This window comes from Sphingomonas sp. YR710 (assembly GCF_900101455.1).
In the GTDB taxonomy this organism is placed as follows: domain Bacteria; phylum Pseudomonadota; class Alphaproteobacteria; order Sphingomonadales; family Sphingomonadaceae; genus Rhizorhabdus.
In genome coordinates, this window is the sequence record NZ_FMZJ01000001.1 from 1 (window position 1) to 226245 (window position 226245).

Consider the following 226245-nt stretch of genomic DNA (forward strand, 5'->3'; position numbering starts at 1 on the left):
TCATCTATGCTGGCCTCCTCACCAGTGGCCAGCTTGAATCACAAATCTATCCGCCAGAGAACCCCTTCGATTCAATCACAAGCGGAAAAACTCTAAGCGACGAGATTGACGAGGCCCCCGATCGGCGCGCTGCCCGCCACCTTCGCGCCGGCCGCCGAATAGGCTTCGGCCTTTGGGCCCGACGCCGCGCGCTGGGCCGCGATTTTCGATTTGTCGGCCTGGGAACGCGTCGGATCGGACAGGGCATCGGCGTTGTCGGGTCCGGAGCGCGGATGCTGCGGATCGATATGGCGCTTGGCGATATCGACCTCGCTGCAATTCCTGCAGCTGAAGCCATTCACCGTTACCGGCGACGGATAGTTTACACCGATCTGCATCCCTGCGCGTCGCGCCTCCTCGGCATGGTCATAGCAGCGAGGGATTGAGAAGTGGTTGCTGCCGTGCGCGGCCTGCTCCTCAGCGGGGATCAGCTTACCAGCGCAGCAGCTTCGCCCCGATGATGCTGCCCATCACCCCTGCCAGCACGATGCCGAGCGTGTACCAGGTCAGCACGAACAGCGCCGAAGCCTCCGGACAATGCAGGCAATAGAGCGTTGCCGCCAGCCCGCCCGCGGCCAGCCCTGCGACGGCGCCGGCCAACCCCGGCCGCGCCGGCGCGAACTGGCGGAACGCCCAGAGAAGGCCGATATATAAAGGGATCGACAGATCGAACACCCGCCACGGACAGCTCCGCCAGCTCTTGCCGAGAAAGAGCGCCAGCCAGCCGCTGGCCGGCGTGTTCGACAATTCCAGGCCGGCGATCAGCATCAGCCCGGCGATCGGGATCGCCAGCACGCCCAGCCAGCGCGGCCGCAGGGCATCGGGCCGCGATAGATGGACTGTCGCCGCCACCGCGCACAGCCCGATCGACAATGTGTAGATGGCCTTCATCCAGAAGACGAAACCGCGCACGGCGATACCCAGATCGGGACGAAAGCCGATCGTGAGGGCGATGAACGCCAGCGACACCACCGCGCCGCTGCCAAGGCCGATCGCCATGCGGCGCTCCACCGCATGGGCCGGCACCGGCTTCAGGTCCATGGCAAGCGACCGGATCAGATCGTCGGTTCGCATCACATCGCATCCTTCAGGCGCGCCGCGAGCGCTTTCAGCCCGCGGTGTACCGATACTTTCACGTCGGCCTCGCTCCAGCCCGCCGCTTCGGCGGATTCGGCGACGCTCATGCCGCCGATCTTCGTGTCGCGGATCGCACGCGCCTGTTTGGCCGGAAGTTCGGCGAGCAGTTTCGTCACGTCCATGCGGGCGGAACAGGCATCCTCGAAGCCTTCCGCCATCAATATGTCGTCGAGATCCTCGATCGCGACATGCTGGCGCCCCTGCCGGAAATGATCGATCATCTTGTAGCGCGCCACGCCATAGGTCCACGCCATGAACGGGCGCGTCCGATCATAAGTGGCACGGCGCCTGTGGATCGCCATCAGACAGTCTTGCACAAGATCCTCGACATCATCGGACGCGCCGCCAAGCCGGCGCGCGAAAAAGGATCGCAGTGCGGGTACGAGCGCGCTTAGCAGGCAGGAATAGGCCTTCGCGTCGCCATCGAGGCCCGCGACCATCCATTCCCTGAGCTGATCCTCGCTCGCCCGCACATGCACTCCCGCAAGACTGTTCGGAGCTTTGCGGCAAAAGGTTACACCGGGACGGTCGTTACGCCGACAAATTTTTTTGCCGGCATTTCTGTAACGCCTCGCATCCGCCCGCCGAATAGCCGCCGTGACCCAGCCCGCAAGGCCTCCCGGGGTCACCGTGCGGCGCCTGCCTGTGGCCGGCGCCGCACGAGAGGGGGCCTTTCGAAAAGGAACGCCTATATGTCTTACACCCCTGCCTTCGCCGCCGCCGCGCTCGCTTTGTCGATCGTCGCGGGCACCGCCAACGCTGCCGACGCATCGGCCAAGCCGATGGAAAAATGCTACGGCGTCTCGCTCGCGGGCAAGAACGACTGCAAGGCCGGCGCCGGCACGAGCTGTGCGGGCACCTCGCATGCCGACTATCAGGGTAATTCGTGGAAGCTGGTCAAGGCCGGCACCTGCACGACGATCAAGACGCCCAAGGGCAACGGTTCGCTCACGCCGAAGGCCTGATCTTACGGACATTCATGGAAAACCGGGGGCTCCTGGTCACGGCAGCGCATATTTCTGCTCACTCTTCGTCGTTTTTAACGAGGAACCGTGAGGCACATAAGCCCCTCCCCTTCAGGGGAGGGGTTGGGGGTGGGGCCTCTCCTCCCAACGAACGTTCATCTCGGTGAGACGCGGTTGCCCCACCCCAACCCAGTCCAGCGGCTCTTTGCCTTGTCCGGGGGACAAGGCTGCCGCTGAACTCCTGAAGGGGAGGGGCTAGGATGTCGCCACACGTTTTTGCTGGGATGACGATGAGGAGAAATGCGCCCCGCACCAGATCCACCCGGGGACGGAGAACATCATGACATCGCTGGCAAATCTTTACGCCCGGGCTGCGGCCCGGATCGACGGGTGCGTATCGGAAAGCCCCTTGCTGCTGGTGGTGCGCCTCGGCGTTGCCGCGATCTTCTTCCTGTCCGGCCGGACCAAGGTCGAAGGGCTGCTGACGATCACGCCGTCGACCTACGAACTGTTCCGCACGGATTATGCGCTGCCGCTGGTGCCGCCCGAGATCGCGGCGCATGCGGCGACCTATTCGGAGCATTTCTTCCCGATCCTGCTGGTGCTCGGCCTGTTCACGCGGCCCGCTGCGCTGGCGTTGCTCGGCATGACGACGGTGATCGAGATCTTCGTCTATCCCGATGCCTGGCCGACCCATCTGAGCTGGGCCGGGCTGCTGCTGCCGTTGATCGTGCGCGGCGGCGGACGCTGGTCGCTCGACCGGTTGTTCGGGCTGGAAGCAGGCAAGTGACCGTGCCGGGCCTGTCCACAATCACGATCGCGCGGGCCCGGATCACGATGCGGCTGTGGCTCGCCGGATGGCGGACGCTGCGGGCGGCGATCGCGCCGCCCGCCGATCTCGCGATCCGCATCACTATCGGCCAGGCATTCCTGCTGTCGGGGCTCGTCAAGGCGATGCACTGGCAGGATGCGCTCTATCTCGCCCGTTACGAATATCCGCTGTCGTGGATCAGCCCGGCACATGCGGCGGTGCTGGGCCTCGCGATCGAACTGGTCTGCCCGGTGCTGCTGATGCTCGGCCTGTTCACGCGGGCGGCGGCGCTGCCGATGGCGGCGCTCGCGATCGTGATCCAGGTCGATTATCAGGTTCTTGACACCAATTTGTTCCAGGCGGCGATCCTTGCGGGCTATGTGATGTTCGGCGCCGGCCCGATTGCGATCGACGCGCTGCTGGCGCCGGGGCTGCGCGACAGCGCCTTGCCGCTGATCCCGCGGATCGCGCGGGCGGCGCAGGCGCTGACCCTGCACGTCGGCCCGGCCTTTCAGCTCGCGATCCGGATCTGGTTCGGCTGGGCGCTGCTCGGCCTGCCCGGATCGCCGGCGATCCTGCCGACCGGCGGCGCCGATGCCCTGCCGGCGATGGTGGCGCAGGTCGGGGCGATCGCGCTGATCGCCGGTGCCGCCCTGCCGGCCACGGCGATCCTGCTCGCCACCGCGACATCGGGCATGGCGATGATGATGGGCCCGTCGGCGGCCAATCTGTGGATGATCGTGCTGCTGGTGCAACTGGCGATGCTGGGGGCAGGGCGCCTCTCGATCGATCGGCTGCTGGCGGTACGGATGGCGGCATGCGCGCGGCCGGCGCTGGCCGGCGGCGGCGACTGGCCGCACATCGTCATCATCGGTGCGGGCTTCGGCGGCATGGCCTGTGCCGCCCGGCTGCGCCATCTGCCGGTGCGGCTGACGATCGTCGACCGGCACAATTATCATCTGTTCCAGCCCTTGCTCTATCAGGTGGCGACCGCCGGCCTGTCGCCGGCCGACATCGCCTCGCCGATCCGCAGCCAGTTTCGCGATGATGCCAATGTCCGCGTGGTGATGGGCGAGGTCAGCGGGATCGATGCCGATCGCAAGCATGTGCTGATCGGCGATTGGGCGCTGTCTTATGACCGACTGGTGATCGCCACCGGCGCCTCGCACAGCTATTTCGGCCGCGACGACTGGGCCGCCTTCGCGCCTGGGCTCAAGCGGATCGAGGATGCGACCGCGATGCGCGCGCGCCTGCTCGCCGCTTTCGAACGTGCCGAAACCGCGACCGACGTGATGGAGCGCAACGCGCTGCTGACTTTCGTGATCGTCGGGGCGGGGCCGACCGGGGTCGAACTGGCCGGCGCGCTTGCTGAACTGGCGCGGTTCGGGCTGCAGGAGGAGTTTCGCGATATCGATCCGGCATCGGCGCGGATCATCCTCGTCCAGTCGGGCGCGCGCATCCTGCCGGCGTTTCCGGAAGGCTTGTCGGCGCGGGCGCAGGCATCGCTTGAGAAGCTCGGCGTCACCATCTGGACCAATAGCCGGGTGCAGGCGATCGACGCGCAGGGCGTGACGATCGACGGCGAACTCGTGCGCGCCGGCACCGTGTTGTGGGCGGCCGGTGTCGTCGCCTCGCCCGCCGCGCGCTGGCTCGACGTTGCTGCCGATCCGGCCGGCCGCGTGCCGGTGGACATGCATCTGCGGGTCGAGGGACATCCGGACATCTTCGCGATCGGCGATACCGCGGCCTCGTCCGGCTGGGCCGGCCGGCCGGTGCCCGGGCTGGCGCCGGCCGCCAAGCAGGGCGGCGAGCATGTCGCCCGCTTCATCCGTGCGGATCTGGAGGCGCGGCCGCTGCCGGCGCCCTTCGCCTATCGCCATCAGGGCAGCCTCGCCACGATCGGTCGCAAGGCGGCGATCGCCGATTTCGGGCGGCTACGCCTGTGGGGCGCGCCCGCCTGGTGGCTGTGGGGCGCGATCCACGTGCTGTTCCTGTCGGGCCTGCGCAATCGCGCGTCGGTGATGCTGTCATGGATGTGGGCGTATCTGACGTTCCGGAGCGGGACGCGGTTGATTACGGGAGCTCCGCAGCGAACCTAGCAGGCTGCAGAAAAGGTCCGTGTCGGACTCGATTTAAACTCTATTTGAATCCGTTACGATTCTGATTTGATCGCGAAACGACTCGTGAACATGGTCTTTTTCCGCACCCTGCTAAAAGAGGTGAGTTGGTTCAGCGATGCGATTGATCGACATCGTAATTACGACCGAGTTTTTGCCAAAAGGAGATGGCAACAAGAAGCTTATAAAGTTATTTAAAGATATTCAAAGATTTGAATTGAGTTTTCGCACAAGGACGTGTACATTTGTCGATGGATTGGAAAGAGATTGTTCTGAAAGCCAGTGCGCATTAGAAATTGCTTGGGATGTTAAGGGGAATAACGTTCCAAAATCTATACTCTTATTACGTGATGAGTAGCTGGAAATATTCTCTCTAACGATGTCTATTGCATCATTTTCACAATTTATTTCTTTGGTTATCCTGTCCCAATGAAGTGCTATCCAGACCTCAAAGCATCTGCGTGATAGGGCAAGTCTAATGTTGCTGCTTTCAGCGAGATCGTGCGCTGCGGCGATATCGGCTTCCGAAGTGTCGTCGACATCGCATACGCACCAAAATTCTGCGCAGTTGGCGTATCTCCGACGATACTTATTTGCTTCTCTAACAGCGCTTAGGGGGTTCCCGCCGCTTTTGACGTACAACGGGTAAAGTGTGAGTGTTCCCGTTCCCAGTATGTTTGCCCAGTTGCGGAAGTAACCATCCTCAGTCACACGCCCATCATAGGCCACGACGATATGGTAATCGTTAGCTGACCGGCCTCCTCGAATACGTTTAGGCAGGCTGCTCATCTATCTCGCTTTCGTTGATGACTTGCTTAATGGTCTCATACCATTGAGGATCAAGACCCTTTGTTGGAATGCTGCCGTACCGACCGGTTAAGTATCCAAGTTCGAAATTTTCATCTTTTCGTGGTGAAAATTCTAACAAAGAATAAACTGTCGAGAGTCCATCTTGTTTGTCAACGAACCATATTTGATCTCGTCGAAGATGTTTCAAACTGAGTAGTCTGGTTTCATGGGTTGCAAATATCAGCTGTGCATTTTTGGGATTCGTGGATGAATCTTGAAATAGACTTATCAATCGAGCTGATATGTGTGGATGCATGCTCGTCTCAATTTCATCAACTACAACGAGTTGCCCCATTTGCAATCCCCAAACTACATCCGCACATAATGTATACAGTTTCTTAATTCCTCTCGATTGATTTTCGAACGGCATTCCATAGCGATTCCCGGCTACGCCGGTAATGAAGGATGCTTTGTAATGCTTATTATCAATAGCTCGCCCATATGCAGATTTCGCGTTATCTTCTATTTCAGATATTTCAATATCTTGAATACTAGGATCGGCGAGTTTCAATAGAGAAAGAGTTAGTTCCTTGAACGTATTTATTCTAAATGACAAAAAGCTCGTCATTTCCGAGAAATTTTTCTGCGGTCTGTCAATGGCCGTGTTCCAGCCGCGAACGTATTTGTATACCTTTGATGCTTCATCTTGATTGTCTTGAGCTAACGAGGATAAAAACAAGCTGTTCTCTCTTGTCCGTCTCAAGCTGGACAGATGATCCCGTCGTTCCCCTGTTAAGTTGGAGCCGATTTCCGCTGAAGTGTCAAATGTATCATCGAGCCTATGTGTGATTCTTTGAAATAGCTCCCGTTCGCGGCCTTTAGGATAGCTAAATAGCCATTCGCGTGAGAAATGACTTGGGTGTACCTCAAAGCCATATCTAAACCGCACTCCATCCAACAGGACGTTAATTTCAAATGTGCTGGGTGTCTCTGGACAGACGACGTTTGGATCTAAGTACGTTCCAGAAGCAGGTTTCCATACAGGTTGAGAGAATGCAATTGCAGCTTTGAGATAGTCGATACCCATCAGCAGGTTGGTTTTGCCGCTGGCGTTTGGCCCATAGAAGGCGACCGCCGGCAGAAGGCCAATCTCTCCACCCGTCGATGTTTTGGCCGGTATAACTGCGCTGGGAAACGTCCGGTCGGCGCCGTTCGCGATGAGGCTTATCTCGACCCTATCTCTGAACGACTTGAAGTTCTCCATCCAGAACGAAACTAGCATGACTCGACCCTCCGGAGCCCTTTGATGTCAAATTTTGTGGCTTGTCCACAATATTTCGGCTTTGAAAATCCATTCGGCAATCGGAGGCTCATTTGCGAGGCTGCAAAACCCTTGAACTTCTCTCCGGATCATCTGAAAACCCGTTCGGGCGCGAGCGGATAGCTGCAGCGCCAGGGGAGAACGGACATGGCTGACCATAAAGCGGCGAAGCCGCCTGTCTGGTATTGGATCGTTGCGGTGCTGTCGACGCTCTGGTCGTGCGCCGGATGCGCGGCTTATTATATGCAGGTGAGCATGACGGCGGCCGATCTGGGGAAGCTGCCGCCCGCGCAGCAGGAGATCTGGGGCATGATGCCGGCCTGGGTGACGGCGGCCTATGCGATCGCGGTGTGGGTCGGGCTGGCTGGCAGCCTGTCGCTGCTGGCGCGCAAGGTGTGGGCGCGGCCGTTGTTCATCATTTCGCTGATCGCGGTGCTCGTCCAGTTCGGCTGGACCTTCTTCGGCAGCCCGATCCTGAAGACGGTCGGCCCGGCAGGATCGATCCCGTTCCCCGCCGTCATCATCCTGATCGCGATCGCGCTTGTGTGGTTCTCGGGCTTCGCGACGCGCCGCGGCTGGCTGCGCTGAGGGAGCCCTTGGCGTCATTCTGAGGAAAGATGCTGGCGCTGGAATAATTAGTAAGCTGTTGATTATATGGAATGATATGTTCATTTTCGATCCTCCCCCGCTAGGGGGAGGTGGCAGCGCAAAGCGCTGACGGAGGGGGAGGACGGGTTCACCGGGTAGGAATGCGTTGCTGAGGCCGCTAGCAGCGGGTGGCCTCTGCCCGCCCCCTCCGTCGCCTTCGGCGACACCTCCCCCTGGCGGGGGAGGATAGCCAGATGCCGTCGTCCACAGCTTTTTTCCCGGCGCGCTTGCGTCGGGATGCCGGAATGTGGATCAGCGTGCGTCACTCGAAAACATCCCGAGGAATCGCCATGACGACGATGTACGGCATCAAGAATTGCGACACGATCAAGAAGGCGCGGACCTGGCTCGAGGATCGCGGCATCGCCTACACGTTCCACGACTACAAGGCCGAGGGGATTGACGAGGCGCATCTGCGGCGCTGGTGCGCGGAACTGGGGTGGGAGGTCGTGCTCAACCGCGCTGGCACCACCTTCCGCAAACTGCCCGACGCCGATCGCGCCGAGCTGGATCTCGACAAGGCGGTGGCGCTGATGCAGAGGCAGCCGTCGATGATCAAGCGGCCGATCGTGGAAAGCGATGGTCGCCTGCTCGTCGGTTTCAAACCCGATGCCTTTGCCGCGGCATTCGCATCCTGATCTTCGCGCAGAAAGTTGCCATGACCCGCACCCTGATCTCCTCCGGCTCGCCCCTCGAAAAGCAGGTCGGCTACAGCCGCGCCGTCGTCCAGGGCGAGTGGGCGTTCGTTGCCGGCACTACCGGCTATGATCCCGAAACCCGGATCATGCCGGACAGTGCCGCCGAACAGGCGAAGAACGCGCTGACCGTGATCGAGCGCGCGCTGGCCGAGGCGGGCTTCGCGTTGAGCGACGTCGTGCGCGCGACCTATTATTTCACCGACATGGCCTATTGGGACGAATGCGGCCCCACGCTCGGGGCGATATTCGGAGAGATCCGCCCGGCCGCCACAGCGCTGATCGTCGGGCTCGTCAAGCCCGAGATGAAGGTCGAGATCGAGGTGACCGCGCTCAAGCGGGCGTAAAGCCCGGTCGTGCCGCCTGTTGGTGCGTCCGTGCCTGGTTCACGACCGCACCGGGCGGCACATCGGCGGTGATCCAGACATTGCCGCCGATCGTCGCGCCCCGGCCGATTGTCACCGGGCCGAGGATGGTCGCACCGGCATAGATCACCACGTCGTCTTCGACGCGGGGATGGCGCGCCAGACCCTTTCTGAGCACGCCCTGATCGTCGATCGGGAAGCTGCGCGCGCCCAGGGTGACGGCCTGGTAAAGGCGGACATTCCGGCCGATGACTGCCGTCTCGCCGATCACCACGCCGGTGCCATGATCGACGAAGAAGCTCTCGCCGATCGCGGCGCCCGGATGGATGTCGATCCCGGTTTTCGAATTGGCGATTTCCGAGACGATCCGTGCCACCAGCGGGGCACCTAAGCCGTGCAGCATATGCGCGAGGCGGTGGTGGATGATCGCGATCACGCACGGGTAGCAGATCAACACTTCGTCCACGCTGCGCGCCGCCGGATCGCCGGCAAACGCGGCCTCGACATCGCCGTCGAGCAACCGCCGCAGGCCGGGCAGCGCGGTTGCGAAGTGGCGGATGATGCGCGCGGCGTCTTCCTCGATCAGCCAGGCGTCGTTCTCGCGCAGCGAATAGGCCAATTCGAGCCGGATCTGCCCGTAGAGCCGCTGAAGCGCGGTGTTCAGCGTCTGCGCGACGAACGCATCCTCATTGTGCATGCGAACGAAGCTCGGCCCCAGCCGCAGCGGGAAGAGCGCGCCGCACAAGGCCGTCATGATCTTCTCGATCACATGGCGCGACGGGAAGCCGACGGCACCATGTTCGGCGTTGCGCCGATGCGCGGCGCGCCAGTCGACGCGCGCCGCCTTCAACTCGGCGGAGATCGCATCGATGTCCCAGTAAAGGCCGGCGGGTAGCAATGCGTCTTCGGTGTCAGCGTCCATATCGGCACCCCGGTTTTGGTCTGTCGGTGCACCCTAAGCCGCTGGCATATTTCGGACACACACATTTACTATCGATAAAGTAGAAATAATTTGGGCTGGTGATCCGTTTGGGCGTGCGCGCGGCACGATCTGGCTTCTTTACGGGCGGGCCGGCTGTTTTCGTGGTGCCGGCATGATAGCAAGGCCGGTGATGGCGGCGCGGGGACACGCCGCTGTGCCAACTCGGGGAATGTTGAGGCTTTCCGTTTGGGATGGTGCCATGATCAAAGATGATGACCGGGTGATGCGATCGCGCGCGATCGAGGCCTATGAAGCGGTTCCGTCGCTCGACGCGCACGGCGACATGATACGGCTCATTCTTGCCGAAGTATCGATGCTCGCCGAGAAATATCATTATGTGCAGCGGCACGATGTGCCGCACGTCAGGGAGCTTTCGGGGCTGCTCGACGTCTTGTGGCAGGAGGTCGAAATGACCAATGCCCACAAGCAACGCCTTCCGGCTTAACGCTCCGCTGTCACCCGGTGCGCGAAGGCCAGTACATCGGCCAGCACCGGCGCTCGCCCGCGAAACGGCTTCGCCATGGCGGTGACGATGCCGACATGGCCGAGCTCGGGATAGATCTTCAGTTCGGATGCGACGCCGGCGGCGGCCAGCTTCTTGTGCAGATGTTCTGAATTGCGCGGCCACACGGTATCGTCCTTCGCGCCGTGGAGCAGCAGCGCTGGCGGCGCGCTGGCGTCGGCATAATGGATCGGCTGGGTTTCTTCGGGCTTCGGCCATTGGCTGAAGGTGGCTTTGGTGATCGGCCCGTCGAACGGCAGGAAGTCATAAGGCCCGGCGAGCCCCGCAAATCCCTTCACCGCGGAGCGGTCGAGCCCGAGCCATTCCGGATCGAGCGCGAGCATCGCGGCGTTATAGGCGCCCGCCGAATGGCCGATCAGCACCAGCCGGTCGGCGTCGCCGCCATAAGGCGCGATATGGCCGCGGGTCCAGCGGACGGCGTCAGCGCAGTCCTGCAGGAAGCCGGGGAAGTGCACCTCGGGCACCAGCCGATAATCGGGCACGACCACGACGAAGCCTGCCGCGGCGAGCGCGCGGCCCGCAAAGCCATAGCCCTCGCGCGTGCCGTTGGCCCAGGAGCCGCCATAGATGAAGACGATCACCGGAAGATGCGCGCCGGCGGCGGTACCCTTGGGCGCGTAGATATCGAGCATGCGGCGCGGGCCGGCGCCATAGGGGATGTTGCGGGCCACTTCGGTGCTTTCGCTATCCTTGGGCATCAAGGTGTCGAAGGTCTTGAGCGGAGCGCAGGCCGCCGCCAGCACGATCGCACCCACCACCAGTATCGTCCCGATCAGCGTCAGTCGCATCATCATCCCGTTCGCTCCGCCTCGCCGGTCGATAGCCGAAATATGTGGCGATGCCAGCCCCGGCGATCGAACCGTCCGGTGTCTCGCGCGTTCGCGCTGCTGCACCAAAGGAGACATGGAATGATCGTTCGTAGCGGTTCGGCGCGTTATTCGGGATTGGGCAAGACCGGCAAGGGCTATGTCTCCACCCAATCGGGCGTCCTGCTGAACCAGCCTTATGGTTTCAACACCCGCTTTGAGGATGCGCCGGGCACCAATCCCGAGGAACTGATTGCCGCGGCCCACGCGTCCTGCTTCACCATGGCGCTGAGCTTCGCGTTGGCCGGTGCGGGCTTTGCCGACGGCGAACTCGAGACGGTGGCGAAGGTGTCGCTCGACAAGGATGGCGCAGGGTTCAAGGTGACGAAGTCGGCGTTGACCCTGAATGCTCAGGTGCCGGGTATCGATGCGGCGCAGTTTGCAGCGATCGCAGATGACGCGAAGACGAATTGCCCGATTTCGAAACTGCTCAACGCGGAAGTTACGCTGGAAACGAGATTGTCCTGACCAAAAAAAAGGGGCCGCAAAGCGGCCCCTTTTCCGGGGGTTGGGTTAGGTGGTAACGCGATCAGTGGGCGGCTGATTGCGCTTCTTGTCGCCCTGCGTGTCTCATTGTTTCCGCTGGCGATCGGGGGCTCTGATTCATGCTGTCGCGGTCGTTCCCGCTTTGGCGATTCTCGCTTTTGGCATTCGCTCCTGAAGAAGTCCCTGTCGATCAGGGACAACGACATGACCGGTAACAATTCGCGACGTTCCGGGCTTTGCGATCAAGCGATGGGAAATACGATATTACGTCGGCGAAACAACATTGGGCCGATCGCAACAGTAGCGTTCGCGCAGATCACGCACTAGGACGGCGCCCGAGAATCGGGAGATAGGGAATGTCGCAACCGTTGCGGGTCGCGCTGGCAGGTTTGGGAACGGTGGGCGGCGGCGTGGTCAAGCTGCTCGACGCCAATCGCGCGCTGATCGAGCGCCGGGCGGGCCGGCCGATCGCGATTGTCGCGGTATCGGCGCGCGATCGGACGCGCGATCGCGGCGTCGATCTTGGCCGGTTCGATTGGGTTGACGATGCCACCACCCTGGCCATGCGCGACGATGTCGATGTCGTCGTTGAACTGGTCGGTGGCTCGGACGGTCCCGCGTTGACGCTCGCCCGCGATACGTTGGGTGCCGGCAAGGCGTTCGTCACCGCCAACAAGGCGATGATCGCGCATCACGGGCTGGAACTCGCCGAGACCGCCGAAAAGCGGGGTGTTGCGCTGAAATATGAAGCTGCAGTCGCTGGCGGTATCCCGGTGATTAAGGGGCTGCGCGAGGGTATGGCCGCCAATGAGATCAGCCATGTCTTCGGCATCCTCAACGGCACCTGCAACTATATCCTCAGCGAGATGGAGGAGAAAGGCAGCGACTTCGCCGATGTTCTCGCCGAGGCCCAGCGTCTGGGTTATGCCGAATCCGATCCAAGCTTCGACATCGACGGTGTCGATGCCGCGCACAAGCTGACGATCCTCTCCAGCCTGGCTTTCGGCACCGCGGTCGATTTCGCATCGGTGGCGATCACCGGCATCCGCCACGTCATCGCGGCCGACATTGCCGAAGCGGCGGCGCTGGGCTTCCGCGTGCGCCTGCTCGGCCATGGCGAAGCGAGCGAGAAGGGGCTGTTCCAGCGCGTTCACCCCTGCCTCGTGCCGCTCAGCCATCCGCTCGCCCACGTTTCGGGCTCGCTCAACGCAGTGGTCGCGCATGGCAATTTTGTCGGACGCCTGTTCTTCCAGGGCCGTGGTGCCGGTGAGGGGCCGACGGCCTCGGCGGTCGTCGCCGATCTCATCGATATCGCGCGCGGCGAAACCGGGCCGGCCTTCGCGATGCCGGTGGCGGCGCTTGCGCATCCCGCGATTGCGTCGGCCGACGATCGGCGCGGCCGTGCCTATCTGCGCTTCACCGTCGCCGATCGGCCCGGTGTGCTCGCCGAGATCACCGCCGCGATGCGCGATGCGGGCGTCTCGATCGAAAGCCTGATCCAGCGCGGTGTGGCGAGCGACGGCAATGTGCTGATCGCGATTGTCACCCATATCAGCCCGGAACGGGCTGTGCAGGCAGCGCTGGATCGGCTCGAGGGCTCGCAAAGCCTGACCGGCAAGCCCATGCTGATGCATATATTGGACGAATGAAGGCGGAAGCGTTTCGTCTTCTCGACAACGTCATGTTCCCCGCTTAATCGCAGTTGCGTTCCCGAATTTAGAAAGGCTGACCGAATGACGAAGGCAAGTAGTGCGCTGGATCGGGTACTGGTGCTGGAAATGGTGCGGGTGACCGAAGCCGCCGCCATCGCCGCCTCCCGGCTGGTCGGTCGCGGCGATGAAAAAGCCGCCGATCATGCCGCCGTCGAAGCGATGCGCGCCGCCTTCAACGAACTCGAATTCGACGGTACGGTCGTGATCGGTGAGGGCGAGCGCGACGAGGCGCCGATGCTCTATATCGGCGAGAAGGTCGGATGCGCTCCGGGCACCGGGCCGAAGATCGATATCGCGCTCGATCCGCTCGAAGGCACGACGATCACCGCCAAGGCCGGCCCGAACGCGCTGGCGGTGCTCGCCATCGCCGAGGAAGGCGGCCTGCTCAACGCGCCCGACGTCTATATGGACAAGCTCGCGATCGGGCCGGGTTATGAGAAGGGCCTGGTCGGCCTTGATCGCACCCCAACCGAGAATATCAAAGCGCTCGCCGCCGCCAAGGGTGTCCAGCCGAACGAGATCATCGCGTGCGTGCTCGATCGCCCGCGGCACGAGAAACTGATCGCCGAACTGCGCTCGCTCGGCTGCGGCATCATGCTGATCCCCGATGGCGATGTCGCCGGCGTGATCGCGGTGACCAACCCCGATACGACGATCGACATCTATATGGGATCGGGCGGCGCGCCCGAGGGCGTGCTCGCGGCGGCCGCGCTCAAATGCGTGGGGGGTCAGTTCCAGGGCCGGCTATTGTTCCGCAACGACGATGAGAAGGCCCGCGCCCGCAAATGGGGCGTGACCGATCTCGATCGGATCTATCATCTCGACGATCTGGTGAAGGGCGATGCGATCTTCGCGGCGACCGGCGTTACCGATGGATCGTTGCTCGAAGGCGTCAAGCGTCGCAAGGGCGGGTGCATGACCACCGAGAGCGTGGTGATGCGCGCGAGCAGCGGCACCGTTCGCTGGGTGAAGGGTGAGCATTACAAGGAAAGGTAAGGGGCGGGGAGGCGCTTCACGGCGCCTTCCGCTTTTGCGCATTCCCCTCTAGACGCACGCCATGCGCGCGCCTGTCCTCAACATCTCCCGTTCGATCCTCGGCCAGCCCTGGCGCTGGCGCGGGGCGGCTGCGGATGCGCGCGACGAGGGTTTCTCGCCCGACGATCTGGTCACGCAATTGCTGCTCGCCCGCGGCTGTCCGCGTGATGCGATCGAGAGCCACCGTTCTCCCACCATTCGCGGCTTCATGCCCGATCCGTCGATCTTCCGCGATATGGACCGCGCTGCTGATCGCGTCGCTGATGCGGTGATGGCGGGCGAGGCGATCACTGTCTTCGGCGATTATGACGTCGATGGAGCCACCTCTGCCGCCTTGCTGATCCGCCTGCTGCGCGATCTGGGGAGCGATCCGGCGGCGTATATTCCCGATCGACTGATGGAAGGCTATGGCCCCTCGGGCGAAGCGCTTGTGCGGATCGCGGCGGGCGGCGCGAAGCTGATCGTCACCGTCGATTGCGGCGCGCAGGCGTTCGATGCTTTGCTGCAAGCGAAGCAGGTGGGGGTCGACGTGATCGTCGTCGATCATCATCAATGCGGGACGGCCCTGCCGGAGGCCTATGCGCTGGTGAATCCCAATCGCCTCGATGAGGATGAGGGCGCCGCGCATGGCCATCTTGCGGCGGTGGGCGTCGCCTTCCTCCTCGGTGCGGCCGTGATCCGCGTGCTGCGCGGCCGCGGCTGGTTTGCGTCGCGGGCGGAGCCGAAGCTGCTCGATCTGCTCGATATTGTCGCGCTGGGTACGGTGGCGGATGTGGCGTCGCTGCGCGGGCTCAACCGTGCGTTCGTCGCGCAAGGTATCAAGGTGATGGCCGGGCGCCGGAACATCGGCATGTCGGCCCTGATCGATGCGTCACGGCTTGATCGTGCGCCGACCTGCACCGATCTGGGCTTTGCGCTGGGGCCGCGGATCAATGCCGGCGGGCGGGTCGGCAAATCCGATCTCGGCGTGCGGCTGCTCACCACCGCCGATCCCCAGGAAGCGCAGGCGATCGCCGCCGAACTCGATCGGCTCAACGAGGAACGACGCGCGATTGAACGCGCGGTGCAGGATGCGGCCGAGCAGGCGGTCATCGGGCAGGATAATCGTGCGGTTGCAGTTGTCGCCGGCGGTGGCTGGCACCCGGGAGTTATCGGCATTGTCGCCGGGCGCCTCAAGGAAAAGCTCGGCCGCCCCGCGATTGTGATCGCGCTCGATGCCGACGGCGTAGGTAAGGGGTCGGGCCGATCGATCGCGGGGGTCGATCTGGGCGCTGCGGTGCTGGCCGCCAAAGATATGGGGCTGCTGGTCGCGGGTGGAGGCCATGCGATGGCGGCGGGCCTGACGGTAGCGTCCGGCGGGGTCGACGCGCTCGCCGACTTTCTCGACGCGCGGTTGGCGTCCGATGTCGCCGCCGCGCGCGACGACCGGGCTTTGCTGCTCGATACGTTGGTGGCGCCCGGCGGGCTCACGCCGATGCTGGTCGAATCGCTGGAGGAGGGTGGCCCTTATGGTGCCGGTTGGCCGGGGCCGCGCATCGTTGCCGGGCCGGTGCGGATCATCAAGGCGGATATCGTTGGCGAACGCCATGTCCGGCTGATCGTCGCCGGGCGCGACGGGCGATCGTTCAAGGGCATAGCCTTCGGGGCGGTAGAAAGTGCGCTGGGTCAGGCCCTGCTCGGCGCCGGGCCGGATCGGGCGCTGTGGCTGGCCGGCCGGCCGAAGATCAATCAGTGGGGATCGCGCACGTCGGCCGAGCTGCACGTCGAAGACGCCGCCTGGGTCGATTGATCGCGCAAAAAAGCGCCGACAGCGGGTTGACCCCGCGCCGATGCTGCCCTAATCGCCGCCCCTCAGCCGCCGATGGCCCCATCGTCTAGCGGTCTAGGACGTCGCCCTTTCACGGCGAAAACACGGGTTCGAGTCCCGTTGGGGTCACCACCTTTTCAATGGGTTCACCTCGTTGAAGGCGGTACAGAGCCCGGATTCTCGAATATATTCCCAATATCCCGAATATCTGAGGATATCGCGGAGCGAGGGTCCCTCCGCGTGGAGCATGCATTTTGGATGCGTGCTAACTATCTGCGATAATGTCACGAATCCTATTGGCAAGAACATCCATTGCGAACGGTTTGGTCAGGACATGCATGCCGGGATCGAGCTGGCCGTTTCCAATCACTGCATTTTCCGCATAGCCGGTAATGAACAAAACCTTGAGATCCGGGCGTTGGACCCTCGCGGCGTCGGCCAATTGCCGTCCGTTCATCCCGTTCGGCAATCCGACATCGGTGACCAGAAGCTGGATTGCAGGTTCGGCTCGCAGCATCGCCAGGCCGGATGCGCCGTCACCGGCTTCGTGTGTGTTATAGCCGAGGTCGGCAAGCGAGTCGGTGACCAATGTCCGAATGGCGGGCTCGTCATCGACCACCAGTACGATCTGGCCAGCGGTTGCCGAGGGGGTTGTGGCGGTATCCTGCGGCGCCTGTTCGGCAACGTCCTTGGCAAAGACGCGCGGAAAATAGAGGCACATCGTCGTGCCTTCGCCAAGTTCGGAATAAATGCGCACCTGGCCTCCCGATTGACGGACGAAGCCATAGATCATCGAAAGGCCGAGACCTGTGCCCTCGCCCAGCGGCTTGGTGGTGTAGAACGGATCGAACGCGCGTTTGATCGTTTCGGGCGACATGCCCGTACCCGTGTCGGTAACGCTTAAGGAAACATATTGCCCGGACGGCAAATCGCGCGTTTTGGCTTCCGCAGGGGCGAACCATATATTCGCGGTTTCGATCGTGATCCGCCCGCCGTCAGGCATCGCGTCGCGCGCATTGATGCACAGGTTGAGCAGGGCATTTTCGAGTTGGTTCGGATCGATCAGCGTCGTCCACAATCCGCCGGCTCCCACCACCTCCACTTCGATGTGGGGCCCGACCGATCGCCGGAGAAACTCCTCCATGCTCGCGATCAGGCGGTTGATGCTTGTCGGTTTCGGATCGAGGGTCTGGCGCCGCGAGAAGGCGAGGAGCCGATGGGTCAAAGCGGCGGCACGCTTGGTCGCAGTGCGCGCAAGTTCGACATATTTGTCGATTTCGCTCGACCGCCCCTGTTTCATGCGGATCTGGATCAGTTCAAGGCCGCCGGAGATCCCGGCTAACAAGTTGTTGAAATCATGAGCTAAGCCGCCCGTTAATTGGCCGACAGCCTCCATTTTCTGGGCCTGACGGAGCTGCTCCTGCGCCGCCTCGAGCTGAATTTGCGCCTCCTTCTCGGCACTGATGTGGCGCCCGCTGGCATAGACCCGGTCGCCATCGGCCGAGGCGACCCACGAGACCCAGCGATACGAACCATCCTTGTGCCGGACGCGATTCTCGTACTGCCGGAGCACGGCAATCTTTGCCTGTTCATGCGCCGCAGCGCTCGCTACCTGATCGTCGGGATGACTGAAGGCGACGTGATGGCGACCGATCAACTCCTCGGTTCGCCAGCCAAGGATCGTTGTCCAGGCCGGATTTACCGCCACAAACATTCCCTTGGGGTCTATCACCGCCAGCAGATCCTGCGAATTGACCCAGGTGCTATCGCGCTCACGCGTGCGCTCTTCGACCTGGCGCTCCAGAGACTCGGCAAGAGCGGCCAGCGAGGTTTCGGCATGGCGCCGTTCGATCGCGGCCTGGGTGCGATCGGCCACGTCGCGCGCGAACGCGATGTCCTCCGGAGGCCATTCTCGAACCCCCTTGTCGTTGAGATAGAGCAAGGCAACGAAGTCGTCCTGATCCACCAGCGGCAGGTTGAACACGGCACGCGCGTGGATCGCCTCGAGCGCTGCTGCCGTCGCCGCGGTGCGCGGATCGGTGCGGGCGTCGGCGATCGCGACCAATTCGCTGCGCTTCAGATTCTCTATGTACGATCCATAGTCGCGAAAATGGAGCACGCCTGCGAGGCTGTTCGTACCGGGGCTGTTCCAGTCGCGCTCGATCGTAATGGTTTCGGCGACCCGATTGATGATGCCGTAGCCCGCCCGACTCACACCCAGCGTTGAGCCGAGGATTTGCGCGGCGAGAAACGACATATCGCCAGGGTCGGTCGTTTGCCGCAACCTGTCCCCCAGTTCGATCAATGCCGCCTGGCGGCTTTGGGTTTGACGACGGGCGGTGACGTCCTGCGAAACCCCGACGAACCGGTCGGCCTCGCCGCCGACATTGCGTTCCAGCCGTCCGCTGATCTGCACCCAGTGCAGCGAGCCGTCGGGCCAAAGGATGCGATATTCGGCCCCATAGGAATCACCGGTCGCCAATGCGCCCTCGATGGCGGTGTGCTCCTGATCCCGGTCGTCGGGATGGATAGCATCGAGCAGATCTTCGTAACCGAATGGATCATTCTCGCCACGCCCATATTGCGCCTTGCATTCGGTGGACGCGTAGAGTGTGCGGTTTCCCAGTTCGATCGACCACGCGCCGAGGCCGCCGGCGGTCAGCGCCACGTGCAGGCGGTCTTGTCCCGCGCGAATGGCCTCGAGCCGGGCTCGGGCTTCATATTGCCGCAATCTGGCGCGCCGTGCCGCCCGAGCAAGGCTGATCAACGTGGTCGGATGGAACGGTCGCTCCAGAAAGGTGACGTTGCCCAGCGTTTCGAGCAAACGCACCGCCCCCGGATTGCGTTCAAGGCCTCCGCCGCGCGCGGTCAGCACGATGAAGGGAAAGTCGGACCATTCGGCCTGATCGGCTATGAATGCGGCCAGATCGCGCAAGTCGGCGCCGCGCAGGGTCTCCTCGGTCACAATGCCGAACCCGCCGCCGCTGCGAAGCGCCCGCACGAATGCGGGGAGGTCCGCAACCGATGACGCCCCCAATCCCGCCTCGCGCAGCATGGCTTCGGCGACAGCCGCATCGCGGCCGTGGGGCGCGAGGATCAGTGCGCCTTCGGCGATGGTGCGATTCAAGGCCGCTTCAATCGCGGTCGGCATAAAGGAGGCCGGCTTCGTCCTGCCCGACCAGACTGGGTACGCCGCGTAATATGCCCTGGAAGCCCGTCAGCGGTTCGCCCAGCGTGATACCCCTTCTGCCGATCTTGAACTCTCTGATGGAATCCTCGTGCGAGCCCGTGCGCTTCTTGACGATGGAAATTGCGCGACGCACCCGCCCCAGCGCCTCGAAATAGCGCAGCAGGATGACGGTATCGGCGAGGTAGGTGACATCGACCGGCGATTTCATGTCGCCCACCAGCCCATGTTGCGCAACCGTGAGGAAAGTCGTGGCGCCCTGCCGGTTCAGATATTGCAGCAATTCGTGCATGTGCAATATCAACGCCTGTTCTTCGGGCATCGCGGCCTGAAAGCCGTTAAGGCTGTCGATCACGACCGTGCGCGCGCCGTGTGTTTCCACGCAGTTCCGAACCCGCTCCGAGAACTCGCCCGGGGTCAGTTCGGCAGCGTCGATCTGCTCAACGACCAGCTTGTCGCTGTCGACCATGGCCTGCAGATCGACCCCGAGACCTTTCGCGCGCTCGAACAGCAGGCCGAGCTCTTCATCAAAGACGAACAGCGCGGCATTTTCGCCCCTTGCGACCGCGGACTGCACGAAACTGAGCGCGAGCAGCGATTTTCCCGTGCCGGCAGGGCCAAGGATGAGGTTGCTCGCACCCCGGTCGAAGCCGCCGCCCAAGAGATCGTTGAGCCGCGCATCCTCGACCGCGACCGTTTCGCGTTTGAAATCGGAGCGGTGTTCGGCGGACACCAGGCGCGGGAACACGCGTACGCCGCCCGTGTCGATCACAAAATCGTGATATCCGCCGCGATAGCGACGGCCCCGGTACTTGATCACGCGCATTCGCCGCCGCTCGGCCCCGTAATTGGGTGACAATTCCTCCAGCCGGATGACGGCGTGGGCGACGCTGTGCACGGTCTTGTCCATTGCGTCGGCGGTCAGGTCGTCGAGCATCAGCACCGTGGCGTCATTGCGGGAGAAATAGTGCTTCAAAGCCAGCACCTGCCGGCGGTAGCGCAAGGAACTCTGGGCCAGCAGCCGAATCTCGGAAAGACTGTCGAGCACGACGCGCGAGGGCCGGATGCGTTCGAAAGCCTCGAAGATCCGCTTCGTGGTTTCACCAAGTTCGAGATCGGACGAGTATAGCAGGCTCTGCTGCTGTTCGTCGTTGAGCAGGCTTTCCGGTGGCACAAGTTCGAACACTTCGAACGCGGCAGGAAAAGTCCAGCCATGAGAGGTTGCACCGTCGCGCAATTCCTCCTCGGTTTCCGACAAGGTGATGTAAAGGGTGGTCTCTCCGGCCTCGACTCCTGATAGTAGAAATTGGGTGGCAATCGTCGTCTTGCCCGTGCCCGGACTTCCTTCGATCAGAAACAGCCTGCCTTTCGCGAGGCCCCCAGAAAGAACCTCATCCAGCCCGGCCACGCCCGTCGCATAATTTCCCATCGTTACTCCGCACATTTTCTGCTGACAGTCATCAACAGACGCATGCCGGCCAAAATTGGTTTCGTTTAACGCGGGAGCGCGAATATCGATCCGCGGCGGCCAGAATTGATGACATCCGGCCGAAGCCGCGGCTCATGGCAGACCGCCGTGCCGTGAGGCGGCCAAGTCGAGTGTGGCCACAGCCCTCCCATCAGGACATTCACGTACAGACCGTGACCGGATCGCCGTTACTCTCCCTCGGCGCTTGATGCGGGGATTTACCGTGGCCGTAGTGGAAGAAGGCGAATCCAACTATTATCTTCGCAGGGCGGCGGAGGAGCGCAGATGCGCCCTGGCGGCCAAGGCTCACGCCGTGAAGCAAATTCATATGCACTTGGCGCAATTGCTCGAGGAGCGTGGGGTGGCACTCCGTCAGGGTCACGATAAGGATAAGATTTTGGCGTTTATGCCATTACGGCAGCTTCCCGAATAATCTATCGCATTGGCAAAGGCGCTGGCCGATCTCATGTCGGCCTATCGCTCCGGCGGTTCCGAAGCTCTGCCAATTCAGCACATGCGGCACTCGATTTACACGGCCATTATACCGGGATCGGGATGATTTAAGCTGCTGGCAGTAATTGCGCCAGCAAGGCGCGTTCGCCCTGATCGAGCGCCTGTAGCTGGCCGATTGCGGATTCCACCTGTGCTTGACGGTTGCGGTCGCCCGACGCCACCGATTCCTGATGCAGCCGATCGAGATCGGCCAGCGCCGTTGCGATTCCGCCCCGCGCCGAATCGACCGCGCTATAGGCTTCCTGCGCGAGCACCCACTTCTCGCTGCCGGCGGGCGCCGATCGGCCCGCGTCGATCACGGGCCTCTGCTCGGCGAGCTTGTTCTGGAATGTCGCGTCGGCTTCTCGCGCCGCGGTGAGGATCGCGGCGATTTGTTCCGGAACAACGGTAGGCGGGCCAAAGAGGGCAGGATTGGGTGCACGCGTGGCTGCGGACGGAACGGCGGCCGGATTCGTTCGCTCCACGGGGCGCTGTGCCAATGACGGATATACCCCCGTATTCGCCGCACAACCTGCAAGCAGACACAGCGACGAAACGAAACAGGATGCGGTGATGCTAAGCTTGGCCATGCCCTGCTCTATGCGCCGCAGAATTTCTCTGCAACGGGCTTGCGTCCGGCGCGGACCCCGACTAGTTAGCCCCCACAGCGCGCCCGTAGCTCAGCTGGATAGAGCATCAGACTACGAATCTGAGGGTCGGACGTTCGAATCGTTCCGGGCGCACCATTTTCCCCATCATCGTTGAAAACGCAAAGAAATCCCCCGCCGGGGAACCCCTCGGCGATGATTGCGACGCATCGGTGCTGCACGATATCGGGCGTGGTGTTCAGTTCGGTGAAAACGCCTTGGAAAAGCAGCGGCGCTACCTGCCAGGCCGTTCCCGCTTACAATCAGCCCCGGCGCATATGGCCGCGGTTGATTGCCCATATCATCGGCGGAGGGCGCCAGCGGAAGGCTCGTGCGGGCGCAGGCTGCTGCGCGGGCCGAGATTCTCGGCTTTTTGCCTTCAGTGTCAGATCATTTCGCCTGCAACGGGCCGGGAAACGGGTCGGCGGACGAGAGTGGGACATAGCTACCATGAATCCGGCGCATGACGGCCGGCCGATCAGTGATCAAAATGGCGCCTCGACGCGTTTTTACCATTCCGGCGGCTTCGAGCGAGTTCACCGCATGCGTGACACCCGCGCGACGGACATTGAGCATGACGGACAGCAGTTCGTGCGTAAGGCATATCTCGGCGCCATCGACGCGATCACTGCACATCAGCAACCATCTGCACAGGCGCTCCTCGACCGTGAACGACGCATTGGCCAGCGCGGTATTCGCAGTTTGCTCGAGCAGACCATATACATACCGATTGAGCATCGAGCGCAGATCTGCGCTGGCTTCCAGTCGGCTGGAAAGAACGGGGGCTGGCAGGCGGTATCCATAGCCAGGAATCTGGATGACACTGCGTATAGGAGAAGCGTCGACGCCGAGAATCGTCGCGGCATCGACCATCCCCTCTCGTCCGATAATCGCGGCTTCGGTCTCGTGCCCCTCGCTTGAGGTGATGACCATTGAGGCGATGCCTTCCTCGAGGAACCAGCAATGGCCGATGGGTTGCCCCGGAAAAATCAGCGCCTGCGAGCGGGCCAGCTCGACGCGAACCAAGCGCGGTTCCAACGCGGCAAAGTCAGCGACGCTCATCGTGCGCAGCAATAGATTCTTGAAGGAAGATTGATCTCGCAAGTCCGGGCCCCATCACAACAGGGCGGGAGAACAATTCTCTCTGCCGGCTGCGCCCATGCATCGGCAGTCGATACGACCGATATGGGTATGATGCCTCTAATTTACGAACATTGTTATGTTAGTGCGTTTCCGTACAAAATTATCAATGTGTCATATTTGCGAGATAACAAATATTCCTAAGGGATATTTTGTATAAATATTTTGCTCTTATATTGTATAATAAAATATGAAATCTAAAAAATTTATTGTGCATTAATTGATATTTTATTGAAAGGTGTGTGAAAAATTATAGTAATCGCAAATTTTAGCGCCAAGAGCTTTATCATCGTTTTGTATGAGCGCGTTTGACCAGCCCACTGTTGTAAACTGCCGCGATCCGTAAGGCTCCAGCTCCTGCGAACCGAGTAGGTCCGATTGCCAAAGCGAATTCGGCAAGAAAGCCGTTGGGCGTCAGGCGCAATCTCCGATGAGTGGCATCGTCATTCGACGCCAGCTTCTTGATGCCGGATATGCCAACACCCTTCTCGAAGAACGCCGGTCCCCGGCAGCTCAACTATCGCAATGGTCTCGAAAGCCTGCCTATGCTCTGGTGCGAGCGGTGGGCTGCTCTTAAAAATGCCGAAGGCGGCGGAGCCTGGCCGCATCTCCCGGCCACGAGCAGCCCTACAAAGGGGCGCAAAATATGGCTTCTCGCGCCCTACGAGGCGCGGAGCGCGATTAGATCAGCCACAATGGACTGGGTGGTGCGGTCGAGAAGACTCGAACTTCCACGGCCTTTCGGCCACAACGACCTCAACGTTGCGCGTCTACCAGTTCCGCCACGACCGCACACCGAGTAAGTATCCCGGCGGGCCGGGATGCTGGTAGGCGCGTGCCACTAGCAAAGCCGAACCGGGGGCGCAATGCCCGATCGTGAAAATCAGTAGAGAAACATCGGCATGCCTTTCACATGCATCAGCTTTGCCCGGTATCGAGCGCGATCATATAGCGCGTCGACGTCGACCGCCTTTGTCGCCTCGAGCAGGGTATCGATCGGGACGTCGGTATAATTGCCGTCACGCAGCGCCAGCATGCGGCCGGTCTCTCCCGCCGCGATCCGCTGCACGGCCATGCCGCCGAAGGCGAATCCCACCATTCGATCAAGTGCATCGGGATCGCCCGCGCGCATCAGATACGCGAGTTGCTGGACGATCGTGCCGAGCCCCGTCTCCGCCTCGATCGCGCGCGCCAGTCGTGCTCCGACGGCTTCAGCGTGGCGCTGGGTCGATGACATCGCCCGCTCGTCTGTATTGGCGGCGTCGCCGGCAATGGTAGCCCCTTCGGAGATCACGCACATCGCGTAGCTGGCCGGGCGGCTTTTGCGATCAGCGACCAGCAACGGCAGCAGCTCGTCGAGATTCGCCGGCACTTCGGCGATCACGGTGCGGTCCACCTGCGCCAGAAACCCCGCCAGCAGCGCTGTTTCGCCCGAACGGCGTCCGAACAGTTCGATCACGGCGATTCGTTCATGGCTTTCCGCGGTCGTCCGTAACGCGTTGATCGCATCGACCGAGCGGGTGATCGCAGTCGAAAAGCCGATGCAGTAATCGGTGCCGTGGACATCATTGTCCATAGTCTTGGGGATCGAGATCACCGGAAAGCCCAGCGAGGACAGATGCGCCGAAAAGCGCAAGGTGCCGTCCCCGCCGAGGGTGATCAACGCGTCGATGTTCAGCGCGGAAAGCACGTGCAGCACCTGGCTCGTCCGGTCGCCGCCAGGCACCGTCCGGGGATCGGTGCGCGAGGTGTGGAGCATCGTACCACCGACCCGGTCGATCCCGCGCACGGCCTCCCGATCGAGCGAAATCGTGTGGGCTCCCACGCTGTCGGGATCGGCGGGATCGATTTCGAGGAATCCCTGCCATCCGCGCCTGAAACCGACGACCTGCCATCCGCGGTCCATCGCCGACAGCGCCACCGAGCGGATGCAGGGATTGAGCCCCGGTACATCGCCGCCGCCCGTCAATATGCCAATTCGCATCGTTCGTCCTTGGCTTCAGTCCGTTGGGCTAACTCAAGCTACGTGATCGTCGATCGATTCCCGGCGCCGAAGGCTGATCGTCGCGATCAGTTTCCGGCCGGGCCGATGAAGCTCAGGTGCAGGTTGCGCGCGCCACGCGGCACATCGACCGCCGCGCTGTCGAAATCGGCCGTGGCGCCCGCAGCGAGCTGGTTGACTGGACGGGTGATCGTCCAGCTATAGACGGTGCGCCCCTGCGCATCGCGCAGCTCGGCGCGAATGTCGTGGACTGTTTGCGGCACGTTGGTCGGGTTGACGACGCGCCCCGTCACCGCGAGCAGCTCGTTGCCGCTGGCCGTTTCGCGCCGGTCCGGCTTGCGTGTCATTTCGATCACCAAGGGCACAGTGGTGGGCGTAACTCCAATCCGTTGGCCAAGCCTGTCGGGGCCAATCGCGATGATCGCGCCGATCGCGCTGATCAGGATGACCGCGATGATCGCCGCCGCAATGGTCAGTAATTTGCTGACATTGCGGCGCGGGCGGAACGCCAGCTGCTGATGGTTGGGATCGGGAAGTGCGGCCTCGGATGGGCCGTCATAGCGCGCGACCACCTCATTCTCGGCTACGCTCGGCTGCTGCTGATAGGCTGGCGCTTCCGTCGGAAAAGCTGCCGCTGTCGCGGGTGGGGGGCTGGTTGCAGCGGGCTCTCCCGCCGAAAACAGGTCGGCGGGCGCTTCTGCCAGCTCAAGCACCACTGGCTCCTGAAACCAGCTATGGCGGCAATTGGCGCAGCGCACCTGACGGCCGGTGGGGCCGACGGCTGCATCGGGGACAAGGTAGCGTGTATTGCAGGACGGGCAGGAAAGTATCATCGGTCCCAGACATTCGACGCGCTCGTTGCGCAATTTCTTCACTAACCATGGTCAACCGGCACCTGCAAGCATTGTCGCCAGATACGGGGGGCGGAATATTTTGCGCGCGCGGTGGGGCTGTGCCATGGCGGTGCCGACAGGTGAGCAGGGTGGTTGCGGATCATGGGCTTAGGCGCGGTGTCGAACATCGTGCAGTTCGAAAATGTCGGTCTGCGCTATGGGGCCAGCGCGGAGACACTTTCGGATGTCACGTTCTCGCTCGCTGCGGGCGCATTCTATTTTCTCACCGGGCCGTCCGGGGCCGGCAAGAGTTCGCTGTTGCGGCTGATCTACCTCGCGCAGCGGCCCAGTCGCGGTGTCATCCGCATGTTTGGCGAGGATATCGTGACGCTGCCGCGGGATCGCATGCCCGGCTTCCGACGACGGATCGGCGTGGTGTTCCAGGATTTCCGGCTGGTGCCGCATCTGTCCGCTTATGACAATATCGCCTTGCCGCTACGCGTGAACGGCGTGCCCGAGGCCGACATCGACACGCCGGTTTGCGAAATGCTCGAATGGGTTGGTCTGTCCGGTCGGGCGAGTGCGCGGCCGGCAACCCTGTCGGGCGGCGAGCAGCAGCGGGTGGCGATCGCGCGCGCGGTAATCGGGCGCCCGGAAATATTGGTCGCCGATGAGCCGACCGGCAACGTCGATCCGGAGATGGCCGAACGGCTGCTCTATTTGTTCGATGCGCTCAACAAGCTCGGCACCACGATCGTCGTGGCGACGCATGACGTGCAGTTGCTGCAGCGGGTGGCGGGCGCTGAGATCATTCGGCTCGATCGTGGCCGGGTTTCCGATCCCACCGGTACGTTGCGCCATCCGCCGAGGCGCCGTTGATGGTGGGCCGAGCGCAGACATGGCTGACAAGTGCCGCCGCCCGCAAGCTGCTGCCCGAAGGCCGGCTGACCGGTCCGATGCCGTGGGTAATCGCGATCATGATGTTTCTGATGGCGCTGTCGGCGGCGGCCGGGCTGGCTTTGGGATTCGCCGCGCGCGAACTCGACAATAATCTGGCCGGGCAGATCACGATCCAGATCGTCGATGCGAATGCCGCGCGGCGTGCCGCGGCGGCGCAACTCGTGGTGGCGAGGGTGCGGTCGATGCCGGGGGTCGTCGCCGTCGATCGGATCAGCGATCGGCAGATCACCGATCTGCTGCGGCCCTGGCTCGGCGCCGGGTTGGCCGACAATGATCTGCCGGTGCCGGCGATGATCGACGTCCGCTTCGGCGAGGATGCCCGCAATCGGATCGAGGCCGTCACCCGTCTCGTCCGGGAGATCGCACCTGCCGCGCGTGTGGACGAACATGGCCAATGGCTCGCGCCGCTGGCCGGGCTGATGGGGGCGCTGCGCTGGCTGGCGGCGATGCTTGTGCTCTTGATGGCGACGGCGACTGCGTTCACGGTGGTGCTGGCCGCACGGGCGGCGCTCAACACCCATCAGGCAACGATCGACGTGATGCATCATCTGGGGGCCACCGATGGACAGATCGCCCGCCTGTTCCAGCGCCGCATCGCGCTCGATGCGCTGTTCGGCGGTGTGCTGGGGCTTGCGCTGGCGGCGGTTGTGGTGGTCGCGGTCGGACGCCGGATCGTCGAGCTTGGGTCGGATCTGCTTGGCGCAATCGGACTGCCGACGTTCGCCTGGGCGATATTGGCGCTGTTGCCGGTCATCGGGACGCTGCTCGCGATGCTCGCGGCGCGACTTACCATCCTGATCGCGTTGAAGCATCGCCTGTGATCGCGCGCATCGTCAGCGCTGTCGTGATCCTGTGGGCGGCGGGCTTCATGGTGTTCGCTTTGTTTCTGCCGCAGCCGGCCGAGGAGGTGATCCTGACCGACGGGATCGTCGTGATGACCGGCAGCAGCGGCCGGATCGAGCGGGGGCTTGCGTTGCTACGCGCGAAGAAAGCGAAAAGATTGCTGATATCCGGGGTCGATCGTCGGGTACGACCGCACGAACTGGCAAGCGAATTTCACGCGGCCGACGCGCTGATCGATTGCTGTGTCGATCTCGGACATGAATCGGTTGATACACGGTCCAATGCCGAGGAAGCGGCAGGATGGGTCGCGCGCAACCATTATGGCTCGATCCGGCTGGTCACGTCGGACTGGCATATGGCCCGGGCTCGCTTCGACCTGGCAAGGATGTTGTCGGCCAACGTGAAGCTGACCGCCGATGCCGTTCCGTCCGAACCGGATCTGGCGGGACTGTTGCGGGAGTATAACAAATATTTGCTAAGGCGCTTAGCTGCCTTGATCGGAATATGATGAACTTTATCAGGTCCACTTTGTTCGCGATCATATTCTACCTGATCACGATTATTGCGGTCCTGACCGCCTTTATCACCGTGCGTTTCGGCGACAAGGCCCTGTGCTGGCATGCCCAGCATTGGGCGCTGCTTCATCGCTGGTGCGCGCGTTGGCTCCTCGGCATTCGTACCGTGGTGGAAGGAACGATTCCCGACGGGCCCTTCCTGTTCGCCGCCAAGCATCAATCGATGTTCGAAACGCTGGATCTTCTCGTTATTCTGGGCGATCCTGCGGTCGTCGTGAAGCGTGAACTGGCCGATCTCCCGTTTTTCGGAAAGGTGGCTCGCGATTATGGCGTCATCCCCGTCGATCGCGAAGGTTCGGCGAAGGAGTTGCGGCGCATGATGCGGGCCGCCGCTGCGGCCCGGGAAGCGCACCGTCGCGTGCTGATCTTCCCGGAAGGTACGCGTGTTCCGCTGGGTGACCAGCCACCGCTGCGTCCTGGCTTCGCCGGCCTGTACAAGCAACTTCGCCTGCCTGTGGTGCCGATCGCGCTCGACAGCGGCCGAGTTTCTCCGCGCAATAGTTTCGTGAAGAAACCGGGAATCGTCAGGATGCGGTTCGGCGAACCTATTCCGCCGGGCTTGCCCCGCGAAGAGATTGAGGCGCGGGTTCATACGGCGATCAACGCGCTGGAGAACGAAAAAGCGAATTAATCGGAAGCGCGGCTGATCGTTCGGTCCGCTGGTGGCGACGTGGCAATCCCGTGCGGTAATGGCAATGCGGGATCGGTTGGGCCGAAATTTCCGGCTAGATAGCTGAAGCCGACTTCGCCGCCGCCGCCGTCATGTTTCTCTTTTGAGATATATTACGAGAATATTGCAGATTCCGGCTTGCCAGCGTTGTGCAATGCGATGATCATATCTGCATAACCCCAAAAAAGTGAGGAATCGTGCGGATGAAAACGCTTTTGCGATGCGGTATCCTTTTGCCTGCTTTCGTGCTGCTGGACACGGCCATGGCGACCGCACAGGTGGTTGCGCCGCCGGCGGACGAGGGATCGGCGAGCGACATCATTGTCACCGGATCGCGCATCCGCCGTGATCCCCTCACGCAGGACACGCCGGTTGTCACCGTCGATCAGGCGTCGCTTGCGCGGACCGGCCTGTCGTCCGTCGCCGATGTGTTGCAGCGCCTGCCCAGCGCCAGCGGCGGCCTCAATTCGAAGGTGAACAACAGCGGCAATATTGGCAATCCGCCCGATGGCGGCGGCGTCGGCGCCGGTTCGGCGGAGATCGACCTGCGCTACCTCGGGGCGAAGCGGACGCTCGTGCTGGTCGATGGCGTACGCTTCGTCAACGGCGCCAGCGCCAGCGGTATTCCATCGACAGTCGATCTCAATACGATTCCGGTGAGTTCGATCGAGCGGATCGAAGTGCTCCAGTCGGGGCAGTCGCCGCTTTATGGTTCGGATGCGCTTGCGGGCGTCGTCAACGTCATCACCAAATCCTCGCAGAAGGGGCTGCAGGCATCCGCCCAGTTCGGCACCTTCCGCCAGGGCGACGGCCACACCCAGGATTATAATCTCAGCTATGGCGTGAAGGGGCCGACGACCAGCGTCGTGTTCGGCGGCAGCTATGTGAAGCAGGATGCGGTTCGCACGCGCGACCGATCGATTTCGCAATTCCCTAACCCGGGGCAGACGAGTTGCACCGATCCGGTCGGCGGCTGTTCGAGCGCGACGCTCAACGGCTTTTTCGCCGTCGGCGGCCCGACGCTGACCCTGAAGGCGCCGGTCGCCGGCAAGCCACGCTACGACCCGCTGGATCCGACCGGCCCGAACAGCGACTTCAAGCTGCTCACGACGGCAGATCGCTTTAACTTCTCACCGTTCAACTACCTCCTGACCCCGTCGGAACGGTATAGTGGCTTCGCGAACGTCAAACAGGAGCTGACCCCGGATATAACCCTCCACGTCAAGGCGCTGTACACGCATCGCAATTCGCAGAATCAGGCGGCGTTCCTGCCGTTGTTCATCGGCCCGGATGCCGGCAACGGCAATCTGCTGGACACGATCTCGATCGATGTCACCAACCCGTATAACCCGTTCGGGCGAACGCTATCGGCCGGTGGCGCCGGCAATCCGCCGGCCAATTATTCCACTGTCCGTCGCCGGCTGATCGAGGCCGGCCAGCGCACCTATACGCAGCGTGTCGATACCATGTCGCTGAACAGCGGTCTCGATGGCTCGTTCATGGTGGCCGGAAAGAAATGGTATTGGGACGTTAACGCCGAACTGGGCTGGAACGACGCGCATCAATTGTTCACGGGCAATGTCAACGCCGCCAATCTGGCGCGCGCGCTGGGGCCGATCGCGAACTGCACCGCGCCGTGCGTGCCCTTCAACATCTTCGGCGGCGCCGGATCGGTGACGCCCGCGATGCTCGCTTATGTGGGTTTCGATGAGAAGGACAAGAGTTCGCAGCGATTGGAAGACTATACGGCCAATCTGAGCGGGGACCTGTTCGATTTGCTGCCGGCTGGCGCGGTTGGCTTTGCGCTTGGCTACGAGCATCGGATCCAGCAGGGGAGCTTCACGCCCGATGCGATCATCAGCGCGGGGCTCGGGGCCGATATCCCGGCACAGCCCGCGGCGGGCGGATATCATTCGGACGAGTTCTACGGCGAAGTCCGCGTACCGCTGCTGAAGAATACGGCGTTCTTCGAAACGCTTGAGCTCGACGGGGCCGTGCGCCACACGAAGCTTTCGATCGGGGGCAAGAATACGAGCTTCACCGGCAGCGGAACGTGGAAGCCCGTCTCCGACGTGTTGTTCTTCGGTTCCTATGCGCAGGGCTTCCGGGCGCCCAGCATCGGGGAACTGTTCGGCGCGGCATCGCGCTCGGATGCGCCGATCGATGATCCCTGCACCAATGTCGCGGGATCGCCCTGGCAGACGTCGGCAACGGTACGGGCCAATTGCATCGCCAACGGCGTGCCGGCAAGCGGTAGCTATCAGGAGCCCAATGGCGGCCAGCTTCCCGTTCTGACCGGCGGCAGCACCACCTTGAAGCCCGAAAAATCTCGGACTTTGCTGTTCCGCGGCGTGTACAGCCCATCCTGGGTGCGCGAGAAAGGCTTTGGCAGCCTGTTCAATGTCGAGGTCAATTATTACGACATCAAGGTTACCAACGCGATCGCGCCTATCCTTCCCGGAATCACGCTCGCCCGTTGCGCCCAAGCCGGCGACGCGCTGAGTTGCGCTTCGGTGATCCGTACGGCCAGCGGCACGATCGCCCGGATCAACGGCCTGCTGCAGAATATCGGCGGGATCCGGACCAAGGGCGTCGATCTGACGCTGAACTATCGCACCGAGCCGACCCGCTTCGGCGCCTTCGGCTATCAGTTCTCCGGCAACTATCTGATCAAATATGACGAGATCGTGCCTGCGGCGGTCGGCATCACCACCACCAGCTATCGCGGCACGACGCGTGGATTCCCCGATCAATCCTACCCCAAGTTCAAGGGGACGGGCGTGTTCGACTGGCAGCTCGGCGATTTCGGGGCGTCCTATGTCGGGCGCTACATCCACAGCGTGGTGGAGTCGGATGGCCACAAGATGCACAGCCGCCTCTACAGCGACCTTCAGTTCACCTTCTCGCCGGCCAAGTTCGATCACAAGATCGTGATGACCGCGGGCGTCAACAACGTGTTCAACCTGAATCCGCCAGCCTGCAATACCTGCACCGGGCCGAATTTCGACGCGACGACCTACGATATTCCGGGTCAGTTCGGTTATCTGAAGATCGCGTACAAGATGTAGGTCGCGTCCTCACCGGGCTCTTTCGCTGGTGGAAGGGCCCGGTGCTGAATACCGTGTCAGTGTTCGCGGCCGAAGTCCGGCCGGCTGTCATCCTGGCCCTGTTCGATGATGCTCCGCCGGATCGCGCGGGTGCGGCTGAAAAGCTCGAACAAGGCATCGCCATCGCCCCAGCGGATCGCACGCTGGAGCGCGGTCAGATCCTCGGAGAAGCGCTGGAGCATCTCCAGCACCGCATCCTTGTTCGACAGGAAGACGTCACGCCACATCGTCGGATCGGAGGCGGCGATGCGGGTGAAGTCGCGGAAGCCGCCGGCCGAGAATTTGATCACTTCGCTCTGCGTGACCTCTTCCATATCGGATGCGGTGCCGACGATCGTATAGGCAATCAGGTGGGGCAGGTGGCTGGTGACGGCGAGCACCAGATCGTGGTGCTTCGCATCCATCGTCTCGACATCAGCGCCGAGCCGTTTCCAGAATTCGCAGATGCGGGCGATGGCGGTCTCGTCGGCGCCCTCGGGCGGGGTGACGATGCACCAGCGGCCGTTGAACAAAGTCGCAAAGCCGGCGTCGGGGCCGCTATTCTCGGTACCAGCGACCGGGTGGGCGGGAATGATGGCATTGTCCGGCAGAGCGGCGGTCAGCGCCGCCAGCACCGAGCTTTTCGACGAGCCGACGTCGCTGACGATCGCCTCGGGCGGGAGATCGGCGGCGATGCTTTGCGCAACCGCGCCCATCGCGCCGACAGGCACGCACAGGATCACCAGATCGGCGTCGATAACAGCCGCGCCGGGCGTATCGGTGACATCGTCGGCGAAGCCGAGGTCGCGGGCGCGATCGCGCACGCCGGCATCGCCGTCATGGCCGGTGACGCGCACAGTCGGCATCGTCGCTTTGACCGCACGGGCGATCGACGATCCGATCAGGCCAAGCCCGATGATCGCAACGCGCGAGAAAGGCAGCATCAGCCGGCGGCTTCCACAAGCTTGCGCAGCGCCGTCATCAGTCCGCGAATCTCCGCTTCGGTGCCGATCGTGATGCGCAGCGCATGGGGAAGCTGCTGGCCAGGAAGCCAGCGCACGATGTAGCCGGCATCCATCAGTCCGTTATAGGCTGCCTCGGCAGTCAGTGCGCCTTCGAACAGCACCAGCGAGAAATTGGCCTTGCTTGGCACCGCGCGCAAGCCCTTGTTGCCAAGGCTGGCAATCTCCTCCTCGAACCACGCCCGCCATTGCAGATTATGGTTGCGGCTGGTCGCGACGAAATCGGTATCGCCCAGCGCCGCGATCGCCGCCTGCTGGCCAGCGGTCGTCACGTTGAACGGCGCGCGGATCTTGTGGAGCGCGTCGATCACCTCCGCGGGGCCGTAGCCCCAGCCGATCCGTTCGGCGGCGAGGCCGTAGATTTTCGAGAAGGTGCGCGTGACCAGCACGTTCGGCGCGGATTTGGCGAGTTCGAGCCCGCCATCGTCATCGGCTTCCTCGAGATATTCGGCATAGGCCTGATCGATCACCAGCAGGCAATCGGCCGGTGTTGCCGCGTAGAGCCGCGCGATCTCCGCACGGCTCGAATAGGTGCCGGTCGGATTGTTCGGATTGGCGACGAAGATCACGCGCGTCTTCGGGCCGATCTTCGCGATCAGCGCGTCGATATCGGTCGCATAGTCGCGATCATCGGCTTCGATCGGCTCGGCACCCACTCTGCGCGCGGCGATCGGATAGACCGAAAATCCGTAGCGGACGAACAACACCTCATCGCCCACGCCGGCAAAGGCGCCGGTGGCGAGGTGCAGCACTTCGTCCGATCCGGTACCATATATGATGCGCGCCGGATCGAGGCCGTAAGCTGCGCCGATCGCTTCGCGAAGATCGGCAGCTGCGGCGTCCGGATAGCGGTCGAGCGACAGCGCGCCGGCAGCAAAGGCGGTGCGGGCCGCATCGCTGGTTCCGAGCGGATTTTCGTTGGATGATAGCTTGACGACCTTGCGGCCGTCATCGGTCGTCGAACGCCCTGGAACATAAGGCGCGATCGCATCGATCCAGGGCTTGGGAATGGGTCTGATCATAAGCGGGCCGTCTATGCGCCGGGGCCGGCCTTGACAAGCGGTGTGGGGAAAGTCCGCGCGACAAGCGAGCGGCATTCATCCATTGTAAACGGCTCTTATTTTATCTAGGAAGACCATACATCAAGAGTTGGGCAGTGCCCGACGCCAACCTGCTTTCCGGGCAAGGTGGCGCTTCCGTAAGGAAGGATGTGGCCGAACCGGCAACGAAACGGGTCATGCCACTCTCGGTCCTGTCGCAAATTTCAGGACGTGAGTGAATTCGATGCCGATCAAGATTCCGGACAATCTGCCCGCCCGTGCCACCCTGGAAGCCGAAGGCGTGATGGTGCTGCGCGAGGCCGATGCCGTTCGGCAGGATATCCGGCCGATGCGGATCGGCCTGCTCAATCTGATGCCGAACAAGGTCAAGACCGAGACCCAGCTTGCACGCCTGCTCGGCTCTTCGCCGTTGCAGGTCGAGCTTACCCTCGTCAAGATGACCAACCACGTCGCGCGCAACACGCCGAGCGACCACATAATCTCCTTCTATCACGATTGGGAAGATGTCCGATCGGAGAAGTTCGACGGTTTCATCGTCACGGGTGCGCCGGTCGAAACCTTGCCGTTCGAACAGGTGACCTATTGGGACGAATTGCGCCGCATCTTCGATTGGACGCAGACCAATGTCCATTGCTGCTTCAACATCTGCTGGGGCGCGCAGGCTGCGGTTCACCATTTCCACGGCATGACCAAATATCTGCTGCCGCAGAAGATGTTCGGCGTTTATCGCCACCGCAACCTGGCGCCGGCCTCACCTTATCTGCGCGGCTTTTCGGATGACTTCTCGGTTCCGGTCTCGCGCTGGTCGGAGATGCGGCGGGAGGATGTGCCGGCCGATAGCGGCATGGATGTCCTGATGGAGTCGGAAGAGGCGGGCCTGTGTCTGCTCAACGATCCGGCGCATCGATCGCTGCACATGTTCAACCATATCGAATATGATTCGCATTCGCTCAGCGACGAATATTTCCGCGATCTTGCGTCGGACAAACCTGTCCCCACGCCGCACGACTATTTTCCGGACGACAATCCGAGCCAGCCGCCGCTGAACCGCTGGCGCAGCCATGCGCATCTGTTGTTCGGCAACTGGATCAACGAGATCTACCAGACCACGCCGTTCGTGATTGACGAGATTGGCAATGAGGTGTCTGCGCGAGCCGAGCGGCCCGCTATCGCCTTGCCGCGCAAACGAAGCGCCTGACCTCGGGGGCGGCGACAAAAGAGACGGCTTATTTGGCCATCTAGGACGCGATATCTCGCCGGGCGTGAAGCACGCGCTTGGCAGTCACCGTGCGACGCGGTTCCGTGCCCGATCGCGCAAGTCGTCAAAATATGCTGCGCCAATGACGTCGGTCGGCGCGGTCTCAGCGCCATCGAGCAAGAGCAGGCGAACCTTTTGGCGGTCCCGATCCTTGCGGATCAACTCCCTCACATATTCGCAGCTGGTCCCGAAACCCCGCCCAGCGACTTGTTGATCGACGAAGTTTTTAAGGGTTTCCGGTAGAGATATGTTCATCGTACTCATATGAACTTCCTTAGCGGCTTTGGCAAAATTTGGCCAGATTGTGCCCCCCCCCCCCGATAACGCGTGGCAAATCTCGCGCCATCGGGGCGTTCCCAGGGGATTCTCGTCAAGGAGGCCTGCACAATCACGCTTGTGAAGGCCCCGATTGCGAGCCTGGCGCGGGTCCATGAAAGATCGACTGCTTCAGATGGCGGGACCGTCGGCATTTGCAAGCGACGCCCGCGCTCTGATCACACCCGTTCGGCCGCCGAAATTGCGTCGGCCGCCCGCAGCGCCGCCAATATCTTCATCAGATGCTGGACGTCGTGGACCTCGATCGTCACGTCGTTCGTGTGGAAGCTGCGGTCGCGGTGCGACAGCGACAGGTTGACGATGTTGGCCTTGTGCGCGCCCAATATGCCGGCCATCACGCCAAGCGAGCCGGGCTCGTTCTTCACGATCACGCGCAGTTTGGCGGTGCCGCCATCGGCCTTGTCGCCCCACGCCAGATCGACCCAGTCGGCATCCTGGCTGTCGGCCAGCTTCGGGCATTCGATCATATGGACTTCGACCGGTTGGTCTTCGCGGCGCAGTCCGACGATGCGGTCTCCCGGCACGGGATTGCAGCACGGCGCGAGCTGAAAGGCCACGCCCGGCGTCAATCCCTTGATCGAAATCGCCTCGCGTTGATGGGGGACCTCGCGCTTCACCCCTGCCTTCTCGGCGCTGCCGGGCATCAGCGCATCCATCACCGTCGCATCGTCGACAAGCTTGCGGGCGATCGCCTCCATCAAGGTTTCTTCATCCGGAACCTTGAGGCGTTTGAGTGCATTGCGAATGGCGTCCGGGCCGAGCTGGGCCGGGATGCGGCCGACGATCTCCTTGTAGAATTTCCGGCCAAGCGCGACCATCTCCTCGCGCTCCTTATGGCGAACGAAGCGCCGGATCGATGAGCGGGCCTTGCCGGTGATCGCATAACTCAACCATTCCGGCTGCGGTTCCTGCGCCTTCGATCGCAATATCTGGACCTGATCGCCATTTTCAAGCGGCGTGCGCAGCGGGACGACGCGACCGTTTACCTTCGCCCCGACGGCCTGATCTCCCAGATCGGTGTGGACAGCATAAGCGAAGTCGATCGGCGTCGATCCCTTGGGCAACTGGATCAGTTCGCCGGTCGGGCTGAACGCGAAGATGCGATCCTGATACATCGCCATCCGCGTATGTTCGAGAAGTTCCTCCGGATTATCGGCATGTTCCAGGATGTCGACCAGATCGCGGATCCAGCCCGAATTGCCCTCGCTCCGCGCTGGCTGGCCCAGCTTGTAGGCCCAATGTGCGGCCAAGCCATATTCGGCCTCGGCATGCATGTCCTCGGTGCGGATCTGGATTTCGATGCGCATCTTTTCCGAATGGATCACCGACGTGTGCAGCGAGCGATAACCATTGCGCTTGGGTGTGGAGATATAATCCTTGAACCGGCCCGGCACCATCGGCCACCGCTGATGGACAATGCCGAGCGCGCGATAGCATTCGTCGACGGTCTTCACGATCACGCGAAACGCCATCACGTCGGACAATTGCTCGAAGCTGATGTGCCGTTCGGCCATCTTCTTCCAGATCGAATAAGGGTGCTTTTCGCGCCCCATAATCTCAGCCTGAATTCCGTTGCGGCCCAGCTGCAGCCGGATCCCCGATCCGATCCGCGAGATCAGATCGCCGCCGCCTTCGCGAAGCTGATCGAGGCGTTTGGTGATCGAATCATAGGCGTCCGGTTCCAGCTGCTGGAACGCCAAAGTCTGCATCTCGCGCATGAATTCATACATGCCGATCCGCTCGGCGAGCGGGGCGTAGATATCCATCGTCTCCTTGGCAATCCGCCGGCGCTTGGCCTCGGACGGGATGTGATGGAGCGTCCGCATATTGTGCAGCCGATCGGCCAGCTTGACGAGCAGAACCCGGATATCGCTCGACATGGCGAGCAGAAATTTGCGCAGATTTTCCGCGGCGCGCTCGTTTTCGGTCTGCGCTTCGATTTTCGAGAGTTTGGTGACTCCGTCGACCAGCCGCGCGACCGACGCGCCAAATATCTTCTCGATCTGTTCAGCGGTCGCGACCGTGTCTTCGATGGTATCGTGGAGGATCGCCGTCGCGATCGTCTCGTCATCGAGCTGAAGGTCGGTCAATATGCCCGCGACTTCGATCGGATGGCTGAAATAGGGATCGCCGCTGGCGCGTTTCTGGCTACCATGTGCCTGCAGCGAAAACACATAGGCGCGATTGAGCAACGCCTCATCGGCGTCCGGGTCGTAAGCGAGGACCCTGTCTACAAGTTCATATTGTCGCAACACCCCTCAATGATGGGGGTAGGAGATGCGCTTTTGCAACAGGTAAAGGCCGGAATTCGTGACTGAAATGCCACAAATTCCGGTCAACATGCCTATTCGTAGTCGGAACCGATGTTCTGGTTGCGCGGCGGAGCGGCAGCGGTGAGGCGCAGCGCTTCGGCCGAAGCCGACAACGAGCCGATTTCATCGGGCGCATCCTCATCGTCGATGCGGACACGCTGAAGTGAGCTGACCACGGCTTCATGCAGGTCGTCGGGCAAAACGGTCTGCTCGGCGATTTCGCGCAATGCTACGACCGGATTTTTATCGCGATCGCGATCCAGCGTGAGTTCGGCCCCGCCCGATATCTGACGGGCCCGCTGGGCTGCCATGAGAACGAGATCAAACCGGTTGGGAATCTTGTCGACGCAATCTTCGACAGTGACGCGCGCCATACTGAACGCTCCGATAGAAACAGGAGGTAAGGAAAGGGGGCGCGGCTAGCAGCCAGAGCCCGAAATGTAAAGGAAAATGCCGTCGGGATCGATCGGGATCGCCGCAGGTGTTGATTTTGCCGCGATTATTCCTCGTCCTTCCATGCCCAATGCAGGCCACAGGGCGGAATGTTCCAAAATTCATAACCGTGGTCGATTCGCGCGAATAAAGGTTCCAGCAAGCGCACGACGTAAGGCGAATATTGATAGACCAGGAAAGCACCACCCGGCTTTAAGGCGCGGTGCGTGGCCTCAGCAATGGCTGGGCCAACACCCGATGGGAGCGTCGAGAAGGGCAGCCCCGAAAGGACATAGTCGGCCTTCTCGAAGCCGTGGCTGATGATGATCTCGTTCACGTCCGCTGCCGACCCGAGCACCGCCACGAAACGCGAATCGGTGAACTTGCGGCGAAGGAAATCGATGAAGACAGGATTGGTGTCGATTACGAGCAAAGTCGCGTCGGGCGCCAGATTGTCGAGGATCGTGCCGCAAAACGTGCCTACGCCGGGGCCGTATTCGACGAACAACTTCGTATTGGGCCAGTCCACGCGCGAAAGCATGCGGTCGATTGTGCGCTGGGACGACGGAATGATCGATCCGATCATCACCGGATGGCGAAGGAACTCCCGAAAAAACAGGGCGAAGGGATGTGGTGCGGAGCCGGATTTACGGGCACTCGCGCTCCCTTCGAGCGCTCGCTCCGCCGAGAATTCACCCATGATGCTCCTGTCGGGCTGTTGGTCGTATGGTCTCCGTTCGCAAATGATGCTGCTAAAGGCAAGGGCAACGCTTACGGACGGTTGGATAGATCAAACCTATTTGATTGCCGTAAGTTGCATGATGGTCGGTAAGGCCACCGGAACGCGGGCCGAAAGCGCCCGTCATCGCGTTGTCACGCTTCTCGCTTGTTTCGGTCGCGTAAACGAAATATTGCGGCGCACCATTTAACGTGTTCCTATCGTCTGATTGCGATACAACGGTGTTTCAGGAGGGTTCCGATGCGCAGGCTGCCGCCGCTCACGGCCATTGAGGCATTCGTTCAGGTCGCACGATTGGGTTCGGTCAAGGCTGCCGCCGAGGAATTGGCGCTGTCTTCGCCTGCGCTTAGTCGCCGTGTGCAGGCGCTCGAACGTTTCATGGGTCGTAATTTGTTCGAACGTCGGCATCAGTCGATGATGTTGTCGTCGGACGGCGAATTGCTGCTTGCGCGGATCGCGCCGGCGCTCGATGCGCTGACGCTGGCAATCGACTCGACATCGGGCGAGAGTGAGTTGCTGCGATTGCGACTGGGTGTGCTTCCGCTGTTTGCGTCGCAGCGGTTGATTGGCCGCTTACCGTCGCTCCGTCAGCGTCATCCTGAACTTCATATCGATATCGATACGGCTGCTCATGCGCTGGCGCGTCTGGGAGAAGGGGTTGATGCCGCGATCGTGCTGGCGCGCGATGTCGATTCGAGCCTTTACGGCCGCCGCATCGATCGCGATTGCGCGGTGGGGATCGTGAGTAAATCGTTGCTCGAGGGCCGTTATCCGCTCCGGAAAGTCGAGGACCTCAGCCGGATGACGATTTTTCTTCACCGCGACATGCCCGAACTGTTCACGGCGTGGCGTGAGGCGATGGGCGTGCCCGATCTGGAGCCGGCTGCGGTCGATCATTTCGATTCGGGGCAGTTGATGCTCGACGCTGCCGCACAGGGCCTGGGTATTGCCTTCATGCTCGAAGGTCATTTGAACGAGGCGCATGATGATCGCCTGACCAATCTGTTCGATCAGCGGATCACCAGTCCGTACAGCTATTGGTTTGCCTGCCGTCGCCCGGCGCTGTCGAATCGGGCGGTCAGGCTGTTTCACGACTGGCTTTTCAGCACGATATCGAACGGCTGACGGTGAGATCAATTCCTCCCCGAGACGCGCTCGGGGAGGAATTTGGTTGCGTCAGGCGTCGGCGGCTACCTTCATCGACACAATCTTGCCAGGTGCGCGGGGCGGTTCGCCCTTCGGCAGCGCGTCGATATGCTCCATGCCCGATTCGACCGAACCCCACACCGTATATTGGCTATCAAGGAATCGGGCGTCATCGAAGCAGATGAAGAACTGGCTGTTCGCACTGTTCGGGTTCGAGCTGCGCGCCATCGAGCAGACGCCACGAACATGGGGTTCCTTGCTGAATTCGGCCTTGAGGTTGGGCTTGTCGGAACCACCCATGCCGGTGCCAGTGGGGTCGCCGCCCTGCGCCATGAACCCGGGGATCACGCGGTGGAAGACCACGCCGTCATAGAAACCCTCGCGCGCGAGGGCTTTGATATGATCGACGTGGCCTGGGGCCAGATCGGGGCGCAGATTGATGATCACATCGCCGCTCTCCAGCGTCATGATCAGGGTGTTTTCGGGATCGGACATCGGAAAATCTCCTCGACGGGTTTGAAAATCTGGCGTCGTCCCTATCGATTGATCGGCGCAGATGCGAGCGATGATTGCCGATCGGGCGGGTGGTAGCGCCCTTAGGCCGAATGCATATTCGAACAATCCTTCGGCGAATCGCGGCAGTGCGTGGATTTCATCGCCGCGCGAAATCCTCTAGGGCGGCGCGAGTTGTGAGTCCGGCGGAGGACGGTATGAGCGAATCCGAATCTGAAACCGTCGATCTTGTCCGTTCGTCGAGCTTGCATGACGATGATGATCGGCTGAATTCGTCGTTCGTCGACGCGGTCATCGCCTGTGTCGAAGAGGGTGATACCGAGGGCGCGCGCGCCCTCGTGCGGCCGCTTCATCCCGCCGATATCGCCGATCTGTTCGAACTCGCGCCCAAGGATATGCGGCGCCCGATCGCGGCGGCGATCGCCGAACTGCTCGACGGCGATGTGCTGTCCGAGATGAACGAATGGGTGCGCGACGAGCTGATCGACGCGCTGCAGCCGCACGAAGTCGCCGAAATCGCCACGCAGATGGATACCGACGACGCGGTTTCCATCATTGAGGAGATGGAGGAGGAAGATCAGCGCGCGGTGCTGCGCGCGATGGAGCCCGATGATCGCGCGGCGATCGAGGAGGCCTTGTCCTACCCCGAGGAATCAGCCGGCCGCTTGATGCAGCGCGATCTGATCGCGGTGCCCGAACATTGGACGGTCGGCGATGTACTCGATTATCTGCGGCGCAACGAGGATCTGACGACCGATTTCTGGGAAGTGTTTGTCGTCGACGCCGCGCATCATCCGATCGGCACGTGCAAGCTGAGCTGGATCATGCGCACGCCGCGATCGATCGCGGTCAGCGACGTCATGCAGCGCGAGCAGACGTTGATCCCGGTCGATATGGACCAGGAGGAAGTGGCGCTGCGCTTCCAGAAATATGCGCTGATTTCGGCCGCGGTGGTCGATCTTTCGGGGCGGCTGGTCGGCATGATCACGGTCGACGATGTCGTTCACATCATCCAGGAAGAGGCCGGCGAGGACGCGCTGCTGCTGTCCGGTGCGGGCGAAGGCGACATCAACCAGCCGATCCTGCTGACAATCCGCACCCGTGTGATCTGGCTGGTCGTCAATCTGGGTACCGCCATGGTCGCTGCTTCCGTGGTCGGACTATTCGAAGGGGAAATCGCCCGTTTCGCGCTGCTGGCGGCGCTGATGGGGATCGTGTCGGGCATGGGCGGCAATGCCGGCACGCAGACATTGGCGGTGGTCGTTCGTGCGCTCGCCACCAATCAGCTGACGGAATCGAACACGGTCCGCATGATCCTGCGCGAGTTCAGGATCGCTGGTGCCAATGGCGCGCTGCTCGGTATGCTGATCGGTGTGGGCAGCTACGTGATGTATGGTTATCCTTCGCTGTCGATCGTGTTCGGGCTAGCCATCCTGATCAACAACCTCGTTGCCGGACTGGCGGGCGTACTGATTCCGCTGACTCTGGAGAAGATGGAGATCGATCCGGCGGTATCGTCGGCGGTGTTCGTGACGATGGCGACCGATTGCATGGGCTTTTTCACTTTCCTGGGTCTCGCCGCGCTCTGGGGGCTGCACGGCTGATCGGCATATGGCGGCTGCACATCCCCTCAATATCACGCGCATAGCCTTCGGATGCGCCGACTTCGATGATTTGCGGACGCGTCTCGACGCGCGCGCGCAAGACGGCGAAGTCACCATCACGACGCGCTACCGGCCGAAACGGGCCGAGGAGTTGATCGGGGGCTCGCTCTACTGGATCTCGAAGCATCGCCTCGGCATGCGCCAGCGCATCCTCGGCTTTGCCGAGGCCGAAGACGGCCATTGCGTGATCCGCCTCGATGCCCGCCTCATCCCTGTACATCCGGTCACCCGGCGCGCGCATCAGGGTTGGCGCTATCTTGCCGGGGCGGATGCGCCACCCGATCTGGCTGATAGCGTGGATCCCGAAGGCCAAATTCCGCCGGCGCTCGAGGCGGAACTGGCCAATCTGGGCCTGATATAGAACCTCATCCGCCGCAGCGGATATCGCCCGAGCCATGTTTGCTGGTCGTGCAGGCGGGGTGTCCTGCAACTGCGATATCGCCCGATCCCGTGACGGAGAGGTTGGCCTGCCGCGCCGGGCCTACCGTTAGGTCGCCCGATCCGGTGACGCTTCCTGCCAGTGTTTCCACCGCGAGCCCGGCCGCTTTAAGATCGCCCGAGCCGCGCACCGCGGTATCGGCGCGGCCGGCCTTGCCGTTCAAGGTCAGATCGCCCGATCCCGTCAGGGTTGCGGTCAACCGTCCGGTTTCGAGATGGGCGATTGCGAGATCGCCCGATCCGGTCAGAGCGGTTTCGAAGGCCGGCGTGCGGATATTGTCGATGTTGACGTCACCCGATCCGGTGAGCTTTGCCGCGTTGAGCATCGGCACGGTCACGTCGATGACGACATTGTCATGATCGCCCATCGACCATCCCCAGTTCCATGTGCTTTTCACCGTGGAGATCGACAGTGTATCGCCATGCATTTCGATCAGCAGCTTGTCGAGCCGGCTCTGCGGCCCATGCGCGTTGACCGAGGGACGCAGGCCCGTGCGAACATGCACGGTATATGGCCCCTCAACGTTGAGCTTTTCGAAGCCGATGACAGGGAACGCCCGATTGGCGGCGAGGGCCGGCGCGGTCGATAGTGTTGCGGCGCAGGTGGCGATGGCAAAAGCGAGACGCATCGAGCGGTCCTTTCGGATAGTCTGTATTGCATCAATAATACAGCAACTGATGCGGCGAGCAAGCGTGCCGAGCGATTTGAATTGCGGACAAAAGAAAAAGGCGGCCCCGAAGGACCGCCTCTTGCTTTCCGTCACCCTGTCGGGCGATCGCCTCACTTGTTGTGAATGGCGGCCGCCTTGCGGAGGATGTCGAGGATCTTTTCCTGGGCGGTCGGCTCGTCCACCGCTTCCATTGCCGCGAGTTCGCGGGCCAGGCGGCTGGTGGCCGCTTCGAAGATCTGCCGCTCGGAATAGCTCTGCTCGGGCTGATCGTCGGCGCGGAAGAGATCGCGGACGACTTCGGAGATGGAGACGAGATCGCCGGAATTGATCTTCGCTTCATATTCTTGAGCGCGGCGCGACCACATGGTGCGCTTGATCCGGGGCTTGCCCTTGAGCGTCGCCAGCGCTTCGCTCATCGTCACATTCGACGAAAGCTTGCGCATGCCAACAGCTTCGGCCTTGTTGGTAGGAACGCGGAGCGTCATCCGCTCCTTTTCGAAACGCAGGACGTACAGTTCGAGTTTGGCGCCTGCAATTTCCTGGCTTTGCAATTCGACCACGCGGCCGACACCATGTTTGGGGTACACGACATAATCGCCGACGACGAAGCTCAGCGCCTTGGCAGCCATTTAGTAAGACCTTTCTCTGGAATGCCCAGCCTGGTTCCGTCTGGTCCGCACCTTCTCCCTATTGCGGCCGACAGCAGTCCTGGCGTAGCGTAACACAGGTTCCTTGTTGCAGGCGCGTAGAGGATCGCGCCCGATGACGAATCCTGTAACACATTCTTCAGGCAAAAGCCAGCATATAGGGCATTTCGCTTACGCGGCGTGCCGTCTATCGGTTAGCGAAGCGAACAATTCGCCCGCTATCAGTCGCCCTGGCCGGGCTCCGGTGAGAAATATTTGTCATATTTGCCGGCGACGCCCTTGAACTCGTCGGCATCAGCTGGCGCTTCGCGCTTGCGGGTGATGTTCGGCCACTGCGCGGAAAAGCTGTTGTTCACCTCGAGCCACTTTTCGAGGCCCGATTCGGTATCCGGTAGAATCGCTTCAGCCGGGCACTCGGGTTCGCATACGCCGCAATCGATACACTCGCTGGGGTTGATAACCAGCATGTTATCGCCTTCATAGAAGCAATCGACAGGACAGACTTCGACACAGTCCATATATTTGCAACGGATGCAGGCATCGGTAACGACGTACGTCATTGTGGCTCCCTCAGGCGACAGCGCCCTGCTATGGCGGTGGCGGCATTCCGTCAACCGGGGAAAGATCATCATAGCATGAGCGCGCCTCCGGTGCGGGGCCCCGTCGGGTCGGGATCGCCTCGATCCGGATGATCCGCACCCGCCCATGCAGTGGCATGCTCAGCACATTGCCGATCCGCACTATGGCATGCGCGCGATCTACGGCGCGCCCGTCGATCCGGACATGGCCGGATTGGGCAATCGCCTGAGCGACCGAGCGAGTGGCGGCCAGCCGGACGAACCACAAAAACTTATCGAGCCGCATCGCCTTGCCACAGCTCGGCCAGCGCTCCGAAGGCATTGCCCGGCCGCGGCCCGGCAACTTTGCGTGGAGGTTTCTTGCCCCTCCACACCCAGCCTTCGATTGCCGCACCCGGAGCCGATCGGAAGCCGAGTGCCAGCATCAGTTGCGCAAAACTGCCCCCGTGCAGGCCCAGCGAGGTCGCCAGCCCCGGATCTGGAGCGTAAGCCGTCCGGCCGTCGCGGCTGTCATGCGCGATTCGCGCCAGCCGTTCGACCAGATCGACGCGCAACATCTGCGCCCCCAGCGGGCGGTAGCCGGCGCGTGTCATCGCTTCGCAGGCGACAATGTCCATCGGCGTGGACATCGAAACCGCGCCCGGCACCGGCAGGTCGGGCATCGGCTGGTCCTCGGCGGCGGCGAATAGAGCGAGCCGCCAACGGGTGGGCTCTGGCTTGAGCAGAGTCGGCGCATAAACATCGAGCGTTCCGATCTTGACGTCGAGCCGGCCCGCCCGCGAACGTGCTTCGCGGTCGAGGCTGTCGATCGCCGAGGCAATCGTCCGACGCGGGATGATACCACCAGCCTCTGCCAGCGGTGACAGCACCGCGCGCAACCGTGCCGGACAGGCTGGGTCGCGGGCGGCGTCGAAATAGCGGGCAAGCGGTTGCAGCTCGCGCATGATTCGTCCTTCGAGCCACAGGGCCAGCCGCGCCTCGATAGCCGCGCGATCGGCGACCGCGAGCGTATCGAGCGCGCGATGCAGCCGGATCCGCGGTGTCAGCAGGGTCCGGCCTTTCTCGAGTCGGGCTACCACATCGCCCCGCCAGAAGATCGCCACCGGCCGCCCCGCATCGGTTGCCAGCGAAAAGGTCTTGTCTTCGTCTCCGGCCAAGGCACGCGCACGATTGCCGAGTTCGGTTCCGAGCCGGCGTTCGGCAGCCGCCATCAGCCGCTTCATGTCGCCGTGCCGGGCGAGATGATCCGCCTTGAAGCGGAAGCCGATCAGCCGGCCGATCGCCTCGCCGTCGACCGTGACCACGCCGTCCTCGGCGACCTTGACGGGCAGTATGTCGGCGCCGCGCGCGCCCAGATCGCGCATCAGCACGGAGGTCCGGCGATCGACGAACCGCTGTGTGAGGCGCTGGTGGAGCGCGTCGGAGAGCTTTTCCTCGAGTTCGCGAGTGCGCCCGGCCCATTTGTCTGCGTCGGGCAACCAGTCGGCACGATGCGCGATATAGGCCCAGGTACGGACCCCGGCGATGCGATCCGCGAGCGTTTCGACGTCGCCCTGCACACTGTCGAGCCGGGCCAGTTCGTCGGCGAACCAGCTCACGGGTAGATGGCCATTGCCCTCGCTCAGATGGCGGAATACCCGTGAGACGAGGCGACCATGGGGTTCTGGTCCGGTCTTGCGAAAGTCCGGCAGGCCGCAGGCGGCCCATAGCCGGCCGACCATCGCGGGCCCTTTCGTTCGTTCGCGCACCCATTCCTCGTCGGCCAGCCGCTTGAGCACCGCCAGGTCGATTGCCTGCGGCGCCGCACGCAGCACCTGCTTGTCGGGGCGCCTTTCGAGATCGGCGATCAGCTGGTCGACGCTGTTCAGCGACGGCGCACCCATCCGCCAGTAAAGATGGTCGATTGCCGTGAATTGATGCTGTTCGATCGCATCGATTTCCTCGTCCTCGAGCCGGGCACCATGGGTGCCCTCGAGCGAGAGCGTACCAAATGTGCCATCGCGCTGGTGTCGCCCCGCGCGCCCCGCGATCTGGGCCATCTCCGATATCGTCAGTCTGCGTGCCCGGCGCCCGTCGAACTTGCGCAGGGAGGCAAAAGCAACGTGCGATACATCCATGTTCAGCCCCATGCCGATCGCATCGGTGGCGACCAGATAGTCGACCTCGCCGGCCTGGAACATCGCCACCTGCGCATTGCGGGTGCGGGGGGAAAGCGCGCCCATTACCACCGCCGCGCCGCCGCGCATCCGGCGCAGCATCTCGGCCACCGCGTACACCTCCTCGGCCGAGAAGGCGACGATCGCCGATCGCGGCGGCAACCGGGATAACTTGGTGGCGCCGGCATAGCTCAGGGTGGAAAAGCGCGGGCGGCTGATGATCTCCGCCTCAGGCACCAATGCGCGCACCATCGGCCGCATCATGTCCGAACCCAGGATCATCGTTTCGTCGCGGCCGCGTGCACGCAGTAGCCGATCGGTGAAGACATGGCCGCGCTCGGGATCGCTGCCGATCTGGGCCTCGTCGAGCGCCACGAAACCGAATTCGCGATCGAGCGGCATCGATTCGGCCGTGCACAGGAACCAGCGCGCCTTGGGTGGCAGGATCTTTTCCTCGCCGGTGATCAGGGCCACCGAATCCTTCCCCTTGATCGCAACCACCCGGTCATAGACTTCGCGGGCCAGCAGCCGCAGCGGGAAGCCGATCATGCCGCTCGAATGGCCGCACATCCGCTCGATCGCGAGATGCGTCTTGCCGGTGTTGGTCGGGCCCAGCACGGCGACGACCGGCTGTGCTTCAAAGCGTGACATGACCGCAAGATTGGCAGGGCTGCCGCCGAACGCAAGCGCCATCATTCGCGATTCGGTTCATGGGCCAAAAAGACTCGGTTCGTCGCATATCGCGGGCGCCAAAGTGGGCATTAGTTTGACATTAACTATCATGAAGCACAGTCTTTTAGCCGGCAGCGCCGAAAGTTGCGTGAAGGCAATCACATAGGCTGTGCATAGAGGGGCGTGGGGGCTTGTTCGACAAGAACCAGCAGGATTTCGGTGGTGAAACCTATGGTCAGGGCGGTGGCGCGGCTGCGTTGGCGCTGACGGGTGCCAACCGGTTCCGCCCGCTCGGGCGATTAACACAAAGTGAGTGGGTTGGCCGCGCGGGCGATCGCCTGGCTGCGACCGATCTTGTTGTCGATCTCGGCGCGCGGATCGGGTCGCGCGAATGGTTCCGCGGGCTGGCGACGTGCACGACCTTGTGCGTTGGCGCCGCGATGTTAGCGCCAGGCTTCAGGCCGATGCGCATCGCGTTCGAGCCGCCGCTCGGTCAGGCGCAGTGGGAGGAATCCCGCGCGCTCGCTATCTCACCCTTGGGTTACGGTGCGGACACCGGTCGTCGCCTGGCCGCCAGCGATCTCGTCGAGCCGCTGGCAGAAACGCCGGAGCGGCCGCGCATCGAATTGGCGGCGACGATCGGGCAAGGCGATGGCTTTGCCCGCGTGCTCGAGCGCGCAGGGGTGTCGCGCGACGAATCGAGCGAGATTTCATCGATGGTCGGCAAGGTCGTGCCGCTCGGCGATTTGAAGGCGGGTACCCGCATGGATCTGGTGCTTGGCCGACGCGATCACAAGACCGATCCGCGGCCGGTCGAGACTGTGGGCTTCCGGGCGGCGTTCGACCTCAAGCTCGCAGTCGAACGGGTCGGCGATGCGCTGCGGCTGAAACGGATTCCGATTGCCGTCGATAATACGCCGCTGCGGATTCAGGGCCGGGTTGGCGGCAACCTCCTCCAGTCGGTGCGCGCTGCTGGCCTGCCGGGCGATGCGCTGCAGGCGTTCCTGAAGGCGATCTCGCAGAAATTGTCGCTGCGCCAGATCGGTGCCAACGCGCGGTTCGATGCCATCATCGCCCGCCGCCGCGCCGAAACCGGCGAGGTCGAGATGGGCAGCCTGATGTTCGCCGGGATCACCCAGGGCGGTCAGAAGACCCAGATGCTCAAGTGGACCACCGACGGTCGTGATCAATGGTATGAGGCGTCGGGCGTCGGCGAAACCCGCGGCGTGATGCGCCAGCCGGTACTCGGCCATTTGACGAGTACGTTTGGCATGCGCTTCCATCCGATCCTCGGCTTTTCGCGCATGCATCAGGGCATGGATTTCGGCGCCCCTGTTGGATCGCCCATTGTCGCCGCGACGGATGGTGTCGTGATGTTCGCGGGTTGGCATGGTGGCCATGGCAATTATGTGCGGCTGAACCATGTCGGGGGTATCGCCACCGGTTACGCCCATATGAGTCGGATCGTCGCCAGGCCCGGCGAGCATGTCCGGCAGGGGCAACTGATCGGCTATGTCGGTTCGACCGGCCTGTCGACCGGCCCGCACCTCCATTATGAGGTGTTCCGCAACGGTCAGGCGATCAACCCGACGTCGATGAAATTCACCACGGTGCAGCAACTTGCGGGCGGTGAATTGTCCCGATTCCGTGCGAAGCTGAACGGGCTGCTTGCGGTGCGCGTGGCCTCAGGCGGATCGGAAAAGACCGATGCAAAAAGCGCCGAGGCGAAGGCCAGGGACAAAAGGGGCTGATTGGCACCGATCCGAAATTGGCATTCCTGCGCGCGCCGGCGTTGATGAGGCCGGGAAGAAGCTAAACACCTACCGTCATCGGTACCCGGCAATGAACCGGGCTCTGGCCACGGGAAAAGCGGCCATGCACCAGTTCATATGCCTGTTCGATGTTGCGGGTGCATAGTTCGCTGTCGAACAGGGAGGTTGTAGCCTTGTTTTCCAAGAGCTTGCGATTGATTGCAGCAAGCTTGGCCGGGTTCGTTGCCAGTTCGAGCGCCAGATTCTCATAATCCTCAGCACTATTCGTAATGAGCTCTGGCAACCCGATCGCTGACAGCAGGCTGGCGGCAACCCGGGCTGCAAAGCCGTCACCGACCTTGGTGATCAACGGAAGGCCCGCCCAAAGCGCATCGCTGGCCGTTGTATGCGCGTTGCAGTTGAACGTATCCAGGAACAGGTCGGCGCAGGCATGTCGCGCCAGATGGTCCGGTGCCGGCGCCCGATCGGCGAAAACCACGCGGTTGGGGTCGACGCCTCTGGCAGAAGCTTGGTTGCGCAAATTCGCCTCTGCCCACGGGTTGTCCCTGAGCAGCCATAGCACGCTTCCGTCGACATTCCGGAGCAACCGCATCCACAGCTCGAATTGATCGGGCCGGATTTTGAAATTATTGTTAAGGCAGCAGAATACAAAACCGTCTTCTGGTAAGCCTAACGCGCTGCGTTCGGGGATGTTGGTTGAGATAAGACGTGAATCGTCGTTGATCTGATATGATCCCGGCAGCGATATCACCTTTTCCGAATAGAAATGCCGCTTTTCATCGGGAATGATGATATCATCTGCCATGATATAATCGATGAAATCGACGCCCATCGATCCTGGATAGCCAAGGTAATTGATCTGAACAGGGGCCGCCCGATGGGCGAAGATCCCCGATCGGGCGTCCTGCGTATACCCTTTGAGATCGACGGCGATATCTATCCCTGCGCTGCTGGACAGATCGGCAATGTCCTTGTCGCTGAGGTCGCGAACGTCGTGAAACGCGCTCACCGCGTTTCGAAGGCGTTGGCGCATGCCATCCTGCCGGTCCGGCCCATAAGAGAAAGCGTGCACCTCGAACCTGTTCTTGTCATGCGTTTCGAACAGTTTCGCCATCAGGTACATCGTGGCGTGATCGTGAAAGTCCGCCGAAAAATAGCCGATGCGGATGGGCTCAGTAGCGGGAGCCGCCTTGAAGCCCCTGTGTTGAGTGCGCGGGTATTTCGCCCGCGCCCAGATTTTCGATCGCATAAGATGATTAGCCGCATCGTCTTCGAGCGCCAGTGCGCCGAAGGGAGATGTCGCGCCGTCACCGATGCCGGGGGGTGGCGGGTCGAAAGCGGTGGTTCCCTCATTCCACTGACACATCAACGCGCGCTGAAAGAGCAGCCGCCCTTGTGCTTCGACAAAGCCCGCATTCAGGCGGACGGCTTCGGCATAGCTCTGCGCGGCCTCGTCGAGCCGCTTCAGTTCCGCCAGGACATTACCGCGATTGAAAAAGGCCTCTGCATGCGCGGGCCGTAACCGGATCGCCGCTTCATAGCTGTCGAGAGCCTCCATCGGCCGCCGCAGCTCCTGGAGGGCATTGCCGCGGTTGGAATATGCGTCGGCATGGTCGGGCTTGAGTTGGATCGCCAGGTCATAGCTTTCCACCGCCCGTTCCAGCTGTTTCATATCGCGGAGCACATTCGCGCGATTATAATAGCCTGCGGCAAAACCAGGCCTTAGCCGGATTGCTATGTCATAGCTGGCGACGGCCTCATCAAGACGGCCCAGTTCCTTCAGCACGACCCCGCGATTGGCGTGCGCGTCGGCCAGATCGGGCTGGCGTTGGATGGCCTTTTCACAGCTTTCCAGCGCATCGTTGAACCGGCCCAATTCCCGCAGGGCGGCCGCGCGATTGGAATAGGCCTCCGCATAATCGGGGTTGAGTGCAATGGCCTTGTCATATTCGGCGATCGCTTCGGCGAATTCGCCCGCGCCGGCATTCGCCGCTCCCGCGAAATTATAGAGCACTTCCGAAAAAGGCTGGAGCCTCACGAGGTTGGTGATGCGAGCGACGGCCTCTCTAAACCTGCCTTCTCCATAATAGGCTTGGGCCAGCTGAATATCGCGGCCGAATTCGTCGGACAGGGCAGCCTCCATGATCAGGATGGCCTGAATTTGATGATGAATATGTGTCCGACCAACCGCTGCTTGTGAGGCATCTTCTCACCCCGATGAATGAAAGCCCGAATGCTTCATGGGGTTTCTCAAACTTTGCCTAAGAACGCGTTAACCATATTCGCCAAAAGGTTTTGGTGGGGATGAAGTATTGGGATCCCGCGGGCATTCGCCTATCTATCGCCGAAAGCCCGCCAGATATTCCTCGATCCGATCGGGATCGAATACCCGCCCGTCGAAAAATCGATCGGCGCCCAGCGTCAGCGTACCGCGATCGGAGCCAACGCCGATCGGGGCGCCGAGCGAGCCTTCCAGCTTCATGCTCGCCCCGGGCATCGGCGTTTCGCTGCCCGCGAGTGCGCGACGATAAATGTCGGATCGGAAGACATGCGCCGCACGGGCTTCGGCATCCGCCGACGCCGCGACGAAGCCCCAGCGGACGAATTGCGAATAGATCCACAGGCCCTGGCTCCGCCACGGGAAGTTAGCCGCATCGCCGTGGAAGAGGAAGAAGTCGGGAATCTCGACCGGCTGTTCTTCGCGGCGCAGCCAGATGCGGCCGCTAAGGCCGCGTTCGATCAGGTCGGCGCGCGCAGCGACATAGCCGGGCTGCGCGAGCAAGGCCGCCAGATCGTGGCGGTTCTCGGGCCGGTCGCACCATTTTGCCGCGCGATCGAGCGCGCGCAGCAGCGGGTCAACGGCTTGCGGGTTCGCTTCCATCCACGGCTCGCGCATCGCCAGGACCTTTTCGACCCCGCGCTGCCAGATGCTCGCGCCGACGGCCGCGATCTCGCCAAGACCGTCGTCGACGGCGATGCTGTTCCACGGCTCACCGACGGTGAATCCGTCGACCTCGCCGGCCCGAAGTGCCTCGACCATCAGCGACGGTGGCAGCACGCGCAATGTCAGGTCGCGATCGGGATCGACCCCGGCCGAGGCCAGCCAGTATCGCAGCATCAGCGCATGGCTGGAAAATCGATGAACGATGCCCAGGATCGGCTTGCGCCGGTGCAGCCCGATCGCGCCTGCGAAATCATGCGCGGTCGCTTCCGGATCGTTGACCCGGTTGATCGATACCGGATCGAGCGCGGCGGCGAATTCGGCCGACAATGTCATCGCATTGCCGTTGAGGCCGAGCTTGAACGGCGCGGCGATCGGCGCCGGCTGTTGGCTGAGGCCCAGTGTAACGGCGATCGCCAGCGGCGCGAGCAGGTGCGCTGCCTGCACCTGACCATAAACCAGCCGGTCGCGCGCGGTGGCCCAGGAGGTGCAGCGGACCAGCGACAGATCGATGCCCTCGGCCTCGGCAAAGCCGCGCTCCTTGGCCGCGACCAGCACCGCCGCGTCGGTTAGTGGCACGAAGGCTATGGAGATCGGGATCATGTCGCATCTCCCAGCAAATCTGCGGCGGTGATCAGGGCCTGGGCAATGTCGGCAATCTTGCGCCCTTGATTCATCGCGCTCTTGCGCATCAGGGTATAAGCGTCGGTTTCGGAAAGGTTGCGGCTCTTCATCAGATAGGCCTTCGCGCGATCGATCAGCTTGCGTTCGACGAGCGCACTCTTCGCTTCGTCGAGTTCGTGGCGGAGTGCGGCAAAGGCGTTGAAGCGGCGGATCGCGAGATCGAGGATCGGCTTGACCCGTTCCTTGGAGAAGCCATCGACGACATAGGCGCCGACCCCGGCATCGATCGCACCGCCGATCATATCCTCGTCCGAAGCGTCGACGAACATCGCGATCGGCCGCGCCAATGCGCGGCTGACCGCGAGCATCTCCTCGAATGTGTCGCGGCTGGGCGTGCCCAGATCCATGATCACGATGTCGGGGCCGAGCGCCTCCAGCCGCGCGACGAAACCGCCGCGCGGCGGCACGACCGTGATGTCGTCGAAGCCTGCCTCGCGCAGGCCTTCTTCCAGCACCACCGCCCGCAATCCGCTCTCATCGACAATCGCAATCCGCACAGGGGTCCTTCATATTGCAGGGGACCCTCGTTGCCTGTTCGGCAGGATGGAGACAAGTGGGTTGATGGTCGGCGCTGCTATGCAGCAAACATCGCCTTATGCTCCTCGCGCAGGCGCTGCTTCTGCACTTTGGCCATCGTATTGCGGGGCAGTTCATCGACGAAGATCACGCGTCGTGGCTGCTTGAAGCGCGCCAGCCGGCCGTCCAGTGCCGCGATGATCGCTTCGCCATCGATGTTGGTCCCCGGCGCACGCACGACGACGGCGACGACCGCCTCGCCGAGATCGGGATGCGGCACCCCGATCACCGCGGATTCGGCGACGCCGTCGATCGCATCGATCTCGCTTTCGATTTCGATCGGATAGATGTTGTAACCGCCCGAGATCACCAGGTCCTTTCCCCGGCCGACGATCGAGACATAGCCATCGGCATCGATGATGCCGAGATCGCCGGTGATGAAGAAGCCGTCGCTGCGGAATTCCGCAGCGGTCTTTTCGGGCATGCGCCAATAGCCGGTAAAGACGTTCGGCCCCTTCACCTCGATCATGCCAATCGTTCCGTCGGGGCACGGTGCTCCGCCGTCCGGATCGCAGATCCGCGCCTGTATCCCGGGCAATGGAAAGCCGACCGTCCCTGGTCGGCGTTCGCCGTCATAGGGATTGGACGTGTTCATGTTGGTCTCGGTCATGCCATAACGTTCGAGGATCGCATGGCCGGTCATCGCCAAGAACTGGCGGTGGGTTTCGGCAAGTAACGGCGCGGAGCCAGAGACGAACAGGCGGATATGCGCCGCTGCCTCGCGCGTCAGGCGCGGATCTCCGACCATGCGGGTGTAGAATGTGGGTACGCCCATCATTGTTGTCGCTTGAGGCAACAGCCGGAAGACGTCATCGGCGTCGAAGCGCGGCAGGAAGATCATTGATGATCCGGCGACCAATGTGGTGTTGATCGCGACGAACAGGCCGTGGCTGTGGAAAACCGGCAGCGCATGCAGAAGCACGTCCTGCGCGGTAAAGCGCCAGTAATCGCGCAGCGTTCGTGCATTCGATGCCAGATTTTCGTGGGTCAGCATCGCGCCTTTCGATCGGCCGGTCGTCCCCGATGTGTAGAGAATGGCGGCGAGATCATCGGGCCCACGCGCGACATCGGTGAAATCCGGCGCCAGGCCGCCCGCGCGGGCGGAAAGTGTGCCCAGGCCGTCGCTGTCGAGCGTCATCGGCGCGGGCAGGCCGAGCTTGTCCGCCAGTGCCTTCACGCCGGCTTCCCTTTCGGGGCCGCAGACGATCATCGCCGGTTCGGCATCGCCGAGGAAATATTCAAGCTCGGTCAGCGTATAGGCCGTGTTGAGCGGCAGGAGTGCGGCGCCGGCGCGAACGCAGGCGAGGTATAGCAGGATCATCTCCACGCTTTTTTCGACCTGCACGGCCACGCGATCGCCCGGCGCGACGCCCTGCGCGATCAGGAGATTCGCGATTCGCCCGCTCTGATCGGCGGCGTCGGCATAGGAAATGATCCGCTCGCCTGCCGTGATGAAGGGCGTCGCCGCGCGTTCGCGTAAAGCGGGAAAATGGCGCATCAGATGATTGGTCATATCAATGCTCGGTGATGGTGACAGGGTGATCGGGTCGGCAGCGGTTCCGGATCGCTTATACCAGAAGGAGCTTGGCGCCGGCGATCGCCAGAATGATGGCCAGTGCAGTGCGCACCGTTCTTTCCGAAAGGATGCCCGTCAGCCGCGATCCGATGATGATACCGGGGATCGATCCGACGAGCAAAGATCCCAACAGCTTCACGTCGACGCTGCCGACGATAAGATAGCCGATCCCGCCGACCAGGGTCAGCGGTACGGCGTGCATGATATCGGTGCCGACAAGGCGCTTGGCAGTCAGCCGGAGCGGGTACAGCATCACGAGCAGGGTGGCGCCGAGCGCGCCCGCGCCGACCGAGGTGAGCGTTACCAATGTTCCCAGCGTCGCACCGGCCAGCACGGTCAGGGCGGGTTGCCACCGGATGAAGCGGCGCGCGCGCGCATCATCGTCGGTGCGGACCATCAGTTTGACGAGCTGGTTGCGAAATAGCGTCGCCGCGGACGTGATGATCAGCATCGTGCCGAGTGCGTCGACGATGATACCGCCTTTCACCTGATGGGCGCCGCGTTCGAACAGGAAATAAAGCGTGGCGATCGCAGCTGGAATGCTGCCGACCATCAGCCAGCGCACGATGGCCAGATCGGCGCCCTTCTGCTTGTGGTGGACGATGCTGCCCGCCGTTTTCGTGATTGCGGCAAAAAACAGATCTGTGCCGACGGCCGTTGCCGGTGCCACACCGAAGAGCAGGATGAGGATCGGGGACATCAGCGATCCGCCGCCGACACCCGTGACTCCCACTACGGTGCCTACGAGCAGTCCCGCCAGGGCATTGAGCCAGTCCATCCCATCCCCTTGTCGATCAGTCGTCCCCGGGCCCTTTAGCGGGCAGACGCCGCAAGTGTTGAAAAAAATGCAGCCCTTGTCGATTTCGGTGGGACGATGGCAGGCTAGATCTCCAATATTATCAGCAAATCCTTCGCGTCGATGGTCTGGCCGATGCTCACGGCAAGCTCGGCGATGCGGCCGGCGCGTGGCGCGAGGATTGATGTTTCCATCTTCATCGCCTCCAGAGTCAGCAGCAGATCGCCCTCCTTGACCTGCTGGCCTGCCGTGACCGGCAAAGTGGCAACGATACCGGGCATCGGGGCGGCGATATGGCTGTCATTGCCGGGATCGGCGATCCGCCGCACCGCCCGGCCGACAGCGGCGCGGCGATCGGCGATCGTCACGATACGCGGCTGCCCGTTCAGTTCGAAAAATAGCCGGACACTGCCATCCTCCTCGACATCGCCTATCGCCTGCAGGCTGACGACCAGCGCCTTGCCCCGATCGATTTCGACACTGATCTCATCGCCGGGTGCCATGCCGTAAAAATATGTGGGCGTAGGCAGTGCACCGACCGGCCCATATTGCCGGCGCGCCTCGGCAAAGGCGGTGAACACCTTCGGATACATCAGATAGCTTGCGAATTCGCTCTCGCTGAGCGGCCGCCCGCATTGCGCCTCGGCTGCCGCGCGGGTGGCGGCCAGGTCGGTCGGCGGGAGCAGGCTGGCGGGGCGCGCCGTGATCGGTTGTTCATCGCCGAGCACCCGTTTCTGGATCGCCTTGGGCCATCCGCCCGGCGGCTGCCCCAGATCGCCGCGCAGCATTTCGACGACCGACGCGGGGAAGGCGACATCGCGTTCCGGGTTCGTCAGATCTTCGGGCTTCAGATCCTGCGCGACCATCATCAGTGCCATATCGCCGACGACTTTCGACGATGGCGTGACCTTGACGATATCGCCGAACAGCAGATTGGCCTGGGCATAAGCCGCAGCGACCTCGTGCCAGCGATTTTCGAGGCCGAGCCCGCGTGCCTGCTCGCGCAGATTGGTGAACTGGCCGCCCGGCATTTCGTGGAGATAGACTTCGGACGCGCCCGATTTCAGATCGCTTTCGAACGCGACATATTGGCCGCGCACGCCTTCCCAATAGAAGCTGAGTGCGCGGATCGTCTTACCGTCGAGGCCGCTGTCACGATCTGTGTGGCGCAGGGCCTCGACGATCGAGCCGAGGCAAGGCTGCGACGTCGTGCCCGACATCGAATCGATCGCTGCATCGACCGCGTCGACCCCGGCGTCGATCGCCGCCAGCACCGTCGCGGCCGCCGCGCCCGATGTGTCGTGCGTGTGCAGATGGATCGGCAGGTCGGTCGCATCGCGCAGCGCCGCGATCAGCGCGCGCGCCGCCGGCGGCTTGAGCAGGCCTGCCATGTCCTTGATCGCCAATATGTGGCAGCCGGCCGCTTCGAGCTGCTTCGCGAGATCGACATAATAAGCCAGGCTATACTTGGCCCGCGCCGGATCGAGGATGTCGCCGGTGTAGCAAAGCGCGCCCTCGGCGATCTTCCCGCTTTCCACCACCGCGTCGATCGCCACCCGCATATTCTCGACCCAGTTGAGGCAATCGAAGATGCGGAAGATGTCGATGCCTTTTGCGGCCTCGCCGATGAACTGCTGGACGACATTGTCGGGATAGTTGGTGTAGCCGACGCCGTTCGCCCCGCGCAGCAGCATCTGCGTCATAAGGTTGGGTGCGCGCGTACGGATCGCCTCGAGCCGCTCCCACGGATCCTCCTGCAGGAAGCGCATCGATACGTCGAAGGTCGCCCCGCCCCAGCATTCGAGGCTGAACAGCTGCGGCAGCCCGCGCGCATAAGCTTCGGCGACGGCGATCATATCGGCCGATCGCATCCGGGTTGCGAGCAGCGACTGGTGTGCATCGCGCATTGTCGTGTCGGTGATCAGTGCCTGGGTCTGCGCCCGCATCCAGCGTGCGACGCCTGCGGGCCCTTCTTTATCGAGCAACTGGCGCGATCCCGGCTGGATGTCGGCCGTGATCACAGGCGCCTTCGGCACGCGCGCCGATGCCGCCGGGCGCGGCCTGCCCGAAACGTCGGGATGGCCGTTGACAGTCACGTCGGCGATATAGCGCAGCAGCCGGGTCGCGCGATCCTGGCGCTTCGCAGGCGCCAGCAGCGAGGGCGTGTCGTCGATGAACTTGGTCGTATAGCGATTGGCGACGAAATCGGGATGCGTCAGCACATTCTCGACGAAGTTGAGGTTGGTCGCCACGCCCCGGATCCGGTACTCGCGCAGCGCGCGCACCATCCGCGCCACTACTTCGGGCGCGTTCGGCGCCCAGGCGGTGACCTTTTCCAGCAGCGGATCATAATGCCGGGTAACGATCGCCCCCGCATAGGCTGTGCCGCCATCGACGCGGATGCCGTAGCCGAACGCACCGCGATAGGCGGTGATGCGGCCATAATCGGGGATGAAGCTGTTTTCGGGATCTTCGGTGGTGATCCGGCATTGCAGCGCGTGGCCGTTGAGCGCGATCTGCGCCTGCGGCGGCACACCGGTCTCCTCGATAACGCCGAGATGGCCGCCCTCGGCGATCCTGATCTGCGCTTTCACGATGTCGATCCCGGTCACCATTTCGGTGACGGTATGTTCGACCTGGACGCGCGGATTGACCTCGATGAAATAATAAGAGCCGCTGCTCTCATCCATCAGGAACTCGACCGTGCCCGCGCCATAATAGCCGGTGACATGGCCGATCCGGATCGCCGACTCGCACAAGGCTGTCCGCGTCGCTTCATCGAGATAGGGCGCCGGCGCGCGTTCGATCACCTTTTGGTTGCGCCGCTGGATCGAACAGTCGCGCTCGAACAGATGGAACAGATTGCCGTAGATGTCGCCCAGCAGCTGTACCTCGACATGGCGCGCGCGGCGGATCAGTTTTTCGAGATAGACCTCGTCGCGCCCGAACGCCGCCTTCGCCTCGCGCTTGCCCGATCGCACCGCTTCCAGCAGCCCGGCTTCGCCCTCGATCGGCCGCATGCCGCGCCCGCCGCCGCCCCAGCTCGCCTTGAGCATCAGCGGATAGCCGATGTCCGCCGCAATCTTCACGATCTCGCCCTCGTCGTCGGGCAGGGGCTCGCTCGCCGGGATCACCGGCACCTTGGCCGCGACAGCAATGTGCCGCGCCGAAACCTTGTCGCCCAGCCGCCGCATCGTATCGGGGGACGGGCCGATGAAGATGATCCCGGCATCGGCGCAGGCCTGCGCGAAATCGGGGTTTTCGGAGAGGAATCCGTAGCCCGGATGGATCGCGTCGACTTTGGCCTTCACCGCGATATCGATGATCCGCTGCCCATCGAGATAAGCGGCGATCGGGCCGATGCCGTCACCCAGATGATATGCCTCATCCGCCTTGAACCGATGCAGCGAAAGCTTGTCTTCTTCCGCATAGATGGCGACGGTGGTGATGCCGAGTTCGGTCGCCGCACGGAACACGCGGATCGCGATCTCCGATCGGTTGGCGACGAGCAGGCGCTTTATCTGTCGAGCGGCCAAGATTCGATCTCCCCCCACGGGATGTATGTATCGAGTATGCCTGCTTTGTGGTGACAGTCTAACGAAATCGCGGGATGTAGAGTGATCGGAGATCGGGCTCAGCGCAAGATTCGAGGTGTTCGGCGCACATCCGATGCTACGGTCGGGCGCAAAGGGGATAGCCTATGATCCAAGATGATCCGGCCAACACAAGCAACGCGCGGGGCGCCTTCGCTGCCGCCGCGCGTCATGCCGCCGCCTATCGTCGCGATGTCGCCGCGGCCGATCGCACCCCCACCGCATCCTACGCCGAGATGCTCGCCGCCTTCGCCGGGCCGGTACCGGAGACCGGTAGCGACGGCGCGCAGATCATCGAGGACTTGGTGGCACGTGCTACCCCCGGGATCCGTGCGAGCACGGGGCCGCGTTTCTTCGGCTGGGTGATCGGGAATTCGCATCCGACCGGGGTTGCCGCTGACTGGCTGACCGCGGCGTGGGGGCAGAATGCCGGGAATCTGATCGCCGCACCCGCCGCATCGGCGGTCGAGGCGGTGGCGGCGGAGTGGCTGCTCGATCTGCTCGGCTTGCCGGCGGCCGCGTCGGTGGGGTTCGTGACCGGCGCGACGGTGGCCAATACCGTCTGTCTGGCGGCGGCGCGTAGCGAGGTGCTGCGGCGGGTGGGCTGGGATGTCGAGGCGGACGGGCTGTTCGGGGCGCCGCCGATCACCGTGCTGATCGGCGAGGATGCGCATGCCACGGTCTTTTCCGGCCTCAAATATCTGGGTCTCGGTGCGCGCCGGGTCGTCACCGTCGCCAGCGATGCCAGCGGGCGGATGCGCGCCGATGCCTTCGAGGCGGCGATCCAGGCCACATCCGGGCCGGTCATCGCAATCGCGCAGGCGGGGCAGATCAACACCGGCGCCTGCGATCCCTTTGCCGAGATCGCACCGATCGCGCGCGCGGCCGGGGCGTGGCTGCATGTCGATGGCGCGTTCGGGCTGTGGGCGCAGGCGAGCCGCCGCTACACGGATCGGACGATCGGCATCGAGCTTGCCGATAGCTGGGGCACCGATGGCCATAAATGGCTACAGACGCCTTATGATTGCGGCTATGCGATCGTCCGCGACGCCGAGGCGCATCGCCGCGCGATGACGATCGCCGCAAGCTATTTGCCGCCGCCCGAAGGCGCCGAACGCGATCCGTCGGCTTATGTGCTCGAGCTTTCACGGCGGGCGCGGGGATTTGCGACCTGGGCGATGATCCGGCAATTCGGCCGCGAAGGGATCGCCGCGATGATCGACCGGCATTGCGATATCGCCCGCCATATGGGGGAGACGCTGGCGCAGCATCCGGGAATTAGCCTGGTGGCGCCTGTCGACCTCAACCAGTTCATGCTGCGTTTCGGCGAGGGGGAGGCAGGCGATGCGCAGACCCTTGCCACCGTGCGCCGGATCCAGGAGGAGGCGATCGCCTTCATCGGATCCGCTTCATGGCGGGGGCGCTGGGTGATGCGCGTATCGGTGACGTCGGCGGCAACCACGATGGAGCATGCCGAAACCACGATCGCCGCGATATTGCAGGCGTGGAAAGCGGTCGTCGCCGGAACCTGAAGGCAAGCCGGCGGGGCTTCTGGCCAATCAGGCCGCCGCCAGAACGCCGTCGTAAATCGGATCCTCGAGTGTCCGGCCGGCGCCTTTCGCCACGCAGATCAGGGCATCTTCGGCGACGACGACGGGCAGGCCGGTCGCCTTCGCAAGGACATCGTCGATGCGGCCGAGCAGCGCGCCGCCACCGGTCAGCACGATCCCGCGATCGACGATGTCGGCCGCCAGTTCGGGTGCGGTATTTTCCAAGGCCATCATCACGGCGCTGACGATCTGGCCCACTGGCTCGGCGATCGCCTGCACGACTTCGGCTTGCGTGATCCGCAATTCCACAGGCCGGCCGGTGACGAGGTCGCGGCCCTTCACGCTGATGTCGGGGCCTTCGCCTTCGGGCGCGGTTGCGGCGCCGATCCCGAGCTTGATCCGTTCGGCAGTCGCTTCGCCGATCATCAGATTATGCTTGCGCCGGATAAAGGATGCGATGGCGTCGTCCATCTTGTCGCCGCCGAACCGCACCGACGTGCTATAGGCCAGGCCCCGCAGCGAGAGGATCGCGACTTCGGTGGTGCCACCGCCTATGTCGACGACCATCGCGCCGGTGGGTTCGGTGACCGGCAGGCCGGCGCCGATCGCGGCCGCCATCGGTTCCTCGAGCAGCAGCACCTGCGAAGCGCCGGCATTCGATACGGCGTCGCGGATCGCGCGTCGTTCGACCGATGTCGCGCCGGATGGCACGCAGATCACGATCTTCGATCGGCGCGGAAAACGGGTGGGCCCGCCGAGCGCCTTGTCGATGAAATGCTTGATCATCTGTTCGGCAACATCGATATCGGCGATCACGCCGTCGCGCAACGGCCGGATGGTCTGAATCCCGGCCGGGGTCTTGCCCATCATCAGCTTGGCATCGTTGCCGACCTCCTTGACCCGGCGGATGCCATTATGCGTCTCCATCGCGACGACCGAGGCTTCGTTGAGCACGATGCCCTTGTCGCGGACATAGACGACGGTGTTCACGGTGCCGAGGTCGATCGCCATGTCCTGCGTCGAAAAGGCGAACAGGCGGGATATCAGCATCGTTTCAACATCGTTGCGATCAAACCCTTGCTCCGGTCGATAAGGCACTGAATTTGGCCTGCGATGTGCTTGCCGGTGCCGTCAATCGGGTGAGCGTCGAAGCGCCAGATTTCCGCGATGAGTGCAGTATTTATAATATTAACCCTGATAGAGCTGCCTATATATTTTTAAGGACCGGAATATAATCTTCATCATTCGTTCATAACTATCAGAAATTCTGGAAAATTGGGAAATTAAGAATGGGTTTTGAGAGTATGTAGCGTGTTTACGTTGGCAGATCTGCACTGAACCCGAAACGACAGGCGCTTTTCTGGCTTTGCTTGCGAAATTCAGATCGTCAGGGGTGGATCATCGCCCCTGGTTTCGCCACCGCCCGATCACCTTGTCGACGGCCTCATCCTCGCCGCCCGTTCGCTGCCACAGATCGGAAAAGACCGGGTCGTTCGATGCGGGACGCAATTCCTCGTCAAGGTCGTCGAACGAGAGCCGGATCGGGATCGATACGCCTTCGCCGCAGATGATCGCCTCGCGGTTGCGCAGGGCAGCGATCGAATCGAGGAAGCCGTGCGATCCTTCCGGCATTGCCGCCTTCACATAGGCCTGGTCGCGATCATTGTTGAGGCGCATCGCGATGATCGTGCCGCATTGGGAGAGCACGCCTTCGGCCAGATCGGACGGGCGCTGCGTGATCAGGCCCAGCGAAACGCCATATTTGCGGCCTTCCTTGGCGATCCGTTCGAGGACCTTGCGCACCGCGCCGCCACCGGTGGCGCGATCGGACGGGATGTAGCGGTGCGCTTCCTCGCAGACGAGCACCACCGGATGATCGGCGATGCCGCGTGCCCAGATCGCATAGTCGAACACCATCCGCGCCAGCATCGCCACCACCACCGAGGTGATTTCCGATGGCACGCCCGATACGTCGATTACCGAGATCGGGCGTCCGTCGCCGGGCAGGCGGAAGATCCGCTTGATGAATGCCTTCATGCTGTCACCGACCAGCATGCCCGAGAACATGAAGGCGTAACGCGGATCGGCGCGGATTTCCTCGATCTTGCTCTTGAGCCGCAGATAGGGGGCGCTGGTGCTGGCCTTGTCGAGCTTGCCCATTTCGGCCTGGATGATCGTGGTGAGATCGGACAGGACATAGGGAACCGGGCTGTCAACGGTCATCCGGCTCATGCCTTCCGCCGCGCGGTTGCGCTGGCGTGCGGCGAGCAGGCATTTCGCCAGTATGTCGGCGTCGGTCTGGCGCTCGGCGCCGGTCGTCGTCAGCAGCACTTCGCAATGCTCTTCGAAATTCATCAGCCAATAGGGCATGGCGAGGTTCGATACGTCGAACACCGCGCCGCCTCTTGCGAAGGCCGCGCCATATTCGCCATGCGGATCGATCATCACGATATGGCCGGCGGGCGCCATCTTGCAGATGCGGTGGAGGATTAGGGCGGCGGCGGTCGATTTGCCGGTGCCGGTCGATCCGAGCAACGCGAAATGCTTGCCGAGCAGCGCATCGACCCGCAGCGTTGCTCGCACCGAAGTGGTGGGGTGGACGGTGCCGATTTCGATATGCGGCACATCGGCGGCGCTGAACATCGCCACCATATTGCCGGTCGACAGCGGCTGCACGGGGCAGCCGGGCAAGGGGAAGCGGGTTACGCCGCGTTGAAAGCCGGCCATGCCGCCATCCGGTGTACGCCGTGCCTCGCCGATCATGTCGATCTGGGTGGCGATCGTCGCGCCGCTGACCCGTGCGCTGCGCACCGAGGCGACGATCCAGCGATCGCCGACCTGCATCTTCACATGCGATCCGACTTGCCCGGTCATGGCGGTAACGGGGTCGGGATCGCGGGCGAGCATGGCAACGTCGGCATGATCGAGCAACGCTTCGGCGCTGACCCCGGTGATCGCTTCCACCTGGCCGATCGGGATGGTCTGCACTTCCTTCTGACCGTTGAACACGGATCTGGACGTTATCGAGTTCATGAATGCGCAGTCCCGGATAATGAAGAATGCGATCTAAAGGACGAGCGTTAAGAAAATGGGCTGTCTGCGATTGGCCTCTGTGGGCCGGAACTAAAGCGGCCTCTGTTCGTCGGACTGCCGGAACGGCTCATAGCCGACCTCAGGAGAAACACGATGCGTAACTATATTCTTGCAGCGGGCCTTGTCGCCGCTGCCGTCGCGACGGTTCCGGCCGATGCGGCTGTCGTTTGCCGCCAGGACGGCAATGGCCGGCTGGCCGCGACCGTCGTCGGCGCCGGCATCGGCGCGATTTTTGGCCGCGTCATCGCCGGTCGCGAAGATGGCACGGCCGGCGCGCTGATTGGCGCTGCGGGCGGCGGGCTTGCCGCGAACCAGCTCGCCAAGTCGGACGACAATTGCAGCTATGCCTATGGCTATTATGACGAGCAGAATCGCTGGCATGCCAATGCGATCTCGGCCGATCGTGCGCGTGGCTATTATGATCGCGACGGTCACTGGGTCGCAGGTGTGCCGAACGGCTACTATGACAGCGCCAACCGCTGGGTAGCCCTGCCGGGCGATCCGGCAGGCGCCGGCTATTCCGATCGCGATGGGCGCTGGGTTCCGGTCGCGGTGAGCGGCTATTATGATCGCGAAGGCCATTGGGTCGAAGCGAACGCGCCGGGTTATTATGATCATGGCCGCTGGGTCGCAGGACCCGTGCAGAGCGGCCATTATAATGCCAGCGGCGTCTGGGTGTCGGGTTCGTCGGGCAATCGCAGCGCCGGCGGCGGCTGGGCCGCCGAAACGCAGCCCGGTTATTATGACGATCAGGGTCGCTGGCGCACTGGCCAGGTGACCGGCTATTATGACGCGCGTGGCCGTTGGGTCTCGATCGGCGGCGCCGCCGTTGGCAATGCGAGCTATGGCGGCCGTGATGCAGGCCCGGTTCGCGATGTCCGCACCCGCGAAACCCGGATCGAACAGCGCATCCAGCGCAACCGTGACAATGGCACGCTCAGCCGCCGCGAAGCCCGCAACGCGATGGATCAGCTCGCTTCGATCCGCCGCGAGGATCGGTCGCGCCGCCGGTATAACGGCACATTGTCGGCGCGCGACGAGGCCTATCTGCAGAGCCGGCTCGACGATCTGAGCGCCTCCGTGCGGATGGACCGGGAGGATGGGGACAACCGGCCGTCGTAAGCGATTGCTTTACTTGAATGACGAAGGGGCGGGATCATCGATCCCGCCCCTTTTTATATGCGCGATATAGAGGTGTAGCTTACTCCGCTGCCACCCCGGCATGCCCGAACAGCCCGCCCTCGACGATATCCTCGTTCGCCGCCGGCACCGCTTTCGCAGCCTTGCGCTTGTCGAACGCGTCCCACACGTCGTTCCACTGGCCGCGGGTGGCGGCCTTCGAATATTCGGTCGCGCGGGTTTCGAAGAAATTGGCGTGCTCGACGCCGTTCAGCATCGGCGCGAGCCAGGGCAGAGGGTGCTCGTCGATCATGTAGATCGGTTTCAGGCCCAGCTGACCCAAACGCCAGTCGGCGATGTAGCGGACATATTTCTTGATGTCCTTCGGCGTCATGCCCGTGACCGGACCCATTTCGAACACCAGATCGATGAACGCATCCTCGATCCGCACCGTCTTCTGGCACATGTCGAGAATGTCTTCCTTGACCGCCGGGGTCAGGCAATTCCGTTCCTTCACGAAGGTGTGGAACAGCTTGATGATGCCCTCGCAGTGGAGCGTCTCGTCGCGGATCGACCAGGTGACGATCTGCCCCATGCCCTTCATCTTGTTGAAGCGCGGGAAGTTCATCAGCATCGCGAACGAGGCGAAGAGCTGCAGCCCCTCGGTGAAGCCACCGAACATCGCCAAAGTGCGGGCTATATCCTCGTCGGTGTCGACGCCGAAGGTGCTCAGATAGTCATGCTTGTCCTTCATCTCCTTATATTGGAGGAAGGCCGAATATTCGGTTTCGGGCATGCCGATCGTATCGAGCAGATGGCTGTAGGCGGCGATGTGGACCGTCTCCATGTTGCTGAACGCGGTCAGCATCATCTTGATCTCGGTCGGCTTGAACACGCGGCCATATTTGTCGTGGTAGCAATCCTGCACCTCGACGTCGGCCTGGGTGAAGAAGCGGAAGATCTGGGTCAGCAGGTTGCGCTCATGATCGGAGAGCTTTTGCGCCCAATCGCGGCAATCCTCGCCCAGGGGCACTTCCTCGGGCAGCCAGTGGAGCTGCTGCTGGCGCTTCCAATATTCGAACGCCCACGGATATTCGAACGGCTTGTACGAGCGCGATGCGGAGAGGAGCGACATGGCCTAGCCTTTCAGCTGTAGATATAGATGATGAAAGCGAGCGCGAACATCACGACCGCGCTCAGAAATTGTTTGCCTGCGAAGCCGTAAAGCTCGGTCGGCGTTTCGATCGGGCCAGCGCTGATCTTCGCGCCGGGTGCCCGTTTCGCGATTTTGCGCGCGCGCAGCATCGCGACGATCGCCAGCCACAGGCAGAGCAGGCCGACGAGGGCGGAAGCGATGGCAATGAGAAGCGTCAGATCGGGCACTGGAGCGTCCTAATTCCCTCGCCCCGGGGGGGCGAGGGCTTCACCGTTTCACTGACAGGCCAGACATTCGTCATAATCCTTGGCCTCCAGCTCGATCTGCTTGAGATCGGGCGTGTTGTCGGCTTCGACGCCGCCCGCGAAGCCCGCGCGCTGGATCGACTTGGACCGCAGATAATATAGCGATTTGATGCCGAGTTCCCAGGCGCGGAAATGGAGCATCAGCAGATCCCATTTCTCGACATCGGCCGGAATGAACAGGTTCAGCGACTGCGCCTGATCGATGTAGGGCGTGCGATCGGCGGCAAGCTCGATCAGCCAGCGCTGGTCGATCTCGAAGCTGGTCTTGTACGTGTCCTTTTCCTCGGTGGTGAGGAAATCGAGATGCTGGACCGACCCGCCTTTTTCGAGGATCGAGTTCCACACGCCGTCCGAATCCTTCGACTTGGTGGCGAGCAATTTTTCCAGATAGGGATTCTTGATCGAGAAGCTGCCGGACAGCGTCTTGTGCGTATAGACGTTGGCTGGGATCGGCTCGATGCACGCGCTGGTGCCGCCGCAGATGATGCTGATCGACGCGGTCGGCGCGATCGCCATCTTGCACGAAAAGCGCTCCATCACGCCCTGATCGGCGGCATCGGGGCAGGGGCCGCGCTCACCGGCCAGCATCATCGAGGCTTCGTTGGCGGCGCTGCTGATATGCTTGAACATCTTGATGTTCCACGATTTCGCCATCGCGCCTTCGAACGGCAGTCCGCGCGCCTGCAGGAAGCTGTGGAAGCCCATCACGCCGAGCCCGACCGAACGCTCGCGGCTCGCGCTATATTTGGCGCGCGCCATTTCCGGCGGCGCGCGATCGATATAGTCCTGCAGCACATTGTCGAGGAAGCGCATCACATCCTCGATGAAGCGCTTGTCGCCGTTCCACTCGTCCCAGGTTTCGAGGTTGAGCGACGACAGGCAGCAGACCGCCGTGCGATCGTTGCCGAGATGGTCGCGCCCGGTGGGCAAAGTGATTTCGGAGCACAGGTTGGAGGTCGAGACCTTCAGCCCCTGCTCGCGATGATGCTTCGGCATCGCGCGGTTCACGGTGTCTGCGAACACGATATAGGGCTCGCCGGTGTTGAGCCGGGTTTCGACGAGCTTCTGGAACAACGCCCGCGCATCAACGGTCGCGCGCTTCGAGCCGTCCTTCGGGCTCAGTAGATGCCATTCCTTGCCGTCGCGTACCGCCGCCATGAACGCGTCGGTCAGCAGCACGCCATGATGCAGGTTCAGTGCCTTGCGGTTGAAATCGCCCGAGGCTTTGCGGATTTCGAGGAACTCCTCGATCTCGGGATGGCTAACATCGAGATAGACCGCCGCCGAACCGCGCCGCAGCGAGCCCTGGCTGATCGCGAGCGTCAGCGAATCCATCACGCGGACGAACGGGATGATGCCGCTGGTCTTGCCGTTCAGGCCCACCGGCTCGCCTATGCCGCGCACCGATCCCCAATAGGTGCCGATACCGCCGCCGCGCGCCGCCAGCCAGACATTCTCGTTCCAGGTGTTGACGATGCCCTCGAGGCTGTCGTCGACCGAATTGAGATAGCAGCTGATCGGCAGGCCGCGCCCCGTGCCGCCGTTCGACAGCACCGGCGTGGCCGGCATGAACCACAATTTCGAGATATAGTCGTAGAGCCGCTGGGCATGCGGCTGATCGTCGGCATAAGCCGATGCCACGCGCACGAACAGATCCTGATAGCTTTCGCCGGGCAGCAGATAACGATCCCTCAGCGTATCCTTGCCGAAGTCGGTCAGCAGCGCATCGCGGCTGTGATCGACCTCAACCGGATAAGGCTGCGGCATGATCGTCGACGAATCCGTCATGCCCTTCGCCGAAGGCTTTGTGTCGGAGGAATCGATAATCGTTGCCACGTCGTTTGCGCTCACTTCACTGCTGCCGGATAGGTCCATTGCCTGCACCCCATATCTGGAAGGGATCATTGTCCCGTTCCCGTTCCGTTCGACTCAGGGTGCGCTTCTGGAAGATAGTGGATCCATGGCCGCATTCCAGCACCCATTTCCCTTTATCCCCAGATTTCGGCGCAGCCAGGCAGCATTCGCGCATAACCCCTGTTAAGCGCGCCATAATACCACAAATTGCGTCGACCCTGATGCCTTGTACAACCTATAGTGCCTGATCTGAATCCGGGCGCAAGGGTGTAAATGACAAATTAAGGACTCTGTTCGTCGCATCGGGGACTCGGTTCGTCGACGCTTCAAGTCGTTGCGGCGACGCCCGAACGTTGTGCGGTGCGGCGTCGAACGGGCGCCTGCGGTCGATCTCAAAATTGTTTCGATTGCGTCGCGATCAGGCCAGAGGATCGGGGCCAAAACGATTGGATCCGCGGGTTCCCGCCCATATCAGGAGGATGAACAGCCATAACGATCCGATCAGCGGTACGATGCCGATCAACAGCCACCAGCCCGATCGATTCGAGTCATGCAGACGCCGCACCGCAACGGCCAGGCCGGGAATGAAGCTGCCGAGGCACAGGATCAGCGTGAACGGCCCGCCACGATCTACGAACGCCACCGAATAGCCGAGCGGCCAATGTTCGACATAATGGCCGCTGCCGCCGAGGCCGAATACGCCGTCGAGGAAGATCGCGGCGAGGAACGCGATCATCAGGAACAGAGCGAACAGCCAATATTCCTTCGGCCGCGACCGGCCCGAAAATTGCGCGTAGCGGCGATAGGGGAGCACCATCCAGTTCATTGCGGTTTCACCACCAATATATGAAATGTCCCTGGAATCGCGGTTGGCCGGGCCCCGGCCGCCGCCGGTGGATTGAACGCTGCCGTCGGCAGATAGACCGTGCCGTCGCGCGGATCGATTGCGCCGGTGCGTGCACCCTTCTCGGTGATGACTGTGGCGATTACCGTCGCGCCACCCGGCGAATCGAGAGCGATCAGCGTCAACGTGCCGTCGCGCCCGCACGGGATGAACGCCAGCCGGCGCGTTGCATCGATCGTCACGGCATCGGGGCCGTGGCCGATATCGAGCAGTCCGATTTCGCGACCGGCAACCGGATCGACGATTGCGGCCTTGCCGTTGGCGCAGGCGCTGATCAGCCGGTTGGTCGTCTTGTCAAAGCCAAGACCGCTGGGGCCTTCGCACCCCGGCAACGCGATGGTCCCGCCAGCCTTGCCGCTGGGCAAGTCGATCGTTTCAATCTCGTTGCGGTCCTCATTGTTGACATACACGATCTGCCCGGCCCCGATCGCTGCGAATTCCAGTCCGGGTTTCAGGGCGATCGTGGCCTTCACACGGGCGCCTTTGGGGTCGATCAGCGATACCGTCCCGGCTTTGGCGTTCATGACGAGGGCAACGCCATCGGCCGGATCGTAAAAGGCCGCATCCGGATCGGCGCCGACCGCGATCCGCGCTGTTTCCCGCCCGCTCGACAAATCGATGATCCGCACGCTGTCATCATGCCCGCTCGTTACCAGCAGGATATTCGATCCCGCGATCGGCACGACGGCATGGCCGCGTTCGATCGCGCCGACCTGACCGATCGAGTCGGGCCGGGTCAGGTCGATAACGGTGATGTTGGCGCTCCGTGCGACGAACAATCGACCGGCCTGCGGATCGACGCTTGCATAGTCCCAGCCGCCATCGGGGCCAGCGATGCGGCCGGCGACCGCATAATGCGGTGCCGCGGCCGCGACGTTACCTGTCGCCAGCGCCAGCGCCGCGCTCAATATCGTGAATTTGATCATCAGGATGCGCTCCGCTTCGAACCACGGTCGATACCGTCATGCTCCACTCTGGCCGCACTTTGAACCGAAGATATGACGGGAGCAGAAGTTCGATCGGGACGATTCGACGAATTGCGCGTTCCCGCGATCGCCTTCATCGACAGGACGCCGATCATGACTGACGACACGCGCGATCTCGTGACCAAGGTGCCAGCCGTCACGCTGATCTTCTGGATCATCAAGATCGCCGCGACGACCTTGGGGGAAACCGGCGGCGACACCGTGACGATGACGATGAACCTCGGCTATCTTGTCGGTACCGCGATCTTTCTCGGCGCGCTCGTCATTCTGGTGTGGCTGCAGATTGCGGCGAAGCGGTTTCACCCATTTCTATATTGGGCCACCATCATCGCCTCGACGACGGCGGGCACGACAATGGCCGATTTCGCCGATCGTTCGCTGGGGATCGGCTATACGGGCGGATCGCTGCTGCTGCTGGCCTGTTTGATGACTTCGCTTACGGCATGGCGCTGGACGCTGGGTTCGGTGTCGGTCGATACCGTGCGAACGCCCAAGGCGGAAATCTTCTATTGGATCACGATCACCTTTTCGCAAACCCTGGGCACCGCGCTGGGCGATTGGGCTGCGGACACCGGTGGTCTCGGCTATGAAGGCGGTGCGTTGGTGTTCTCGGCGGGGCTGCTCATTCTGATCGCGCTGCACTTCTGGACGAAGGTATCCCGCGTCTTTCTGTTCTGGGCGGCGTTCATCCTCACCCGCCCGCTGGGGGCAACCGTAGGCGATTATCTCGATAAACCGGTCGAACATGGCGGGCTCGCGGTCAGCCGTCCGCTGGCATCGGCGGTTCTTGCGGCATCCATTCTGGTCTGCATTCTGATCCTCCCGCAACGGGCGGGCCGTCATCCGGGTGCGGCTCGGCCGGCATGAGTCACGCCTGGCCGATGTCACCGCTTTCGAACATGACCCGATTGCGGCCTTCGCGCTTGGCCCGGTAGAGCGCTGCATCGGCCCGGTCGAGCAGCATATCGAGCATGTCGATGGAGCCTGCCAGCAGCGATCCGCCGATGCTGGCACGGACATCGATCGCCGCGGCTCCCGCGGAAATGGCGCCATTGGCGATCGCCGCGCGGAGACGCTCCGCTATCATGGTGGCCTCTCCGGCATCGGTTGCCGGCAGCAGGACAACGAATTCTTCGCCCCCAAGACGTGCGATCAGATCGTCTTCACGCAGCGCCGCGCTACACCGCGACGCCACGACCTTCAGGACCTCGTCGCCCGCCGGGTGGCCGTAGCTATCGTTGATCGATTTGAAATGGTCGATGTCGATCATCAGCAGCGCCAAAGGCTTGCCCGTTGCACGCGCCGTTTCGATGGCGATGCGGGCGCTTTCCTCGAAATGGCGACGGTTGGCGATGCCGGTCAGCGCGTCCGAAAGCGCCAGGCTGCGCAGATCGGCCGCAACTTTCTGTTGGGCGGTGACGTCGCTGAATAGCCAGATTCGTCCTTTTTGGCCGTCACCGTGGACGGGGTGGGTATCGACCGCGAATTGCCGGTCGCCGAGATCCCACAGCGTCTTGGATTCATAATCGACTTTGCCGATCACCGCCTGAAATGTCGTGTCGAGTTCCTCATGATTGCGGCAACGTCTGCGCAGTTCGCGCATCGGCATTGCCAGGGCGCTGCTTTCATGGCGTCCGGCGGCGACGTCCAGCAAGGCTGCGGCCCGTTCGTTGATGAGGCCGGTGCGGCCATCGCCGTCCAGCACGACGATGGCCGCTGGCACCGTTTCGAAAAGGTCGGAAAAGCGATCCTGTATCAGTCGCTGCTGGCGGGCACTCCGTCGGCCTTCCAGCATCTGGCCGAACGTGTCTGTGAGCAGCGGTATGCTGCTGATAATGCCGCGTCGGAATGGGCAGTCGCATTCGGGCGGGCTATTGGCCCCCCAGAGCAATATGATGCCGCTGCGTGGTGCACCAGCAACGGGCGTTGGGATGAACAGCAGGCGCCGGGCCGGTCGTCCGAGTGCGGAAAGGATGGCGCTCGGCAACCGTATATCGTCGATATCGCGCGGCATACCGTCGGTCCAGTCGAGCGCGTCGAGATAAGCCGACGGAAGCTGGAATGTCTGCGAGATTGTGATCGGTGCTGACGACAGCGGAATCGCGGAGCCCTTTATGTCCGCCTCGAACGCCACCATAAGATCGGCGCCCGACGCCGCCAGCGCGAAGCGGCACAGCGCTTGCAGTCCGTTATAGCCACGATGCATGGCCCCTTCTGGCTGATTCAGAAGCATCAGCTGTTGTTTCCCGGCAGCAGCCTCCCCTCGAGGACGCCCAATATTTCCGCCGGCGCGGTCATGTGCGGCAAATGGCCTGCCGCATCGATCAGATCTAGCGTCGATCCGTCAATCGCGCCGTTGAGCCATTTTGCCACGTCGGTGGGCACGGCCATATCGTGCGAGGTCTGAATGATATGGGTTGGCCGTTCAATCTGGCGGGCAACGCCGCGCATGTCCGACTGGAAGATCGTCCGCGACATATTGAGCGCAATGTCTGGCCGCATCTGAAAGAGAGTTCGCGAAAATTCGTCGATCGCGGCATTGTCCGGGACGCCGACGACGACCGGTGCGAAGCCTGCCGCCCACGCCTGGAAGTTGGCGGCCATGCTCTCAAATAGACCGTCGAGGTCGGGCTGATCGAAGCCGCCCGTATAATGATCGTCATTGAGGTAGCGCGGTGAAGCTCCGATCATGACAAGCTTGTGGAACGGCTCCGGCCTGATGCTGGCTGCGGCGGCACCGATCATGCCGCTTACCGAATGGCCGATATAGATGCACGTCTCGATGGCGAGCTCGTTCATGATGTCGAGCAGATCGTCGGCATAGCCGAACAATGTTCCGTGGCGTTCGAAATCGTAGGAAACGGCACCATCAGGACCGGCGCCAGCAAGATCGTAAGAAATCACGCGGAAATGTACGTTCAACCAGGGGCGGAGCGCCGCCCAGGCATTCTGATCGGTACCGAACCCATGAGACAGTATGACGATGCGTTCACCTTGCCCGCTGATCCTACCGTGAAGCTGTTCGAATCGCATCGAAGGTACTCTCCCGGTGCGTGACTGAGATTGTCGGTGTTTCAAACAGTGGCTGTCTCAGTCGTGAACCATATTCCGAGCCGCTCGCGGCACGCTGCATTTCAGCCCCGCTTGCCCACCAATATGATACGCCAGGCCGGTTGCCTGGCCTGGCGTATGCAAAATCACCCTCTCCGATCTGGTAGTTACCGGGCGACGGCCTTGTTTCGACAGGCAGCCGTCCCTGTTCGTTCGTCTTATTCCACCGGTGCGGCCTTGGCCTTGCGGCCACGCTTGGCAGGTACCGGAGCGGGCGAGGCTTTCGGCTTTCGGCCCAGTCCGATCTTGAGCGCAAGCGCCTTGCGGGTTGCGGCATAATTGGGCGCGACCATGGGATAATCGGCCGGCAGGTTCCACTTTGTCCGATACTGATCGGGCGTGAGTTGATAATGAGTCATCAAATGGCGCTTGAGCATCTTCAGCTTTTTGCCGTCTTCAAGGCAGACGATGTAATCCGGCTTGATCGACGCTCTTACCGAGACGGCGGGCTCCTGCCGGGTCGGCTCCGGCTCTGCAACCGTACCCAGTCCTGCAAGAGCTTTATGAACACTCCCGATCAGCGCCGGCAGGTCAGTAATCGAGACATTGTTGCTTCCCACGTGCGCGGCAACAATGTCAGCAGTGAGAGCGATCAGGGTTTCGTCGGACATATATACTCCATTTCGGATGTATCTTTGTATCCTTTGCGCCGCAGAAGTCTATGGGAACATTCAACCCGTAGCGTTCGATTTAGTGCCATTGGCAATTTCCCGTCGGGTCGCGGCGAATTATCGGCGGGCGGCGCTCTGAGGTGAACTTCCGTTCCACAGGGACAAGCGTTGACTTGGTGCCCCCCCTTTGGATCGGTAGCTTTTCGTGGATGTGTAAATGGTTCTACCATGTTCCGAGAAGAACGCATTGATGATCTTGTTGCGCCCGATATGCGGCATTACTGCATCGGCAGGTTTCGACCGCGGCGCTGTGCCTATTGGCCATCCCTGGCGTTGGCGTAAACCTGGATCAGATCGAACAGATAATCGCGTTCGGCATAAAGTCCCTCGACCGACTTACGCTCGTTGAGGCCATGGACGCCGTTGCCGTCGGGATCGGAAAAGCGCCCTGGCACGCCGTAGGTCGGAATGCCGGCGGCGTTCAGATAGCGGCCATCGGTGGCGCCCGTCGTCATCGCCGGCAGCATCGGTACGCCGGGGAAATGCTTCTGTGCGATGGTCTTCGCATTGCCATAAACCAGCTGTGACAAAGGCGGGGGCGGGGGTGTCGGGCTAATCTCGCCGGTCGGCGTCACGCTGATCGACGGATCGGCGATCGCGGCCACGATCTGGCGGCGGACATTCTCGATCGAGTCGCCGGGGAACATCCGGCAATTGATATTGGCGCCGGCGCGCTGGGCGAGCGCATTATTGGCATGACCGCCATCGAGCCGGGTCGCGACGCAGGTGGTACGCAGCATCGAATGATAGGTCGGATCTTCGGAAACGATCGCATTGGCCGCCGCATCCTTGGGATCGGCGATCAGCCGCAGCATCGCCGCACCGGCGTTGCCCCCGGTCAGCTTCGCGGTTTCGGTGAAGTAAGCCCGCGTGGTATCGCTGAACTGCACCGGAAACTCATATTGGCCGACCCGCACCAGAGCGGCGGCCAGGCTGTAGATCGCATTGTCGGGGCGCGGCTTGCTGCTGTGCCCGCCGGGATTGGTCGCCTCGATCCGGAAATCCTGATAGACCTTTTCGCCGGCCTGCATTCCCAGGGAAACCTGCTTGCCGTTGGCATCGCGAATGCCGACGCTGCCCTCGTTCAGTGCGAAGGCGGCGTCGATCCAGTCCTTATGCTCGCTGGCGAGCCAGTGCGCGCCGTTGAACGCGCCGTCGCTCTCTTCCCCGCAGGTCAATGCCAGTTTCAGCGGACGCCGCAGCTTCGTGCCGGCCGCTTTGAGCCGGATCATCGTGTCGGTGAAGATTGCGGCATGCGCCTTGTCGTCGGATGCGCCACGGCCATAAAAATAGCCATTTTCCTCGACGAGAACGAACGGATCGCGTGTCCAGTCCTCGCGTTTCGCCTCGACGACATCGAGATGCGCCAGCAGCAGAATCGCCTTCGCCTTCGGGGCTGTACCGGGCAGCACCGCAACCAGCCCGCCCTCCTTGGGGTGATCCGGAACGCCGAACAGCCGGATGTCGCTGTCCATATAGCCAGCCGCCTTCAGCCGCGCAGCCATCCGCTCGGCGGCCAACGTGCAACTGCCGACCGACAGGCTGGTGTTGGTTTCGACCAACTCCTTGTAGAGGCCGCGAAACGCCGCCTGATCGGGGCGAAGGCCGGCCGCAGAAACCGGCAGGCTGGCGGACAGGGCCGCGGCCAGCGCGATCGTCGTCGAAAACAGGCGCATGAGGAAGTCCCTTGTTGGTCGGGGCAAATCTATGCGCCGCTCGTGGCGGCAGGCAACCCCCGTCAGGGAGGGCGCCGGTGAGGATGCTACCCTGCCGGATCGTTCCGCTCGACGGTCGCAGTCCCGATGCGCTCGTTTTCTATGATATTTTATCGCATTCGATGACCATCTCACGGATTTCGTAGCCTTGGGTGTTGCGGTTCCACAGCATCTGCGGTTGTTTCGCCAGCCGGATGCCGGGAACCCGCATCAGGCTGTCGAGGAACATGCGTCCTTCGTGCAATGCCACCTGCGAGCCCGGGCAGCGGTGCGGCCCGTCGCCGAAGGTCATGTAATTGCCGACGATCTTCATCCTGGCCGATCGCTCCGGATCGAGCGCGAACGGGCATTCGCCGACCGTTTCGGGATCGATATTGGCGCTGCGGAGGTCGATCGCCATAAGGTCGCCCGCCTTGATCGGGCCGCCCTTTGCATCGGGCATATCGGTCTGGGCGCGGCGGTAAAGCATGCCCGAAACCGGCTCGAGCCGAAGGATCTCCTGAAGAATGGCGAACTGCCCTTCCTCATCGGCGTCCAGGAAGCGCTGTTTCAGCTCGGGCCGGTCCAGCATATGCCAGGCCGCCATGCCGATGAACTCGCGCGTCGTTGATACCCCGGCGGAGCCGTAGGTCATGCATTCCATGATCATCGCGGCCTTCGAATAGCCCTCCTTGATCATGTAGCTGACAACGTCGTCCTTGGGCGCGCTTCGGCGAACCACGATCGCCGGTGCGATATGATTATCGTAAAGTTGGGCGGTCAGGCGGATCTTCGGGGCGTGGAAATGCCAGCCGAACAGACGATCCTGAAAGAAGCGCTGGAAGGCGCTCCGGTTCGGGCGCGGCGAGGAGCGGCGAATGGCGTGGAACAGCTTGGCCAGGGCCAGCGGGTTGCCCCGATCATCGATCCCCAGAATCTCCACAGTCACGTTCGACGCAAGCTCGAGCGCCATTTCATCGAGCACGCCCGAGCCCGTTGCCTGAAATTCGGCAGTCAGCTTCGCCATCGTACGGTCGATGATCGGATGATAACGGGTGACAATCGCTTTCGGCGTAAAATAGGCGGCCACCGAGGCGCGGCGCTTGCGATGGGCGTCGCCGTCGAGGAAGAAGAACGAGATGTGCGCGGGGTTATCGAAAGTGATCTCGGAAGAATTGCTGCCTGCCTGGCGCACATTCGTCGAGCGAAGCACCTCGCGCGCACCTGCGAAACCGGGAACGATCTTAGCGCCCTCGAATGTCGAGACATGTTCCCTGGCGAGTTCGGCGCTCTTGCGGTCGTCGCGCCCCGCAACCGGGCACGTTGGGGTGGCTGTCGTCTGATTCATCGCTCTCTCGCTTCTTCGTATCGGTGCGAGACCGGAGCGAACACACAGGTGCGTCCGCTCCGATCGCAGGGTCATTTCACGAAACCGATTCCAGGCTCGTCTTATTGCCGCCTGCCAGCTTTGGCTTTCGCGCTTCGCCCGCGCGCGCGCCGACGCCGACGTTTGCCGCCGCGCTCATGTCGATGATCTCGTCGAGATGCTCGGCGATCGTTTCCATCGTGAGATTCTCGCTGGTGAAGCCGACGTTCTGCATGATCGCCATCCGGAGGATTTGGCCGCCGCCACAACACAGCATGACGCCGTTCAACGGACAGCTTTCATGGGACAGATAGGCTGCAGCGTGCGATGCCAGCTCCGGCGGGAAGACCGTGCCCAGCTTGGCGAAGGCCTCCGGCGGCTTGCCATAGACATGCGACATGACTTCGGGTGATGACATGCGGGTGGCGATGCGCGGGGAGAAGCCGTTGACCGCGATGCCGTATTTCGGGCCTTCGGAAGCCAAAGCGAGGGTCAGGCCGATCACGCCGCCCTTCGCGCCGCCATAGGCCGTCATCATCTCATGAATGCCGAGCGGCCCCTCGGAAGCCGTGTTGACGATGCGGCCACCGCCGCTTTTCATAAAATGTTTCCAGGCGGCGTGGGAGACGAGGGCCGTGCCGATATAATTGACCTCACACATGCGCCGGAACTGTTCAGCCGTATGGTTTTCGAACAGCTCGGGGCCGTTGATGCCGGCATTGTTGATCACCGCGTCGAGCCGCCCGAAGCTGTCGAGCGCGGCCTGGACCATTGCTGTTGCGCCGCGTTCCTCCGCTACCGACTCGTAACAGCTGACAGCTTCGCCACCCGCCGCCTTGATCTCTTGTACGACTTCGTCCGCCGGACCGCTGGAGCCTCCCGAACCATCCACCGCAACCCCGGGATCGACCACGACGATTTTCGCGCCGCGCGATGCGAGCAGCAGCGCATGGGCCCGGCCCACGCCGCGGCCACCCCCCGTGATCAGCACGACTTTCCCGTCAAAGCGCAATTCCGTCATTGTCTGTTCATCCTCTACAAGAAACCGAAATCCGGCGGCGGACCGTCGGAAAAGCACCGATGTCGCATATGGATTTGCTCTTCCGATCCCGGATCCCGCCGGAAACCCAATCATCACGGAAAAATCATAGTTGACGTCATTTGAGAGTCAATCTCATATGAGGCTGACTATGAGTTTGCCGGACACATCCCTGCTTACGAAGCAAACCGGCCTGCGTGCACGAAAGCGCTTGCGGACGCAGCGCGCTATTCGGGAAGCGGCGCTCACGCTGTTCACCGAACAGGGCTATGAAGATACGACAGTCGAGCAGATCGCCGAACTGGCCGAAGTCGCTACCGCTACCTTCTTCCGCTATTTTCCCGGCAAGGCCGATGTCGTGTTGAATTTTCAGGATGCGCTGCTCCCGGCGCTTTGGGAGGCGGTCGTGCGGCGGCCTCCGGAGGAGGGCGACTTCCTGGCTGTCAAGAATGCCATCAAACAGGTGTGGCTGGTCGAATTTGACAAGGCTCTGACAGCGCGCCTTGCAAAGATCATCGCGCATTCGCCACCGCTGCGCAGGCTCAGTTATGATGTTGGGCGGGGCTGGGTGATCGGCGTGGGCAAGGCGTTGGCGGTGCGCCGCGGCAACGATCGGGCACCAGAGGATTTTGCGCTTCGCGCTCGCGTTGCGCTCGCGGTGTTTTCGCATTCTGTCGGGCTGTGGATCGCGGGCGATTGCGTCGCCGAGTTGGGCGACGTGATCGAAGAGCAATATGATCAGTTCACCAAGATTTTTGAAGAGCTGTAGAAAGCCGGCTGCCCTACGCCAGTTTCGCCCTTCGGGCTCTGGCCAGCCCGTCACGTTGGGCGTGCAACTCTAAGGTGACGAGGCGTGTAAGGATGCGAGGCAGCCCGACATGCGCCTGCGATATGTTGGGGCAGAAATGACCCAGTTTCGCATAATCAGAAAAAGGGAGAGCGGATGGCTGGTTATATAGAGGAACTGCAAACGCAGTGGCGGCCGATAATCGGCAGTCTGGTGGGCATGTCGGCGGGGCTTGCGATCATCCCCTACATCACGGCTACGATGGCGCCCTTCCTGATCGCCGATCTGGGCTGGAGCAAGGCGGAATTCGCCTGGGTGGGCGTCCTGGGGCTGGCGAGCGCGCTCTCCTTTCCCTTTGCCGGGCGGCTTTGCGACATCATCGGAACGCGCCGGACGGCGATGATCGGGGTTGTCGCCTTGCCGTTCATCTTCTTCGCGTTCAGCCAGACGACCGATTTCAGGGCGTTCATTGTCCTCTATCTTTTGCAATGCCTGCTTTCGGTCACAACCACGGCGATCATCTATTGCAGGATCATCGTGCAATATGTCCATCGGGCGAGGGGGCTTGCATTAGGGTTGGCAGCCTCGGGTCCGGCCATCGTGGGTATGATCGGGACGCCCCTACTCAACGCATTCGTGCAAGATCATGGCTGGCGTGCGGGCTATCTGATACTGACGGTGGGGTTCATTGTCGCCGGGCTTGTCGCGATGCTGCTGCTGCCTCCTGATCTCCGGGTCGAGGCCGCGGAGCCGGCAAAGCCGAAGCGTAATGTCAGGCGGGACTTCGCCATTCTCCGTCGGATGCGCGCCTTCTGGATCATCCTCGGCGGCATTTTCCTGTGTAGCATCACCAACGGCGTCATGCTGCCCCAGATGAGCATCATCCTGCGGGAAAAGGGCATTTTTGGCGAGCTGGGCGCCATATTGATTTCCACCTATGCGCTGGGCATGTTGGCGGGCCGTTTGCTGAGCGGCGTGGCGATCGACCACTTCGCGCCGCGTCTCGTCGCCACCACAGGTTTCGTGCTGTCGGCGCTGGGGCTATTCCTCATAGCCTCCCCCTGGAATACCACGCCATTATTATTCTGTGCGGTCCTGATTCTCGGCCTTTCCGTCGGCTCTGAGGGAGACGTGGTGGCTTATCTGATCGTGCAGCATTTCGGCGTGTCGGTGTACAGTACGGTTTTCGGAATGTCGTCGGCCATCATGTCGGTCAGTGCGGGGGCGGGTGCCATCCTGGCGGCCTTATTGCTCAAGCCTACCGGTCTGTACTGGCCTTTCCTGACCGTTGCGGGCTGCCTGATCGCGTTCGGAAGCATGTTGTTTCTCTTTTTGCCACCTCGTCCGGTGGTTCCTGATTTCGAACGCCAGAGCCTGCGCCGTATCCCTAGCCGGTAGGTGTCGATCACCGGGGCAATTGCTTGAACGTCCGCCAAACTGCTAGCGAGATCACAGAAAATCCGGACATTCGTGGATCACGGGGGCCGGAACCGCACTCTCGGTCATACGTTCGATTGCTGCCGTTCATTGTATCGAATTCCCCAAAAATCGGCGCATATAGGAGGTTTATGGATCAGGTGCGTCGATGGACGGAATCCCGGCCCGAAGCGGACCGCTACCGTCTTCTGATCGATGCGATCACGGACTATGCCATCTACATGATCGATCTGGATGGGCGGGTGGTCAACTGGAACGCCGGTGCCCAGCGCTTCAAAGGATATGCGGCCGAAGAAATTATCGGCGAACATTTTTCCCGATTCTACCGCCAGCAGGAACGCGATGAGGGACTGCCCGAGCGGGCGCTCCGGACCGCCGCGCTGGAAGGCAAGTTCGAAGCCGAGGGATGGCGGGTCCGCAAGGATGGTACGACCTTCTGGGCGCATGTCGTGATCGATCCTATCCGCGATGAGCAAGGCGAACTGATCGGCTATGCCAAGATCACCCGCGATCTCAGTGAACGTGCCGAGGCCGCTTCTATGCTGAAGAGCAGCGAAGAACAGTTTCGGCTGCTCGTGCAAAGCGTTACCGATTATGCCATCTACATGCTCGATCCCAAAGGGATGGTGTCGAGCTGGAATACCGGCGCGCAACGTATCAAGGGGTATCTGCCGCCCGAAATTATCGGCGAGCATTTCTCGCGCTTCTATACCCCGGAGGACCGCGCCAGAGGCGAGCCACTCCGGGCATTGCAGACCGCCGAACGCGACGGCCGGTTCGTCAAGGAAGGCTGGCGCATCCGCAAGGATGGCACGCGCTTCTGGGCCAGCGTCGTCATCGATCCGGTACGGAACGACATGGGAGTTCTCGTCGGCTTCGCCAAGATCACCCGCGATCTGACGGAGCGCGAGCAATCGCAACGTGAGCTGGAGCATGCGCGCGAGGCCCTCTTCCAGTCGCAGAAGATGGAGGCGATCGGCCAGCTCACCGGTGGCGTCGCCCATGACTTCAACAACCTGCTGATGGCAACGTTGAGCAGTCTCGAATTGCTTCGGAAGCGTTTGCTCGATGATCCGCAGGCGCTGCGCCTGCTCGACAATGCCGTCGCCGGCGCTCAGCGCGGTGCGACGCTTACCCAGCGCATGTTGGCCTTTGCCCGCCGCCAGGATCTGAAACCTGAGCGGATCGAAGTCCCGATGCTCGTCCAGAACATGGCCGATCTCATCAGGCGATCGCTCGGTCCATCTATCGCCATCGATATCCGATTTCCGCTCGATCTCGACGCCGTCACCGCGGACGTCAATCAGATCGAAATGGCGCTCCTCAATCTTGTGGTGAACGCGCGCGATGCGATGCCCGATGGCGGATCGATCACGATCGCGGCCGAGGCGAAGGTGGTGGCGCCCGGCACGGAGGATCGCCTGAAGCCGGGTCGCTATGTCAGGCTCAGCGTGATCGACGATGGCGCGGGGATGGACGCCGAAACGCTGGAACACGCGATGGAACCATTTTTCACGACAAAGGGCGTCGGAAAAGGAACCGGCCTTGGCCTATCGATGGTTCACGGCCTCGCCGAACAATCTGGCGGACGCTTTTCCCTCACGAGCGCGCCGGGCGAAGGCACCACGGCCGCTGTCTGGTTGCCAGCGGCAGAGGGAGGCCGCATCAGCGAAAAAGAACCGCCGGCGATGACCCCCGTACCTCATACACGGGCTCTCACTGTGCTGGTTGTCGACGATGATAGCCTCGTACTGATGAACACGGCCGCCCTGCTCGAGGACCTTGGCCATCGGGTCCTGGACGCCATTTCGGCCGACGACGCGCTCGAAATATTCCGGCGGGAGCCCGATATCGACCTGGTGGTCACCGATCAGGCCATGCCCAATATGACCGGGGTTCGCTTCGCCGAGATCGCCATGGAGGAGCGGCCCGGTGTCCCTTTCATCCTTGCGACCGGCTATGGCGAGTTGCCACCGGGATCAAGCACCGCTTTGTTGAAGCTGCGTAAGCCCTTCACGCAGGCCGACCTCGCCCACGCTGTTGCGGAGGCCTGCGCAACAGGTTCTTGATGCTTCAAGGCAGCGCGATCAGCCCCGGGTAATTCCTGCCGGCGCTGGGATCATGTTGCTCGATGCCTGCGTTTTGGGCTCGGATCCTTATTGTACAAAATCGTACAGAGCATATGGCTATCCGTGTGCCGCGCCCCCATATGCCGGTTATCGGTTGCCGACGATCAGGGCGCAGCCGGCAGAAAGCGCAAGCTCTCGCCCCAAATTCCGGGGCGAAACATGTCCAGGCTCGATCAGAACCCGATTGGCAATGCGCTGCTTCGAAATTTGGGCGGTGAAGATTTCGCGAAACTCGCGCCGCATCTGACCCGCGTCACACTCGACAAAGGACAGTGCCTCATTTCGGCGGAGCAGCCGATCAGACATAGCTGGTTCCTGACCGAAGGTATTGCGTCCGTCGTGATCACAACCGCGCAAGGGCATCAAACCGAAGTGGGCGTCGTAGGCCGGGAGGGCATGGTCGATATGGCGACCATATTTGGTGTCGATCGATCGGCGTTTCAGTGCTTCATCCAGATCGCGGGCGCTGGCTATCGCATGCCGGCTGAAGTCCTCAGTCCGCTGATCAATACTGTCGCCGGTCTGCGCCGGGTATTGCTGCCATATGCCTATAATTTTCTGACCCAGGTTTCGAATACGGCTCTGGCGAATGCGGCCTTCACGATTGAACAGCGCCTCGCGCGATGGCTGCTGATCTGTCACGATCGCATCGATGGGGACGCGGTGCCGCTTACCCATGAGTTTCTGTCGCTCATGCTGAATGTCCGCCGCGCCGGGGTCACCGTCGCGCTGCAGAAGCTTGAGCGTGCGGCGCTCGTGGAGACGAGCAGGGGCGTAATCCGCATCACGGATCGTCTCGGACTGGAACGCCTGACCCAGGATTGTTCTCCCTCGCGGGAGCCGCTCGCCCCGGCGGCGTGAACAAGCCAGGCCATGCGAGATCGTGCCTAACTGGCCGCCATTCGCGGTGGGTAGGATATGGAGGCTATTGCGGCCGACTCGGTTCAAGACCCGAGCCGGGCGAAAATAATGGGAGCGACCTCTTCATGTTGTCGTTTAGAAAACAGGTGATATGTTCGATATCGTACAGTTAATATTGAGATGAATGGTGCATATTATATGATATAAATCGCATGTAAAAAATAACTACGTAATATGTCTTAACGATATGATGTGGGAACAAGAATATAAGCTCTGCGTGATTACAGATGTTGATCTTGTCCCTCAATTAGATGTTCACGCAGCCACCGTGAACGATGGTATCATCGAGCGACGAGCGGAACGGCACAAGACACGCTTCTCTGCTCGATATGGTGCCCGTCTCCGGATTGCGCTTGATAGCCTGGACGCTGTGACCGATGTGGTCATCATGGACATTTCGAGCGGCGGCGTGTCGGCGGCAGTCGCCTCCGACCTGTGCGTGGGATCGAAGGTGCGGCTTGAAATCCCTTTGATAGGGTGGCGCGATGCGGAAGTGCGGTGGTTGTCGAACGGAAGGGCCGGCTGCGGCTTCCTGGTCCCACTCTCGGAGGCCGAGCTCCTGGCGGCGGTTGTCGAAAGCCCGCTGATCCACGACAATTTTCCGGGCCTGGTCGATCAGCTATGTGGCCGTGAGATCTCCGAGGTTCCGTACCGGGGTGGTGCTGACACTCGAAAGGCCTCCCAGACTCAGTTCACCGCCGCCCGCCGCCGATAGCTGAGCGCCTCCGCCACATGCACCCGCTTCACCGTCTCCGCTTCCGCCAGATCCGCGATCGTCCGCGAGACCCTGAGCACCCGATGATAGCCGCGCGCTGACAGCCGCATCGCCTCGGCCGCCTGCGCCAACAGCTTGCGGCCCGGTTCGTCCGGTGTGGCGATGTGGTCGAGCAACTCGCCATCGGCCTCTGCATTGGTGCGGGCAGTGTGGCCTTCGAACCGTGCGGTCTGGATGGCCCGGGCGGCGGCAACACGCGCGGCGACTTCCTTCGATCCTTCGGCCGGCGGCGGCAGCACGAGATCGGCGGCTGCGACGGCTGCGACGTCGACGTGCAGATCGATCCGATCCAAAAGCGGTCCCGATACCTTCGCCTGATAGTCGGCCGCGCATTTTGGTGCGCGCGAACAGCCCAGCGCGGCATCCCCCAGATGCCCGCACCGGCAGGGGTTCATCGCCGCGATCAACTGCACCCGCGCCGGAAAGGTCACATGGGCATTTGCCCGCGCGACCGAGATCTTGCCGGTTTCGAGCGGCTGGCGCAGCGAATCGAGCACGGTTCGCTGGAATTCGGGCAGTTCGTCGAGGAACAGCACGCCGAGATGCGCGAGGCTGACCTCGCCGGGCCGCACCTTGAGCCCGCCGCCGACCAACGCGGCCATCGATGCCGAATGGTGCGGGCTGCGGAATGGGCGCGCGCGGATCAGCCGGCCTTCAGGCAATTCGCCCGCGACCGATGCCACCATCGAGACTTCGAGCGCCTCGGCCGGCGTCAGTTCGGGCAATATGCCGGGGAGACATGCGGCCATCAACGACTTGCCGGCGCCGGGCGGGCCGCTCATCAGGAGGTTGTGGGCGCCGGCAGCGGCGATCTCGAGCGCGCGCTTGGCGGTTTCCTGGCCCTTCACCTGTCTGAGGTCGGCGAGCCGCGGCGGCACGACCGCTTCGCCCGGTTGCGGGTCGGGCAGTGGGTGCCCGCCTTTGAAATGGCCGATCAGCCGCAACAGGTCGGGCGCGGCGATCACCTCGATATTGCCCGCCCATGCCGCTTCCGGCCCCTGCGCGACCGGGCATACCAGCCCCAGCCCGCGCTCGGATGCATGCAGCGCTGCCAGCAGCACGCCGGGTGAAGGGGCCACCCGCCCGTCGAGCCCGAGTTCGCCGACCACGACATAGGATGCCAAAGTCTCGGCATCGATCACGCCCATCGCGCCGAGCAGACCGAGCGCGATCGGCAGATCATAATGCGATCCTTCCTTGGGCAGGTCGGCCGGCGACAGGTTCACGGTGATGCGCTTGGGCGGCAAAGCGAGCCCGATCGCCGAGAGCGCGGCATGCACCCGCTCGCGGCTTTCGCCGACGGCCTTGTCGGGCAGGCCGACGACCAGGAACTTCGGCATGCCGGGCGCGATCTGCACCTGCACTTCGACCGCGCGCGCTTCGAGCCCCAGAAACGCGACCGTCGCGACATGCGCCACCATGATGAATGTCCCCGCTGTTCCCGGACTGTTCTAATCGGCGGGTGTGAGTATTGTCGAGGGGCGGTGATGTGAGCGTTTTACATTCCGTCAGGGGCGCTGTTGTTGGTCGTTTGGCATTGGCCCCTCAATTCGTCATTCCCGCGGGAATGACGAAGCGAGCGATGCTCGGACACGGCCGCCATTTCCTTCCACAAACCCCATGATAAGCTCTCGCTCGTCATGACCGACACGACGGAAACACCTATGCGCATCATCTCCGGCGGTCTCGATGATCGCCGCGTGATCGCGCTGCTGGAAACACATCTGGCGACAGCTCGGGCGGAGACGGCGCCGGGCAGCGCGCATGCGCTCGATCTGTCGGGGCTGAAATCGCCGAATATCGCCTTCTGGTCGATATGGGAGGGAGAGGTCTTGCTCGGTGTCGGCGCGTTTAAGGCGCTCTCGCCGGAGCATGGCGAGGTCAAGTCGATGCATGTCGCGCGGGACGCGCGGGGGCGGGGCATCGGTAGCGCGATGGTGCGGCACATCATCGCTCATGCGCGGTCGGCAGGGATGGCGCGGGTCAGCCTCGAGACCGGATCGTGGGATTTCTTCCGGCCGGCGCATGCGCTCTATCGGCGCCATGGCTTCGTCGATTGCCCGCCGTTCGGCGACTATCGGCCCGATCCGAACAGCCGCTTCATGATGCTCGATCTGCGCGGTGTGCCGCCCAAAGCCTCGGTCGGTGGGGCGGAGAAAGATTGACTCCCACACCCACTTTGCCTAAGCGCGCATCCGTCAGCGGCTGCCGCATTGTTCGGCGGCCCTTTTCCGTTTTGTGATTTCGAGGCAAAGACAATGAAGCGCACTTTTCAGCCGAGCAACCTGGTCCGCAAGCGCCGCCACGGTTTCCGGGCGCGCACCGCGACTGTCGGTGGCCGCAAGGTGCTGGCCGCCCGTCGTGCGCGCGGCCGCAACAAGCTGTCCGCCTGACATCCTCGCCTTATGCGGTGCTTCGGCGCCGTGCGGATTTTCTCGCCGCCAATAGCGGTAGAAGAGCCCCGATGCCGGGGTTCGTTTTGCTTGTGCGTCCGCGCGACGACGGCGATCCGATGATCCGGCTGGGCATTACCGTGACCAAGAAGATCGGCAATGCGGTTGTCCGCAACCGGATGAAGCGCCGGTTCCGGGCTTTGGCCCGCGAGGTGCTGGCGGTCGACGGCGTGGCGGGCGCCGATCATGTGCTGATCGGCCGCGCCGGCGGGGTCGAGCGCGATTTCGGCGATCTCAGGTCTGAATTCGCCAAGGCGCTGGGGCGAATTCGGCGATGATCGCCCGGGTGCTGATCCTGATCGCGAAAGCGTGGCAATATGGCCCGTCGCAGATCCTGCCACCCACCTGCCGCTATATTCCATCCTGTTCGGCCTATGCGATCGGGGCCATATCGCGCTATGGCGCGCTCAAAGGCGGATGGCTGGCCACCCGTCGGATCTGCCGATGCCACCCCTGGGGTGGCTTTGGCCATGATCCCGTGCCGTGAATTCTGGGAGTTTTTGTGGATAATCAGCGCAACCTGATCCTTGCGATCGTGCTGTCGGCGATCGTGCTTTTCGGATGGACGGCGCTGTCCCAGCGATTCTTTCCGCCGGCCAAGCCGCCGGTCACGCAGATCGTTGGCGGCAAGGAAGTCGTGGTCCCCAACCCGAATGCGGGCGCGGTGGCGAACGGTCCGGCTGCGATTCGCGATCGGGCCGTGGTGCTGAAAGAAACGCCGCGCATCGCGATCGACACGCCGAAGCTCGCCGGTTCGATCAACCTGAAGGGCGCGCGGATCGATGATCTGGTGCTGAAATCCTATAAGGAAACGATCGCCAAGGATTCGCCGCCGATCCGGCTGCTTTCGCCCGATGGCAGCAAGGACAGCTATTTCGCGGGCTTCGGCTGGACCGGAGACGGCGTCGAGGCGCCCGGCCCGAACAGCGTGTGGACCGCCGATGCGACCATGCTGACCCCGGCCAAACCGATCACCCTGCGCTGGAGCAACACCCACGGTCAGGCGTTCGAGACGGTGATCGCGGTCGATGCGGATTATATGTTCAGCGTCACGCAGAAGCTGTCGAACGGCGGCGCCGCGCCGGTTGCCGCGCGCTCTTATGCCTTGGTATCGCGCAATGGCGTGTCGAAGGACATCGGCACCTGGACCAACCATACCGGCCCGATCGGCGTGTTTGACGGTTCGGCCAATTACAAGATCAACTTCAAGGATCTCGACAAGAGCGGGGCGGCCGGATCGCGCTTCGGCAGCACCGGCGGCTGGCTCGGCTTCGGCGACAAATATTGGCTGACCGCGCTGATCCCCGATCCGAACGCCCCGGTCGAGGCCGGTTTCCTGTCGCCGTCCGATCAGGTCTATCAGGCGGTCTATACCGGCAAGCCAGTGATCGTGGCCCCGGGCAAGGCCATCGCGGCGACCCAGCATTTCTTCGCGGGTGCCAAGGAAGTGCGCACGCTCGATCGCTACGAAAAGACATTGGGCATCGCCCAGTTCGACAAGGCGATCGACTGGGGCTGGTTCTACTGGTTCGAACGGCCGATCTTCTGGGTGCTCGACAATATCTTCCGGCTCGTCGGCAATTTCGGCGTCGCTATCATCCTGCTCACCTTCGTGGTGCGCGGGCTGATGTTCCCGATCGCGCAGAAGCAGTTCAAGTCGATGGCGGGCATGCGCGTCGTGCAGCCGAAGATGAAGGAATTGCAGGAGCGCCATAAGGACGACAAGCCGCGGCTCCAGCAGGAGATGTTGAAGCTGTATCAGGAGGAAAAGGTCAATCCGCTCGCCGGCTGCCTGCCGATCGTGATCCAGATCCCGGTCTTCTACGCGCTCTACAAGGTGCTGATGCTGACGATCGAGATGCGGCACCAGCCGTTCATCCTGTGGATCCGCGATCTTTCCGCGCCCGATCCGCTGCACATCCTCAACCTGTTCGGCCTGCTGCCCTTCACGCCGCCGGCCTTCCTGGGCATCGGCGTGCTCGCTTTGCTGCTCGGTTTCTCGATGTGGTTGCAGTTCAAGCTCAACCCGCAGCCGATGGACGATTCGCAAAAGCAGATCTTCAGCCTGATGCCGTGGCTGATGATGTTCATCATGGCGCCGTTCGCGGCCGGTCTGCTGGTCTATTGGATCACCTCCAACTTCCTGACGATCGCGCAGCAGGCATGGCTCTATAGCCGCCATCCCGGCATGAAGACGCCCGCCGTCGCCGTGGCCAAGAAGTGAGCGACATCGACGAGCCGGAGATCGATTATATCGAACCCGCGCGCAAGCTGTTCGCGGGGCCGATCAGCTTCCTGAAATCGGCACCGAGCCTCGAATATCTGCCCGATCCGGTCTGTCCGGAAGTGGCCTTTGCCGGTCGGTCGAACGTCGGGAAGTCCTCGCTGCTCAATGCGCTCACCAATCGCAACGGGTTGGCGCGGACATCGAACACGCCGGGGCGGACGCAGGAGCTCAACTTCTTCGACGTGGGGGGCGAGGGCGACGTTCCGACGCTGCGGCTGGTCGACATGCCGGGCTATGGCTTCGCCAAGGCGCCGAAGGATGTCGTCAAGAAGTGGCGCTTCCTGATCAACGATTATCTGCGCGGGCGGGTGGTGTTGAAACGCGCTTTGGTGCTGATCGACGCGCGGCACGGCGTGAAGGATGTCGATCTGGACGTGATGAAGATGCTCGATGGCGCCGCCGTCACCTATCATCTCGTCCTCACCAAGGCCGACAAGATCAAGGCGAGCGACCTGGCGGCCGTCACCGAGGCGACCGCCGTCGAGGCGCGCAAGCATGTCGCCGCGCATCCGAAGCTGCTGGTGACATCGAGCGAAAAGGACTTCGGCATCGCCGAACTGCGCGCGGCGATCCTTGAGGCGATCAGCGCCTGAGACCCTCAACATCCTCCCCCGCCAGGGGGAGGTGGCAGCGCAGAGCGATGCCGGAGGGGGAGGGCGGCGGAAGTCTGGATGTGCTTCACGCAGAAGTTGATTGCCGCCCGCCCCCTCCGTCGCCTTTGGCGACACCTCCCCCTGGCGGGGGAGGATTACGGAACGGCAGTCATAAGGGTGCCGTCCCGATCCGTCGCTTATGCGTCATGGACATTGCCCGCGTCCGCTCTAGAAAGCGCGCATCCAAAATGACGGGAGGCGACGTTGGCGCTCAGGCTATTCATCGGCAACAAGGTCTATAGCAGCTGGTCGCTGCGCGGCTGGCTTGCGGTCCGGCAATCGGGGCTGCCGTTCGAGGAGACCGTCGCACCGCTCTATGACGATAGCTGGGACGCGCGGCGCGAGGCGGCCGAGTTCGCGCCGTCCAACGGCAAGGTGCCGATCCTGTGGGACGGCGACGTACCGGTCTGGGAAAGCCTCGCGATCATCGACTATCTCGCCGACAAGGTGGGGGCCGATCGCTTCTGGCCGGCCGATCCGGCGGCGCGGGCGCTGGCCCGGTCAATGGCGTCCGAGATGCATGCCGGCTATCAGGCGCTCCGCCAGCAACACACGATGAACATGCGTCACGTCTATCCGCCCGAACCTTTGACGCCCGAGGTCGCCGAGAATGTCGACCGGATCGTTGCGCTCTGGGATCAGGCGCGGACGCGCTTCGGGCAGGGCGGCGACTATCTGTTCGGCGCGTTTGGCGCGGCCGACATCATGTTCGCCCCGGTCGTCACGCGCTTTCGTACCTATTCGATCCCGCTACCGCCCGCCGCGGCTGCGTATTGCGACGCCGTCCGCGCGCATCCGTTCATGGTCGAGTGGACAGCCGGGGCCGATGCGGAAAGCTGGGTGATCGAGCGGTTCGAACGGAATGCGTCGGTCTGAAGGGCTGGTCAGGGATTCCTGAACCTGATCCGATCGCCCTCGCGGACGAAACGTGATTTGTCACCGTTGCGACGGATATCGGACAGCGCTTGTTTGCGGCATTCTTGACTGCGATTGATGCGCAATGCCACCAGCCGGCGGATCTCTTTGTCGGCGAAGATCATGTCATGCGCCTGCGCGATGCTGACACCGAATTTCTCGCGCGTCGCTTTCACGAGGCGGGTGAAGTCGGAATCATCGAAGTCCATCGGGAGCCTCTTTTCTGCCGTCCGTTTCAGAAATGCGTCCCATCCTTGCGGCAGAAGGTTTGCGAGGGCCCGTCGAGGAGCAGGTTGATATCGGGATAATGACAGGCACTTTTGGAAGCGGCGCCGACCACGACGAACACGACGTCTTCAGCCGTTTCGTTGACGATATGGTGGCCGTTCGCATCGCCCTTGGGATAGGCGATGCAATCGCCGGCCTTCAGCGGCGTACGGCCATGATCGTCTACCAGCACCGCCTCGCCCACCACCATCACGACGAACTCGTCTTCGCCCTCATGCCAGTGCCGCTGCCCGGACCAGGCGCCCGGCTGCAGGGTGACATGGCTAACACCGAAATCGACGAGACCCGCGGATGGGGCTAGTCGGCGGTAGAGGCGGCCCTGCACTTCGCCGGCATAGATCGGCGGATAGCCTGTGGCGTTGGTCTGCGGAATAGCGTCGAGGTCGATCTTGGGCATCGGAACGGGCTGCCTCTTTGCAATTGGCGACGGCGGAGGCTAGGCGAAAGCCGTGAGCACGACAATCGATCCGCTCGATCTCGCCCAGCGCCTGATCGCCTGCCCTAGTGTAACGCCCGCCGATGCCGGCGCGATGGCGGTGATTGCTGACGCGCTCGAATCGATCGGCTTTGATGTACATCGTTTTGCGGCCGGCGCGGCGCCCGACGGACCGATCGAAAACCTGTTCGCCACGCGCGGGGCAGGGGCGCCGCACTTTGCCTTCGCCGGCCATAGCGACGTCGTGCCGCCGGGCGCCGGGTGGGGCGGCGATCCGTTCGTGCCGGAGATTCGCGGCGATTTGCTTTACGGGCGCGGCGCCGTCGACATGAAGGGGGCGATCGCGGCCTTCATCGCGGCTTCCGCGCGCGTCGGCGATCATCCGGGGACGCTCAGCCTGATCATCACGGGGGACGAGGAAGGGCCGGCCACGTTCGGCACGGTCGCTCTGATCGACTGGATGAAGGCGCGCGATATCTGCCCGGACATGTGCCTGGTCGGCGAGCCGACATCGGCGCAGCAACTGGGCGACATGATCAAGATCGGGCGGCGCGGCTCGGTCAATATCTGGATCGATAATCCGGGTATGCAAGGCCATGTCGCTTACCCGCATCTGGCCGACAATCCCGTCCCCGCGCTGATGACGGCGCTCAATGCGCTGGCCGGCTTGCACCTCGACGATGGGAATGACTGGTTCCAGCCATCCAATCTGGAGATCACCACGGTCGATGTCGGCAACAGCGCCACAAACCTGATTCCCGGCCATGCGAGCGCCCGGCTGAACATCCGGTTCAACGACGAACATACGGGCGCCGAACTGGTCGATCGTGTTCGCGCGGTCGTGGCGGAGCATGCGCCGCGGGCGACGGTGAAGGCGATCATTTCCGGCGAAAGCTTCATCACGCCGCCGGGTGCGCTGTCCGCGCTCGTCGCCGGTGCGATCGGTCGGGTGACCGGCATCTCGCCCGAATTTTCGACGACGGGCGGCACGTCGGACGCGCGCTTCCTGTCGCGCATCTGCCCGGTCGTCGAATTCGGCTTGTGCAATGCGACGATGCACAAGCTCGACGAGGCGGTGGCGATCCCCGATCTCTACGCACTTACCGACATTTATGCGGACATCATCCATGAGGCGCTGGCCGGCCGATAAAAGGGTTGGCGCGCGCGCAGGCAGCGGTTATGGGACGGCTCTTCGCGCGATGCGAAGGCAAGGCGATGTGCGGGCGTGGTGGAACTGGTAGACGCGCCGGACTCAAAATCCGGTTCCGCAAGGAGTGTCGGTTCGATTCCGACCGCCCGCACCATCGACTGACGGCACGAAGCGCCGTCTTGCGGCCTGCGGGCCAGCCGCTATAGCAAGGGCATGGTTCCCTTTTCGTTCTGCTCGACCGATCTGCTGCTGCTGCCCGAAGGCGCAGTGTATTGCCCGGGGCTTGGCGCTCTGATGCTCGCCGATCTGCATCTCGAAAAAGCCAGCAGCTTTGCCGCGCGCGGTCAGATGCTGCCGCCTTATGATTCGATCGAGACCCTGCGGCGCGCGGCTCTGCTGGTCGATCGTATTCGTCCACGGACGGTCTATTGCCTGGGGGACAGCTTTCACGATTGCGGCGGTGCCGATCGACTGGAGTCGATTGCGCGCAGTCTCCTGCTGCAATTGACCGCGGCTACCGAATGGGTGTGGATCATCGGCAATCATGATCAAGAGATTTCCGTACCGTTCGGCGGGACGATCGCCGCGGAACGCATGCTCGACGATATCGTGCTGCGTCACGCCGCCGATCCGGCCGACGGGCGACCCGAAATCTCGGGCCATTATCATCCCAAATTCCAGGTGCGCGTGCGCGGGCGACGTGTATCCCGGCCCTGTTTCGTGGCGGGGCGCAGCAAGCTCATCCTGCCGTCGTTCGGCGCGCTGACCGGGGGGATGGATGCCGCCGATCCGGTGATCCTGCGCACGGTCGGCATCGGCGCGCGGGCATTGGTGGCGATGCCGGAACGGTTGCTCGATTTTCCGCTGGCAGCGTGACGAGAACTTTCGGGCGCAGGCTTAGCTAACCGGGAACACCGTCACCGCATTCTTGCGGAAATGGCTCGGGAAAGCGACGCGCAGCGCTTCGACCTTGGGCAGGTCGTTATAGACGATATAGGGATAATCGGGCTTCCGTGTCAGGAAATCCTGATGATAATCCTCGGCCTTGTAGAAGCCTTTGAAGGGTTCGACGCGGGTCACGATCGGTGATCGCCATATCTTCGCGCCCTGCAATTGCGCGATATAGGCTGTCGCCACCTGCTTCTGCTCGGGTGTCGTGGGGAACAAGGCAGTGCGATATTGGGTGCCGCTGTCCGGTCCTTGCCGGTTCAATGTCGTCGGATCGGCGACCACACCGAAATAGATGCGCAGCAGCGTGCCATAGCTGATGACGCGCGGATCATAGGTGATCTGTACCGATTCGGCGTGTCCGGTCGTACCCGAGCCCACGGTCTCATATTCCGCTGTGCTTTTCGCCCCGCCCGAATAACCCGACACGGCGGCCTTCACGCCTTCGACATGCTGAAACACGCCTTGCACGCCCCAGAAGCAGCCGCCTGCAAATATAGCGACGCGCTGGGGGGCGGTATCGGCGGGGTCCACGGCCGGAGCCGGCACTTTGGCAATCGGCCCCGCGGCGACGCTGGGCGCCGGGGCGACCGCGGGGCTGCGCGTTGCCATCGTGCCGAGCGCTACGACGAGTAACAGGCCGGCGGTCAACCCGGCCGCGATCGGCCGGTGCGGAGCGTCTACCAAGGAAGCATCCTTTTTTCCATCTAGTGACTATTATGCCACAGCCATTCGGCGAGGTCGATGGTCTTCTTGAGGCGGGTTTCGGCAGGGCTGAAACGCAGCACCGGCCCGTTCCTGTCGGAGCGGACCGGCGGCATGCGATCGGAAAAGGTTCAGCGCAGCGCGGCGCAGGCGGTCTGGATGCGCTCGCACGCCTTGGTCAGGATTTCCTCGGAGGTCGCGTAGCTGACGCGGAACGCCGGCTCCAGCCCGAACGCCGCACCATGGACCGCGGCGACTCGTGCCTCATCGAGGAAATAGTCGATCAGATCGGCGTCATTGGCGATCAATTTGCCCTTGGGCGTCGACTTGCCGATCAAACCCGAAACGTCGGGATAGACGTAAAAGGCGCCTTCGGGGCGCGGGCAATGGATGCCGCTCGCCTGGTTGAGCATCGATACGACCAGATCGCGGCGCTTCTCGAACGCGGCGTTGCGCTCCTGCAGAAAGTCCTGCGGCCCGTTGAGCGCGGCCGTGGCGGCGGCCTGCGCGATCGAGCAGGGGTTCGATGTCGATTGCGACTGGAGCTTGGCCATCGCCTTGATCAGCGGCGCGGGGCCGCCGGCGAAGCCGATCCGCCAGCCGGTCATCGAATAGGCCTTCGAACAGCCGTTGACCGTCAGGGTGCGCTCGTAAAGATCGGGGGCCACCTGCGCGATCGTCGCGAACTCGAAGCCGTCATAGACGATATGCTCATACATATCGTCGGCCATGATCCACACATGCGGATGGCGGCGCAGCACCTCGGCGATGCCCTTCAGCTCGTCGGCGGTGTAGGCCGCGCCCGACGGGTTCGACGGCGAGTTGAGCAGCAGCCACTTGGTCTGCGGCGTGATCGCGGCATCGATCTGCTCGGGCGTCACCTTATAGTTTTGCGCGGCACCCGCCCGCACGAACACCGGCGTGCCGCCCGCGAACTGGACGATATCGGGATAGCTCACCCAATAAGGTGCCGGGATGATCACCTCGTCGCCGGCCTCCACCGTCGCGACCAAAGCGTTGAACAAGGTATGCTTGCCGCCGACATTGACGCTGATCTGCGATGCTTCGTAGCTCAGCGCATTGTCGCGCTTGAACTTCGCGGCGATCGCCGCCTTCAGCTCGGCGGTGCCATCGACATTGGTATATTTGGTCTTGCCCGCGCGGATCGCCGCGATCGCGGCCTCCTTCACGAAGTCCGGCGTATCGAAATCGGGCTCGCCGGCGCTGAGCCCGATCACGTCGACGCCCTTGGCCTGCAATTCGAGCACGCGGCTCGTCATCGCCAGGGTCGGCGAAGGCGAGATGCGGTTGAGTGCTGCGGAGATGAGGGACATTGGGGGCGCTTTCCTGATTGCGGCGGTTATATGAAGCGCGCGCGCTATAGACCGGGGGCGCCGGAGGGGGCAACCGTTGTTGCGTCGCTCGCGTTCGATGTGCCCTGGCACCTGTCGCCTGCCGGTTCCTGCCGATATTGGCCTTGCCGATACCAGCGTGAGCGGCGCTGAAGAAGTTTCGGGCATTATGGTGCAAATGCACCGAGGTCGTTTAACGCCCATTTGCGGACGTTCCGCCCACGTGCGATAATTGAGATATGCCTGACTTGCTCCACGAATTTTGGCGATCAGAATTCGAGGGTGACTTTGGTCGGGTGAGCAAGATCGGTGACGAGTTCCGCGCTAAAATTTCGCCTGACATGAAATTCGTTTTTGAGGCGTTCGCCGCCTCGTGGAGTCAGGCGATGCGGCTCTACGAAGAGCGCGCCTACGACGAATACGGTAAGTCCTACGACCACTTCCCGGACACTATCTACACGGACGCGGATTTAGAGGATCAGCAGGCTTATTTAATTATGCGCGGGAACGTCCGCTAACCACCCAACTGTCGTCATTCGCGCTTGGTGCATTTGATGCATAATGCCGGAAATTTCCGCCGAAAATTTCATCGATGAAACATGAATGGCGGATAAACGTTGCATAGTCCGATCATGTCAGTCGAACTGGTGCCTCTTCATCCCTCGTCGGTGTCCCGCCGGGACGCTTTCGCCGAAGAATTGAAGCGTCACATTGCGCGCTGCTTCGGCGTCGAGATGATCAGCGACGTCCATGAACGCATGTGCGATCTGGGGCTGCTCGTGCCCCCGGGCAGGAAGAAGCGAAAGCGGCTGACACGGATCTGGCAGGCCGGGCTGCTGTTCATCCATATACCGAAGAATGCGGGTATGTCGGTCAGCGACGCTCTCTATGGCGAACCGATCAACCATGCCTCGATCCGTTATTATCAGAAGGCCCGGCCCGATCTGGTCGAGACATTGCCGAGTTTCGCGGTGCTGCGCGATCCGGTCGAACGGTTCATTTCGGCCTATAATTACGGCCGGGTCGGCGGGACGCACGAAAACCGGATATCGAAGCCGTTCAACGCGCGATATGCGGCGTTCCGATCGATCGACGAAGCGCTCGATCATGTCGAGGCGGCGCGGCGCCCTTATGATGTCGATCATATCTTCCGGCCGCAAAGCTGGTATGTCACCGATCGTCAGGGCCGGATCGCGGTGACCAAGCTGCTGCTGTTCTCCGAGATCAGCCGGATCGGCGAGTTCTTCCCCGATGCGTCGGTGCGGCCGCTCGATCACCTCAATCGCGTGACCGCGACCGAACGGCAGATGACCGATCGGCAGACCGAGCGCGTGCGCGCGCTCTATGCGCAGGATATCGAATTGATCGAAGCGGCGCTGGCGACGCGCCGGATAGCGGCGACTCTGCTAAATGAGCCGGGCCTGGATCAGGCCGCGCAGGGCATTGCCGATCAGGAAACCATTGCCAAGATCGTCGGCGCGTAGATCCCCCTCGATTGCCTGACCCTCTTCCAGCAATCGTTGTCGCAATATGCCGGGCATCAGCCGGCCGGAACGCGGTGTGATCAGCATGCCATCGCGCTCGACGAAGACGTTGGTGAAGCTACCTTCGGTGATGAGTCCGTCATTATCCGCAAAAATGATTTCGAACGTGCCCGCGGCGGTGCGAGCCTCGTCATAAAAGGCGCGGTCGCTGGTCTTGTGCAGCAGGCGAAAGTCTTGCGGTGGCACGGGCAGCGCGAGCAGTTTTACGTCGACCGGTGACTGGACCGGTTCGGGCATCGGCTGCACTTCGATCGAGATGGCGCCACTGCGGGCCAGCAACAGCCGGACCTTGGCATCTTCTCGCAACCGAAAGGAGGCCGCCTGAAGGTCATTGCGGCAATCGTGACGGTTGAAGGTGAAACCAAGCGCCATCGCGCTGGCCTTCATCCGCGCCAGATGGCGATCGAGATCGATGAATCCTTCCATCGGATCGAACCGCATGGTCTCTATCAGGTCGAAAGGCCTGCTCGACATCGCGATGAAACTCCCCTTGGCTAAACACTCCAGCCATTCGTCATTCGGTTTCGAATCGGCAACAATTCCCGATCCTAGCCCAAGTCGCCCATTTTGCTGATCTTTTAGAACCGAAATGGTGCGAATAGCGACGTTGAACGCGGCGTCGCCATTCGGGTCGATGCAGCCGATCGATCCGGTATAGGCGCCGCGCGGCTCGGCTTCGACTTCGTCGATAATCTCCATCGCCCGGATCTTGGGCGCGCCGGTGATCGAGCCGCAGGGGAAAGTGGCGCCGAGCGCATCGATGGCATCCAGACCGTCGATCAGCCGCGCGGTCACCGTCGACGTCATCTGATGGATGGTGGGGTAGGTTTCGACGGTAAACAGGTCGGGCACGTCCACGCTGCCGGCGATGGCGACGCGGGCCAGATCGTTGCGCAGCAGATCGACGATCATCAGATTTTCGGCGCGCTGCTTGGGATCGCCCCGCAGTCGTTCGATGGCAGCGCTATCGGCCGCCGGATCGGCGTGACGGGTTGCTGTGCCCTTCATCGGACGCGCGGTGAAGCGGCCGCCTTCCAATGTGAAGAACAGTTCGGGCGAAAAGGACAGCAGCCAGCGCGCGCCGTCATGGACGATCCCGCCCCAACCGGCGCCGGCCTGCGCACGCAGCATGGCGTAGAGCGCGAGTGGCGATCCTGAAAAGGCGATCTCGGCGGGAAAGGTCAGGTTGGCCTGATAGATGTCACCGGCCGCAATATAGGCCTGCACCTTGTCGAATGCGGCCTGATATTGGGCCTTGCCGATCAGCGGTAGGGGCTCGCTCACCCATGCAGCGGAGGGCGCTGGCAACAGCGCAGCCAGTTCCTCCCCACTGATCCGTACGGCTGTCTCAAACAGCCCGAACCACAATAAGGGGGCAGAATCGAGCGCGCGGGCGCTGAGTTTGGGCTCGATCGCATAGCCGGCCTCGAATGCGATCGCGCCAGCGGCGTGCAGGCCTGATCGGGTGGCGTCGCGCAAGCGTTGGAGCGCGGCATCAACGGCCTCTGGCGTATCGGCGCGAATCTCGTCGACGGGCCGGGTGAACAGCCGGGCGCCGATCGAGCCGGGCCGGGCATCGTCCAGCAACACGAACGGATGGGCGATGTCGAGCATGGCGTTCCATGCTATGGCGCCCGTCGGGGATCAAGCTTGATCGCCGCGGGGAAAGGCGGAGGATGCGTCCGTCTTGCATAAGCGGGCGGCTTTGCGCATGTCGTCGGTATGAACGACAAAGCGAATCCGCCGTTGCGGGCCGCGATCATCCCGGTCACGGCGTTTCAGCAGAATTGCACCTTATTATGGTGCTCGCAGACGATGAAGGGGGCCTTCGTCGATGCCGGCGGTGATCTCGATCGGTTGCTGGCGACGGCGAAGCAGCACGGCGTTACGATCGAAAAGCTGCTGGTGACGCATGGCCATGTCGATCATTGCGGCGCAGCCGGCATCCTCGCCGAACGCCTCGGCGTGCCGATCGAGGGGCCGCACCCCGCAGATCAGTTCTGGATCGATCAGCTCGATGCCGACAGCCGGAAATACAGCATGGAGGCGCGATCGTTCACGCCCGATCGCTGGTTGGCCGATGGCGATCAGGTGACGGTTGGCGATCTGATATTCGACGTCATCCATTGCCCGGGCCACACGCCAGGGCATGTGGTGTTCCACCATCCCGAATCGCGATTGGCGCTGGTGGGCGATGTGCTGTTCCAGGGATCGATCGGACGGACCGATTTTCCGCGCGGCAATCATGGCGATCTGATCGCGTCGATCACCAGCAAATTATGGCCGCTGGGCGGTGAAACCGCCTTTGTCCCCGGCCATGGCCCGATGTCGACCTTCGCGCATGAGCGCGCCGGCAATCCGTTCGTTGGCGATCGGGCACTGGCGGCGGAATAGACAATTTCTCCCCGAGCAAGTTCGGGGAGAAATTACTGCCGCTCAATGCGTGATGGCGATCGCGCCATCGCGAAAAACATAAGGCAGCCATAAGGCGTAGCCGGCCAGCCCGAGCATGACGATGAAGGTCACCAGCACGCCGATCCCGCGCAAGATGTTGGCCGTTCCGCGATCGAGGCCGAAGGCGTGGCAGATGCGCGCCAGTATATAAAGTATGCCTGCTACCCAAAGCCAGGTGTGCGTGCCGGTCGCCAGTTCGATCAGCCCCATCAATATGAGCACGAACGGCGTATATTCGACATAGTTGGAATGCGCGCGCATGCGGGCCGTAAGGCGGATGTCGCCGCCGTCGCCGATCAGAATCTTCCCCTTCACGCGCAGCGCGGCGCAGCGGACGGCCAGCCAGAAATTGACTATGGCTGCGGCGCCGGTGATCGTGAGTGTAACAGGTAATATCGTCATCGCTGTTCCCCTCCGCGGATAATGTCGGTATCAGCCACGCCGAAAGCCCGCCTCAGTCCGCTATCCGGTCGCTAAGGTGGCAGCTTGCAGCGATACTTGCAACGCGGGACGAAATCGCTATAGGTCGCGCGCTCGCGACGAGCCCGGCCGCTCAGGTCCGCGGCCAATTCTGGCTGTCGGTATCTGGCGACTGGGGCCTCGTCGCTTATTTTATTCAGTTAGGAACAGGTGCCGACATGGCCGTCCCCAAGAGAAAAACTTCGCCTTCCAAGCGCAACATGCGTCGTAGCCACGATTCGCTGTCGGTTGAATCGTTTCAGGAATGCCCGAATTGCGGCGAGCTGAAGCGTCCGCACAATCTGTGCAGCGCCTGCGGCCACTATAACGGTCGCGAAATCATCTCCGTCGAGGCCTGATCAAGACCAGCGGGGACATGATGGTGGGACAGGCGCCGCGAATCGCTCTGGATGCGATGGGCGGTGATGGCGGACCGGCGACAACGATCGCCGGCGCTGCGCTTGCGCTTACGCGCGGCGAGTCCGTCCAGTTCACGCTGTTCGGCGATGAGGTCGCGATACGGGCGGAAATGGCGAAGCATCCGATCCTCGCAGGATCGGATGTGGTGCATTGCGACGACGTGATCACTGGCGAGGACAAACCAAGCCAGGCCATCCGCCGAACCAAGACCTCATCGATGGGGCGCGCCATCCTTGCCGTTAAGGAAGGCGAGGCGTCAGCGGCGATGTCCGCCGGTAATACCGGCGCGATGATGGCGATGGCCAAGCTCAGCTTGCGGACGATGCATGGCATCGATCGGCCGGCGCTCGCGGCCCTGATGCCGACGCTGGGCGATAATGATCTGGTGATGCTCGATCTGGGCGCCAATACCGAGTGCGATGCCCGCAACCTTGTGGAATTCGCCGTGATGGGCGCCGCTTATTCGCGGGCGGCCGCGGGTGTTGCCTGCCCGCGCGTGCGATTGCTGAATATCGGTACCGAAGAATTGAAAGGCACGGGCGAACTGAAGGAGGCTGCTGCGGCGCTGCGCGCACAGGATAGCGGCGACTGGACGTTCGAAGGCTTCATCGAGGCCGATCGGCTCGGCCGCGGTGAGGTCGATGTCGTGGTGACCGACGGATTTTCCGGCAATATCGCGCTGAAATCGATCGAAGGCACCGCACGCTTCATCACCGACCTGCTCCGGCGCGCATTTTCGAGTTCGCTGCGTTCGAAGGCAGGCTTCCTGCTGTCTCGTCCGGCTTTCACCTTGCTGCGCGAACATCTTGACCCAAACAATCATAATGGCGCGGTGTTTCTCGGCCTGAACGGGCTTGTCGTCAAAAGCCATGGCGGAGCCGATGCTATCGGGACCGCCAATGCCATTGGCGTCGCGACCCGGATCGCAAGCAACGATATCACCCGCCGAATCACCGAAGATCTCGACAATTTCCGTTCGCGTGCAGCGCTACCGCAAGCCGTTGCATGACCGAATCCAATAAAGGGGGGCCGATGCGGCGCGCTGTCATCATTGGCACTGGATCGGCTCTGCCGGCTCGGCGGGTGACCAATACCGAACTGGCCGAAACCGTCGATACGTCCGACGAATGGATTATCGCGCGAACCGGTATCGAGGCGCGCTATATTGCCGGCGAGGGGGAGACTACGGCGTCACTCGCTACCGAAGCCGCGCGCAAGGCGCTGGACGCCGCCGGCATTGCGCCGTCTGCGGTGGGGCTGATCATTTTGGCCACCGCGACGCCGGACCAGACATTTCCGGCCTCTGCGACCAAGGTTCAGGCCGCGCTCGGCATAAACGATTGCGTTGCGTTTGACGTCCAGGCGGTTTGCTCGGGCTTTCTCTACGCGCTGTCCGTGGCCGAAAGCATGATTCGCGCCGGTACCGCCGATGTGGCGGTCGTGATCGGAGCCGAAACATTCAGCCGCATCCTCGACTGGGATGATCGCACGACCTGCGTTCTGTTTGGCGATGGTGCGGGCGCAGTCGTGCTGCAGGCGCAGGATGGCGAACGTGGTGTGCTGGCAACACGCCTCCACGCCGATGGTCGCCACAATGAGCTGCTTTATGTCGACGGCGGCCCGTCCACGACCGGAACCGTCGGAAAATTGCGAATGAAGGGGCAGGAAGTTTTCCGCCACGCGGTTACCAACCTTGCTAAGGTGACGAATGAAGTCATTGAAGCGGCAGGGCTTTCGGTTGCGGATGTCGATTGGATCGTCCCCCATCAGGCCAATCGCCGGATTCTGGATGCAACGGCCCGCAAGCTGGGGCTCGCCCCGGAAAAGATCATCATCACCGTCGATCAGCACGCCAACACGTCGGCTGCTTCGGTGCCGCTTGCGCTCGACGTGGCCGTGCGCGATGGCCGGATCAAGCCGGGCGACCTTCTTGTGCTCGAAGCGATGGGTGGCGGCTTTACATGGGCCGCAGCCGCAGTACGTTACTGAAACCCTTATTAGATCGTGCTTTGCGTAATCGCGAGTCGCCGATAAGGTACCATCTACTCGCTAGGGTTGGGGGACAGTAATGGCGTTGGAGAACGGGACGTTGACCCGCGCGGATCTATCCGAGCAGGTCCATCGCGAAATAGGGCTTTCGCGGGCAGAATCAGCTTCCATCGTCGAACAGGTGCTCGAACATCTCTGCGCGGCGTTGGCTACCGGTGAAAATGTCAAGATCTCCGGCTTTGGCAGCTTCGTTCTGCGCGAGAAGGGAGAGCGCGTAGGCCGCAATCCCAAGACGGGTGTCGAAGTGCCGATTGCGCCACGGCGCGTATTGACCTTCCGGGCCAGCCAGATGTTGCGCGACCGGATCGTCGCCGGCGAATAAGGTGGAGAACTGATGGTTTCAGGCGGCGAAAAGGCGGAGGATGCGTTTCGAACGATCGGCGAACTCTCGGCCGAGCTTGGAATCCAGCAACATATCCTGCGATATTGGGAAACCCGTTTCCCGCAGCTTCGTCCGTTGCAGCGGGCGGGAAACCGCCGCTATTATCGCCCTTCAGATGCCGCCCTCGTGCGGCGGATCCATAGTCTGCTGAACGAACAGGGTTATACGATCCGGGGCGTTCAGAAGCTGTTGTCGCAAAAGGGCGGGGCGGGGGGCGTCGAGGCTGCTACGGCATCCACACCCCAGCCGATCGCGCCGGCGCCGGTGCTCGTCGTGAACCAGCCCAACATACCGCCAGTCGTGCGGGCCGAACTCAAGGCGATTCGCGACTCGCTGATCGGTGCGCTCGCAACGGACATGGAATAGGCTTAACGCCTTCGTTGAAGCGAATCGGCTTCTTCGGGATTGTCGTCAGCTTATTCCTGATCGGGCCCCAGAGCGGGGTCGAGATCGCGGGGGCGCATGAACAGGGCAAGTTCGCCGCTGCCGGGGCGGATATCTTCCCAATGGTCGACGGGGAACTGGATCTGCGCGATGCTGGCGGTCGGGAATTTCTCTTCGACCTGATCGCGCGCCTCGTCGCCTTCGCTATCCGGCACCAGCATCAGCACCAGATCCTCGAGCCCGGGATTATGCCCGGCGATCAGGACGCTTTCATAGCTGTCGTCGCTCTCGTTCACGACGTCGAGCAGCGCGCCGGCCGAGGCGAGATACAGCCTTTTGTCCCATGCGGGGTTGAGCGTCGTACCGATGCCTTCCGCCATATTTTCAAGGGTCTCGACGACCCTGACGGCCGGCGAGGCGATAATATGATCGAAGGGCAGATGCTCGCTGCGCAGATATTCGCCGATTCGCTGCGCGGCGCGGCGCCCCTTGGCATTCAGCGGGCGATCGAAATCGCGCGCGACCGGATCGTTCCATCCTGATTTGGCATGGCGAAGCAGCACCAGTGTTTTCATCTGCGCCCGACGCCCCCAACTACCATCTGCCCACCGCCGTCTTCCGCTTCATCATTCAGGTGATGCCCGAAACATCGGTCGGAAGAAAGCCGTGGTCTTGCGCAATTTCGGTGCCACCGATCCGGGCCACCGCCTCGTCGAGCGTTACGCGCCGCACCAGCACGCCCTCCGGAAAGGCATTCAGGAGGCGGCTTGGCGTTGCCGCGCCCAGCAGCACGAAATGGCCCTTGTCGCCCGCACTCCGGATCAGGCGGCCGAATGCCTGCCGCAATCGCGCGCGGACGATCGCATCATCATACAGGCTGCCGCCACCCGCCGCCCGCCGCGCAGCGTGCAATACGGTCGGTCGGGGCCAGGGAACGCCTTCCATCACCACGAGCCGCAGCGAATCGCCCGGCACGTCGACGCCGTCACGCAGCGCATCGGTGCCAAGCAGCGAAGCTTTCGGTTCGTCGCGGAAAATATCGACCAAAGTACCTGTGTCGATCGGATCGACATGCTGGGTATAAAGCGGCAGCCCATCGCGGGCGAGCCGGTCCGCAATCCGCGCATGAACGGCCTTCAACCGCGAGATCGCGGTGAACAGGCCCAATGTGCCGCCTCCGGCCGCTGCGATCAGCCGGCTATAGGCCTGGCCGAGCTGTGCGATATCGCCGCGCTTGAAGTCGGTCACGATCAGCACCTCGGCGCTGCTTGCATAGTCGAACGGGCTTGGCACCGCGATATGGCGCGGCCGGTAGCCGAGCGCGGTCGCACCGCTTCGGGCTTCGGCGATCGACCAGTCCTCGCCGTCGCGCAGGGTGGCGGAGGTCACAAGTACGCCGTGTGCGGGTTTGAGCACCGTATCGGCGAGCGGTACCGCAGGGTCGAGCCAATGGCGATGCAGACCGATATCATATTCGCGGCCCTCGCGCCGATCGACTGCGAGCCAGTCGACGAAGTCGGGATCGCCGGGCCCGCCCAGCCGCGCCAGCATCGAAACCCAAACGCCGATCAGTTGGGCGCGATGGGTAAGGCCGGAAATTGCGCCCTCGATTCGCGCGCGTGCCTGCCCATCCAGCCAATCGGGGCCATCCTCCATCACCGCGACCAATCGTTGCCGCAACCGCGCCATCGGTCGCATCAGCGCCTCCAGCGCTTCGATCGCCGGATGCGCCGCATCGATCAGCGCGGGATCGGGCTCGCCGACATCGGTCTCGAGGCCATAGCCGGCGTCCTGGGCGCTGGCCCGCGCGTAAACGGTGGCGCGGGCGGCGGCGAGCATCTTCTCGATCGGGCCCAGCGGCAGGCCCTCGGCCAGGCGTCCAAGCCAGCCATCGCCGGGCAACAATGTGGCCGCCATCGATGCGGCCTCGATCGCCAGCGCGCCTTCTTCATCATAGGATGCAACATCGGACAGGCGCGCAGATAGTCCGCGTCGACGCCCGCGCGACTTGGCTTCGGGCCCGATGATCCACCGTCGCAGCTCGATTGTTTCCTGGCCTGTCAGCGCCGCCGCAAAGGTCGAATCGGCGGCGTCGAACAGGTGATGGCCCTCGTCGAAGATGATTCGGCTGAGCGGATGTCCCTCATCGGCGCGGCGTTGGGCCAGAATCATCACCAATGCATGATTGGCGATGACGATATCGGCGCCTTCGGACGCGCGTGCGGCGCGTTCGATGAAGCATTTCCGGTAATGGGGGCAGCCCGCATAGACACATTCGCCGCGGCGATCGGTGAGCGCCGTCGATCCGGCCCTGCGGAACAGGGTAGGCAGCCAGCCGGGCAGATCGCCGCCCACCATATCGCCGTCGCGGCTATAGGCGGCCCAACGGCCGATCAATTGCGCCAGGATGGCCGCACGATTCTGGAACCCGCCCTGCAAGGCGTCTTCAAGATTGAGCAGGCAGAGATAGTTTTCGCGCCCCTTGCGAACCACGACCTTTTCTCGCCGGATTGCCGGATCGGGGTAGATGCGCCGGGTCTCCTGATCGAGCTGGCGTTGCAGCGCCTTGGTATATGTCGATATCCAGACATTGCCCTGCGCCTGTTCTGCCCAGAGCGAGGCGGGCGCGAGATAACCCAATGTCTTGCCGATCCCGGTGCCCGCCTCGGCCAGCACCAGATTGGGGCGCCCCTCGGCCAACCGCGGATCGAAGGCGCGGGCGCTGGCGACGGCATAATGCTTCTGACCCTCGCGGGGTTCGGCATTCGACCCCACGATCGTCGTCAGCCGATCGGTTGTCTCGATCTCGCCTAGCATCACGTTGCGCGGCTGTGGCCGGGCAGGGGCCTCATCCCATTCGGGCAGTCGCGCGAACAGGGTGCGCTCGCTTCGCGCGGGCTCGCGCAGGAGATGCCCCACCGCATGCGCCCAGGGCCAGCGCAGCCGGCCCAGCGACTGTGCAACATTCCATGCGCCATCGCGCTCCGCCCACTCCTGCGATGCGGCCATGCGATTGAGCAGCGCGCGCGCTGCAACGATCAGGAAGGCGGCAGCCTGCGCGTCGTTGCGTGGCGCTTCCAGCCCCAGCACCCGCGCGATCCCGGCCGGCGTCGGGACCGCAAAGCGGGCAGGGTGGACGAAGGCAAACAGCTCGAGCAGGTCGAGCCCCGAAAATTCGCCATGGCCGAGCCGGTTGGCGGTCACTTCGGCATTCAGCACGATCATCGGCGTCTCGGCTGCGCGCACAACCGCCTCGCGCCGTCCTATTCCGCGGACCTCACCATCGGCTGACGCGATCCAGACGCCGCCGTGCGTCGCGTACAGCGCTGGATAGGGAAGGATGGGGGCCATCATCTAGACTAAGTGTAAGCCAGGAGGGCAGGGAGAGGAACGGCGAAGTTGACCGAGCCGCCGCCCGCCTTATCGCGGATCAACGGGATATCGCGGGCATCATTCGGACGTGCCGAAATTGGGAAAGCCGTAGCTTTGCGCCACCAGCATCGTGTGCGTGCCGGCGACATGGTTGATAACCTGGACGACCTCGCGCGTGTAACGCAGCAGATTGTAGGGATTGCGGTAGGATGCGCTGATCAGGATATCGAAGGCATTCGATCCGTGAATGATGCTGGCGTTGGTGAGCAGCAGCGGTAGCTTACCCATGTCGAGATTCTCGTCGATCCACTTGCGCGAGCGGCTGACGATCTCCGTGACGATGCGTTCCTGCGTGGGTTCAGGCCCGTCGCGACTTTGCTCCCAGCCCAGCCGCTCCTCGCGCAGCGACCCCAGATCGACCGATACGGCGATCATGCCTTGTTCGGGCAGATCGACCTTTTCCGCATGGCCGGCCGGCCAGAGGATTTCCGAGATGCTGTCATCGTTGATCAGCCGGGTCAGCGCCTTCGCCACAGCCTGGCGTTCATGATCGGTCAGTCCTTGCTGATCGCCCTTTTGAAACCATTCCAGCAGCGACTTGCTTTCCAGAAACGACTGACGATTGTGGAGTCGTGGAAATTCGGCGGCCAGCGCCCGCAATATCCGCTCCGAAGCGCCAGGTGGGCGGGCGGAGGCCGAATCCTTCGTGACCTTCATGATGTCCTCAATGTCGATAGTTCGAACTTCTGAGATTGGACACAGACGCAGCGGCTGTCACGTCTTATGTAGAGATGCCCGAGCTTCGCACCGATCTAGCGCGGAATGTTTCCGGCTTCAGAAGGGGGCCGACTTCAGACCGGGAGGAACCCCGTTCGCTGCAGCCGATCAACCGAATCACGGGCCACCGGTGCGCAGGTGCCGTTCACCAGCCGGATCTCGCGATTGCGGCCCGCGCCGTTCACGCCGGCTACGGCATTGCTTGCGATCCACCAGCTCCGGTGTGTCTGCTCGCCGGGGCTGTCGTCCATTTCGGCAATTGCGTCCCGTAGTCGCAGCAGCAGCAACTCGCTTTGCTTGTGGCCATGGACGCGCACATAATGATCCTCGCTCTCCAACGCCAGGATGTCGCCTTCGAAACGGGGGCTGAGGCGGGCATAGAGGCGTGGCCGCTGCGATGTTTGCGATGCCGCTTCGTTGCCGCCATTCTGGCGCGATCCGCGATCGGGATTGTACTTTGGCGGAAGAGCTGGCGCCCCGTCTCCGCGCGACGGACGGGCGGCGTCATAATAGTTCAGCAGCTGATCGTCGGCACGTTTTGCCCACCACACTATGCCCAGGTTCATCAGCGCAAACAGCAGAGCGAGCGGGAATAGCCCCGAGCCGACCTGAAGCCGAATTTCGTCCTGCCCGGCCACCCGCCAGATGTAAGTCATGGGGAAGCTGGAGGCGATCAGCCCCCAGAAGACCAGCGGTCCCCGCGGCAGCCCCGTCGCCTTTGCCAGCCACCGCCAGAAGATGATCGCGGGTCGCATGAACATATAGGCCGCACCCAGCACGCCGAGCCAGTGCCCGGCGCGCATCAGAAAATCGCCCATCAGATACGTTCCGAACGGCCCCAGAAACCCGAAGACCGCCGACATCATCAGGACGGCCCAGATTTCCAGCAGCGCGCGTCTTATCCGTTTCACGCAAACTCTCTTCCGGTTCGCGAAGCGCGAACCGCCACTATGTCGATTTTTCAAGGCCATTCAAGCAGCCCGGCCCCGTTACGCAATCGCCCTTGTCCGCGATTCGCCGATGTCCATGTGGGGCCCATGGCAACGGCAGCTCGCCGCAGGCCGCAGGCCGGGTACGGATGAGCACAACATTGGAGGTCCACATGAGCAACATTCTTGACGTCAAGCACATCATTCTGGGGCTTGGTTTCGCCATTCTGGCGCAGATCGGCGCTTTCGCTCTGGTTCTGGGCTGAGTTCGTCAGTGTAAGCCGGTCGGCCCTCGACCGGCCGGAGGACAAGGATCCGACGGTAAAAATGTGCATATGCACATTGATCCCATTCCGATACTGTCAAGCAGTGTCGGGGGGCATCATTGGTCAAGATACGATCTGCTGAACTCAGTCTCTGCGGTTGCGATGTCGGTTCGATACGGCGTCGCCGGGGATGATATTCAACTCGCTCATCTTCGTCGCATTTTTCGCGATCGTGCTCGGGCTCCACAGCCTGCCGCTCCCGTGGAACGCGAAGAAGATCAATCTGCTGATCGCCAGCTATATCTTCTATGCGGCATGGAATCCGCCGTTCGTCATCCTGCTGTGGGTGTCCACGGTGGTCGACTGGTTCGCCGCCCGCGCGCTCGTCACCGCGAAGGACCAATGGCACCGGCGGCTTTGGATGCTGATTTCGGTCATCGCGAACGTCGGCATGCTCGGCTATTTCAAATATGGCCAGTTCCTGGTCGACAGCTTCTCGTCGATCGCGCTGGCGGTGGGGCTGCACTACAGCCCCCCCAAATATGATATCGTCCTGCCGATCGGCATTTCCTTCTACACGTTCGCGACGATGTCCTACACGCTGGACGTCTATCTGCGCCGTGCCGCGCCCGCCCGGAATTTCCTCGATTATGCGCTGTTCGTAACCTTCTTCCCGCACCTTGTGGCGGGGCCGATCATGCGGCCGACCGAACTGGTTCCGCAGTTCGCCACGCCGCGTAAGGCCAGCGGCGATCAACTGCGGTTCGGGCTGGCGCTGATGACGCTCGGCCTGTTCCAGAAGGTGGTGCTCGCGGATGGCTTTCTCGGCCCCGTCGTCGAGGCGGTCTATGATGCGGACAAGACGCCGGGCATGCTCGATTCGTGGATGGCGACGATCGCCTTCAGCGGCCAGATCTTCTGCGATTTCGCAGGTTATTCGACGACTGCGATCGGTGTCGCCTTGTGCCTGGGCTTCGCGATGCCCGACAATTTTCGCTTCCCATATGCGTCGATTGGCTTCTCGGATTTTTGGCGTCGCTGGCACATCTCCTTGTCGTCGTGGCTGCGCGACTATGTTTACATTCCGCTGGGCGGCAATCGGCATGGTGAACTTCGTACCTATGTTTCGCTGATGTCGACGATGCTGATCGGCGGGCTGTGGCATGGCGCCAGCTGGACCTTCGTGTTCTGGGGCGGACTGCATGGCGTTTATCTTGCGATCGAGCGCCTGCTGCGGAAGCTGTTCCGCGATTATCGGCCGGGCCCCGCTGCGATCGCGGGGCTGGGCCTGATTACCTTCCTTCTGGTCGATATCGCCTGGGTATTCTTCCGGGCGAAGACCTTTGCTAAGGCCAGTATCGTCATTACCGGCATGGCGGGCCTGAACGCCCATCCGGTGCCGTTGCTGGCGGCGATCTATCTGGCGACGACCGGCGTGATCGTGGGCGGCATCCTGTGCGCGCACTGGCTCATGCGCAACCGCACGCTCGAAGCCGTGGTCGCGCGCACCCACCCGGTAGTGGTTACCGGCATCCTGGCGGTCATGGGATTCTCTGTGGTCGCAGAACATGGGGCAGGCGATGCCTTCATCTATTTCCAGTTCTGACGTCGGATCGGCGGCGGGCCCGCGCCACGCTTTGTCGCCGGGCCTTCGGTTGACCGCGTCGGATCGCCCTGGCGTCGCGCAACCGGTGCCGGAGCGCGACATACCGGATCGCCCGTGGCGGGCGATTTCGCTGGCAGCCTTCCTGATCGTCGCGATTCTTACCAGCCTATGGGAAGTGCGGATGCGCCAGTTGGGCCTTACCCCTGGCGATCTTGGCGACAATGCCTCGGCCTGGGCGGAGCAGCGCCGCCGGATCGACAGTGAGCCGATCAAGGTGGCGATCGTGGGCGATTCGCGGATCCTGTTCGATACCGATCTCTCCCGCTTTCAGCAGCTCACCGGCGTTCGGCCGCTGCAACTCGCGTTGCCGGGAACGAACGGCCGGCCGGTGCTCGAGGATCTCGCCGCCGATCCCAAATTCAAGGGGCTGGTGATCGTCGGCATGGCCGACACATCCTATTTTCGCGACAAGATCGGGTTCATGAAGCAGGCGCTCGATCTCGGTCATTGGGAGTCGCCGGCCAAGCGTGGCTCGTTCGTGATCCATCGTTTTCTGGCGCAGCATCTCGCTTTCCTCGAAACCGAATATCGGCTGAGCACCCTCGTCGCCCGGACAGATCCGAACTGGCGAGCGGGAGTTGAGGGGCCCTACAACGATGTTTGGAAGATCGGTCAGTCTTTCGGCGATCGCCAGACGTTCATGTGGCCGCGGATCGAGCAGGATGAACGTCTCCGCCAGCATGCGCTCGCGGCCTGGGGCGGCTTTCGCGGGCCCCCGGTGAAGCCCGCGATCATAGCGATGACACAGGCGAAGACGCGTGCCGCCGTCGACACGATCAGGGCGCGGGGCGGCGATGTGATTTTCGTGCGCCCGCCCTCGATCCCCGAAATCCGCGCGAATGAGGAGAAACGCATTCCGAAAGCGAGGGGCTGGGATGCCCTGCTGACGACGAGCCATAGTGCAGGCATTCATATCGACGATCTGCCTGCTGCGCAGGGGCTGGTGATCCCGGAGGGCTCGCATGTCAGCCGGGCCTGCGCGACGGTATTTACCGACGCCTATGTCCGGCGACTGGTGACATTGATGCCACGGCTGCACCTGATGGCAAATGCGCCAGCGCCGCTGTCGGCGCGAGACTGCCGCCCCCGGACAGCGGGCTGAGCCAGCGCTGGGGAGTTGGCGCGCGGGCGAATCGCCCCTAAAGGGGCGCCACCATGGAACAGTCATATTCTCCCGCCGATCTGCGCGCCGCAGCTCTCACCTCCAAGGCCTGGCCCTATGAAGAGGCGCGCAAGCTGCTCAAGCGCTATGAGAAAGGCGCGCCGGAGAAAGGCTATGTGCTGTTCGAGACCGGCTATGGCCCGTCGGGCCTGCCGCATATCGGCACGTTCAACGAAGTGCTGCGCACGACGATGGTGCGCCATGCCTATGAAGCACTGTCCGATCTGCCGACCCGGTTGATCGCGTTCAGCGACGATATGGATGGGCTGCGCAAGGTGCCGGACAATGTGCCGAACCAGGCGATGCTGACCGAATATCTCGGCAAGCCTTTGACGCAGGTGCCCGATCCGTTCGGGAAATTCGAAAGTTTCGCGCATCATAATAATGCGATGCTGCGGCAATTTCTCGATCGCTTCGGCTTCGAATATGATTTCCGATCGGCGACCGAGGGGTATCAGTCGGGCCAGTTCGATGAAGCGCTCAAGGCGATCCTGCGCCATTATGATGCGATCATGGCCGTAATGCTGCCGACGCTGCGCAAGGAACGGCAGGCGACCTATTCGCCGGTGCTGCCGATCAGCCCGAAGAGTGGGATCGTGCTGCAGGTGCCGGTCGAGGTTGTCGATGTCGAGGCCGGGCTGGTGCGCTTTACCGACGATGGCGACGTGATCGAGCAGTCGATTCTCGGCGGCGGTGCGAAGCTGCAGTGGAAGGTCGACTGGGCGATGCGCTGGGTCGCGCTCGGCGTCGACTACGAGATGTCGGGCAAGGATCTGATCGATTCGGTCCAGCAGTCGTCGAAGATCACCCGCGTGCTTGGTGCACGGCCGCCTGAAGGCTTCAATTACGAGATGTTCCTCGACGAAAAGGGCGAGAAGATCTCGAAGTCGAAGGGCAATGGCCTCAGCCTCGACCAGTGGTTGACCTATGGCCCCGAGGAAAGCCTGGCCTTTTACGCCTATCGCGAGCCGAAGAAGGCCAAGCAGCTCCATATGGGCGTGATCCCGCGCGCGGTTGACGAATATTGGCAGTTCCGCGGCAACTATGCCGCGCAGCCGATCGAGCAGAAGCTCGGCAATCCGGTCCACCACATCCATAACGGCCAATTGCCGCAGGGCGAACTGCCGGTGACGTTCGGGCTGCTGCTAAACCTTGTCGGCGTGATGGGCGATGCCTCGAAGGGGCAGGTTTGGGGCTATCTGGCCAATTACCTTCCCGATGCCACTGCCGACGAATATCCCGAGCTCGACCGGCTGATCGGCTATGCGCTCGCCTATCACCGCGATTTCGTCGCGCCGACGCTCAGGCGCCGGGCACCGACCGTCAATGAGGCGGCGGCGCTTAAGGATCTCGACGCGCGGCTGGCGGCGATGCCCGCCGACGCATCGGCCGAGGATATCCAGAACGAGGTCTACGCGATCGGCAAGGAAGAGGCCTATGGCTTCGAAACCCTGCGTGACTGGTTCAAGGCCTTGTACGAGACTCTGCTGGGTGCCGAGCAGGGGCCGCGTATGGGCAGCTTCATCGCGCTCTACGGGGTCGAAAACAGCCGCAAACTGATCGCCGAGGCGCTGGCCTGATCTTTTTTGTTTCGGCGGAAACATAACCGCCAACCAGCGTTGATTGGACGGTCCTTCCCCCTTGGACTGGCATGTCGCGCTATACCGCGACATACCGGCCGCGCCGTTGCGTGTAACGGCGCGGCCCCAGGGCGGATGTTTACTTGCCCTTCTGCGTCTTGATCCATGAATCGATCTTTTCCTCGAGCACGATCATCGGCAATGCGCCGGTGTCCAGCACCTGTGCATGGAAGGCGCGGGGATCGAAGCTGGCGCCAAGTTCGGCTTTCGCCTTGGCCTTTTCCTTCAGGATGGTGAGCGCGCCGATCTTGTAGGCCAGCGCCTGACCGGGGATGGCGATATAGCGCTCCACCTCGGCAGTGGCATCCGTCTTGCCCATGCCGCTATGGCCCAGCATGTAGGCGATCGCCTGGTCGCGGCTCCAGCCTTTGGCGTGGATGCCGGTATCGACGACGAGCCGCATCGCGCGCAGCATTTCATCATCCAGTCCGCCGAAGCGCTGATAGGGATCGGTTTCCATGCCCAGATCCTTCCACAGCGTCTCGGCATAGAGCGCCCAGCCCTCGACATAGGCGGTGTTGCCGCCGAATCGCATGAAAGCCGGCAAAGCGGCATTTTCCTGCGCGAGGCTGATCTGGAAATGATGTCCGGGGACCGCCTCGTGGAGGAACAATGTTTCCATGCCCGGGGTGGTGCGCGATGGCAGATCATAGCTGTTATAATAAAAGACGCCCGGCCGTGAGCCGTCAGGCGTTCCCTGCTGATAGCTGCCGCCGGCTTCCGTCTTCTCGCGATAGGGTTCGACGGGGCGAATTTCGAGCGGGCTTTTGGGCACCAGTGCGAATTGTTCGGGAATGCGGGCGTCGATCCGCTTGCCGATCGCGACATAGGCATCGCGCAACCATTCCTTGCTGGGTGGTTTGAACCGGGGGGCGGCGCGAATATATTCGAAGAACTCGCCCAGCGTGCCTTTGAATCCCACCTGCACCCGGATCTTTTCCATCTCGTCGGTGATTCGTGCGACCTCGCGCAGCCCGAGTTGATGGACGTCCTCGGCCTTGAGCGGCAGGGTCGTGTTCTGCTCGATCAGATATTCGTAGAGCCTGTCGCCGCCCTTCATCCCGCCCAGGCCGACGCTGTCGCGGGCAACCGGCAGATAGTCGTTCTTCAGGAAGTCACGCAGCCGGATATAGGCGGGGACGATGCCGTCGCGGATCATCGCCGTATATTCAACCTTCAGCCGAGCCTGATCGGCGGGTGCGATGTCCTTCGGAAATTGGAGGACAGGGCCGTAAAAGGTCGAACCTTCGATGCCCTGCTGGAGCTGCAGGTTGAGCTGGTCGATGACATTGTTGACCACCAGCTTCGGCTGGACCACGCCCATCTTCATGCCCTGGCGAAAGCGTCCGATCGCGGCATCGAGCATCGCGATATATTCGCGATGGCGTTTCAGGTTATTCTCATAGTCGGCGAGCGTCTTGAACGGCGCGGCGCCCTGACCCGATGCGAAGCCGGGATAGAAGGTGTGGAAGCCGCTGAAATGGTCGATCGGCCGCACCGCGCTCAGCACCAGCAGATCGGGCTGGAGACCCTTCAGGCCTAGCTCAGTCTGCCATTTGAAGACGTCATACGCGATTTGATCGGTGGGATTGAGCCTGGACCGCTCGATCTTAGACAGTCCGGCGAGATCGGCTTCGCCCGCCTTGCGCTCGCCATCGAAATAGGCGTCGGATATATAATCGCCGAGACGGTCCGCATAGCGCAGGTCGCCGCGAAACATCGCGCTGATCGGATTGCGCTTCAGCGAAGCCTCGTCGCTGTCGTGAAACAGTTGCAGCAACGCTTTGTCCTCCGCGCTTTCGATCGGGGCTGAAACCGGGGTGGCCGCGGGAAGGGCGGGGGACATTACAGCGCAAAAAGCGGCGCTGAGCAGCAGGGAAGGTCGGGACATGGAAGGCATCCTGTTGTCGAGATGCCTTCTGACCTATTCTGCTAACACACCTTAAGCAAGCGGCCCCGGCACATTGGATGCCGGGGCCGGGATCGCTGCTTACCAGAAGAAGCCGGAATGAACCTCGATCACGCGGCCGGTGCGGACGTTGACCAGAACGACATCGTTCCCGTAGCGCACCCAGCGGTTCCAGCCGGCGGCTGGCGGCAGGCGATAGCGCCATGGATTGGCGATCACATAACGGCCGCTGTAATATTCGGGCGCGAAGCGGTAGCCGACGACCACCGGGCGGTAGGCATGGCCACGCGGACCCACCCAGGCCGGCCGGCGATAAATGTCGCGGTGAGCCTCACGATAGTCGCGCCAGTCCTCACGCTTTTCCTGCCGGGCTTCCCGAAGGTCGTGGCGTTCTTCGCGCACGTCCTGTGGCGTGCCGTAGCGCCTGGCATCCTGCAGTTCGTGCCGTTCCCGCTGGATTTGCCTATCGTCGTGGCGCAACTCGCCGGCCGACTGGGCTGACGCGATCGACGGTATGGCGACGGCGGCCATCAGCCCCATAATGATCATCTTGCGCATGATTTTACTCCTCTCATACGAAACCCGTGCCGGCCGTAAAGATTGGGCAGCCAGCAGGTTCCTGATTCGCACGGATCGCCTGAACCCGCGGGGAATGAGGTGGTCAGCGAAATGAAAGCTTTGGACGCGGGCAAAAAGAAAGCCCGGCGACTTGGGAGTCGCCGGGCCTGTGCCGGAATGTTCGGGAAGGTCAGTTCCAGAAGAAATCGTAGATGATATCCTCGATCAGGCCGGTTCGGATGTCGATGAGCAGCACGTCATCATAATAGCGCACCCAGCGATAATCGCCCCAGGCCGGCGGCAGGCGATAATCCCAGGGATCGCTGATCCAATAACTCTGGCTATAGTACCAGGGGTCGATCCGGTAGCCGGGCGACCAGCGGCGATAGTTATAGCCGTAGCCGCGCGGTGCGACATAGCGGGGCACGCGAAACGTATAGCGGTTGCTGCTGCGATAGTCCTGCCAGCCATAGCGTCGGTCGCTGCGCCAATCGCGGTTCCAGTCGCGGCGGGCGTCGTTTCCGGCCCTGCCGTTCCAATCGCGGCGATCATCGCGTCGGTCGTCGCGCCGTTCGACACGTTCGTCGCGACGGTCATCACGACGCTCTACCTGTGCATTGCCGCGGGCATCGTGGCGATTGTCCTGCCAATCGTGCCGGTCGTCACGTCGGTCGTCTTGCCGGTCCTGCCGACCATTCCGGTGCTCGACCTGCGCTTCACGGCCGCCATTTTGCCATGCCCGGCGGTCTGGCTGGGCCGCGGGTGATACCGTCGGTGCCACGGCGCGAGGGGCAACGGGCTGGGGCGCAGCTTGGGGCGAAGGTTGTGGCGCAGCCTGCTGCTGCCCGCGGCCTTCGTCGCCTCCCCTGCGATCGCGCCATCCCTCCCCGCCATTGTGGCGGCGCTCGGCATTGTTCTGGTCGTTTGACTGGGCCTGGGCCGCGATCGGAGTCACGGCCGTGGCGGCGAGCAGCAAACCAACCATCCTTGTGGACATGGTACGCATCGGGAAACTCTCCATTATCAGCCGGCGCGATGCCAGCTTCCATGCCGTTATCGGCTTCGTCGACTGAGTATGGGCTGAACTGGATTGTCAGCAAATTGAAAGTATCAGAGCGAAGGCGGGGCCGCCTTGGGAACGGTCAGCGCCGGCACGGCCGCCGCCGCGTCGGCAGGTTCGATACCGGGCGGCGGCGCGGCTGCAATCGTCTCCACCCCCGATAGCACACGTCCGGCGCGCTGGACGGCGCGGCGGATACGCGGATAGGTGCCGCAACGGCAGATGTTCGTCATCGCTGCGTCGATTTCGGAGTCGGTAGGCGCATGGTTATGCTCGATCAGCGCCGCGGCCGCCATGATCATGCCCGATTGGCAATAGCCGCACTGCGGAAGATTCTCGGCGACCCAGGCTTGTTGGACGGCATGGCTGCGATCGCGCGACAAGGCCTCGATCGTGGTGACGAAGCTGCCCTCGATCGATCCGATCGGCACCTGGCAAGATCGTACTGCCTGGCCATCGATATGGACGGTGCAGGCGCCGCACAGGCCCGCGCCGCAGCCATATTTGGTCCCGGTAAGGTTCGATGCATCACGCAAGGCCCATAGCAAGGGCGTGGCCGGATCCATCCGGTAGTGCACGGGCTGGCCGTTGACGGTGAACCGAGTCATGCAGACAGCATAAGCAAGGATGGCCTTTTGCGATAGCTGCCGCATGAAAGCGCATGAAAAGGGCGGCTCAGGCTTGAAGAATCGTTGGTGCGCTGTTAGGGGCGGCGCTTCTCGACGTGGACTCACCTCCGCGGCGTTATGCTTTTGTTGTTCGTGAAGGCTGGAAGACGTTCGTCGGATCGGCGGCGTAAGTGGCTCGCTTACGGGCAATTTTGGAGATTGTTTTTTATATGCAGATCATCGTTCGCGACAATAATGTCGATCAGGCCCTCCGCGCGCTCAAGAAGAAGCTGCAGCGCGAAGGCGTGTATCGCGAGATGAAGCTGCGCCGTCATTACGAGAAGCCGTCGGAAAAGCGCGCGCGCGAGCGTGCTGCTGCGATCCGCCGCGCCCGCAAGCTTGAGCGCAAGCGGATGGAACGCGACGGCGTTCGGTAAGACCGCCTTTCTTCCGCCGCGCAAAGGCGGCGGACAAGCCTTTCTCTTCAGCGTCAGATTGCGAGCCCGCTTATGTCGGAAGTGACCGCCGTTCCCCTCCGCCCGATCGCGAAGGGATCGCTCGTGAAGCTTTGGGCTGGAGTCGCAATCATTCTCGCGGCCGGCGTCGGCACCGCTTATCTCGGTACGCGCGGCCAGGTGGCGATGGCACAATCGCCCGAAGATTTCCTGAAGGCGAATGGCCAGCGCAGCGGTGTGATCACGACCGCGTCCGGCCTGCAATATAAGGTGCTGGAAGAGGGCAGCGGCCCCAAGCCTGGCCCCAACGACATCGTGCTCGTCGATTATGACGGCAAGCTGGTGAATGGTGACTCGTTCGATTCGAGTGCGAAACAAGGCGGCCCGGCGCCGCTTCCCGTTTCGGGCGGCATGATCCCCGGCTGGAGCGAAGGCCTGCAGCTGATGAGCAAGGGGGCGAAATATCGCTTCTGGATGCCGCCCCAGCTTGCCTTCGGTGAACATGGTGCAGGCGGCAAGATTCCGCCTAATGCCGTGACGATCTTCGACGTTACCCTTCATGAGATCGCTCCGCCGCAGGCGATGGGCGGTATGGGCGGAGGGCATGGCGGCGGGATGTAAATCCCAGCTTCCGATTAAAGGAAAAAGGCCGCAGCGATGCGGCCTTTTTTTTGTTCACGACAGCGACGTTTCGCCGACAATGGCTGAGGTCCGTTATGTGGCTACCGCTTTCGACCTTTCCTCGAGAAAGACTTTGATCATTGCGACGATCGGGTCGGCCAAAGCGAGCCCCATGATGCCCAGCAGCGACCCCAGCAAGAGCTGTGTACCGAGAATCAGCGCAGGCGGCAGATCCACCGATCGCCGCGCCACGGCGGGAACGATGAGGTAGCCATCGATCATCTGGACGGCGACATAGATCGCCACGGCCCAGATTCCCGTCTCAAAGCCGGCGCTGAAACCGACCAGGATGATCAGCACGCCTGATATGATCGATCCGATATTCGGAAGGAACGCCAATATGCCGGTCAGGACGCCGAGCAGGGCGGCCATCGGCACGCCGACGATCGACAGGGCCACACCGACGCCGACGCCTTCGACCGCCATGCCGAGCAGGCGGCCGGCCATCAGCCGGCGCAGGGTGAAGCCCATGCGATCGGTCGTGCGATAGAAGCCGGCGCGCTTTTCAAGCGGCAGCAGCCACGCGATGCCGCGCTCGTACAGCCGCGGCTCAGCCGAAATGAACACGCCGAGCACGATGATCATGGCAAGGCTGGAAACCGCGCCCAGCGCGCTGCCCACCCACGACGTCAGCCGATCGAATGAGCCCATGATCTCGTTGGCGATCGCTTGCCCGCCGCCGCTCTTCGGGATGAGGCCCATCGCATGTGCCCAGTCGAACAGCTTGCTGAGCTGCGCCGCGACCACGGTTCGCAGCGCTTCGGCCTGCCCAGCGATCTGCGATCCGGCGAAATAGAATGTCCAGGCAAAGAAGGCGACGACGGCCAGGCAGACCATCATCAGCCGCCAGCCGCGCGCGATCGGTAATATCCTGCCCAGCAGCCGGGTCCCACCATCGAGCATCGACGCAAACACCAGCCCGCCGACGATCAGCAACAGCGGCTGGACGAGCATCCACAGCAGGGCGATCGCGACCGCCAATCCGAGCCAGACGGCGGCGCGGTGCAGTTCGTATGAAGTGGTTTCGGATCGACTGTCGGACGGGCCCGGTTGTTCCATACGTCCGGGCTCCGTCATGTCAGTCTCCGTTTCGAGCCGGATGCAGGCTGGTGCCAGCCCGGCCACCGCGTAAGGCGGTAAACCAGCTCAACGGGTTCCAGATCTGGGATGTTCCATCGAGCGAGAAGGTAATGAACTCGGCCCGTCCGCCAAGATTTTCGAACGGGATCGGTCCGCCCAGTCCGTTGGCGGCGATATCCACGCGGCTGTCGGCCGATTCATCGCGATTATCGCCCATTACGAAAATGTGGTCGGGCGGAATGGTGATGGCCGGATAATCGTCGACGGGTGAATTCTGGACGAGGTCGAGCGTGTCGTAGCTGCGCCCGTTCGGCAATGTTTCGCGCTCGCGCGGCAGCGCGCAATAGAGGACTCCGTCGGGTCCGGTCGTGCGATATTGCGCCTCGTCGGGGCTGAGGCAGGGTACGTTCTGATCGACCTTGATCATCGCCGGAGACATTGGCACGCGCTTCACGGGCACCCCGTTCAGGATCACCGTGCCGCCACGCACTTCGAGCCGGTCGCCGGGCAGGCCGATCACGCGCTTGATATAATCGGTGTCGGCGGCGGGCGGCTTCAGGATGACGATATCGCCGCGCTCGGGCAGCCGGCCGAACAGCCGCCCCCTGATGAAGGGCAGGATATGGAAGCTCGGCGACACATAGGACCAGCCATAGCTATATTTGGTGACGACCAGCCGATCGCCGGTGATCAGCGTCGGCATCATCGATTCGGACGGAATATAGAAGGGCTTGGCGATCAGGCTGTGGAAGCCGAGGACGGCAAGCACCAGCCATATGATACCGCGCAACTCTGCCCACCAATCGGTGGCTGGCTTCGCCGTAGCAGGCTTCGGATCTTCGATGTCGATGGGGCTGGTCATGGGGGCAGGCTGATCGCTCACGCGATCCTCTCCTCAAATCGGGCGCGCGAACAGGATGACGAAAGCCTGCGCCCAGGGGTGATCGTCTGTCATCGTCAAATGTACGTCCACCGCGTGGCCCGGCGGCGTGATCGCGTCAAGCCTCCGCTTGGCGCCGCCGGTCAAAAGCAGCGTTGGTGCCCCCGATGGGGCGTTGACGACGCCGATATCGCGCATGAACACACCGGCCTTGAAGCCGGTCCCGACCGCTTTCGAATAGGCTTCCTTGGCGGCGAACCGCTTCGCATAGGTGCCGGCGCGGGTGAAAGGGCGCTTTTCGGCCTTGGCCCGTTCGACGTCGGTGAATACGCGATTGGTGAAGCGATCGCCGAATCGATCGAGCGAGCCCTGAATCCGTTCGATGTTGCAGAGATCGGAACCAATACCGATGATCATGGGGCTGGCCTTAATGTATTGCGCTGGTTTCAAGAGACGGTTGGTGTGAACCTCAATCTATTCCATTTGCGGAGAAGTTCCGCGCCGTTGGTCGAAGATGGACAGAAGTTGGTCGAGCAGAATGCTGTTGGTCGCGGAAAATAACGTCCGTTCCCCAGCGTCTGATCACCGTGCCGCATCCATCAGATCGCGCATCCGCCGTACGCTCGCGTCCAACCCCACATAAATGGCCTCACCGATCAGGAAATGCCCGATATTGAGCTCGGCCATCTGAGGGATCGCGGCGATCGGCACGACATTGTCATATGTCAGGCCGTGGCCGGCATGCGGCTCGATTCCGTTGCGCGCGGCCAGCGCGGCGCCTTCGGCGATCCGGCGCAGTTCGGCGGCACGTGCCGCACCCGCGGCATGCGCATAGGCCCCGGTATGGAACTCGATCACCGGCGCGCGCAGGCGCAGCGCGGCCTCGATCTGTCGCGGATTGGCCTCGATGAACAGGCTGACACGAATGCCGGCATCGCTGAGGCGGGCGACGATCGGCGCCAGATGATCGAACTGCCCGGCGGCGTCGAGGCCGCCCTCGGTGGTGCGCTCCTCGCGCCGTTCGGGAACGATGCACGCGGCATGGGGGCGGTGCGCCAGCGCGATGGCGAGCATCTCGTCGGTTGCCGCCATTTCCAGATTCAACGGCAGATCGATCTCTGCCATCAACCGGTCGATATCGGAGTCCGTAATATGACGCCTGTCTTCGCGCAGATGTGCAGTGATGCCGTCGGCGCCGGCCTGTGCAGCCATGATTGCCGCGCGCACCGGGTCCGGGTGCGCTCCGCCGCGAGCGTTCCGGATGGTGGCGACATGATCGATATTGACCCCGAGGCGCAGGTCGCTCACGCGGTCATCGCTCTGCTGCCCGGCTTAATCGCCGGGATCGCCGCCAGATCGGCGGGCAGGGCATCCGCGGCATATGCAGGCACGTCGATTCGGATCAGCGGGAAGAAGGGCACGCCGAGATCGGCGGTTCCGTTCGACCGGTCGACCAGCGATGCAGCGGCGATCACTTTGCCGCCCGCTTCCTCGACGGCCTTGATCGCTTCACGGGATGAGAGGCCCGTCGTCACGACATCTTCCATCAACAGGATTTTCTGACCTGGGATCAGGCGGAAGCCGCGGCGGAGGCCGAAAACACCCTCGGGGCGCTCGACGAACATCGCGTCGACGCCCAGCGCACGGCCGATTTCATGCCCCGCGATCACGCCGCCCATCGCCGGGGAGACGACCGCTTCGATCTGCGAGCGAATATCTTCGGGAATGCGGGCCGCCAGCGCATCGGCCAGCCGCGCGGCGCGCGCCGGGTTCATCAGCACCCGCGCGCATTGCAGATAACGTGGGCTGCGCAGGCCCGAAGAGAGGATGAAATGTCCCTCCAGCAAAGCTTCTGCCGCCCGAAATTCGGCCAGCACCTCGTCGTCGGTCATGATATCCCCTTCGGTCCACGCTGCCGCTTTGCAGCACCCGTTCAGATAGGCCGTCGAGATTATCGCTTCAACTGCTTGCATTCCGCGCGATCCAGTGCTTGAGACGCCGGAAGCGCGCGCCTATAAGGCGCTCGATTTGACGGGCCCGATAACAGGAAGTCGTGGGTTTCGCCGCGCTTTACGGGGGTAAGATGAATACGCTGAAGACGATGATTATGGCTGTTACGCTGGCGCTGGCGCCCGCGTCGGCAGCTTTTGCACAAGACGCCGCCCCCGCTCCGGCGCCGGCTGCTGCTGCTGCCGCGACGGCGCAAACGCCTGCTGCGCCTGCGTTCGAGCACCTCAAGCCGGAAGCTGGCATCGGTCAGCCGATCCCGGGATCGCTGGGTCTGCAGCCGCAGGTCACAGATCTCGGTCGCGGTGCGAAGTGGTTTCACAACGATCTGCTGCTGCCGCTGATAACCGTGGTTTCGCTGTTCGTGCTGCTGCTGCTGATCTGGGTGGTGATTCGCTACCGGGCCGCTGCGAATCCAAATCCGTCGCGTACGTCGCACAATACGCTCATCGAGATCATCTGGACGCTGGCGCCGGTGCTGATCCTGCTGTTCATCGCTGTGCCGTCCATTCGTCTGCTCGCGCATCAATATGCGCAGCCGAAGCCTGACGTGACCATCAAGGTGATAGGCAACCAGTGGTACTGGACCTATCAATATCCGGACAATGGCGATTTCGAACTGGTTTCGAACATGCTTCCTGATGCCGAAGCCAAGAAGCGCGGCGAGCCTCGCATGTTGGCTGTCGACGAGCGGCTGGTCGTTCCGGCCGGCAAGGTCGTCAAGGTGATTACCACGTCGAACGACGTGATCCACAGCTTCGCGGTGCCCGCTTTCTGGATCAAGATGGACGCGGTACCCGGTCGCCTGAACGAAACCTGGTTCAAGGTCGATCGTCCCGGCGTCTATTATGGCCAGTGTTCCGAACTGTGCGGCGCGCGCCATGGCTTCATGCCGATCGCCGTCGAAGTCGTGCCGCCGGCCAGATTCGCCGAATGGGTGAAGTCGAAGGGCGGCAAAATGCCGGGTGAGGTGGCTCCGGCCGCAGCGGCTCCTGCAGCCGAAGCGCCCGCCGCCACCCCGGCTGCAGCGCCTGCCGCGCCGGCCGCAACTCCGCCTGTTACGTCCCAGCCTGCGACGCAGAACTGAAGGCCCATCAGATGACCGATATCACAGCATCTCCATCGCAATTTCAGGGGCATGACGATCATGCCCACCACCACGATGCCGATCACAAGCCGGCCTTCTTCGCGCGCTGGTTCATGTCCACCAACCACAAGGACATTGGCACGCTCTATCTGATCTTCGCGATTTTCGCGGGTATCGTCGGCGGCGGCATTTCCGGCCTTATGCGGGCCGAACTCGCAGCGCCGGGCATCCAGTATCTGGGCGCCTGGACGAAGCTTATGGGCGGCGCGCCTGATTTCGATACGTCGCTGCACATGTGGAACGTACTGATCACCGCGCACGGCCTGATCATGGTGTTCTTCATGGTCATGCCGGCGATCATCGGTGGCTTCGGTAACTGGTTTGTGCCGATCATGATTGGCGCGCCCGATATGGCGTTCCCGCGGATGAACAATATCAGCTTCTGGCTGCTCATCCCGGCGTTCAGCCTGCTGCTTGGCTCGACCTTCGTCGGCGGCGGTACCGGAAATGGTGCGGGTACCGGCTGGACGGTCTATGCCCCGCTCTCGACGAGCGGTTCGGCGGGGCCGGCGGTCGATATGGCGATCCTGTCGCTGCACCTCGCGGGTGCGTCGTCGATCCTGGGCGCGGTCAATTTCATTACCACGATCTTCAACATGCGCGCGCCGGGCATGACCCTGCACAAGATGCCGCTGTTCGTGTGGTCGGTGCTCGTCACCGCCTTCCTGCTGCTGCTGTCGCTGCCGGTTCTCGCCGCCGCGATCACGATGCTGCTCACCGATCGTAACTTCGGCACGACTTTCTACGATGCGGCCGGCGGTGGCGATCCGATCCTGTATCAGCATCTGTTCTGGTTCTTCGGACACCCCGAAGTGTACATCATGATCCTGCCGGGCTTCGGTATCATCAGCCAGGTGATCTCGACCTTCTCGAAGAAGCCCGTGTTCGGCTATCTCGGCATGGCCTACGCCATGGTCGCGATCGGCGTCGTCGGCTTCGTCGTGTGGGCGCACCACATGTACACCACCGGGCTGTCGGTCGACACGAAGATGTATTTCACCGCGGCGACGATGGTGATCGCGGTGCCTACCGGCATCAAGATCTTCTCGTGGATCGCCACGATGTGGGGTGGTTCGATCAGCTTCAAGACCCCGATGCTCTGGGCGATCGGCTTCATCTTCATGTTCACGGTTGGCGGCGTCACCGGCGTCGTGCTCGCGAACGGCGGCGTTGATAACTATTTCCAGGACACCTATTACGTCGTCGCGCACTTCCATTATGTGCTGTCGCTCGGCGCGGTCTTCTCGCTGTTCTGCGGTTTCTATTACTGGATCGGCAAGATGTGCGGCCGCCAGTATAATGAGGTGCTGGGTCAGCTCCACTTCTGGTTCTTCTTCATCGGTGTGAACGTGATGTTCTTCCCGATGCACTTCCTGGGTCTGGATGGCATGCCGCGTCGTATCCCGGATTATCCGGATGCGTTCGCCAAGTGGAATGGCGTCGCCACCCACGGCTATGAAATCATGGCCTTCAGCATGATCTTTTTCTTCGTCAACGTCTTCTGGACGCTGTTCGCCGGCAAGAAGGTCGAAGGCAATTATTGGGGCGAGGGCGCCACGACCCTGGAATGGACGCTGTCCAGCCCGCCGCCATATCACCAGTTCGAACAGCTGCCGAAGATCGATTGATCGGCAGCCAGTCCGGACGAATCCCTGTGCCGCCGCTTCGACGCTTTCGTCGAGGCGGCGGCATCGGTTAGGAAGCAAGAGTAACAATGGCGAGTAAGGCCCTTTCCCCCGCAGCCCCGATCCCCGCCGAGTGGCGTGATTTCGTGGCGTTGACAAAGCCCCGGGTCTTGTCGCTGGTGGTGTTCACAGGTCTGTGCGGCCTGCTCGCGGCACCGACGACGATCAATCCGGTATTGGGTTTTACCGCCGTGCTGTGCATTGCGCTGGGCGCCGGTGCGGCCGGCGCGCTCAACCAATGGTATGAAGCGGATCTCGACGCGAACATGCGCAGGACGGCGAATCGCCCGTTGCCGGCGGGCCGGATGGATCGCCAGTCGGCACTGCATTTCGGCGTCGGGCTCGGGAGCTTTTCGGTGATCCTGATGGGCCTCGCGATCAATGTTCTGGCTGCGGCATTGTTGCTCGGGTCGATCCTGTTCTATGTGCTGATCTATACCGTATGGCTGAAGCGCCGGACGCCGCAGAATATCGTGATCGGCGGTGCGGCGGGAGCCTTCCCGGTGCTGATCGGCTGGGCCGCGGCGACGGGCCGGCTCGATACGTTGCCGCTGCTGATGTTCGCTTTCGTCTTCCTGTGGACGCCTCCGCATTTCTGGTCGCTGTCGCTGTTCATCAAGTCGGACTATGCGAATGCCGGTGTGCCGATGATGCCCGTCGTGGCCGGTATTCCGGCGACCCGTATTCAGGTCATGCTGTACACCGTACCCATGGCGATCGCGGCCGTGATGCCGTGGCCGCTCGGCCTGACGGGCGCGATCTATGGCGTAGGCGCTTCGGTCCTGTCGGCGATATTCCTTGGGCTCGCGGTGCGGGTCGGGTTGCGTCGTGAGAGCGATCCGTCCCGGATGAAGCCGGAGCGGCAGCTGTTCACATATTCGATGCTCTATCTGTTCGCGATGTTCGGGCTGATGGTGGCCGACAAGATGGTGATTGCATGACGATGCTGACTCCGCAGGAACAAGCCGAAGTTCGCCGCCGGCAGCGCTCGCGCTCGATCGTGACGGCACTCATCATCGGAGCCTTCGTGATCCTGGTCTATGCGATCTCGATCGCGAAGATGTCATGACAACGCTTGCCGCACCTTCGGGCCGCAACCGCCGCGTAGGCGTGATCACCTGCTCCGTGGCCGCAGCCATGCTCGGACTCGGCTATGCATCATCGCCGCTTTACCGGATGTTCTGTCAGGCGACGGGTTTCGGCGGAACGACGCAGCGGAACGAAGGCGGGCAGGCTCCCGGCGCGGTTGTTGGCAAGATCATCAATGTGCGTTTCGACGCCAATGTGTCGCCATCCTTGCCGTGGAAATTCGAACCCGAGGTCAAGGTCTCGCGGGTAGCGATCGGCGCTCGTGAAATGGCCTTTTTTACGGCCACGAACATGTCGGATCATGCGATCACAGGAACCGCGGCGTTCAATGTGTCGCCCGAAAATGTCGGGCAATATTTTACCAAGATTCAGTGCTTCTGCTTCACCAGCCAGACGCTGAAGCCGGGCGAGACGGTGCGTATGCCCGTCGTCTATTATGTCGATCCGGCGCTCCTGAAAGACAAGGACGCCAGGGATCTGAACGAAATCACATTATCCTACACCTTCTTTCGGGCCAAATCCGGTGTGGATTCCGGCGCGACAGGCGGCTAAGGCACGTTTCAACGAACATTTTCAGGCAACAAACGACCACCAGGGGCGCGAAAAATGGCCGGAGCGAAGAGCCACGATTATCATATTTTGCCGCCGAGTCCTTGGCCTCTCATGGGGGCCTTCTCGGCGCTGACGATGGCCGCAGGCGGCATCATGTGGATGCACAAGGCGGCCTATGGCGGCGAGGTGTTCTTCCTCGGCCTGCTCGGCGTACTCGCCACGATGTTTTTCTGGTGGTCCGATGTGATCAAGGAAGCGCATGCCGGCGATCATACGCCGGTCGTGTCGCTGCACCTGCGCTACGGCATGATCCTGTTCATCGCATCGGAAGTGATGTTCTTCGTCGGCTGGTTCTGGTCGTGGTTCGATTTCTCGCTATTCCCGGCGCCGGTCGAAGTGATCAACGGCACAACATCGATCGTCGCGGGTGCCAGTTCGATCGTTCATGGTGAGGGAATCTGGCCGCCCAAGGGGCTGGAAGTCATCGACGCGTTCCATTTTCCGCTGCTCAACACGCTGATCCTGCTCTGTTCGGGTACGACCATCACTTGGGCGCATCATGCGCTGATCCATGGCGATCGGGAGGGGCTGAAGAAAGGGCTTTGGCTCACGATCCTGCTCGGCATGACGTTCACGAGCATTCAGGCGTATGAATATGCGCACGCTCCGTTCGCCTTCAAGGGGCTGAACTATACGTCGGCCTTCTTCATGGCGACAGGGTTCCACGGCTTCCACGTGCTGGTCGGTACGATCTTCCTGATCGTGAACCTGATCCGGGCCTATAAGGGCGAATTCACGCCGAAGCAGCATTTCGGCTTCGAAGCAGCCGCCTGGTACTGGCACTTCGTCGACGTCGTATGGCTGTTCCTCTTCGTCGTCGTCTATGTCTGGGGTGGTTGGGGCGCGCCGGTTCACGCCGGCTGATCCTACAACGGGCAGGCATTTCGGAGGGCGCGGTGGCGGCGGGATGAAGACCATCCCCCGCGGCCGCGCCCTCCCGCATTTCTGGAAAGGGCCGCAATGACCGATCCATATATGGCGCCTGCGCCGATCGAAGCAGCGGTCAAGGGGTTGTGTCCGCGCTGTGGCGCACCCGGCCTGTTCGATGGCTTTTTACACTTTGCGCCATCGTGCCGAGAATGTGCGCTGGACTATTCTTCGTTCAACGTCGGGGATGGTGCCGCGGCCTTCCTGATTTTGATCATCGGCGCGATCGTCAGCGTGCTGGCGATCGTCACCGATCTCAAGCTGTCGCCGCCCTGGTGGGTGCATATGATGCTGTGGATCCCGCTGACGATCGCGCTGACGGTCGGATCGCTGCGGATAGCAAAGGGCGTCCTGATCGCACTCGAGTTTCGTAACGCCGCCCGCGAGGGCCGGATAGCGGATCGGGACTGATGCGTCGGGTTCCCATCTTTGCGTCGCTCGTCGTTCTGCTGGCCGTGCTGACCATGGTCGGGCTCGGATTCTGGCAGATCCGCCGCGCGCACTGGAAGGAAGGGCTGCTGGTCCGTTATGAGGCGGGGGCCCAGGCATCGGCGCTCAACGGGCTTCCGGTCGATATGACGATCGATGATCTGTCGTTCCGGAAAACCCGGCTCGGATGCCGGATCGTCACGCCAATATTACAACTGGGCGGAGCGAACGCCGCAGGGCAAACGGGCTTTCGCAATATCGCGGGGTGCCAGTTGGATGATGGGCGCTCGATCATGGCCGATATCGGGTGGAGCGCGATCAACAGTGGGAAGCCCGACCCCCGCAGCGGATTGAAGATAGAAGCCGCCGGCCGACTGATTCCCGACACGGTTCTGGCCGGTCGGATCTTCGGTGATCGTGCGGGATCAGCTGTTCCCCTGTTGATTGTCCTCGATCGGCCGGTGAGCGGGCTGGAGCCCAGCGTCGCGCCATCGATAGCAGAGATTCCCAACAATCATCGGGCCTATGCGGCGCAGTGGTTCCTGTTCGCCGCGACCGCGCTGATCATCTACGTTCTGGCGCTGCGGCGGCGGTACAAGACGCGAGGTTGAGCCTAGCCGATGGGCTTTTGAGCGATGAGACAGGCGTGGCGAGTTTTCCACAACTTTCTTGCGGGTGGGAGGCGGGCAAGTGCTGTAAATGCAATCGCTTGTTGCAACGCAGCAAAAAAAATGCTCCGTTCCTTAACAGAGGCCTTCTGAGGGCTTAAGCGTCTGGAAAGACAATCAGGCGCAAGATCCTTCCCAAGGCTTCCTGAAAGGGGTGTTGGTATGGGTACGCACATGAGACCTGCAGACGGCGCGATGACCCTGGCGGAAATGAAAGAGTTCGCCAGCTTTCCCGCCTCGACGCAACGCTATATCCGAAGATCGCTCGACATCGGGCTCGTCCGGGAAGATGCCCTGGCGCGGTGGTCCCGCGACGTCGTTGAATCCGCCAGCATCATGGCGCAGTCGCGCGTCTATGCGCGGCTCGATCACATCCGCGACATCGTGCCTGACGATAGCGGGCTCGACTCGGTGGAGCCTTTCATGGCGCCGCTGATTACGGTTTCTGCCTTCGATCTTGGCCAGGATCGGCTCAACAGCTTCGGTTCGTACCGCTTTCTTTACGAGCGGCTGATAGGTGCCAATGTCCGCCCGTGGTTGCCCGGCGCATTTTGCGCGGCGGCGGCCTTGCCGCACCTTCATCCCGAGAAAAGGCGCATCCTGTTGCAATCGATCAGCGAAGCGGCGGCCACGGCGCCGGGCTGGTCGAACCGCGAGCCGGCATTCTTCCCCGAATGGGTCGAAAAGGTTGAGATGCGCCTGCCGAACTGACCCAATATTTCATCATTTGGGTCATTTCAGCGATTGCATCATGGCTCCCAAATTTCGCATGAGGCGGAACTCGCACCGGTCATTGTCGTTCGGTGCGGGCAATATTGGGAGATGGAATCTTGGCGGTCATCGCGCTGACGACCCACCGCGTGAACAAGCCGTGGGGACGGCATGACCTTGCTCCCTTATTCGCCGATCAACCGGCGGATCAGGAGCCCACGGGCGAAATCTGGTTCGAAGATGCGGCCGACCCCCAGCGCGACCTGCTGATCAAATATCTTTTCACCAGCCAGAAACTGTCGGTGCAGGTGCACCCGAACGACGCCCAGGCGCAGGCCCGGGGCTTTGCCCGCGGCAAGGATGAAGCCTGGGTGGTGCTTGCCGCCGATGCAGGCGCTACGATCGGGCTGGGACTGACGAAGGCCATTGATGCCGAAACCTTCCGCCGGTCGGTGCATGATGGAGCGATCGAGCATCTGGTCGATTGGCGGCCGGTGAAGGCCGGTGACGTCATTTATTCCCCGGCCGGAACCGTCCACGCGATCGGAGCCGGGCTCGTCGTACTCGAGGTTCAGCAGAATCTCGATCTCACCTATCGCTTGTACGATTATGGCAGCGCCCGCGAGCTCCACGTCGATGACGGTATCGCCGTGTCGACGCCAGGCCCCTATGTCGGCATAAGCCCGCCCCGCCCGGCCGGGAAAGATCGGCTGATCATGTCGGAAAATGCGGCTTTCGTTCTCGAAAGGTGGACGATGGCGGGCCGTTTCGCGATAGCGCCCGGAGTCGCGCCCATATGGCTGTTGCCGGTGGCGGGTCGGGTGATTGCCGATGGCCGCGCCGTCGAACTCGGCGATGCCGTGATCATCGAAGGCGAGTCGGCCATCGAGATCGATGCCGGCAGCACGCTCTATGTCGCTTATCCCGGCGCGCGGGTGATCGAAGGCCTTATTCGCGCCTGACCCTTGCGAAGGTCTGGCTGGTTACCGGGTAGCCAAGATGATCGGGAATGCAGAGCTTTTGCTCGTCCTCCTGATATTCGCGCCACGGCGTGATCGTTTCGATGGCGTAGCGCCGCGAAAAGGCGACCGCGTCGTCGAAGCTCGTCGAAAGCCCGATGCGTTCGAGATTGCGGCGGGTGGGGAAGATCAGGCTGCGGGTTCCGGCGTCGGCGAGCGCAAGGTGGCCGGCGGCGGTATCCCAGTGGCAACTGCTGCTTTCGGTACCGTCGGCGACGGCATCGGCATCATCCGGCGCCTGCGCGATATAGAATCGGGTGTCGAACGTGCGTTGGATCCGGTGCTTGGGCAGCCAGCGGGCGAACGGATGCAGCCGGTGCGGATCCAGCCGTAGCTTCATGGCCCGGATCAGCTCGTGGAACGAGCGGCCGGCGGCGAGCGCGGATCGCAACTCGCGCGTCATCGCCGGTTCGGTGAGTCCGTCGACGGCGGGCGCGATGCCGACTTCCTCGATGGTTTCGCGAATGGCGGCGATTCGGGCGACCATGTCGTCGGGTTCGACTGCGGGGCCATCGTGCAATATGGTCCGGTCCGATGCGATCGCGGCATCGTCCTCCTCGATCCGGCCGCCCGGAAAGACCATCGCCCCGCCCGCAAAAGCCAGATGCTGGCCACGCTCGACCATCAGCAATTCGGGCGCCGGTCCACCGGTGTCGCGCAGCAGGATCAACGTGGCGGCAGGGATGATCTTATTATCCATCGTGGCTTCTCCGAACCATTTTTCCGGTTACATGCTGCCCAGATCGCTTGGGGGACTATGGCGATGGCGGTCAAGCCCGTCATTACCGCCGGGCGCTGCGCTCCGCCGCGAGCCGCGACATCAATATCGCCGATCGTTTCGCCTGCAGCGGGATCGAATCGAGATCGATCGTCTCGCCTGGCGCATGATCGCCCTCGCTATAGGGCCCCATGCCGGCGAAGCTGTCGACATCCTTCGCGACGAAGCTGATGTCGCCCGCGCCGCGCTTGAGCGGATCGAGCGGCGGCATGACCGCCAGGCCGAGGTCGCGGTTGACGCCGTTCAGCGCGTCGAGGATCGCCTGGTTGCCCGGGGTAGGCGCCATCGCCGGATAGCCGTCCTTCGGGAAGGAGAGCTCGGCCGAGGTTCCCGGCAGATGCGCAGCAATGATCGCTGCCATCTTCGTGCGCACCCGCTGGGTCTGCTGGTCGGACAGGGTACGCATATCGCCGCGCGCCTCGGCGACCGGCGGTATGATATTGGACTTGCCGGTCGCGCTGGCGCGGATGCCTTCGGCATCGGTCTGTTCGGTCGCGCCGCCGGCGATCAGACCGACATTGTAGGTGAGGTTGGTCTCGGGCAGTTCGCGCCGGAAGCTGTCGATGATCCGGGCTAGTTCGTAGATCGCGCCATAGCCGGCGTTTGCGCCGAAAATTCCGCTCGAATGGCCGGTCTTGCCGGTCGCCCTGACGATCCAGGAGGACGCGCTGCGTCGCGCGACCGATCCCATATCGCGGCCATTGTCGCGAACGAGTCCTTCATAATCGAGCGCCACATCGGCGCGCTTGCCGGCGGCGATCAGATCGGCGCGGGCGATCGCGATCGGATCGCCGACATTCTCCTCGTCGCCGGTCAGCACCACTTCGATATTGGCTTTGGCGAGCGTTCCCGCCGCCTTCATCGCACGCAAGGCGGAGAGCATGACGATCATCCCGCCTTTGTCGTCGCCTGCGCCCGGCCCCTCGGCCTTCGATCCCTTGACGGTAAAATGCTGGAACGGGCTATCCGGCTCGAACACCGTATCGAGATGGCCGATCAGCAGCAGCCGCTTCATGCCCTTCGCACCTTCATGCACCGCGATGATATGGCCCGCCCGCCCGGCGGCGGCCATCGGCACCCAGCGCACCGTGAAGCCCAGGGGTTCCAGTTCGGCGCGCATCAGCTCGCCGATCCGGGTGACGCCGGCCAGATTCGCCGTACCCGAATTAATGTTCACCAGCTTCTCGAGCAGCGCGATCGATCGCGAGGTTTCAGCCTCGACGGTGGTCGCCATAGCCTTCTCCGGCGCACTCAAACCGGCGAAAGCCGGCGTGCAAAGCGATGCGATCGCACAGAAAAGGCCGATTTTGCGTATCATCCGACAGCTCCGCTTGTAATTGGTGCGATCATGGGGCATATGCTGCAGCGCGTCGATGCTGTTTTGCAGCATTGTCTTCGAGCAGCGTGATCTCCTGGCCCACTCCACAGGGCAGGCCGGCTCGGACCTCATGGACGCACCCCAAGCTGAGGCTTCCCAATTCACGCGGGTCGTCATGTGAACCCGCTGTCGCATGAACGCCTGTTCGTGCGCCCGCAATATTTTGCGAAAGATCATCTGTGACCAAATTTTCCGACCTTGGACTCATCGAGCCCATTCAGAGGGCGCTTGCCGCCAAGGGCTATGACATTCCTACGCCAATCCAGGCGCAGGCCATCCCGCCGCTGATGCAGGGCCGCGATCTGTGCGGCATCGCGCAGACCGGCACCGGCAAGACCGCGGCGTTCGCGCTGCCGTCGCTCCATTATCTCACCGAAAACATCAAACATCGTCCGCCGCAGGGCTGCCGCATGCTCGTCCTCTCGCCGACCCGCGAGCTGGCCAGCCAGATCGCCGAGAGCTTCGTTCAATATGGCAAGTTCCTGCGCCTGAAGGTCGCCACCGTGTTCGGCGGCGTGCCGATCAACCGGCAGATCCGCGAGCTGCAGCAGGGCGTCGACATCCTCGTCGCCACCCCGGGCCGCCTGCTCGATCTGATCGATCAGCGCGCGCTGAGCCTGAAATATGTCGAGATCTTCGTGCTCGATGAGGCCGATCAGATGCTCGATCTGGGCTTCATCCACGCGCTCAAGCGCATCGATGCGATGCTGCCGAAGAAGCGCCAGTCCTTGTTCTTCTCGGCCACCATGCCGAAGGCGATCGCCGAACTGGGGGATCGCTTCCTGACCGATCCGATCAAGGTATCGGTCGCGCCGCAATCGACCACCGCCGAGCGGGTCGAGCAGTTCGCGACCTTCTGCAACCAGGCCGAAAAGCAGGCGCTGCTCACCTTGCGCATCCGTTCGGAGCCGATCGATCGCGCATTGGTCTTCACCCGCACCAAGCATGGCGCCGATCGCGTCGTGAAGAATCTGCGCGCCGCCGGCATCGAAGCCGAGGCGATCCATGGCAATAAGAGCCAGCCGCAGCGCGAGCGGGCATTGGCGCTGTTCCGCAAGGGCGACATCAAGATCCTGGTCGCCACCGACATCGCCGCGCGCGGCATCGACGTCGGCGGGATCAGCCATGTCTTCAACTTCGAACTGCCCAACGTCGCCGAGCAATATGTCCACCGCATCGGCCGCACCGCGCGCGCCGGCGCCACCGGCATCGCGATGGCGTTCGTTGCCGATGACGAGCGGCCCTATCTCAAGGCGATCGAAAAGCTCACCAAGGTGAAGCTCGAGGTAATCGGCCTGCCCGAGAACTTCCTCGCTGAGAAGGCCAAGCTGCCAAAGCTGGTCGTCTCGACCCACGAAGGCGCCCGTCCCGGCGGCGATCGCGGTCGGCGCCATGATGGCGGCGGCGAGCGTTCGGGTGAGCCGAAGCGCCACTTCAGCCGCCCCAAGGGCGCGCCGGGTGCGCATAAGGGCGCCGTACGGAAGTTCGGCGCGCGGTAACGAAACTCCCTCGCCCCCTTTAGGGGGAGAGGGCCGGGGAGAGGGGGCAGTGGGGAAGAGGTTCGCGAGCGAGCCTCCCGCGCTGCCCCCTCTCCCTCCGCCGCTACGCGGCTCCTCCCTCTCCCCCTAAAGGGGGCGAGGGGAATAAGGCCCGCATCCGCGCCAACCGCGCGATCGCCTCATCCAAGGTCGCATCGTCCTTCGCATAGCATAGCCGCACGATCGTCCTGACGGGCGCCTCGGCATAGAAAGCCGACACCGGGATCGTCACGACTCCGCCTTCGCGTGCCATGCGATCCGCGAACGTCACGTCATCCAGCGCGATCCCGGATGCCGGCAGATCGATCGACACGAACCACGTCGCCTCCGATGGCAGCACGGTATAGCCCGCGCCCTCCAGCCCCGCGATCAGCCGCGCCCGCGATGCCGCAAAGCCGGCGCGCATGTCGTCGAACCAGCTCGCATCCTTGCCCAGCCCTTCGGCCACCGCCCACTGCAAATTGGGGGGTGTGGTGAAGGTCAGGAACTGGTGTGCCTTGGCAACCTGCTTCGCGATCGGGGCGTTGGCGAGCACCCAGCCGACTTTCCACCCGGTCAGCGCGAAAATCTTGCCTGCCGATCCGATCTTCACCGTCCGCTCGCGCATGCCGGGCACCGCGAACAAGGATCGATGGTCGCAGCCGAAGCGGATATGCTCCCACACCTCGTCACACATCGCGATCACGTCATGCGCGATGCAGCGCTCGGCGATCGCCGCCAGCGTTTCGGCGGGCAGCATCGTGCCGGTGGGGTTGACCGGATTGTTGAGGATGATCAGCTTCGTCTTCGGCCCGAACGCGGCATCCAATGCGGCTATGTCGAGCGTCCATGCCGGCGGCTCGAGCCGGATCAGCCGCGGCACGCCGCCTGCGCGCAGCACCATCGGCAGATAGGCATCGTAGAGCGGCTCGATCAGCACCACCTCGTCGCCCGGGCTCACCACAGCGAGAATCGTCGCCGCGATCGCCTCGGTCGCACCCGAGGTGACGACCACCTCGCTCGCCCAGTCGAGCGCGATCTGCTGATGCAGGCGGTAATGATCGGCGATCGCCCGGCGCAGTTCGGGCAGGCCGGTCATCGGCGGATATTGGTTCGATCGGTTCAGTAACGCATCGGCGGCGGCGCGGCGGACATCCTCGGGCCCTGGCGCGTCGGGAAAGCCCTGGCCGAGATTGATTGCCCCGGTTTCGCGCGCGAGCGCCGACATCGTCTCGAAGATCGTCGTCGGCATGTTGGCGTAGATCGGGTTCATGCGCGCGGGGCTTTGCGGGACCCCGCAAGCTTGTGCCACACGAAGCATATCGCTCCCGCCACCACCGCACCGACGATCACGAAATCGGCCTTGTGCAGGATCCCGGCCAGCCGCGGATCGGTGGCCCAGCGGTCGCCGAGCTTCATGCCCACCCAGGCGAGGGCGAAGCACCACGGCCAGGAGCCGACGAACGTATAGATATGGAAGCGCAGCAGCGGCATCCGCGCCATGCCGGCCGGAAAGGCGATGAACGATCGAATCGCCGGCAGCAGCCGGCAGACGAGCACGGTGATGCTGCCCCAGCGCGCGAAGAACCGCTCCGCAAGCTCCAGTTCGCGGTGGCTCATCAGCACATATTTCCCCCACCGTTCGATCAGCGGCCGCCCGCCATGCCGGCCCATCTCATAGCCGGCGATCGATCCGACATTGCACCCGATCGCGCCGGCCGTGGCGACCAGATAGAGATCGAACCGGCCGGTCGAGACGAGATAGCCGGAGAACGGCATGATGATTTCGGACGGCAGCGGAATGCACGCACTCTCGATCGCCATCAGGACGACGATGCCGAGATACCCACCCCCCGAAATGACCGCGATGATCCAGACGGCGAGGGCGGCGATGATCTTGTGAAGCATGGCGCGATGTGTGGCGGAAGGGGCGGGGGTTGTCGAGATGGTTGCGCGGATGGAGGCTGTCGGGTGGAGGGATGGAGATATGGCGCTTATCTGAGAGCGACATTTCCTTATCCGATATGCGCGTTTCGTTTGTCGGATTTTATGTCGCTTCGGGATAAGTGGGATGATTGGAGCGGTGTGAGACGCGCCGATCGATGGTGAATATGCAGGCTTATGCTCTCCCGGCTGAAGTATGATCGATGCCACCGCGGCGAACCGTCGGGCGAAGGAGGCAGTGTTCGCCGCGAGGCGATGAACGCCGAACCGGAGTCTCGTCTGGGTTGTCGGGCTGGCTTTGGTTCTGTCGATTGTGATGATTTCCGTTAAAGATTGCATGCTCGTTCGCCGCCGACCCCAGCCCCCAAGAAAGCAGACCGTTCCGCCCGACGCCCGGGCACGTGCCAGAGCAAGGATGAAGATCGATCATGCCGGGAAGACTTGTCCTGTTCGCCGCGCTCCTCGCTGCCGTCGCCGCTGCGGGAGCCCTGCTCGTCCTTCGGGCGAGACGGTCCGGCATCAGCATCAGGGCGCTGGTCCTGCTGAAGATCATTTCCAGCATGGCGTCCGGTTTCGGCACGCTGGAAGCGATCGCGCGGGCGATCGTGAAGGATCGCGCGCGCGGGGCGGGCAGGCCAACGCGGCGTCTGCTGCGGCGGATCGCCTTTCATGACGAGGGGCGCGGCGGATATCGTCGGTATCGGCTGGTCTCGAAGGGCACGGCGCGACCGCTCCGCCTCCTTTATCTGCATGGCGGCGGCTATATCCTCGATCTCCACCCGGCGCAGTTGAGCTTCGCTGCGGGACTGCTGCAGCGGGTAAGCGGGGAGATGGTCGTGCCGCTCTATCCGCTTTCGCCGGAGCATGGCCCTGATGCGGCGCGCGATGCCGTGAGACACGCTTATGACGCGCTGGTGGCGGAGAGTGGGGCGGGCAATGTCGTGGTGTTCGGGGATTCGGCCGGCGGTGGGCTCGCGCTGATTCTCGCGCAGGAATTGCGCGATGCCGGAGCGCCGTTGCCCGCCGCGCTGATATTGTTCTCGCCCTGGCTCGATGTCGGCCTGACCGGTGCCGATCAACCCGAAATCGAGCAGCACGATCCGATACTGACGATCGCGGGCGGGCGCGAGATGGGGCGGTTGTGGGCGCAGGGCCGCGCCGTCGACGATCCGCGGATCAGCCCGCTATTCGGCGATCATCGGGGCCTGCCGCCGACTTTGGTTTTCAGCGGGACGCGCGATATCCTGGATTCGGATGTGCTGCGTCTGGAGGAGCGCAATCCCGATGTGGTGGTCCATCGCTATGTGGGCATGCCGCACGTCTGGCCGGTGATGCCGATCCCGGAGAGCCGCCGCGCGCTTGATGAGGCGGCGCGCTTTATCGGGCGGTACGTGCCGGCGGCTCGGCCGACAGAAGGGTGAGCGGCGGGGGTGAACTCAGCCCCAACCCGTCATCCCGCTTCCTATTGAGATAGCATATCTGTTGAGCTTCTGGCTCCCCTTTATCGTCATCCCCGCGAAAGCGGGGACCCATGGACGGCGGCACCTCCTGATTCCAGCGTGCCTTTACCGTGGGTTCCCGCTTTCGCGGGAATGACGGTTTGGGGGTGGGGCACCTGATACTATGCAATGACTGCACAATTTCTTATCTTGGCGCCTATGGGAACAAGCGAGGGGTGCCGGGACCGGCTGATTTCAGCCACATCACCCTACAGCACATATTTGCTCAGATCCCGGTTCCGCGCGACCTCGGCCAGTTGCGCGTTGACATAAGCGGCATCGACCACCAGCGACGTGCCCTGCCGATCCTCGGCCTCGAAGCTCACCTCCTCGAGCAATTTCTCCATCACCGTCGAGAGGCGGCGCGCGCCGATATTTTCGAGGCTCTCGTTCACCTCGGCGGCGATGCGGGCGATCGCAGCGATGCCGTCGTCGGTGAAGCTGATTTCGACGCCCTCGGTGCCGATCAGCGCGCGATATTGTTCGGTCAGGCTCGCGCGCGTGTCGGAGAGGATGCGGACGAAATCGGCCTCGGTCAGCGCCTTCAACTCCACCCGGATCGGCAGGCGGCCCTGCAGTTCGGGCAGCAGATCCGACGGCTTGGCGACGTGGAAGGCGCCCGAGGCGATGAACAGGATATGGTCGGTCTTGAGCGGCCCATATTTGGTTGCGACCGTGGTGCCCTCGATCAGCGGCAGCAAATCGCGCTGCACGCCTTCACGGCTGACCGAACCGCCGCGCACGTCGCTGACCGCGATCTTGTCGATCTCGTCGAGGAAGACGATGCCATTGGCCTCGGCATCGGCGAGCGCGGAGCGGTTCACCTCATCCTGATCGAGCCTTTTGTCGGCTTCCTCGTCGACCAATTTGGTCCATGCGGTGCGTACCGGCAGCTTGCGCTTTTTCGTACGGCCCTGCCCGAATGCCTTGCCCATCATGTCGCCGAGGTTGATCATGCCGATCTGGCCGCCCATGCCGGGGATCTCCATCTGCGTGCCGCCCGAATCCTCGACCTCGATCTCGATTTCCTTGTCGTCGAGGTGATGATCCTGGAAACGCTGGCGGAAGGCTGTGCGGGTGGCTTCGCTGGCATCCTTGCCGACGAGGGCATCGAGCAGACGCGCCATCGCGGCCTCCTCGGCCTTGTCCTTGACCGCGGCGCGGCGGCGCTCCTTCTCGAGCCGCACGGCTTCCTCGACCAGATCGCGGGCGATCTGCTCGACGTCGCGGCCGACATAGCCGACCTCGGTGAACTTGGTCGCCTCCACCTTGACGAAGGGCGCGTCGGCGAGTTTGGCGAGCCGCCGGCTGATCTCGGTCTTGCCGCAGCCGGTGGGCCCGATCATCAGGATGTTCTTCGGCGTGACCTCGTCGCGCAGGTTCTCGGGCAGGCGCTGCCGGCGCCAGCGGTTGCGGAGGGCGACCGCGACGGCGCGCTTCGCATCGGCCTGGCCGACGATATGGGCGTCGAGCGCGGCGACGATGGCTTTGGGGGTGAGGTTTTCGTTCATGGGTTCTCTAATCACCCCTCCCTTTAAGGGAGGGGAAGGGGGTGGGTGGCGATCGAAGCGGCTCGATGCCGCTGAGGGAGCATTTTGCGGTGAAGGCGGAGGCTCGCGACTGCGTCGCTCGCACCCACCCCCTTACCCCTCCCTGGAAGGGAGGGGAGAAAGAAGGTTAGGTCGCGCTTTCGAGCACTTCGACGGTCAGGTTGTTGTTGGTGAACACGCACACGTCCGCGGCAATGCCGAGCGCCTTGCGGCAGATCGTCTCGGCATCCGCCTCATAATCGACAAGTGCGCGGGCCGCGGCGAGCGCGAAGTTACCGCCCGATCCGATCGCAGCGACGCCGCCGACCGGTTCCAGCACGTCGCCATTGCCGGTCAGGATCAAGGTCACATCCTTGTCGGCGACGATCATCATCGCCTCGAGGTTGCGCAGATATTTGTCGGTCCGCCAGTCCTTTGCCAGCTCCACTGCCGCGCGCATCAGCTGGCCGTTATGCCGCTCGAGCTTGCCCTCGAGCCGCTCGAACAGCGTAAAGGCATCGGCGGTGGCGCCGGCGAAGCCGCCGATCACCGATCCGTCGCCCAGCCGGCGCACCTTGCGGGCATTGGGCTTCATGATCGTATTGCCCATCGATACCTGCCCGTCGCCGGCGACGATCACCTTGCCGCCCTTGCGCACCGACAGGATCGTGGTGCCATGCCATTTTGGAACTTCGCTCATCGTCATCCTACATGTTTGCAGGGGGCGATATGGGAAGGAGAGGCGGGCTGCGCAATCACCCTTCGTTTCGCATCGTCAACTTCGTCCGACGAACATGAAAGCGGCCGCACCGACGATGCAGGCGAAGGCGCCGAGATGGCGCAGCCCGAGCGGTTCCTTGAGCACCAAAGTGGCGAACAGCGCGAACACCACCAAGGTCACGATCTCCTGCGTGACCTTCAACTGCCCGGCCGACCAGCCATGGGTGTAGCCGATCCGATTGGCGGGGATGGCGAAGCAATATTCGATCAGCGCGATGCCCCAGGAGGCGAGGATCACGATCCACAGGCGCGTATCGGTGAATTTCAGATGGCCGTACCAGGCGATCGTCATGAAGATGTTCGAGCAGATCAGCAGAAAAAGCGGCGTCAGCGTCATGACACCGCTTTTGCACGATGCTTCTGCCGGACGCTATAGCGTGCCCGTCAGACGGCGCTCGCGCGAAGCCCCGGTCGGCGGCGGAGCGCGCCACCGACGGCCAGGAAGCCGACGATCATCATCGCCCACGTCATCGGCTCGGGCGCGGCGGAAACGGCGCCGCCAAGATCGCTGACACTGCCGCCGCTGCCGCCAGACGCGCCGGTTTGGGTGCCCTGGGCCTGCGCGGCTTCGGCCTGCTTCTTCTTTTCCTCCAGCGATTGGCTGTCGAAATAGACCGAAAAGCCGCCGAGCACGAAACTGTCGCGCGCTTTGGTGAAGCTGATCGCGAATTTTCCTTCGCTGCCCTCACCGCTGGCGAGGCCATTCCCGCTGCATCCCTTGTCTCCGGCCAGCAGGCAGATTTCGACATCGCTGGTGCCTGGCAGCGCCTCGTCACCAAAACCGGTAAAGGTGAAATCCTCCTTTTCGGTCAGTGCGATTCCCGTCTCCGTATCGAACAGGTTGAGCCCGAAGGTCGTCAGGCTGCCCTGATAATCCGAAGCATTTCGGAATGCATAAGAGAAGGCATAGCTCAGGCCATCATCGGACAGGCCGGCAAAGTGCACATCGGCATATGCATTGACCGTCGCGCCTTCGAGGCTGTCGGCCTTGCCCGAATATACGAAGTCATAGCCGGAGCCGGCCTTTTCGCCGGTGACGATGACGCCATCCTTTGCGGAGCTGCCGCCATCCTTTGATGTCGTATAGTTGGTCACTTGCACGAGTGCGGCGCCCGCCAGCGAAGGGGCGAAGGCGAGAAGCGCCAGCAGCGGCGCCGATATGGCTTTTCCCAATGTCATGACCGTCCCCAACGCATCCATGCGGATGATGCAGGGGACGATATGGCAATGGGGGATATCGGCAAAGGAAAAACGCAGAAAATCAGGAAAATTTGTCCGAAAAAGCACCCGCTGCGCGAGTTGAAAGCCTATCCGGTGCAATGCATCAAGAAAAACTGAAGATTGCTTGATGCACTTTCGTGAGCTTAACTATCCTGACTAGCCCGAAATACGCTATAAAGTGGGCGCCGACCGGGCTTTCGACGCCAGTGTTACAGGCATAAACCTGTTAACTTAAGTTACGCTTGCGCATCGGCTCCCCGCGCTAACGCGCGCGATCAGAGCGCCTGAAGGCGGGCGACGGTCGGCACCCCGCCGCGACGGCGAAGCGCTCCGCCAACCAGCATGAAACCACCGATCATCATCGCCCAGGTCATCGGCTCAGGCGCGGCAGATACCACCCCGCCTCCGTTGCCAAGGTCGGTGAGTGCGCCGACGCCGACGCCCGAACTCGATCCGTTGACCGTCGGGTTGATCGCCTGGAAGCGCACCGCGAAATCGTCGAGCGAGATCGAAGCCATTGCCTGCGTCAATGTCAGCGCGAAGGTGCCGGTGCCCACCTGATCGGGGTTGGAGGTCAGCCCCGCACCATTGCCCGTGCAGCCGCCGTTGCTGACTTCGGTGAAGCAGATTTCGACATTGCCGATGCCCTCGGGATAATTGGCATTCTGGTCGGCATAAGGATAGCTACCGGTCGCACTTATCGATGAAATCGTCCCCGCCGACGCCAGGTTGAAGGCGAACGAGCTCAGGCGGGAATCATAGATCGAATTGTTGGTGAGCGTGTAGTTGAAATTATACGTGGTGCCACCACCGGTGATTCCGGCAAAGGTCAGGCTCTGAAATGCGGTGACGTTGGTGGTCGAAACACCGCCGACCAGGCCGGTATAATTGACGTTGAACTGATCGCCGACATTGGCTGCGCTCAGCGTCACGGCGCTCATAGCCGGGCTCATCGCGCCAAGTGCGGCCAGCGCCGCAGCAAATATCAACCTGATCGAGTTCATCGCTAAGCCCCCCAACGCCCCGCCCGTGTAGTCGCCAAAGTGCGAATACAGTTTTCCACCAAATCCTCTGTGTCGTATCGCACAATTTTGGCGAAAAGGCGAGCCCGATGGTCGGTGTGAGTTCCGGCCAGGCCCAAGGTCGAGTAGTGACTCGCGTCTTGTAAAATATACCGACAGGTAAAAACACGCCGAACGCGCGGGTTCGTCAGAATAAGGCGAAATACCCCAAATGTGTCGTCACATGATTTGTAAGCCGCAGCTGACACATCGGGCTTGTTCTGCCCCAAACCCGTCGACGCAATCGATCGTTTCGTGGCCGGCGCCACGGGCGCGCATATGGCGGCGACCGCGCCTCTTCAAAAATATTCGCGCGGGCACCGGGAAAGAGGGCCGGTTTACGGGTGCGATTCGCATAGCTGGATCATTGTCACGACTCGGACGCCGGCGGGGCGAGCCCACGGCCTCTGCGCCGCCAACGCATCATCGCCCCGATCAGCAGGAAGCCGCCGATCATCAGCATCCAGCCGGTCGGCTCGGGCGCCGCACTGGCGAATATCGCGAGCGGGGCGGCGAAGGGGGAGCGTGAACGCGGACGGATCACCGTCTGGAACCAGTTGTCGAAGTTGTCGGGCCGCACCGCGCTCATCGCCCTGGCGAAGGTGACGGGAAACGACTCGATCGCGGGCTGGGGCGGGGGCAGGAAAACGCAGTGCAGGATATGTTGTGGCTCGCCGACCATTTCCTGCACCGTCGGCCGGTGGACGGGGCGGATCGTCCTGCGGCGCGAAGAGGAAAGACGTCGCGCATGGGGGCGATGTACGCGGTGCGGGCGATGCGCGCTTTTGGGCGGATGCGCATTCAGCCGGAGCGGGTTTTCGACGAGTTGATCGACGCAGACATTGGCGCCCTTGTCCGGTATTTCGGCCGGTATGCCGGTATAGGTGGCATCGGTCGACGGAATGATGCTCACCGATGCCGCCGATGCCGGCTGAAACGATGTCGCGGCGGCGACGATTGCGATAGCCATCACCTTCCCACGCTGCATGGTCGACGATCCCAGAATGGCCGTCCGATCGATATCGGAGCATCGGCTGCGGCTTGTGCATAAGGCCGCCGCTGACCGGGCAGGATTCGCAACTATACGTAACGGGAATTGTCATCCGTGGCGCGCGCGGGACCGCTTCTACTTGCGCGGCGCGGCGCCCGCGAACGTGATCAGGCTTTCCGCGCCATCGGCACCCAAACTCGATACGCCGAAGAAATTATCGTCGATATTGACGTTCTTCATCACGATCGGGCCGGATGTGACATCGCGCCGGTTGGTCCAGATGGTGCCATCGGCGCGCCGCCAATGGATACGGTAGCCGGTCGCGCCCGGCACCGGCGCCCAGTTCACCGTCGTGTCCGCTGTTACCGCGCCGGTGATCGTGGCCGCAGCCGGCGCCGCGGGGGCCTGCGCCAGCGCGCGCGCAACAGCGACGTTCAGATTGGTGACTTTCGCGAGATAAGGGAAGTCGACCCCATCGATCGTATCGCCATAACGGCGCGTGCCCTCGACGCGCACATCCTGATGCTGTCGATCGTAATTTTCGCTGGCCTCGGTGATCCGGACGGCGGGAAAGCCAAGATCGAGCGCAGGGAGATGATCGCCGCCGCGGCCGAACCGATCGGGCCGGCGGATTGCGACGACTTCCAGCCCCCCATGTCCGCTTGTCCCGATGCGATCGACAAATTTGGCCAGCGCCCGCGAAGGGCCGTCATCCTCGCCGCCGATCGCCCGCCGGGTTCTGGCTTCGTCGAGGGTTTCCGACGCGCGGATGCCTTCGCTGAATACGCGCACGCGATTGTCGACATGATCGCCGCCGCTGCCATGGCTGTTGCCGACGATATCGTTGTTGAGCTGCGCGGCGACCTGCCAGCCACGGGCCCTCGCCGTGCGGGCGAGCAATTGCCCGCCGTAGAGGCCCTGTTCCTCGCCGGACAGAATCGCGAAGACGATGGTGGCGCGGTGCGGTTCGCGCGACAGGATCCGGGCCGCTTCGATCACCAGCGCCACGCCCGAGCCGTCATCGTTGGCGCCGGGCGCGTCGCTGGTGAAATTCATCGGATCGGTGACGCGGCTGTCGATATGGGCCGAGAGGATGATCACGCGATCGGGATCGCCCGTCCCCTTCTGCACGCCGAGCACGTCGACGATTTCCACGCCGTCGGGCGATCGCGGGCCGGTGAAGCGATCGGCGACCTTCTCGATCGTCAGGCAGCCGCCGCAGTCCCGGGCGATTTCCGCCAGACGCGCCGCCGTCCAGTTCCGCGCCGCGCCGATGCCGCGAGCCGGGTCGATCGGCGAGGAGAGGCTGTGCCGGGTCCCGAAGCCGACCAGCTTTGCGATCGTCGCATGCAACAGAGGCGGGCTTGCCGCCGGCGGGGGCGCTGCCGTCGCCGTCGCGGCAGACAACATGGCAAGGGCAGGCAGAATGCGATTCATGGCTCAGCTTAACCGGTCGAGGGCTTCGTCGCTCAACGAACCGGGAATGACCATCAGCGGGCAGGGGAGCTGCCCGGCTTCGGCTCCGGCAAAATGGGCGATCAGCTTGCCGGGGGTTCCCGAAGCCGCCGCACCGAGCACCAGTGCGGCAATTTCGGGTTGCTCGTGGAGGACGGCCTTGACCGCGGCGATCGGATCGCCCTGGCGCACCGTGATCGACGGGCGCAGCCCTGTCTCCTCGATCAGGCTGCCGGCGGCCTGGGCGACGAGCGCCTCGGCGCGCAGCCGTGCCTCTTCCTCCATCGCCGCCTGGACGGCGCCCCACTGGACGAACTCGGCCTGCGCGACAAGCGCCAATATCTCGACCGCGCCGCCCGTTTTCGCGGCGCGGCGCGCGGCGAAACGCAGCGCGATGCGCGCTTCGTCGGTCTCGTCTATGACAACCAGATAAGTCCGCACCTGTCGCTTCGCCCCTGCAAATTCGCTGCGGACGGTGCGCCGATTGCGACTGTTGTGCAAGTCGTGGATCGGGCGCCGGTTGCCGATGGGGCCTTGACCTGAACAAGGGGAGCGAAGAAGACAAGCGGGCTTCAACCCATAGATCTGGGGCCCGGAAATACATGCCGATCGAACTGAAGATGCCCGCGCTTTCGCCAACAATGGAGCAGGGAAACCTGGCCAAATGGCTGGTCAAGGAGGGCGATGCCGTGAAGTCCGGCGATCTCCTTGCCGAGATCGAGACCGACAAGGCGACGATGGAATTCGAGGCGGTCGACGAGGGGATCATCGCCAAGATCGTCGTTCCCGCAGGAACCGAAGGCGTAAAGGTCGGCGCGGTCATCGCGCTGATCCAGGGCGAAGATGAGGATGCGGCCCCCGCCCGCCCCGCCGCCGAGCCGGCGCCGAAGGCCGAGGCTGCACCGGCGCCCGTACAAAAGAAGGAACCAGAAGTGACTGCCACGACAAGTCCCGCGCCGGTTGCGGCTACCCCTGCTCCCGCCGCGTCGGGCGAGCGCGTCAAGGCGAGCCCGCTGGCGCGCCGCATTGCCACGTCGCAAGGCATCGATATCGCGTCGCTCAGCGGCTCGGGCCCGGGCGGGCGGATTGTGAAGGCGGATCTGGACACTGCCGCGCCGCGCGCTGCTGCACCGGCTCCGGCGGCGGCGGCGCCTGCGCCCGCTGCTCCGGCAGCGACGCCGGCCCCCGCACCGGTTGCTGCCGCTCCAACGCCCGCTCCGGCGCCTGCCAAGACGTCGGCGCCTCAACCCGCCCCGGCGGCCGAGGGCATTCCGTCCGATACGGTGCGGTTGTCCGGGATGCGCAAGATCATCGCGCGGCGGCTCACCGAATCGATGCAGCAGAGCCCGCATATCTATCTGACCGTCGATATCCAGCTCGACGCGCTTCTCAAGCTGCGGGGGGAGTTGAACGCCGCGCTGGACAAGCGCGGCGTCAAGCTGTCGGTCAACGACATGCTGATCAAGGCGCTGGCGCTGGCGCTGATCGAGGTGCCCGATTGCAACGTCTCGTTCGCGGGCGACAATCTGATCAAATATAAGCGCGCCGATATTTCGGTGGCGGTGGCGATCCCGGGCGGGCTGATTACGCCGATCGTGACGTCGGCCGATACCAAGACCATGGCGCAGATCGCGACCGAGGCGAAGGATCTCGCCGCGCGCGCCAAGGCGGGCAAGCTGCTGCCGTCCGAATATCAGGGCGGTACCGCCTCGATTTCCAACATGGGCATGTTCGGCATCAAGCATTTCACCGCAGTCATCAATCCGCCGCAGGGCATGATCATGGCGGTCGGATCGGGCGAGAAGCGGCCTTATATCGTCAACGACCAGCTTTCGGTGGCCACGGTGATGTCGGCGACCGGCAGCTTCGATCACCGGGCGATCGACGGCGCGGTCGGCGCGCAGCTGATGGCGGCGTTCAAGCGGCTTGTCGAAAGTCCGCTGGGCATGCTTGCCTGATGGCGCGCGATGAGCCGCCGCCCACGGCGGAACCGGCGGTTCGCGTGATCGCGATGCCAGCCGACACGAATCCTTATGGCGATATCTTTGGCGGCTGGCTGATGAGCCTGATGGACTCGGCGGCGGGATCGGTGGCCGCGCGCTATTCGAAGGGCAGGGCGGTCACCATCGCGGTCGACGGGATGACCTTTCTCCGCCCGGTGGTGGTAGGCGATGAGGTGTCGGTGTTTGCGACGTTGGTCAGCGTCGGCACCACATCAATGAAGGTCGCGGTCGAGGCCTGGCGCCGCACCCGGCACGACGATCGCTCCTATCGCGTGACCAAGGCGGATTTCACATTCGTGGCGATTGGCGAGGACCGTCAGCCGCGAAGCGTTCCACCAATGGCGGTTGCGACCGCCTGAACCCTATTTCGAGACGCGGGACATTATCATGGCTGACACATTCGATCTCATCATCCTCGGCTCGGGCCCCGGCGGCTATGTCGCGGCGATCCGGGCTGCGCAGCTCGGGCTCAAGACGGCGATCGTCGAACGCGACAATCTGGGCGGGATCTGTCTGAACTGGGGTTGCATCCCCACCAAGGCGCTACTGCGCACCTCCGAAATCTTCCATTATATGAAGAACGCGGCCAATTACGGCCTGTCGGTCGAAAAGCCGGCCTTCGATCTGGAGAAGGTGATCAAGCGTTCGCGCGATGTCGCCAAGCAGCTCAACCAGGGCGTCACCGGCCTGATGCGGAAGAACAAGATCACCGTCTATTTCGGCGACGGCAAGATCACCGCGAAGGGCAAATTGTCGGTCGAGAAGGACGGCAAGACCAGCGAGCTCGAAGCGAAGAATATCATCATCGCGACCGGCGCTCGCGCCCGCGACCTGCCCTTCGCCAAGGCCGATGGCCAGCGCATCTGGACCTATCGCACCGCGATGACGCCGCCCGAAATGCCGACGAAGCTGCTGGTGATCGGATCGGGTGCGATCGGCATCGAGTTTGCGAGCTTCTACAACGATATGGGCGCCGAGGTGAATGTCGTCGAAATGCTCGACCGGATCCTCCCGGTCGAGGATGTCGAAATCAGCGAGTTCATGACCAAGGCGCTGACCAAGCAGGGCATGAAGATCCGCGCGTCGACCGGCGTCCAGAAGATCACCGCCAGCGCGACGGGTATCACCGCGGAAATCAAGGCGAAGGACGGCACGGTCACGACCGAGGACTATAGCCATGTCATCGTCGCGGTCGGCATCGTGCCCAATGTCGAGAATATCGGGCTCGAGGCGCTCGGCGTCGAACCCGACAAGCGCGGTCATATCAAGACCGACGAATTTTGCCGCACGAATGTGGAGGGCATCTACGCGATCGGCGACGTCGCCGACGGGCCGTGGCTTGCGCACAAGGCCAGCCATGAGGGCATTATCGCCGCCGAACTCATCGCCGGCGGGCACCCGCATCCGATGAACCGGGGCAATATCCCAGGCTGCACCTATTGCCACCCGCAGGTCGCATCGGTCGGCATGACAGAGGCGAAGGCGAAGGAGGCCGGCTACAAGGTCAAGGTCGGCAAATTCCCGTTCATCGGCAATGGCAAGGCGATCGCGCTGGGCGAGGCCGAAGGCTTCGTCAAGACCGTGTTCGACGAAGCGACCGGCGAGCTTTTGGGCGCGCATATGGTGGGCGCCGAAGTCACCGAACTGATCCAGGGCTATACGATCGGTCGCACGCTCGAGACGACCGAGGCCGAACTGATCGAAACCGTCTTCCCGCATCCGACGCTCAGCGAAATGATGCATGAGAGCGTGCTGATGGCCTATGGCCGGGTGATTCATTATTGAATGAAAGCCTTCTCCCGCAAGCGGGAGAAGGCTCAGGCAGGTTCAGCGACACACCTCGACGCGGTGATGATGGTGCCATTCGGTATGGCAGCGCTCGTGGCGATACGAACGATGGTGGCGGCCGTACGAGCGTCGGTCATGATCGTAGCGGTCGTGGCGATCATAGCGTCGGGAATCATGGTCGCGATAACCGTCATGTGAACGGTCGCCACCGTAATAATTCTGGGCATTCGCGCCCGTACTGGCGCCAAGTGCCGCAACGGCGAGGCCGGCTGCAGCCAACATGTGTGAAATCTTCATGTCGAACTCTCCTTTGCCTCAATAGTGAAGCCAAGGAATAATAGGCCCTCGATTCGGTCTGCTCCCTGAATGCTCCTGTAAGCTGGCAGACAGGTTGGGCGGGGGCGACGATTACTCGCTGTCGCCCTCTTCGACGGGCCGGATCGCCATGCCTGGCATTGGGCGTTCGGTGCGGTTCAATGCGAAGCCATTGGATTGCAGGATCGCCGGCAGGCTGCCGGCCATGCCGCTGGCGCGCAGTTTCAGCGCGGTAAAGCCGGCATCGAGCATCGCGATGATGTCGCGGTTGCGCGAGAAGCTCGTGGGCGCGCCGAGCACGACGGCGATCAGACGCTTGCCGTCGCGCATGGCGGAAGCCGTCAGGGTAAAGCCGCTGTCGACGGTGAAGCCGGTTTTGATCCCGTCGAGCCCAACGACATTGCCCAGCAGGTGATTGTGATTGGCCATGCGCTGGCCGCCATAAGCGAAGCTCTGTTCGCTGAAAACATGGTAGCGATCGGCATGGTATCGCAGCAAAGCGGCCGACAGAATCGCAATGTCGCGGGCCGATGTAAAGTGCGCCGGATCGGGCAGGCCGCTGGCATTGGCGAACATCGTCTGCCGCATGCCGAGTGCCCGCGCCTTCAAGGTCATCAGCCGCGCAAAATTGGATTCGGTGCCGCCGATCTTTTCGGCGAGCGCGACGGCGATGTCATTGGCGGACTTGACCGCGACGACCTGGATCGCATCCTCGACGCTGATGCTGCGGCCGGGCGCCAAGCCGAGGCGCGACGGCTTTTGCGCGGCGGCGTGGCGCGAGATGACGATGTCGTCGGAAAGCTTCAGTCGCCCCGAATCCAGCGCATCGAACACGAGATAGAGCGTCATCACCTTGGTGATCGAGGCCGGGTGACGGATCGCGGTGCCCTGTTCCTCGAACAATATTTCGTTGGTATCGGGATTCATCAGCACCGCAGCGAAGCGGGCGGGGCCGAGCGGGCTGGCGGCGGAGGCGAGCGATGCCAGCGACAGGCAGAAGCCGACGCACAGTGCGGAACCGATCCTACGCCACATGGAGAGTCCGATAGGCATCGTCTATCCCCTTGTTATCTGGCGATGAATCTATACCCATTTGCGGGCTTTCCACAGCGATAAGTCTGATCGTTATGCTCCCTTTGACTCGTTCGATGCACGGTTCGACTCGATTCAAGTGCGATCGATCTTGTCCGAATAGATCAGCCGCCCGGCGCCCATCCGCGCCATCACCTGCACCAGATCCTGCTCCGAAAAAGCGAAGCAGCCCTCGCTGCGGCCCAATTTGCCATGATCACGCACCATTTCGGGCGACACATACCAGGCGCCGTGGATCACGACGGCGCGGCCGCGCGCATTGCTGTTGGTGGGATCGAGCCCGTCGATCCGGCGCGAGCGGCCATGATTGCCGACATATTCCTCCGCCGTCACGAAGGCGCCCGAGCAGGACGCAGCGGAACCCATGTCGTTCGAGAAGCGCTGGAGCCAGCCGGTGTGCGACGGATCCGATCCACGGCCATGCGCGACCAGCAGACTGTTGACCCGCCCCGAGGCGACGTCGAGCAGATGAAAGCGCGGCGCGTTCGATGCTGCGTCGAAATCGGCGATGCCGATCACGTCGCGGACCTTGACCCGGTCGACATGCCGGCTCATCGCGGCCAGCGCTCTTGCCCGCACTTCAGGGCGCAGCACGGGCTGGCCGATGGAGGCTGCTATAGCCTTTCCACCGCTTGCCAATGCCATGCTACCGAGAAGACCTGCACCCAACAATCCGCGCCGTGAGACCGGCGTGTCGATCAAATTTTGCACTAATCGCCCAACCCGCTGATATCATTGCCTGGATATCAGCAGTAGCAGAGACAGTTAACCAATTCGATCACCGAGTGAACCTTTGTTCCCTCAGTCTATGTCGTTCGTCTTGACCCCGACACGGACTGGCGCTTCGGGTCAACGCGCGGCCATTCGAAGGGGTGTGTTCAACTTGGCTTTCATTTGCGGATCACGCCGATAGGGATCGTCGAGATAGCGAACCTTGCCATCGGCATCGGCCTGCGCTGTGAAATAGACGATATAGACCGGCAGGCTCTTTTCCAGTTGCAATGTCTTCGTGGTCCGTTCGGCAAGCGCGCTGTCGACTGCGCCTTCATCCTTTATCGATGCGGCGAGTTGGTCGATATTCTGGACGCGCACACAGCCATGGCTGAGCGCGCGGTTGCTCTTGGCGAAGGCCCATTTGCTTGGCGTATCGTGCAGATAGATCGACCAGGGATTGGGCATGTCGAACTTGATTCGCCCCAGCGCATTTTGCGGGCCGGGGGCTTGCCGGATCGCGAGGCTGCCATCCGCCCGGCGGGTGAAGCTGTAGCCCTTGGCGGTCGCTGCCGCGCCCGGACGGATCTTGCCCTCCTTCAGCACCGTCGGCGGCAGATTCCAGCTTGGATTGACCACGATCGATTGCGCCTGGAGCGCGAGCTGCGGGGTCGGCGTTTCGGGGGCGCCGACCACGACATTGTACGCCGCCTGCTCGATCCCATCCTGCATGTCCTGCAACCGGTAGGTCGGGATGTTCACATAGAGATAATGATCGCCCAGCTTGCGCGGCATCCAGCGCCAGCGCTCCATATTGGTGCGGAGCGTTTCTCGGGTGGCGGCGTCGCCGGGTTCGGTCAGGGCATAGGCCGCCTTGAGCGCGCGATACTGGTCATTGTCGGGCAGCAGGCTCTGCAGCCAGAGATCGACACTGTTTTCGGCGAGCGCCTTGGCGAGGCCCGCGTTGAGCGCGGCATCATCCATTGAAGGCGCGATGTGCCAGTCGAAGCTGGCTTTATCGTCGATGTGCCCGTCGGCGTAATCATGTGCGATCTTCATTGCCGCGCTGTCGGCGGTCGCATCGAGAACGGGGCCGCGCTGGCCAGAGGCGATCGCGACACGGAGGGCGTCGGCCGAATAGTCGGCGGGGTTCAGGCCCTCGGCACGGGATGCGTCAATCACGCTCAGAAGCGCCTGCGCGCTTGCTGGAGACCAGCGGCCAGCCAGTACTGCGGGCGGGGCTGCGAGCACCGTGTCCTGCGCGCTGGCGGGGCCGGGCCCCCGCGCAATCGCGAGGACGGCCAATATCGGCAGGGCCGCGGCCCATCGGGCGAGCGACATGCCGCGCGACCTCGTCTTCCTGGCCCAGACATTGGGGGATTTTGCTTCGAGCCCTGCGCGATTGTCGAACATACGGACCTCCTGAACAGGTCCACGCTCAACGGCCTTCGCGCCAAACCGATCCATCAGTGCGGGCGGTCCGGGCAGAAATATAGATGCCAAAGGCTAGGAACAAATCGGGTTCTGCGCGATTGAATTTTGACGGCCCGCCCGAAAAACGTGGCAGGGTGTGCGCCGGAACTGTTTGCGCTGCATCATTCGGCCGGCGATACACCGAAGTGGGGACCATGGCCGACGACAATCAGCAGGATTCGGGCAACAAGACGACGCTCTACGCGGCCTTGGCTGCGAACCTGGGCATAGCGGCGGCCAAGTTCGTGGCAGCGGCGGTCTCGGGATCGTCGGCAATGTTGACGGAAGGCTTTCACTCGGTCGTCGACAGCACCAACCAGATATTGTTGCTCTACGGGCAGAGGCGATCGATGCGGCCGGCGGATACGCGACACCCGCTGGGCTATGGCCGCGAACTCTATTTCTGGAGCTTCGTTGTCGCTCTGCTCATCTTCTCGACCGGCGCGCTGCTGTCGATCTATGAAGGGGTGCTCCACATCCGTTCGCCCGAACCGATGCGGGCACCTCTGATCAACTATGTCGTATTGGCCATTTCGTTCCTGCTCGAAGGCGGCAGCTGGCTGGTTGCGGTGCGCGCCTTTGCCAGTGTGAAGGGCGATCTCGGTTGGTGGCGCGCGATCAAGCGCTCGAAGGATCCGCCGACGTTCATCGTGCTGTTCGAAGATTCGGCCGCGATGTTCGGCCTGGTAGTGGCGGCGATCGGCATCTCGATCAGTCTGCTGACCCATGATCCGCGCTGGGACGGGGTCGCCTCGATCGTGATCGGGCTCGCGCTGGCGGCAGTGGCCTATGTGCTTGCGCGCGAATCGAAGGATCTGCTCATCGGCGAAGCGGCCGATCCCGCGATCGTGGCGGCGGTTCATGCCGCGATTGATGGCCGGCCCGAGGTGAGCGGGGTCAACGAGATCACGACGATTCATATCGGGCCCGAAAATATCTTCCTCGGCCTGTCGGTCGATTTCGTCGATGCGGTGCCGGTCGGCCGGATCGAGGCGATGATCGCCGAGGCCGAAACCGAGTTGCGCGCGCGCTGGCCGGCAATCCGCGCGATCTATATCAAGCCGCAGGCGAAACCCGTTGCGAGCCCGCCAGACGCATGACCGACGCCGTTCTGATCATCACATCCACCGTATCGCGCGAAGATGCGGAGCGCGTCGCGATGGTGCTGGTGGGGGAAGGGCTGGCAGCGTGCGGGCAGATATTGCCGGCGACGAGCATTTATCGCTGGGAGGACCGGGTTGAGCGGGCCGAGGAATTGGTGCTCCACATCAAGACATTGGCGGGGCGTGCGGCCGCCGTGGAGCGCCGCATTTGCGAGGTCCACAGCTATGCGGTTCCGGAGGTGATCGTCCTGCCGATCACCGGTGGATCGAACGATTATCTTGCATGGATTGCGGCCGAGGCGAGCGGCCTGAGCTAGGCCGTAGACTCATAAGCGCGGAGCCAGAGCCGCATTGAGGCGAGTTGAACCATGGCGAGGAAATTGGCTGCGAGCTTGTCGTAACGGGTGGCGACACGGCGGAAGTGCTTCAACTTCGAAAAGAACCGCTCGATTAGGTTGCGCTCTCGATACAGCCGTCTGCTGAAACAAGGCTTCCATTTTCGATTGGATTTGGCCGGAATGTTGGGCGTGGCGCCCTGTTCCTCGATTAGCGTGCGGATCCGGTCCGCATCGTAGGCCTTGTCAGCGAGCACGATCATGTGCGGCCCAAGATGGTTGAGCAGTTCGTCGGCGGCCTGGCCATCATGTGCCTGCCCAGCGGTCAGGCCGAGCCGGATCGGCAGACCTTGCGCATCGACGACGGCATGGATTTTAGTCGTGAGCCCGCCGCGTGATCGACCGAGACAATGATCTCGATCCCCCTTTTTGCCGTCGCAGCCTGTTGGTGCGCCCGGATGGAAGTGCTGTCGATCATTTGGATGTCACCGTCATGAGCGGTGGTGATGGCGTCCATCATCCGGTCCCAGACGCCAGCTTTGCGCCACCGCACGAAGCGGTTGTAGCAGGTGGTGCGTGGCCCATAGCGCTCCGGGAGGTCGCGCCATGGCGCGCCGGAACGCAGCACCCAGAAGATGCCGTTCAGCACGCGGCGATCATCAACGCGCGGGACACCTCGCGGCTTGTTGGGGAGAAGAGGCTCGATCACGCGCCACTCGAAATCAGTCAGGTCATATCGGCTCATGCCACCGCTGAATCAGAATTTTGCAGGCCATGAAAGGGAGTTGATGCGATTGCGGAAGTAGAACGCGAGGGTATGGTGCTCGTATGTGGCAACTGGCTGTCTTTGCTCTGGCGTCATCGGTTCCCGTTGGCCAGCAGAGCATTACCTTTGAAGGAGAGGCTTTCGGGCCACGACGAACCCTTACCTGCACTTGGTTCACCAACTTCGAGAATAGTCGGTTTGAGCAGTGTCAGGACGCAACGGGCAAATTGCTTCAGGACGGCGATGGGGCGTCGATCAAATGCGTTCAGGACAGATGTGCGCGATTGGACACCGCAGCCCGAAAAGCAGTGGGTTGGCGGAAGCCTGAGCCGCCTTGGGGAACGTTTACGGTGCGGCTGGTCGGACGCGTAAGCCTAAGCCCCCATGAGAAGCGCTACCTAGGCGATGCCACCAGAACCGTTCTCATCGAACAGCTCACGAGCGTTAGCGCATCGAAATAGCGGTCTCGTTTTATGGGTTCACGACCTAGCTTCGGACGGACGGCGAAACGGAAATGACCGCCGTCTGACTTAAGGACGTTGCCACAGTGCCGAAACTTCGCAATTGCCAGCAATGTGCCTACGGCGCGCCAGCGATAGGGAAGGGGAGACTGGGTTATGGATGCAAGCACCGAACCGCGCGAAACCCATTTGGTGGTCATCAATCTGCCAGGGCCAAATTGGGTGAGCCCCTTGCCCACCACGTCGGCAATGGCGGAGCAGCATCATGCCATTTATCAGTCTCTCCTCGACGATGGACTGCTGATCAGCGCCGGCCGCCTAAACGGTCCATCGGTGATGGGCATTGCGCTTTTCCACCAAGACGTGGACGAACAGGCGGTACGCGTGCGGCTGGATAGCGATGAACTTGTCACGCGGGGCTATATCTCGCTCGACTACCGACACTGGGAGCTCCTCTCGGGTTCCCTGGCCGGAGTGAAGGGCGTCCCTGGGGGATAATTTGCGGGGCTTCTTGCAGTCTCCAGTGGTTAAGCCTGGCTCGAAATCATTCTAAAGCGCCGCAGTCCCGCCATCGACCGGAATCGTCAGGCCGGTCACGCCGGTAGCCGCTTCCGAGCAGGCCCACAGGCAGGCATCGGCAATTTCAGCGGGATCGATCATGCGCTTCATCGGCAGGCGTGCGGCGCGCATCCTTCGCGTTTCGTCGTCAGGCATGTTGGCAAGCATCGCCTTGGTCGCCGTCAGCCCGGGTGCGACCACGTTTACCCGTACGCGGTCGGTGGCATGCATGACGGCAGCATAACGGGTAAGGTGGATCACCCCTGCTTTGGCGGCGGCATAGGCAGGGCTTGCGCCATCGGAGTAGCGCATCCCGGCAAGCGAGGTGAGATTGACGATCGCGCCGCCGCCGGCCGCTACCATCACCGGAATCTGATGCTTCATTCCGAGAAAGCAGCTTGTCAGATTCAGATCGACCGTCGCGCGCCAGGCCTCGAGGCTGGTTTCATGGAGCCTGATCCTGCCGTGATCGCCGGCGCGCTTGGCGATGCCGCCGACATTGTTGATCGCCATGTCGAGCGCCCCGCCGACCGACAGGGCATTGGCCACGAGGGCCTCGACCTGCGACTCGTCGGTCGCATCGCTGACCACAAAACGGATATGGGCGCCGCGTTCCCGCAATTCGCGTTCCAGTACCCCGCCTGCGGCTTCGTTCAGATCGGAAAACACCACAAGCGCTCCGGCGGCGGCAAGCTTGCGCACGATCGCTTCGCCGATGCCGGTCGCGCCACCCGAAACCAGCGCAGTTTTTCCGGCGAAGTTCCAGATCGTGCCGCTCATGATGCGGCCGCCATCTGCGTTTCGATGGTCGGTATCGTCATATGCGCTCCCCCGTCGGCATAGACCATCATGCCGGTCACATATTGCGTATCGTCGCAGCCGAGAAACACCGCCGCACCGCCGATGTCGCGCACCGGATCGCCCACGCGCTTCATTCCCGTGACCGAGACGCGGAAATCGACCTGTTCGGGATTACGCCGGCGGAATGCCTGGAAGCCGCGCGTATCGGCGAAGGGGACGAGCATATTGGCACGGACCGGCCCCCATTCCGCCGCCACGGCGCGCATGAGCCCGTGGCGGGCGTGATAGGCAATGGTATGATCGGCCCAGCCCCCCTCGGAATAGGTTCCGGCCGGGGAATAGAGGAAGATGATGCTGGAGTTGCCACCAGCGCGCAGCGCCGTCTCGCAAGCCTGAAGCGCGATCAGCGCGCGCACGACAAGCCGATCCTCGAGCCCGCGCAACCGTTCGACAGTGAGCCGGGATACGGGCACCCAGTCTGTTTCCTCGGGAAGGTCGGTGCCGCCCAGAACCAGGATGTCGAGCGAAGCGCCCGCCGCACTGGCGATCGTCGCGCCGACTGCTTCGCCGTCGGCGCCGGCGATCGCGACGGTCACGACATTGTCCAGCAGTGCCGCCGCCAGGATCGGCCCTTCGCCGAGCAGGGTGACGGAAGCTCCTTCGGCAGCGTAGCGTGCCGCAATGGCGAACGTTATCGGATCTTCTCCGATGATAAGAGCCTTTTTGCCCTGCAAGCGGTTCATAGCGTTCGCTCCATCAAGGAAATGTCGTCTTCGCGGGTTAAGGGCGTGGAATCACATCTTGCCGGTCCAGGCTTCCGTCGAAGAATGCGTCCTGCGAAGATAGAACGCGCCGCCGCTTCCATCGAAGGTCTGCCCCGTGATGAACCGGGCTTCCTCGGTCACAAGGCCGAGCGCCAGGTTGCCAAGATCGAACTCCGGATCGCCTGCCCGCTTGAGCGGGTTGCTGGCCTGGGAAAGCCTTGCCGCGTCCGGGTTCGCCGCTGCGTATTTGTCCCAACTTTTCGATTTCGCGTAGGGCGCGATCACGTTGACGTTGATGTTGTAGCGTCCCCATTCGTTGGCTGCGCTGCGCGTCAGCGCCTCGATCGCTGCTTTCGTGGCGGCATAGTCGCTGGCGTTGACCGGGGCCTGCCAGGCCCAGCCCGAGGTCATGTTGACCACGCTGCCGCCGCCTTGATCGCGCATGGCAGGAAAAGCGCGCTGCATCGCCCATTTCGACGCGAAAAATCCGCCGTCCAGTGCGTTCTGGTAATCCTCATCGGGCTTCACCATGATCGGCTTGACCGTTACCAAACGCTGGGCATTGTTCACCAGCGCATCGACGCGGCCAAAGCCGTTCAGCGCGCGATCGATTACGGCCTCAACCTGCTCCCGCACGCTGACATCGGCCTGGACGAAATGCACTTCGCCCCCCTGGGCCAGCTGGCGCAGTTGCTGCTGGGCGGCCGTCCCCCGATCAGCGCGGCGTGCATTGAAGATGACGGTGGCGCCTTCCTTGACAAAGCGCTTTGCGATACCGAGGCCGATCCCGGCCGTCGCCCCGGTGACGACAGCGACCTTTCCGGCAAGTCTGCCCGGCATAGCCTTTCTCCTAATCGGTATTTTTTAGCAGTCTGCGCTCTGCCAAGGTGCCGTTGCACATGTGATTTTAGCATCGAGGCACGAGCAATGGCATCTATCCGAGGCCCTTCGACCCTCATCGCTCCTCCACTCCTAGGGGCAGCGTCGCGGGTCCTGAAAAAAACCCAGCAGCCCTCCTGTTGAGGGCTGCTGGGCTTAACATCATGCGTGCACCGCCTTGAGATTATTTAACGGGCGATGCTCTGCTCTTCCTTCAACCGCGCTGATGGTTCCGTCTGTCCGGGGAAACAGTCAGGCGAACGCCTTGGCGCGCCAGAGATCTTCCTTCATTGCGCGGTCTATTTCGGGGATGCGCGTTTCGCACTCGGGTGCGCCCAGATATTGGGCGCGGCTGTTAAAGTGGGCGATCAGCTTGTCGGGGAGCGGGGGATGCTCGCCGAAGACCGCGTCCATCGACGGGCCGATACGCTGCGCGATCGCGTCGAGCCGGGCCTTGTCGAGTTTCAGGAAGCGCATGGCATTGCCGCCCATGATGCCGATTGCCTCATCCTTCGGAACGCCGCCGAGTGCGTCGCGGAGCCACGGGATCGTGTTGGGCCAGGTGCCCTCGCCATGCGGATAGTCGCGCCCGAAGGCGAGCCGCTCGACGCCCAGATCATGCCGAAGGTCGACTTCGCAGCGGCGGATGAACGACAGCCCGTTCATGCAGTTCGCCTTGTAATATTCGCTCGGTTTCAGTCTGGCGGGCAGGCTGGCGCGGTTCTGCTCGAATTGTTCGTCGAGATATTTGAACGTCGGCCCGAGCCAGTCGCCATAGATCTCGCTCAACATCAGCCGCAGTTTGGGGAAACGATCGAAGACACCGCCCATCATCATCTGCCACATCGCGCGGCGCGGCTTGATGCTGGAGAAGATTTTGCCCTTGAAGAATTCCTTGGCGAGTTTGTCGACCGCCGTGCCGACATCGCCTGTTTCCTCGTCGATCTGGTCGCCAATGCGCTGGAAGATCGAGCCCAGTTCGCCCTGACCTTCGCCCTGGCCGGCGTGCATCCACAATGTGATATCGCGCTCCTGGCAGCGGGCCCAGAACGGATCCCAATATTTGTCGAACAACGGTGGCTGGCCGGGATAGGCGGTAAAGCCGGGCACCGAGGTGGCTTTGAAGCCATGATCGGCCAGCCAATCGAGTTCGACGATCATCTCATCGACATCGCGCCAGGGCGCCGAGCCGATGATGCCGATGAGGAAGAGGCGGTCGGACTCGGAGCCGAATTCGTCGAGCAGCCAGCGGTTGTAGGCCTTCACGCCCGCCTGGCAGAGCTCCATCGTGGTCGTCCAGTTCGAAGACTGATAGAACAGCCCCGAAGCGCGCGGGTCACCGCTGTAGACGAATTCGCCGGCGATGCCTTCGCGGTCCATTTCCTGGATGCGCGTCTTGCAATTCCAGACGCCCATAATGCCGCCATTGCGCAGCGCGTGGTCGGTATCATAGATGTCGTAGAGGTCTGAATTGTGCAGACGTCCGAGGAAGTGCCCGCTGATCTTCGTGTAGCTGGCATTTTCCTTGATCAGCGCAGGGAGATGATCGTGATAGCGCTTGTCGAGAAACTTCGGCCAGGCCTCGGGCGGCATCTGCGCATGGCCATCGACCGAAACGATTGTGAGTTTTTCCATGTCCATCTCCGTAGCGATCCGTTCTTCGGAGACTTCATGATCGTCTCCGATATTGGGTCAACCTAGAATAAGTGTACATAGATGTACACTTATTTCGAACGAACACGCACATTTTCCGATGGCGCCCGCTTGTGGCAGCGATAATGCAGCGGAGCAGCGGTCATCGCGGAATGCCGGAAACCTCTGAGAAGCGCGATTCCTGGCAGGTTGGCTCCGTGGGGCGAGCCTTCAAAACGGCCCATGCGGATAGACTCGCATGTCGATGATCTGCCGCAGGTCGGCCATCCGCCCCTCGTAGGCGGGACTGAGGCAGGCGATGTTTGCCCGGCAGAATCGCCGGCTCTCGAGCCACTTCGCTTGGTCGCGCCGCAATATTTCCCTGCCACCCATCGGCACAAAGCGCAGGTCGAGCGCATAGAGCGTCCCCATCCGGACATCGCGGTCGTTGAGACGCATGGTATGGCAGATCGTGCGTTCGTCCTGCCGGAGGGGCTTTGTGCAATCGAAGCTGGCGGCGTGGGCGCTCGTAGCGATCGAAAGAAGTGCCAGTATGACGATCAGGCAGGGCATTTTCGGATTTCTCGTTGTCCTCGGGAAACTGCCGCGTCTCCTTCAGGTTCCTCCAAGACTCCCCGTTGACCCGTTCCGACTCCTGTCCTATAGGCGCGCCCTGCTCAGAGGCGGTTTGCGCCTTTGGGCTGAGCTTGAACATTGCTGATGCGTGTTAGGGCCCGGGAGGTCGGTTTCGACCGCCGGGGTCTTTGTGCATTTCCGCTGGTCCGGTTTCCGGGCATGCGAAAAGGCGTATTTCGGGCACCAGTAAAGTAACTCCTTAGAGGTGAAGGGCTTCATGCCAACGATCAATCAGCTGATCCGCAAGGGTCGCGAGCCGCAGAAAGAGCGCTCGAAAGTTCCCGCCATGGAGGCGAACCCGCAGAAGCGCGGCGTTTGCACCCGGGTCTATACGACGACCCCGAAAAAGCCGAACTCGGCTTTGCGCAAGGTTGCGAAGGTTCGCCTGACCAACAGCCGCGAAGTGATCAGCTACATTCCGGGCGAGGGCCACAATCTTCAGGAGCACTCGGTGGTCCTGATCCGCGGCGGCCGTGTGCGCGATCTTCCCGGTGTGCGTTACCACGTACTCCGCGGCGTGCTCGACACACAGGGCGTCAAGGACCGCAAGCAGAGCCGTTCGAAGTACGGCGCGAAGCGTCCGAAGTAAGGATAGAAGAAAATGGCACGTCGTCGTCGCCCGGAGAAGCGCGAAATTCTCCCCGATCCGAAATTCGGAGATGTCATTCTCTCGAAGTTCATGAACTCCGTCATGCTCGACGGTAAGAAGTCCACTGCAGAAGGCATCGTTTACGGTGCGCTCGAAACCGTCGAAGCCCGCGCCAAGCGCGAGCCGATCGGCGTGTTCCATGACGCGCTCAACAACGTGAAGCCGGGCATTGAGGTCCGCAGCCGCCGCGTCGGTGGTGCGACCTATCAGGTGCCGGTCGAGGTTCGCCCCGATCGTTCGCAGGCGCTCGCGATCCGCTGGCTGATCTCGGCTGCGCGCTCGCGTTCGGAAAGCACCATGGCGGCCCGCCTTTCGGGCGAGCTGATGGATGCGGCGAACAATCGCGGCAACGCGGTCAAGAAGCGTGAAGACACGCATCGCATGGCCGAAGCGAACCGCGCTTTCTCGCATTACCGCTGGTAACGGCGGCGCTTTAAAGCGTCACAGATAGTCCCCATATCGCCGGGAGCGGGCATCAGGCCCGTCTCCCGGCATCGGAGTTCAAGATCATGGCCCGCAGCCATCCGCTCGACAAATATCGCAACATCGGCATCATGGCCCACATCGATGCCGGCAAGACGACGACCACCGAGCGCATCCTTTATTATACCGGCAAGTCCTACAAGATCGGCGAAGTCCATGAGGGCACCGCCACGATGGACTGGATGGAGCAGGAGCAGGAGCGCGGGATCACGATCACGTCGGCTGCCACGACGTGCTTCTGGAACGATCACCGGATCAACATCATCGATACCCCCGGCCACGTCGACTTCACGATCGAAGTCGAGCGTTCGCTGCGCGTGCTCGACGGTGCGGTCGCCTGCTTCGACGGCGTTGCCGGCGTCGAGCCGCAGTCCGAGACCGTGTGGCGCCAGGCCGAGAAATATCACGTGCCCCGCATGTGCTTCGTCAACAAGCTCGATCGCACCGGCGCGAGCTTCGAACGCTGCGTGCAGATGATCAAGGATCGCCTCGGCGCGCGTCCTGCCGTGCTGTATCTGCCGATCGGTATCGAAGGCGGCTTCAAGGGCCTCGTCGATCTGGTCGAGGATCGCGCGATCATCTGGCTCGAAGAATCGCTGGGTGCGAAGTTCGAATATTCGGCAATCCCCGACGATCTCGCCGAGGCCGCTGCGGTTGCCCGTTCCGAGCTGATCGAAATGGCGGTCGAGCAGGACGATGCCGTGATGGAGGCCTATCTCGAAGGCACCATCCCCGACACCGCCACCCTGAAGGCGCTGATCCGCAAGGGCACGCTCAACTTCTCGTTCGTGCCGGTGCTGTGCGGTTCGGCGTTCAAGAACAAGGGCGTGCAGCCTTTGCTCGACGGCGTTGTCGACTATCTGCCGTCGCCGCTCGACATCAAGGACGTCGAAGGTCTAAAGCTTGACGGCGAGACCCCGGACTCGCGCCCTCCGCGCGACGACGCGCCGATGTCGGCACTCGCTTTCAAGATCATGAACGATCCGTTCGTCGGCACCCTGACCTTCGCCCGCATCTATTCGGGCAAGATGGATACCGCTTCGGTCGTCCTGAACTCGGTCAAGGACAAGAAGGAAAAGGTTGGCCGCATGCTGCTGATGCATGCGAACAGCCGCGAGGACATCCAGGAAGCGTTCGCAGGCGACATCGTCGCGCTCGCGGGCCTCAAGGATACCACGACCGGTGACACGCTTTGCGCGCTGAACGCCCCGATCATCCTCGAGCGGATGGAATTCCCCGAGCCCGTGATCGAACTGTCGGTGGAACCGAAGACCAAGGCCGACCAGGAGAAGATGGGCGTCGCGCTCAATCGTCTCGCCCGCGAGGATCCGTCGTTCCGCGTGTCTTCGGACAATGAGAGCGGCCAGACCATCATCAAGGGCATGGGCGAACTCCACCTCGAAATTCTCGTCGATCGCATGAAGCGCGAATTCAAGGTCGAGGCGAACATCGGTGCGCCGCAGGTGGCCTATCGCGAATCGATCGGCCGCAAGGTCGATGTCGATTACACCCACAAGAAGCAGTCGGGCGGCTCGGGCCAGTTCGGCCGCATCAAGTTCACCGTCGAACCCGGCGAGCGCGGCCAGGGCGTCATCTTCAAGGATGAGGTCAAGGGCGGCAATATTCCGAAGGAATATATCCCGTCGGTCGAAAAGGGCATCCGCGAGATCGCGGCGTCGGGCTCACTGATCGGCTTCCCGATCATCGACTTCACCGCGACCCTCTATGACGGCGCCTACCATGACGTCGACTCATCGGCGCTGGCATTCGAAATCACGGGCCGTGGCGGCATGCGCGAAGCGGCGCAGAAGTCCGGCATCAAGCTGCTCGAGCCGATCATGAAGGTCGAGGTCGTGACGCCTGAGGATTATCTGGGTGACGTGATCGGCGACATGAACAGCCGCCGTGGCCAGATCCAGGGCACCGATACCCGCGGCAACGCACAGGTTGTCGAGGCGATGGTGCCGCTGGCGAACATGTTCGGATATGTGAACCAGCTGCGTTCGTTTACCCAGGGCCGGGCCCAGTACACGATGCAGTTCTCGCATTACGAAGAAGTTCCGGCAAATGTGGCCGAAGAGGTCAAGGCAAAGCTGGCATAATCCAAAAATTGTAACTATGAGCGCGTCCGCATCGGGCGGCGCGCTCGGCATTTGATTCGAGAAGAAGAGGCAAAAATGGCTAAAGCTAAGTTCGAGCGGACCAAGCCGCACTGCAATATCGGCACCATCGGCCACGTTGACCATGGCAAGACGTCGCTCACGGCTGCCATCACCAAGGTTCTGGCGGAAACCGGCGGCGCGACTTTCACGTCCTATGCCAACATCGACAAGGCTCCCGAGGAGCGCGAGCGTGGCATCACCATCTCGACCGCCCACGTCGAGTATGAGACGACCGCGCGCCACTATGCGCACGTCGATTGCCCGGGCCACGCCGATTATGTGAAGAACATGATCACCGGTGCGGCGCAGATGGACGGCGGCATCCTCGTCGTCTCCGCGACCGACGGCCCGATGCCGCAGACCCGCGAGCACATCCTGCTCGCCCGTCAGGTTGGTGTTCCCGCGCTCGTCGTGTTCATGAACAAGGTCGATCTGGTCGACGACGCCGAGATCCTCGAGCTCGTCGAGCTCGAAATCCGCGAGCTGCTGTCGTCCTACGACTTCCCGGGCGATGACATCCCCGTCATCCAGGGTTCGGCCGTCTGCGCGCTCGAAGACAAGCAGCCCGAGATCGGCCATGACGCCGTTCTCCGCCTGATGGCTGCCGTCGACGAATATATCCCGCAGCCGGAGCGTCCGCTCGATCGTCCGTTCCTGATGCCGATCGAAGACGTGTTCTCGATCTCGGGCCGCGGCACGGTGGTCACCGGCCGCGTCGAGACCGGCGTCGTCAAGGTTGGCGAGGAAGTCGAGATCGTCGGCATCAAGGATACCCGCAAGACGGTCGTGACCGGCGTGGAAATGTTCCGCAAGCTGCTCGACAGCGGCCAGGCGGGCGACAACATCGGTGCGCTGCTCCGCGGCGTTGGCCGTGACGACGTTGAGCGTGGTCAGGTTCTCTGCAAGCCGGGCTCGATCAAGCCGCACACCGACTTCTCCTCGGAAGTGTACGTCCTGTCGAAGGAAGAGGGCGGCCGTCACACGCCGTTCTTTGCGAACTATCGTCCGCAGTTCTACTTCCGCACGACCGATGTCACCGGCACCGTCGAGCTGCCTGAGGGCACCGAGATGGTCATGCCTGGCGACAACGTTCAGCTCGGCGTCAAGCTCATCGCCCCGATCGCCATGGAAGAGGGCCTGCGCTTCTCGATCCGTGAAGGCGGCCGCACCGTCGGTGCAGGGGTTGTCAGCGCGATCACCAAGTAATATAGGGCTGCACCGCCCGGTTCCCTGAGGGAGCCGGGCGGTGTGCTTTACCTACAGATTTTTTGCCTCGACGAAGGCGAAGGCGGCCGATCTGGCCGCCTTGTCTTTGGAAGGCTCGGCTCTTTCGCATCGGTGGAACCATGGAAACGCAGAATATTCGTATTCGTCTGAAGGCTTTCGATCATCGCGTACTTGATCAGGCCACTGGCGACATCGCAGACACCGCCCGCCGCACCGGCGCCCTCATCCGTGGTCCGATCCCGTTGCCCACCCGCATCGAGAAGTTCACGGTCAACCGTGGCCCGCACATCGATAAGAAGTCGCGCGAGCAGTTCGAAGTGCGCACCTACAAGCGCCTGCTGGACATCGTTCAGCCCACCCCGCAGACCGTCGACGCGCTGATGAAGCTCGATCTCGCAGCGGGTGTTGATGTTGAGATCAAACTGGCCTAAGAGGCCACCTCCACGCGGGAGCGAGTCGCTCTCGCGTGTGTCGTTTCAGGCGTTTCTCCAACGAAACTGATCCGAAGCGACACCTGATAAGGGATACCGAACGGCGTTGCCGTTGCTGAGTCCCCGCCTTTTCGCAGCGATGCGGATATCCAGCCCGGGCGGGGGCAAATCGACTTGGGCTGGAGGCTTCGGTTTTACGACCGGGGCCTTCTTTATTGGGCACGCTCGCCGCTAACGCGAGCCTCTGGATGAAGGGAGCAGATCATGCGCACTGGCGTGATCGCGAAGAAGATGGGGATGACCCGTCTGTTCCAGGACGATGGTCGGCATGTGCCGGTAACCGTTCTGGTGTTGGAAAAGGTTCAGGTTGTTGCCCGCAAGGAAGCGGATCGTGATGGTTATGTCGCGGTTCAGCTCGGCGCCGGCACGGCCAAGGCCAAAAATCTTACGAAGCCGGAGCGCGGCCATTTCGGCAAGGCCGAAGTGGAGCCTAAGGCCTATGTCGCCGAATTCCGCGTGTCGGAAGATGGCTTGCTTGACGTGGGCGCGGAAATCACCGCCGACCATTATGTCGCAGGCCAGTTCGTCGACATCTCTGGCCATACGCAGGGCAAGGGCTTCCAGGGCGGTATGAAGCGCTGGGGCTTCGGCGGTCTGCGCGCAACCCACGGCGTCTCGGTCTCGCACCGTTCGCTCGGTTCGACCGGTCAGCGTCAGGATCCGGGCAAGGTCTTCAAGAACAAGAAGATGGCCGGCCACATGGGTGACAAGCAGCGCACCCAGCAGAACCTCGAGATCGTCCAGACCGACGCCGAGCGCGGCATTCTCTACGTGAAGGGCTCCGTGCCCGGATCGAAGGGGGGCTGGTTGCTCGTCAAGGACTCGGTGAAGATCGCCCGTCCGGCCGATGCGCCTTATCCCGCCGGCCTGCGCGCCGCCAACACCAACGCTCCCGTGACCGAGGCTCCGGCCGACGTCGCTCCGGAAGCGACCGAAGGCCAGGAGGGCTGATCATGAAAATCCAAGTTCAGACCCTCGACGCAGCGGAAGCTGGCGATCTGGAGCTCAACGATGCCGTATTCGGTATCGAGCCCCGCGCCGACATCCTGCACCGTGTCGTTACCTGGCAGCTCGAAAAGCGTCGCGGCACCGCCCGCGGAGCCCGTGAGCGTTCGGATGTTGCCCGCACCGGCAAGAAGTTCGGTCGCCAGAAGGGCGGCGGTACGGCTCGCCACGGCGATCGCCGCGCCCCGATCTTCATCGGCGGCGGCAAGGCCCATGGCCCGCGCGTTCGCGATTTCAATCCGTCGCTGAACAAGAAGGTTCGTGCGCTCGGCCTGAAGATGGCGCTCTCGTCGAAGGTCAAGGACGGCACGCTGATCATCCTCGACACGCTCGAGCTCAAGGATGCCAAGACCAAGGCGCTGATCGCACAGATCGCCAAGCTGGGCTTCGGCAACACCACGCTCGTGATCGATGGCGATGAGGTCAATGCCGGCTTCGCGCTGGCATCGTCGAATATCCCGAAGGTCAACGTTCTCCCGGCGGTCGGCGCGAACGTCTACGACATTCTGAAGCATGAAACGCTGGTGCTCACGCGCGCCGCGGTCGAAAAGCTGGAGGCGCGCTTCAATGGCTAAGAAGCAGGAAGCCGTGGTGGACAACCGCCACTATGATGTGGTGCTCAAGCCCCACATCACCGAGAAGTCGACGTTGCTTTCGGAGCATAACGCCGTTGTTTTCCAGGTTGCGAGCGATGCGAGCAAGCCGGAGATCAAGGCCGCTGTCGAGGCACTGTTCAATGTCAAGGTGACGGGCGTGAATACGATCGTCGCCAAGGGCAAGAGCAAGCTTTGGAAGGGCAAGCCCTACAAGCGGTCCGACATCAAGAAGGCGATCGTGACGCTGGCCGCCGGCCAGTCCATCGACGTCACCACCGGTATTTGAGGCTCGGGGCACCATGGCACTCAAACATTATAATCCGACCAGCCCGGCACGCCGCGGCCTGATCCTCGTCGACAAGTCGAGCCTCTGGAAGGGTAAGCCCGTCAAGGCGCTGACCGTAGGCAAGCACAAGTCGGGCGGCCGCAACAATATGGGCCACGCGACAGCGCGCGGCATCGCCGGCGGTCACAAGCAGAGCTATCGCATCATCGACTTCAAGCGTCGTAAATGGGATGTTCCTGCGACCGTCGAGCATCTGGAATATGATCCCAATCGCTCGGCTTTCATTGCGCTGGTGAAATATCCGGACGGCGAACTGTCGTACATCATTGCACCGCAGCGTCTTGCTGTTGGCGACGAGGTCATTGCGGCCAAGAAGACCGACACCAAGCCCGGCAATGCGATGGAAATCGGCCAGGCTCCGGTCGGCACGATCGTCCACAATGTCGAGATGAAGCCCGGCAAGGGCGGCCAGATCGCCCGTGCGGCAGGCACCTATGTGCAGGTCGTCGGTCGCGACAAGGGCATGGTGATGGTTCGCCTGAATTCGGGTGAGCAGCGCTATATCCGCTCGGATTGCATGTGCACGGTCGGTGCGGTGTCCAACCCGGACAACGCCAACCAGAACCTTGCCAAGGCCGGCCGCAATCGTTGGCTGGGCATCCGCCCGCTGACCCGCGGCGTTGCCAAGAACCCGGTCGACCATCCGCACGGCGGTGGTGAAGGCCGGACCTCGGGCGGCCGTCATCCGGTTACGCCTTGGGGCAAGCCGACGAAGGGTGCGCGTACGCGTTCCAACAAGTCGACCGACAAGTTCATCATCCGTTCGCGTCACGCGAAGAAGAAGAGGTAATCCATGGCCCGTTCCGTCTGGAAAGGTCCGTTCGTCGATCTTCACCTTCTTCGGAAGGCGGAAGGCGCTCAGGACAGCGGCGCTCGCGCCCCGATCAAGACTTGGTCGCGTCGTTCGACCATATTGCCGCAGTTCGTTGGACTCACGTTCAGCGTGCATAACGGTCGCAAGTTCGTTCCCGTTTCGGTGAACGAGGACATGGTTGGCCACAAGCTGGGTGAATTCGCGCCGACGCGCTACTTCCCCGGCCACGCTGCCGACAAGAAGGGTAAGCGCTGATGTCGAAGCCAGCATCCCCCCGCAAGGTTGGTGAGAAGGAGGCCCTTGCGGTCGCCACCACCGTCCGCGGCAGCCCGCAGAAGCTCAATCTGGTGGCCGCGCTGATCCGTGGCCGCAAGGCCGGCGACGCGCTCAACATCCTGGCCTTCTCGAAGAAGGGCATGGCCATCGACGTTCGCAAGGTGCTCGCCTCGGCGATCGCCAACGCCGAAAACAACCACAATCTCGATGTGGATGCGCTGGTCGTGAAGGAAGCTTCGGTCGGCAAGTCGATCGTTATGAAGCGCTTCGCCACCCGCGGTCGCGGCAAGTCGACCCGCATCATCAAGCCGTTCGCGCGTCTTCGCGTGGTCGTGCGCGAGCAGCAGGAAGAGGCTGAATAATATGGGTCAGAAGTCAAACCCCATCGGCATGCGGCTGCAGATCAACCGCACGTGGGACAGCCGCTGGTACGCCGAAGGCGCGGACTATGGTCGTCTGCTGCTCGAGGATCTCCGGATCCGCAAGTACATCATGAAGACGATCCCGCAGGCCGCGATCTCGAAGGTCGTGATCGAGCGTCCGGCCAAGCTGTGCCGCATCGCGATCTATGCCGCACGCCCCGGCGTGATCATCGGCAAGAAGGGCGCGGACATCGAAAAGCTGCGCCGTGCGCTCGGCAAGATGACCTCGTCGGACGTGTCGCTGAACATCGTCGAGATCCGCAAGCCGGAAATCGATTCGAAGCTCGTCGCACAGGGCGTCGCCGATCAGCTCGAGCGTCGTATCGCTTTCCGCCGCGCGATGAAGCGCGCCGTGCAGGCCGCGCTGCGTCTGGGTGCCGAAGGCATCCGGATCACCTGCGCCGGCCGTCTCGGCGGTGCAGAGATCGCGCGCACCGAATGGTATCGTGAGGGTCGGGTGCCGCTGCACACGCTCCGCGCGAATGTCGATTATGCCGAAGCCGAAGCCCACACCGCTTATGGTGTGTGCGGTATCAAGGTCTGGATCTTCAAAGGTGAGATCCTGGGCCATGATCCGCTCGCTCAGGATCGGTTGATGATGGAAGCTCAGACGTCGGGGGTCCGGCCGGCGCGATAAGGGGTTCCCCCTTATCAGCGTCGCCTGATCGACCGGACAATCGGTGTCAGAAGGCGATAAAAAATGCTGCAACCAAAGCGCACTAAATTCCGCAAGGCCCATAAGGGCCGCATTCACGGCAACGCCCCCGGCGGTGCGACGCTCAACTTCGGCGCCTTCGGCCTGAAGGCTCTGGAGCCGGATCGCATCACGGCGCGTCAGATCGAGGCGGCTCGCCGCGCGATCACCCGTCACATCAAGCGCCAGGGGCGCTTGTGGATCCGGATCTTCCCGGACGTTCCGGTTTCGTCGAAGCCTGCCGAAGTCCGCATGGGCTCGGGTAAGGGTTCACCGGAATTCTGGGCTGCCCGCGTCAAGCCCGGCCGCATCCTGTTCGAACTGGATGGCGTGCCTGGTCCCATCGCCCGTGTCGCTTTCGAGCGTGCGATGGAGAAGCTGCCGATCAAGACCAAGGTCGTCGCTCGCTTCGGCGAGTCCGTGTACGAGGAACAGTAAGATGGCGAAGATCGCTGATCTCACAGCAAAGACCGACGACCAGCTTTCGGCTGATCTGGGCGAGCTGAAGCGCGAGCAGTTCAACCTGCGCTTCCAGGCTGCGACCAACCAGCTCGAGAAGCCGTCGCGGGTGCGTGTCGTGCGTCGCACGATCGCGCAGATCAAGACATTGCAGACGCAGCGCTCCGCTGCGGCTGCCAAGTAAGGAGCACCAGCCATGCCGAAGCGCGTGCTGACGGGTACGGTGGTCTCCGACAAGACCGACAAGACCGTTGTGGTGAAGGTCGAACGGCGCGTGAAGCACGCGCTGTACGGCAAGATCATCAAGCGTTCGAAGAAGTACCACGCTCATGACGAGGCGAATGCCTTTCGTGAGGGTGAGACGGTTCGCATTGAAGAATGCGCGCCGATTTCGAAACTGAAGTCGTGGAAGGTCGTCGACCGTGTGGATACACACGCGACGTCCACCCACGCCTGATTTGGAAGGGTCTGAACAATGATCCAGATGCAGACGAACCTCGAGGTCGCTGACAACAGCGGCGCAAAGAGGGTGCAGTGCATCAAGGTGCTGGGTGGTTCCAAGCGCCGTTTCGCGACCGTGGGCGACGTTATCGTCGTCTCGATCAAGGAAGCTGCACCGCGCGGCAAGGTGAAGAAGGGTGACGTGCATCGTGCCGTCATCGTCCGCACCGCCAAGGACATCCATCGCGCCGACGGATCGACGATCCGTTTCGACGGCAATGCTGCCGTGCTGATCAACAAGAATAGCGGCGAGCCGATCGGCACCCGCATTTTTGGCCCTGTGGTTCGCGAGCTTCGCGCGAAGAACCACATGAAGATCATCTCGCTCGCGCCAGAGGTGCTGTGAAATGTCCGCGCTGAAGATCAAGAAGGGCGACAAGGTCGTCATCCTGTCCGGCAAGGACAAGGGCAAGACCGGCGAAGTCACCAAGGCGTTCCCGAAGGACTCCAAGGTGATCGTGTCGGGCGTGAACATCGCCACGCGCCATCGCAAGGCATCGCAGGCCAACCCGCAGGGTGGCCTCGAGCGTTTCGAAGCGCCGCTGCATGTGTCGAACGTCGCGATCGCCGATCCGAAGACCGGTCAGGCGACCCGCGTTCGTTTCGAGACCAAGGACGGCAAGAAGGTCCGCGTGGCCGTCAAGTCCGGGGAGACGATCAATGGCTGATGCCTACATTCCGCGCTTCAAGAAGCTGTATGACGACACCGTCGTCGCAGCGATGACCGAGAAGTTCGGTTATAAGAACGCGATGGAAGTCCCGAAGATCACCAAGATCGTCCTGAACATGGGCGTGGGTGAAGCGACGCAGGACAAGAAGAAGGTCGAGCAGGCCGCCGCCGAAATGACGGCGATTGCCGGTCAGAAGGCCGTCGTCACCAAGGCTAAGAAGTCGATCGCACAGTTCAAGCTGCGCGAAGGCATGCCGATCGGTGCGAAGGTGACGCTGCGCCGCGAGCGGATGTACGAATTCCTCGATCGCTTCGTGACGGTCGCGCTTCCCCGCGTGCGCGATTTCCGTGGACTCAACCCCAAGTCGTTCGATGGCCGCGGCAACTATGCCACCGGCCTCAAGGAACAGCTGATCTTCCCGGAAATCAGCTACGACAAGGTGGATAATGTCCGCGGCATGGATGTGATCATCGCGACCACGGCGAAGACCGACGACGAAGCGCGCGAGCTGCTGCGTCTGTTCGGCTTCCCGTTCCCGGTGGAAAATCAGGATCAGAAGCAGGCGGCCTGATCGGCCCCTGCTTCCTGCGAAAGGAAGAACTTAAGTCATGGCGAAACTGAGTTCGATCAACAAGAACGAAAAGCGCAAGAAGCTGGTCAAGGCTTATGCGGGTAAATATGCACGCCTCAAGGCGGTTGCGAACGATCGGAGCAAGGACGAGACCGAGCGGTTGATCGCTCGCCTCAAGATGGCCGAGCTGCCCCGGAATGCGAACCCGACCCGGGTCCGCAACCGTTGCGAGCTCACGGGCCGTCCCCGCGCTTATTACCGCAAGTTCCGGCTGTGCCGTATTCAGCTGCGTGATCTGGCCAACAAGGGCCTGATCCCCGGCGTTACGAAGTCGAGCTGGTAAGGATAGAAGAACATGGCTCTGACCGATCCCCTGGGTGATTTGCTCACCCGCATCCGCAACGGGCAGCGTGCCCGCAAGGACAGCGTGGTTTCCCCCGCTTCCAAGCTGCGCGCCCGTGTCCTCGACGTGCTCCAGCGCGAAGGCTACATCCGTGGCTATAGCGCGGAAGACGTTGCCGGCCATGATGGCCTGCGCATCGAGCTGAAATATTTCGAAGGGCAGCCTGCGATCCAGCATGTCGCCCGTGTCTCCAAGCCTGGCCGTCGCGTCTATTCCGGTTCGAAGGAATTGCCGCGCGTCCGTAATGGCCTGGGCATCACCATTGTCTCCACGCCCAAGGGTGTTCTGTCCGACGCGGAAGCGCGCGAGCAGAATGTCGGCGGCGAGGTTCTCGCGGAGGTCTTCTGATGAGCCGCATTGGTAAGAAGCCGGTTGCCATTCCGGCAGGCGTCACCGCCGCGATCGATGGTCGTGTGTTGTCGGTCAAGGGCCCCAAGGGCACTCTGACCCTCGGCCTCGAAGAGGAAGTGACCTATGCCGTCGAGGACGGCCAGATCCAGGTCCTCCCGGCCAACGAGACCAAGCGGGCGCGCTCCTTCTGGGGCATGCAGCGCACGTTGGTGCAGAACCTGGTGACGGGCGTGACCGAGGGCTTCACGAAGACCTTGAACATCACGGGTGTCGGCTATCGCGCGAACAGCCAGGGCAAGAACCTGAAGCTGCAGCTCGGCTACAGCCACGACGTCGATTTCGTGATCCCGGAAGGGATCGAGATCAAGACGCCGGATCAGACGACCGTGCACATCACGGGCATCGACAAGCAGAAGGTCGGCCAGGTCGCCGCCGAAATTCGCCGCTGGCGCAAGCCGGAGCCCTATAAGGGCAAGGGCATCAAATATGCCGGCGAGTTCATCTTCCGCAAGGAAGGGAAGAAGAAGTAACATGGCCAAGCTTTCACTTTTCGATCGCCGCCGTCAGCGCGTTCGCACCGCGCTCCGTGCCAAGGGCAATATGCGGCCCCGCCTGTCGATCCATCGCTCGGGTCGTCACATCTATGCGCAGGTCATCGACGATCAGGCCGGCCGCACGGTGGCCGCCGCTTCGTCGCTCGACAAGGATCTGCGCGAGCAGACCGGCGCGACCGCCGAGGCGGCTGCCTCGGTCGGCAAGAAGGTTGCCGAGCGCGCCGTTGCAGCGGGCATCACCAAGGTGGTGTTCGATCGCGGTGGCTTCCTGTTCCATGGTCGCGTCAAGGCACTGGCCGATGCGGCCCGCGAAGGCGGATTGGAGTTTTAAATGGCTGACGAAACCGAAATCCAGGGCGGCGGCTCCGACGTCGTCGCAGCATCTTCCGCTCCGCCGGAAGGTGGCCGCGGTCCGCGCGGCGGACGTGGTCGTGGCCCGGGCGGCGGTGACAACCGCGGCGGTGGCCGTGGTCGTGACGGCAACAATCGTGGCCGTCGTGACGACCGCAAGGGTGGCAAGGACGAGCCGCAGGGCGAAGAGCTGATCGAAAAGCTCGTCCACATCAACCGCGTCTCGAAGACGGTAAAGGGCGGCAAGCGCTTCGGCTTTGCGGCACTCGTCGTCGTCGGCGACGGCAAGGGCCGGGTCGGCTTCGGTCATGGCAAGGCGCGCGAAGTGCCGGAAGCCATTTCGAAGGCGACGGCTGCTGCCAAGAAGGCGATGGTTCGCGTTCCGCTCCGTGAGGGCCGGACCCTGCACCATGACGGCATGGGCCATTTCGGCGCCGGTCGCGTCTATCTGCGCGCTGCCCCGTCGGGCACGGGCATCATCGCGGGTGGCCCGATGCGCGCCATCTTCGAAAGCCTGGGCGTGCATGATGTCGTGACCAAGTCGGTCGGCACCAACAATCCCTACAACATGATCCGTGCGACGTTCGAAGCGCTCACGGAACAGACCTCGCCGAAGTCGGTCGCTCAGCGCCGTGGCAAGAGGATCGCCGACCTGTTGGGTCGTGGCGGTGCTGCTGCCCCGGTTGCCGAAGCCGAAGCGGCGGCGATTGCGGAGTAATCGACGATGGCCACCATCAAGGTAACGCAGACCGGTTCGCCGATCCGCCGCACGCCGAACCAGCGCGCGACGCTGATCGGCCTCGGCCTGAACAAGATGCACCGCACCCGTGAACTCGAGGATACCCCCGAGGTCCGCGGGATGATCAAGAAGGTGCATCATATGGTAAAGGTCGAGGGCTAACCCCGACTAAAACCCCTCTTGCCTGGCAAGTGGGGGAGTTGGGGTTGACGTACGCGATCTTCGCGCTACGTCGCTCCATCTCGATATCCCTCTCCCGTCCGCGGGGGAGGGACATTTCATTTCAGCGCGAACATAGCGAAAGCGAGTGCACAACATGAAACTGAACGATCTCCGCGATAATGCAGGCGCCCGCAAGAGCCGGGTCCGCGTCGGGCGCGGCATCGGCTCCGGCCTGGGCAAGACCGCAGGGCGCGGCCAGAAGGGCCAGAAGAGCCGCGGTGGCGTCTCGATCAACGGCTTCGAGGGCGGTCAGATGCCGCTCCACATGCGGATCCCGAAGCGCGGCTTCAACAATATCTTCGCCAAGGACTTTGCCGAGGTGAATCTCGGCGCGATCCAGAAGCTGGTCGATGCCGGTTCGCTGGCAACCGACGGCGTGATCGATCATGCCGCGCTCAAGGCAGCCGGCGTTGCCCGTGGTGGCAAGGACGGCGTGCGCATCCTGGGCAAGGGCGCGCTGACCGCGAAGCTCTCGTTCAACGTGTCCGGCGTTTCCGCCGGCGCGAAGGCCGCGATCGAAGCCGCTGGTGGATCGGTCGAGGTGATCGAAGTGATCGCCGCTGCCGACAAGCACAAGGCGAAGCATCGCGTCGTCCAGAAGGCGAAGGCCGCCGACAAGGACGCCAAGAAGGCCGCGGCGAAAGCCTGAGCCGCCTTGCATTCGGTCTTAGACAAGGCCGGATCACACACTATATGAGGCGGCGGAGGGGCGACAAACGCTCCCCCGCCGTTTCCATTTTCGGGGTCTAATATCTCATGGCATCCGCCGCTGAACAAATGGCCGCCAATATCAGCCTGTCGCAATTCGCGAAGGCGAGCGATCTCAAGAAGCGCCTGTGGTTCACGCTCGGCGCGCTGATCGTCTTCCGTCTGCTCAGCCATGTGCCGCTGCCGGGCCTCGATCCCCGCGCGCTGCAGACCTTGTTCGATACGACCAAGGGCGGCGTGCTCGATTTCTTCAACACCTTCTCGGGTGGCGCGCTGACCCGTATGTCGCTGATCGCGCTTGGCGTGATGCCGTACATCACCGCTTCGATCGTGATCCAGCTCGCGACGTCGCTGTCGCCGACGCTCGCGGCGATCAAGAAGGAAGGCGAAAGCGGCCGCAAGAAGCTCAACCAGTACACGCGTTATGGCACGGTGCTGCTAACCGCGATCCAGGGCTATTTCATCGCCGTGGGTCTGGAGAGCTGGGGCGCCAGCGCCGGGCTCGAAGCGGTGATCGTCGACCCCTATCTGTTCCGCGTGACAACGGTGATCTCGCTGATCGGTGGTACGATGTTCCTGATGTGGCTGGGCGAGCAGATCACCAGCCGCGGCATCGGCAACGGCGTGTCGCTGATCATCATGGCCGGTATCGTCTCGCAGCTGCCGACCGCGCTCGCCAACGTGTTCGAGAGCGGCCGCACCGGATCGCTCTCGCCGATCCTGATCATCGGCGTGCTGATCCTCGTCGTCGGGATGGTCGCGTTCATCGTGTTCATGGAGCGCGCGCAGCGCCGGGTGCTGATCCAGTATCCGAAGCGCCAGACCGCGCGCGGGCATATGCAGGCCGACAAGAGCCACCTGCCGCTCAAGATCAACACCGCCAACGTGATCCCGCCGATCTTCGCCTCGTCGCTGCTGCTGATGCCGTTGACGATCAGCCAGTTCGCGGGGAAGCGGATCGCTGGCGAGAGCATGTGGGGCGATTTCATCATCGCCGTGAACCAGTATCTGCAGCACGGCACGCCGCTCTACATGGCGCTCTATGCCGGTGGCATCATCTTCTTCTGCTTCTTCTACACCGCAGTGGTGTTCAATCCGGAAGAGACGGCGGATAATCTGAAACGTTATGGCGGCTTCATCCCCGGCATCCGGCCGGGCAAGACGACCGCCGACTATCTCGATTATGTGCTGACCCGGATCACCGTACTCGGCGCGGCCTATCTGACATTCATCTGTCTCGTTCCGGAATTCCTCTTCGCGCAGGCGAAGATTCCATTCTACCTCGGTGGGACTAGCCTTCTCATCGTGGTCAACGTAACGATCGATACCGTCACCCAGATTCAGAGCCATTTGCTCGCGCATCAATATGGTGATCTGATCAAGAAGGCCAAGCTCAAGGGGGGAATGCGGCGTTGAATATCATATTGCTGGGACCGCCCGGCGCCGGGAAGGGAACCCAGGCGTCGAAACTCGTGTCCGATCGCGGCATGGTGCAGCTTTCGACCGGCGATATGCTGCGGGCTGCGGTCAAGGCCGGGTCGCCCGTCGGGCTCAAGGCGAAGGCCGTGATGGACGCCGGCGAACTGGTGTCCGACGATATCGTTTCCGGCATCATCGGCGAGGCGCTCGATGCGCTGCCGATCGACACCGGGGTGATCTTCGACGGCTATCCGCGCACCGAGGCGCAGGCCTTGTCGCTCGATGGCCTGCTCGCCGATCGTCATCGCAAGCTGGATCATGTGATTGAACTCGAAGTCGATGAGGATGCGCTGGTCGAGCGGATTACGGGGCGTTTCACCTGCGCCAAATGTGGCGCGGGCTATCATGATACGTTCCTGACGCCGAAGGTCGATGGCGTCTGCGACAGTTGCGGCAGCACCGAATTCAAGCGCCGGCCAGACGATAATGAGGAAACCGTTCGTACGCGGATGGCCGAATATCGCGGCAAGACGGCGCCGATCCTGCCGATCTACGAGGCGCGCGGCCTGGTCTCGCGGGTCGATGGCATGGCATCAATGGAGGCGGTTTCGGCGGCCATCAATGCGATACTTGGCACCTGATTTCGTCAAGGTTGCGACGACGATATTATCGGACCTGCCGAAGGCCGGAAAGCTGCACTTGGCTTTCCGGCCTTTTCATGCATGAATATGGGCATGGCGCCGAGATCGGATCAACCAGTCAGAAGACGGCGACGGCGAAGGAGCAGAGCTTCGCGCGTCGGCCGCGAAGTATCGGGCTGGTTGTCGCTACTGATCATCGGAATCCGCAAGATCTACCATTGGGTGATGCTGTTCATCCTGATTGCGATCATCTTGTTGGTAGGCTTTGCCTATCCGCTATTCGCCTGAGAAGTTTCTGTAACGAAATGGGCTTGCCGAGCCGTGCAATTCGCGGGATGGCTAGCATCCCATCGATCGAGTCACAGGGCGTGGCTGAGATCACAAAATATGCGGGGGATGACGAATATGGCCGTTTCCGATCATGTCGACTTGCCGACATTCATTGCTGGCGTGAGCAAGCGTAACCCGGGTCAGCCCGAGTTTGTGCAGGCTGTTACCGAGGTTGCCGAAGACATTTACGACTTCATTGGCGACAAGGAACAGTATCACAAATATCAGATCCTGCGCCGCATCGCCGAGCCGGATCGCGTGATCTCGTTCCGCGTCTGCTGGGAAGATGATGCGGGCAATATCCGCGTTCAGCGTGGCTGGCGCGTCCAGAACAACAATTCGATCGGGCCGTACAAGGGCGGCATCCGTTTCCACCCGTCGGTGACCGAAAGCGTGCTCAAGTTCCTCGCGTTCGAACAGACTTTCAAGAACGCGCTGACCGGGCTGCCGATGGGCGGCGGCAAGGGTGGTTCGAACTTCAATCCGAAGGGCAAGAGCTCGAACGAAGTCATGCGCTTCTGCCAGAGCTTCATGACCGAGCTGTATCGCCATATCGGTGCGGACGTCGACGTCCCCGCCGGCGATATCGGCGTCGGTGGCCGTGAAATCGGCTATATGTTCGGCCAGTATAAGCGCATCACCAACGAGTTCACTGGCGTGCTGACCGGCAAGGGGCTCGAGTGGGGCGGTTCGCTGATCCGCACCGAAGCCACCGGCTATGGTGCGACCTACTTCCTGCTCGAAATGCTCAAGACCAAGGGCAAGGATCTCGTCGGTCTCAACGCCGTGATCTCGGGCTCGGGCAACGTCGCCACCCACGCGGCCGAAAAGGTCAACCAGCTCGGCGGCAAGGTGCTCACCCTCTCCGACTCCGAAGGCTATATCTACGATCCGGAAGGCATCACCCAGGACAAGGTGAACTGGGTCAAGGAACTCAAGAACAAGCGCCGCGGCCGCATCTCCGAATATGTGAAGGAGTTCACCGGTGCGCAGTTCCACGGCGGCGGTGCGCGCCCATGGGCGGTGCCGTGCGATGTCGCGATGCCGTGCGCGACGCAGAATGAGCTGAATGGCGACGATGCCAAGCTGCTCATCAAGAATGGCTGCTTCGCGGTGTCCGAAGGCGCCAATATGCCGACCGATCTCAAGGGCGTGCATGTGTTCAAGGATGCGAAGATCCTGTTCGCGCCGGGCAAGGCGGCCAATGCTGGCGGCGTCGCGGTCTCTGGCCTCGAGATGAGCCAGAACAGCTCGCGCATCTCGTGGAAGGAAGAGGATCTGCAGAAGATGCTCATCGACATCATGCAGGGCATCCATAAGAGCTGCGTCGAATATGGCGGCTCGGCCGGTTCCGATCATATCGACTATGTGAAGGGCGCGAACATCGCGGGCTTCAAGAAGGTCGCGGACGCCATGCTGGCTTACGGCGTGGTGTGATCCGCCGGCGGACGATATCGCCCGCCGCAAGGTGGAAAAGGGCCTCCTCCCGCGCGGGAGGGGGCCCTTTTGCTTGTGCAGATCGTGACGGACGCGGAACCCTATGCGGCGATGATGCGTAGATCCCGGGAATAAGATCGGGAGTATGTATGCGTCACAGGTTCACCGCCGCCCTTCCGCTGGGCATGTTGTTGCTGGCATCGTGCGGTCCGCACAAGCTGGCGCTTCCCGACAATCCGGTGGATCGGGCAGCGACGTGTGCGGTCGTCAGCGCCGCATCGTCCCGCGCCAGCGCGCCATCGGTCGCGGGCGGGCTGGGTTTCGATGCGCAGACGCAGATCATTCATTATGCGATGCTGGCGGGCACCGATGACAAGGGGCTTTCCGCCAAGCGAACCGCAGCCGTCATCGCCCGGATGAGCGAGCTCGAGGGGCATATCACCGGCGGCAAGTGGCAGAAGCTGGCGGGCCCGTGCAACCAGGCCTTTCCCGAGGTCAAGAAGGTCACCGGTATCGCATTGCCGGCGTCGAAGTTCGATGCCCAGCTCGGCTGCTATGCGTTGGGCGACTTCCTGACCCGTTCGGTACAGACGAGCGATCCGAAAGGTGAAACGACGCTTGCGACCTACAGCAAGCTGCATCGCAAGCTGGACGCCCCGATCGGCGCCGGATTGAAGGAACGGGGTGCTTCAAAGGTCGAGAAGACCCAATTGCTGAAGGACGAAGCGCTTGGGCGCATGACGCGCCTTGGCGCCCCCGTGAAGGTCATGGAGATGTGCACGAGCCGTTTCACCTGAGGGGGTGACCGGGCGATCGGCTATAGCGGCTCCGTCGGGCGGGCGGGGCGCTCCCCGAAATCACGCTGCCACAGGCCGACATCGTGCCACCCGTCGAGCTTGAAGCCGACTTGCCGGTACAGACCCTGATGCACGAACCCCATCGCCTCGTGCAGCCCGACCGAACCGGCATTGGGCAGCGCTATGGCACCGATCGCGGCCTGATAGCCCTGACGCGCGAGCCGGTCGAGCAGCGGGGCATAGAGTGCCCGGCCGATACCGCGCCGGTGAAAACCGTCGGCGATATAGACGGTGGTTTCCACCACCCAACGATAGGCCGCCCGCGCCCGGAACGACGTGGCATAAGCATAGCCGCAAACCGCGCCGCCTTGCTCGGCGACAAGCCAGGGAAAGCGTGCGCTCGTCTCGACGATCCGGTTCCGCATTTCGGCGGCATCCGGGGCATCGATCTCGAACGTGATCACCGTGTCGTGGACATAAGGCGCATAGATCGCGGCAATAGCGGCCGCATCGGCGGGAGACGCGTCGCGGACGATCAGTGCGCCAGCCACGCCAGCAAGCTCTGCTCGATGCTGATATCGCGAGGCGTGGCGGGCGGCACGTTCGATTCGCATTCGAGGCATCGCACCTGGATCGCGGGGCCGCCCAGGATCGATCGGGCGTCGGCCAATGCGCGCAGCAAGAGCTGATCGGGCTTCGCGGCGATCCTGCTCCACGGATCGCGCGCCGACGGATCGTCCGCGCTGCGATCGGGGGTGAAGAACGACTTGACCATCTGTTTCCAGGCGCTGGGTTGTTTCTCGATATAGAGCGGGGTTGCGCCGGCCGGATCGACCTTGGCCATTTTCGCGGCCTCGGCAATGGCATCGTCAACCGAGCCATAGGCATCGACCAGGCCGAGTTGCTTCGCGCTGCTCGCTGCCCATACGCGACCCTCGGCAATCTGCCGCACGCGGGCGATCGGCAGCTTGCGCGATTGTGAGACGAGGGTGGTGAACCGGGCGTAGATGTCCTCGATCGATGCCTGCAGCATGATATCGAATTGCGGCGACGTTCCCCGCAGCACGTCGGGCTCGCCCGATAGCGGTGTCGTCTTCACGCCATCGGCCGTGAGGCCCAATTTGGCGAGCGATCCCTGGAAGGTCGGGATGATCCCGAACACGCCGATCGAACCGGTGACGGTTGCCGGATCGGCAAAGATCTTGTCGGCGGGAGTCGATACCCAATAGCCCCCGCTCGCGGCTACGCCGCCCATGGAGACGACCACAGGCAGGTTGCGGGCTTTCGCCTGCATGATCGCCGATCGGATCTGTTCGGATGCCATCACCGATCCGCCCGGCGAATCGACGCGCACGACAAGTGCCTTGATGCGGTTGCGCGCCAGTTCGTCGAGCAGCAGCCCCGAAATCGTTTCCCCGCCGGCGGTGCCCGCGGGTGCCTTGCCGTCGACGATCGTGCCGGCGATGGTGAGCACGCCGATCGGTGAGCCACCGGTCTTCTCGGGGTGCGAGGCGGCCCAGCGATCGAGTGGTATCGCCCGATATTTGTTGATGCCACCGCCATCGGCATCGCCCGCGAGCGAAGCCACGCGGGCGTTGAAGGCATTGCGGTCGCCGAGATGATCGACAAGTTTCGCCTTGAGGGCGGCGTTGGCCATATTGCCATGGGCGGCGAGCGCGACGGCATCCGGATGGGCGATATAGTCCGCGAGCTGGGCCTTGGGGCGTGCGGCCAGCACGTTGCTCCGCCAGCTCGCCCACAGCGCATCGGCGAGCGCTTGATTGGCGGCCCGCGCTGCCGGGGATTGATCGCTGCGAATATAGGGTTCGACTGCCGACTTGAACTCACCAACCCGATAGATCTTGGTCGTCACGCCAAGCTTGTCGAGCAGGCCCTTATAATAGAGATGTTCGCCGCCCGGCCCGGTCAGCAGCACCGCGCCGAGCGGGTTCAACCAGATTTCGGTCGCATGGGATGCGAGCTGATAGCCGTCGTCGCTATAGCCGGTGGCATAGGCCAGCACCGGCTTGCCGGCTGCGCGTGCCTTGTCGACCGCGGCGGCAGCGGCGGCGACCGCCGCCTGGCTACCGCCGGTGAAGGCGTCGAGATCGAGGACGATGGCCTTTACATTGTTCGATATTGCCGCCGTTTCGAGCGAGCGTTCGACGTCGCGGAGGCGATGCTCGCGCGCGACGCCGGCATTGCCCGAGAGCAGGCTGAGCGGATCGGCGTCCGCGGGCTGCTCGACCAAAGACCCGCTGAGATCGACGACAAGCGCGCCCGATGTCGGCGTTACGCTGTTCGGCTTCACCGAAAGCGCCACGAACAGCAGGCTGAAAAAGATCAGCATCGCCAGCAGGACCAGCGCGTCCTTGACGCCGACCAGCAGTTTCCAGAGCCCCCGTACCAGCGTCATCGAATTCACCTGTCCACCCGCGGTGATCGATCGCCGCATATTTTCCTAAATGCGGATTTGGCGGTGCTTGTGCAATGGCGCTGAACCGCGACGCGGCAAATTCATGCCTGCGCCTGCGTTTGGCTCGCCGATAGCGAGACGTCGACGCCAACGCTCAACACTTCGTGGCCGCCGCCGATGCGGGCGCCGGAAATCGGCGCGGCATCGCGATAGTCGAGCCCCTGGGCGACCCTGACATAGGCTTCGTGCGGGCATCGATCGTTGACTGCATCGAAGCCGATCCAGCCATATTCGGGCACGTATAATTCGGCCCAGAATTGTGGTGCCTGGCTGGTCTCGATGCCGTCATCGTCGCTGTAGATATAGCCGGTGACGAAACGGGCGGGGAAACCGGCGGTACGGGCGGTGGCGATCAGGACATGCGCGATATCCATGCTGCAACCCGCCCCGCTCCGGATGACATCGGCGGCGGACCGGGTCTCGGTGCTGCGATGGGGGGTGCAGGCGATCAGTTCGTGGATCGTCGTGTTGAGCAGATGCGCCCGCTCCAGCGGCTCGGCCGGGCCGTCGCCGAATGGCGCAGCGATCTCAACGATCGCCGGATTGATGCCGGTCAACTCGGTCGGGCGCAGGAAGACGGCGGGCGGGAGCGGCTCCATCGCGCCCGAAATCACGCCGGCGCGATCCTCGGTCAGCACTTCGCCCGTCACACTGATCCCGACGCGCTCGATCGGACCTTGCAGATACAGCATCGAAATGATGTTGCCAAAACCATCGCGCGACGGCTTCAGCCGAGCGTCGCAATCGATATCAATCCGCCAGTGGACGATGTTCTGGCTGCGGCAGTTGTCCGGTGTCATGCGCAGCATCTGGACCACGCGCGCCTGCGGCTCCGTAAAACGATATTCCGTGCGATGATGGATGAAGAGCTGCATTAGCCGAACCGGAATTGTGAGCCGATCGCTTGGTGGATGCGGGCATTTTCGTCAATGAAATCCTGCAGCCATTCGTGCAGGCCCCGCGCGAAAATCTGATCGATCGAGATCCGATCGAGCGTGCTCTGGCGCAGTCGCGCGAGCCGGTCGGCCTCGCCCTGAAGGCCGGTGCGCTTGCCGATCGCGTTGAGATGGGCAACCGCCTCGTCGGACGATGCCGCGAGCGAGCGTGGCAGCTCCTTCCTGAGCGCGAGCAGCTCCGCCACCAACCAGGGCTTCAGCCCTTCGCTATAGAGCCAGCGATAGGCGGTGACGGCCGACACCGTGTGCAGGATCGTGGTCCATTGATCGCGATCGAGCTGCCCGCCCACCCGGTCGCCCTCAGGTAGCAGCAGGTGATATTTCACGTCGATCAGGCGCGCCGTATTGTCGGCCCGTTCGATCGCCGCGCCGAGCCCGATGAAGCTATAGGCTTCGTTGCGCAGCATACGGTGCAACGCGCCTTCAAACCCGCGCGTCTCGGCCCGGATAGTTTCGACGATCGCGAGGGTCGCCTGGCTGTTGCCGGTGGTGCCGCGTCCGCGCAGGCCCAGCCAGGCGCGATTGATCGCCTCCCAGGCATCGCGGCTGAGCGCGGTGCGCACCGACTTGGCATTGCTGCGCGCCGCATCAAGGCAGGATCGGATCGAGTTCGGGTTGTTCGCCGCCAGCGTCAGATAGCGGCTGATATTGAGCGGAGAGCGCGATTCGCCGGTCAGATCGAAATCATAATCGGCGGATGCGACAAGCAAGGCGCTATCCCACGCGGCCTGGCCGGCGGGGCGGGGCGAGAGGGCATCGAGACGGATGGTTGCTTCTATCAGGCGTGCGGTGAATTCAGCACGCTCGACATAGCGGCCGATCCAGTAGAGCGAGCTGGCGGTACGGGAAAGCATGCGATCAGCCCTCCCTTCTGTTGCTATTGGCGAGGATCAGGCTGTCCTTGGTGCCGCCCCCCTGGCTGCTGTTGACGACCAGCGATCCTTCGCGCAGCGCAACGCGGGTCAGGCCGCCTGGCGTTATGGTGACACCGTTCGCCCCCGACAGCACAAACGGCCGGAAGTCGACATGGCGCGGCGCCACACCGCGCTCGGTGAGCGTGGGTACGGTCGACAGCGCAAGTGTCGGCTGTGCGATATAGCGTTGCGGCTCGGCGATCAGGGCCGCGCGGAAATCCTCGATCTGCTGCCGGGATGCCGTCGGGCCGACGAGCATGCCATAGCCGCCGGATCCATCGACAAGTTTGACGACCAGCTTCTCCAGATTGTCGAGCGTGTATTTCAGCGCCTGCGGCTCGCGGCAGCGATAGGTTTCGACATTGGGCAGCTTGGCGTCACCGCCAGAGTAATATTTCACGATTTCAGGCATATAGCTATAGATTGCCTTATCGTCGGCGATGCCGGTGCCCGGCGCGTTCACCAATGCGACATTGCCAGCCATATAAGCGGCGATCAATCCGGGTACTCCGAGCAGTGAATCCGGCTTGAATACCAGCGGATCGATATAGTCATCGTCGATCCGGCGATAGATCACGTCGACCTTCACCCGCCCTTCGATCGTGCCCATCCAGACCTGATCGTCATCGACTTCAAGATCGGCGGCCTCGACGAGCTCGATCCCCATCGAGTCGGCGAGGAAACTGTGCTCGTAAAAGGCGGAATTATAATGGCCGGGCGTCAGGAGTACGCAGACTGGGCTGTTGCCCGATGGACGCGGCGCCACCGACTGCAGGGTTTCGAGCAGGGAATCGGGATAGGAATCGATCGGGCGGACCGCGAACTGCTCGAACAGTTCGGGGCATAGCCGAAGCATCGCTTCGCGATTTTCAAGCATATAGGAGACGCCCGACGGGGTGCGGGCATTGTCCTCAAGTACCCAGAAGTCGTCCGGGCCGGTCCGCACCAGATCGATCCCGCAAATATGCGCGAAGATGTCATGCGGTGGCCGGGCACCGGCCAGCATCGGGCGAAATTGCGGATTGCCCAGGATCAGCTCTTCGGGAACGATGCCGTCCTTGATGATCTTTCGCGCGCCATAAACGTCAGCGAGGAATGCGTTGATGGCCTGGACCCGTTGCACCAGGCCTTCCGAAAGGTTGGACCATTCCCGATCGGTGAAAACGCGCGGCACGATATCGAAGGGAATGATCCGTTCGGCGGATTCGTCTTCGCCATATACGGCAAAGGTGATGCCCAATTGTCGGAATGCCGATTCCGCTGCCTTTTGACGCCGATCGAGCTCGGCTGCCGGGGTGGTTTTGATCCAGTTCGCAAGTTCGGCAAATTCCGGCCTGCCCGCCGGATCTCCCGGTGTCCCCATGATCTCGTCGAAAGCGGGTGTCTTCGGCATAAGCTCCGCATGTTTTCTTGTGTACGAGGCCAATGTTGCAACGCTTTGTTGCGCTGCACAAGGGACTATCGAGAGATCGTAATTCAGATTGTGCCGGTTGCAATCCCTCTCCGGTCGAACGTCCGGTCGTGGCGTTCGTTCCGATCATCTAAAGTGTTCGAGTTATTGGATAATATAAAAACGAAAGGCCCGCGAAACTGATCGCGAGCCTTCGAATCTTTTGGTTGTCCTCGCCGTTCGTGCGCGATCGTCACGCGACCTGGGCAATTTCCATGTCTTCCGGATCGCGTAGTACGTAGCCGCGGCCCCATACTGTCTCGATATAATTGTCGCCGCCGCAGGCCAGACTCAGTTTCTTGCGCAGCTTGCAGATGAAGACGTCGATGATCTTGAGTTCGGGCTCGTCCATCCCGCCATAAAGATGGTTGAGGAACATTTCCTTGGTGAGGGTAGTGCCTTTGCGGAGCGACAGCAGCTCCAGCATCGCATATTCCTTGCCGGTCAGATGCACGCGCGCGGTATCGACCTCGACGGTCTTCGCATCCAGATTGACGGCGATCTTGCCCGTCCGGATCACCGACTGGCTGTGGCCCTTCGAACGGCGCACGATCGCATGGATACGGGCGACCAGTTCTTCGCGGTGGAAAGGCTTGGTGACGTAATCGTCGGCGCCGAAGCCCAGCGCGCGAACCTTGGAATCCATTTCGCCGATACCGGAAAGGATCATCACCGGCGTCTGCACCTTGGCGGTGCGCAATTTCTTGAGCACGTCATATCCGTGCATGTCGGGCAAGTTGAGATCGAGCGCGATGATATCGTAATCATAGAGCTTACCGAGATCGAGGCCTTCCTCGCCAAGATCGGTTGTATAGACATTGAAACCCTCGGATCCCAGCATCAGCTCGATGCTCTTCGCCGTTGTGGGATCATCCTCGATCAGCAAAACCCGCATATCTAACCCCTGCCATGTGTCAGAGCGATGTCGTTTCCCCGCGGCCTCGCTCACCACTGTGATTAACCATTAACGTTATGGAGGCAAAAGGTTAAAACCGACTTAAGGTTCACTGCGGTTTTTACTTAGGTAGCGATTTTATTAACGCAGCCTGACCAAAAAAAACGGTGGCGAACCGAAGCCCCGCCACCGTTTTTCGCTAAAAACCGTGAGTTTTGCGTCAAAGCGCAACCGTCATGGGCAGTTCGGACGTGGCGGTCTCCGATTTCTGCGTGCGCAACTTGGTAATGTTATCGCGCGCCTTGTCGATCTGCTCATGGGCAACAATGGAAATATCATCTGCCGCCTGGCGCAACTTTTCGCGACTGACGGCTGCCGCCTTCGCGATTCGGTCCCGACCGAGGAACAGCGCTACACCAGCTGCGGTGACTGTCGCGATCGCGGTTACCGCGATCGATATAGTCTTGCCGTTGACGGGCACCGACCGAACAGCAGAGCGGGTGCGGCGGCCCAGGCTGCGAACGGCAGCCGTGGCATCGTCACGAACCGAAGCTGCACGGCGGAGCGCTGTCGGCGAAGCGGGTGCCGCTTTCGCGCGCGGTGTCCTTTTTGCGGCGCCGGCGGGCCGCGAGCGGGTGGTGGTGGCCATCATTTCCTCCATTGAGATACGCTGGGTTAAACACCCGGACGGCGAGCGGGGTTCCGCCATTTCGACGAAAGGCGGCCGGACGTTGGCTGGTGCCGATCAACTGGTTGGTGTATCTGCTTTGTTCCGATGGCACAGCCCGAGATCATGCCGGTTCAGACTCCGCTTCAGGAGCGCAAGATCATCCATATCGACATGGATGCCTTCTACGCTTCGGTCGAACAGCGCGACGATCCCGTGCTGCGCGGCAAGCCGGTGGCGGTGGGCGGTTCGCGCGAACGGGGTGTCGTGGCGGCGGCCAGCTATGAAGCTCGCGCCTATGGGGTGCGATCGGCAATGGCCTCCTCCGTCGCGCGCCGGCGCTGCGCGGACCTGATCTTCGTGAAGCCACGCTTCGAGGTCTATCGGGCCGTATCGCGGCAGATCCAGGCGATCTTCGCCGATTATACCGACCTGATCGAGCCGCTGTCGCTCGACGAGGCCTATCTCGACGTGACCGCGAATCATCGTGGGATCGGATCGGCGACCGAGATTGCCAAGGAGATCCGCGCACGGATCAAGGCGGAAACCGGCCTGACCGCGTCCGCCGGCGTATCCTACAACAAATTCATCGCCAAACTCGCCTCCGACCACAACAAGCCCGATGGCCTGTGCGTCGTGCGCCCGGCGCAGGGACCCGATTTCATCGCGAAGATCCCGATCGGGCGCTTCCATGGCGTGGGGCCGGTGACGGCGAAGCGGATGGAAAAGCTCGGCATCCATGATGGCGCTGACCTGCGCCGTTGCAGCCGGGAGTTCCTGTCGCAGCAATTCGGCAAATCGGGCGACTATTATTATCTTGCTGCGCGCGCGATGGACCATCGCGCGGTCCGCCCCGATCGCACCCGCAAGTCGATCGGTTCGGAAAACACCTTCTTCCGCGATCTGACCGCGCATGACGATCTGGTCGCGGCGCTCGCGGAGTCGGCGGGCATCGTCGCCCGCCATGCCGACCGTACCAGCCATGCCGGGCGCACCGTCTCGATCAAATTGCGCTATTCGGATTTCCGCACGATCACCCGCGCAAAGACGCTGCCTTATGCGATCGCGGATGAACGCCGGATTCTGGAGGTCGCCTTGTCGTTGCTCGCGCCGCTGGAGCCGGTGGAGCAGGGGGTGCGTCTGCTCGGCGTGACGTTGTCGGGGCTGGGCGGGGATGAGGCGGCGGTGACGGTGGAGCAACTGGCCCTGGCGCTGGAGTGAGCGTTCAAGGCTTGAATTCCATCGCTCGCAAAAACACCGCGTCGAACATCTCCGCTGTCAGCCGCCCGGTATTCTGATTGTAGCGCGAGCAGTGATAACTATCGATCAGCGTCAGTCCCGATGGCAACCGATGCTCGGCGAGATGGCCGAAGCGGTATTTGGGCAATTTGCCGCCGAGCGCCTTGATTGCCGACTGGTGCGCGATCTCGCCCAGCGCGATCACCACGCGCAGGTTCGGCAGCGCGTGGAGCGGTGGCTGCAGGAACTGGCGGCAGGTGCGGATTTCCAGCGGGGTCGGCTTGTTCTGCGGTGGCAGGCAGCGCACCGAATTGATGATGATCGCGCCGTCGAGCGCCAGCCCGTCATCGGGCCGGGCTTCGTAGCTGCCAACCGCGAGCCCGTGCCGGGTCAGCGTTTCGTAGAAGAGGATGCCGGCATGATCGCCCGTAAACGGCCGCCCGGTGCGGTTGGCGCCCTGCATACCGGGCGCGAGGCCGGCGATGGCGAGCCATGCGTCGGGATCGCCGAAGATCGGCACGGGGGCGTTATACCAGTCGGGATGCGCCGAGCGCTGTTCGTCACGGAACCCCGCCAGTCGCGGGCATAAGGGGCAATCGTGGGGCGGCTCGTAAGCGGGCAAAGGGGAGGCGATATCCATCGCCGCGGCCTACGCGTCTTTGTCGGTGGGCCGCAAGCCGGGAGGCAAGTGCCATCACTGCGCGGCCCGCAGGCTATGCGCCCGCAGCAAACCCGCTGTGACGAGGCCCCACAGGGACAGGATCGCGTTGATGACGGCCATGGCGCCGCGCGTGTCAATCGTCGGGGTGGAAAGCGCGGCAAAGAGCGTACCGAACCCCCATATTGTCGCACTGCCCATGAGCAGATGCGCTGACAGGATCAGCGCGAGCGTCGAGCCTGCGATGGCCGTGCCGAAGATCCCGACAGTGCGCGGCGCGCGAGGCCGATGCATCAGTGCGACTGACCAGAGCAGCAAGGCTCCCATCGTCGCAAATGCAAAGATCAGTTCTGCCCGCACATGGGTGGCCGGCTCGACGGTCACCACCATCAGCAGGCGGGCGCTGAAGGCCGCACCAAACAGCACGAGCCCGGCCCGGTTGAGCGGCTTTGCCGCACCCAGCTCATCACACAGGCACAAGATGCCGAAACTGATGCCCAGCCAGCAGGCAAAGGCGGCGGGGGCAAATATCGCGCCCGCCAGGCCGGCAAGGCAATGAGCGGGAGCAAATATAGCAAGAGCGATGGCGCCTGTGCGGGCATTGCGGCCTATCGGTTGGAACATTGGTGGTCTTACCCCTCCTTCGATCGTCGTCCAGGTACCAACGGTCCGAGGGGGGCGATATGGACAAGTCGCGCTGAATGTCCGATCCGCAGGCATGACCTATGTTCGTTTGTCCGCGCCGTCCGGCGTGCCCGTGCCGCCCGACTCCACTGCACGGCGGGCCCTGCTAACGGCCTTCGCCCGGCTGGCACTCAGCCGTCGCTATCGCGATTTTGGTGTGGAGGCGATTGTCCGTTCCGCCAAAGTCGCCCGCTCGACGTTCTACTACCATTTTTCCGGCAAGGATGACGTGTTGCTGGAGAACTTGCGGCCCTTCATCGCGGCGCTCGCGGAAATGCCCTTCACGCTTGAGCCGTCACATGAGCTTCGGCGCTGGGTTGAACATATCTGGCAGCAGCGCAGCGCTGCCTGCCGGCTGCTGGACGGAGCCACCGGCCGCAAGATCGAGGCGGCATTGGCTTTCGGCTTGTGTGAAGCGTTCGCGGCCCGGCCTTCGCCGCCGGATTCCGATCATCCTTTGTTGGCGCAACACGTTGCCGGTGGCAGCCTTTCGCTGTTGAAAGCCTGGGTGGGGCACCGCGTGACGGCAACGCCGTCCGACATAGCGCATATTCTATGGCGCGGCGCGAGATCGATCGAGCCGGGGCCGAACGAGGCGTTTCCGCTGGTGACGTGCCCTTCGGACTGAGTTTTCGTGGCACTAGCCAGGCGCGGGCGATAAGGGGGCCGGATGCATCTTCATCGATATGCGATCGCGCTGGGATCGAATCGGCCGCACGGCCGGCATGGCGCGCCGCAGGCGGTGATCGGTGCGGCGCTGGCGGCGCTGGCCAAAACGGGCGTGGGCCTTCTCGTCACGTCGTCGATCATTGCGACCGCCCCGATCGGCCCGGCCCGCCGCAGGTTTGCCAATGCCGCGGCGATCGTCGAGACCGGTCTCGAGCCGCCGGCTTTGCTCACACTGCTCAAGCGGATCGAAAGCGATTTCGGCCGCCGCCGCGGCCGCCGCTGGGGGGATCGGGTCGTCGATCTTGATATCTTGCTGTGGTCAGGCGGCCGGTGGACACAGCCGGCGGCGCGTGACGCGCTCATCATCCCGCACAGGGATTTATATCGACGCGATTTCGTGCTTCGGCCGCTGCGCGAAATCGCGGCAACCTGGCCCGATCGCCGCGTCGCCGCCGCCGTTCGACACGCTTATGCGCGATTGCTCCGTCCCAAGCCGGTTGACCGCGCGGCCCGCGGCCAATAGGGAGGCGCCCTTGTGGTGCGGGCTCGTAGCTCAGTCGGTAGAGCAACGGACTTTTAATCTGTAGGTCCCGGGTTCGAATCCCGGCGAGCCCACCATGCTACCGCGCGAATGTCGGGGCTTATTCTCATACCCCTTCCCGAACCGGGCCGCTGTACGCCGTCATCGCGACGGACACGGGCTGGACGTAGTCGCCCAAGGGGCAGATAATGTTCGAACCATCAGCCCGATCGGATCGAACTTCAGATGAAGGCAACCGCGTTGTGAAGAGGCCCTGGCTCATCGGCGGCGCAGCGATTGTCGTGATCGGGTTGCTCGGCATGGTCGCTTTTGGCTGGCGCATGGCGATCGCGCCGATAGCGCGTCCTGCGGTCGCCAGCTTTGCCCCTGCGCAGATCGCCCGGGGCGAGGTGCTCGCCAGTGCTGGTTATTGCGCGACCTGCCACACGGCAAAAGGGGGCGCGGTGCTGGCGGGCGGATATCCGATGAAGACGCCGTTCGGGACGATCTATTCGACCAACATCACCCCCGATTCCGAGACGGGCATCGGCACCTGGTCGCTTGCGGCTTTCCGCCGCGCGATGCACGAGGGCGTCGCGCGCGACGGATCGCATCTCTTTCCCGCCTTTCCCTATGATCACTTCACGAGATTAACCGATGGCGACGTGGCGGATCTCTATGCATTTCTGATGACGCGCCCGGCAATCAAAGCTCCGCCGAAATCGAACACCATTCCCTTCCCGCTCAATCTTCGCCTGCTGCAGGCGGGCTGGAAGCTGCTCTATTTCAAACCTGGCCGTTTCACCCCCGACGCCAGCAAGGACGCGGCGTGGAATCGCGGGGCCTATCTGGTCGAGGGGATCAGCCATTGCAGCGCATGCCATACACCGCGTGGCGCGCTGGGCGCGGAAAACAAGGATAAGGCCTATGCGGGCGCGCTTGTCGATCACTGGATCGCGCCGCCGCTGACGGGCGCCAACCCGTCTCCGGTGCCGTGGGGCGCAGACGAGCTGGTCGCCTATCTGGGTACTGGCGTCAGCCGCTATCATGGTGTTGCGGCGGGCCCGATGGGACCGGTCTCGCATGGGCTCAGCAAGCTGCCGCCCGCCGATCTGAAAGCGGTCGCGGCCTATCTCACCAGCCTTAACGGCGCGGCGGGCAAGAGCGCGGCCGGCGCCCCGGCGATCGGGCAAGCGCTCGCCACCGACCGGAGCGGTACCGGCCTTCAATATGATGCCGCCGCGCGGCTCTACACCGCTGCATGCGCGTCATGTCACTACAATAGCGGTAAGGAGCCCAATCCGCTGCGACCGGACCTGGCGCTCAACAGTGCGGTCAACATGGACGATCCGCGGAATCTGATCCGCGTCATTCTGTATGGCGTCGACGCGGCGGATGGCATTCCCGGCGTCGTCATGCCGGGTTTTGCACGCGGATTCAGCAATGCCGATGTCGGCCGGATTGCGAATTATGTGCGGGCCACCCGGACGTCCAGGCCCGCCTGGACCGACCTGGAACAGAAAGTCGCGACTATCCGCGCGGAAGGCAGGGGCCAGGAGCAATGACCAACTTCACCGTCAACGGCAAGGCCGTGACCACCCGAGTCGATGACGATACCCCGCTGCTCTGGGTGATCCGTGACGTCGTCGGGTTGACCGGTACGAAGTTTGGCTGCGGCATCGGTATGTGCGGGGCGTGCACCGTGCATGTCGGCGGCCGCGCGACCCGATCGTGCATCACGCCGATTGCCGCCGTCGAGGGCGCGAACATCACGACGATCGAGGGGCTCGATCCTGCGAGCGATCATCCGCTGCAACAGGCGTGGCGCGCGCTGCAGGTGCCGCAATGCGGTTATTGCCAATCCGGCCAGATCATGCAGGCGGCGGCGATGCTCGCCGACTTCCCTGCCCCAACCGATGAGGATATCGACACGGTCATGACGGGTAATCTGTGCCGCTGCATGACCTATTCGCGGATCCGCGCGGCGATCAAGCAAGCCGCTGCTGCAATGGCGCCGAAGTCATGAACCGGCCGTTCTCGCCCGATCAGCCAACAACGCCCTGGTCGCGGCGTGCCTTTCTGGTGGCGGGCGGCGCGGGCGTCATCGCGTTCGGCTTTTCGCATGTCATTGCGGCGATCGACCCCGCCGTCCCCGGCAATGTCCCGGGCGCGGGGACGGGGCCGCTGTTCGCGCCGACCCAGTGGTTCGCAATCGACAGCAAGGGCATCGTTACGGTCAACATCATCCGCGCGGAAATGGGCCAGCATGTCGGCACCGGACTTGCGCGCATCCTTGCCGACGAGCTTGAGGCAGATTGGGCCAAGGTCCGGATCGTCCATGTCGATACCGATCCCAAATGGGGGTTGATGGTGACCGGCGGCAGCTGGTCGGTCTGGCAAACCTTCCCGCTTTTCAGCCAGGCCGGCGCAGCAGGACGGATCGCGCTGATTGAGGCGGGCGCCAGGCTGATGGGTACGACGCCCGATCGCTGCATCGCAAAAGGGGGAGCAGTGCATGCCGGTGGCCGATCGATATCGTTCGGCGACATTGCCAAAAGCGGGGCCGTCGCGCGCCAGTTCACCGCCGAAGAGCTGGCCAAACTACCGATCAAATCCGTCGCGCGCCGCCAGCTGATCGGTCGACCGACGCCAGCGTTGGACATCGATGCGAAGACCAACGGCACCGCCATCTATGGCATCGACGCCAAGGTGGCCGGGATGGTCTATGCCCGCCCCAAGCTGCCGCCAACGCGCAACGGTGCCAAGGTCGTGTCGGTCGACGACAGCGCCGCGAAGAACGTCGCGGGCTATCAGCGCTACCTGATCCTCGAAGATCCTTCGGATACCGTGCCGGGTTGGGTGATGGCCATTGCCGACAATTATCCTGCTGCCATCAAGGCGGCAGACCTGATCGAGGTGAGCTGGGTCGCGGGACCCGGCGCCGATGTCAGCGAGAAGATGCTGCTCGATCACGCCGCCGGACTGATCGCCAGGACTGATGGCGGAGTCGATCTCGACGTATCGGACGGCCCTTCCCCCGCCAATTTCGGGGCAGGCGCCGCCAGCACGCTCGACGCGTCTTATACGACCGGCACGGTATTGCATTTCCAGCTGGAGCCGGTGAACGCACTGGCATTCCAAAAGGGCGGTGTGTTCGAAGTCCATACCGGCAATCAGTGGCAGAGCCTGATCCTGCCGACGCTCGCCAAGGCGCTCGGCATCCCGGAAGCCAAGATCGTGATGCGGACCTATCTGCTCGGGGGCGGTTTTGGGCGCCGGTTGAATGGCGATTACGCAGTGCCCGCTGCGCTCGCCGCGCAGGCGCTGGGCAAGCCGGTCAAGATGATCCTGACCCGCGAGGACGATGCGCGCTTTGATTCGGCGCGGTCTGTATCCGCACAGCGGCTGCGCATGGCGTTCGATCGTTCGGGCAAGGTGACGGCGATGGAGCATCATGCCTGCGCCGGCTGGCCGACGCAGGCGCTCGCGCCGGCTGTCCTCGCCAAGAACAAGGCCGGCGACAAATATGATCCGTTCGCGATCTCGGGCGCGGATCACTGGTATGACGTTGGACGCCAGCGGGTCCGCGCGATCGTCAACGATATGGCCAATACCACATTCCGGCCGGGTTGGTTGCGTTCGGTCGGGCCGGGCTGGACGAACTGGGCGCTGGAAAGCTTCATCGACGAAGCCGCGCACCATATCAAAGCCGATCCCGTAGCGTTCCGGTTGAAGCTGCTGACCGGCGCGGGCCGCAATGCGGGCAGCTCGCCAAGCGCGGTCGGCGGGGCGCTTCGGCAGGCCGAAGTGGTGCGGCGGGCGGCGCAGATGGCGGGCTGGGATGACAAGCTGCCTGGAGATACCGCACTGGGACTGGCGACCAGTTTTGGCCAGGAGCGCGACATGCCGACGTGGACGGCCTGTGTCGCGCGCGTCCATGTCGATCGCAAGACCGGCGTCGTGCGCGTGGAGAAGCTCACGCTGGCGGTCGATGCAGGTACGATCGTCGATCCCGACGGCGCGCTGGCGCAGGTGCAGGGCAGCGCCCTGTGGGGGCTGAGCATGGCGCTCCACGAAGGGACCGAATTCGTGAACGGCCAGGTCAGGGACACCAATCTCAATAGCTACATGCCATTGCGCATGGCAGACGTGCCCGAAATGGACATCGCTTTCGTCGAAAGCCCGCAACCGCCGGTTGGGCTCGGCGAGCCGGCCACGACGGTGGTAGGCCCGGCGATCGGCAACGCCATCTTCCGCGCGGTCGGCGTCCGGCTCCGTCACATCCCGATCACGCCGGCCCAGCTTTTGACGGAACTCAAGGCCTGACGCCGAGCCGCTGTGAAAGCTGGTCGCGTATGGCGGTCTCCATGAAGCCCGCCGACACGCTCGTTCGGTCAAGCGCGGCGAGGGCGGCTTCATCGAAGCCCAGAATGTCGGCCAGCAGGTTTCGCTCGGCGGACAGAGGCGAGCCGGTCTGCCGCGGATTGTCGTCGCCGAGCACGATCGGAACACCGCAGCGGTGAAAATGGCCTGCCGGATGGCTGGCGACGTCGGTTATCCCACCCGTGTACCAGTTCGATGTCGGGCAAGCTTCCACGACGATGCCGCGTGCGGCGATCTCGCGCAGCACGGCCGGATCGTCGGCGATATGCGTGCCATGTCCGATCCGGGTCACGCCGAGCAGATCGACCGCATCGATCGCGGCGGCGGCCGGGCCTGCTTCCGCCGCATGGCAGGTCAGGCCCAGGCCGGCGGCGCGTGCGATGGCGAATGCGCCGGCATGGACGCGCAGATCGGGATAGACAATCTCGTCCCCGGCCAGATCGAAGCCGACCACACCATTGCCGGCAAAGCGCGCGGCTGCGCGTGCCACCTGCTGGTTAGCTTCCGCGTCATGAAGCCGCAGCGAACAGACCACCGCTCCCGAGGCCATGCCGCTCGCCTGCGATCCCTGCCGCATGCCTTCGCAGACCGCGGCGATGACGCCGAGCAGGTCCATGTCGCCGCCGACATGGCTCAGCGGCCCGAAACGCAGTTCGAGATAATCCTCGCCGTCGGCCGCCGCATCCTCGACGGCTTCGCGCGCGATCCGGACCAGCGTGTCGGCGCGCGCGAAGAAGGGATAGGTCGAACCTACTTTCGCGAGATAGGCCGTCAGGTTGGAGGGGCAGGGCAGATGCAGCGCCTCCTCCCAGCCGCCCGCGGGCTCGGGCAGGCCGAGGATCGCGCCAAGCTCACGGGCCGTCGCCGGCCGGACTCGACCTTCGAGATGGGTGTGAAGATTCAGCAGCATTGCCGCGCCGCCGTTACCGGATCGCCGCCGCGGGGACGAAGCCGATGAGGCGATCGAGGAGGATAGGGCCGAATGGCCGGTTGGTTTCCAGCGCCACGCGCGTGCGGACTCCCGGCCGGTCGACAGGGCCCAGCCGCTGCCCGCGCAGATCGCAGATTGTCTGCCCTCTTCCCGGGCCCCGTGTCGTGTCGACGACGATATCCACGGCAGGCGCTCGGGTCGCGCGGATGTCGCCGGTGGCGATGGCGGCCGCCAGCGGATCGTGCAAGGCGCAGCTACGCTCCCCGTAGAGAGGGACATAATAATCGAAATAGATGTCCAGCATCGCGCCGATGGCGCGCACCAGCGCGCTCGGCGCGGCGAGAAGCGCCTCGCGATCCCGATCGTAAAGCCGGTTTTCCAGCGTGATATCGAGCGGCACGAGCATGATGTCCCAATCCGCTGCGATGAGCGCCGCCGCCGCTTCTGGGTCATTGCCCAGATTGGCTTCGGCCACCGCGCTGATATTGCCTGGAACCAGCGCCGCGCCGCCCATCGTCGTCACCCGACGAATGCGTCGTGGCAGATCGGGATCGCGCTTCAGCGCCATCGCGATATTGGTGGTCGGCCCGACAGTCACGATCGAAAGGGTGTCGCCATGCTTGCGGGCAAGATCGATCAGCAAGTCGGCGGCGTCGCATGGTTCTGCCTGACGCGGTGCGGGCGGCAATGCCACCTCGCCTATCCCGTTTTGCCCGTGGATCCAGGGCACGCCGCCTGCGAACGTGCCGGCAAGCGGATCATGCGCGCCGACCGCAACCGGCACGTCATCGCGCCCGGCCAGATGCAACAGATCGAGCGTGTTCCGGGCGGCCTGCGCGGCGCTGACATTGCCGCTGACCGTGCCTACGCCGACGAGATCGATACAAGGGGATGCCAGCAGGAAGGCGAGCGCCATCGAATCGTCGATACCGGTGTCGCAATCGAAATAGACCGGCCATGGTCGCGCGGCGTCGTTCAAATATCGTCTCCAGCAAGCGGCTTCATACAAAGGCTGGAAGCCAGAGCGAGGACCGTCAACCCGCAGGCGATCCAGAGCGCCGTACGATAGCCCCCGCCCGTTGCGAGGGCACAGAACGGGGCGACGACGGCTATACCCAGATTGACGCCGATGCCGAAGGCTGCGCCATTGAGGCCCGGCAATGCCGCCGGGGCGTCTTCAGGCGAGAGCAACACGCCAAGACCGTTCAACATGGTCAACGCCAGCCCGTTATAGGTGAGGCCGAGCGCTGCGATCGCCATCATCACGATCAGCGGATGTGCCATCTGCGTCGCGATCGTGACGAGCAAGGCAAGGCTTGCGATCAGGCCGTAGCGGAGGATTCTGATCCACCCGGCATGCCCGCCTAGCCAGCCCGCGAACGGCGCCGCAAGCACACCGACGAACGCCGCCGGTGAGAGAAAGATCAAGGCTGCGGTGGCGCTGTCATAACCGAAACCGGCCCGCACATCCTGACTCAACAGGACGATCGTGAAATTGATGACGGGGAATATCCCGGCCAAAGTCAGCAATGTCGTCGCCAGCACCGGCCAGATCTGCCGCGACCTGAGATGACGGGTGGCAATGAGCGGCGTCTCGCCTCGCGCTTCGACTCGCCAGAATGCGAGAATGGCGATTGCCGCGCCCCCGAGCCAGCCAAGCGCGCCGATACTCGCCCATCCAGCAGCAGCGCCCTGCGTGACGAAGAAGCTCGTGCTGATCAGGCCGATCGACAATGTCGCGGCACCCGGCCAGTCCATTCGACCGGAATCGCTCCAGGGCCGGTCGCGCGGCACCACCAGCAAGGTTGCCGGAAGGGCGACCAGCCCGACCAGCAGGACGGCCACGAAGACCGATCGGACCCCGAAATTCTGGGCAAGCAGTCCGCCGATATAACCATCGATACCGGCGGCCCCGCCGCAAATCGCGGTGAGGAGGCCGAGCGTCGGACCGAACGCCTCTTTTCGCAAGGCTTCCCGCAGCAGGATATAGGCGAGCTGGAATGCTGCGCTCGTACATCCCTGGAGGACCCTGCCGACCAACAGCACGGGCAGGTTCGTTGCGACGATGCACAGCAAGGTGCCACAAGCGAGAAGGACGAGCACCATGATGAGGCAGCGTCGGCGCCCGATAAAATCGCTCCACCGGCTGAGAACTACGCCGGCAATCCCCCCGGCCAGGAAGAAAAGCGATGAAACCCAGCTGATACGATCAATACTCTCGCCCAGCTCCGCCGCCAGAGCCGGCAGGACAGGCGTGATCATGGTCGCATTCAGCTGATAGGACAGGACGGCGAGGGTCAGCGAGGCGACCAGCGCGGCCGCCTTCATACCGCGCAACGGTTCGCCGGGAACCATTATGGCATGCGGCTCGGCGAACGAAGCCGGCAGAATGGCGAGGTCGGCCATAGACTCAGCGCCTCGAACGGATTTCAGCGCGGATCGTCGTCACACGTCGCATATGCCCCCGCTTGCATCTACCCGGTATATCCCGGTCTTTCCCGATCCTCCCTCTGGCCCCGTTGCGCCACTTGTCGGGCGATGCTCGGCCTTTCGCTATGCGAATGTCAATGGACTCATAGGGGCCGGCGAGACGGAGGCGCTCTTGTGAACGGCATCGGCAATATGCCGAACGATCAACGTCAGCTGGACAGCAGCGGGTAGAGGACGCGCCGCTCCTCTTCGATCCGGGCCCGCATCGAATTGCGCATCGCCAATGATGCGCGGCAATATCCCGGCCAGTCTTCGACGATCTTCTCGATCGTCCATTCGTTGACATGCCGTGCCGAATATTGCCGCAGTTCGACACCGATAGCCTTCAGCTTCAGCAGTTGTTCGCGTTCCGCGCCGTCCGCGCCGCTCAGAAGAGCGCGGTAAACGTTGCTTTCAATGATGTCGGATCGCCGCCTGCTCGCCTGGCTCAATCGCCACCGCACGCCCGTCAATTGAACGCGATCGGGCATCTCGAAACTGGTCAATAGTTCCAGCTCATCGATCCATGCGACGATTTCCGCATGGGCATCCCGGAGCTCGGCAAGCATGGCTTCGTCTCCAACTACGCAACATTACTTATCTTCGAGTTACTTCAACGCGTGTGGCAAACGAGATCAGTCGACACATGCGAATCAATTCAACAGTGCTACTATCGCGCTGCAGCAATCATTCTAACCGAACATTTTTGACGATCCAGCAGTTTGTCGGAGGTCGCGTATGATGCATTTGCGTTGGGATGTGGCGGCCGTTCTCGTGCGTCGGCGGGGAAGGCGCGACAGGCCATCGGAATTGGAGCATCGTGAAGGCGTGCTGGCAGCGCTGATCGACCATGTCGTGAAGCGGCCTGTCGCGGAACAGCGCGATTATCTGATCTATGCGGATGGCCGTGCCGAACCGCTGGACGTCACCAATATTCACCAAATGCGGTGCCGACCGGATTTTCCTGGCTGAACAATCCGGGCTGTTCGGATGCTATCGTCCTCGTCGCAAATCGCGGATCGGGTGAGCCCTAGAAGCTGAAGCGCCCACCCAATCCCAGGACGATGGCATGTGCGCTGGCCAGTCGGCCGTTGGTGATGACCGGGGTCGCCACCGGGCTGCCCTCGAACGCGATCGTCTGGCGATCGACGCTCGAATGATCGAAGATGATATATTCGGCGGCGGCGTCGATGGTGATCGTGCGGGATATGCGATGGCTCGCGCCGGTGGTGACCGCGGTGCGGTTGGCATCGGGGACGTTCGGATCGCGGCGGCCGTCCTGGGTGGGCGTCTCGTCGCGATAGGCGCCGACGCGCAAAGTCCAGTCGGGCGAGATCGCCCAGTCGGCCCCGCCGGCAATCATCCAGGTGTTGCGATACTCCTCGGGCACGAACGCGCCTGCCGGCAGAGACAGTCGGATCCGATCGAATTTCTTCCATCCGAAGCGGATCGCTTGCAGATTGAGCGTCACCGCATCGGTAGCCTTGAAGCGGACGCCGGCAATCGCCTGCCACGGGGTGCGGAAATTGGCGGTGGTATGGATGGTGCCATTAGAGCCGGCCAGCGGGCCGAGCAGTCCGGCAATCTCCAGCGTGCCGTGGTAGGTGTGCCGGATCGCCGATTTGTAGCTGATCCCGGCCGTAAGGCGTGGCGTCACGAGCTGGGCACCTGCGCTCCAGCCGAAATCGACGCCGTCGCCCTTCAGCGCCTGTGTTCCGTCGGGCAGCGCCGGCGAGAGGTTGGGCAGTTCCTTCTGGAGGGTCGCATCGGAATATTCGACGTTGAGCGCACCACCGACCCGGATCATCTCGGTGACCTTGATGCCGATCGATGGCTGGATGTCGATCGTCAGCAGACGCGTCCGATCGGCGATATAGCGGGTCCAGCTGTTCGAATGATAATCGGTGGTGAAGCTGAACGGTGAGGAAAAGGCCAGACCGACCGCGATACGATCGGTGATCGGCACGGCGATCGCGCCCGAGGGCAGCAGGCCGGTGCGGGCGGGGTTATGTGGATTGGGATCGCCGCCGACGGGGGCCGTCGGCTGGCCGGGGCGCGTGATCAGCGTCGCATTGTCGCGGACATTGGCGCGGGGCACGATCAGCGCGGCCCCGAACGCGGCGCTGATATGGTCGGAGCCGGCAATCGCCGCCGGATTCCACCACAGGGATTCGGGGCCCTGATCGGCGGCTTCGCCCGAAAAGGCGCGACCCGCGCCTTTGATCGACTGCTCGTTGAGATAGAAGCTCGTGGCGCCCGCCGGGGCGCTGAGCGCCACACAAAAGGGAAGGCCCAGCCATACGATGGCCTTGCTGCGGAAATTGCCCATCGAGATCCCCCTCTTTACGATTTGATCATATGATATGCTGATCACGGGATGCGTACCAGACAAGTCTGGACAAAGGCTTGACGAAGAATGCACATCGTCGGGAGGGGGAGATCGAAACATGCAGGTGCGTTTCTGGGGGACGCGAGGATCGCTGGCGAAGCCTGGGCCGTCGACGATCCGCTATGGGGGCAATACGTCCTGCGTCGAGATCACGTCTGCCGGTGGCACGCGGCTGATCATCGATTGCGGAACGGGCGGGCACGATCTGGCGCAGGCGATCATGGCCGAGGGGCGGCCGTCGCGTGGTCACATGCTGATCAGCCACACCCATTGGGATCATATCCAGGGCATACCGTTCTTCACCCCCTTCTTCGTGCCCGGCCACGAATGGGATCTCTACGCGCCGCAGGGCTTCGACGAGTCGCTGCGCGAGGCGCTCGCCGGGCAGATGGAATATACCTATTTCCCGGTGACGCTCGACGCGTTCGGCGGCAAGGTTCGCTATCACAATCTCGGCGAAGGCAGCTTCGCGATCGACGATATGACGATTCACACGCGCTATCTGAATCATCCGGCGCTGACCCTTGCGTTCCGGATCGAATGCGGTGGCGCTGCTCTGGTCTATGCCTGCGATCATGAGCCGCATTCGCGCGACCTGGCATTGGGCCAGGATCATGGCCATGACACGATCGCCGGCGAGGATCTGGCCCATGCCGAATTCATGCAGGACGCCGACCTGATTATCCACGACGCGCAATATCTGGCACCCGAATATGACGCCAAGCGCGGCTGGGGCCACAGCACCGTCGAATATGCGCTGACCATCGGCCGCACGGCGCGCGCGCGCAAGCTGGCGCTTACCCATCATGATCCGCTGCGCAACGACGATGCCGTTGACACGATGATGGCTGCGCTGCGGGGACGGATGATCGCAGGCGATCCGGATCTGTTTGCTGCGGCCGAAGGCATGGTGATCGATCTCACGCCCTCGGGCGATCCCGATCGCCATCCCACCACGACGAAGAATGCCGCCAGCGCGATCCGCGACGGGAATGTCGTGGGGACCCCATCGCTGCTGCTGATCGCATCGGACGCCGGCATCATCGATCGGATCCGCCGCGCCGTCGTCAACGAACCCATCCTGTTGCACCACGCGGCGGACGCCAATGCAGCGATCGATCTGGCGCGGCGCCATCCCGCGATGCTGATCGCCGAGGCCGGGCTGGCGGGCCTCGATCAGGCGCTCGCGCGGATCCACACGCCCGATCTCCCGCTGATGCTGATCGGCGGCAAGGCGGCTGGCGCGCCAGATGCGGTCGATCGGCTCGATGAGCCCTGGTCGGTTGAATATGCCCGCACTCGCATTCGCACCTGGCTGTTGCGGACCGAACCGCTGTGGGCGCGTCCGCCGATGCCGGTCGACGAGGATCTAAGGATCGAGGCGCTGCATGCGCTCGACATCCTGGATACGCCACCCGAAGAGCGTTTCGATCGCCACACGCGGCTGGCGGCGGCGCTGCTCCACGCGCCGATATCGCTGATCACGCTGATCGATTCCGACCGTCAGTGGTTCAAATCCTGTTTTGGCACATGCCTCGAACAGACCCCTCGCGAGGTGAGCTTCTGCGCGCATGCCGTTGCCGCGCGGGCGACGCTGGTGATTTCCGATATGTTGCTCGATGCGCGCTTCCGCGAACATCCTCTGGTTGTCTCCGATCCGCACGTTCGCTTCTATGCGGGCGCGGTGATCTATGCGCCGGGCGGGCAGCCGATCGGCACATTGTGCGTCGTCGATACGCGCCCGCACCTGATCACCGACGAACAGCGCGAACTGCTGGCCGATCTTGCGGCGATGGTCGGCGCCGAACTGGCGCGCGTGCCGGAACTGGCCCGCGACCTGCCATGAAAGACCTGCCCGCCATCGCCGTTCGGGATAAGGGCGCGCATGGGCCGGATACGGCGCGCGCATTGTTCTGGCGGCTGGTGTGGCTCTATCAGGGGGGCTGTTTCACCGCGTTGTCGGTGACGATGCTGCTCGTTCTGCTCGGGCTGGAATTCAATTTCTTCCAGTGGTGCGTGCTGTTCGTCGAAACGCCGATCGTCGTCGCGATCTACAACCTGTCCGACGTCTATGTGATCAGGCGGCATGTTCGGCCGATCCAGGCGGCGTTGCGGATCCTCGACAGCGGCGAAACGCCGCCCGCCACGGTGACGTCCGAAGCGATGCTCTCCGCGCTCAACCTGCCCTTCTATTCCTTCCTGCGCGTGACCTTCCTGCATGGGCCGATGGTGACGGCGCTCGTCTGCATCGTGTTGCCGGCCGCCAATCTCGCGGTCAATGCGGGTTTCCAGACATGGCAGGTCGTGGCTTTTGCGATGACGACGATGTTCTTCGCATCGCCCACCCACGCGATCTTCGAATATTTCGGCGTCAGCCGGAAGATCGTCCCGACGATCCTGCGCTTGTCCGATGCGTTGGGCGGGGCGCTGGCGCCCGAATATCAGTCGCGGCTGATCGCGATCCGGCTCAAGAGCAAATTGCTGTATCTGGCGATCTTCGTGACCGCGCTGCCGCTCGCCTTCTTCGGTGTGTCGATGGCGTTCAAGGTCGATCGGATGTTCGCGGCGAACGGCGTCCATCTGAGCGCCGGGCAGATGATGCCGCTCTATATCTGGATCGCCGGCGTCGCTTTGGTCTGCATGCTCGGATCGGTAATGATGGCGCTGCTGACCGCGCTCGAAGTGTCGCGATCGGCGGGGCAGTTGATCGAGGCGATGCGTGAGGTGGAGGTCGGCAGCCTCGATGCCGTGCGCGTCGACTTGCTCACCACCGACGAATATGCCGACATCTTCCGCGGTTTCCAGCTGATGCTCGAGGCGCTGCGCGAGGAGCAACTGATCCTCGCGGTCAGCCATGATCTGGCCGGCGAACTCCAGCTCGAGATACTGATCGCCCGCGTGATGCGCGCGACCACCGAATTGCTCAATGCAGAGCGCTCGACCCTGTTCATCTATGACGAAAAGACGCACGAGCTCTTCTCGCTATTTGCCGAGGGCGATCTGGTGCGCGAGATCCGCATCCCCGCCGATCGCGGCATTGCCGGCGCGGTGTTCACCACCGGCAAGCCAGAGAATATCACCGATCCCTATTCGGATCCGCGCTTCAACCCCGAGGTCGATCGCGCGACCGGTTTCGTGACGCGATCGATTCTGTGCCAGCCGATCCTCGACAAGCATGGCGGCCGCATCGGCGTGAGCCAGGTGCTCAACAAGCGCAGCGGCGATCATTTCCTTGCGAAGGACGAGGCCCGGCTGCGCGCCTTCTCGTCGCAGATCGCGGTATGCCTCGAAAATGCCCGGCTGTTCGATGACGTGCTGAGCATGAAGAATTACAACGAAAGCATCCTCAAGAGTACGTCGAACGGCGTCATCACCTTCGATGCCGACAATCGTATCGTTCGCACCAACGAGGCCGCCCGCGCCTTACTGGGCGTATCGGAAGATCTCGCCGGGCAGGCGGCGCGCGATGTGTTCGCCGCCAACGCATGGATGGCCGAGCAGCTCGAACGCACGTCGAGCGATCTCGAATCGCATCTCGTCGTCGATACCGAGATCAAGCGGGACGATGCCACGAGCGCATCGGTCAACCTCACAGCCGCGCCGCTGATCGACGCCAATGACAACCGGATCGGCTCGATGCTGGTGCTCGAAGACATCACCTCCGAAAAGCGCGTCCGGTCAACGATGGCGCGTTATATGTCGAAGGAGGTCGCTGAACAGCTGCTCGAGGCTGGTGAGAGCGAGCTGATCGGCAAGGATCAGACCGTGTCGATCCTGTTTTCCGACGTGCGCGGCTTCACTACCATCGCCGAAGCAATCGGAGCGCGCGAGACGGTGGCGATGCTCAACAGCTACTTCACCGAGATGGTCGACGTGATCTTCGCGCATGGCGGGATCCTCGACAAATATATCGGCGACGCGATCATGGCCCTGTTCGGCGCGCCGTTCGCGGGCCCCACCGATGCCGACAATGCGATCGCCACCGCCAACCAGATGCTGGTCGAACTGGCCGCGCTCAACATGCGGCGCACGGCCGGCGGGCAGAAGCCGATCGATATCGGGCTCGGCGTCAGCACCGGCGACGTGATCGTCGGCAATATCGGCTCGATCAAGCGCATGGAATATACGGTGATCGGCGACAGCGTGAACCTCGCCTCACGGCTCGAGGGCGCGAACAAATATTATGGATCGAAGATCCTGTTCTCCGAATTCACCAAGCAGCGCCTGACCAAACCGCTCTTGATGCGCGAGATCGATCTGATCCGGGTCAAGGGCAAGGACTTCCCGGTCGCGGTCCATGAGTCGCTCGAATATCGGATCGGCGAACTCGACAATGGCCTCGGCCGGATGCTCGAACATTATCAGGCGGGATTCGCGGCCTATCGGGCTCAGGCGTGGGACGATGCCGAGGCTGCGTTCAAGGCGGCTTTGTCGATCATGCCCGAAGACGGCCCCTCGGCCATGTATATCGAACGCTGCCGCCGCTTCTCGGTCTCGCCCCCGCCCGCGAATTGGGACGGGATCTGGACACTCACCGACAAGTGACACTCATATCGCGGTAATTGCTATTACGTCCCCAAAACTTAGAATCGCGAGAGCAGCCCCCGTTTGCTGTCCGGCTTCGGCGTGATCGCCTTGCGGAACCACTCTGCCAGATCGGAGATCTCGGTCGCGGCCTGTGGATCGTCGCCCTCGATATTCCTGGCGGCAAAGGCCAGTTCGTCGGCGACGGCAACGATCTGGCCAGTGCTGATCGCCTTGGACCTGTGCAGGCCCAGCAGGACAGCCTTGATGGCGGCTTCGGTTGCACGGTCCATGCAGTCTCCTCTGACGGTCATAGCCGCGCATATAGGATAGGGCCGCCATCGTGGACAGCCCATGCATGGCCGAGTCAAATCATCCGGAGCGTCAGGGCGCCCGCGCGATCATCAGCGGTAAGGCGGGCTTTCCGCTTCCCGCGACCTGCAAGATATAGGAGCCAGGCTCCAGCGCGAAATCGACAATCTTGCGGATGCCCGAACAATCGGGGCCATGGCCATGCGCTGTCGAGGCGATGGCTTTCGTGCCGCTGAGCACGTCAATCCAGGCGCCGGCGCCAAGTGCCACGCGGTAGGTGCCGGCATGTTGGACGGTGAACGCGAACAGGCCGCCATAGCTCGCCGCATCACCGGGCTTTTCCGGGCTGGTCACGTAGCGCATCTCGCTGGTCGGCCTGAGCGTCGCGTCTGCGGCCGTCTCGATTTCCAGCGGCGCGGCGCGGGTGCCCGATGCCGCGCCGGCCGCCATGATCGGATGGCGCGAAGTCCAACCGGCAAGCTCGGCCGGCAACGTCGCCGGCCCGGCCGCACAGCGCTGGTCATCGGCCTGCGCCCGGACTTCTGACAGCGGCATCATCAATGCAATCCCAGCCAATATTGCAACATGAGCATGACGCATCCTGCTTTCCCTTTCGAGTTATGGATATATATTAACATATATAGCGTTGAGCCAAGGCACAACGCCGGGTTGAGGCATGGGGATCTGGGCGACGCGCGGCATAACCATTGGCTTGCCCCGCGCGGCGTCGTTCCCTACTTGTTCGCATGTGACTCGCGATATCGCATCTTCCGAACCCGCTTATCTGCGCGGGCTGAACGCTCCGCAGCGCGAGGCCGTGCTGACTACCGAGGGGCCGGTGCTAGTGCTCGCCGGCGCCGGCACCGGCAAGACGGCGGCGCTGACCGCGCGGCTCGCGCATCTGGTCGCGACGCGGCGGGCATGGCCGTCGGAGATCCTTGCGGTCACCTTCACCAACAAGGCCGCGCGCGAGATGAAGGAGCGGATCGGCCGCATCCTGGGCGAGGCGGTCGAGGGGATGCCGTGGCTCGGCACCTTCCATGCGATCGCCGCGCGGATGCTGCGCCGGCACGCCGAGCTCGTCGGCCTGACGCCGAGTTTCACGATCCTCGATACCGACGATCAGCTCCGGCTGCTCAAGCAAATCCTCGCCGCCGCGAGCATCGACGAGAAACGCTGGCCCGCGCGCCAGTTCGCGGGGCTAATCGATCGCTGGAAGAATAGGGGGCTCAACCCCGCGGATATCGACGCCGGCGAATCCGAACTGTTTGCGAACGGCAAGGCGGGCGAGCTCTACGCGCAATATCAGGCGCGGCTGCGCGCGGTGAATGCCTGCGATTTCGGCGATCTGCTGTTGCACATGCTGACGATCCTGAAGACGCATCGCGACGTGCTCGAACTGTATCAGCAGCGCTTCCGCTATGTGCTGGTCGACGAATATCAGGATACCAACAGCTCGCAATATCTGTGGCTGCGGCTGATCGCGCAGGAGCGCAAGAATATCTGCTGCGTCGGCGACGATGACCAGTCGATCTATTCGTGGCGCGGCGCCGAGGTGGCGAATATCCTGCGTTTCGACCGCGATTTTCCCGGCGCGACGGTGATCAAGCTCGAACAGAATTACCGATCGACCCCGCATATCCTTGCCGCCGCCTCGGGCGTGATCGCGCATAATGGCGGTCGGCTCGGCAAGACCTTGTGGACCGACGAGGCCGAGGGCGAGAAGGTCCGCGTGATCGGCGTGTGGGACGGACCCGAGGAGGCCCGCCGGATCGGCGACGAGATCGAGGCGCATCAGCGCAGCGGCGGGAAGCTCGATGATGCGGCAATCCTGGTCCGCGCGCAGTTCCAGACCCGCGAGTTCGAGGACCGCTTCATCGCGATCGGGCTGCCCTACCGGATCGTCGGCGGCTTCCGATTCTACGAGCGCGCCGAGATCCGCGATGCTTTGGCCTATCTGCGGGTGATTGCCCAACCGGCCGACGACCTGGCGTTCGAGCGGATCGTCAACACGCCCAAGCGCGGCATTGGCGATAAGGCGATGGCCAAGCTCCACATGCTCGCGCGCGCCGAGGACATCCCGCTAACCGTCGCCGCCGCTCGTATTCTCGGCACCGACGAGCTGACCCCGCAGGCGCGCCGCGCGCTCGGCAATCTGGTCGGCGATATCGCGCGCTGGCGCGACCTCTCGAACGACATGGGCCATGCCGATCTCACGCGGCAGGTGCTCGAGGAATCGGGCTATGTCGCGATGCTCCAGAACGAGAAGTCGACCGAGGCCGAAGGGCGGCTCGAAAATCTGAACGAGCTTGCGCGGGCGATGGAAGATTATGAGAATCTTCCGGCTTTCCTCGAGCATGTCAGCCTCGTCATGGACAATGACGCCGACGCCGAAAGCGCGAAGGTGACGATCATGACGATCCACGCCGCCAAGGGTCTTGAGTTCGATACCTTGTTCCTGCCCGGATGGGAGGAAGGCGTGTTCCCGTCGCAGCGCGCGATGGACGAGGGCGGGCTCGCCAGCCTCGAGGAGGAACGGCGGCTGGCTTATGTCGCGATCACCCGCGCGCGGCGGCGCTGCACGATCTTCCATGCCGCGAACCGGCGCGTTTACGGCCAGTGGACCTCGTCGATTCCGTCGCGCTTCGTTTCCGAACTGCCGCTCGCCCATATCGAGACCGAGACGACGATGGCCGGCGGCGAATCGCTATGGCGCGCGCAATGGTCCGAACGCGCCGATCCGTTCGCGCATCTCGGCCGCAGCACCGGGCGCGGCCCCGGCTGGCAGCGCGCGACCGCTGCCGGTGGCGTCGCCAAGGTGCCGGGCCGGGTGGTCGAGGCGCGCGCCTCCGCGGTCAGCTTCGCGCAGGCTCCGCGCAAGGACATCGCGCTGGGTGTGCGCGTGTTCCACACCAAGTTCGGCTATGGCGCGGTGGTGGAGATCGAGGGCAACAAGCTGGAGATCGATTTCGAGCAGGCGGGGCGCAAGCGGGTGCTCGACAGCTTCGTGACCTTGCCGTGACTGTTCACGCCGGCGCGTTTTCCCTGAACGGCTGCAATTGCGCCTCCATCGCCCGCGTAAATGCGGGGCGGCTTTCGCAGCGCTGGCGATAGGCGTCGAGCGTCGGATAATCGGCCAGCATCCCGCAACCGACCAATTCGCGCAGTACCGTCGTCATGATCAGGTCGGCGGCGGTGAAGCGCCCGTCGACCAGATAGGGTCTGTCGCCGAGCCATGTAGCGAGCGCCTCGAGACGTCCCTTCAGCATCGCGTGCAATTGCGGGCGCCGTTCCTCGACCCATGGCTCGCCGACGTGGATGACATCGAGCCATGCATAGCTCTCGACATGCGGCTCGACCGAATTGAGCGCCGCGATCACCCAACTCATCATGCGCGCGCGGCCCGCGGGATCGCGGGGGCACAAAGCATCGGATTGCTCGGCGATATGCAGCACGATCGCGCCGGATTCGAACATCTCGACATCGTCGTCCCGAAAAGCGGGAACCTGCCCGAACGGCTGCCATTCGCGATAGTCCGGCGACGCCAGGATCGTGCGATCTACCAGCGTCGCTTCATAGGGAATGCTGGCCTCTTCGAGCGCCCAGCGCACCCGGAGGTCGCGCACATAGCCCTGGGCGAAGGGCGGCACCCAGCGGAAGGCCGATAGCTCGGTCGTCATGTCATCATCTCCTGCGGTTCTGGCTGGTAGGCAAGGTATGTTGATATCAAACTATTGAGTCAATCCCGATAAGGCTGTGGTTTCCGGTACGGGCGTTATCGGCTTTCCCGTCGAAAACCATGTCGCGAGATTATCGACGACGAGCTGCCCCATGGCGGCGCGCGTAAATTCCGAGCCGGAGCCGATATGCGGCAGCAGCACGAGATTCGGGATGGCCAGCAGCGCATCGGGTACGCGGGGTTCGTCGGCATAGACGTCGAGCCCGGCGGCGAGGATCGTGCCCGATTGCAGCGCCGCGATCAGCGCGGTCTCGTCGACTACGCTGCCGCGCGCGACGTTGATCAGTATCCCGTTCGGCCCCAAAGCGGCGAGCACTTGCGCGTCGACGAGGTGCCGTGTGCCGGCACCGCCCGGCACGATCGCGATCAGGACGTCGCTTGCCGCGGCGAGCGCGACGGGTGTCGGATGCCACGGGTAGCGCACGTCGGGTTGGGGCGATCGGCCATGATAGGCGACGGACACGTCGAACGCCTCGAGCCGCCGCGCGATCGCCTTGCCGATATTGCCCAGGCCGAGAATCCCGACGCGCCGGCCGCGCAAGGTTGGTGAGAGCGGAAAATTGCCGGCAAGCCAGCGTCCCTCGCGCAGGAAGCGGTCCGCCTGCGGGATCTGCCGCAGGGTGGCGAGCAGCAGCCCGATGGTCAGGTCGGCGACCTCGTCGTCGAGCACGCCCGGCGTGTTGGTGACGACGATCCCCCGGGCGGCCGCGGCGATGGCATCGACATTGTCATAGCCGACCCCGAAGCTCGCGACGATTTCGAGCGCGGGAAGGCGGGCGAGCAGCGCCTCGTCGACCCGGCCGCCAAGCGTGCTCGTCGCGAGACCGCGGATGCGCGGACCTATCGTGCGCAGGTGGGCGTCGGGATCGGCCTGTTCCCAAAGCCGGTGCAGAACGAATTCCGCATCCAGCGCCGCGATCACGGGGGGCAGCATCGGGGCGGTCATGAGAATGTCCGGACAGTCCATGCGGCGGACTGTAACGGGCGCGGCCCGCCCCCAGAAGGAAAACTTCATAATTTGGGGACGTAATATTCAACAGGAGCGTCAATTCAATTTAGTATTGCGTCCCCGAAATATAGTGCCTCGAAATAAAGAGCTTGATCTCCTTTCGGGCTTTGGGCTTTTGGGACGTGGCCTGGAGGGGACGGAGATGCGTGCAGACAATCACCGGAGGTGTTCTTGCGCCACACGGTTCACCGCATGATCTGCCCTGCATGACGGCGACTAGCGAGCTGGAGCGTGGCTTGCCGAAGTCGCGCCGCCTGTATGCAATCGCGGCTGTCTCACTTGGCACGATCCTGACGACAATCAGCGGTTCGATGATCAGTATCGCGCTGCCCACGCTCGCGCGCGATCTTCACGTGGCGCCGTCGGCCGCGGTGCTGGTGGTGACGATCTATCAGCTCGTGCTGCTGATGGCGATGCTGCCGGCATCGGCTTTGGGCGATCGCATCGGTCACCGGGTCATCTACCAATATGGCCTGATGATCTTCGTGGCGGCGACCATGCTCAGCTTCTTTGCCCGCAGTTTGCCGTTCCTGGTGCTCGTGCGCGGTTTCCAGGCGGTGGGGGCGGCCGGCGTGCTCAGCGTAAGCTCGGCGCTGATCCGCAGCATCTATCCCCGCAGGCAATTGGGACGAGGATTGAGTTTCAACACGGTGATGGCCGCCAGCTTCGCCGCGTTCGCGCCCACCGTTGGGGGCGCGATCCTGTCGGTCGCGAGTTGGCCCTGGCTATTCGTGGTGTTGGTGCCATTTGGTGTCTTCTCGATTTTGATCGGGCGCCGGACGCTGCCCGACCCCGTCGTGCGCGACATTCCCTTCGACGTTTCGGGTTCGGTGCTTTGCGCGGCGACCTTCGGGTTCGTGGTGACCGGCCTGGAAAGCGGCGTGCACGGCGACTCCCCAGTGATCTCCGGGGCTTTGGTATTGCTGGGTGTCGCCATCGGCTTCGTTTTCGTTCGGCGCGAACTGGGGCAGGAACGGCCGATGCTTCCGATAGATCTGTTGCGGCAACGCGATATCGCTCTGTCGTCTATCGCGCTGCTGGTGGGCTACCTGTCGTCGATGGTCATTGCGTTGACGCTGCCGTTTCGCGTGCAGCAGGGCTTTCATTTTTCGCCCGCGGAATCGGGCGCGGTACTGTCGCCATGGCCGATCGTGACGATGATGGTCGCACCGCTATCGGGGATGCTTTCCGATCGCTATCCGGCAGCTTTGCTCGGCGCCGTTGGCATGGTGATCGCGATCTGCGGGCTGGTGAGCCTCGCCCTCCTGACCGGGACTCCGAGCCATTTCGATCTGATCTGGCGGATCATGCTCTGCGGAATGGGCTATGGCATGTTCTTCTCGCCGACGGTGCGGCAGGTCGTCGCGTCGGCGCCGATGGCGCGAACCGCGGCGGCGGGCGCGGTGACCACCACTACGCGTGGTGCCGGGCAAACACTGGGCGCGACAGCCGTTGCAACCATCTTCGCGGCCGGGCTGGGGACAGGGGCGGCGTCTGCGGTGATCGCGGCGGTGCTCGCAGCGGTCGCCGGGACGTGCAGTATCCTGCTGCTGCGTTCGCCCGTCTTGCATGTCGAATTCGAGGACCTGCCCGAAATCTAGGCTTTCCGGCTTCGCCGCATGACCGAAGAAATCGCTTGGGGCGGTCAAGGAAAAGCGCGGTTGCCGGGTCGGGGGGCGATCCGTCAGAAGAAGGTGCGATGACAAACTCGAAGCCTGTGTCGCCGCTGTCGATCGCGGCCTATCGCCATTATTGGTGCGCGCGACTGACCTCCACGCTCGCGCAGAACGGCATGATCGTGGTTATCGGGTGGGAGACCTACGATATCGCCCGCCGGACGATGCCGCCGGCCAAGGCCGCCCTGCAGCTCGGCCTGATCGGCGTTTCGCAATTCATGCCGCTGCTGCTGCTGATTTTCGTCACCGGTTGGGTCGCCGACCGGCTCGACCGGCGCTGGATAGCGCGATCGACGGCGCTGCTGGAGGCGGGATGCGCGGCGGCGCTGGCGATCATGGCGTGGCGGAACACGACGACCCTGCCGGCCTTGTTCGCGATTGCGGCGCTGCTGGGCGTTGCGCGCGCCTTTGCGGGGCCGGCACTGCAGGCGCTGTCGCCCAATCTGGTGCCGCGCGCGATCCTGCCGCGCGCGATCGCGCTGAGTTCGATCGCATGGCAATCGGGAGCGGTGCTCGGTCCGCCGATCGGCGGCTATCTCTATGCGATCGGGCCGGCCCTGCCGTTCGTCGCGAGTACGGTCGCGTTCGGCCTGACCTTCAGCCTGCTGATGACGATTCCGGCTATCCCGCGCATCGCGCTGGACAGCCGGCGCCATCCGCTGCGGCAGATGATCGACGGCATGCTCTATCTGCGACAGAACAAGTTGGTGCTCGGCGCGATCTCGCTCGATCTGTTCGCCGTGCTGCTGGGCGGCGCGACGGCGATGCTGCCCATCTATGCGCGCGACATATTGCATGTCGGCGTGTCGGGTCTCGGGCATTTGCGTGCGGCGCCGGCCTTCGGATCGGCGCTGACCGCGATCTGGTTCTCCAACCGTCCGCTGAAGACCAATGTCGGCGTCAAATTGCTGTTCGCGGTGGCGCTGTTCGGCGTGGCGACGGTGGTGTTCGGCCTGTCGCGCTGGTTCCCTTTGTCGCTGGCCTGCCTGGCGTTGCTCGGTGCCGCGGACATGGTTTCGGTATTCGTGCGCTCCACGCTGATCCAGCTCTATACGCCCGATGACATGCGGGGACGGGTCGGCGCTGTTTCGACCTTGTTCGTTTCGGGATCGAACGAACTCGGTGAAGCTGAATCGGGCTTCCTGGCCGCGGCGATCGGCCCCGTGTGGGCGGTGGTGGGTGGAGGCATCGGTACGATCGCCGTGGCGATCATATGGGCCAGATTGTTCCCCGAAATACCCGGCGCCCGTAGTTTTGCGACCCCCGACACGCTAGATGATGTCTCAGGACAGGAGAAAGCAGCATGACCAAGGCAGCCTCGATTCTCGAAACCATCGGCAACACGCCGCATGTGAAGATCAACCGCCTGTTCGGCGACGCCGAAGTCTGGATCAAATCCGAGCGGAGCAATCCTGGCGGATCGATCAAGGATCGTATCGCGCTCGCCATGATCGAGGAAGCCGAAAAGTCGGGCAGGCTAAAGCCCGGCGGCACGATTATCGAACCGACATCGGGCAATACCGGCATCGGCCTCGCGCTGGTGGCGGCGGTAAAGGGTTACAAGCTCGTGCTTGTCATGCCCGAATCGATGTCGATCGAGCGACGCCGGCTGATGCTGGCTTATGGTGCCAGCTTCGATCTCACGCCGCGGGAAAAGGGCATGAAGGGCGCGATCGAGCGCGCGTTGCAGTTGCAGGCGGAAACGCCGGGTGCGTGGATTCCGCAGCAGTTCGAAAATCCCGCCAATATCGAGGTCCATGTGCGGACGACCGCCGAGGAGATCTTCGCCGATTTCCAGGATGCGCCGATCGATGCGCTGATCACCGGCGTCGGCACCGGGGGGCATATCACCGGCGTCGCGCAGGTTCTGAAGGGCCGCTGGCCGGGGCTGAAGGTGTTCGCGGTCGAGCCGACCTTGTCCCCGGTGATCTCGGGCGGCCAGCCCGGCCCGCACCCGATCCAGGGCATTGGCGCGGGCTTCGTGCCGGCCAACCTCCACACCCAGTTGCTCGACGGCGTGATCCAGGTCGATCCGGCCGACGCCAAGGATTATGCCCGCCGTTCGGCCCGTGAGGAGGGCATGCTGGTTGGCATCAGTTCGGGCGCGACCTTGGCCGCGATTGCCCAGAAGCTCAAGGAATTGCCGGCCGGCAGCCGCGTGCTCGGTTTCAATTACGATACCGGCGAGCGCTATCTGTCGGTGCCCGATTTCCTGCCGGAATAATCCGCCAAGCCTCTCCGGAACCGCGGGCCGATCGGCTCGTTAGGCTGCCGAACACATGGATTCCGAAGGAAATTCGTGGCGCTCGACAGACCGGAAGAGGATAGACGCATGCTTGGTATTATCGGGATCGTGTTGCTGGTTTTGTGGCTGCTCGGATTTTTCGCATTCCATGTTGCGGGCGGCTTGATCCATCTTCTGCTCGTGATCGCGATCATCGTGATCATCGTGCATTTCGTGACGGGACGATCCGCGGTCTGAACCGCCTCTGGTGCATGAGGTACGCTGTGGCATAAACGCTTCCGGAGATCGGGAGCGTTTATGAAACGGGATATAGCGCATCATTCGTTTCCGGCCGGCCGCTTTTCCCGCCGGGAAATGATGGCCGTCGGTGCGCTGATGCTCGCCGAGCCCGCAATGACGCGGCGCCTGCCGGCAAACGATATTTCCACGCAACTGGCGGATCTTGAGCGGCAGTCGGGAGGCCGGCTGGGTGTGGCGATGCTCGATTGCGGCAATGGCCGGCTGGTCGGGTGGCGGCTCGATGATCGTTTCCCGATGTGCAGCACGTTCAAGGTGATGCTCGCGGCGCTCATTCTCCACCGCGTGGCGATCGGCGAGGAGCGGCTGGACCGGCGGATCGTGGTCGGCACGGCCGATCTCCTTTCCTACGCACCGGTCACCAGCAAATATGTCGGCGATCCGGGGATGACGATCGAAGCACTCTGCGAAGCGGCCGTTACGATGAGCGACAACACCGCCGCCAATGTGCTGCTGACGACCTCGGGCGGCCCGACGGCGCTCACCCGCTTTGCGCGTGGCATCGGCGATCGCGAAACGCGACTCGACCGGATCGAACCCGCCTTGAACGAGGCGCGGGCTGGCGATCCGCGCGATACGACCACACCGGCCGCAATGGCGCGCAGCCTGCGCAAGCTCGCGCTCGGCTCCGCCTTGCCGGCCGACGGGCGGGCGCTGCTGACGCGCTGGTTGATCGGATGCCGGACCGGCGCGGCGCGGTTGCGGGCGGGGCTGCCCGCAGGGTGGGCCGTCGGTGACAAGACGGGAACCGGGGGTCGGGGCTCGACCAACGATATCGCGGTCATCTGGCCGACTGGCCGCGATCCGGTGATCGTTGCAGCCTATATGACGGGGGTGACGCTTGGCGCCGACGCGCGCGAAGCGATATTGGCGTCGGTTGGCCGGCTGGCAGCGGCGCAATTCGGGCGGCGATGAAGCCCCCGCATTGGTATCAAGACGGATGACGCGGCTCGATCCGCTACCTTTCTTATCAAGAAAACAAAGTGATTGACGAGGCGGTTTTGCGGTCTTTACGCATGTGCAGCATTAAGAGGATTGCGGCACATGATCGACGGTTTTTCCGCGCCGACGCGACGACAGATATTGACCGCCATCGGCAAGACCGCCGGCATGGCGGCCCTGTACCAAGCGATGACCGCGCTCGGCCATGCCGCCGAGACGCAGTTCCATGGGCCGCCGAATCTGTCCGGCGCGCGCAATGGGGCATCGGTGATCGTGCTCGGCGCCGGGCTGTCGGGGATGCTCGCGGCCTATGAATTGACCAAGGCGGGCTATCAGGTCCGCGTGCTCGAATATCAGGCGCGGGCGGGCGGTCGGAACTGGTCGTTGCGCGGCGGCGATACCTATACCGAGCTGGGCGGCGCCACCCAGAAGGTGGGCTTTGCCGACGGCAATTATCTGAACCCCGGCCCGTGGCGGATCCCGCATCACCACCGCACCTTGCTCCATTATTGCAAGGCGTTCGGCGTCGCGCTCGAGCCGTTTGTCCAGTTCAACCACAATGCCTATGTCCACAGCACCGATGCGTTCGGCGGGAAGCCGGTGCGTTACAAGGCGGCGGCGGCGGACTTCGAGGGGCATGTCGCGGAACTGCTCGCCAAGTCGATCAACATGAAGGCGCTCGACGCCCAACTGTCGAAGGAGGATCGCGAACGGTTGCTTGAGGCCCTGCGCGCCTGGGGGATGCTCGACCACGATATGGCCTATGTCAAAGGCCTGCGCAGTTCGAGTCACCGCGGTTATGAACGCCCCCCCGGCGGCGGCGTCAACGGTGCGCCGATTCCCTCCGAACTCCTCGATTTCCACGATGTGCTCGATCCGCAAGTCTGGTCGACCATGTCCTTCTTCATGAATTATGAGATGCAGACGACGATGTTCCAGCCGGTTGGCGGCATGGACATGATCGGCAAGGGCTTCGCGCGGCAGGTGTCGCAGCTCATTACTCACAATGCCAAGGTCTCGAAGATCGCGCAAAGCGCTGAGGGCGTGACTGTGAGTTACACCGATATCGCCACCGGTACGGCGAACGAGGCCAAGGCCGACTGGTGCGTCTGCACGATTCCCTTGTCGGTACTCAGCCAGATCGACACACAGGTCTCGCCCGAAATGCAGACGGCGATCCGCGCGGTGCCCTATTCGGGGCAGGTGAAGATCGGCCTCGAATTCAAGCGGCGCTTCTGGGAGGAGGATGAGTCGATCTATGGCGGGATCAGCTTCACCAATCAGGAGATCGGGCTGGTTTCCTATCCGAACAACCATTTCTTTCAGGATGGGCCGGCGGTGTTGCTTGGCGCCTTCGCGCGCGATCTGGGCGCCTATCACCTTGCGGGCATGACCCCGGAAGGACGGATCGAGGCGGCGCTGGCGCAAGGGTCGGTGATCCATCCGCAATATCGCAAGGAATTCACCACGGGCGCGTCGGTGGCGTGGAGCCGGGTACCGTGGACGCTTGGCTGCTGCGCGCGCTGGACCGAGGAAAGCCGCAAGCAGCATTATCAGACATTGGTGGGCATGGACGGCCGGATCGTGCTGGCGGGCGAACATGCCTCCTATGTCGGATGCTGGATGGAGGGCGCGTTGCTGTCGTCGATCGATGCGATCACGCGGCTCCACAAGCGCGCGCTGGAGGCATGATCATGAATCGACTGTCGACATCCTGCCTGGCCGCGATGACGCTGTTGCTCGGCGCGGCACCCGCCTTTGCCGACGATCCGGGCGGTGGCGGCACCAAGCCGCCGATTCCGGTGACCGGCGAGCAGGTCTATCGCAACGTCTGTCAGGCATGCCACATGGCCGACGGCAAGGGCGCGAGCGGCGCGGCGACGATTCCGGCGCTGGCGAACAACAAGAAGCTTGCGGTATCGGCCTACCCGATCATGATGGTCGCAGGCGGGCAGGGGGCGATGCCCTGGTTCACCGATGTGTTGAGCCCGGCGCAGATCGCCAATGTTGTCACCTATATCCGGACCCATTTCGGCAACACATATACCAAGCCGGTTACCGCCGAGGAGGTGGCGCAAATGATGCCGCCGCCGCCGACTGCTGCCCATTGATCGCCGGCGGCGAAGGGCGTTAAGCTTGCGGCCCAAAAGCGAGAGGAAGCCGCATGACCGTCGTTCGCCATTATCTGTTGCACGCCATTGAAGGGCATGATGCCGCGCTGGAGACCGTCCTTTCAGAGATCACCGATTTCTTTCGTGCCCAGCCGGGCGCACTGGGCCTGGACCTGCTGCGCGACTGTGGCAATGAGCGGCGTTTCCTGTTGATCGAGCGCTGGGAAACGATCGAGGCGCATGGCGCAGCGGCGCAATTGCTGCCGCAACCGCTGATCAAAAGGCTTATCGCGGCGCTTGATGGTCCACCCGAAGGCACCTATTTCGATTATCTCAAGCAGGTGTGACGCGCCGGCTTGGGTTCCTGCTGATCGACGGCTTCGCGATGATGTCTTACGCATCGATCGTCGAGCCGTTTCGCGCGGCCAACCTTTTGTCGGGGCAGGCGCTCTATAGCTGGCAGCATCTGTCGACCGGAGCGCCCGGCGCGGAGGCCTCGAACGGCGCAGCGATCGCGGTCAATGGCGATCTCCACACACTGGCGGAGATCGATACCTTGTTCATCTTTGCCGCAGGCAATCCGTCGGCGTTCGATGATGAGGCGGTCTTTGCCAGCCTGCGCCGGTTGGCCGCGCATGGTGTTGCGCTAGCAGGGGTGTCGGGCGGGCCTTATCTGCTGGCCCGCGCCGGCCTGCTCAACGGGCGCAGCGCGACGATTCATTGGGAGCATCAGCCGGCTTTTGCCGAGGCCTTCCCCAATGTGCTACTCCAGCAGGCGCTTTATGTGATCGACGGGCGGTACATCACCTGTGCCGGCGGTGTCGCTGGGCTCGATCTGGCGGTGGATCTGATCACGCGCGAACACGGCGCCGCTTTGGGTACGGCGGTGGGCGAATGGCATATCCGGACGCAGTCGCGCGAGGGCAGCGGGCCGCAGCGCATGTCACTCAGCGAGCGGTATCGGGTGTGGAATCCGCGCGTCGTGCGGGTGCTCTCGCTGATGGAGGCGCATATCGCCGAGCCTCTATCCCGCGAGGTGCTGGCGCAGGGCGAGGATGTGTCGGTGCGCCAGCTCGAGCGGCTGTTCACGCATCATCTGGGGGCAACGATCAGTGAGACCTATCGACGGATCAGGCTGATGCGCGCGATGGCGCTGCTGGGCGAGACGAGCCTTGGTATCACCGAAATCGGGGTCGCCTGCGGGTTTGGCAGCCCGTCGCATTTCTCGCGGGCATTCGCCGAACATTATGGCATGCCGCCGCGCAACGCGCGCAAATCACCACTGCACGCGCGCCGCGGGGCTGAACAGGACATTGGGGAGCGCCGCGGGTAGCGGACACTCCCCTTCTACCGCGATCAGAAGCGGTAGCTGACCGTCGTCACGATCGAATGATAAGCAAATTTCGAGAAGCTCCGGCGGAAATCGGTGCCGGTGCCGCTGATGACGGTGAACGGGCCACCGACCGGTCCACCGGTGACGGCAACCCGATAATCATCGTTCTTAAGCGCAGTGAACAGATAGAGTGCTCCGATCGAGAACGGGCCGACCTTCTGCTCGATGCCGCCGCCATAATTGTAACCCCAGGCATGCTTGGTCGGGTCGCTGGGCGTGAAGGTGTTGACCGCGTTGGTCGTCGTGAAGCTGTTCTCGATCTTGCCATAGGTAACGCCGCCGGTGCCATAGACGAGGGTGCCGGTGCTGAGCGAATAGCCGGCGCGGGCGCGGATCGAGGCATTCTCCTTGAGCTTCGCCTTGAAGCGATAGACTGCGGGGGTCGTGCTGTAGGCGGTCACGCTGTCATAAAGATAGGCCTTGCCGGCTTCGACGACCGCGCCGACGACAGGACCGCTGGCTTTGCTGCCGAACTGATAGTCGTAGCCCGCGTGCAGCTTCCAGATCGTGGCGTCATTATCCTTTTTGCAGCCCGTGTTCGGCGTCCGGCTGGTGGGAACACCGCCGCAGAAACCCGGCGAGAAATTGGGGAAAGCATCGCCGAACGTGCCATCGCGATTGCGATCGAAGCTGATCGTCTCGTCGCTGTCGCGGGGCTGCCAGCTATAGCCAAGCTGGCCGCCGACATAGAAGCCGGTCCAGCTGGGGGAACCCTTGGCGAGATCGAGCGCCGATGCGCCCGTGGCGCCAAATGCGGCCACTCCGGCTGCTACCGCCACTGTAAGAAAATGTTTCATTCGAACCCCTCCTAGTATTCCATGAGCATTCAATATTCTGCTCTCACTGCAAGCCAGTTACGGCCGGCGGTGGATAGATCGGATTGATACGTAATTGCTACGTATTTTTTGCATCCATATCGGATTTTCTGATCCGGGAGTGGGAGGAAGGTTGGTATTCATGCATATGGCTTAGGACTGAAGGGCGGTACTGGGTGCAAATTTCAGACGCGCGCAGGCCGGCGCTCGCCAATCGGCACGAGGGTCGATACAGGCAGCAATGATGGGATCGAAGGCGGCAGGGCCGCCTAGTCGGAAGTGTTGGGGCTCAGCTTTCCGACGGATCGAGATGCAGCCCCTTTCGGCCATGTTCCGGCGTATGGGCGGGCGCGTGCGGCGGTTCGATCTCGGCCGGTTCGAGCATCTGCAGCGTGCCCTCCCATTTCGCCACCACGACGCTGGCGACGGCATTACCGACGACGTTGGTCGCCGAACGGCCCATGTCGAGAAAATGGTCGACGGCGAGGATCAGCAGCAGGCCGGCCTCAGGAATCTTGAAGAAGGCGAGGGTAGATGCGATCACCACCAGGCTGGCGCGCGGCACGCCGGCGACGCCCTTCGACGTTACCATCAGCACCAGCAGCATCGTCACCTGCTGGCCCAGCGACAGATGGATGCCATAGGCCTGCGCTATGAACACCGTGGCGAAGGTGCAATAGAGCATCGTGCCATCGAGGTTGAACGAATAGCCGAGCGGCAGCACGAAGCTGGCGATCCGCCGCGGCACGCCGAAACGATCGAGCGCTTCCAGCGTGCGCGGGAAGGCGGCTTCGGATGACGCCGTGGTGAATGCCAGCAGGATCGGCTCGCGGATGTAGCGGACCAGCAGGCGCGATCGGCCGCCAACGATCAGGAAGCAAACCGTGAGCAAAAGCCCCCACAGGATGATCATGGTCAGGTAGAAGCCGCCCATGAACTTGCCGAAGGTCCACAAGATGCCGGGCCCCTGTTGCGCAAGCGCGGAGGTGACGGCCGCGAACACCGCAAACGGCGCGAACCGCATCACATAGCCGGTGATCTGAAGCATCACCTGCGCCAGTGCCTCGATGCCGCGGAGCAATGGCGCCGCCTTCTCGCCGATCGCCGTCATTGCGACGCCGGTGAAGATCGAGAAGATCACGATCTGCAAGATCTCGTTATTCGCCATCGCCTCGAAGAAGCTCTTGGGCACGAGATGGGTGACGAAATCCTTGAGCGTGAAGCCCGCCCGTTCGATGCCGCTCGCGGCGGTCACATCGGGGATCGGCAGGCCAAGGCCGACGCCGGGCTCGAGCAGGTTCACCATGACGAGGCCTAGAGTCAGCGACACCAGGCTGGCGCTCATGAACCACAGGATCGATCGCAGCCCGATTCGGCCGAGCGCGGTCGTATCCCCCATATGGGCGATCCCCGAAACCAGCGTCGCGAACACCAGTGGCGCGATGATCATCTTGATCAGCCGCAGGAAAAGATCGGTAAGGATCGAAATATAGCCGGTGACGTTGGTAATCGTTGCTGGATCGGCGATTGTCCGGTTCAGCGTGATGCCCACGACGATTCCGACGAGCATGGCGATCAGGATATACCAGGTGAGGCGCTTGGCCACATGCGTCTCCAGATTGGGGTTTCCCTGTCGTCGGGCCAAAGCCGGAACGGGTCAAGGGCGGGGTGGCGTTTTAATAGGGAGATACCATGCTGTTCGGCCGGCGCGCGGGAAAGATCAAACGGCTGCTCATCGTCGAGGACGAGCCTTTGGTCGCTTTCGACAATGAGCACTTCCTGATCGACATCGGCTATACGGTCGTGGTGACGACTGATGATGCGGCCAAAGCGATGGCGGCGATCGCGGTGGGCGGGATCGACCTGATCCTGTCCGACGTGGCGCTCGCGCGCGGCAGCAGCGGCGTGGAGGTGGCGCGGGCGGCGATGGCGGCGGATATCCCCTTGCTGTTCGTGACCGCGGCCTGCCCGATCGATGCGCCTTCACTCGCGATCGGCTGTCTGGCCAAGCCCTATACGCAGCGCGCGCTCAAGCAGGCGATCGAGGCCGTCGAGACGAGGCTGCACGGCGGCACGCCAAAGCGGATACCACCGGGCCTGACGCTCTATTGAGCGCCGAAGCTCCTGCGGATCAACCGCGGCAGCATTATCGCCTGTGCCCCGCCCCGCCCGATCAGGAAGATCGAGAAAGCCAGCCACAGCCCGTCATTGGCGAGCGGCGCCGAGACCATCAGCGCCGCGACAAAAACGACGAGCGCAGCCGCCATGCTGATCAGCAGGGCCCGCGTCCACGTCGCACCGATGAAGACGCCGTCGAACACATAGGATGCAACCCCGAGCAAAGGCAGGCCGGCGGCCCATCCGACATAGCGCGCCGTCATCGCGATCACCGCCGGATCGGCGCTGAAGCTCGCGGCGAGCGCCGTGCCGCCCATCCCGTAAGCGAGGCTGATCGCCGCGCCCCCGCCCCAGCCCCACAGCAGGATCGATCGCGCCGCCCGGACGAAGGCCGCGCGGTCGTGCCGGCCGCGCGCCTCGCCGCACAGCACCTGTGCCGCACTCTCGAAGCCGTCGAGGATCAACGCCGACAGCAGGAACATCTGGAATAGGATCGCATTGGCGGCGAGGATCGGCGCGCCCTGCTGCGCGCCGCTGCGCGTGAGCAGGATCGTCGCGGTCAGCAGCAGCAGGGTGCGTCCGAACAGATCGCGGTTCAGCCGGAACAGCTCGGCGATCGCCTGTGGCGCCCAAGTCGCACGGTGCTTAACCAACGCGAGCGCGCGGCGGAACGGAGGTTCGCGCGCGACGATCGCCGCCAGCGCGACGAACTTGATGCTTTCCGATAACAAGGTCGCGATCGCCACGCCCGCGACGCCGAGATGCACGCCGAGTACGAGCCCGGCATCGAGCAGGATATGGACGATATTGGCGCCGACCTCGATGGCCAGGATCGCGCGCAGCCGGCGGCGGCCGATCAGCCAGCCGGTCAGCACTGCATTGAGCAACCAGGGCAGCGATCCCCAATAGCGGATGTCGACATAGAGCTTCGCCTGTTCGGCGACCCGGCCGCCGGCCCCGAGCATGTCGAGCCCGATACCGACCAGCAATGGCCGCGCGGCGAGCAGAATGAGTGCGATCAACAAGGCGGCGGCGAGCGCACGCACGAGCACGGTCGCCTGGCCGTCATCGTCGCTCCGGCCCGCCGCCTGCGCGGTCAGCGCCACCGAGCCCGATCGCAGGAAATTGAAGACCATCAGCAGCGACATCATCAGCTTGGCGCCGATCTCGACCGCCCCCTGCGTCGCCGCCTCGCCGAGCCGCCCGATCACCCATATGTCGGCCAGCCCGAACAACGCGGTCGCGACGTTGGTCGCCATCGACGGCAACGCAATCGCCCAGATTGCGCGGTTGATGGTGGCGGGCGGGGCGGTCATGGCGGGGGCGATAGCCGATGTGGGAAGGGGGGACTAGCCGGTGTCGATTGGGCGCGCGCTTCCCAATTCGTCATTCCCGCGAAGGCGGGAACCTATAACCTCCGAGCTGTGAGAGGCTCGGGCTACAGAGTATATGGGTTCCCGCCTTCGCGGGAATGACGATGAGAAGGCGGCTCAGCTCATTAACAAAACAGCCCTCCCAAACCCCCTTCCGCCGCGCCCCATCGCCGCTATTGTCGCGCCCCATGAACAGCACATCGGGGGACGGCGCATCCGTCCGGGATCGTCAGGGTTTTCCCGCCAATCTATGGGGCGGCATCAAACCCTATTTCGCGCCGGCGCCGCTGGCCGCCTTGTTCCTCGGCATATCCTCGGGCTTTCCCTACGCGATGATCGGCGCGACCCTGACGACGCGGCTCGCGCAGGACGGGATCGACAAGAAGAGCGTGACCGCCTTCACCCTCGCCTTCCTCGTCTATAATCTCAAATTCCTGTGGGCGTGGATGGTCGATGGCGTGCATCTGCCGATCATCGGCCGGCTCGGGCAGCGCGTGTCGTGGCTGCTGCTGGCGGGCGCGCTGGTGATCGCGGCGGTCGTTCATCTCGGGCTGGTCGATCCGCATGCGAGCCTGAAGGCGACGGCGCTGGCCGCGATCCTGGTCGGCGTCGCGGGATCGACCTTCGATATCGTGATCGATGCCTATCGGATCGAACTGCTCGATGCGTCGCAGCTCGGCGTGGGCGCGGGCATGTCGCAATATGGCTGGCGGATCGGATCGGCGACCGCGGGCGGCCTCGCGCTGGTGCTCGCCAGCCGGATCGGCTGGGACGGCGCCTATATCGCCTGCGCGGCCTTCGCGCTGCCCGCGATGATCTCCGGGCTGGTGATGGGCGAGCCCGAGCGGCACCGCGAGCCACCGGGGCGCAAGACCGGAGCCGAATTGTTCGCCTCGATCGTCGGCCCGCTGATGGAATTCTTCCGTCGCCGCGGCGCGGCGCTCGTCCTTTTGTTCATCCTGCTCCACAAGATCGGCGATACGCTCGCCAATCTCACCTTCCGGCTGCTGTTCGATTCCTTGGGCTACACCAATGACGAGATCGCGATCTACGACGTCGGCTTCGGCTTCTGGGCCTATCTGATCGGCATCTTCATCGGCGGCTTCCTGTATTCGCGGTTGGGGATGAAGCGATCGGTGCTGATCAGCCTCGTGCTGATGGGCGTTTCCAACCTGAGCTTCGCCGGGCTGGCGGCGAGCGGGCATAGCGACTGGGCGATGGCGGGCGCGATCGGCTTCGAGAATATTTCGAGCGGCATCGGCGGCGTCACCGTGGTCGCCTATTTCTCCGCGCTCTGCGACCTGCGCTTCACCGCCGCGCAATATGCTTTGATCTCGGCGGCGGCGAGTGTGGTCGGGCGGCTCGTCACGGGTACGACAGCGGGCGCGATGATCGAGGCGATGGGCTATGTGAACTTCTACCTGTTCACCACCGTGATCGCGCTGCCGGGGATCATCCTGTTCTGGCTGATGATGCGGGCGGGGCTGATCGATCAGTCGATGGGGAGCGCGGGGGAGGGGGAGTAGGGCTACCGTACCCGTCAGCGTACGTCGGCCCCGCCCACCTTCCCCCGCCGGCTCTCGAACAGCGCACACGTCTCCCCAACGGTGATCAGCACTGCCTCCTGATCGAAGCGGCTGTTATACGCCGCCGCGATGTCCGACAGGCGTTTGCGGTCGTCGGCTCGCCCCGGCAGGACGATCAGGATCACCTTGCTCGGTTCGTGGATCACATGGCCTTGGGTCAGCCAGCGGCCCTGCGCGTCGTACAGGGTCATGCCGTCGGGGAAGCGGCTGCTGACCTCGCGGTCGAGGAAGTCGGTGAACTGTTCCTCGGTCACCGGCGGGTCGCTATGGTGGCGGCTCAGGCCCATGAAGAGTTCGGCGACGGAGCGCTTGCTCTCGCCCGGTGCGCAGCGGGTGGCGGCGTGGGCGGGGAGGGCGAGGGTGAGAGCGATCAGGCTCAAAAAGACATGTCGGATGCGGAGCGCCCCAAAAAAACCGTCATCCCCGCGGAAGCGGGGACCCATGGACGGCGGCACGATGAGGTTGGAGCGCCCATAACCGTGGGTTCCCGCTTTCGCGGGAATGACGGTTGGGCAGCAGGGCATGCCATGCACGAGCTCTGGGGTGTGCATCACCACACATGCACCCGATCGGCCGGCGCCAGATAGAGCTTGTCTCCCGGCTTCACCCCGAACGCCGCATACCAGGCGTCGATATTCCGCACGATGCCGTTCACCCGATAGGCATCGGGGCTGTGCGGGTTGGAGAGGAGTTGCGCGCGCAACGCGCCCTCGCGCTGCTTGCCCTGCCAGGATTGCGCATAAGCGAGGAAGAAGCGCTGATCCCCCGTATAGCCGTCGATCACCGGGGGCTCGCCATGGCGCGACACATAGCGACGATAGGCGGCATAGGCCGCCTCGAGCCCGCCGAGGTCGCCCAGATTTTCGCCGAGCGTAAGCTGGCCCTTGATGTGGACACCGGGGATCGGCTCATAAGCGTCGAACTGCTTGATCAGATTCTGCGCGTGCGCGGTGTAGAGATCGGCCGATTGTTTGGTCCACCAGTCACGCAGGCGCCCTTGTGCGTCATATTGGCGGCCTTCGTCGTCGAAGCCATGGCCCATTTCATGGCCGATCGTAGCCCCCGTCTCACCGTAATTGACCGCCGGATCGGCGGCGGCGTCGAAGAAGGGCGGTTGCA

Annotated in this window: 228 protein-coding genes, 5 tRNA genes and 1 riboswitch (1 of these 234 only partly in view); of the genes, 124 read left to right on the forward strand and 109 right to left on the reverse strand. The window is 62.8% G+C overall.

Going from position 1 to position 226245, the window contains the following annotated elements:
* Positions 1-92 precede the first annotated feature (92 nt).
* The 3 genes from BLS13_RS00005 to BLS13_RS00015 all read right to left on the reverse strand — a co-directional run bounded on the left by BLS13_RS00005 (position 93) and on the right by BLS13_RS00015 (position 1649).
* Complete coding sequence (locus BLS13_RS00005; RefSeq protein WP_093448639.1) at positions 93-377, reverse strand: hypothetical protein; 285 nt, start codon at positions 375-377, stop codon at positions 93-95.
* A gap of 94 nt (positions 378-471) precedes the next feature.
* Entirely contained in the window at positions 472-1113 is a 642-nt protein-coding gene (locus BLS13_RS00010) for an NrsF family protein (protein WP_093448642.1), read from the reverse strand.
* Positions 1113-1649: a sigma-70 family RNA polymerase sigma factor gene (locus BLS13_RS00015; protein ID WP_093449461.1), complete on the reverse strand. Its 537-nt coding sequence runs from the start codon at positions 1647-1649 to the stop codon at positions 1113-1115. Before BLS13_RS00015 ends, BLS13_RS00010 begins: the two co-directional genes overlap by 1 nt.
* Before the next feature lie 219 nt (positions 1650-1868).
* Between BLS13_RS00015 and BLS13_RS00020 the strand changes: the two genes are divergently transcribed.
* The 3 genes from BLS13_RS00020 to BLS13_RS00030 all read left to right on the forward strand — a co-directional run bounded on the left by BLS13_RS00020 (position 1869) and on the right by BLS13_RS00030 (position 5051).
* Positions 1869-2141 carry a BufA1 family periplasmic bufferin-type metallophore gene (locus BLS13_RS00020; RefSeq protein WP_093448644.1) on the forward strand — a complete coding sequence of 91 codons (273 nt, stop codon included), beginning with the start codon at positions 1869-1871 and terminating at the stop codon, positions 2139-2141.
* Positions 2142-2481: 340 nt separating this feature from the next.
* Positions 2482-2931 carry a DoxX family protein gene (locus BLS13_RS00025; protein WP_093448646.1) on the forward strand — a complete coding sequence of 150 codons (450 nt, stop codon included), beginning with the start codon at positions 2482-2484 and terminating at the stop codon, positions 2929-2931.
* On the forward strand, positions 2928-5051 hold the full coding sequence (locus BLS13_RS00030) for an FAD-dependent oxidoreductase (protein ID WP_093448649.1): 2124 nt from the start codon (positions 2928-2930) through the stop codon (positions 5049-5051). Before BLS13_RS00025 ends, BLS13_RS00030 begins: the two co-directional genes overlap by 4 nt.
* Before the next feature lie 222 nt (positions 5052-5273).
* Here BLS13_RS00030 and BLS13_RS00035 read toward each other — a convergent pair whose 3' ends face one another.
* On the reverse strand, positions 5274-5858 hold the full coding sequence (locus tag BLS13_RS00035; RefSeq protein ID WP_093448651.1) for an RloB family protein: 585 nt from the start codon (positions 5856-5858) through the stop codon (positions 5274-5276).
* Positions 5842-7140: an AAA family ATPase gene (locus BLS13_RS00040; protein WP_093448654.1), complete on the reverse strand. Its 1299-nt coding sequence runs from the start codon at positions 7138-7140 to the stop codon at positions 5842-5844. Before BLS13_RS00040 ends, BLS13_RS00035 begins: the two co-directional genes overlap by 17 nt.
* 186 nt (positions 7141-7326) lie before the next feature.
* On the opposite strand from BLS13_RS00040, the gene BLS13_RS00045 reads away from it, so the two are divergent.
* The 3 genes from BLS13_RS00045 to BLS13_RS00055 all read left to right on the forward strand — a co-directional run bounded on the left by BLS13_RS00045 (position 7327) and on the right by BLS13_RS00055 (position 8869).
* Positions 7327-7767: a hypothetical protein gene (locus BLS13_RS00045; RefSeq protein ID WP_093448656.1), complete on the forward strand. Its 441-nt coding sequence runs from the start codon at positions 7327-7329 to the stop codon at positions 7765-7767.
* A 350-nt stretch (positions 7768-8117) separates the two neighbouring features.
* Complete coding sequence (locus BLS13_RS00050) at positions 8118-8465, forward strand: ArsC family reductase (protein WP_093448658.1); 348 nt, start codon at positions 8118-8120, stop codon at positions 8463-8465.
* Positions 8466-8485: 20 nt separating this feature from the next.
* Entirely contained in the window at positions 8486-8869 is a 384-nt protein-coding gene (locus tag BLS13_RS00055) for a RidA family protein (protein ID WP_093448661.1), read from the forward strand.
* On the opposite strand, the gene epsC is transcribed toward BLS13_RS00055, so the two are convergent.
* On the reverse strand, positions 8856-9809 hold the full coding sequence (epsC, locus tag BLS13_RS00060) for a serine O-acetyltransferase EpsC (protein WP_093448664.1): 954 nt from the start codon (positions 9807-9809) through the stop codon (positions 8856-8858). The two genes, BLS13_RS00055 and epsC, sit on opposite strands and share 14 nt — an antisense overlap.
* A gap of 259 nt (positions 9810-10068) precedes the next feature.
* On the opposite strand from epsC, the gene BLS13_RS00065 reads away from it, so the two are divergent.
* The gene (locus tag BLS13_RS00065; protein WP_093448666.1) at positions 10069-10314 is read left to right on the forward strand and encodes a hypothetical protein; all 246 of its coding nucleotides are present in this window, start codon (positions 10069-10071) and stop codon (positions 10312-10314) included.
* On the opposite strand, the gene BLS13_RS00070 is transcribed toward BLS13_RS00065, so the two are convergent.
* Positions 10311-11186 (reverse strand): alpha/beta hydrolase, encoded by an 876-nt coding sequence (locus BLS13_RS00070; protein ID WP_256325625.1) that lies wholly within the window; start codon positions 11184-11186, stop codon positions 10311-10313. The two genes, BLS13_RS00065 and BLS13_RS00070, sit on opposite strands and share 4 nt — an antisense overlap.
* Positions 11187-11300: 114 nt before the next feature.
* On the opposite strand from BLS13_RS00070, the gene BLS13_RS00075 reads away from it, so the two are divergent.
* The 5 genes from BLS13_RS00075 to BLS13_RS00095 all read left to right on the forward strand — a co-directional run bounded on the left by BLS13_RS00075 (position 11301) and on the right by BLS13_RS00095 (position 16430).
* Positions 11301-11726, forward strand: coding sequence for an OsmC family protein (locus BLS13_RS00075; RefSeq protein ID WP_093448669.1), 426 nt, complete (start codon positions 11301-11303; stop codon positions 11724-11726).
* Between the two features lie 374 nt (positions 11727-12100).
* The gene (locus tag BLS13_RS00080) at positions 12101-13393 is read left to right on the forward strand and encodes a homoserine dehydrogenase (RefSeq protein ID WP_093448671.1); all 1293 of its coding nucleotides are present in this window, start codon (positions 12101-12103) and stop codon (positions 13391-13393) included.
* 84 nt (positions 13394-13477) lie between these two features.
* Positions 13478-14452, forward strand: coding sequence for a class II fructose-bisphosphatase (gene glpX, locus BLS13_RS00085; RefSeq protein WP_093448673.1), 975 nt, complete (start codon positions 13478-13480; stop codon positions 14450-14452).
* A gap of 61 nt (positions 14453-14513) precedes the next feature.
* Positions 14514-16280: a single-stranded-DNA-specific exonuclease RecJ gene (recJ, locus tag BLS13_RS00090; RefSeq protein ID WP_093448676.1), complete on the forward strand. Its 1767-nt coding sequence runs from the start codon at positions 14514-14516 to the stop codon at positions 16278-16280.
* Positions 16281-16354: 74 nt separating this feature from the next.
* Positions 16355-16430, forward strand: a tRNA-Glu gene (locus BLS13_RS00095).
* Positions 16431-16563: 133 nt separating this feature from the next.
* Here BLS13_RS00095 and BLS13_RS00100 read toward each other — a convergent pair.
* From BLS13_RS00100 to BLS13_RS00115, 3 genes are all read right to left on the reverse strand, one after another.
* On the reverse strand, positions 16564-19425 hold the full coding sequence (locus BLS13_RS00100; protein WP_093449464.1) for a PAS domain-containing protein: 2862 nt from the start codon (positions 19423-19425) through the stop codon (positions 16564-16566).
* Positions 19426-19432: 7 nt separating this feature from the next.
* Positions 19433-20914 (reverse strand): ATPase domain-containing protein, encoded by a 1482-nt coding sequence (locus BLS13_RS00105; protein WP_176943364.1) that lies wholly within the window; start codon positions 20912-20914, stop codon positions 19433-19435.
* Between the two features lie 599 nt (positions 20915-21513).
* Positions 21514-22035: a hypothetical protein gene (locus BLS13_RS00115; RefSeq protein WP_143011825.1), complete on the reverse strand. Its 522-nt coding sequence runs from the start codon at positions 22033-22035 to the stop codon at positions 21514-21516.
* A 79-nt stretch (positions 22036-22114) separates the two neighbouring features.
* Here BLS13_RS00115 and BLS13_RS00120 point away from each other — a divergent pair.
* Positions 22115-22191, forward strand: a tRNA-Arg gene (locus BLS13_RS00120).
* 291 nt (positions 22192-22482) lie between these two features.
* Here the strand turns inward: BLS13_RS00120 and BLS13_RS00125 are convergent.
* The 4 genes from BLS13_RS00125 to BLS13_RS00140 all read right to left on the reverse strand — a co-directional run bounded on the left by BLS13_RS00125 (position 22483) and on the right by BLS13_RS00140 (position 26067).
* Positions 22483-23154 (reverse strand): Crp/Fnr family transcriptional regulator, encoded by a 672-nt coding sequence (locus tag BLS13_RS00125; RefSeq protein ID WP_093448685.1) that lies wholly within the window; start codon positions 23152-23154, stop codon positions 22483-22485.
* A gap of 783 nt (positions 23155-23937) precedes the next feature.
* Positions 23938-24024 (reverse strand) — tRNA-Leu (locus tag BLS13_RS00130).
* 91 nt (positions 24025-24115) lie between these two features.
* Entirely contained in the window at positions 24116-25216 is a 1101-nt protein-coding gene (locus BLS13_RS00135; protein ID WP_093448688.1) for a 6-phosphofructokinase, read from the reverse strand.
* Positions 25217-25302: 86 nt separating this feature from the next.
* Entirely contained in the window at positions 25303-26067 is a 765-nt protein-coding gene (locus BLS13_RS00140) for a zinc-ribbon domain-containing protein (RefSeq protein ID WP_093449467.1), read from the reverse strand.
* Between the two features lie 177 nt (positions 26068-26244).
* Between BLS13_RS00140 and ftsE the strand changes: the two genes are divergently transcribed.
* The 5 genes from ftsE to BLS13_RS00165 all read left to right on the forward strand — a co-directional run bounded on the left by ftsE (position 26245) and on the right by BLS13_RS00165 (position 32183).
* Positions 26245-26946, forward strand: coding sequence for a cell division ATP-binding protein FtsE (gene ftsE, locus BLS13_RS00145; protein ID WP_176943391.1), 702 nt, complete (start codon positions 26245-26247; stop codon positions 26944-26946).
* Complete coding sequence (locus tag BLS13_RS00150) at positions 26946-27848, forward strand: cell division protein FtsX (RefSeq protein ID WP_093448692.1); 903 nt, start codon at positions 26946-26948, stop codon at positions 27846-27848. The genes ftsE and BLS13_RS00150 overlap by 1 nt, the downstream gene beginning before the upstream one ends.
* Entirely contained in the window at positions 27845-28378 is a 534-nt protein-coding gene (locus BLS13_RS00155) for a YdcF family protein (protein WP_093448695.1), read from the forward strand. The genes BLS13_RS00150 and BLS13_RS00155 overlap by 4 nt, the downstream gene beginning before the upstream one ends.
* Positions 28378-29076 carry a lysophospholipid acyltransferase family protein gene (locus BLS13_RS00160; protein WP_093448698.1) on the forward strand — a complete coding sequence of 233 codons (699 nt, stop codon included), beginning with the start codon at positions 28378-28380 and terminating at the stop codon, positions 29074-29076. Before BLS13_RS00155 ends, BLS13_RS00160 begins: the two co-directional genes overlap by 1 nt.
* Positions 29077-29318: 242 nt before the next feature.
* The gene (locus BLS13_RS00165; RefSeq protein WP_093448701.1) at positions 29319-32183 is read left to right on the forward strand and encodes a TonB-dependent receptor plug domain-containing protein; all 2865 of its coding nucleotides are present in this window, start codon (positions 29319-29321) and stop codon (positions 32181-32183) included.
* A gap of 56 nt (positions 32184-32239) precedes the next feature.
* On the opposite strand, the gene BLS13_RS00170 is transcribed toward BLS13_RS00165, so the two are convergent.
* Together BLS13_RS00170 and hisC are read right to left on the reverse strand one after the other, a co-directional pair.
* Positions 32240-33145, reverse strand: a complete 906-nt coding sequence (locus BLS13_RS00170; RefSeq protein ID WP_093448703.1) for a prephenate/arogenate dehydrogenase family protein — start codon at positions 33143-33145, stop codon at positions 32240-32242.
* Entirely contained in the window at positions 33145-34245 is a 1101-nt protein-coding gene (gene hisC / locus BLS13_RS00175; RefSeq protein ID WP_093448706.1) for a histidinol-phosphate transaminase, read from the reverse strand. Before hisC ends, BLS13_RS00170 begins: the two co-directional genes overlap by 1 nt.
* A gap of 112 nt (positions 34246-34357) precedes the next feature.
* Positions 34358-34463, forward strand: a riboswitch (SAM-I-IV-variant riboswitch).
* Between the two features lie 44 nt (positions 34464-34507).
* Here hisC and metA point away from each other — a divergent pair.
* Complete coding sequence (gene metA / locus BLS13_RS00180) at positions 34508-35482, forward strand: homoserine O-succinyltransferase (protein WP_093448709.1); 975 nt, start codon at positions 34508-34510, stop codon at positions 35480-35482.
* Positions 35483-36036: 554 nt separating this feature from the next.
* On the opposite strand, the gene BLS13_RS00190 is transcribed toward metA, so the two are convergent.
* The 3 genes from BLS13_RS00190 to BLS13_RS00200 form a co-directional block, all read right to left on the reverse strand.
* Positions 36037-38133 (reverse strand): RelA/SpoT family protein, encoded by a 2097-nt coding sequence (locus BLS13_RS00190; RefSeq protein ID WP_093448714.1) that lies wholly within the window; start codon positions 38131-38133, stop codon positions 36037-36039.
* Between the two features lie 89 nt (positions 38134-38222).
* A complete protein-coding gene (gene rpoZ / locus BLS13_RS00195) occupies positions 38223-38564 on the reverse strand; it encodes a DNA-directed RNA polymerase subunit omega (protein WP_093448717.1) in 342 nt (113 codons plus the stop codon).
* Between the two features lie 125 nt (positions 38565-38689).
* Entirely contained in the window at positions 38690-39322 is a 633-nt protein-coding gene (locus tag BLS13_RS00200; RefSeq protein ID WP_093448720.1) for a class I SAM-dependent methyltransferase, read from the reverse strand.
* A 279-nt stretch (positions 39323-39601) separates the two neighbouring features.
* Here BLS13_RS00200 and BLS13_RS00210 point away from each other — a divergent pair, with 279 nt between their 5' ends.
* Complete coding sequence (locus BLS13_RS00210) at positions 39602-40486, forward strand: LysR substrate-binding domain-containing protein (protein ID WP_093448725.1); 885 nt, start codon at positions 39602-39604, stop codon at positions 40484-40486.
* 51 nt (positions 40487-40537) lie between these two features.
* Here the strand turns inward: BLS13_RS00210 and BLS13_RS00215 are convergent, their stop codons facing one another.
* Positions 40538-41002 (reverse strand): peptidylprolyl isomerase, encoded by a 465-nt coding sequence (locus tag BLS13_RS00215; protein ID WP_093448728.1) that lies wholly within the window; start codon positions 41000-41002, stop codon positions 40538-40540.
* A gap of 215 nt (positions 41003-41217) precedes the next feature.
* On the opposite strand from BLS13_RS00215, the gene mgtE reads away from it, so the two are divergent.
* Together mgtE and BLS13_RS00225 are read left to right on the forward strand one after the other, a co-directional pair.
* Positions 41218-42624: a magnesium transporter gene (gene mgtE, locus BLS13_RS00220; protein WP_093448730.1), complete on the forward strand. Its 1407-nt coding sequence runs from the start codon at positions 41218-41220 to the stop codon at positions 42622-42624.
* Positions 42625-42631: 7 nt separating this feature from the next.
* Complete coding sequence (locus BLS13_RS00225) at positions 42632-43045, forward strand: DUF1489 family protein (protein WP_093448733.1); 414 nt, start codon at positions 42632-42634, stop codon at positions 43043-43045.
* Positions 43046-43049: 4 nt separating this feature from the next.
* Here BLS13_RS00225 and BLS13_RS00230 read toward each other — a convergent pair whose 3' ends face one another.
* From BLS13_RS00230 to BLS13_RS00250, 5 genes are all read right to left on the reverse strand, one after another.
* Positions 43050-43751: a head GIN domain-containing protein gene (locus BLS13_RS00230; RefSeq protein WP_093448736.1), complete on the reverse strand. Its 702-nt coding sequence runs from the start codon at positions 43749-43751 to the stop codon at positions 43050-43052.
* Positions 43752-43903: 152 nt separating this feature from the next.
* Complete coding sequence (locus tag BLS13_RS00235) at positions 43904-44422, reverse strand: CarD family transcriptional regulator (RefSeq protein WP_037527451.1); 519 nt, start codon at positions 44420-44422, stop codon at positions 43904-43906.
* A gap of 239 nt (positions 44423-44661) precedes the next feature.
* Positions 44662-45000, reverse strand: coding sequence for a ferredoxin FdxA (gene fdxA, locus BLS13_RS00240; RefSeq protein WP_037527453.1), 339 nt, complete (start codon positions 44998-45000; stop codon positions 44662-44664).
* Positions 45001-45028: 28 nt separating this feature from the next.
* On the reverse strand, positions 45029-45304 hold the full coding sequence (locus BLS13_RS00245; RefSeq protein WP_093448738.1) for an RNA-binding S4 domain-containing protein: 276 nt from the start codon (positions 45302-45304) through the stop codon (positions 45029-45031).
* A complete protein-coding gene (locus BLS13_RS00250) occupies positions 45291-47825 on the reverse strand; it encodes a helicase-related protein (protein ID WP_093449468.1) in 2535 nt (844 codons plus the stop codon). The genes BLS13_RS00245 and BLS13_RS00250 overlap by 14 nt, the downstream gene beginning before the upstream one ends.
* A gap of 212 nt (positions 47826-48037) precedes the next feature.
* On the opposite strand from BLS13_RS00250, the gene BLS13_RS00255 reads away from it, so the two are divergent.
* A complete protein-coding gene (locus BLS13_RS00255) occupies positions 48038-49597 on the forward strand; it encodes a M23 family metallopeptidase (protein ID WP_093448740.1) in 1560 nt (519 codons plus the stop codon).
* A gap of 61 nt (positions 49598-49658) precedes the next feature.
* Here the strand turns inward: BLS13_RS00255 and BLS13_RS00260 are convergent, their stop codons facing one another.
* From BLS13_RS00260 to BLS13_RS00285, 6 genes are all read right to left on the reverse strand, one after another.
* Positions 49659-51761, reverse strand: coding sequence for an O-linked N-acetylglucosamine transferase, SPINDLY family protein (locus tag BLS13_RS00260; protein ID WP_093448742.1), 2103 nt, complete (start codon positions 51759-51761; stop codon positions 49659-49661).
* A gap of 195 nt (positions 51762-51956) precedes the next feature.
* Positions 51957-53162, reverse strand: a complete 1206-nt coding sequence (locus BLS13_RS00265) for a CmpA/NrtA family ABC transporter substrate-binding protein (RefSeq protein WP_093448745.1) — start codon at positions 53160-53162, stop codon at positions 51957-51959.
* The gene (locus BLS13_RS00270; RefSeq protein ID WP_093448746.1) at positions 53159-53740 is read right to left on the reverse strand and encodes an ANTAR domain-containing response regulator; all 582 of its coding nucleotides are present in this window, start codon (positions 53738-53740) and stop codon (positions 53159-53161) included. Before BLS13_RS00270 ends, BLS13_RS00265 begins: the two co-directional genes overlap by 4 nt.
* Before the next feature lie 77 nt (positions 53741-53817).
* Positions 53818-55332 (reverse strand): malonate--CoA ligase, encoded by a 1515-nt coding sequence (locus BLS13_RS00275; protein WP_093448749.1) that lies wholly within the window; start codon positions 55330-55332, stop codon positions 53818-53820.
* Positions 55333-55387: 55 nt separating this feature from the next.
* Positions 55388-56173 (reverse strand): sulfite exporter TauE/SafE family protein, encoded by a 786-nt coding sequence (locus BLS13_RS00280; RefSeq protein ID WP_093448752.1) that lies wholly within the window; start codon positions 56171-56173, stop codon positions 55388-55390.
* 104 nt (positions 56174-56277) lie between these two features.
* Positions 56278-59727 (reverse strand): pyruvate carboxylase, encoded by a 3450-nt coding sequence (locus BLS13_RS00285; RefSeq protein WP_093448754.1) that lies wholly within the window; start codon positions 59725-59727, stop codon positions 56278-56280.
* A 164-nt stretch (positions 59728-59891) separates the two neighbouring features.
* Here BLS13_RS00285 and BLS13_RS00290 point away from each other — a divergent pair, with 164 nt between their 5' ends.
* Positions 59892-61316, forward strand: coding sequence for a pyridoxal phosphate-dependent decarboxylase family protein (locus BLS13_RS00290; RefSeq protein WP_093448757.1), 1425 nt, complete (start codon positions 59892-59894; stop codon positions 61314-61316).
* A gap of 27 nt (positions 61317-61343) precedes the next feature.
* On the opposite strand, the gene BLS13_RS00295 is transcribed toward BLS13_RS00290, so the two are convergent.
* Both BLS13_RS00295 and BLS13_RS00300 read right to left on the reverse strand, forming a co-directional pair.
* Positions 61344-62384, reverse strand: a complete 1041-nt coding sequence (locus tag BLS13_RS00295; RefSeq protein ID WP_093449470.1) for a rod shape-determining protein — start codon at positions 62382-62384, stop codon at positions 61344-61346.
* Between the two features lie 348 nt (positions 62385-62732).
* Positions 62733-64367, reverse strand: a complete 1635-nt coding sequence (locus tag BLS13_RS00300; protein WP_093448760.1) for an ATP-binding protein — start codon at positions 64365-64367, stop codon at positions 62733-62735.
* A gap of 153 nt (positions 64368-64520) precedes the next feature.
* Between BLS13_RS00300 and BLS13_RS00305 the strand changes: the two genes are divergently transcribed.
* Complete coding sequence (locus tag BLS13_RS00305) at positions 64521-65549, forward strand: hypothetical protein (RefSeq protein WP_256325630.1); 1029 nt, start codon at positions 64521-64523, stop codon at positions 65547-65549.
* A 79-nt stretch (positions 65550-65628) separates the two neighbouring features.
* On the opposite strand, the gene BLS13_RS00310 is transcribed toward BLS13_RS00305, so the two are convergent.
* The 3 genes from BLS13_RS00310 to BLS13_RS00320 are packed head-to-tail and all read right to left on the reverse strand — an operon-like array spanning position 65629 to position 68882.
* Positions 65629-66681: a ribonucleotide-diphosphate reductase subunit beta gene (locus BLS13_RS00310; RefSeq protein ID WP_037527479.1), complete on the reverse strand. Its 1053-nt coding sequence runs from the start codon at positions 66679-66681 to the stop codon at positions 65629-65631.
* Between the two features lie 11 nt (positions 66682-66692).
* On the reverse strand, positions 66693-66929 hold the full coding sequence (locus BLS13_RS00315; protein ID WP_093448762.1) for a hypothetical protein: 237 nt from the start codon (positions 66927-66929) through the stop codon (positions 66693-66695).
* Positions 66930-66977: 48 nt separating this feature from the next.
* Positions 66978-68882: a ribonucleoside-diphosphate reductase subunit alpha gene (locus BLS13_RS00320; RefSeq protein ID WP_093448765.1), complete on the reverse strand. Its 1905-nt coding sequence runs from the start codon at positions 68880-68882 to the stop codon at positions 66978-66980.
* Here BLS13_RS00320 and BLS13_RS20550 point away from each other — a divergent pair.
* Positions 68773-69048, forward strand: a complete 276-nt coding sequence (locus BLS13_RS20550; RefSeq protein WP_176943361.1) for a hypothetical protein — start codon at positions 68773-68775, stop codon at positions 69046-69048. The genes BLS13_RS00320 and BLS13_RS20550 overlap by 110 nt on opposite strands.
* Positions 69049-69279: 231 nt before the next feature.
* Here the strand turns inward: BLS13_RS20550 and BLS13_RS00325 are convergent, their stop codons facing one another.
* Positions 69280-69687, reverse strand: coding sequence for a DUF805 domain-containing protein (locus BLS13_RS00325; RefSeq protein WP_093448766.1), 408 nt, complete (start codon positions 69685-69687; stop codon positions 69280-69282).
* Complete coding sequence (locus BLS13_RS00330; RefSeq protein WP_093448769.1) at positions 69684-70691, reverse strand: YncE family protein; 1008 nt, start codon at positions 70689-70691, stop codon at positions 69684-69686. Before BLS13_RS00330 ends, BLS13_RS00325 begins: the two co-directional genes overlap by 4 nt.
* 153 nt (positions 70692-70844) lie before the next feature.
* Here BLS13_RS00330 and BLS13_RS00335 point away from each other — a divergent pair, with 153 nt between their 5' ends.
* Positions 70845-71618, forward strand: a complete 774-nt coding sequence (locus tag BLS13_RS00335; RefSeq protein WP_093449473.1) for a COG4705 family protein — start codon at positions 70845-70847, stop codon at positions 71616-71618.
* A gap of 1 nt (position 71619) precedes the next feature.
* Here BLS13_RS00335 and BLS13_RS00340 read toward each other — a convergent pair whose 3' ends face one another.
* The 6 genes from BLS13_RS00340 to BLS13_RS00365 form a co-directional block, all read right to left on the reverse strand.
* Positions 71620-72957: a sensor domain-containing diguanylate cyclase gene (locus BLS13_RS00340; protein ID WP_093449475.1), complete on the reverse strand. Its 1338-nt coding sequence runs from the start codon at positions 72955-72957 to the stop codon at positions 71620-71622.
* Positions 72958-72983: 26 nt separating this feature from the next.
* Entirely contained in the window at positions 72984-73784 is an 801-nt protein-coding gene (locus tag BLS13_RS00345) for an alpha/beta fold hydrolase (RefSeq protein ID WP_093448771.1), read from the reverse strand.
* 236 nt (positions 73785-74020) lie between these two features.
* Complete coding sequence (locus BLS13_RS00350; RefSeq protein ID WP_093448774.1) at positions 74021-74473, reverse strand: Ros/MucR family transcriptional regulator; 453 nt, start codon at positions 74471-74473, stop codon at positions 74021-74023.
* A 314-nt stretch (positions 74474-74787) separates the two neighbouring features.
* Complete coding sequence (locus tag BLS13_RS00355) at positions 74788-76209, reverse strand: M20/M25/M40 family metallo-hydrolase (protein WP_093448777.1); 1422 nt, start codon at positions 76207-76209, stop codon at positions 74788-74790.
* Positions 76210-76348: 139 nt separating this feature from the next.
* Positions 76349-77575: a cytochrome P450 gene (locus BLS13_RS00360; protein ID WP_093448781.1), complete on the reverse strand. Its 1227-nt coding sequence runs from the start codon at positions 77573-77575 to the stop codon at positions 76349-76351.
* 76 nt (positions 77576-77651) lie between these two features.
* Positions 77652-78614 (reverse strand): SDR family NAD(P)-dependent oxidoreductase, encoded by a 963-nt coding sequence (locus BLS13_RS00365; RefSeq protein ID WP_176943365.1) that lies wholly within the window; start codon positions 78612-78614, stop codon positions 77652-77654.
* A gap of 229 nt (positions 78615-78843) precedes the next feature.
* On the opposite strand from BLS13_RS00365, the gene BLS13_RS00370 reads away from it, so the two are divergent.
* The 5 genes from BLS13_RS00370 (at position 78844) to BLS13_RS00390 (ending at position 84621) form a co-directional block, all read left to right on the forward strand.
* Positions 78844-79401 carry a TetR/AcrR family transcriptional regulator gene (locus tag BLS13_RS00370; RefSeq protein ID WP_176943366.1) on the forward strand — a complete coding sequence of 186 codons (558 nt, stop codon included), beginning with the start codon at positions 78844-78846 and terminating at the stop codon, positions 79399-79401.
* 174 nt (positions 79402-79575) lie between these two features.
* Positions 79576-80817 (forward strand): MFS transporter, encoded by a 1242-nt coding sequence (locus BLS13_RS00375; RefSeq protein WP_093448789.1) that lies wholly within the window; start codon positions 79576-79578, stop codon positions 80815-80817.
* A 179-nt stretch (positions 80818-80996) separates the two neighbouring features.
* Positions 80997-82925 (forward strand): hybrid sensor histidine kinase/response regulator, encoded by a 1929-nt coding sequence (locus tag BLS13_RS00380; protein WP_256325631.1) that lies wholly within the window; start codon positions 80997-80999, stop codon positions 82923-82925.
* A gap of 219 nt (positions 82926-83144) precedes the next feature.
* Entirely contained in the window at positions 83145-83846 is a 702-nt protein-coding gene (locus tag BLS13_RS00385) for a Crp/Fnr family transcriptional regulator (protein WP_093448795.1), read from the forward strand.
* Between the two features lie 328 nt (positions 83847-84174).
* The gene (locus tag BLS13_RS00390) at positions 84175-84621 is read left to right on the forward strand and encodes a PilZ domain-containing protein (RefSeq protein WP_176943367.1); all 447 of its coding nucleotides are present in this window, start codon (positions 84175-84177) and stop codon (positions 84619-84621) included.
* Here BLS13_RS00390 and BLS13_RS00395 read toward each other — a convergent pair.
* Positions 84594-86102 carry a YifB family Mg chelatase-like AAA ATPase gene (locus BLS13_RS00395; protein ID WP_093448800.1) on the reverse strand — a complete coding sequence of 503 codons (1509 nt, stop codon included), beginning with the start codon at positions 86100-86102 and terminating at the stop codon, positions 84594-84596. The two genes, BLS13_RS00390 and BLS13_RS00395, sit on opposite strands and share 28 nt — an antisense overlap.
* Before the next feature lie 243 nt (positions 86103-86345).
* Between BLS13_RS00395 and BLS13_RS00400 the strand changes: the two genes are divergently transcribed.
* The 7 genes from BLS13_RS00400 (at position 86346) to BLS13_RS00430 (ending at position 90950) form a co-directional block, all read left to right on the forward strand.
* Complete coding sequence (locus BLS13_RS00400; protein ID WP_093449477.1) at positions 86346-86846, forward strand: GNAT family N-acetyltransferase; 501 nt, start codon at positions 86346-86348, stop codon at positions 86844-86846.
* Between the two features lie 93 nt (positions 86847-86939).
* Entirely contained in the window at positions 86940-87074 is a 135-nt protein-coding gene (rpmH, locus tag BLS13_RS00405) for a 50S ribosomal protein L34 (RefSeq protein WP_037527499.1), read from the forward strand.
* 17 nt (positions 87075-87091) lie between these two features.
* Positions 87092-87412: a ribonuclease P protein component gene (gene rnpA, locus BLS13_RS00410; RefSeq protein WP_093448803.1), complete on the forward strand. Its 321-nt coding sequence runs from the start codon at positions 87092-87094 to the stop codon at positions 87410-87412.
* Positions 87409-87621, forward strand: coding sequence for a membrane protein insertion efficiency factor YidD (yidD, locus tag BLS13_RS00415; RefSeq protein ID WP_093448805.1), 213 nt, complete (start codon positions 87409-87411; stop codon positions 87619-87621). Before rnpA ends, yidD begins: the two co-directional genes overlap by 4 nt.
* Positions 87622-87636: 15 nt before the next feature.
* Complete coding sequence (yidC, locus tag BLS13_RS00420; protein ID WP_093448808.1) at positions 87637-89358, forward strand: membrane protein insertase YidC; 1722 nt, start codon at positions 87637-87639, stop codon at positions 89356-89358.
* Entirely contained in the window at positions 89355-90014 is a 660-nt protein-coding gene (yihA, locus tag BLS13_RS00425) for a ribosome biogenesis GTP-binding protein YihA/YsxC (RefSeq protein ID WP_093448811.1), read from the forward strand. The genes yidC and yihA overlap by 4 nt, the downstream gene beginning before the upstream one ends.
* A 264-nt stretch (positions 90015-90278) precedes the next feature.
* Complete coding sequence (locus BLS13_RS00430) at positions 90279-90950, forward strand: glutathione S-transferase family protein (RefSeq protein ID WP_093448814.1); 672 nt, start codon at positions 90279-90281, stop codon at positions 90948-90950.
* Between the two features lie 8 nt (positions 90951-90958).
* On the opposite strand, the gene BLS13_RS00435 is transcribed toward BLS13_RS00430, so the two are convergent.
* Together BLS13_RS00435 and BLS13_RS00440 are read right to left on the reverse strand one after the other, a co-directional pair.
* Positions 90959-91198 (reverse strand): hypothetical protein, encoded by a 240-nt coding sequence (locus BLS13_RS00435; RefSeq protein WP_093448816.1) that lies wholly within the window; start codon positions 91196-91198, stop codon positions 90959-90961.
* A 26-nt stretch (positions 91199-91224) separates the two neighbouring features.
* Positions 91225-91674, reverse strand: coding sequence for a cupin domain-containing protein (locus tag BLS13_RS00440; RefSeq protein ID WP_093448819.1), 450 nt, complete (start codon positions 91672-91674; stop codon positions 91225-91227).
* Between the two features lie 52 nt (positions 91675-91726).
* On the opposite strand from BLS13_RS00440, the gene dapE reads away from it, so the two are divergent.
* The 3 genes from dapE to pdeM all read left to right on the forward strand — a co-directional run bounded on the left by dapE (position 91727) and on the right by pdeM (position 93739).
* On the forward strand, positions 91727-92863 hold the full coding sequence (gene dapE / locus BLS13_RS00445) for a succinyl-diaminopimelate desuccinylase (protein WP_093448822.1): 1137 nt from the start codon (positions 91727-91729) through the stop codon (positions 92861-92863).
* 69 nt (positions 92864-92932) lie between these two features.
* A tRNA-Leu gene (locus BLS13_RS00450) sits at positions 92933-93017 on the forward strand.
* A 59-nt stretch (positions 93018-93076) separates the two neighbouring features.
* Complete coding sequence (pdeM, locus tag BLS13_RS00455) at positions 93077-93739, forward strand: ligase-associated DNA damage response endonuclease PdeM (protein WP_093448824.1); 663 nt, start codon at positions 93077-93079, stop codon at positions 93737-93739.
* Positions 93740-93760: 21 nt separating this feature from the next.
* Here the strand turns inward: pdeM and msrA are convergent, their stop codons facing one another.
* Positions 93761-94498: a peptide-methionine (S)-S-oxide reductase MsrA gene (gene msrA, locus BLS13_RS00460; RefSeq protein WP_256325632.1), complete on the reverse strand. Its 738-nt coding sequence runs from the start codon at positions 94496-94498 to the stop codon at positions 93761-93763.
* A gap of 149 nt (positions 94499-94647) precedes the next feature.
* A complete protein-coding gene (locus tag BLS13_RS00465; RefSeq protein WP_093448827.1) occupies positions 94648-95850 on the reverse strand; it encodes a pyridoxal phosphate-dependent aminotransferase in 1203 nt (400 codons plus the stop codon).
* Between the two features lie 257 nt (positions 95851-96107).
* Between BLS13_RS00465 and BLS13_RS00470 the strand changes: the two genes are divergently transcribed.
* Both BLS13_RS00470 and BLS13_RS00475 read left to right on the forward strand, forming a co-directional pair.
* Entirely contained in the window at positions 96108-96386 is a 279-nt protein-coding gene (locus tag BLS13_RS00470; RefSeq protein WP_093448830.1) for a hypothetical protein, read from the forward strand.
* 99 nt (positions 96387-96485) lie between these two features.
* Positions 96486-97352, forward strand: a complete 867-nt coding sequence (locus BLS13_RS00475; RefSeq protein ID WP_143011826.1) for a sulfotransferase family protein — start codon at positions 96486-96488, stop codon at positions 97350-97352.
* Here the strand turns inward: BLS13_RS00475 and pabB are convergent.
* The gene (pabB, locus tag BLS13_RS00480; RefSeq protein ID WP_176943368.1) at positions 97275-99026 is read right to left on the reverse strand and encodes an aminodeoxychorismate synthase component I; all 1752 of its coding nucleotides are present in this window, start codon (positions 99024-99026) and stop codon (positions 97275-97277) included. The genes BLS13_RS00475 and pabB overlap by 78 nt on opposite strands.
* Positions 99027-99134: 108 nt before the next feature.
* Here pabB and BLS13_RS00485 point away from each other — a divergent pair, with 108 nt between their 5' ends.
* Positions 99135-99806 carry an MBL fold metallo-hydrolase gene (locus BLS13_RS00485; RefSeq protein WP_093448834.1) on the forward strand — a complete coding sequence of 224 codons (672 nt, stop codon included), beginning with the start codon at positions 99135-99137 and terminating at the stop codon, positions 99804-99806.
* Positions 99807-99848: 42 nt separating this feature from the next.
* Here the strand turns inward: BLS13_RS00485 and BLS13_RS00490 are convergent, their stop codons facing one another.
* The gene (locus BLS13_RS00490) at positions 99849-100268 is read right to left on the reverse strand and encodes an MAPEG family protein (RefSeq protein WP_093448837.1); all 420 of its coding nucleotides are present in this window, start codon (positions 100266-100268) and stop codon (positions 99849-99851) included.
* 236 nt (positions 100269-100504) lie between these two features.
* On the opposite strand from BLS13_RS00490, the gene rpmF reads away from it, so the two are divergent.
* From rpmF to BLS13_RS00515, 5 genes are all read left to right on the forward strand, one after another.
* Entirely contained in the window at positions 100505-100684 is a 180-nt protein-coding gene (rpmF, locus tag BLS13_RS00495) for a 50S ribosomal protein L32 (RefSeq protein WP_037527704.1), read from the forward strand.
* Between the two features lie 23 nt (positions 100685-100707).
* Positions 100708-101754, forward strand: coding sequence for a phosphate acyltransferase PlsX (gene plsX, locus BLS13_RS00500; RefSeq protein WP_176943393.1), 1047 nt, complete (start codon positions 100708-100710; stop codon positions 101752-101754).
* A 23-nt stretch (positions 101755-101777) separates the two neighbouring features.
* Positions 101778-102734 carry a beta-ketoacyl-ACP synthase III gene (locus BLS13_RS00505; RefSeq protein WP_093449481.1) on the forward strand — a complete coding sequence of 319 codons (957 nt, stop codon included), beginning with the start codon at positions 101778-101780 and terminating at the stop codon, positions 102732-102734.
* 79 nt (positions 102735-102813) lie between these two features.
* A complete protein-coding gene (locus BLS13_RS00510; protein WP_037527706.1) occupies positions 102814-103116 on the forward strand; it encodes an integration host factor subunit alpha in 303 nt (100 codons plus the stop codon).
* A 12-nt stretch (positions 103117-103128) separates the two neighbouring features.
* Complete coding sequence (locus tag BLS13_RS00515; protein WP_093448842.1) at positions 103129-103542, forward strand: MerR family transcriptional regulator; 414 nt, start codon at positions 103129-103131, stop codon at positions 103540-103542.
* A 50-nt stretch (positions 103543-103592) separates the two neighbouring features.
* On the opposite strand, the gene BLS13_RS00520 is transcribed toward BLS13_RS00515, so the two are convergent.
* The 4 genes from BLS13_RS00520 to BLS13_RS00535 all read right to left on the reverse strand — a co-directional run bounded on the left by BLS13_RS00520 (position 103593) and on the right by BLS13_RS00535 (position 108620).
* Entirely contained in the window at positions 103593-104135 is a 543-nt protein-coding gene (locus tag BLS13_RS00520) for a SixA phosphatase family protein (RefSeq protein ID WP_093448845.1), read from the reverse strand.
* Between the two features lie 55 nt (positions 104136-104190).
* Complete coding sequence (locus BLS13_RS00525; RefSeq protein ID WP_176943394.1) at positions 104191-106911, reverse strand: ATP-dependent DNA helicase; 2721 nt, start codon at positions 106909-106911, stop codon at positions 104191-104193.
* Positions 106912-107010: 99 nt separating this feature from the next.
* Complete coding sequence (locus BLS13_RS00530) at positions 107011-107649, reverse strand: hypothetical protein (RefSeq protein ID WP_256325633.1); 639 nt, start codon at positions 107647-107649, stop codon at positions 107011-107013.
* A 134-nt stretch (positions 107650-107783) separates the two neighbouring features.
* Entirely contained in the window at positions 107784-108620 is an 837-nt protein-coding gene (locus BLS13_RS00535) for a LytTR family DNA-binding domain-containing protein (protein ID WP_176943369.1), read from the reverse strand.
* A gap of 474 nt (positions 108621-109094) precedes the next feature.
* Here BLS13_RS00535 and BLS13_RS00540 point away from each other — a divergent pair, with 474 nt between their 5' ends.
* From BLS13_RS00540 to BLS13_RS00550, 3 genes are read left to right on the forward strand one after another with little or no spacing between them, the layout of a single operon-like run.
* A complete protein-coding gene (locus tag BLS13_RS00540; protein WP_093448850.1) occupies positions 109095-110510 on the forward strand; it encodes an MBOAT family O-acyltransferase in 1416 nt (471 codons plus the stop codon).
* Positions 110485-111672, forward strand: coding sequence for a hypothetical protein (locus BLS13_RS00545; protein ID WP_143011827.1), 1188 nt, complete (start codon positions 110485-110487; stop codon positions 111670-111672). The genes BLS13_RS00540 and BLS13_RS00545 overlap by 26 nt, the downstream gene beginning before the upstream one ends.
* 53 nt (positions 111673-111725) lie before the next feature.
* Positions 111726-113312: a lysine--tRNA ligase gene (locus BLS13_RS00550; RefSeq protein ID WP_093448855.1), complete on the forward strand. Its 1587-nt coding sequence runs from the start codon at positions 111726-111728 to the stop codon at positions 113310-113312.
* A 139-nt stretch (positions 113313-113451) separates the two neighbouring features.
* On the opposite strand, the gene BLS13_RS00555 is transcribed toward BLS13_RS00550, so the two are convergent.
* From BLS13_RS00555 to BLS13_RS00570, 4 genes are all read right to left on the reverse strand, one after another.
* Complete coding sequence (locus tag BLS13_RS00555; RefSeq protein WP_093448858.1) at positions 113452-115263, reverse strand: DUF885 domain-containing protein; 1812 nt, start codon at positions 115261-115263, stop codon at positions 113452-113454.
* A 99-nt stretch (positions 115264-115362) separates the two neighbouring features.
* Positions 115363-115839: an RcnB family protein gene (locus BLS13_RS00560; RefSeq protein WP_093448861.1), complete on the reverse strand. Its 477-nt coding sequence runs from the start codon at positions 115837-115839 to the stop codon at positions 115363-115365.
* Positions 115840-116029: 190 nt separating this feature from the next.
* The gene (locus BLS13_RS00565) at positions 116030-116845 is read right to left on the reverse strand and encodes an RcnB family protein (protein WP_256325634.1); all 816 of its coding nucleotides are present in this window, start codon (positions 116843-116845) and stop codon (positions 116030-116032) included.
* A 104-nt stretch (positions 116846-116949) separates the two neighbouring features.
* Complete coding sequence (locus BLS13_RS00570; protein ID WP_093448867.1) at positions 116950-117507, reverse strand: (2Fe-2S)-binding protein; 558 nt, start codon at positions 117505-117507, stop codon at positions 116950-116952.
* A gap of 230 nt (positions 117508-117737) precedes the next feature.
* On the opposite strand from BLS13_RS00570, the gene rpsU reads away from it, so the two are divergent.
* Entirely contained in the window at positions 117738-117944 is a 207-nt protein-coding gene (gene rpsU / locus BLS13_RS00575) for a 30S ribosomal protein S21 (RefSeq protein ID WP_029548939.1), read from the forward strand.
* A gap of 72 nt (positions 117945-118016) precedes the next feature.
* On the forward strand, positions 118017-118583 hold the full coding sequence (locus tag BLS13_RS00580) for an FKBP-type peptidyl-prolyl cis-trans isomerase (protein ID WP_093448869.1): 567 nt from the start codon (positions 118017-118019) through the stop codon (positions 118581-118583).
* 93 nt (positions 118584-118676) lie between these two features.
* Here BLS13_RS00580 and BLS13_RS00585 read toward each other — a convergent pair whose 3' ends face one another.
* The 5 genes from BLS13_RS00585 to pyrE form a co-directional block, all read right to left on the reverse strand.
* Positions 118677-119720 (reverse strand): AI-2E family transporter, encoded by a 1044-nt coding sequence (locus BLS13_RS00585; RefSeq protein WP_093448872.1) that lies wholly within the window; start codon positions 119718-119720, stop codon positions 118677-118679.
* Between the two features lies 1 nt (position 119721).
* A complete protein-coding gene (gene lepB, locus BLS13_RS00590; RefSeq protein ID WP_093448875.1) occupies positions 119722-120585 on the reverse strand; it encodes a signal peptidase I in 864 nt (287 codons plus the stop codon).
* A 33-nt stretch (positions 120586-120618) separates the two neighbouring features.
* A complete protein-coding gene (gene acpS / locus BLS13_RS00595) occupies positions 120619-121020 on the reverse strand; it encodes a holo-ACP synthase (protein ID WP_093448878.1) in 402 nt (133 codons plus the stop codon).
* A gap of 165 nt (positions 121021-121185) precedes the next feature.
* Complete coding sequence (locus BLS13_RS00600) at positions 121186-121911, reverse strand: pyridoxine 5'-phosphate synthase (RefSeq protein ID WP_093448880.1); 726 nt, start codon at positions 121909-121911, stop codon at positions 121186-121188.
* A complete protein-coding gene (gene pyrE / locus BLS13_RS00605; protein WP_093448883.1) occupies positions 121908-122495 on the reverse strand; it encodes an orotate phosphoribosyltransferase in 588 nt (195 codons plus the stop codon). Before pyrE ends, BLS13_RS00600 begins: the two co-directional genes overlap by 4 nt.
* Positions 122496-122686: 191 nt before the next feature.
* Here pyrE and coxB point away from each other — a divergent pair, with 191 nt between their 5' ends.
* The 10 genes from coxB to BLS13_RS00650 all read left to right on the forward strand — a co-directional run bounded on the left by coxB (position 122687) and on the right by BLS13_RS00650 (position 130840).
* Positions 122687-123697, forward strand: coding sequence for a cytochrome c oxidase subunit II (gene coxB, locus BLS13_RS00610; RefSeq protein WP_093448886.1), 1011 nt, complete (start codon positions 122687-122689; stop codon positions 123695-123697).
* An 11-nt stretch (positions 123698-123708) separates the two neighbouring features.
* The gene (ctaD, locus tag BLS13_RS00615; RefSeq protein WP_093448889.1) at positions 123709-125385 is read left to right on the forward strand and encodes a cytochrome c oxidase subunit I; all 1677 of its coding nucleotides are present in this window, start codon (positions 123709-123711) and stop codon (positions 125383-125385) included.
* An 86-nt stretch (positions 125386-125471) separates the two neighbouring features.
* On the forward strand, positions 125472-126383 hold the full coding sequence (locus BLS13_RS00620; RefSeq protein ID WP_093448891.1) for a heme o synthase: 912 nt from the start codon (positions 125472-125474) through the stop codon (positions 126381-126383).
* Positions 126380-126511, forward strand: coding sequence for a hypothetical protein (locus BLS13_RS20920; protein WP_256325668.1), 132 nt, complete (start codon positions 126380-126382; stop codon positions 126509-126511). The genes BLS13_RS00620 and BLS13_RS20920 overlap by 4 nt, the downstream gene beginning before the upstream one ends.
* Complete coding sequence (locus BLS13_RS00625) at positions 126508-127083, forward strand: cytochrome c oxidase assembly protein (protein ID WP_093448894.1); 576 nt, start codon at positions 126508-126510, stop codon at positions 127081-127083. The genes BLS13_RS20920 and BLS13_RS00625 overlap by 4 nt, the downstream gene beginning before the upstream one ends.
* 54 nt (positions 127084-127137) lie before the next feature.
* Complete coding sequence (locus tag BLS13_RS00630) at positions 127138-128007, forward strand: cytochrome c oxidase subunit 3 (protein WP_093448897.1); 870 nt, start codon at positions 127138-127140, stop codon at positions 128005-128007.
* A gap of 96 nt (positions 128008-128103) precedes the next feature.
* Positions 128104-128481, forward strand: coding sequence for a DUF983 domain-containing protein (locus BLS13_RS00635; RefSeq protein ID WP_256325635.1), 378 nt, complete (start codon positions 128104-128106; stop codon positions 128479-128481).
* Entirely contained in the window at positions 128481-129110 is a 630-nt protein-coding gene (locus tag BLS13_RS00640) for an SURF1 family protein (RefSeq protein WP_093448899.1), read from the forward strand. The genes BLS13_RS00635 and BLS13_RS00640 overlap by 1 nt, the downstream gene beginning before the upstream one ends.
* Before the next feature lie 219 nt (positions 129111-129329).
* On the forward strand, positions 129330-129878 hold the full coding sequence (locus tag BLS13_RS00645) for a hypothetical protein (RefSeq protein ID WP_093448902.1): 549 nt from the start codon (positions 129330-129332) through the stop codon (positions 129876-129878).
* A gap of 119 nt (positions 129879-129997) precedes the next feature.
* Entirely contained in the window at positions 129998-130840 is an 843-nt protein-coding gene (locus BLS13_RS00650) for a class I mannose-6-phosphate isomerase (protein WP_093448904.1), read from the forward strand.
* Here BLS13_RS00650 and BLS13_RS00655 read toward each other — a convergent pair.
* Positions 130827-131597 carry an NUDIX hydrolase gene (locus tag BLS13_RS00655; protein ID WP_093448906.1) on the reverse strand — a complete coding sequence of 257 codons (771 nt, stop codon included), beginning with the start codon at positions 131595-131597 and terminating at the stop codon, positions 130827-130829. The genes BLS13_RS00650 and BLS13_RS00655 overlap by 14 nt on opposite strands.
* Before the next feature lie 82 nt (positions 131598-131679).
* Complete coding sequence (locus tag BLS13_RS00660) at positions 131680-132993, reverse strand: M20/M25/M40 family metallo-hydrolase (protein ID WP_093449488.1); 1314 nt, start codon at positions 132991-132993, stop codon at positions 131680-131682.
* Positions 132994-133232: 239 nt separating this feature from the next.
* Between BLS13_RS00660 and BLS13_RS00665 the strand changes: the two genes are divergently transcribed.
* Positions 133233-134552 (forward strand): DEAD/DEAH box helicase, encoded by a 1320-nt coding sequence (locus BLS13_RS00665; RefSeq protein WP_093448908.1) that lies wholly within the window; start codon positions 133233-133235, stop codon positions 134550-134552.
* A gap of 103 nt (positions 134553-134655) precedes the next feature.
* On the opposite strand, the gene BLS13_RS00670 is transcribed toward BLS13_RS00665, so the two are convergent.
* Both BLS13_RS00670 and BLS13_RS00675 read right to left on the reverse strand, forming a co-directional pair.
* Positions 134656-135843, reverse strand: a complete 1188-nt coding sequence (locus tag BLS13_RS00670) for an aminotransferase (protein WP_093448911.1) — start codon at positions 135841-135843, stop codon at positions 134656-134658.
* Entirely contained in the window at positions 135840-136478 is a 639-nt protein-coding gene (locus BLS13_RS00675) for a DedA family protein (protein ID WP_093448912.1), read from the reverse strand. The genes BLS13_RS00670 and BLS13_RS00675 overlap by 4 nt, the downstream gene beginning before the upstream one ends.
* A 464-nt stretch (positions 136479-136942) precedes the next feature.
* Between BLS13_RS00675 and BLS13_RS00680 the strand changes: the two genes are divergently transcribed.
* Positions 136943-137935 (forward strand): alpha/beta hydrolase fold domain-containing protein, encoded by a 993-nt coding sequence (locus tag BLS13_RS00680; RefSeq protein ID WP_093448914.1) that lies wholly within the window; start codon positions 136943-136945, stop codon positions 137933-137935.
* Between the two features lie 287 nt (positions 137936-138222).
* On the opposite strand, the gene hslU is transcribed toward BLS13_RS00680, so the two are convergent.
* The 8 genes from hslU to BLS13_RS00720 form a co-directional block, all read right to left on the reverse strand.
* Complete coding sequence (gene hslU / locus BLS13_RS00685) at positions 138223-139524, reverse strand: ATP-dependent protease ATPase subunit HslU (RefSeq protein WP_093448917.1); 1302 nt, start codon at positions 139522-139524, stop codon at positions 138223-138225.
* Positions 139525-139690: 166 nt separating this feature from the next.
* Positions 139691-140242 carry an ATP-dependent protease subunit HslV gene (gene hslV, locus BLS13_RS00690; protein WP_093449489.1) on the reverse strand — a complete coding sequence of 184 codons (552 nt, stop codon included), beginning with the start codon at positions 140240-140242 and terminating at the stop codon, positions 139691-139693.
* A 75-nt stretch (positions 140243-140317) separates the two neighbouring features.
* Entirely contained in the window at positions 140318-140653 is a 336-nt protein-coding gene (locus BLS13_RS00695) for a DMT family protein (protein ID WP_218123217.1), read from the reverse strand.
* A gap of 53 nt (positions 140654-140706) precedes the next feature.
* Positions 140707-141501: a cistern family PEP-CTERM protein gene (locus BLS13_RS20555; protein ID WP_256325637.1), complete on the reverse strand. Its 795-nt coding sequence runs from the start codon at positions 141499-141501 to the stop codon at positions 140707-140709.
* Between the two features lie 317 nt (positions 141502-141818).
* Entirely contained in the window at positions 141819-142547 is a 729-nt protein-coding gene (locus BLS13_RS00705) for a cistern family PEP-CTERM protein (protein WP_176943371.1), read from the reverse strand.
* Positions 142548-142974: 427 nt separating this feature from the next.
* Complete coding sequence (locus tag BLS13_RS00710; RefSeq protein WP_143011828.1) at positions 142975-143574, reverse strand: hypothetical protein; 600 nt, start codon at positions 143572-143574, stop codon at positions 142975-142977.
* Between the two features lie 156 nt (positions 143575-143730).
* Positions 143731-145032, reverse strand: a complete 1302-nt coding sequence (locus BLS13_RS00715; protein WP_093448927.1) for a M20/M25/M40 family metallo-hydrolase — start codon at positions 145030-145032, stop codon at positions 143731-143733.
* A 3-nt stretch (positions 145033-145035) separates the two neighbouring features.
* Complete coding sequence (locus BLS13_RS00720) at positions 145036-145491, reverse strand: universal stress protein (RefSeq protein WP_093449493.1); 456 nt, start codon at positions 145489-145491, stop codon at positions 145036-145038.
* A gap of 161 nt (positions 145492-145652) precedes the next feature.
* On the opposite strand from BLS13_RS00720, the gene BLS13_RS00725 reads away from it, so the two are divergent.
* From BLS13_RS00725 to lpdA, 3 genes are read left to right on the forward strand one after another with little or no spacing between them, the layout of a single operon-like run.
* Positions 145653-147008 carry a pyruvate dehydrogenase complex dihydrolipoamide acetyltransferase gene (locus tag BLS13_RS00725; protein ID WP_093448928.1) on the forward strand — a complete coding sequence of 452 codons (1356 nt, stop codon included), beginning with the start codon at positions 145653-145655 and terminating at the stop codon, positions 147006-147008.
* Positions 147008-147412 (forward strand): acyl-CoA thioesterase, encoded by a 405-nt coding sequence (locus tag BLS13_RS00730; RefSeq protein ID WP_093448931.1) that lies wholly within the window; start codon positions 147008-147010, stop codon positions 147410-147412. Before BLS13_RS00725 ends, BLS13_RS00730 begins: the two co-directional genes overlap by 1 nt.
* Positions 147413-147440: 28 nt before the next feature.
* A complete protein-coding gene (lpdA, locus tag BLS13_RS00735; RefSeq protein WP_093448935.1) occupies positions 147441-148838 on the forward strand; it encodes a dihydrolipoyl dehydrogenase in 1398 nt (465 codons plus the stop codon).
* 42 nt (positions 148839-148880) lie between these two features.
* Here lpdA and BLS13_RS00740 read toward each other — a convergent pair whose 3' ends face one another.
* From BLS13_RS00740 to BLS13_RS00755, 4 genes are all read right to left on the reverse strand, one after another.
* Positions 148881-149138, reverse strand: coding sequence for a hypothetical protein (locus BLS13_RS00740; protein WP_093448939.1), 258 nt, complete (start codon positions 149136-149138; stop codon positions 148881-148883).
* A gap of 111 nt (positions 149139-149249) precedes the next feature.
* Positions 149250-150209, reverse strand: a complete 960-nt coding sequence (locus BLS13_RS00745) for a D-alanyl-D-alanine carboxypeptidase family protein (protein ID WP_093448942.1) — start codon at positions 150207-150209, stop codon at positions 149250-149252.
* 114 nt (positions 150210-150323) lie between these two features.
* Positions 150324-150917, reverse strand: coding sequence for a murein L,D-transpeptidase catalytic domain family protein (locus BLS13_RS00750; RefSeq protein ID WP_371128176.1), 594 nt, complete (start codon positions 150915-150917; stop codon positions 150324-150326).
* Between the two features lie 180 nt (positions 150918-151097).
* On the reverse strand, positions 151098-152372 hold the full coding sequence (locus tag BLS13_RS00755; RefSeq protein WP_176943372.1) for a L,D-transpeptidase family protein: 1275 nt from the start codon (positions 152370-152372) through the stop codon (positions 151098-151100).
* A 215-nt stretch (positions 152373-152587) separates the two neighbouring features.
* Between BLS13_RS00755 and BLS13_RS00760 the strand changes: the two genes are divergently transcribed.
* Both BLS13_RS00760 and cutA read left to right on the forward strand, forming a co-directional pair.
* Positions 152588-153532, forward strand: a complete 945-nt coding sequence (locus BLS13_RS00760) for a cation diffusion facilitator family transporter (RefSeq protein ID WP_093448950.1) — start codon at positions 152588-152590, stop codon at positions 153530-153532.
* The gene (cutA, locus tag BLS13_RS00765) at positions 153529-153852 is read left to right on the forward strand and encodes a divalent-cation tolerance protein CutA (protein ID WP_093448952.1); all 324 of its coding nucleotides are present in this window, start codon (positions 153529-153531) and stop codon (positions 153850-153852) included. The genes BLS13_RS00760 and cutA overlap by 4 nt, the downstream gene beginning before the upstream one ends.
* Here the strand turns inward: cutA and BLS13_RS00770 are convergent.
* A protein-coding gene (locus BLS13_RS00770) for an IS5 family transposase (RefSeq protein ID WP_093448955.1) occupies positions 153849-154615 on the reverse strand; the annotation gives its coding sequence in 2 pieces (ribosomal slippage) (positions 153849-154303 and positions 154303-154615; 768 coding nt in all). The genes cutA and BLS13_RS00770 overlap by 4 nt on opposite strands.
* Before the next feature lie 638 nt (positions 154616-155253).
* Here BLS13_RS00770 and BLS13_RS00775 point away from each other — a divergent pair.
* On the forward strand, positions 155254-155595 hold the full coding sequence (locus BLS13_RS00775) for a hypothetical protein (RefSeq protein ID WP_093448958.1): 342 nt from the start codon (positions 155254-155256) through the stop codon (positions 155593-155595).
* A 51-nt stretch (positions 155596-155646) separates the two neighbouring features.
* On the opposite strand, the gene BLS13_RS00780 is transcribed toward BLS13_RS00775, so the two are convergent.
* The 5 genes from BLS13_RS00780 to BLS13_RS00800 all read right to left on the reverse strand — a co-directional run bounded on the left by BLS13_RS00780 (position 155647) and on the right by BLS13_RS00800 (position 160304).
* Positions 155647-156435: an SDR family NAD(P)-dependent oxidoreductase gene (locus tag BLS13_RS00780; RefSeq protein ID WP_093448960.1), complete on the reverse strand. Its 789-nt coding sequence runs from the start codon at positions 156433-156435 to the stop codon at positions 155647-155649.
* Positions 156432-157199: an SDR family NAD(P)-dependent oxidoreductase gene (locus BLS13_RS00785; RefSeq protein WP_093448963.1), complete on the reverse strand. Its 768-nt coding sequence runs from the start codon at positions 157197-157199 to the stop codon at positions 156432-156434. The genes BLS13_RS00780 and BLS13_RS00785 overlap by 4 nt, the downstream gene beginning before the upstream one ends.
* 51 nt (positions 157200-157250) lie before the next feature.
* Positions 157251-158060, reverse strand: coding sequence for an SDR family NAD(P)-dependent oxidoreductase (locus tag BLS13_RS00790; protein WP_093448965.1), 810 nt, complete (start codon positions 158058-158060; stop codon positions 157251-157253).
* A 291-nt stretch (positions 158061-158351) separates the two neighbouring features.
* Entirely contained in the window at positions 158352-159734 is a 1383-nt protein-coding gene (locus BLS13_RS00795) for an amidohydrolase family protein (RefSeq protein WP_176943373.1), read from the reverse strand.
* A gap of 228 nt (positions 159735-159962) precedes the next feature.
* The gene (locus BLS13_RS00800) at positions 159963-160304 is read right to left on the reverse strand and encodes a lysozyme inhibitor LprI family protein (protein WP_093448971.1); all 342 of its coding nucleotides are present in this window, start codon (positions 160302-160304) and stop codon (positions 159963-159965) included.
* Positions 160305-160584: 280 nt separating this feature from the next.
* On the opposite strand from BLS13_RS00800, the gene rpsL reads away from it, so the two are divergent.
* The 29 genes from rpsL (at position 160585) to BLS13_RS00945 (ending at position 179686) form a co-directional block, all read left to right on the forward strand.
* On the forward strand, positions 160585-160956 hold the full coding sequence (gene rpsL / locus BLS13_RS00805) for a 30S ribosomal protein S12 (RefSeq protein WP_037526572.1): 372 nt from the start codon (positions 160585-160587) through the stop codon (positions 160954-160956).
* A 12-nt stretch (positions 160957-160968) separates the two neighbouring features.
* Positions 160969-161439: a 30S ribosomal protein S7 gene (rpsG, locus tag BLS13_RS00810; protein ID WP_037526531.1), complete on the forward strand. Its 471-nt coding sequence runs from the start codon at positions 160969-160971 to the stop codon at positions 161437-161439.
* Positions 161440-161525: 86 nt separating this feature from the next.
* The gene (fusA, locus tag BLS13_RS00815; protein ID WP_093448973.1) at positions 161526-163601 is read left to right on the forward strand and encodes an elongation factor G; all 2076 of its coding nucleotides are present in this window, start codon (positions 161526-161528) and stop codon (positions 163599-163601) included.
* A 75-nt stretch (positions 163602-163676) separates the two neighbouring features.
* Complete coding sequence (gene tuf / locus BLS13_RS00820; protein ID WP_093448976.1) at positions 163677-164867, forward strand: elongation factor Tu; 1191 nt, start codon at positions 163677-163679, stop codon at positions 164865-164867.
* A 140-nt stretch (positions 164868-165007) separates the two neighbouring features.
* Positions 165008-165319, forward strand: a complete 312-nt coding sequence (gene rpsJ / locus BLS13_RS00825; protein ID WP_011952197.1) for a 30S ribosomal protein S10 — start codon at positions 165008-165010, stop codon at positions 165317-165319.
* 264 nt (positions 165320-165583) lie between these two features.
* On the forward strand, positions 165584-166330 hold the full coding sequence (gene rplC / locus BLS13_RS00830; protein WP_093448979.1) for a 50S ribosomal protein L3: 747 nt from the start codon (positions 165584-165586) through the stop codon (positions 166328-166330).
* Positions 166331-166332: 2 nt separating this feature from the next.
* Complete coding sequence (gene rplD / locus BLS13_RS00835; protein ID WP_093448981.1) at positions 166333-166959, forward strand: 50S ribosomal protein L4; 627 nt, start codon at positions 166333-166335, stop codon at positions 166957-166959.
* Positions 166952-167266 carry a 50S ribosomal protein L23 gene (locus BLS13_RS00840; protein WP_037526524.1) on the forward strand — a complete coding sequence of 105 codons (315 nt, stop codon included), beginning with the start codon at positions 166952-166954 and terminating at the stop codon, positions 167264-167266. The genes rplD and BLS13_RS00840 overlap by 8 nt, the downstream gene beginning before the upstream one ends.
* A 13-nt stretch (positions 167267-167279) precedes the next feature.
* Positions 167280-168116 (forward strand): 50S ribosomal protein L2, encoded by an 837-nt coding sequence (rplB, locus tag BLS13_RS00845; protein ID WP_093448984.1) that lies wholly within the window; start codon positions 167280-167282, stop codon positions 168114-168116.
* Positions 168117-168119: 3 nt separating this feature from the next.
* Positions 168120-168395: a 30S ribosomal protein S19 gene (rpsS, locus tag BLS13_RS00850; RefSeq protein ID WP_037526521.1), complete on the forward strand. Its 276-nt coding sequence runs from the start codon at positions 168120-168122 to the stop codon at positions 168393-168395.
* Positions 168395-168778, forward strand: coding sequence for a 50S ribosomal protein L22 (rplV, locus tag BLS13_RS00855; RefSeq protein WP_037526519.1), 384 nt, complete (start codon positions 168395-168397; stop codon positions 168776-168778). The genes rpsS and rplV overlap by 1 nt, the downstream gene beginning before the upstream one ends.
* Position 168779: 1 nt before the next feature.
* Positions 168780-169475 (forward strand): 30S ribosomal protein S3, encoded by a 696-nt coding sequence (gene rpsC / locus BLS13_RS00860; RefSeq protein WP_037526518.1) that lies wholly within the window; start codon positions 168780-168782, stop codon positions 169473-169475.
* 63 nt (positions 169476-169538) lie between these two features.
* Positions 169539-169970: a 50S ribosomal protein L16 gene (gene rplP, locus BLS13_RS00865; RefSeq protein WP_037526517.1), complete on the forward strand. Its 432-nt coding sequence runs from the start codon at positions 169539-169541 to the stop codon at positions 169968-169970.
* A gap of 1 nt (position 169971) precedes the next feature.
* Positions 169972-170175, forward strand: coding sequence for a 50S ribosomal protein L29 (gene rpmC, locus BLS13_RS00870; protein ID WP_093448986.1), 204 nt, complete (start codon positions 169972-169974; stop codon positions 170173-170175).
* Positions 170176-170187: 12 nt separating this feature from the next.
* The gene (rpsQ, locus tag BLS13_RS00875; RefSeq protein ID WP_037526513.1) at positions 170188-170448 is read left to right on the forward strand and encodes a 30S ribosomal protein S17; all 261 of its coding nucleotides are present in this window, start codon (positions 170188-170190) and stop codon (positions 170446-170448) included.
* Between the two features lie 18 nt (positions 170449-170466).
* Entirely contained in the window at positions 170467-170838 is a 372-nt protein-coding gene (gene rplN / locus BLS13_RS00880) for a 50S ribosomal protein L14 (RefSeq protein WP_037526512.1), read from the forward strand.
* Between the two features lies 1 nt (position 170839).
* On the forward strand, positions 170840-171160 hold the full coding sequence (rplX, locus tag BLS13_RS00885) for a 50S ribosomal protein L24 (protein ID WP_037526511.1): 321 nt from the start codon (positions 170840-170842) through the stop codon (positions 171158-171160).
* On the forward strand, positions 171153-171734 hold the full coding sequence (gene rplE, locus BLS13_RS00890) for a 50S ribosomal protein L5 (protein ID WP_093448989.1): 582 nt from the start codon (positions 171153-171155) through the stop codon (positions 171732-171734). The genes rplX and rplE overlap by 8 nt, the downstream gene beginning before the upstream one ends.
* A gap of 37 nt (positions 171735-171771) precedes the next feature.
* Positions 171772-172077, forward strand: a complete 306-nt coding sequence (gene rpsN / locus BLS13_RS00895) for a 30S ribosomal protein S14 (protein WP_037526509.1) — start codon at positions 171772-171774, stop codon at positions 172075-172077.
* Positions 172078-172089: 12 nt separating this feature from the next.
* Positions 172090-172485, forward strand: coding sequence for a 30S ribosomal protein S8 (rpsH, locus tag BLS13_RS00900; protein WP_093448992.1), 396 nt, complete (start codon positions 172090-172092; stop codon positions 172483-172485).
* Positions 172485-173018, forward strand: a complete 534-nt coding sequence (gene rplF / locus BLS13_RS00905) for a 50S ribosomal protein L6 (RefSeq protein WP_093448994.1) — start codon at positions 172485-172487, stop codon at positions 173016-173018. The genes rpsH and rplF overlap by 1 nt, the downstream gene beginning before the upstream one ends.
* A gap of 1 nt (position 173019) precedes the next feature.
* Positions 173020-173373: a 50S ribosomal protein L18 gene (gene rplR / locus BLS13_RS00910; protein ID WP_037526506.1), complete on the forward strand. Its 354-nt coding sequence runs from the start codon at positions 173020-173022 to the stop codon at positions 173371-173373.
* The gene (gene rpsE / locus BLS13_RS00915; protein WP_093448997.1) at positions 173374-174111 is read left to right on the forward strand and encodes a 30S ribosomal protein S5; all 738 of its coding nucleotides are present in this window, start codon (positions 173374-173376) and stop codon (positions 174109-174111) included.
* Between the two features lie 6 nt (positions 174112-174117).
* Positions 174118-174294: a 50S ribosomal protein L30 gene (rpmD, locus tag BLS13_RS00920; RefSeq protein WP_037526503.1), complete on the forward strand. Its 177-nt coding sequence runs from the start codon at positions 174118-174120 to the stop codon at positions 174292-174294.
* A gap of 154 nt (positions 174295-174448) precedes the next feature.
* Positions 174449-175003 carry a 50S ribosomal protein L15 gene (gene rplO / locus BLS13_RS00925; protein WP_093448999.1) on the forward strand — a complete coding sequence of 185 codons (555 nt, stop codon included), beginning with the start codon at positions 174449-174451 and terminating at the stop codon, positions 175001-175003.
* Between the two features lie 107 nt (positions 175004-175110).
* The gene (gene secY / locus BLS13_RS00930; protein WP_037526501.1) at positions 175111-176478 is read left to right on the forward strand and encodes a preprotein translocase subunit SecY; all 1368 of its coding nucleotides are present in this window, start codon (positions 175111-175113) and stop codon (positions 176476-176478) included.
* A complete protein-coding gene (locus BLS13_RS00935) occupies positions 176475-177122 on the forward strand; it encodes an adenylate kinase (protein ID WP_093449002.1) in 648 nt (215 codons plus the stop codon). The genes secY and BLS13_RS00935 overlap by 4 nt, the downstream gene beginning before the upstream one ends.
* A 405-nt stretch (positions 177123-177527) precedes the next feature.
* Entirely contained in the window at positions 177528-178889 is a 1362-nt protein-coding gene (gene gdhA / locus BLS13_RS00940; RefSeq protein WP_093449005.1) for an NADP-specific glutamate dehydrogenase, read from the forward strand.
* Between the two features lie 149 nt (positions 178890-179038).
* Complete coding sequence (locus BLS13_RS00945) at positions 179039-179686, forward strand: hypothetical protein (protein ID WP_093449007.1); 648 nt, start codon at positions 179039-179041, stop codon at positions 179684-179686.
* A 20-nt stretch (positions 179687-179706) separates the two neighbouring features.
* Here the strand turns inward: BLS13_RS00945 and BLS13_RS00950 are convergent, their stop codons facing one another.
* The 7 genes from BLS13_RS00950 to BLS13_RS00980 form a co-directional block, all read right to left on the reverse strand.
* Positions 179707-180237, reverse strand: coding sequence for an arsinothricin resistance N-acetyltransferase ArsN1 family B (locus tag BLS13_RS00950; protein ID WP_256325639.1), 531 nt, complete (start codon positions 180235-180237; stop codon positions 179707-179709).
* Positions 180222-182102 carry a signal peptide peptidase SppA gene (sppA, locus tag BLS13_RS00955; protein ID WP_093449494.1) on the reverse strand — a complete coding sequence of 627 codons (1881 nt, stop codon included), beginning with the start codon at positions 182100-182102 and terminating at the stop codon, positions 180222-180224. Before sppA ends, BLS13_RS00950 begins: the two co-directional genes overlap by 16 nt.
* Positions 182103-182203: 101 nt before the next feature.
* Entirely contained in the window at positions 182204-183037 is an 834-nt protein-coding gene (locus BLS13_RS00960; protein WP_093449014.1) for a transglutaminase family protein, read from the reverse strand.
* Positions 183037-183972 carry an alpha-E domain-containing protein gene (locus BLS13_RS00965; RefSeq protein ID WP_093449016.1) on the reverse strand — a complete coding sequence of 312 codons (936 nt, stop codon included), beginning with the start codon at positions 183970-183972 and terminating at the stop codon, positions 183037-183039. The genes BLS13_RS00960 and BLS13_RS00965 overlap by 1 nt, the downstream gene beginning before the upstream one ends.
* Before the next feature lie 4 nt (positions 183973-183976).
* Positions 183977-185425 carry a circularly permuted type 2 ATP-grasp protein gene (locus BLS13_RS00970; protein WP_093449020.1) on the reverse strand — a complete coding sequence of 483 codons (1449 nt, stop codon included), beginning with the start codon at positions 185423-185425 and terminating at the stop codon, positions 183977-183979.
* Positions 185426-185675: 250 nt separating this feature from the next.
* Positions 185676-186377 (reverse strand): response regulator transcription factor CtrA, encoded by a 702-nt coding sequence (gene ctrA / locus BLS13_RS00975; RefSeq protein WP_037526493.1) that lies wholly within the window; start codon positions 186375-186377, stop codon positions 185676-185678.
* Positions 186378-186597: 220 nt separating this feature from the next.
* On the reverse strand, positions 186598-187026 hold the full coding sequence (locus BLS13_RS00980; RefSeq protein ID WP_143011829.1) for a hypothetical protein: 429 nt from the start codon (positions 187024-187026) through the stop codon (positions 186598-186600).
* Between the two features lie 126 nt (positions 187027-187152).
* Between BLS13_RS00980 and dinB the strand changes: the two genes are divergently transcribed.
* Positions 187153-188265 (forward strand): DNA polymerase IV, encoded by a 1113-nt coding sequence (gene dinB, locus BLS13_RS00985; RefSeq protein ID WP_256325640.1) that lies wholly within the window; start codon positions 187153-187155, stop codon positions 188263-188265.
* A gap of 4 nt (positions 188266-188269) precedes the next feature.
* On the opposite strand, the gene BLS13_RS00990 is transcribed toward dinB, so the two are convergent.
* Together BLS13_RS00990 and BLS13_RS00995 are read right to left on the reverse strand one after the other, a co-directional pair.
* Entirely contained in the window at positions 188270-188923 is a 654-nt protein-coding gene (locus BLS13_RS00990; RefSeq protein WP_093449025.1) for a uracil-DNA glycosylase, read from the reverse strand.
* A 54-nt stretch (positions 188924-188977) separates the two neighbouring features.
* On the reverse strand, positions 188978-189565 hold the full coding sequence (locus BLS13_RS00995) for a hypothetical protein (RefSeq protein WP_143011830.1): 588 nt from the start codon (positions 189563-189565) through the stop codon (positions 188978-188980).
* Positions 189566-189659: 94 nt separating this feature from the next.
* Here BLS13_RS00995 and BLS13_RS01000 point away from each other — a divergent pair, with 94 nt between their 5' ends.
* From BLS13_RS01000 to BLS13_RS01025, 6 genes are all read left to right on the forward strand, one after another.
* Positions 189660-190253 (forward strand): TetR/AcrR family transcriptional regulator, encoded by a 594-nt coding sequence (locus BLS13_RS01000; RefSeq protein WP_176943374.1) that lies wholly within the window; start codon positions 189660-189662, stop codon positions 190251-190253.
* Between the two features lie 42 nt (positions 190254-190295).
* Positions 190296-190817, forward strand: a complete 522-nt coding sequence (gene folK, locus BLS13_RS01005) for a 2-amino-4-hydroxy-6-hydroxymethyldihydropteridine diphosphokinase (RefSeq protein ID WP_093449032.1) — start codon at positions 190296-190298, stop codon at positions 190815-190817.
* Positions 190818-190836: 19 nt separating this feature from the next.
* Positions 190837-190912, forward strand: a tRNA-Lys gene (locus BLS13_RS01010).
* A gap of 165 nt (positions 190913-191077) precedes the next feature.
* Positions 191078-192379, forward strand: coding sequence for a c-type cytochrome (locus tag BLS13_RS01015; RefSeq protein WP_256325641.1), 1302 nt, complete (start codon positions 191078-191080; stop codon positions 192377-192379).
* Positions 192376-192840 carry a (2Fe-2S)-binding protein gene (locus BLS13_RS01020; protein WP_093449037.1) on the forward strand — a complete coding sequence of 155 codons (465 nt, stop codon included), beginning with the start codon at positions 192376-192378 and terminating at the stop codon, positions 192838-192840. Before BLS13_RS01015 ends, BLS13_RS01020 begins: the two co-directional genes overlap by 4 nt.
* A complete protein-coding gene (locus BLS13_RS01025; protein WP_093449040.1) occupies positions 192837-195140 on the forward strand; it encodes a xanthine dehydrogenase family protein molybdopterin-binding subunit in 2304 nt (767 codons plus the stop codon). Before BLS13_RS01020 ends, BLS13_RS01025 begins: the two co-directional genes overlap by 4 nt.
* Here the strand turns inward: BLS13_RS01025 and add are convergent.
* From add to BLS13_RS01045, 4 genes are all read right to left on the reverse strand, one after another.
* Positions 195130-196107, reverse strand: coding sequence for an adenosine deaminase (add, locus tag BLS13_RS01030; RefSeq protein ID WP_093449042.1), 978 nt, complete (start codon positions 196105-196107; stop codon positions 195130-195132). The two genes, BLS13_RS01025 and add, sit on opposite strands and share 11 nt — an antisense overlap.
* Positions 196108-196120: 13 nt before the next feature.
* Positions 196121-197107, reverse strand: a complete 987-nt coding sequence (locus BLS13_RS01035) for a nucleoside hydrolase (protein ID WP_218123209.1) — start codon at positions 197105-197107, stop codon at positions 196121-196123.
* Positions 197104-198534, reverse strand: coding sequence for an MFS transporter (locus BLS13_RS01040; protein WP_093449044.1), 1431 nt, complete (start codon positions 198532-198534; stop codon positions 197104-197106). Before BLS13_RS01040 ends, BLS13_RS01035 begins: the two co-directional genes overlap by 4 nt.
* A gap of 233 nt (positions 198535-198767) precedes the next feature.
* Positions 198768-199166 carry a hypothetical protein gene (locus BLS13_RS01045; protein WP_093449046.1) on the reverse strand — a complete coding sequence of 133 codons (399 nt, stop codon included), beginning with the start codon at positions 199164-199166 and terminating at the stop codon, positions 198768-198770.
* Between the two features lie 169 nt (positions 199167-199335).
* Between BLS13_RS01045 and BLS13_RS01050 the strand changes: the two genes are divergently transcribed.
* Positions 199336-199569, forward strand: a complete 234-nt coding sequence (locus tag BLS13_RS01050; RefSeq protein ID WP_093449048.1) for a hypothetical protein — start codon at positions 199336-199338, stop codon at positions 199567-199569.
* Between the two features lie 58 nt (positions 199570-199627).
* Here the strand turns inward: BLS13_RS01050 and BLS13_RS01055 are convergent, their stop codons facing one another.
* Positions 199628-200926, reverse strand: coding sequence for an OmpP1/FadL family transporter (locus tag BLS13_RS01055; protein WP_093449051.1), 1299 nt, complete (start codon positions 200924-200926; stop codon positions 199628-199630).
* Between the two features lie 118 nt (positions 200927-201044).
* Between BLS13_RS01055 and BLS13_RS01060 the strand changes: the two genes are divergently transcribed.
* Both BLS13_RS01060 and BLS13_RS01065 read left to right on the forward strand, forming a co-directional pair.
* Complete coding sequence (locus BLS13_RS01060) at positions 201045-202832, forward strand: GAF domain-containing protein (protein WP_176943375.1); 1788 nt, start codon at positions 201045-201047, stop codon at positions 202830-202832.
* A complete protein-coding gene (locus BLS13_RS01065; RefSeq protein WP_093449056.1) occupies positions 202829-205531 on the forward strand; it encodes an adenylate/guanylate cyclase domain-containing protein in 2703 nt (900 codons plus the stop codon). The genes BLS13_RS01060 and BLS13_RS01065 overlap by 4 nt, the downstream gene beginning before the upstream one ends.
* A gap of 38 nt (positions 205532-205569) precedes the next feature.
* On the opposite strand, the gene BLS13_RS01070 is transcribed toward BLS13_RS01065, so the two are convergent.
* The gene (locus BLS13_RS01070; RefSeq protein ID WP_093449060.1) at positions 205570-205803 is read right to left on the reverse strand and encodes a hypothetical protein; all 234 of its coding nucleotides are present in this window, start codon (positions 205801-205803) and stop codon (positions 205570-205572) included.
* A 91-nt stretch (positions 205804-205894) separates the two neighbouring features.
* On the reverse strand, positions 205895-206380 hold the full coding sequence (locus BLS13_RS01075; protein WP_256325643.1) for a homogentisate 1,2-dioxygenase: 486 nt from the start codon (positions 206378-206380) through the stop codon (positions 205895-205897).
* A 190-nt stretch (positions 206381-206570) separates the two neighbouring features.
* Between BLS13_RS01075 and BLS13_RS01080 the strand changes: the two genes are divergently transcribed.
* Complete coding sequence (locus BLS13_RS01080; protein ID WP_256325644.1) at positions 206571-208844, forward strand: ATP-dependent helicase; 2274 nt, start codon at positions 206571-206573, stop codon at positions 208842-208844.
* Between the two features lie 4 nt (positions 208845-208848).
* Here BLS13_RS01080 and BLS13_RS01085 read toward each other — a convergent pair whose 3' ends face one another.
* Together BLS13_RS01085 and BLS13_RS01090 are read right to left on the reverse strand one after the other, a co-directional pair.
* Entirely contained in the window at positions 208849-209502 is a 654-nt protein-coding gene (locus tag BLS13_RS01085; protein WP_093449068.1) for a glutathione S-transferase family protein, read from the reverse strand.
* A 51-nt stretch (positions 209503-209553) separates the two neighbouring features.
* Positions 209554-210507 (reverse strand): 2-hydroxyacid dehydrogenase, encoded by a 954-nt coding sequence (locus tag BLS13_RS01090; protein WP_256325645.1) that lies wholly within the window; start codon positions 210505-210507, stop codon positions 209554-209556.
* A 269-nt stretch (positions 210508-210776) separates the two neighbouring features.
* Between BLS13_RS01090 and BLS13_RS01095 the strand changes: the two genes are divergently transcribed.
* From BLS13_RS01095 to BLS13_RS01130, 9 genes are all read left to right on the forward strand, one after another.
* The gene (locus BLS13_RS01095; RefSeq protein WP_093449074.1) at positions 210777-212171 is read left to right on the forward strand and encodes an MFS transporter; all 1395 of its coding nucleotides are present in this window, start codon (positions 210777-210779) and stop codon (positions 212169-212171) included.
* A 98-nt stretch (positions 212172-212269) separates the two neighbouring features.
* Positions 212270-213553, forward strand: a complete 1284-nt coding sequence (locus BLS13_RS01100; protein ID WP_093449077.1) for an MFS transporter — start codon at positions 212270-212272, stop codon at positions 213551-213553.
* Entirely contained in the window at positions 213550-214470 is a 921-nt protein-coding gene (cysK, locus tag BLS13_RS01105; RefSeq protein WP_093449079.1) for a cysteine synthase A, read from the forward strand. Before BLS13_RS01100 ends, cysK begins: the two co-directional genes overlap by 4 nt.
* 108 nt (positions 214471-214578) lie before the next feature.
* Positions 214579-214728 carry a lmo0937 family membrane protein gene (locus BLS13_RS20210; protein WP_143011831.1) on the forward strand — a complete coding sequence of 50 codons (150 nt, stop codon included), beginning with the start codon at positions 214579-214581 and terminating at the stop codon, positions 214726-214728.
* A 60-nt stretch (positions 214729-214788) separates the two neighbouring features.
* Entirely contained in the window at positions 214789-215703 is a 915-nt protein-coding gene (gene bla, locus BLS13_RS01110; protein ID WP_093449081.1) for a class A beta-lactamase, read from the forward strand.
* A gap of 129 nt (positions 215704-215832) precedes the next feature.
* Positions 215833-217422: a flavin monoamine oxidase family protein gene (locus BLS13_RS01115; RefSeq protein WP_093449083.1), complete on the forward strand. Its 1590-nt coding sequence runs from the start codon at positions 215833-215835 to the stop codon at positions 217420-217422.
* A 2-nt stretch (positions 217423-217424) separates the two neighbouring features.
* Positions 217425-217841, forward strand: coding sequence for a c-type cytochrome (locus BLS13_RS01120; protein ID WP_093449499.1), 417 nt, complete (start codon positions 217425-217427; stop codon positions 217839-217841).
* Between the two features lie 53 nt (positions 217842-217894).
* Positions 217895-218188 carry a putative quinol monooxygenase gene (locus BLS13_RS01125; RefSeq protein WP_093449086.1) on the forward strand — a complete coding sequence of 98 codons (294 nt, stop codon included), beginning with the start codon at positions 217895-217897 and terminating at the stop codon, positions 218186-218188.
* Positions 218185-219174 (forward strand): GlxA family transcriptional regulator, encoded by a 990-nt coding sequence (locus tag BLS13_RS01130; protein WP_256325646.1) that lies wholly within the window; start codon positions 218185-218187, stop codon positions 219172-219174. Before BLS13_RS01125 ends, BLS13_RS01130 begins: the two co-directional genes overlap by 4 nt.
* Before the next feature lie 23 nt (positions 219175-219197).
* Here BLS13_RS01130 and BLS13_RS01135 read toward each other — a convergent pair whose 3' ends face one another.
* Positions 219198-220031 carry an outer membrane protein gene (locus BLS13_RS01135; protein ID WP_176943376.1) on the reverse strand — a complete coding sequence of 278 codons (834 nt, stop codon included), beginning with the start codon at positions 220029-220031 and terminating at the stop codon, positions 219198-219200.
* Between the two features lie 307 nt (positions 220032-220338).
* On the reverse strand, positions 220339-221655 hold the full coding sequence (locus BLS13_RS01140; protein WP_093449090.1) for a dicarboxylate/amino acid:cation symporter: 1317 nt from the start codon (positions 221653-221655) through the stop codon (positions 220339-220341).
* 86 nt (positions 221656-221741) lie between these two features.
* Here BLS13_RS01140 and BLS13_RS01145 point away from each other — a divergent pair, with 86 nt between their 5' ends.
* The gene (locus tag BLS13_RS01145; RefSeq protein ID WP_093449092.1) at positions 221742-222161 is read left to right on the forward strand and encodes a response regulator; all 420 of its coding nucleotides are present in this window, start codon (positions 221742-221744) and stop codon (positions 222159-222161) included.
* On the opposite strand, the gene BLS13_RS01150 is transcribed toward BLS13_RS01145, so the two are convergent.
* On the reverse strand, positions 222155-223483 hold the full coding sequence (locus tag BLS13_RS01150; RefSeq protein WP_256325647.1) for an MATE family efflux transporter: 1329 nt from the start codon (positions 223481-223483) through the stop codon (positions 222155-222157). The two genes, BLS13_RS01145 and BLS13_RS01150, sit on opposite strands and share 7 nt — an antisense overlap.
* 245 nt (positions 223484-223728) lie before the next feature.
* On the opposite strand from BLS13_RS01150, the gene BLS13_RS01155 reads away from it, so the two are divergent.
* A complete protein-coding gene (locus BLS13_RS01155) occupies positions 223729-225066 on the forward strand; it encodes an AmpG family muropeptide MFS transporter (RefSeq protein WP_093449093.1) in 1338 nt (445 codons plus the stop codon).
* Between the two features lie 14 nt (positions 225067-225080).
* Here BLS13_RS01155 and BLS13_RS01160 read toward each other — a convergent pair whose 3' ends face one another.
* A complete protein-coding gene (locus tag BLS13_RS01160) occupies positions 225081-225677 on the reverse strand; it encodes a DUF3574 domain-containing protein (RefSeq protein ID WP_093449096.1) in 597 nt (198 codons plus the stop codon).
* Positions 225677-226245, reverse strand: partial view of a M13 family metallopeptidase gene (locus BLS13_RS01165; protein WP_093449098.1) — the end only. 1465 nt of this gene lie beyond the right edge of the window; 569 of the gene's 2034 nt are visible here — the last part of the coding sequence; the start codon falls outside the window, past its right edge — the gene reads right to left on this strand; its stop codon occupies positions 225677-225679. Before BLS13_RS01165 ends, BLS13_RS01160 begins: the two co-directional genes overlap by 1 nt.

Bases quoted from the DNA above. Each gene is read 5' to 3' on its own strand.
- BLS13_RS00005 (WP_093448639.1), bottom strand. From the start codon at position 377: ATGCAGATCGGTGTAAACTATCCGTCGCCGGTAACGGTGAATGGCTTC.
- BLS13_RS00010 (WP_093448642.1), bottom strand. From the start codon at position 1,113: ATGCGAACCGACGATCTGATCCGGTCGCTTGCCATGGACCTGAAGCCG.
- BLS13_RS00020 (WP_093448644.1), top strand. From the start codon at position 1,869: ATGTCTTACACCCCTGCCTTCGCCGCCGCCGCGCTCGCTTTGTCGATC.
- BLS13_RS00025 (WP_093448646.1), top strand. From the start codon at position 2,482: ATGACATCGCTGGCAAATCTTTACGCCCGGGCTGCGGCCCGGATCGAC.
- BLS13_RS00035 (WP_093448651.1), bottom strand. From the start codon at position 5,858: ATGAGCAGCCTGCCTAAACGTATTCGAGGAGGCCGGTCAGCTAACGAT.
- BLS13_RS00040 (WP_093448654.1), bottom strand. From the start codon at position 7,140: ATGCTAGTTTCGTTCTGGATGGAGAACTTCAAGTCGTTCAGAGATAGG.
- BLS13_RS00045 (WP_093448656.1), top strand. From the start codon at position 7,327: ATGGCTGACCATAAAGCGGCGAAGCCGCCTGTCTGGTATTGGATCGTT.
- BLS13_RS00050 (WP_093448658.1), top strand. From the start codon at position 8,118: ATGACGACGATGTACGGCATCAAGAATTGCGACACGATCAAGAAGGCG.
- BLS13_RS00055 (WP_093448661.1), top strand. From the start codon at position 8,486: ATGACCCGCACCCTGATCTCCTCCGGCTCGCCCCTCGAAAAGCAGGTC.
- epsC (WP_093448664.1), bottom strand. From the start codon at position 9,809: ATGGACGCTGACACCGAAGACGCATTGCTACCCGCCGGCCTTTACTGG.
- BLS13_RS00065 (WP_093448666.1), top strand. From the start codon at position 10,069: ATGATCAAAGATGATGACCGGGTGATGCGATCGCGCGCGATCGAGGCC.
- BLS13_RS00070 (WP_256325625.1), bottom strand. From the start codon at position 11,186: ATGATGATGCGACTGACGCTGATCGGGACGATACTGGTGGTGGGTGCG.
- BLS13_RS00075 (WP_093448669.1), top strand. From the start codon at position 11,301: ATGATCGTTCGTAGCGGTTCGGCGCGTTATTCGGGATTGGGCAAGACC.
- BLS13_RS00080 (WP_093448671.1), top strand. From the start codon at position 12,101: ATGTCGCAACCGTTGCGGGTCGCGCTGGCAGGTTTGGGAACGGTGGGC.
- glpX (WP_093448673.1), top strand. From the start codon at position 13,478: ATGACGAAGGCAAGTAGTGCGCTGGATCGGGTACTGGTGCTGGAAATG.
- recJ (WP_093448676.1), top strand. From the start codon at position 14,514: ATGCGCGCGCCTGTCCTCAACATCTCCCGTTCGATCCTCGGCCAGCCC.
- BLS13_RS00105 (WP_176943364.1), bottom strand. From the start codon at position 20,914: ATGGGAAATTATGCGACGGGCGTGGCCGGGCTGGATGAGGTTCTTTCT.
- BLS13_RS00115 (WP_143011825.1), bottom strand. From the start codon at position 22,035: ATGGCCAAGCTTAGCATCACCGCATCCTGTTTCGTTTCGTCGCTGTGT.
- BLS13_RS00125 (WP_093448685.1), bottom strand. From the start codon at position 23,154: ATGAGCGTCGCTGACTTTGCCGCGTTGGAACCGCGCTTGGTTCGCGTC.
- BLS13_RS00135 (WP_093448688.1), bottom strand. From the start codon at position 25,216: ATGCGAATTGGCATATTGACGGGCGGCGGCGATGTACCGGGGCTCAAT.
- BLS13_RS00140 (WP_093449467.1), bottom strand. From the start codon at position 26,067: ATGATACTTTCCTGCCCGTCCTGCAATACACGCTACCTTGTCCCCGAT.
- BLS13_RS00150 (WP_093448692.1), top strand. From the start codon at position 26,946: ATGGTGGGCCGAGCGCAGACATGGCTGACAAGTGCCGCCGCCCGCAAG.
- BLS13_RS00160 (WP_093448698.1), top strand. From the start codon at position 28,378: ATGAACTTTATCAGGTCCACTTTGTTCGCGATCATATTCTACCTGATC.
- BLS13_RS00165 (WP_093448701.1), top strand. From the start codon at position 29,319: ATGAAAACGCTTTTGCGATGCGGTATCCTTTTGCCTGCTTTCGTGCTG.
- BLS13_RS00170 (WP_093448703.1), bottom strand. From the start codon at position 33,145: ATGCTGCCTTTCTCGCGCGTTGCGATCATCGGGCTTGGCCTGATCGGA.
- hisC (WP_093448706.1), bottom strand. From the start codon at position 34,245: ATGATCAGACCCATTCCCAAGCCCTGGATCGATGCGATCGCGCCTTAT.
- metA (WP_093448709.1), top strand. From the start codon at position 34,508: ATGCCGATCAAGATTCCGGACAATCTGCCCGCCCGTGCCACCCTGGAA.
- rpoZ (WP_093448717.1), bottom strand. From the start codon at position 38,564: ATGGCGCGCGTCACTGTCGAAGATTGCGTCGACAAGATTCCCAACCGG.
- BLS13_RS00200 (WP_093448720.1), bottom strand. From the start codon at position 39,322: ATGGGTGAATTCTCGGCGGAGCGAGCGCTCGAAGGGAGCGCGAGTGCC.
- BLS13_RS00210 (WP_093448725.1), top strand. From the start codon at position 39,602: ATGCGCAGGCTGCCGCCGCTCACGGCCATTGAGGCATTCGTTCAGGTC.
- BLS13_RS00215 (WP_093448728.1), bottom strand. From the start codon at position 41,002: ATGTCCGATCCCGAAAACACCCTGATCATGACGCTGGAGAGCGGCGAT.
- mgtE (WP_093448730.1), top strand. From the start codon at position 41,218: ATGAGCGAATCCGAATCTGAAACCGTCGATCTTGTCCGTTCGTCGAGC.
- BLS13_RS00225 (WP_093448733.1), top strand. From the start codon at position 42,632: ATGGCGGCTGCACATCCCCTCAATATCACGCGCATAGCCTTCGGATGC.
- BLS13_RS00230 (WP_093448736.1), bottom strand. From the start codon at position 43,751: ATGCGTCTCGCTTTTGCCATCGCCACCTGCGCCGCAACACTATCGACC.
- BLS13_RS00235 (WP_037527451.1), bottom strand. From the start codon at position 44,422: ATGGCTGCCAAGGCGCTGAGCTTCGTCGTCGGCGATTATGTCGTGTAC.
- fdxA (WP_037527453.1), bottom strand. From the start codon at position 45,000: ATGACGTACGTCGTTACCGATGCCTGCATCCGTTGCAAATATATGGAC.
- BLS13_RS00245 (WP_093448738.1), bottom strand. From the start codon at position 45,304: ATGCGGCTCGATAAGTTTTTGTGGTTCGTCCGGCTGGCCGCCACTCGC.
- BLS13_RS00250 (WP_093449468.1), bottom strand. From the start codon at position 47,825: ATGTCACGCTTTGAAGCACAGCCGGTCGTCGCCGTGCTGGGCCCGACC.
- BLS13_RS00260 (WP_093448742.1), bottom strand. From the start codon at position 51,761: ATGGAGGCTGCCCTGTCCGACGAATTCGGCCGCGATATTCAGCTGGCC.
- BLS13_RS00265 (WP_093448745.1), bottom strand. From the start codon at position 53,162: ATGATCCCGATCTCCATAGCCTTCGTGCCACTAACCGACGCGGCGGTG.
- BLS13_RS00275 (WP_093448749.1), bottom strand. From the start codon at position 55,332: ATGACCAATCATCTGATGCGCCATTTTCCCGCTTTACGCGAACGCGCG.
- BLS13_RS00280 (WP_093448752.1), bottom strand. From the start codon at position 56,173: ATGGACTGGCTCAATGCCCTGGCGGGACTGCTCGTAGGCACCGTAGTG.
- BLS13_RS00290 (WP_093448757.1), top strand. From the start codon at position 59,892: ATGATCCAAGATGATCCGGCCAACACAAGCAACGCGCGGGGCGCCTTC.
- BLS13_RS00295 (WP_093449470.1), bottom strand. From the start codon at position 62,384: ATGCTGATATCCCGCCTGTTCGCCTTTTCGACGCAGGACATGGCGATC.
- BLS13_RS00300 (WP_093448760.1), bottom strand. From the start codon at position 64,367: ATGAACTCGATAACGTCCAGATCCGTGTTCAACGGTCAGAAGGAAGTG.
- BLS13_RS00305 (WP_256325630.1), top strand. From the start codon at position 64,521: ATGCGTAACTATATTCTTGCAGCGGGCCTTGTCGCCGCTGCCGTCGCG.
- BLS13_RS00310 (WP_037527479.1), bottom strand. From the start codon at position 66,681: ATGTCGCTCCTCTCCGCATCGCGCTCGTACAAGCCGTTCGAATATCCG.
- BLS13_RS20550 (WP_176943361.1), top strand. From the start codon at position 68,773: ATGATCGTCGACGAATCCGTCATGCCCTTCGCCGAAGGCTTTGTGTCG.
- BLS13_RS00320 (WP_093448765.1), bottom strand. From the start codon at position 68,882: ATGGACCTATCCGGCAGCAGTGAAGTGAGCGCAAACGACGTGGCAACG.
- BLS13_RS00325 (WP_093448766.1), bottom strand. From the start codon at position 69,687: ATGAACTGGATGGTGCTCCCCTATCGCCGCTACGCGCAATTTTCGGGC.
- BLS13_RS00330 (WP_093448769.1), bottom strand. From the start codon at position 70,691: ATGATCAAATTCACGATATTGAGCGCGGCGCTGGCGCTGGCGACAGGT.
- BLS13_RS00335 (WP_093449473.1), top strand. From the start codon at position 70,845: ATGACTGACGACACGCGCGATCTCGTGACCAAGGTGCCAGCCGTCACG.
- BLS13_RS00340 (WP_093449475.1), bottom strand. From the start codon at position 72,957: ATGCATCGTGGCTATAACGGACTGCAAGCGCTGTGCCGCTTCGCGCTG.
- BLS13_RS00345 (WP_093448771.1), bottom strand. From the start codon at position 73,784: ATGCGATTCGAACAGCTTCACGGTAGGATCAGCGGGCAAGGTGAACGC.
- BLS13_RS00350 (WP_093448774.1), bottom strand. From the start codon at position 74,473: ATGTCCGACGAAACCCTGATCGCTCTCACTGCTGACATTGTTGCCGCG.
- BLS13_RS00355 (WP_093448777.1), bottom strand. From the start codon at position 76,209: ATGCGCCTGTTTTCGACGACGATCGCGCTGGCCGCGGCCCTGTCCGCC.
- BLS13_RS00360 (WP_093448781.1), bottom strand. From the start codon at position 77,575: ATGAATCAGACGACAGCCACCCCAACGTGCCCGGTTGCGGGGCGCGAC.
- BLS13_RS00365 (WP_176943365.1), bottom strand. From the start codon at position 78,614: ATGACGGAATTGCGCTTTGACGGGAAAGTCGTGCTGATCACGGGGGGT.
- BLS13_RS00375 (WP_093448789.1), top strand. From the start codon at position 79,576: ATGGCTGGTTATATAGAGGAACTGCAAACGCAGTGGCGGCCGATAATC.
- BLS13_RS00385 (WP_093448795.1), top strand. From the start codon at position 83,145: ATGTCCAGGCTCGATCAGAACCCGATTGGCAATGCGCTGCTTCGAAAT.
- BLS13_RS00395 (WP_093448800.1), bottom strand. From the start codon at position 86,102: ATGGTGGCGCATGTCGCGACGGTCGCGTTTCTGGGGCTCGAAGCGCGC.
- BLS13_RS00400 (WP_093449477.1), top strand. From the start codon at position 86,346: ATGCGCATCATCTCCGGCGGTCTCGATGATCGCCGCGTGATCGCGCTG.
- rpmH (WP_037527499.1), top strand. From the start codon at position 86,940: ATGAAGCGCACTTTTCAGCCGAGCAACCTGGTCCGCAAGCGCCGCCAC.
- yidD (WP_093448805.1), top strand. From the start codon at position 87,409: ATGATCGCCCGGGTGCTGATCCTGATCGCGAAAGCGTGGCAATATGGC.
- BLS13_RS00435 (WP_093448816.1), bottom strand. From the start codon at position 91,198: ATGGACTTCGATGATTCCGACTTCACCCGCCTCGTGAAAGCGACGCGC.
- BLS13_RS00440 (WP_093448819.1), bottom strand. From the start codon at position 91,674: ATGCCCAAGATCGACCTCGACGCTATTCCGCAGACCAACGCCACAGGC.
- pdeM (WP_093448824.1), top strand. From the start codon at position 93,077: ATGGTTCCCTTTTCGTTCTGCTCGACCGATCTGCTGCTGCTGCCCGAA.
- BLS13_RS00465 (WP_093448827.1), bottom strand. From the start codon at position 95,850: ATGTCCCTCATCTCCGCAGCACTCAACCGCATCTCGCCTTCGCCGACC.
- BLS13_RS00470 (WP_093448830.1), top strand. From the start codon at position 96,108: ATGCCTGACTTGCTCCACGAATTTTGGCGATCAGAATTCGAGGGTGAC.
- pabB (WP_176943368.1), bottom strand. From the start codon at position 99,026: ATGCTCGACATCGCCCATCCGTTCGTGTTGCTGGACGATGCCCGGCCC.
- BLS13_RS00485 (WP_093448834.1), top strand. From the start codon at position 99,135: ATGAACGACAAAGCGAATCCGCCGTTGCGGGCCGCGATCATCCCGGTC.
- BLS13_RS00490 (WP_093448837.1), bottom strand. From the start codon at position 100,268: ATGACGATATTACCTGTTACACTCACGATCACCGGCGCCGCAGCCATA.
- rpmF (WP_037527704.1), top strand. From the start codon at position 100,505: ATGGCCGTCCCCAAGAGAAAAACTTCGCCTTCCAAGCGCAACATGCGT.
- BLS13_RS00505 (WP_093449481.1), top strand. From the start codon at position 101,778: ATGCGGCGCGCTGTCATCATTGGCACTGGATCGGCTCTGCCGGCTCGG.
- BLS13_RS00510 (WP_037527706.1), top strand. From the start codon at position 102,814: ATGGCGTTGGAGAACGGGACGTTGACCCGCGCGGATCTATCCGAGCAG.
- BLS13_RS00515 (WP_093448842.1), top strand. From the start codon at position 103,129: ATGGTTTCAGGCGGCGAAAAGGCGGAGGATGCGTTTCGAACGATCGGC.
- BLS13_RS00520 (WP_093448845.1), bottom strand. From the start codon at position 104,135: ATGAAAACACTGGTGCTGCTTCGCCATGCCAAATCAGGATGGAACGAT.
- BLS13_RS00525 (WP_176943394.1), bottom strand. From the start codon at position 106,911: ATGGCCCCCATCCTTCCCTATCCAGCGCTGTACGCGACGCACGGCGGC.
- BLS13_RS00530 (WP_256325633.1), bottom strand. From the start codon at position 107,649: ATGAAGGTCACGAAGGATTCGGCCTCCGCCCGCCCACCTGGCGCTTCG.
- BLS13_RS00540 (WP_093448850.1), top strand. From the start codon at position 109,095: ATGATATTCAACTCGCTCATCTTCGTCGCATTTTTCGCGATCGTGCTC.
- BLS13_RS00545 (WP_143011827.1), top strand. From the start codon at position 110,485: ATGCCTTCATCTATTTCCAGTTCTGACGTCGGATCGGCGGCGGGCCCG.
- BLS13_RS00550 (WP_093448855.1), top strand. From the start codon at position 111,726: ATGGAACAGTCATATTCTCCCGCCGATCTGCGCGCCGCAGCTCTCACC.
- BLS13_RS00555 (WP_093448858.1), bottom strand. From the start codon at position 115,263: ATGTCCCGACCTTCCCTGCTGCTCAGCGCCGCTTTTTGCGCTGTAATG.
- BLS13_RS00560 (WP_093448861.1), bottom strand. From the start codon at position 115,839: ATGCGCAAGATGATCATTATGGGGCTGATGGCCGCCGTCGCCATACCG.
- BLS13_RS00565 (WP_256325634.1), bottom strand. From the start codon at position 116,845: ATGCGTACCATGTCCACAAGGATGGTTGGTTTGCTGCTCGCCGCCACG.
- BLS13_RS00570 (WP_093448867.1), bottom strand. From the start codon at position 117,507: ATGACTCGGTTCACCGTCAACGGCCAGCCCGTGCACTACCGGATGGAT.
- rpsU (WP_029548939.1), top strand. From the start codon at position 117,738: ATGCAGATCATCGTTCGCGACAATAATGTCGATCAGGCCCTCCGCGCG.
- BLS13_RS00580 (WP_093448869.1), top strand. From the start codon at position 118,017: ATGTCGGAAGTGACCGCCGTTCCCCTCCGCCCGATCGCGAAGGGATCG.
- BLS13_RS00585 (WP_093448872.1), bottom strand. From the start codon at position 119,720: ATGACGGAGCCCGGACGTATGGAACAACCGGGCCCGTCCGACAGTCGA.
- lepB (WP_093448875.1), bottom strand. From the start codon at position 120,585: ATGACCAGCCCCATCGACATCGAAGATCCGAAGCCTGCTACGGCGAAG.
- acpS (WP_093448878.1), bottom strand. From the start codon at position 121,020: ATGATCATCGGTATTGGTTCCGATCTCTGCAACATCGAACGGATTCAG.
- pyrE (WP_093448883.1), bottom strand. From the start codon at position 122,495: ATGACCGACGACGAGGTGCTGGCCGAATTTCGGGCGGCAGAAGCTTTG.
- coxB (WP_093448886.1), top strand. From the start codon at position 122,687: ATGAATACGCTGAAGACGATGATTATGGCTGTTACGCTGGCGCTGGCG.
- ctaD (WP_093448889.1), top strand. From the start codon at position 123,709: ATGACCGATATCACAGCATCTCCATCGCAATTTCAGGGGCATGACGAT.
- BLS13_RS00620 (WP_093448891.1), top strand. From the start codon at position 125,472: ATGGCGAGTAAGGCCCTTTCCCCCGCAGCCCCGATCCCCGCCGAGTGG.
- BLS13_RS20920 (WP_256325668.1), top strand. From the start codon at position 126,380: ATGACGATGCTGACTCCGCAGGAACAAGCCGAAGTTCGCCGCCGGCAG.
- BLS13_RS00625 (WP_093448894.1), top strand. From the start codon at position 126,508: ATGACAACGCTTGCCGCACCTTCGGGCCGCAACCGCCGCGTAGGCGTG.
- BLS13_RS00630 (WP_093448897.1), top strand. From the start codon at position 127,138: ATGGCCGGAGCGAAGAGCCACGATTATCATATTTTGCCGCCGAGTCCT.
- BLS13_RS00635 (WP_256325635.1), top strand. From the start codon at position 128,104: ATGACCGATCCATATATGGCGCCTGCGCCGATCGAAGCAGCGGTCAAG.
- BLS13_RS00640 (WP_093448899.1), top strand. From the start codon at position 128,481: ATGCGTCGGGTTCCCATCTTTGCGTCGCTCGTCGTTCTGCTGGCCGTG.
- BLS13_RS00645 (WP_093448902.1), top strand. From the start codon at position 129,330: ATGGGTACGCACATGAGACCTGCAGACGGCGCGATGACCCTGGCGGAA.
- BLS13_RS00655 (WP_093448906.1), bottom strand. From the start codon at position 131,597: ATGGATAATAAGATCATCCCTGCCGCCACGTTGATCCTGCTGCGCGAC.
- BLS13_RS00660 (WP_093449488.1), bottom strand. From the start codon at position 132,993: ATGATACGCAAAATCGGCCTTTTCTGTGCGATCGCATCGCTTTGCACG.
- BLS13_RS00670 (WP_093448911.1), bottom strand. From the start codon at position 135,843: ATGAACCCGATCTACGCCAACATGCCGACGACGATCTTCGAGACGATG.
- BLS13_RS00675 (WP_093448912.1), bottom strand. From the start codon at position 136,478: ATGCTTCACAAGATCATCGCCGCCCTCGCCGTCTGGATCATCGCGGTC.
- BLS13_RS00680 (WP_093448914.1), top strand. From the start codon at position 136,943: ATGCCGGGAAGACTTGTCCTGTTCGCCGCGCTCCTCGCTGCCGTCGCC.
- hslU (WP_093448917.1), bottom strand. From the start codon at position 139,524: ATGAACGAAAACCTCACCCCCAAAGCCATCGTCGCCGCGCTCGACGCC.
- hslV (WP_093449489.1), bottom strand. From the start codon at position 140,242: ATGAGCGAAGTTCCAAAATGGCATGGCACCACGATCCTGTCGGTGCGC.
- BLS13_RS20555 (WP_256325637.1), bottom strand. From the start codon at position 141,501: ATGACATTGGGAAAAGCCATATCGGCGCCGCTGCTGGCGCTTCTCGCC.
- BLS13_RS00705 (WP_176943371.1), bottom strand. From the start codon at position 142,547: ATGAACTCGATCAGGTTGATATTTGCTGCGGCGCTGGCCGCACTTGGC.
- BLS13_RS00710 (WP_143011828.1), bottom strand. From the start codon at position 143,574: ATGGCTATCGCAATCGTCGCCGCCGCGACATCGTTTCAGCCGGCATCG.
- BLS13_RS00715 (WP_093448927.1), bottom strand. From the start codon at position 145,032: ATGAATCGCATTCTGCCTGCCCTTGCCATGTTGTCTGCCGCGACGGCG.
- BLS13_RS00725 (WP_093448928.1), top strand. From the start codon at position 145,653: ATGCCGATCGAACTGAAGATGCCCGCGCTTTCGCCAACAATGGAGCAG.
- BLS13_RS00730 (WP_093448931.1), top strand. From the start codon at position 147,008: ATGGCGCGCGATGAGCCGCCGCCCACGGCGGAACCGGCGGTTCGCGTG.
- lpdA (WP_093448935.1), top strand. From the start codon at position 147,441: ATGGCTGACACATTCGATCTCATCATCCTCGGCTCGGGCCCCGGCGGC.
- BLS13_RS00740 (WP_093448939.1), bottom strand. From the start codon at position 149,138: ATGAAGATTTCACACATGTTGGCTGCAGCCGGCCTCGCCGTTGCGGCA.
- BLS13_RS00745 (WP_093448942.1), bottom strand. From the start codon at position 150,209: ATGCCTATCGGACTCTCCATGTGGCGTAGGATCGGTTCCGCACTGTGC.
- BLS13_RS00755 (WP_176943372.1), bottom strand. From the start codon at position 152,372: ATGTTCGACAATCGCGCAGGGCTCGAAGCAAAATCCCCCAATGTCTGG.
- BLS13_RS00760 (WP_093448950.1), top strand. From the start codon at position 152,588: ATGGCCGACGACAATCAGCAGGATTCGGGCAACAAGACGACGCTCTAC.
- cutA (WP_093448952.1), top strand. From the start codon at position 153,529: ATGACCGACGCCGTTCTGATCATCACATCCACCGTATCGCGCGAAGAT.
- BLS13_RS00775 (WP_093448958.1), top strand. From the start codon at position 155,254: ATGGATGCAAGCACCGAACCGCGCGAAACCCATTTGGTGGTCATCAAT.
- BLS13_RS00780 (WP_093448960.1), bottom strand. From the start codon at position 156,435: ATGAGCGGCACGATCTGGAACTTCGCCGGAAAAACTGCGCTGGTTTCG.
- BLS13_RS00785 (WP_093448963.1), bottom strand. From the start codon at position 157,199: ATGAACCGCTTGCAGGGCAAAAAGGCTCTTATCATCGGAGAAGATCCG.
- BLS13_RS00790 (WP_093448965.1), bottom strand. From the start codon at position 158,060: ATGCCGGGCAGACTTGCCGGAAAGGTCGCTGTCGTCACCGGGGCGACG.
- BLS13_RS00795 (WP_176943373.1), bottom strand. From the start codon at position 159,734: ATGGAAAAACTCACAATCGTTTCGGTCGATGGCCATGCGCAGATGCCG.
- BLS13_RS00800 (WP_093448971.1), bottom strand. From the start codon at position 160,304: ATGCCCTGCCTGATCGTCATACTGGCACTTCTTTCGATCGCTACGAGC.
- rpsL (WP_037526572.1), top strand. From the start codon at position 160,585: ATGCCAACGATCAATCAGCTGATCCGCAAGGGTCGCGAGCCGCAGAAA.
- rpsG (WP_037526531.1), top strand. From the start codon at position 160,969: ATGGCACGTCGTCGTCGCCCGGAGAAGCGCGAAATTCTCCCCGATCCG.
- fusA (WP_093448973.1), top strand. From the start codon at position 161,526: ATGGCCCGCAGCCATCCGCTCGACAAATATCGCAACATCGGCATCATG.
- tuf (WP_093448976.1), top strand. From the start codon at position 163,677: ATGGCTAAAGCTAAGTTCGAGCGGACCAAGCCGCACTGCAATATCGGC.
- rpsJ (WP_011952197.1), top strand. From the start codon at position 165,008: ATGGAAACGCAGAATATTCGTATTCGTCTGAAGGCTTTCGATCATCGC.
- rplC (WP_093448979.1), top strand. From the start codon at position 165,584: ATGCGCACTGGCGTGATCGCGAAGAAGATGGGGATGACCCGTCTGTTC.
- rplD (WP_093448981.1), top strand. From the start codon at position 166,333: ATGAAAATCCAAGTTCAGACCCTCGACGCAGCGGAAGCTGGCGATCTG.
- BLS13_RS00840 (WP_037526524.1), top strand. From the start codon at position 166,952: ATGGCTAAGAAGCAGGAAGCCGTGGTGGACAACCGCCACTATGATGTG.
- rplB (WP_093448984.1), top strand. From the start codon at position 167,280: ATGGCACTCAAACATTATAATCCGACCAGCCCGGCACGCCGCGGCCTG.
- rpsS (WP_037526521.1), top strand. From the start codon at position 168,120: ATGGCCCGTTCCGTCTGGAAAGGTCCGTTCGTCGATCTTCACCTTCTT.
- rplV (WP_037526519.1), top strand. From the start codon at position 168,395: ATGTCGAAGCCAGCATCCCCCCGCAAGGTTGGTGAGAAGGAGGCCCTT.
- rpsC (WP_037526518.1), top strand. From the start codon at position 168,780: ATGGGTCAGAAGTCAAACCCCATCGGCATGCGGCTGCAGATCAACCGC.
- rplP (WP_037526517.1), top strand. From the start codon at position 169,539: ATGCTGCAACCAAAGCGCACTAAATTCCGCAAGGCCCATAAGGGCCGC.
- rpmC (WP_093448986.1), top strand. From the start codon at position 169,972: ATGGCGAAGATCGCTGATCTCACAGCAAAGACCGACGACCAGCTTTCG.
- rpsQ (WP_037526513.1), top strand. From the start codon at position 170,188: ATGCCGAAGCGCGTGCTGACGGGTACGGTGGTCTCCGACAAGACCGAC.
- rplN (WP_037526512.1), top strand. From the start codon at position 170,467: ATGATCCAGATGCAGACGAACCTCGAGGTCGCTGACAACAGCGGCGCA.
- rplX (WP_037526511.1), top strand. From the start codon at position 170,840: ATGTCCGCGCTGAAGATCAAGAAGGGCGACAAGGTCGTCATCCTGTCC.
- rplE (WP_093448989.1), top strand. From the start codon at position 171,153: ATGGCTGATGCCTACATTCCGCGCTTCAAGAAGCTGTATGACGACACC.
- rpsN (WP_037526509.1), top strand. From the start codon at position 171,772: ATGGCGAAACTGAGTTCGATCAACAAGAACGAAAAGCGCAAGAAGCTG.
- rpsH (WP_093448992.1), top strand. From the start codon at position 172,090: ATGGCTCTGACCGATCCCCTGGGTGATTTGCTCACCCGCATCCGCAAC.
- rplF (WP_093448994.1), top strand. From the start codon at position 172,485: ATGAGCCGCATTGGTAAGAAGCCGGTTGCCATTCCGGCAGGCGTCACC.
- rplR (WP_037526506.1), top strand. From the start codon at position 173,020: ATGGCCAAGCTTTCACTTTTCGATCGCCGCCGTCAGCGCGTTCGCACC.
- rpsE (WP_093448997.1), top strand. From the start codon at position 173,374: ATGGCTGACGAAACCGAAATCCAGGGCGGCGGCTCCGACGTCGTCGCA.
- rpmD (WP_037526503.1), top strand. From the start codon at position 174,118: ATGGCCACCATCAAGGTAACGCAGACCGGTTCGCCGATCCGCCGCACG.
- rplO (WP_093448999.1), top strand. From the start codon at position 174,449: ATGAAACTGAACGATCTCCGCGATAATGCAGGCGCCCGCAAGAGCCGG.
- secY (WP_037526501.1), top strand. From the start codon at position 175,111: ATGGCATCCGCCGCTGAACAAATGGCCGCCAATATCAGCCTGTCGCAA.
- gdhA (WP_093449005.1), top strand. From the start codon at position 177,528: ATGGCCGTTTCCGATCATGTCGACTTGCCGACATTCATTGCTGGCGTG.
- BLS13_RS00945 (WP_093449007.1), top strand. From the start codon at position 179,039: ATGCGTCACAGGTTCACCGCCGCCCTTCCGCTGGGCATGTTGTTGCTG.
- sppA (WP_093449494.1), bottom strand. From the start codon at position 182,102: ATGACGCTGGTACGGGGGCTCTGGAAACTGCTGGTCGGCGTCAAGGAC.
- BLS13_RS00960 (WP_093449014.1), bottom strand. From the start codon at position 183,037: ATGCAGCTCTTCATCCATCATCGCACGGAATATCGTTTTACGGAGCCG.
- BLS13_RS00965 (WP_093449016.1), bottom strand. From the start codon at position 183,972: ATGCTTTCCCGTACCGCCAGCTCGCTCTACTGGATCGGCCGCTATGTC.
- BLS13_RS00970 (WP_093449020.1), bottom strand. From the start codon at position 185,425: ATGCCGAAGACACCCGCTTTCGACGAGATCATGGGGACACCGGGAGAT.
- ctrA (WP_037526493.1), bottom strand. From the start codon at position 186,377: ATGCGGGTTTTGCTGATCGAGGATGATCCCACAACGGCGAAGAGCATC.
- BLS13_RS00980 (WP_143011829.1), bottom strand. From the start codon at position 187,026: ATGGCCACCACCACCCGCTCGCGGCCCGCCGGCGCCGCAAAAAGGACA.
- dinB (WP_256325640.1), top strand. From the start codon at position 187,153: ATGGCACAGCCCGAGATCATGCCGGTTCAGACTCCGCTTCAGGAGCGC.
- BLS13_RS00990 (WP_093449025.1), bottom strand. From the start codon at position 188,923: ATGGATATCGCCTCCCCTTTGCCCGCTTACGAGCCGCCCCACGATTGC.
- BLS13_RS00995 (WP_143011830.1), bottom strand. From the start codon at position 189,565: ATGTTCCAACCGATAGGCCGCAATGCCCGCACAGGCGCCATCGCTCTT.
- BLS13_RS01000 (WP_176943374.1), top strand. From the start codon at position 189,660: ATGACCTATGTTCGTTTGTCCGCGCCGTCCGGCGTGCCCGTGCCGCCC.
- folK (WP_093449032.1), top strand. From the start codon at position 190,296: ATGCATCTTCATCGATATGCGATCGCGCTGGGATCGAATCGGCCGCAC.
- BLS13_RS01020 (WP_093449037.1), top strand. From the start codon at position 192,376: ATGACCAACTTCACCGTCAACGGCAAGGCCGTGACCACCCGAGTCGAT.
- BLS13_RS01025 (WP_093449040.1), top strand. From the start codon at position 192,837: ATGAACCGGCCGTTCTCGCCCGATCAGCCAACAACGCCCTGGTCGCGG.
- add (WP_093449042.1), bottom strand. From the start codon at position 196,107: ATGCTGCTGAATCTTCACACCCATCTCGAAGGTCGAGTCCGGCCGGCG.
- BLS13_RS01040 (WP_093449044.1), bottom strand. From the start codon at position 198,534: ATGGCCGACCTCGCCATTCTGCCGGCTTCGTTCGCCGAGCCGCATGCC.
- BLS13_RS01045 (WP_093449046.1), bottom strand. From the start codon at position 199,166: ATGCTTGCCGAGCTCCGGGATGCCCATGCGGAAATCGTCGCATGGATC.
- BLS13_RS01050 (WP_093449048.1), top strand. From the start codon at position 199,336: ATGATGCATTTGCGTTGGGATGTGGCGGCCGTTCTCGTGCGTCGGCGG.
- BLS13_RS01055 (WP_093449051.1), bottom strand. From the start codon at position 200,926: ATGGGCAATTTCCGCAGCAAGGCCATCGTATGGCTGGGCCTTCCCTTT.
- BLS13_RS01060 (WP_176943375.1), top strand. From the start codon at position 201,045: ATGCAGGTGCGTTTCTGGGGGACGCGAGGATCGCTGGCGAAGCCTGGG.
- BLS13_RS01065 (WP_093449056.1), top strand. From the start codon at position 202,829: ATGAAAGACCTGCCCGCCATCGCCGTTCGGGATAAGGGCGCGCATGGG.
- BLS13_RS01070 (WP_093449060.1), bottom strand. From the start codon at position 205,803: ATGGACCGTGCAACCGAAGCCGCCATCAAGGCTGTCCTGCTGGGCCTG.
- BLS13_RS01075 (WP_256325643.1), bottom strand. From the start codon at position 206,380: ATGATGCCGCTGTCAGAAGTCCGGGCGCAGGCCGATGACCAGCGCTGT.
- BLS13_RS01085 (WP_093449068.1), bottom strand. From the start codon at position 209,502: ATGACGACCGAGCTATCGGCCTTCCGCTGGGTGCCGCCCTTCGCCCAG.
- BLS13_RS01090 (WP_256325645.1), bottom strand. From the start codon at position 210,507: ATGACCGCCCCGATGCTGCCCCCCGTGATCGCGGCGCTGGATGCGGAA.
- BLS13_RS01095 (WP_093449074.1), top strand. From the start codon at position 210,777: ATGACGGCGACTAGCGAGCTGGAGCGTGGCTTGCCGAAGTCGCGCCGC.
- BLS13_RS01100 (WP_093449077.1), top strand. From the start codon at position 212,270: ATGACAAACTCGAAGCCTGTGTCGCCGCTGTCGATCGCGGCCTATCGC.
- cysK (WP_093449079.1), top strand. From the start codon at position 213,550: ATGACCAAGGCAGCCTCGATTCTCGAAACCATCGGCAACACGCCGCAT.
- BLS13_RS20210 (WP_143011831.1), top strand. From the start codon at position 214,579: ATGCTTGGTATTATCGGGATCGTGTTGCTGGTTTTGTGGCTGCTCGGA.
- bla (WP_093449081.1), top strand. From the start codon at position 214,789: ATGAAACGGGATATAGCGCATCATTCGTTTCCGGCCGGCCGCTTTTCC.
- BLS13_RS01115 (WP_093449083.1), top strand. From the start codon at position 215,833: ATGATCGACGGTTTTTCCGCGCCGACGCGACGACAGATATTGACCGCC.
- BLS13_RS01120 (WP_093449499.1), top strand. From the start codon at position 217,425: ATGAATCGACTGTCGACATCCTGCCTGGCCGCGATGACGCTGTTGCTC.
- BLS13_RS01125 (WP_093449086.1), top strand. From the start codon at position 217,895: ATGACCGTCGTTCGCCATTATCTGTTGCACGCCATTGAAGGGCATGAT.
- BLS13_RS01135 (WP_176943376.1), bottom strand. From the start codon at position 220,031: ATGAAACATTTTCTTACAGTGGCGGTAGCAGCCGGAGTGGCCGCATTT.
- BLS13_RS01145 (WP_093449092.1), top strand. From the start codon at position 221,742: ATGCTGTTCGGCCGGCGCGCGGGAAAGATCAAACGGCTGCTCATCGTC.
- BLS13_RS01150 (WP_256325647.1), bottom strand. From the start codon at position 223,483: ATGACCGCCCCGCCCGCCACCATCAACCGCGCAATCTGGGCGATTGCG.
- BLS13_RS01155 (WP_093449093.1), top strand. From the start codon at position 223,729: ATGAACAGCACATCGGGGGACGGCGCATCCGTCCGGGATCGTCAGGGT.
- BLS13_RS01160 (WP_093449096.1), bottom strand. From the start codon at position 225,677: ATGCACACCCCAGAGCTCGTGCATGGCATGCCCTGCTGCCCAACCGTC.